214 protein-coding genes, 2 tRNA genes, 5 pseudogenes and 1 riboswitch are annotated in these 224799 nt (G+C 63.9%); of the genes and pseudogenes, 101 read left to right on the top strand and 120 right to left on the bottom strand.

The annotated features are described in order from the left end of the window. Positions 1–216: 216 nt before the first annotated feature. The 8 genes from ABIA96_RS16965 to pncA all read right to left on the bottom strand — a co-directional run bounded on the left by ABIA96_RS16965 (position 217) and on the right by pncA (position 9629). Positions 217–1701 carry a ParB/RepB/Spo0J family partition protein gene (locus ABIA96_RS16965; protein WP_354138173.1) on the bottom strand — a complete coding sequence of 495 codons (1485 nt, stop codon included), beginning with the start codon at positions 1699–1701 and terminating at the stop codon, positions 217–219. Next, positions 1698–1931: a helix-turn-helix transcriptional regulator gene (locus ABIA96_RS16960; protein WP_354138200.1), complete on the bottom strand. Its 234-nt coding sequence runs from the start codon at positions 1929–1931 to the stop codon at positions 1698–1700. The genes ABIA96_RS16965 and ABIA96_RS16960 overlap by 4 nt, the downstream gene beginning before the upstream one ends. 384 nt (positions 1932–2315) lie before the next feature. After that, positions 2316–2405, bottom strand: a tRNA-Ser gene (locus ABIA96_RS16955). 289 nt (positions 2406–2694) lie between these two features. Next, positions 2695–3021 carry a hypothetical protein gene (locus tag ABIA96_RS16950; RefSeq protein ID WP_354138199.1) on the bottom strand — a complete coding sequence of 109 codons (327 nt, stop codon included), beginning with the start codon at positions 3019–3021 and terminating at the stop codon, positions 2695–2697. A gap of 245 nt (positions 3022–3266) precedes the next feature. After that, positions 3267–5117 carry a dihydroxy-acid dehydratase gene (ilvD, locus tag ABIA96_RS16945; protein WP_354138172.1) on the bottom strand — a complete coding sequence of 617 codons (1851 nt, stop codon included), beginning with the start codon at positions 5115–5117 and terminating at the stop codon, positions 3267–3269. Positions 5118–5707: 590 nt separating this feature from the next. After that, positions 5708–7741 (bottom strand): NAD(+) synthase, encoded by a 2034-nt coding sequence (locus tag ABIA96_RS16940; protein ID WP_354138171.1) that lies wholly within the window; start codon positions 7739–7741, stop codon positions 5708–5710. A 129-nt stretch (positions 7742–7870) separates the two neighbouring features. Further along, complete coding sequence (locus tag ABIA96_RS16935) at positions 7871–8986, bottom strand: alpha/beta fold hydrolase (RefSeq protein WP_354138198.1); 1116 nt, start codon at positions 8984–8986, stop codon at positions 7871–7873. Between the two features lie 16 nt (positions 8987–9002). Further along, positions 9003–9629 (bottom strand): bifunctional nicotinamidase/pyrazinamidase, encoded by a 627-nt coding sequence (gene pncA / locus ABIA96_RS16930; RefSeq protein WP_354138170.1) that lies wholly within the window; start codon positions 9627–9629, stop codon positions 9003–9005. A gap of 229 nt (positions 9630–9858) precedes the next feature. Here pncA and glk point away from each other — a divergent pair, with 229 nt between their 5' ends. The 3 genes from glk (at position 9859) to ABIA96_RS16915 (ending at position 11483) form a co-directional block, all read left to right on the top strand. Then, complete coding sequence (gene glk / locus ABIA96_RS16925; protein ID WP_354138169.1) at positions 9859–10827, top strand: glucokinase; 969 nt, start codon at positions 9859–9861, stop codon at positions 10825–10827. A gap of 148 nt (positions 10828–10975) precedes the next feature. Then, on the top strand, positions 10976–11179 hold the full coding sequence (locus ABIA96_RS16920; protein ID WP_354138168.1) for a hypothetical protein: 204 nt from the start codon (positions 10976–10978) through the stop codon (positions 11177–11179). Positions 11180–11327: 148 nt separating this feature from the next. Beyond that, on the top strand, positions 11328–11483 hold the full coding sequence (locus tag ABIA96_RS16915; protein ID WP_354138167.1) for a hypothetical protein: 156 nt from the start codon (positions 11328–11330) through the stop codon (positions 11481–11483). A 94-nt stretch (positions 11484–11577) separates the two neighbouring features. On the opposite strand, the gene ABIA96_RS16910 is transcribed toward ABIA96_RS16915, so the two are convergent. Then, on the bottom strand, positions 11578–11955 hold the full coding sequence (locus ABIA96_RS16910) for a response regulator (protein WP_354138166.1): 378 nt from the start codon (positions 11953–11955) through the stop codon (positions 11578–11580). A gap of 110 nt (positions 11956–12065) precedes the next feature. Further along, positions 12066–12905, bottom strand: a complete 840-nt coding sequence (locus ABIA96_RS16905) for a Spy/CpxP family protein refolding chaperone (RefSeq protein WP_354138165.1) — start codon at positions 12903–12905, stop codon at positions 12066–12068. A 497-nt stretch (positions 12906–13402) separates the two neighbouring features. On the opposite strand from ABIA96_RS16905, the gene ABIA96_RS16900 reads away from it, so the two are divergent. The 6 genes from ABIA96_RS16900 (at position 13403) to ABIA96_RS16875 (ending at position 19554) form a co-directional block, all read left to right on the top strand. After that, entirely contained in the window at positions 13403–14743 is a 1341-nt protein-coding gene (locus tag ABIA96_RS16900; RefSeq protein WP_354138164.1) for an ABC transporter substrate-binding protein, read from the top strand. A 146-nt stretch (positions 14744–14889) separates the two neighbouring features. After that, positions 14890–15828, top strand: a complete 939-nt coding sequence (locus ABIA96_RS16895; RefSeq protein WP_354138163.1) for a carbohydrate ABC transporter permease — start codon at positions 14890–14892, stop codon at positions 15826–15828. Continuing rightward, positions 15828–16739, top strand: coding sequence for a carbohydrate ABC transporter permease (locus ABIA96_RS16890; RefSeq protein WP_354138162.1), 912 nt, complete (start codon positions 15828–15830; stop codon positions 16737–16739). Before ABIA96_RS16895 ends, ABIA96_RS16890 begins: the two co-directional genes overlap by 1 nt. Positions 16740–16759: 20 nt before the next feature. Next, the gene (locus ABIA96_RS16885) at positions 16760–17860 is read left to right on the top strand and encodes an ABC transporter ATP-binding protein (protein WP_354138161.1); all 1101 of its coding nucleotides are present in this window, start codon (positions 16760–16762) and stop codon (positions 17858–17860) included. Between the two features lie 34 nt (positions 17861–17894). Beyond that, a complete protein-coding gene (locus tag ABIA96_RS16880) occupies positions 17895–18884 on the top strand; it encodes a hydroxyacid dehydrogenase (protein ID WP_354138160.1) in 990 nt (329 codons plus the stop codon). Between the two features lie 166 nt (positions 18885–19050). Further along, positions 19051–19554, top strand: a complete 504-nt coding sequence (locus ABIA96_RS16875; protein WP_354138159.1) for a hypothetical protein — start codon at positions 19051–19053, stop codon at positions 19552–19554. Here ABIA96_RS16875 and ABIA96_RS16870 read toward each other — a convergent pair whose 3' ends face one another. Beyond that, complete coding sequence (locus ABIA96_RS16870; RefSeq protein ID WP_354138197.1) at positions 19555–20052, bottom strand: DUF1993 domain-containing protein; 498 nt, start codon at positions 20050–20052, stop codon at positions 19555–19557. It abuts the gene before it with no gap. Between the two features lie 126 nt (positions 20053–20178). Here ABIA96_RS16870 and ABIA96_RS16865 point away from each other — a divergent pair, with 126 nt between their 5' ends. Together ABIA96_RS16865 and ABIA96_RS16860 are read left to right on the top strand one after the other, a co-directional pair. Then, positions 20179–20961 carry a transporter substrate-binding domain-containing protein gene (locus ABIA96_RS16865; RefSeq protein WP_354138158.1) on the top strand — a complete coding sequence of 261 codons (783 nt, stop codon included), beginning with the start codon at positions 20179–20181 and terminating at the stop codon, positions 20959–20961. Between the two features lie 260 nt (positions 20962–21221). Continuing rightward, positions 21222–22043: a DUF2147 domain-containing protein gene (locus ABIA96_RS16860; protein WP_354138157.1), complete on the top strand. Its 822-nt coding sequence runs from the start codon at positions 21222–21224 to the stop codon at positions 22041–22043. An 88-nt stretch (positions 22044–22131) separates the two neighbouring features. Here the strand turns inward: ABIA96_RS16860 and ABIA96_RS16855 are convergent, their stop codons facing one another. Both ABIA96_RS16855 and ABIA96_RS16850 read right to left on the bottom strand, forming a co-directional pair. After that, the gene (locus ABIA96_RS16855; protein WP_354138156.1) at positions 22132–22536 is read right to left on the bottom strand and encodes a (R)-mandelonitrile lyase; all 405 of its coding nucleotides are present in this window, start codon (positions 22534–22536) and stop codon (positions 22132–22134) included. Positions 22537–22554: 18 nt separating this feature from the next. Continuing rightward, positions 22555–23253 carry a ribonuclease activity regulator RraA gene (locus tag ABIA96_RS16850; protein WP_354138155.1) on the bottom strand — a complete coding sequence of 233 codons (699 nt, stop codon included), beginning with the start codon at positions 23251–23253 and terminating at the stop codon, positions 22555–22557. A 236-nt stretch (positions 23254–23489) separates the two neighbouring features. On the opposite strand from ABIA96_RS16850, the gene pxpB reads away from it, so the two are divergent. Genes pxpB through ABIA96_RS16835 form a run of 3 tightly spaced genes read left to right on the top strand, consistent with a single transcriptional unit; the run spans position 23490 to position 26051 of the window. Beyond that, a complete protein-coding gene (pxpB, locus tag ABIA96_RS16845; RefSeq protein ID WP_354138154.1) occupies positions 23490–24221 on the top strand; it encodes a 5-oxoprolinase subunit PxpB in 732 nt (243 codons plus the stop codon). Further along, the gene (locus tag ABIA96_RS16840) at positions 24218–25255 is read left to right on the top strand and encodes a 5-oxoprolinase subunit C family protein (protein WP_354138153.1); all 1038 of its coding nucleotides are present in this window, start codon (positions 24218–24220) and stop codon (positions 25253–25255) included. Before pxpB ends, ABIA96_RS16840 begins: the two co-directional genes overlap by 4 nt. 28 nt (positions 25256–25283) lie before the next feature. Beyond that, complete coding sequence (locus ABIA96_RS16835) at positions 25284–26051, top strand: LamB/YcsF family protein (RefSeq protein ID WP_354138152.1); 768 nt, start codon at positions 25284–25286, stop codon at positions 26049–26051. Between the two features lie 119 nt (positions 26052–26170). Here the strand turns inward: ABIA96_RS16835 and ABIA96_RS16830 are convergent, their stop codons facing one another. The 6 genes from ABIA96_RS16830 to ABIA96_RS16805 all read right to left on the bottom strand — a co-directional run bounded on the left by ABIA96_RS16830 (position 26171) and on the right by ABIA96_RS16805 (position 32885). Further along, positions 26171–26323: a hypothetical protein gene (locus ABIA96_RS16830; RefSeq protein WP_187434626.1), complete on the bottom strand. Its 153-nt coding sequence runs from the start codon at positions 26321–26323 to the stop codon at positions 26171–26173. A gap of 210 nt (positions 26324–26533) precedes the next feature. Further along, positions 26534–28147, bottom strand: coding sequence for a sulfite reductase subunit alpha (locus ABIA96_RS16825; protein WP_354138151.1), 1614 nt, complete (start codon positions 28145–28147; stop codon positions 26534–26536). Further along, positions 28144–29940: a NirA family protein gene (locus tag ABIA96_RS16820; RefSeq protein ID WP_354138150.1), complete on the bottom strand. Its 1797-nt coding sequence runs from the start codon at positions 29938–29940 to the stop codon at positions 28144–28146. Before ABIA96_RS16820 ends, ABIA96_RS16825 begins: the two co-directional genes overlap by 4 nt. 13 nt (positions 29941–29953) lie before the next feature. Next, entirely contained in the window at positions 29954–30784 is an 831-nt protein-coding gene (locus ABIA96_RS16815) for a formate/nitrite transporter family protein (RefSeq protein ID WP_354138149.1), read from the bottom strand. 350 nt (positions 30785–31134) lie between these two features. Continuing rightward, on the bottom strand, positions 31135–32298 hold the full coding sequence (locus tag ABIA96_RS16810) for a CmpA/NrtA family ABC transporter substrate-binding protein (RefSeq protein ID WP_354138148.1): 1164 nt from the start codon (positions 32296–32298) through the stop codon (positions 31135–31137). Beyond that, the gene (locus ABIA96_RS16805; RefSeq protein WP_354138147.1) at positions 32295–32885 is read right to left on the bottom strand and encodes an ANTAR domain-containing response regulator; all 591 of its coding nucleotides are present in this window, start codon (positions 32883–32885) and stop codon (positions 32295–32297) included. Before ABIA96_RS16805 ends, ABIA96_RS16810 begins: the two co-directional genes overlap by 4 nt. Positions 32886–32996: 111 nt before the next feature. Here ABIA96_RS16805 and rimO point away from each other — a divergent pair, with 111 nt between their 5' ends. Beyond that, the gene (gene rimO / locus ABIA96_RS16800; RefSeq protein WP_354138146.1) at positions 32997–34322 is read left to right on the top strand and encodes a 30S ribosomal protein S12 methylthiotransferase RimO; all 1326 of its coding nucleotides are present in this window, start codon (positions 32997–32999) and stop codon (positions 34320–34322) included. 18 nt (positions 34323–34340) lie between these two features. Here the strand turns inward: rimO and ABIA96_RS16795 are convergent, their stop codons facing one another. Further along, positions 34341–35282, bottom strand: coding sequence for a hypothetical protein (locus ABIA96_RS16795; RefSeq protein WP_354138145.1), 942 nt, complete (start codon positions 35280–35282; stop codon positions 34341–34343). Between the two features lie 436 nt (positions 35283–35718). Between ABIA96_RS16795 and ABIA96_RS16790 the strand changes: the two genes are divergently transcribed. Then, positions 35719–36915 (top strand): acetylornithine transaminase, encoded by a 1197-nt coding sequence (locus ABIA96_RS16790; RefSeq protein ID WP_354138144.1) that lies wholly within the window; start codon positions 35719–35721, stop codon positions 36913–36915. 96 nt (positions 36916–37011) lie between these two features. Here ABIA96_RS16790 and ABIA96_RS16785 read toward each other — a convergent pair whose 3' ends face one another. The 3 genes from ABIA96_RS16785 to pcsA form a co-directional block, all read right to left on the bottom strand. Then, positions 37012–37986 (bottom strand): quinone oxidoreductase family protein, encoded by a 975-nt coding sequence (locus tag ABIA96_RS16785; RefSeq protein ID WP_354138143.1) that lies wholly within the window; start codon positions 37984–37986, stop codon positions 37012–37014. Positions 37987–38061: 75 nt separating this feature from the next. Beyond that, the gene (locus ABIA96_RS16780) at positions 38062–38796 is read right to left on the bottom strand and encodes a TerC family protein (protein WP_354138142.1); all 735 of its coding nucleotides are present in this window, start codon (positions 38794–38796) and stop codon (positions 38062–38064) included. After that, the gene (gene pcsA / locus ABIA96_RS16775) at positions 38793–39518 is read right to left on the bottom strand and encodes a phosphatidylcholine synthase (protein WP_354138141.1); all 726 of its coding nucleotides are present in this window, start codon (positions 39516–39518) and stop codon (positions 38793–38795) included. The genes ABIA96_RS16780 and pcsA overlap by 4 nt, the downstream gene beginning before the upstream one ends. Positions 39519–39645: 127 nt before the next feature. Between pcsA and ABIA96_RS16770 the strand changes: the two genes are divergently transcribed. Further along, positions 39646–40830, top strand: coding sequence for a UbiH/UbiF family hydroxylase (locus ABIA96_RS16770; RefSeq protein ID WP_354138140.1), 1185 nt, complete (start codon positions 39646–39648; stop codon positions 40828–40830). A gap of 45 nt (positions 40831–40875) precedes the next feature. Here ABIA96_RS16770 and ABIA96_RS16765 read toward each other — a convergent pair whose 3' ends face one another. After that, a complete protein-coding gene (locus tag ABIA96_RS16765) occupies positions 40876–41829 on the bottom strand; it encodes an AEC family transporter (RefSeq protein WP_354138139.1) in 954 nt (317 codons plus the stop codon). Between the two features lie 106 nt (positions 41830–41935). Between ABIA96_RS16765 and hspQ the strand changes: the two genes are divergently transcribed. Further along, positions 41936–42268, top strand: coding sequence for a heat shock protein HspQ (gene hspQ, locus ABIA96_RS16760; RefSeq protein ID WP_354138138.1), 333 nt, complete (start codon positions 41936–41938; stop codon positions 42266–42268). 96 nt (positions 42269–42364) lie between these two features. Here the strand turns inward: hspQ and ABIA96_RS16755 are convergent, their stop codons facing one another. Continuing rightward, the gene (locus ABIA96_RS16755; protein WP_354138137.1) at positions 42365–43168 is read right to left on the bottom strand and encodes an invasion associated locus B family protein; all 804 of its coding nucleotides are present in this window, start codon (positions 43166–43168) and stop codon (positions 42365–42367) included. Between the two features lie 259 nt (positions 43169–43427). On the opposite strand from ABIA96_RS16755, the gene ABIA96_RS16750 reads away from it, so the two are divergent. From ABIA96_RS16750 to ABIA96_RS16740, 3 genes are all read left to right on the top strand, one after another. Continuing rightward, the gene (locus tag ABIA96_RS16750) at positions 43428–45272 is read left to right on the top strand and encodes an extracellular solute-binding protein (RefSeq protein ID WP_354138136.1); all 1845 of its coding nucleotides are present in this window, start codon (positions 43428–43430) and stop codon (positions 45270–45272) included. A gap of 4 nt (positions 45273–45276) precedes the next feature. Continuing rightward, positions 45277–46779 carry an AMP-binding protein gene (locus tag ABIA96_RS16745; RefSeq protein WP_354138135.1) on the top strand — a complete coding sequence of 501 codons (1503 nt, stop codon included), beginning with the start codon at positions 45277–45279 and terminating at the stop codon, positions 46777–46779. Between the two features lie 84 nt (positions 46780–46863). Continuing rightward, on the top strand, positions 46864–48087 hold the full coding sequence (locus ABIA96_RS16740) for a GGDEF domain-containing protein (protein ID WP_354138134.1): 1224 nt from the start codon (positions 46864–46866) through the stop codon (positions 48085–48087). Between the two features lie 125 nt (positions 48088–48212). On the opposite strand, the gene mfd is transcribed toward ABIA96_RS16740, so the two are convergent. Continuing rightward, on the bottom strand, positions 48213–51731 hold the full coding sequence (gene mfd / locus ABIA96_RS16735; RefSeq protein ID WP_354138133.1) for a transcription-repair coupling factor: 3519 nt from the start codon (positions 51729–51731) through the stop codon (positions 48213–48215). Further along, positions 51728–52018 (bottom strand): FAD assembly factor SdhE, encoded by a 291-nt coding sequence (locus ABIA96_RS16730; RefSeq protein ID WP_354138132.1) that lies wholly within the window; start codon positions 52016–52018, stop codon positions 51728–51730. Before ABIA96_RS16730 ends, mfd begins: the two co-directional genes overlap by 4 nt. 185 nt (positions 52019–52203) lie before the next feature. Between ABIA96_RS16730 and recG the strand changes: the two genes are divergently transcribed. Then, complete coding sequence (gene recG / locus ABIA96_RS16725; RefSeq protein ID WP_354138131.1) at positions 52204–54312, top strand: ATP-dependent DNA helicase RecG; 2109 nt, start codon at positions 52204–52206, stop codon at positions 54310–54312. Here recG and panE read toward each other — a convergent pair. From panE to glmS, 4 genes are all read right to left on the bottom strand, one after another. Then, positions 54309–55238, bottom strand: coding sequence for a 2-dehydropantoate 2-reductase (panE, locus tag ABIA96_RS16720; protein WP_354138130.1), 930 nt, complete (start codon positions 55236–55238; stop codon positions 54309–54311). The genes recG and panE overlap by 4 nt on opposite strands. A 127-nt stretch (positions 55239–55365) precedes the next feature. Continuing rightward, the gene (locus ABIA96_RS16715; protein WP_354138129.1) at positions 55366–56223 is read right to left on the bottom strand and encodes an NAD(P)-dependent oxidoreductase; all 858 of its coding nucleotides are present in this window, start codon (positions 56221–56223) and stop codon (positions 55366–55368) included. A gap of 108 nt (positions 56224–56331) precedes the next feature. Continuing rightward, entirely contained in the window at positions 56332–57102 is a 771-nt protein-coding gene (locus ABIA96_RS16710; RefSeq protein ID WP_354138128.1) for a DUF502 domain-containing protein, read from the bottom strand. A 79-nt stretch (positions 57103–57181) separates the two neighbouring features. Next, positions 57182–59008 (bottom strand): glutamine--fructose-6-phosphate transaminase (isomerizing), encoded by a 1827-nt coding sequence (glmS, locus tag ABIA96_RS16705; RefSeq protein ID WP_354138127.1) that lies wholly within the window; start codon positions 59006–59008, stop codon positions 57182–57184. 220 nt (positions 59009–59228) lie between these two features. On the opposite strand from glmS, the gene ABIA96_RS16700 reads away from it, so the two are divergent. After that, positions 59229–59459: a hypothetical protein gene (locus ABIA96_RS16700; RefSeq protein WP_354138126.1), complete on the top strand. Its 231-nt coding sequence runs from the start codon at positions 59229–59231 to the stop codon at positions 59457–59459. 6 nt (positions 59460–59465) lie between these two features. Here ABIA96_RS16700 and glmU read toward each other — a convergent pair whose 3' ends face one another. Beyond that, positions 59466–60833, bottom strand: coding sequence for a bifunctional UDP-N-acetylglucosamine diphosphorylase/glucosamine-1-phosphate N-acetyltransferase GlmU (gene glmU / locus ABIA96_RS16695; protein ID WP_354138125.1), 1368 nt, complete (start codon positions 60831–60833; stop codon positions 59466–59468). 180 nt (positions 60834–61013) lie between these two features. Here glmU and ABIA96_RS16690 point away from each other — a divergent pair, with 180 nt between their 5' ends. Beyond that, entirely contained in the window at positions 61014–62435 is a 1422-nt protein-coding gene (locus ABIA96_RS16690) for a hypothetical protein (protein WP_354138124.1), read from the top strand. Between the two features lie 251 nt (positions 62436–62686). After that, positions 62687–63067 (top strand): hypothetical protein, encoded by a 381-nt coding sequence (locus tag ABIA96_RS16685; protein ID WP_354138123.1) that lies wholly within the window; start codon positions 62687–62689, stop codon positions 63065–63067. Here the strand turns inward: ABIA96_RS16685 and ABIA96_RS16680 are convergent. Continuing rightward, positions 63027–64586: a glycoside hydrolase family 17 protein gene (locus tag ABIA96_RS16680; protein WP_354138122.1), complete on the bottom strand. Its 1560-nt coding sequence runs from the start codon at positions 64584–64586 to the stop codon at positions 63027–63029. The genes ABIA96_RS16685 and ABIA96_RS16680 overlap by 41 nt on opposite strands. Positions 64587–64918: 332 nt before the next feature. Between ABIA96_RS16680 and ABIA96_RS16675 the strand changes: the two genes are divergently transcribed. From ABIA96_RS16675 to ABIA96_RS16660, 4 genes are all read left to right on the top strand, one after another. Further along, entirely contained in the window at positions 64919–65512 is a 594-nt protein-coding gene (locus ABIA96_RS16675) for a beta-1-3, beta-1-6-glucan biosynthesis protein (protein WP_354138121.1), read from the top strand. A gap of 215 nt (positions 65513–65727) precedes the next feature. Further along, positions 65728–68388, top strand: coding sequence for a glycosyltransferase (locus ABIA96_RS16670; RefSeq protein ID WP_354138120.1), 2661 nt, complete (start codon positions 65728–65730; stop codon positions 68386–68388). 339 nt (positions 68389–68727) lie between these two features. Continuing rightward, positions 68728–68803 (top strand) — tRNA-Lys (locus ABIA96_RS16665). A gap of 610 nt (positions 68804–69413) precedes the next feature. Further along, a complete protein-coding gene (locus ABIA96_RS16660; protein WP_354138119.1) occupies positions 69414–69794 on the top strand; it encodes an SHOCT domain-containing protein in 381 nt (126 codons plus the stop codon). Between the two features lie 163 nt (positions 69795–69957). Here the strand turns inward: ABIA96_RS16660 and ABIA96_RS16655 are convergent, their stop codons facing one another. Beyond that, on the bottom strand, positions 69958–70626 hold the full coding sequence (locus ABIA96_RS16655; protein WP_354138118.1) for a hypothetical protein: 669 nt from the start codon (positions 70624–70626) through the stop codon (positions 69958–69960). 281 nt (positions 70627–70907) lie between these two features. Here ABIA96_RS16655 and ABIA96_RS16650 point away from each other — a divergent pair, with 281 nt between their 5' ends. The 3 genes from ABIA96_RS16650 to ABIA96_RS16640 all read left to right on the top strand — a co-directional run bounded on the left by ABIA96_RS16650 (position 70908) and on the right by ABIA96_RS16640 (position 71947). Beyond that, entirely contained in the window at positions 70908–71078 is a 171-nt protein-coding gene (locus ABIA96_RS16650) for a hypothetical protein (protein WP_354138117.1), read from the top strand. A gap of 231 nt (positions 71079–71309) precedes the next feature. Then, positions 71310–71552 (top strand): hypothetical protein, encoded by a 243-nt coding sequence (locus tag ABIA96_RS16645; RefSeq protein ID WP_354138116.1) that lies wholly within the window; start codon positions 71310–71312, stop codon positions 71550–71552. A 155-nt stretch (positions 71553–71707) separates the two neighbouring features. Then, complete coding sequence (locus ABIA96_RS16640; protein ID WP_502918823.1) at positions 71708–71947, top strand: hypothetical protein; 240 nt, start codon at positions 71708–71710, stop codon at positions 71945–71947. Between the two features lie 426 nt (positions 71948–72373). On the opposite strand, the gene ABIA96_RS16635 is transcribed toward ABIA96_RS16640, so the two are convergent. After that, positions 72374–73294, bottom strand: a complete 921-nt coding sequence (locus ABIA96_RS16635; RefSeq protein ID WP_354138114.1) for a LysR family transcriptional regulator — start codon at positions 73292–73294, stop codon at positions 72374–72376. Between the two features lie 106 nt (positions 73295–73400). On the opposite strand from ABIA96_RS16635, the gene ABIA96_RS16630 reads away from it, so the two are divergent. The 10 genes from ABIA96_RS16630 (at position 73401) to ABIA96_RS16585 (ending at position 83762) form a co-directional block, all read left to right on the top strand. After that, the gene (locus ABIA96_RS16630) at positions 73401–73724 is read left to right on the top strand and encodes a Dabb family protein (RefSeq protein WP_354138113.1); all 324 of its coding nucleotides are present in this window, start codon (positions 73401–73403) and stop codon (positions 73722–73724) included. Then, positions 73721–74800: a maleylacetate reductase gene (locus ABIA96_RS16625; RefSeq protein ID WP_354138112.1), complete on the top strand. Its 1080-nt coding sequence runs from the start codon at positions 73721–73723 to the stop codon at positions 74798–74800. The genes ABIA96_RS16630 and ABIA96_RS16625 overlap by 4 nt, the downstream gene beginning before the upstream one ends. 5 nt (positions 74801–74805) lie before the next feature. Next, positions 74806–76182 (top strand): amidohydrolase family protein, encoded by a 1377-nt coding sequence (locus tag ABIA96_RS16620; protein WP_354138111.1) that lies wholly within the window; start codon positions 74806–74808, stop codon positions 76180–76182. 20 nt (positions 76183–76202) lie between these two features. Next, positions 76203–77120, top strand: a complete 918-nt coding sequence (locus tag ABIA96_RS16615; RefSeq protein ID WP_354138110.1) for an NAD(P)-dependent oxidoreductase — start codon at positions 76203–76205, stop codon at positions 77118–77120. A 186-nt stretch (positions 77121–77306) separates the two neighbouring features. Further along, the gene (locus ABIA96_RS16610; RefSeq protein ID WP_354138109.1) at positions 77307–78701 is read left to right on the top strand and encodes an FAD-linked oxidase C-terminal domain-containing protein; all 1395 of its coding nucleotides are present in this window, start codon (positions 77307–77309) and stop codon (positions 78699–78701) included. Continuing rightward, the gene (locus tag ABIA96_RS16605) at positions 78698–80212 is read left to right on the top strand and encodes a sugar ABC transporter ATP-binding protein (RefSeq protein ID WP_354138108.1); all 1515 of its coding nucleotides are present in this window, start codon (positions 78698–78700) and stop codon (positions 80210–80212) included. Before ABIA96_RS16610 ends, ABIA96_RS16605 begins: the two co-directional genes overlap by 4 nt. Then, on the top strand, positions 80205–81155 hold the full coding sequence (locus ABIA96_RS16600; protein WP_354138107.1) for an ABC transporter permease: 951 nt from the start codon (positions 80205–80207) through the stop codon (positions 81153–81155). Before ABIA96_RS16605 ends, ABIA96_RS16600 begins: the two co-directional genes overlap by 8 nt. Continuing rightward, positions 81152–82129, top strand: coding sequence for an ABC transporter permease (locus tag ABIA96_RS16595; protein WP_354138106.1), 978 nt, complete (start codon positions 81152–81154; stop codon positions 82127–82129). The genes ABIA96_RS16600 and ABIA96_RS16595 overlap by 4 nt, the downstream gene beginning before the upstream one ends. A 43-nt stretch (positions 82130–82172) precedes the next feature. Beyond that, a complete protein-coding gene (locus tag ABIA96_RS16590) occupies positions 82173–83147 on the top strand; it encodes a sugar ABC transporter substrate-binding protein (protein ID WP_354138105.1) in 975 nt (324 codons plus the stop codon). Between the two features lie 327 nt (positions 83148–83474). Continuing rightward, complete coding sequence (locus tag ABIA96_RS16585; protein WP_354138104.1) at positions 83475–83762, top strand: YciI family protein; 288 nt, start codon at positions 83475–83477, stop codon at positions 83760–83762. Positions 83763–83947: 185 nt separating this feature from the next. Here ABIA96_RS16585 and ABIA96_RS16580 read toward each other — a convergent pair whose 3' ends face one another. From ABIA96_RS16580 to ABIA96_RS16570, 3 genes are all read right to left on the bottom strand, one after another. Further along, positions 83948–84343: an NUDIX hydrolase gene (locus ABIA96_RS16580; protein WP_354138103.1), complete on the bottom strand. Its 396-nt coding sequence runs from the start codon at positions 84341–84343 to the stop codon at positions 83948–83950. A gap of 158 nt (positions 84344–84501) precedes the next feature. Beyond that, entirely contained in the window at positions 84502–85617 is a 1116-nt protein-coding gene (locus ABIA96_RS16575) for an AI-2E family transporter (protein WP_354138102.1), read from the bottom strand. A gap of 165 nt (positions 85618–85782) precedes the next feature. Further along, a complete protein-coding gene (locus ABIA96_RS16570) occupies positions 85783–86508 on the bottom strand; it encodes an outer membrane protein (protein WP_354138101.1) in 726 nt (241 codons plus the stop codon). 263 nt (positions 86509–86771) lie between these two features. On the opposite strand from ABIA96_RS16570, the gene ABIA96_RS16565 reads away from it, so the two are divergent. Further along, positions 86772–86999, top strand: a complete 228-nt coding sequence (locus ABIA96_RS16565; RefSeq protein WP_354138100.1) for a hypothetical protein — start codon at positions 86772–86774, stop codon at positions 86997–86999. A gap of 51 nt (positions 87000–87050) precedes the next feature. Here the strand turns inward: ABIA96_RS16565 and ABIA96_RS16560 are convergent, their stop codons facing one another. The 4 genes and pseudogenes from ABIA96_RS16560 to ABIA96_RS16545 form a co-directional block, all read right to left on the bottom strand. Beyond that, positions 87051–87602, bottom strand: a complete 552-nt coding sequence (locus ABIA96_RS16560; protein WP_354138099.1) for a potassium channel family protein — start codon at positions 87600–87602, stop codon at positions 87051–87053. Between the two features lie 14 nt (positions 87603–87616). Further along, the gene (gene cax, locus ABIA96_RS16555; RefSeq protein ID WP_354138098.1) at positions 87617–88717 is read right to left on the bottom strand and encodes a calcium/proton exchanger; all 1101 of its coding nucleotides are present in this window, start codon (positions 88715–88717) and stop codon (positions 87617–87619) included. 69 nt (positions 88718–88786) lie between these two features. Continuing rightward, a pseudogene (locus ABIA96_RS16550) lies at positions 88787–90019 on the bottom strand (HlyD family secretion protein). Then, positions 90012–90449, bottom strand: coding sequence for a hypothetical protein (locus ABIA96_RS16545; protein WP_354138097.1), 438 nt, complete (start codon positions 90447–90449; stop codon positions 90012–90014). Before ABIA96_RS16545 ends, ABIA96_RS16550 begins: the two are co-directional and overlap by 8 nt. Before the next feature lie 529 nt (positions 90450–90978). Between ABIA96_RS16545 and ABIA96_RS16540 the strand changes: the two genes are divergently transcribed. Together ABIA96_RS16540 and ABIA96_RS16535 are read left to right on the top strand one after the other, a co-directional pair. Continuing rightward, the gene (locus ABIA96_RS16540) at positions 90979–93027 is read left to right on the top strand and encodes an acetoacetate--CoA ligase (RefSeq protein ID WP_354138096.1); all 2049 of its coding nucleotides are present in this window, start codon (positions 90979–90981) and stop codon (positions 93025–93027) included. A gap of 113 nt (positions 93028–93140) precedes the next feature. Next, a complete protein-coding gene (locus tag ABIA96_RS16535; RefSeq protein ID WP_148753833.1) occupies positions 93141–93443 on the top strand; it encodes a hypothetical protein in 303 nt (100 codons plus the stop codon). 6 nt (positions 93444–93449) lie between these two features. On the opposite strand, the gene ABIA96_RS16530 is transcribed toward ABIA96_RS16535, so the two are convergent. Further along, positions 93450–93686, bottom strand: coding sequence for a hypothetical protein (locus tag ABIA96_RS16530; protein ID WP_354138095.1), 237 nt, complete (start codon positions 93684–93686; stop codon positions 93450–93452). Positions 93687–94019: 333 nt separating this feature from the next. Next, positions 94020–94304 (bottom strand): hypothetical protein, encoded by a 285-nt coding sequence (locus ABIA96_RS16525; RefSeq protein ID WP_354138094.1) that lies wholly within the window; start codon positions 94302–94304, stop codon positions 94020–94022. Between the two features lie 190 nt (positions 94305–94494). Between ABIA96_RS16525 and ABIA96_RS16520 the strand changes: the two genes are divergently transcribed. The 3 genes from ABIA96_RS16520 (at position 94495) to ABIA96_RS16510 (ending at position 96095) form a co-directional block, all read left to right on the top strand. Then, positions 94495–95082, top strand: a complete 588-nt coding sequence (locus tag ABIA96_RS16520) for a formyltransferase family protein (RefSeq protein WP_354138093.1) — start codon at positions 94495–94497, stop codon at positions 95080–95082. A 172-nt stretch (positions 95083–95254) separates the two neighbouring features. Continuing rightward, positions 95255–95605 (top strand): hypothetical protein, encoded by a 351-nt coding sequence (locus tag ABIA96_RS16515; RefSeq protein ID WP_354138092.1) that lies wholly within the window; start codon positions 95255–95257, stop codon positions 95603–95605. Beyond that, positions 95550–96095: a hypothetical protein gene (locus tag ABIA96_RS16510; RefSeq protein WP_354138091.1), complete on the top strand. Its 546-nt coding sequence runs from the start codon at positions 95550–95552 to the stop codon at positions 96093–96095. Before ABIA96_RS16515 ends, ABIA96_RS16510 begins: the two co-directional genes overlap by 56 nt. A gap of 51 nt (positions 96096–96146) precedes the next feature. Here the strand turns inward: ABIA96_RS16510 and ABIA96_RS16505 are convergent, their stop codons facing one another. After that, positions 96147–96545 carry a RidA family protein gene (locus ABIA96_RS16505; protein ID WP_354138090.1) on the bottom strand — a complete coding sequence of 133 codons (399 nt, stop codon included), beginning with the start codon at positions 96543–96545 and terminating at the stop codon, positions 96147–96149. Positions 96546–96687: 142 nt separating this feature from the next. On the opposite strand from ABIA96_RS16505, the gene ABIA96_RS16500 reads away from it, so the two are divergent. Together ABIA96_RS16500 and ABIA96_RS16495 are read left to right on the top strand one after the other, a co-directional pair. Next, positions 96688–97563, top strand: a complete 876-nt coding sequence (locus tag ABIA96_RS16500; protein ID WP_354138089.1) for a DMT family transporter — start codon at positions 96688–96690, stop codon at positions 97561–97563. 211 nt (positions 97564–97774) lie between these two features. Continuing rightward, positions 97775–99196, top strand: coding sequence for a caspase family protein (locus ABIA96_RS16495; protein ID WP_354138088.1), 1422 nt, complete (start codon positions 97775–97777; stop codon positions 99194–99196). A gap of 170 nt (positions 99197–99366) precedes the next feature. On the opposite strand, the gene ABIA96_RS16490 is transcribed toward ABIA96_RS16495, so the two are convergent. Continuing rightward, a complete protein-coding gene (locus ABIA96_RS16490; RefSeq protein WP_354138087.1) occupies positions 99367–99609 on the bottom strand; it encodes a BrnA antitoxin family protein in 243 nt (80 codons plus the stop codon). A gap of 3 nt (positions 99610–99612) precedes the next feature. Then, positions 99613–100590, bottom strand: coding sequence for a cysteine synthase A (gene cysK, locus ABIA96_RS16485; protein WP_354138086.1), 978 nt, complete (start codon positions 100588–100590; stop codon positions 99613–99615). A gap of 303 nt (positions 100591–100893) precedes the next feature. Between cysK and ABIA96_RS16480 the strand changes: the two genes are divergently transcribed. The 3 genes from ABIA96_RS16480 to ABIA96_RS16470 all read left to right on the top strand — a co-directional run bounded on the left by ABIA96_RS16480 (position 100894) and on the right by ABIA96_RS16470 (position 103258). Continuing rightward, positions 100894–101301, top strand: a complete 408-nt coding sequence (locus tag ABIA96_RS16480) for a DUF305 domain-containing protein (protein ID WP_502918822.1) — start codon at positions 100894–100896, stop codon at positions 101299–101301. Positions 101302–101315: 14 nt separating this feature from the next. Then, a complete protein-coding gene (locus ABIA96_RS16475; RefSeq protein WP_354138085.1) occupies positions 101316–102830 on the top strand; it encodes a YncE family protein in 1515 nt (504 codons plus the stop codon). A 209-nt stretch (positions 102831–103039) separates the two neighbouring features. After that, the gene (locus tag ABIA96_RS16470) at positions 103040–103258 is read left to right on the top strand and encodes a hypothetical protein (protein WP_354138084.1); all 219 of its coding nucleotides are present in this window, start codon (positions 103040–103042) and stop codon (positions 103256–103258) included. 1 nt (position 103259) lies between these two features. Here the strand turns inward: ABIA96_RS16470 and tgt are convergent, their stop codons facing one another. Beyond that, positions 103260–104408 carry a tRNA guanosine(34) transglycosylase Tgt gene (tgt, locus tag ABIA96_RS16465; RefSeq protein WP_354138083.1) on the bottom strand — a complete coding sequence of 383 codons (1149 nt, stop codon included), beginning with the start codon at positions 104406–104408 and terminating at the stop codon, positions 103260–103262. Positions 104409–104632: 224 nt separating this feature from the next. Between tgt and ABIA96_RS16460 the strand changes: the two genes are divergently transcribed. From ABIA96_RS16460 to ABIA96_RS16445, 4 genes are all read left to right on the top strand, one after another. Beyond that, positions 104633–105787 (top strand): patatin-like phospholipase family protein, encoded by a 1155-nt coding sequence (locus ABIA96_RS16460; RefSeq protein ID WP_354138082.1) that lies wholly within the window; start codon positions 104633–104635, stop codon positions 105785–105787. Positions 105788–105922: 135 nt separating this feature from the next. Beyond that, the gene (locus ABIA96_RS16455; protein WP_354138195.1) at positions 105923–106669 is read left to right on the top strand and encodes a TetR/AcrR family transcriptional regulator; all 747 of its coding nucleotides are present in this window, start codon (positions 105923–105925) and stop codon (positions 106667–106669) included. Positions 106670–106922: 253 nt separating this feature from the next. Further along, complete coding sequence (locus ABIA96_RS16450; protein ID WP_354138081.1) at positions 106923–107528, top strand: PepSY domain-containing protein; 606 nt, start codon at positions 106923–106925, stop codon at positions 107526–107528. A gap of 214 nt (positions 107529–107742) precedes the next feature. Beyond that, the gene (locus ABIA96_RS16445; protein WP_354138194.1) at positions 107743–108780 is read left to right on the top strand and encodes an aspartate-semialdehyde dehydrogenase; all 1038 of its coding nucleotides are present in this window, start codon (positions 107743–107745) and stop codon (positions 108778–108780) included. 125 nt (positions 108781–108905) lie between these two features. Here ABIA96_RS16445 and queA read toward each other — a convergent pair whose 3' ends face one another. The 5 genes from queA to coaD all read right to left on the bottom strand — a co-directional run bounded on the left by queA (position 108906) and on the right by coaD (position 112128). Further along, on the bottom strand, positions 108906–109979 hold the full coding sequence (gene queA / locus ABIA96_RS16440; RefSeq protein WP_354138080.1) for a tRNA preQ1(34) S-adenosylmethionine ribosyltransferase-isomerase QueA: 1074 nt from the start codon (positions 109977–109979) through the stop codon (positions 108906–108908). Positions 109980–110121: 142 nt separating this feature from the next. Then, positions 110122–110586 (bottom strand): peptidylprolyl isomerase, encoded by a 465-nt coding sequence (locus ABIA96_RS16435; RefSeq protein WP_354138079.1) that lies wholly within the window; start codon positions 110584–110586, stop codon positions 110122–110124. Further along, positions 110583–111008: a UCP034077 family protein gene (locus tag ABIA96_RS16430; RefSeq protein ID WP_354138078.1), complete on the bottom strand. Its 426-nt coding sequence runs from the start codon at positions 111006–111008 to the stop codon at positions 110583–110585. Before ABIA96_RS16430 ends, ABIA96_RS16435 begins: the two co-directional genes overlap by 4 nt. Before the next feature lie 9 nt (positions 111009–111017). Continuing rightward, positions 111018–111593, bottom strand: coding sequence for a peptidylprolyl isomerase (locus ABIA96_RS16425; RefSeq protein ID WP_354138077.1), 576 nt, complete (start codon positions 111591–111593; stop codon positions 111018–111020). 37 nt (positions 111594–111630) lie between these two features. Then, the gene (gene coaD / locus ABIA96_RS16420) at positions 111631–112128 is read right to left on the bottom strand and encodes a pantetheine-phosphate adenylyltransferase (RefSeq protein ID WP_354138076.1); all 498 of its coding nucleotides are present in this window, start codon (positions 112126–112128) and stop codon (positions 111631–111633) included. 260 nt (positions 112129–112388) lie between these two features. Here coaD and ABIA96_RS16415 point away from each other — a divergent pair, with 260 nt between their 5' ends. Next, positions 112389–112646, top strand: coding sequence for a hypothetical protein (locus tag ABIA96_RS16415; RefSeq protein WP_354138075.1), 258 nt, complete (start codon positions 112389–112391; stop codon positions 112644–112646). 189 nt (positions 112647–112835) lie between these two features. Continuing rightward, entirely contained in the window at positions 112836–114689 is a 1854-nt protein-coding gene (locus tag ABIA96_RS16410; protein ID WP_354138193.1) for a potassium transporter Kup, read from the top strand. Positions 114690–114794: 105 nt separating this feature from the next. Here the strand turns inward: ABIA96_RS16410 and gyrA are convergent, their stop codons facing one another. Both gyrA and ABIA96_RS16400 read right to left on the bottom strand, forming a co-directional pair. Then, entirely contained in the window at positions 114795–117539 is a 2745-nt protein-coding gene (gene gyrA / locus ABIA96_RS16405; RefSeq protein ID WP_354138074.1) for a DNA gyrase subunit A, read from the bottom strand. 506 nt (positions 117540–118045) lie between these two features. After that, a complete protein-coding gene (locus ABIA96_RS16400) occupies positions 118046–118546 on the bottom strand; it encodes a single-stranded DNA-binding protein (RefSeq protein WP_354138073.1) in 501 nt (166 codons plus the stop codon). Positions 118547–118965: 419 nt separating this feature from the next. Between ABIA96_RS16400 and ABIA96_RS16395 the strand changes: the two genes are divergently transcribed. From ABIA96_RS16395 to ABIA96_RS16365, 7 genes and pseudogenes are all read left to right on the top strand, one after another. After that, positions 118966–119727, top strand: a complete 762-nt coding sequence (locus ABIA96_RS16395) for an outer membrane protein (protein ID WP_354138072.1) — start codon at positions 118966–118968, stop codon at positions 119725–119727. 233 nt (positions 119728–119960) lie between these two features. Beyond that, complete coding sequence (locus ABIA96_RS16390) at positions 119961–120629, top strand: outer membrane protein (protein WP_354138071.1); 669 nt, start codon at positions 119961–119963, stop codon at positions 120627–120629. A 290-nt stretch (positions 120630–120919) separates the two neighbouring features. Then, a complete protein-coding gene (gene uvrA / locus ABIA96_RS16385) occupies positions 120920–123904 on the top strand; it encodes an excinuclease ABC subunit UvrA (protein ID WP_354138070.1) in 2985 nt (994 codons plus the stop codon). A gap of 79 nt (positions 123905–123983) precedes the next feature. After that, a pseudogene (locus tag ABIA96_RS16380) lies at positions 123984–124558 on the top strand (DinB family protein). A gap of 18 nt (positions 124559–124576) precedes the next feature. Further along, positions 124577–125218 carry an HAD-IA family hydrolase gene (locus ABIA96_RS16375; protein WP_354138069.1) on the top strand — a complete coding sequence of 214 codons (642 nt, stop codon included), beginning with the start codon at positions 124577–124579 and terminating at the stop codon, positions 125216–125218. A gap of 26 nt (positions 125219–125244) precedes the next feature. Further along, complete coding sequence (locus ABIA96_RS16370) at positions 125245–126171, top strand: nucleoside hydrolase (protein WP_354138068.1); 927 nt, start codon at positions 125245–125247, stop codon at positions 126169–126171. A gap of 919 nt (positions 126172–127090) precedes the next feature. Next, on the top strand, positions 127091–129160 hold the full coding sequence (locus tag ABIA96_RS16365) for a DUF1217 domain-containing protein (RefSeq protein ID WP_354138067.1): 2070 nt from the start codon (positions 127091–127093) through the stop codon (positions 129158–129160). A 121-nt stretch (positions 129161–129281) separates the two neighbouring features. Here the strand turns inward: ABIA96_RS16365 and ABIA96_RS16360 are convergent, their stop codons facing one another. The 3 genes from ABIA96_RS16360 to ABIA96_RS16350 form a co-directional block, all read right to left on the bottom strand. Continuing rightward, complete coding sequence (locus tag ABIA96_RS16360; protein ID WP_354138066.1) at positions 129282–130049, bottom strand: AAA family ATPase; 768 nt, start codon at positions 130047–130049, stop codon at positions 129282–129284. Between the two features lie 90 nt (positions 130050–130139). Beyond that, positions 130140–131000 carry a PCC domain-containing protein gene (locus ABIA96_RS16355; protein WP_354138065.1) on the bottom strand — a complete coding sequence of 287 codons (861 nt, stop codon included), beginning with the start codon at positions 130998–131000 and terminating at the stop codon, positions 130140–130142. 9 nt (positions 131001–131009) lie between these two features. Then, complete coding sequence (locus ABIA96_RS16350) at positions 131010–132617, bottom strand: acyl-CoA synthetase (protein ID WP_354138064.1); 1608 nt, start codon at positions 132615–132617, stop codon at positions 131010–131012. Positions 132618–132797: 180 nt separating this feature from the next. Here ABIA96_RS16350 and ABIA96_RS16345 point away from each other — a divergent pair, with 180 nt between their 5' ends. The 3 genes and pseudogenes from ABIA96_RS16345 to ABIA96_RS16335 all read left to right on the top strand — a co-directional run bounded on the left by ABIA96_RS16345 (position 132798) and on the right by ABIA96_RS16335 (position 133688). Continuing rightward, positions 132798–133163, top strand: a complete 366-nt coding sequence (locus ABIA96_RS16345; RefSeq protein WP_354138192.1) for a hypothetical protein — start codon at positions 132798–132800, stop codon at positions 133161–133163. A gap of 28 nt (positions 133164–133191) precedes the next feature. Beyond that, positions 133192–133401 (top strand): annotated as a pseudogene (locus tag ABIA96_RS16340) (DUF3828 domain-containing protein); the annotation flags it as partial. An 11-nt stretch (positions 133402–133412) separates the two neighbouring features. Next, positions 133413–133688 carry a GNAT family N-acetyltransferase gene (locus ABIA96_RS16335; RefSeq protein ID WP_354138063.1) on the top strand — a complete coding sequence of 92 codons (276 nt, stop codon included), beginning with the start codon at positions 133413–133415 and terminating at the stop codon, positions 133686–133688. 49 nt (positions 133689–133737) lie between these two features. Here ABIA96_RS16335 and ABIA96_RS16330 read toward each other — a convergent pair whose 3' ends face one another. Together ABIA96_RS16330 and ABIA96_RS16325 are read right to left on the bottom strand one after the other, a co-directional pair. Further along, complete coding sequence (locus ABIA96_RS16330) at positions 133738–134136, bottom strand: SPW repeat protein (protein WP_354138062.1); 399 nt, start codon at positions 134134–134136, stop codon at positions 133738–133740. Positions 134137–134304: 168 nt separating this feature from the next. Further along, on the bottom strand, positions 134305–134643 hold the full coding sequence (locus ABIA96_RS16325) for a tetratricopeptide repeat protein (RefSeq protein WP_354138061.1): 339 nt from the start codon (positions 134641–134643) through the stop codon (positions 134305–134307). A gap of 104 nt (positions 134644–134747) precedes the next feature. Between ABIA96_RS16325 and ABIA96_RS16320 the strand changes: the two genes are divergently transcribed. Further along, positions 134748–135023 carry a GNAT family N-acetyltransferase gene (locus ABIA96_RS16320; RefSeq protein ID WP_354138060.1) on the top strand — a complete coding sequence of 92 codons (276 nt, stop codon included), beginning with the start codon at positions 134748–134750 and terminating at the stop codon, positions 135021–135023. A gap of 52 nt (positions 135024–135075) precedes the next feature. Here the strand turns inward: ABIA96_RS16320 and ABIA96_RS16315 are convergent, their stop codons facing one another. Then, positions 135076–135483 carry a DUF3597 domain-containing protein gene (locus tag ABIA96_RS16315; protein WP_354138059.1) on the bottom strand — a complete coding sequence of 136 codons (408 nt, stop codon included), beginning with the start codon at positions 135481–135483 and terminating at the stop codon, positions 135076–135078. 331 nt (positions 135484–135814) lie between these two features. Between ABIA96_RS16315 and ABIA96_RS16310 the strand changes: the two genes are divergently transcribed. Both ABIA96_RS16310 and ABIA96_RS16305 read left to right on the top strand, forming a co-directional pair. Beyond that, positions 135815–136717: a DUF2189 domain-containing protein gene (locus ABIA96_RS16310; protein ID WP_354138058.1), complete on the top strand. Its 903-nt coding sequence runs from the start codon at positions 135815–135817 to the stop codon at positions 136715–136717. A gap of 144 nt (positions 136718–136861) precedes the next feature. After that, positions 136862–137686, top strand: coding sequence for a lytic murein transglycosylase (locus tag ABIA96_RS16305; protein WP_354138057.1), 825 nt, complete (start codon positions 136862–136864; stop codon positions 137684–137686). A 76-nt stretch (positions 137687–137762) separates the two neighbouring features. Here ABIA96_RS16305 and ABIA96_RS16300 read toward each other — a convergent pair whose 3' ends face one another. Then, positions 137763–138089: a hypothetical protein gene (locus ABIA96_RS16300; RefSeq protein WP_354138191.1), complete on the bottom strand. Its 327-nt coding sequence runs from the start codon at positions 138087–138089 to the stop codon at positions 137763–137765. Positions 138090–138730: 641 nt separating this feature from the next. On the opposite strand from ABIA96_RS16300, the gene ABIA96_RS16295 reads away from it, so the two are divergent. From ABIA96_RS16295 to ABIA96_RS16275, 5 genes are all read left to right on the top strand, one after another. Beyond that, the gene (locus ABIA96_RS16295) at positions 138731–138883 is read left to right on the top strand and encodes a DUF1127 domain-containing protein (RefSeq protein ID WP_092229311.1); all 153 of its coding nucleotides are present in this window, start codon (positions 138731–138733) and stop codon (positions 138881–138883) included. A gap of 126 nt (positions 138884–139009) precedes the next feature. Then, on the top strand, positions 139010–140437 hold the full coding sequence (gene trmFO / locus ABIA96_RS16290; protein WP_354138056.1) for a methylenetetrahydrofolate--tRNA-(uracil(54)-C(5))-methyltransferase (FADH(2)-oxidizing) TrmFO: 1428 nt from the start codon (positions 139010–139012) through the stop codon (positions 140435–140437). A gap of 7 nt (positions 140438–140444) precedes the next feature. After that, positions 140445–141539, top strand: a complete 1095-nt coding sequence (locus ABIA96_RS16285; protein ID WP_354138055.1) for a serine/threonine protein kinase — start codon at positions 140445–140447, stop codon at positions 141537–141539. A 91-nt stretch (positions 141540–141630) separates the two neighbouring features. Continuing rightward, positions 141631–142188 carry a CAP domain-containing protein gene (locus ABIA96_RS16280; protein ID WP_354138054.1) on the top strand — a complete coding sequence of 186 codons (558 nt, stop codon included), beginning with the start codon at positions 141631–141633 and terminating at the stop codon, positions 142186–142188. A 97-nt stretch (positions 142189–142285) separates the two neighbouring features. After that, positions 142286–143464, top strand: a complete 1179-nt coding sequence (locus tag ABIA96_RS16275; RefSeq protein WP_354138053.1) for an aminotransferase class V-fold PLP-dependent enzyme — start codon at positions 142286–142288, stop codon at positions 143462–143464. A 6-nt stretch (positions 143465–143470) separates the two neighbouring features. Here the strand turns inward: ABIA96_RS16275 and ABIA96_RS16270 are convergent, their stop codons facing one another. The 6 genes from ABIA96_RS16270 to yajC are packed head-to-tail and all read right to left on the bottom strand — an operon-like array spanning position 143471 to position 149119. Further along, on the bottom strand, positions 143471–144715 hold the full coding sequence (locus ABIA96_RS16270) for a threonine ammonia-lyase (protein WP_354138052.1): 1245 nt from the start codon (positions 144713–144715) through the stop codon (positions 143471–143473). A gap of 45 nt (positions 144716–144760) precedes the next feature. Then, positions 144761–145624, bottom strand: a complete 864-nt coding sequence (locus tag ABIA96_RS16265; RefSeq protein ID WP_354138051.1) for a phytoene/squalene synthase family protein — start codon at positions 145622–145624, stop codon at positions 144761–144763. Beyond that, a complete protein-coding gene (locus tag ABIA96_RS16260) occupies positions 145621–146004 on the bottom strand; it encodes an Mth938-like domain-containing protein (protein WP_354138050.1) in 384 nt (127 codons plus the stop codon). The genes ABIA96_RS16265 and ABIA96_RS16260 overlap by 4 nt, the downstream gene beginning before the upstream one ends. Positions 146005–146063: 59 nt before the next feature. Further along, on the bottom strand, positions 146064–147080 hold the full coding sequence (secF, locus tag ABIA96_RS16255; RefSeq protein ID WP_354138049.1) for a protein translocase subunit SecF: 1017 nt from the start codon (positions 147078–147080) through the stop codon (positions 146064–146066). Positions 147081–147096: 16 nt separating this feature from the next. Then, positions 147097–148695, bottom strand: coding sequence for a protein translocase subunit SecD (gene secD, locus ABIA96_RS16250; protein WP_354138048.1), 1599 nt, complete (start codon positions 148693–148695; stop codon positions 147097–147099). Between the two features lie 49 nt (positions 148696–148744). After that, positions 148745–149119, bottom strand: a complete 375-nt coding sequence (gene yajC / locus ABIA96_RS16245; protein WP_354138047.1) for a preprotein translocase subunit YajC — start codon at positions 149117–149119, stop codon at positions 148745–148747. 179 nt (positions 149120–149298) lie between these two features. Between yajC and ABIA96_RS16240 the strand changes: the two genes are divergently transcribed. Then, entirely contained in the window at positions 149299–150303 is a 1005-nt protein-coding gene (locus tag ABIA96_RS16240; protein ID WP_354138046.1) for an ATP-binding protein, read from the top strand. A gap of 189 nt (positions 150304–150492) precedes the next feature. Here the strand turns inward: ABIA96_RS16240 and ABIA96_RS16235 are convergent, their stop codons facing one another. Both ABIA96_RS16235 and ABIA96_RS16230 read right to left on the bottom strand, forming a co-directional pair. After that, the gene (locus tag ABIA96_RS16235; protein WP_354138045.1) at positions 150493–151878 is read right to left on the bottom strand and encodes a peptidoglycan DD-metalloendopeptidase family protein; all 1386 of its coding nucleotides are present in this window, start codon (positions 151876–151878) and stop codon (positions 150493–150495) included. Between the two features lie 109 nt (positions 151879–151987). Continuing rightward, positions 151988–152638, bottom strand: coding sequence for a protein-L-isoaspartate(D-aspartate) O-methyltransferase (locus ABIA96_RS16230; RefSeq protein WP_354138044.1), 651 nt, complete (start codon positions 152636–152638; stop codon positions 151988–151990). A gap of 229 nt (positions 152639–152867) precedes the next feature. Between ABIA96_RS16230 and ABIA96_RS16225 the strand changes: the two genes are divergently transcribed. Next, complete coding sequence (locus ABIA96_RS16225; RefSeq protein ID WP_354138043.1) at positions 152868–153239, top strand: response regulator; 372 nt, start codon at positions 152868–152870, stop codon at positions 153237–153239. Positions 153240–153264: 25 nt separating this feature from the next. Here ABIA96_RS16225 and surE read toward each other — a convergent pair whose 3' ends face one another. The 12 genes and pseudogenes from surE to ABIA96_RS16165 form a co-directional block, all read right to left on the bottom strand. After that, positions 153265–154032, bottom strand: coding sequence for a 5'/3'-nucleotidase SurE (gene surE, locus ABIA96_RS16220; RefSeq protein ID WP_354138042.1), 768 nt, complete (start codon positions 154030–154032; stop codon positions 153265–153267). A gap of 133 nt (positions 154033–154165) precedes the next feature. Continuing rightward, positions 154166–154528, bottom strand: coding sequence for a hypothetical protein (locus ABIA96_RS16215; RefSeq protein WP_354138041.1), 363 nt, complete (start codon positions 154526–154528; stop codon positions 154166–154168). Between the two features lie 95 nt (positions 154529–154623). After that, positions 154624–155955 (bottom strand): serine--tRNA ligase, encoded by a 1332-nt coding sequence (gene serS, locus ABIA96_RS16210; protein WP_354138040.1) that lies wholly within the window; start codon positions 155953–155955, stop codon positions 154624–154626. A 193-nt stretch (positions 155956–156148) separates the two neighbouring features. Further along, positions 156149–156961, bottom strand: coding sequence for a twin-arginine translocase subunit TatC (gene tatC, locus ABIA96_RS16205; RefSeq protein WP_354138039.1), 813 nt, complete (start codon positions 156959–156961; stop codon positions 156149–156151). Continuing rightward, on the bottom strand, positions 156958–157530 hold the full coding sequence (gene tatB / locus ABIA96_RS16200; RefSeq protein ID WP_354138038.1) for a Sec-independent protein translocase protein TatB: 573 nt from the start codon (positions 157528–157530) through the stop codon (positions 156958–156960). Before tatB ends, tatC begins: the two co-directional genes overlap by 4 nt. 88 nt (positions 157531–157618) lie before the next feature. Then, a complete protein-coding gene (locus ABIA96_RS16195) occupies positions 157619–157852 on the bottom strand; it encodes a twin-arginine translocase TatA/TatE family subunit (RefSeq protein ID WP_354138037.1) in 234 nt (77 codons plus the stop codon). Positions 157853–158019: 167 nt separating this feature from the next. Then, positions 158020–158763, bottom strand: coding sequence for an SMC-Scp complex subunit ScpB (scpB, locus tag ABIA96_RS16190; RefSeq protein ID WP_354138036.1), 744 nt, complete (start codon positions 158761–158763; stop codon positions 158020–158022). A 21-nt stretch (positions 158764–158784) separates the two neighbouring features. Next, positions 158785–159624, bottom strand: coding sequence for a segregation and condensation protein A (locus ABIA96_RS16185; protein WP_354138035.1), 840 nt, complete (start codon positions 159622–159624; stop codon positions 158785–158787). A 50-nt stretch (positions 159625–159674) separates the two neighbouring features. Next, positions 159675–159872 (bottom strand): annotated as a pseudogene (locus ABIA96_RS16180) (beta-hexosaminidase); the annotation flags it as partial. A gap of 238 nt (positions 159873–160110) precedes the next feature. Further along, on the bottom strand, positions 160111–161664 hold the full coding sequence (locus tag ABIA96_RS16175; protein ID WP_354138034.1) for an SPOR domain-containing protein: 1554 nt from the start codon (positions 161662–161664) through the stop codon (positions 160111–160113). A gap of 140 nt (positions 161665–161804) precedes the next feature. Further along, entirely contained in the window at positions 161805–163595 is a 1791-nt protein-coding gene (gene argS / locus ABIA96_RS16170) for an arginine--tRNA ligase (RefSeq protein WP_354138033.1), read from the bottom strand. A 9-nt stretch (positions 163596–163604) separates the two neighbouring features. Continuing rightward, positions 163605–164813, bottom strand: coding sequence for a deoxyguanosinetriphosphate triphosphohydrolase (locus tag ABIA96_RS16165; protein ID WP_354138032.1), 1209 nt, complete (start codon positions 164811–164813; stop codon positions 163605–163607). A gap of 137 nt (positions 164814–164950) precedes the next feature. Here ABIA96_RS16165 and erpA point away from each other — a divergent pair, with 137 nt between their 5' ends. From erpA to ABIA96_RS16145, 4 genes are all read left to right on the top strand, one after another. Continuing rightward, positions 164951–165280 carry an iron-sulfur cluster insertion protein ErpA gene (erpA, locus tag ABIA96_RS16160; protein ID WP_247503010.1) on the top strand — a complete coding sequence of 110 codons (330 nt, stop codon included), beginning with the start codon at positions 164951–164953 and terminating at the stop codon, positions 165278–165280. Positions 165281–165438: 158 nt separating this feature from the next. After that, positions 165439–165684, top strand: coding sequence for a type II toxin-antitoxin system VapB family antitoxin (locus ABIA96_RS16155; RefSeq protein ID WP_354138031.1), 246 nt, complete (start codon positions 165439–165441; stop codon positions 165682–165684). Then, on the top strand, positions 165684–166079 hold the full coding sequence (locus ABIA96_RS16150; protein ID WP_354138030.1) for a type II toxin-antitoxin system VapC family toxin: 396 nt from the start codon (positions 165684–165686) through the stop codon (positions 166077–166079). Before ABIA96_RS16155 ends, ABIA96_RS16150 begins: the two co-directional genes overlap by 1 nt. A 174-nt stretch (positions 166080–166253) precedes the next feature. Continuing rightward, positions 166254–167150, top strand: coding sequence for a hypothetical protein (locus ABIA96_RS16145; protein ID WP_354138029.1), 897 nt, complete (start codon positions 166254–166256; stop codon positions 167148–167150). 38 nt (positions 167151–167188) lie between these two features. Here the strand turns inward: ABIA96_RS16145 and ABIA96_RS16140 are convergent, their stop codons facing one another. Both ABIA96_RS16140 and ABIA96_RS16135 read right to left on the bottom strand, forming a co-directional pair. Beyond that, on the bottom strand, positions 167189–168214 hold the full coding sequence (locus tag ABIA96_RS16140; RefSeq protein WP_354138028.1) for a dienelactone hydrolase family protein: 1026 nt from the start codon (positions 168212–168214) through the stop codon (positions 167189–167191). Positions 168215–168377: 163 nt separating this feature from the next. Continuing rightward, positions 168378–170708: an ATP-binding protein gene (locus ABIA96_RS16135; protein ID WP_354138027.1), complete on the bottom strand. Its 2331-nt coding sequence runs from the start codon at positions 170706–170708 to the stop codon at positions 168378–168380. Between the two features lie 134 nt (positions 170709–170842). Between ABIA96_RS16135 and xth the strand changes: the two genes are divergently transcribed. Continuing rightward, positions 170843–171640: an exodeoxyribonuclease III gene (gene xth, locus ABIA96_RS16130; RefSeq protein ID WP_354138026.1), complete on the top strand. Its 798-nt coding sequence runs from the start codon at positions 170843–170845 to the stop codon at positions 171638–171640. A 181-nt stretch (positions 171641–171821) separates the two neighbouring features. Here xth and ABIA96_RS16125 read toward each other — a convergent pair whose 3' ends face one another. Together ABIA96_RS16125 and ilvD (ABIA96_RS16120) are read right to left on the bottom strand one after the other, a co-directional pair. Beyond that, on the bottom strand, positions 171822–172646 hold the full coding sequence (locus ABIA96_RS16125) for a tetratricopeptide repeat protein (RefSeq protein ID WP_354138025.1): 825 nt from the start codon (positions 172644–172646) through the stop codon (positions 171822–171824). Next, the gene (ilvD, locus tag ABIA96_RS16120; RefSeq protein ID WP_354138024.1) at positions 172633–174357 is read right to left on the bottom strand and encodes a dihydroxy-acid dehydratase; all 1725 of its coding nucleotides are present in this window, start codon (positions 174355–174357) and stop codon (positions 172633–172635) included. The genes ABIA96_RS16125 and ilvD (ABIA96_RS16120) overlap by 14 nt, the downstream gene beginning before the upstream one ends. Before the next feature lie 492 nt (positions 174358–174849). Here ilvD (ABIA96_RS16120) and ABIA96_RS16115 point away from each other — a divergent pair, with 492 nt between their 5' ends. The 3 genes from ABIA96_RS16115 to ABIA96_RS16105 all read left to right on the top strand — a co-directional run bounded on the left by ABIA96_RS16115 (position 174850) and on the right by ABIA96_RS16105 (position 177373). Then, entirely contained in the window at positions 174850–175128 is a 279-nt protein-coding gene (locus ABIA96_RS16115) for a metal/formaldehyde-sensitive transcriptional repressor (protein ID WP_063706516.1), read from the top strand. Positions 175129–175132: 4 nt separating this feature from the next. Beyond that, complete coding sequence (locus tag ABIA96_RS16110; RefSeq protein WP_354138023.1) at positions 175133–176194, top strand: nickel/cobalt efflux transporter; 1062 nt, start codon at positions 175133–175135, stop codon at positions 176192–176194. A 120-nt stretch (positions 176195–176314) separates the two neighbouring features. Beyond that, positions 176315–177373 carry a Cj0069 family protein gene (locus tag ABIA96_RS16105; RefSeq protein WP_354138022.1) on the top strand — a complete coding sequence of 353 codons (1059 nt, stop codon included), beginning with the start codon at positions 176315–176317 and terminating at the stop codon, positions 177371–177373. Between the two features lie 160 nt (positions 177374–177533). On the opposite strand, the gene ABIA96_RS16100 is transcribed toward ABIA96_RS16105, so the two are convergent. The 8 genes from ABIA96_RS16100 to ABIA96_RS16065 all read right to left on the bottom strand — a co-directional run bounded on the left by ABIA96_RS16100 (position 177534) and on the right by ABIA96_RS16065 (position 184096). After that, positions 177534–178307 (bottom strand): CbtA family protein, encoded by a 774-nt coding sequence (locus ABIA96_RS16100; protein ID WP_354138021.1) that lies wholly within the window; start codon positions 178305–178307, stop codon positions 177534–177536. Between the two features lie 10 nt (positions 178308–178317). Then, positions 178318–178527 carry a CbtB domain-containing protein gene (locus tag ABIA96_RS16095; protein WP_354138020.1) on the bottom strand — a complete coding sequence of 70 codons (210 nt, stop codon included), beginning with the start codon at positions 178525–178527 and terminating at the stop codon, positions 178318–178320. Positions 178528–178530: 3 nt separating this feature from the next. Continuing rightward, positions 178531–178821 (bottom strand): hypothetical protein, encoded by a 291-nt coding sequence (locus ABIA96_RS16090; protein ID WP_354138019.1) that lies wholly within the window; start codon positions 178819–178821, stop codon positions 178531–178533. Between the two features lie 48 nt (positions 178822–178869). Beyond that, positions 178870–179127, bottom strand: a complete 258-nt coding sequence (locus ABIA96_RS16085; protein WP_354138018.1) for a hypothetical protein — start codon at positions 179125–179127, stop codon at positions 178870–178872. 215 nt (positions 179128–179342) lie between these two features. Next, positions 179343–180191, bottom strand: coding sequence for a fumarylacetoacetate hydrolase family protein (locus ABIA96_RS16080; RefSeq protein WP_354138017.1), 849 nt, complete (start codon positions 180189–180191; stop codon positions 179343–179345). A gap of 29 nt (positions 180192–180220) precedes the next feature. Then, positions 180221–181549, bottom strand: a complete 1329-nt coding sequence (locus tag ABIA96_RS16075; protein WP_354138016.1) for an MFS transporter — start codon at positions 181547–181549, stop codon at positions 180221–180223. A 35-nt stretch (positions 181550–181584) separates the two neighbouring features. After that, positions 181585–183168, bottom strand: coding sequence for a bifunctional 3-(3-hydroxy-phenyl)propionate/3-hydroxycinnamic acid hydroxylase (locus ABIA96_RS16070; protein WP_354138015.1), 1584 nt, complete (start codon positions 183166–183168; stop codon positions 181585–181587). A 31-nt stretch (positions 183169–183199) separates the two neighbouring features. Further along, positions 183200–184096, bottom strand: coding sequence for a VOC family protein (locus tag ABIA96_RS16065; protein WP_354138014.1), 897 nt, complete (start codon positions 184094–184096; stop codon positions 183200–183202). A gap of 196 nt (positions 184097–184292) precedes the next feature. Between ABIA96_RS16065 and ABIA96_RS16060 the strand changes: the two genes are divergently transcribed. After that, positions 184293–185006, top strand: coding sequence for a GntR family transcriptional regulator (locus ABIA96_RS16060; RefSeq protein WP_354138190.1), 714 nt, complete (start codon positions 184293–184295; stop codon positions 185004–185006). A gap of 27 nt (positions 185007–185033) precedes the next feature. On the opposite strand, the gene ABIA96_RS16055 is transcribed toward ABIA96_RS16060, so the two are convergent. Together ABIA96_RS16055 and ABIA96_RS16050 are read right to left on the bottom strand one after the other, a co-directional pair. After that, positions 185034–185246: a hypothetical protein gene (locus ABIA96_RS16055; protein WP_354138013.1), complete on the bottom strand. Its 213-nt coding sequence runs from the start codon at positions 185244–185246 to the stop codon at positions 185034–185036. Positions 185247–185462: 216 nt separating this feature from the next. Beyond that, the gene (locus ABIA96_RS16050; protein ID WP_354138012.1) at positions 185463–185639 is read right to left on the bottom strand and encodes a hypothetical protein; all 177 of its coding nucleotides are present in this window, start codon (positions 185637–185639) and stop codon (positions 185463–185465) included. 164 nt (positions 185640–185803) lie between these two features. After that, a riboswitch (cobalamin riboswitch) is annotated at positions 185804–186008 on the top strand. Between the two features lie 125 nt (positions 186009–186133). Between ABIA96_RS16050 and ABIA96_RS16045 the strand changes: the two genes are divergently transcribed. After that, on the top strand, positions 186134–188557 hold the full coding sequence (locus ABIA96_RS16045; protein WP_502918821.1) for a TonB-dependent receptor: 2424 nt from the start codon (positions 186134–186136) through the stop codon (positions 188555–188557). Between the two features lie 22 nt (positions 188558–188579). Here the strand turns inward: ABIA96_RS16045 and ABIA96_RS16040 are convergent, their stop codons facing one another. Next, the gene (locus ABIA96_RS16040) at positions 188580–190316 is read right to left on the bottom strand and encodes an adenylate/guanylate cyclase domain-containing protein (protein ID WP_354138010.1); all 1737 of its coding nucleotides are present in this window, start codon (positions 190314–190316) and stop codon (positions 188580–188582) included. A gap of 325 nt (positions 190317–190641) precedes the next feature. Here ABIA96_RS16040 and ABIA96_RS16035 point away from each other — a divergent pair, with 325 nt between their 5' ends. After that, positions 190642–192825, top strand: a complete 2184-nt coding sequence (locus ABIA96_RS16035; RefSeq protein WP_354138009.1) for a lytic transglycosylase domain-containing protein — start codon at positions 190642–190644, stop codon at positions 192823–192825. Between the two features lie 13 nt (positions 192826–192838). On the opposite strand, the gene ABIA96_RS16030 is transcribed toward ABIA96_RS16035, so the two are convergent. From ABIA96_RS16030 to ABIA96_RS15980, 11 genes are all read right to left on the bottom strand, one after another. Next, positions 192839–193810 (bottom strand): tripartite tricarboxylate transporter substrate binding protein BugD, encoded by a 972-nt coding sequence (locus ABIA96_RS16030; RefSeq protein ID WP_354138008.1) that lies wholly within the window; start codon positions 193808–193810, stop codon positions 192839–192841. A 176-nt stretch (positions 193811–193986) separates the two neighbouring features. Further along, complete coding sequence (locus ABIA96_RS16025) at positions 193987–195228, bottom strand: threonine synthase (protein ID WP_354138007.1); 1242 nt, start codon at positions 195226–195228, stop codon at positions 193987–193989. A gap of 143 nt (positions 195229–195371) precedes the next feature. Next, entirely contained in the window at positions 195372–196793 is a 1422-nt protein-coding gene (gene lpdA, locus ABIA96_RS16020; RefSeq protein ID WP_354138006.1) for a dihydrolipoyl dehydrogenase, read from the bottom strand. Positions 196794–196924: 131 nt separating this feature from the next. Beyond that, complete coding sequence (locus ABIA96_RS16015) at positions 196925–198280, bottom strand: pyruvate dehydrogenase complex dihydrolipoamide acetyltransferase (protein WP_354138005.1); 1356 nt, start codon at positions 198278–198280, stop codon at positions 196925–196927. 62 nt (positions 198281–198342) lie between these two features. Beyond that, entirely contained in the window at positions 198343–198795 is a 453-nt protein-coding gene (locus ABIA96_RS16010) for a nucleoside deaminase (RefSeq protein WP_354138004.1), read from the bottom strand. 2 nt (positions 198796–198797) lie between these two features. Further along, on the bottom strand, positions 198798–199100 hold the full coding sequence (locus tag ABIA96_RS16005; protein WP_354138003.1) for a DUF5076 domain-containing protein: 303 nt from the start codon (positions 199098–199100) through the stop codon (positions 198798–198800). Between the two features lie 3 nt (positions 199101–199103). Further along, on the bottom strand, positions 199104–200492 hold the full coding sequence (locus ABIA96_RS16000; RefSeq protein WP_354138002.1) for a pyruvate dehydrogenase complex E1 component subunit beta: 1389 nt from the start codon (positions 200490–200492) through the stop codon (positions 199104–199106). A 28-nt stretch (positions 200493–200520) separates the two neighbouring features. Further along, positions 200521–201543, bottom strand: coding sequence for a pyruvate dehydrogenase (acetyl-transferring) E1 component subunit alpha (gene pdhA / locus ABIA96_RS15995; protein WP_354138001.1), 1023 nt, complete (start codon positions 201541–201543; stop codon positions 200521–200523). Positions 201544–201712: 169 nt separating this feature from the next. Continuing rightward, positions 201713–203092 (bottom strand): glycerophosphodiester phosphodiesterase family protein, encoded by a 1380-nt coding sequence (locus ABIA96_RS15990; RefSeq protein WP_354138000.1) that lies wholly within the window; start codon positions 203090–203092, stop codon positions 201713–201715. Positions 203093–203187: 95 nt separating this feature from the next. Further along, positions 203188–203505 (bottom strand): FtsB family cell division protein, encoded by a 318-nt coding sequence (locus ABIA96_RS15985; protein WP_354137999.1) that lies wholly within the window; start codon positions 203503–203505, stop codon positions 203188–203190. 190 nt (positions 203506–203695) lie between these two features. Continuing rightward, a complete protein-coding gene (locus ABIA96_RS15980; protein WP_354137998.1) occupies positions 203696–204247 on the bottom strand; it encodes an NADPH-dependent FMN reductase in 552 nt (183 codons plus the stop codon). Between the two features lie 95 nt (positions 204248–204342). Between ABIA96_RS15980 and ABIA96_RS15975 the strand changes: the two genes are divergently transcribed. Further along, positions 204343–204627 carry a hypothetical protein gene (locus ABIA96_RS15975; RefSeq protein WP_354137997.1) on the top strand — a complete coding sequence of 95 codons (285 nt, stop codon included), beginning with the start codon at positions 204343–204345 and terminating at the stop codon, positions 204625–204627. Between the two features lie 5 nt (positions 204628–204632). Here ABIA96_RS15975 and ABIA96_RS15970 read toward each other — a convergent pair. The 3 genes and pseudogenes from ABIA96_RS15970 to eno all read right to left on the bottom strand — a co-directional run. Further along, positions 204633–205394, bottom strand: a pseudogene (locus ABIA96_RS15970) (MBL fold metallo-hydrolase); the annotation flags it as partial. Positions 205395–205452: 58 nt separating this feature from the next. Beyond that, entirely contained in the window at positions 205453–206592 is a 1140-nt protein-coding gene (locus ABIA96_RS15965; RefSeq protein ID WP_354137996.1) for a zinc-binding dehydrogenase, read from the bottom strand. A 34-nt stretch (positions 206593–206626) separates the two neighbouring features. Beyond that, complete coding sequence (gene eno / locus ABIA96_RS15960; protein ID WP_354137995.1) at positions 206627–207910, bottom strand: phosphopyruvate hydratase; 1284 nt, start codon at positions 207908–207910, stop codon at positions 206627–206629. Positions 207911–208036: 126 nt separating this feature from the next. On the opposite strand from eno, the gene queF reads away from it, so the two are divergent. Together queF and ABIA96_RS15950 are read left to right on the top strand one after the other, a co-directional pair. After that, positions 208037–208513, top strand: coding sequence for a preQ(1) synthase (queF, locus tag ABIA96_RS15955; protein ID WP_354137994.1), 477 nt, complete (start codon positions 208037–208039; stop codon positions 208511–208513). 16 nt (positions 208514–208529) lie between these two features. Beyond that, positions 208530–208691 carry a hypothetical protein gene (locus tag ABIA96_RS15950; RefSeq protein WP_354137993.1) on the top strand — a complete coding sequence of 54 codons (162 nt, stop codon included), beginning with the start codon at positions 208530–208532 and terminating at the stop codon, positions 208689–208691. Positions 208692–208719: 28 nt separating this feature from the next. Here ABIA96_RS15950 and ABIA96_RS15945 read toward each other — a convergent pair whose 3' ends face one another. The 5 genes from ABIA96_RS15945 to ABIA96_RS15925 all read right to left on the bottom strand — a co-directional run bounded on the left by ABIA96_RS15945 (position 208720) and on the right by ABIA96_RS15925 (position 212392). Then, the gene (locus ABIA96_RS15945) at positions 208720–209172 is read right to left on the bottom strand and encodes a universal stress protein (RefSeq protein WP_354137992.1); all 453 of its coding nucleotides are present in this window, start codon (positions 209170–209172) and stop codon (positions 208720–208722) included. A 175-nt stretch (positions 209173–209347) separates the two neighbouring features. Beyond that, the gene (locus ABIA96_RS15940) at positions 209348–209503 is read right to left on the bottom strand and encodes a hypothetical protein (protein ID WP_354137991.1); all 156 of its coding nucleotides are present in this window, start codon (positions 209501–209503) and stop codon (positions 209348–209350) included. Positions 209504–209876: 373 nt separating this feature from the next. Further along, positions 209877–211088, bottom strand: coding sequence for an MFS transporter (locus tag ABIA96_RS15935; RefSeq protein WP_354137990.1), 1212 nt, complete (start codon positions 211086–211088; stop codon positions 209877–209879). After that, on the bottom strand, positions 211088–211939 hold the full coding sequence (kdsA, locus tag ABIA96_RS15930; RefSeq protein WP_354137989.1) for a 3-deoxy-8-phosphooctulonate synthase: 852 nt from the start codon (positions 211937–211939) through the stop codon (positions 211088–211090). Before kdsA ends, ABIA96_RS15935 begins: the two co-directional genes overlap by 1 nt. A 126-nt stretch (positions 211940–212065) precedes the next feature. Then, on the bottom strand, positions 212066–212392 hold the full coding sequence (locus tag ABIA96_RS15925) for an NIPSNAP family protein (RefSeq protein WP_354137988.1): 327 nt from the start codon (positions 212390–212392) through the stop codon (positions 212066–212068). A gap of 173 nt (positions 212393–212565) precedes the next feature. On the opposite strand from ABIA96_RS15925, the gene ABIA96_RS15920 reads away from it, so the two are divergent. The 3 genes from ABIA96_RS15920 (at position 212566) to ABIA96_RS15910 (ending at position 215377) form a co-directional block, all read left to right on the top strand. Continuing rightward, positions 212566–213243: a response regulator transcription factor gene (locus tag ABIA96_RS15920; RefSeq protein WP_354137987.1), complete on the top strand. Its 678-nt coding sequence runs from the start codon at positions 212566–212568 to the stop codon at positions 213241–213243. A gap of 10 nt (positions 213244–213253) precedes the next feature. Further along, positions 213254–214630 carry a sensor histidine kinase gene (locus tag ABIA96_RS15915; protein WP_354137986.1) on the top strand — a complete coding sequence of 459 codons (1377 nt, stop codon included), beginning with the start codon at positions 213254–213256 and terminating at the stop codon, positions 214628–214630. A gap of 111 nt (positions 214631–214741) precedes the next feature. After that, entirely contained in the window at positions 214742–215377 is a 636-nt protein-coding gene (locus ABIA96_RS15910) for a class I SAM-dependent methyltransferase (protein WP_354137985.1), read from the top strand. Here ABIA96_RS15910 and pyrG read toward each other — a convergent pair. The 3 genes from pyrG to tpiA form a co-directional block, all read right to left on the bottom strand. Continuing rightward, a complete protein-coding gene (pyrG, locus tag ABIA96_RS15905; protein WP_354137984.1) occupies positions 215374–217005 on the bottom strand; it encodes a CTP synthase in 1632 nt (543 codons plus the stop codon). The two genes, ABIA96_RS15910 and pyrG, sit on opposite strands and share 4 nt — an antisense overlap. Positions 217006–217171: 166 nt before the next feature. After that, positions 217172–217561 carry a preprotein translocase subunit SecG gene (secG, locus tag ABIA96_RS15900; RefSeq protein WP_354137983.1) on the bottom strand — a complete coding sequence of 130 codons (390 nt, stop codon included), beginning with the start codon at positions 217559–217561 and terminating at the stop codon, positions 217172–217174. A 142-nt stretch (positions 217562–217703) separates the two neighbouring features. Beyond that, positions 217704–218462, bottom strand: a complete 759-nt coding sequence (gene tpiA, locus ABIA96_RS15895) for a triose-phosphate isomerase (RefSeq protein WP_354137982.1) — start codon at positions 218460–218462, stop codon at positions 217704–217706. Positions 218463–218684: 222 nt separating this feature from the next. On the opposite strand from tpiA, the gene ABIA96_RS15890 reads away from it, so the two are divergent. The 4 genes from ABIA96_RS15890 to moaC are packed head-to-tail and all read left to right on the top strand — an operon-like array spanning position 218685 to position 222957. Then, positions 218685–220583, top strand: a complete 1899-nt coding sequence (locus ABIA96_RS15890) for a peptidylprolyl isomerase (RefSeq protein WP_354137981.1) — start codon at positions 218685–218687, stop codon at positions 220581–220583. Positions 220584–220597: 14 nt separating this feature from the next. After that, positions 220598–221611: an anthranilate phosphoribosyltransferase gene (gene trpD, locus ABIA96_RS15885; RefSeq protein WP_354137980.1), complete on the top strand. Its 1014-nt coding sequence runs from the start codon at positions 220598–220600 to the stop codon at positions 221609–221611. A 7-nt stretch (positions 221612–221618) separates the two neighbouring features. Then, a complete protein-coding gene (trpC, locus tag ABIA96_RS15880) occupies positions 221619–222440 on the top strand; it encodes an indole-3-glycerol phosphate synthase TrpC (protein WP_354137979.1) in 822 nt (273 codons plus the stop codon). A 1-nt stretch (position 222441) separates the two neighbouring features. Further along, complete coding sequence (gene moaC / locus ABIA96_RS15875) at positions 222442–222957, top strand: cyclic pyranopterin monophosphate synthase MoaC (RefSeq protein ID WP_354137978.1); 516 nt, start codon at positions 222442–222444, stop codon at positions 222955–222957. A 1-nt stretch (position 222958) separates the two neighbouring features. Here moaC and ABIA96_RS15870 read toward each other — a convergent pair whose 3' ends face one another. After that, positions 222959–223096 (bottom strand): CGNR zinc finger domain-containing protein, encoded by a 138-nt coding sequence (locus ABIA96_RS15870; RefSeq protein WP_354138189.1) that lies wholly within the window; start codon positions 223094–223096, stop codon positions 222959–222961. A 272-nt stretch (positions 223097–223368) separates the two neighbouring features. On the opposite strand from ABIA96_RS15870, the gene ABIA96_RS15865 reads away from it, so the two are divergent. After that, positions 223369–224784 carry an amidase gene (locus tag ABIA96_RS15865; protein WP_354137977.1) on the top strand — a complete coding sequence of 472 codons (1416 nt, stop codon included), beginning with the start codon at positions 223369–223371 and terminating at the stop codon, positions 224782–224784. The last annotated feature ends 15 nt before the right edge of the window (positions 224785–224799 follow it).

Raw genomic sequence — 224799 nt, 5'->3', positions numbered from 1 at the left:
CGCTGCGATGATCAAGCCGAAAACCGAAGAGTCCGACGAGGTCTAACCGTTAACTGGACAGATCAGCGCGCTTGCGGCCTACCGCGCATGGTTACTGAGGGCCTCCGGTTGGTTGTTATGAACTAGTCCGAGTTTCTGGCTGCACTCACTGCTCAGAAGTAGATACGGCCGAGACAGGCAAAAGGCAGGGGGCGCTCGGCGGGCGGGCTGAGCGAGCTAGGCGGCTTGCTGCTGTGCCATAAAGGTTTCGCGGTCCGCCTCGTTCACGAACGCCAATAGCTCACGATACCGAGCGTCGGCCTCATCATTGACAGTGCGGAGCGCGGCGTTCTCCTCTGTCAGCCGGTCGACCTCGGCTTGCAGCCGCTCTTTATCGGCCTCAGCAAACATGGCGCGGCTGGTTGCATCCCTCACCTGCTTGACAGCAATCTCCGCCCTACTCTCTTGGGACTGCCGCTGGCCTTCCTTCTCCTCAAGCTGCTCTTTAGCTTTGGTGAGCCGCCTCTGCAGCAACATCGTGCTGCTCGTTGCTGCATCCATCACACCGGTCACTACCGTCGTAAGCGCCGCCACCGACGATGCCTCGGCTTTTTTCTGCCTCCAACCCTTGATGGCTACGACTTGCCCGCTCGGAGTGTCAGCCCTGGCAGCGGCTAGCAGTGCAGACCTGTTATCATCGAGGCCGGCTTCTTTGGCTGCCGCCTTTGCCTCCGGTGACAGGGCGGCTACCTTCATCGCGCGAACCGCGTCGGTACGCTCAACACCAAGTTCTCGGGACGCTTCGCTGAGGCCGCCCTTATTGCCGCGCCCACCGGAAACCTGCGCAAGCTGCACGGGTTTAGCATCGTCACCTGATATCTCGGGCTTGATGGTGGTCAATTCGATCCAACGGGCGATCTGCTCGTCTCGCTGAAGGGCAGTCAATTCGGCGCGATGAAGGTTCTCGGATATCTCAGTAAGCTCGGCTGCGATGTCGCTGATGTTGAGCGCGACGCATGTGATCCACATATGTCCAAGGCGGCGCATTGCCTCAAGTCGGTGGCGGCCGGCGACGAGAACCGGCCAGCCGTCGCACTCCTCGCCGTCAATCATCACGGTTGCGAAGCGGATGGACGGCGGTGACTGTAATCCGATGCGTTCAATCGACCGCATCAAGTTGACTACGGTGTTCTCGTCCAGCGTACGCCGGCCTGGAAGGATATGGATGTCGTCGATTGCCTGGATAGATAGTGTCTCCGTCGCAAGGCGGCGGCCCGAAAGAGAGAATATTTGTGCGCCTTCCGCCTTCTTACGAAGGCGCACGTAGGCACGTTCGAGCCGCTTGTGTTGATCGGCATTCATGCCAACGTTGCCCACACGATGATCATGCAAGGCCAGTTCCTTGTCGCTCATCGCGTCGAAGTCGGGCGCGGTCCCGCACTCAGCGCCGAGCAACTCGATCACACGCGGATCATCAAGGGAAACCGGGCCATCCTTATCGTGCGCATACTTGGGCACGCCGCAGGCCGTGGTGATGACCCTGACCGCGCCACCCTGGATTGCCTCCACGTCGTCAAGATGGCCCGCAACGCCATCCAGCCCCTCAACGCCGGTGCGCTCACCATCTATTCCGATCAACCAGTACTCGGTCCCGTGCTTGTCGATCTTAGAGTACCCAAGCGCCTTGGCCCGAGCGCGCAGTTCATTGATGTCAGCCGTCACGCCGCCACCCCCTTGCGGGTGTTATCGTTGGCGGCACGCGCAGCAATGCGAGCGACGATCCATTCCGAGACCTCGGACTTAACGAACGCGATACGCTTGTCGCCAAGCGGCACGGCCGCGGGGAATCGTCCCTCGGCGCGGTAGCGGTTCAACATCGTGCGGCTCAGACTTGTGAGTGCGCACGCGGTCTTAAGCGAGACGAGACAAGGCTCGTCCGAGGACGGATTCATGGACATGGGAAAGTTTGATTTCGGTCGGACGCCGGAACCAGCCCCTGTGGGGTCCTTGGCTGCGTCGAGGAAACCGATAGCACTCGCTGCCCAGTGGGCCGATCGTGCTTGCGACTGAGTCGCTCAGGTGTGGCCAATATGGCCGCCAAAATCGCCATTGACAATAGCGAAACCGTCTGAAACTGCTTTTTTTATTTTTCGCAGCAGTACACTAAATTCGTCGACAACGCGCTCCCCGGCCTGTCGGCTTTTACAGTGTGAGTCGCCGCGCTGGCGTTGATGGGGCGTGCCCCCTAGAGGCGCGATGGTTTAGGAATCAGATTAGGAACGGGATGCCGGTATTTCCAAATAGACTTATAATATCAAGCAGTTATCCATGGATTCTGGCGGAAGGGGTGGGATTCGAACCCACGGTACCCTTGCGGGCACGCCGGTTTTCAAGACCGGTGCCTTAAACCACTCGGCCACCCTTCCAAGTCCAGAATGGCAGTCGCTTAACGTAGTCCGCCATGCAAGGCAACGCGAAGTTGGACCGCTCGCGGCACCCGTCCTTCCTTTTCGCGGGAACGGGACCTGTCAGGCGAGCGTCAGTGTGGTGCTTTAACCTCGGTGAGGACTGGCGACACCTCCCAGGGCGTCGCCGGTCGCGAGGCCCGGTTGGATTCGACTCCATTTCCGGGCCTCGCTCGCACAAGAAAACGCGGCGCCCTTTTGGGGCACCGCGCGAAGTCTGTTTGTTGCGTTCGTCTCTTGTTGCGTCGGCTCAGTAGCCGCAATGGCCGCAGCTCGGCTGCACCGGCGCGTAATAGGAATAGCCCGGCGAGACCATCTCGGTGCGCTGGCGCGTGGCGTATTGCGGCGGGATGCGCTCGTACTGGACGCCCGGCGGCGCCACCATCACGGTCCGCGGCACCATCACGGTGCGATACTGCGCCGGCGTGCGATGCGCGACGGTCGCACCGGGCGACACCATCACGTTCTCCTCGACGGTGCGGTATTGCGGCGCGACGTATTGCTGCTGATAGCAGGTCGTGCACGGCTGCGGCGGCGCGTAACAATTATAACAGCCGGCGGAGGCAGCAGTCGTCATCGAGATCGCGGCGACGACTGTCGAGAAAACGACAGCAAGAGTACGAGACATTGTGGTGGCGCCCCAGTTGCCCAAAATGGATTTGCGAAGGTCGCAAGCAGTATACGCCGCAAAATCCAGAGCTGCCGAAGTTCGTCGGGGCATCCTTAATGCGAACGGCCGGCTTTCGCCGGCCGTTCAGAATTTGTTGACCATGCACGTCGCGTGACCGCGAGGTTCGCGATCGCGCCTGCGCAAAGTCGCGGCTACTTCGTGCGCCGCTTCACTTCGCGCACGGCGCCGCGCGCAGCACTCGTCGTGAGCGCAGCGTAGGCCTGCAGCGCGGTGGAGACGTTGCGCTTGCGCGGAGCGGGCTGCCAGGCGGCATCGCCCTTCGCCTCCTCCGCCGCGCGGCGATTGGCGAGCTCCTCGTCGGAGACTTCGAGGTTGATGCTGCGGTTCGGGATGTCGATGGCGATACGATCGCCGGTGCGGACGAGACCGATGTTGCCGCCTTCGGCCGCTTCCGGCGAGAGATGGCCGATCGACAGGCCAGACGAACCACCGGAGAAGCGTCCGTCGGTGACGAGCGCACAGGCTTTACCGAGGCCCATCGATTTCAGATAGCTGGTCGGATACAGCATTTCCTGCATGCCGGGACCGCCGCGCGGGCCTTCGTAGATGATGACCACGATCTCGCCGGCCGTGACCTTGCCGCCCAGAATGCCTTCGACGGCCGCGTCCTGGCTTTCGAACACGCGCGCGGAACCCGAGAATGTCAGGATCGAAGAGTCGACGCCCGCGGTCTTCACGATGCAGCCGTCCTGCGCGAGGTTGCCGTAGAGCACGGCGAGCCCGCCATCCTTGCTGAAGGCGTGCTCGAGGTTACGAACCACGCCCTTCTCGCGATCGCTATCGAGCTCGTCGTAGCGGCGTTCCTGGCTGAAGGCGACCTGGGTCGGGATTCCGCCGGGCGAAGCACGGAAGAAGGTGCGCACGGACTCGCTCTTGGAGCGCTTGATGTCCCAGCGCTCCAGCGCATCATTCATGGTCGGCGCGTGCACGGTCGACACCGAGGTGTCGATCAGGCCGGCACGGTCGAGCTCGCCCAGAATGCCCATGATGCCGCCGGCGCGGTGCACGTCCTCGACATGCACGTCGGCGACCGAGGGAGCGACCTTGCAGAGCACGGGCACGCGGCGCGACAGCCGGTCGATATCCTGCATGGTGAACTTCACCTCGCCTTCATGAGCGGCGGCGAGCAGATGCAGCACGGTGTTGGTCGAGCCGCCCATCGCGATGTCGAGCGTCATCGCGTTCTCGAACGCCTTGAAGTTCGCGACGTTGCGCGGCAGCACCGAGGCGTCGTCCTGCTCATAGTAGCGGCGCACGATATCGACGATGGTATGGCCGGCCTCGACGAACAGGCGCTTGCGGTCGGCGTGGGTTGCGACCACCGTGCCGTTGCCGGGCAGCGCCAGGCCCAGCGCCTCGGTCAGGCAGTTCATCGAGTTGGCAGTGAACATGCCCGAGCAGGAGCCGCAGGTCGGGCACGCCGAGCGCTCGATCACCTTGACGTCCTCGTCGCTGACCTTGGAGTCGGCCGCGGCGACCATGGCATCGATGAGGTCGACCGCCTTGGTCTTGCCCTGCAGCGTGACCTTGCCCGCCTCCATCGGCCCGCCCGAGATGAACACGGCGGGAATGTTGAGCCGCAGCGCGGCCATCAGCATGCCGGGCGTGATCTTGTCGCAGTTGGAAATGCAGACGAGGCCGTCGGCGCAATGCGCGTTGGCCATGTACTCGACGCTGTCGGCGATCAGCTCGCGCGACGGCAGGCTGTAGAGCATGCCGTCATGGCCCATGGCGATGCCGTCATCGACCGCGATGGTGTTGAATTCCTTGGCGACGCCGCCAGCCTGCTCGATTTCGCGGGCGACCAGCTGGCCGAGGTCCTTGAGATGGACGTGGCCGGGCACGAACTGGGTGAAGGAGTTGACGACCGCGATGATCGGCTTGCCGAAATCGCCGTCCTTCATCCCCGTCGCGCGCCAGAGGCCGCGGGCGCCCGCCATGTTACGGCCGTGGGTGGTGGTGCGGGAGCGATAGGCTGGCATGGCGGTTTCCGTCCTCGGGTTTGGCCGGCCGGCGGAAAATATCGAAGCCGCCTCAGGCCTTTGTGGCCGGATAGCGCACGGGGTGGGTTGGCGCAACGAGAACTTGATCCCGGCAGGGCTCCCCTGCTCCCGGCGCGGGCTACTGCAGGGTCGGATCGAGCCGGTCGCGGAGCCAGTCGCCGGCGCCAGCATGATCCAGGGTGCTCGCGTCAGGTACTCGCGGCCATAGCCGACCATGTTGCCGAAGCCGGTCATCGGCGGCTGCAGCGGCAAGCGCAGCGAATGCAAGCACATGGATCTGCGCGCGAAATCAAGCGCGTTTAGGACCGTAGTGATCCGGAATGGAATCCTATTTCGATCTCGCGTACATCGCGGACATCGATCGGCGGCCTTCCAAGGGCATCACCTTCTGATCGCGCACCACGGGGTTGGGGGACCATCTGGGGCGGGGCATCAAGGGCTGGGGCAAGGTGACGAGGTCCGGACTCCTAGGCACTCCGGACCTCGTGCTTTCCAAGGTTGAACGTGATTTCGCGCCGCCGGCTTGATCAGCCGTGCGGCGCGACGTCGTCTCGAGACGCCCTCTTCGCTTATTTCGGCACGTTCCGCTCGAGATCTTCCAGCCATGCCGCCGCGCTCGAATCCGACGGCGCACGCCAGTCGCCGCGCGGCGACAGCGAGCCGCCGGCCGAGACCTTCGGTCCGTTCGGCATCGCCGAGCGCTTGAACTGGCTGAAGGCGAAGAAGCGGCGCAGGAACACCTCGAGCCAGCGGCGGATCTCCGGAAGATCGTACGCCTCGCGCTTGTCGGCCGGAAACGCCGGCGGCCATTCGCCCTTGGCAACGTCCTTCCAGGCTTGCAACGCCATGAAGGCGATCTTGGACGGCCGCATGCCGAAGCGCAGCGTGTAGAACAAGTTGAAATCCTGCAGCTCGTAGGGCCCGACAGAGGCTTCCGTGCTCTGCGGCTTCTCGCCCGGCTGGACCGGAACCAGCTCCGGCGAGATTTCGGCTGACAGGATCGAGGTGAGAGTCGCGTTCACATCGCCGCTGAACTGCTTTGAGGCGATCACCCAGCGGATCAGATGCTGGATCAGCGTTTTCGGCACGCCCGCGTTGACATTATAGTGCGCCATCTGATCGCCGACGCCATAGGTGCACCAGCCGAGCGCAAGCTCCGAGAGGTCGCCGGTGCCGATGACGATGCCGCCGTGGTGGTTGGCAAGCCGGAACAGATAGTCGGTACGCAAGCCTGCCTGCACATTCTCGAAGGTGACATCGTAGACCTTCTCGCCCTTGCCGAAGGGATGGCCGATATCCTTCAGCATTTGCGTGGCCGTGGTGCGGATGTCGAGCTCCTGCCAATTGGTCTGCAACGCTTTCATCAGCGCCAGCGCATTGGTCTTGCTCTCGCTGCCGGTGGCAAAGCCGGGCATCGTGTAGGCGAGGATGTTGTCGCGCGGCAGGCCGAGCAGGTCGACGGCCTTGGCGGCGACGATCAGGGCATGGGTGGAATCCAGACCACCGGACACGCCGATCACGACGCGCTTGGTGCCGGTCGCGCGCATGCGCTGCACGAGGCCGGCGACCTGGATGTTGTAGGCCTCGTAGCAATCCTGCTCGAGCAGGCTTTCATCGCTCGGCACGAACGGGAAGCGCTCGACCTTCCGCAAAAAGCCGATATCGGCGGCTGGCGGCTTCAGGGCAAAAGTGATCCTGCGATAGCGGCCCTCGCGCTGCCGGCGATTGTCGTCGAACGTGCCCATCAGGGCGCGCTCCTGCCTGAGCAGGTCGAGATCGACGTCGCCGAGCGTGATCTGGCCGTCCTGCCGGAACCGCTCGCCCTCGGCGAGCAGCACGCCGTTCTCATAGATCGAGGTCTGGCCGTCCCAGGCGAGATCCGTGGTGGATTCCCCAGCGCCTGCGGCGGAATAGACGTAGGCCGCGAGGCAGCGGGCCGATGTCGACTGGCACAGCAGCGCACGCGCGCGCGCCCGGCCGATGGTGATCGGGCTGCCCGAGAGATTGATCAATACGCTCGCGCCGGCCAACGCGAGTTCGGACGCCGGCGTCACCGGGATCCACATGTCCTCGCAGATCTCGACGCCGATGGTGAGCCCGGGGACGTCTCCGGCTGCAAACAGCAGGTCGGTGCCGAACGGCGCGTGCAGCCCGCCGAACGCGATCGTCTCCCCGGCGATACCGGCGCCTGAGGCGAAATGGCGCCCCTCGTAGAATTCGCGATAAGTCGGCAAATAGCTCTTGGGCACGACGCCCAGAATGCTGCCGCGATGGATGACGGCGGCGCAATTGTAGATGCTATTGCCGAACCGCAACGGCGCCCCGACGATCAGCACGGTCATCAACGTCGCGGAGGCCTCGACGACGGAAGCGAGCCCGCGCTCGACCGCATCAAGCAGCGGATCCTGCTTCACGAGGTCCTCGATCGCATAGCCGGACAGGCACAGCTCGGAAAACACGGCGACCGCCACCGACTGCGCGTCGCAGCTTTTTGCCGCCGCCATGATCGCCTTCGCATTGGCTGCGGGATCGGCCACATGGGAGGTGGTGACGCAGGCCGCCACGCGCGCAAATCCGTGGGCGTAGATCGAGTGGAAGCTCATCGCGCAAAGGACCCTTAATCTCGTCGGACCGGCCGCAGCCGGCTCTCGTCTCTATCTAACCCATCGATAGGGCCTCGTGCAGGCCATCGGCCAGCATGCATAACGGAATTGCAGCTTCGGAGGCCCCGCTCAGGCGCTACGCGCCAGTACGCCGGAGAGGTCGCTGCGCAGCCACTCTGCGATCCGTGGCCAAGCCCGCATATGGGTCCCCGCCCCCATGAACAGGCCGAGATGGTTGCTGGGCTCGGAGCTTGCTGCGACGAAGGCCGGCGGCGTACCGAGCAAACCGGCGGTGGCGAGCGCTTGCGCGGCCGGTACGACATCGTCGTCGAGCCCGGCCAGCAGGAAGACCGGCGCCTTGACGTCCTTCAGGTCGATCCGGCGGCCGAGTGCCGTGAAATGGCCGGTGGCGATCCGGTTCTCCCGAAAGATCCAGTTGACGATCTGGAGATAGTAGGTGCCCGGCAGGTTGAGCGGCTCGTTGTTCCAGCGGTCGAAACGCGCGAGCAGAACCGCGCCCTCCTCGTCCGAGAGGTCTTTCTGCAGCGCCGCCGCGATGTCGTCACGGTCAGGCGTCTTCGACCAGACACGCAGCATCTCCTCGCCGCTGACATTGCCGCCGCCGCGCACGACCAGCTGGTCGTAGACCATCTCGGGCGCGTTGCGGGCGAGCTGCGACAGCCTGGATTCGACCGAGAGGTCGACTGGCGCACCTGCGAGCACCAGCCGCCGCACCTTGGCCGGAAACCGCGCCGCATAGATCAGCGACAGCCAGCCGCCCTGGCACAGACCGACCAGATCGACGGGCGCGCCGATCTCGTCGATGGCGACGTTGAGATCACCGAGATAGCTGTCGATCGAGAGATAGCGCATGTCTGGCGTCGCCGAGCGCCAGTCGGTGAGATAGATCCGATCGATGCCGCCGTGTTGCAGGGACTGCACCACGCTGTGGCCGGGGACGAAATCGGCCAGCAGGGCCCGATGCAGCGCATAGGGCGCGCAGACCAGGGCCGGCTGGCCGGATCGCGTCCGCGAGCAATCGCGCAGGCGCATGGTGGTGAGCTCCAGCGCGACGGTGCCGGGCGTGGTCCAGGGGAGTTCGTCGTCACCCTGCTCCACCGGCCCGCGCTCCAGCCACCAGAAGCAGGCGTCCATGGCGAGCCGGGCCGCCGCAAACGGCCACAGCATGGGCTCCTCGGGGACATGCCCCGATCCGGCTGGCTGTTGGCCGCTCTTCCCCGCCACCATCACCGCGTGATCCTCACAGGAACGCCTCCAGGCTGACGATGGAAATGCCGAGCTCCCCAAAACTCCGATGGGTCGCGGCGATCGAGCCGTCGAGGTCGATGCCGCGGCAGGCGTCCTCGATGACGACAACCTCGAATCCCGCCTTGCGCGCGTCCTCCGCGGAAAAGCGGACGCAAAAATCGAGCGCGAGGCCGGCGACGAAAACGTTCTTCAGCTCGCGTTCGCGCAGATAGCCGAGCAGGCCGGTCGGCGTCTTGTGATCATTCTCGAACAGCGCCGAATAGGAATCGATCCCGCGGCGAAAGCCCTTGCGCACCACAAGGTTCGCGCGGAAGACCTCAAGCTCCCGGTGGAATTCGGCGCCGGCCGTGCCCTGGACGCAATGCCTCGGCCAGAGCACCTGGGTGCCGTAATCGAGCTCAATGGTCTGGAACGGCTCGCGTCCGTGATGGTTCGGCGCGAACGAGACGTGGTCGCCCGGATGCCAGTCCTGCGTCAGCACTACATTGGCGAATTTTTGGGCGATCCGGTTGATGGCGGGGACGACCTTCTCGCCGCCGGGGACGGCGAGCGCCCCGCCGGTGCAAAAATCGTTCTGCACGTCGATGACCAGCAGCACGTCGCGATCAGCTATCTTCATCGCAGATCCATTTCATCTGCCGAGCGCGATGGGCGCCGGCAGTTCTCGTCAATGTCGATCTTCCCGCGCGGCTTCGCAACCACCGTCCGCGATGCAACGCTTTGGCGTCGTTCGTGTTGACTAGCCGCAACCAAGGGCGGATTCTCTGGTATCCGCGACTTGCGGATCGGTCGAAAGAGTGGAGGCAAGGGTTCCCGATCGCCTGCGAGGCGACGGCAACCAGATAATCATGAGTAGCGGCAAGACAGGAAACATTCTTCTCGCCGATATCGGCGGTACCAATGCGCGCTTCGCGCTGAGCAATGGCGAGCAGATCGGGGCGATCGACTATGTGAAGGTCGCCGACCATCCGACGGTCCGCGAAGCGATCGCTGACGTGCTGCGGCGGGCTGACAGCGAGAAGCCGGTCCGGGCCGTCCTCGCCGTCGCCGGTCCCGTCACCAACAACCGCTGCGTCATGACCAACAGCCCCTGGGTCATCGACGGCAACGAGCTCCAGCCGGCGCTCGGCTTCAACAGCGTCCACGTGCTCAATGATTTCGAGGTGGTGGCCTGGTCCCTGCCCGCCTTGCAGCCGGCCGACCTGATTCCGCTCGGAGGACAGGACGGCATGTCCGGGGAGCCGCTGCTGGTGGTCGGGCCCGGGACCGGTTTTGGCGTCTCCTGCCTGGTCGAGCGCCACGGCTCCCGGCTCGCCGTCGTGACTGAGGCCGGTCATGCCACCCTGCCGGCGGAGAACGAACGCGAGGAGCGCGTGATCGCCGCCATGCGCCGGCGCTTCGGCCATGTCTCCATTGAGCGCGGTGCCCTCTCCGGCTCCGGGCTGCAATCCCTCTACGAAGCGATGGCCGAGGTCGATCAGGCCCAGGTGCCGCAACGTGATGCGGCAGCGATCACCAAGGCGGCGCTGGACGGTACTTGCGAGCTCAGCCGCGCGACGCTGGAGATGTTCTGTGACATCCTCGGCTCGGTTGCCGGCAATCTCGCGGTAACCTTCGGCGCCAGGGGCGGCGTTTACATTGCCGGCGGGATCGTGCCGCGCTTTCCGGAGTTCCTCGCGGCCTCCACGTTCCGCGCCCGCTTTGAAGCCAAGGGACGTTTCCAGGACTATTTGCGCAATATCCCGACCCGCCTCGTCATAAAGCCCGATGCAAGCTTCGTCGGCCTGAAGATGTTCGCCGACCACAATCTGGATTGAGGCGCGCCCGCTCTCGCGGCGCCGGGTTAACTAATTCACAGCTGATTGCAGCGCACGCGCAGTTCCACGCAGGATCGTGCTTGCCCGTTTGTTTCCGATCGGAAACAATTCGCGTGTGTGTGTGGCGTAGGCACGAGGGGGGCGTAACATGCGTAAGCAGGATGTGGGCTTCGACTTTCACCGCTATCACCGGCTGCTGACAGAGGCGGACGATGACGACAAGCGAATGGCGCTGATCGAATTGTTGATCGAGGAGAAGGCCCGGGACCGGTTGGCCGCCCAGCGCGCCTCGGACCGCGCCGCCATGACGGCCCACACCATCGCCACGGTGCTGAACGCCGGCCGCAACTAACACTTGCAGGACCTCCTGCCGCACGGCGAGGAGTCAGCGATCGATTGCGATTCCGTTAAGGATCTCTCGCAAGCCTATGTCAAACTTTTTGCTCTAAGAGTTTCCTCACCTGATGCAATTCAGGATCAACACAAAGGGGGGAATGAACATGAGCATGATTTCGCTCGCCGAAATGCCGGCTGCCATCCAGACCCGGTCGACCGACTTTTCTCTTAAAGCCATTGTCATCTTCTGCGGCCTGGGACTTCTCGCCTCGTTCAGCCTGATGGCCCACGGCGTTGACCTCAGCACCGGCCTGATGTGAAACACTGACTGACTTTCCGTCCTAAATGGCCGCCCCTCTCGGCGGCCATTTTCGTTGACGATGTCTCGATCGATGACATGTCAGTGGCGGCTTGTCAGTGTGACGGCTTGGCGGGCGCATCCGGAAACAGCGAGTCGATCATGATCTTGAGCTGGTCCATCGCAATCGGCTTGCGCAGGATCGGGCGGCGCCGGAGCAAGGATGGCAGCAATTCCGGCCCGTAGCCCGTCGCGAACAGGAACGGCTTGCCGCGGCGCTCGATCAAATCGGCGACGGGATCGACGTAGACGCCCATCAAGTTGATGTCGAGGATCGCGAAATCGTAGTGCGCGGTCATCGCAAAGGCGCTCGCATCACGCACATTGTCCGCTTCCGCGACGACATGGTGGCCAAGTTCCTCCACCATGTCAGCCATCATCATCCGGATCAACGCCTCGTCTTCGACCAGGAAAACGGAGAGCCCGCCCGCCATATCAACCTCGCAGCCACCTTGCGAAGCTAAGCATACCCGATCTGCGAGAAGGATTCACGAATTCGTGGCCCGTCAATTCCCCGAATGCATGCAATCCAACTCAAGCTTGATCAATCCAGGCCGCGCTCGTGGCTGAGGCGAACCATCTCCTGGATGAACACGCCCTTCTGTTTGTCGTCGAGGCTGGAGTACAACGGTTCGGCGGCATCGGCGACACTGCGCTGGTCGGCAGCGCGATCGATCAGGAACTGCGACTCGTTGCGCATTTGCTCGATAATGTCGTCCGGCGGATCGCGCTTGGCCCGCTCAATACGCAGGTTCAGCCGCTCCGCGCCATTGTGCCCGAGATAGTGCATGGCGCTGGAGAAGCCGAACCAGTGCTTCTCCTGATCGGGAGTCAAGTTCAGCTCGGTCTTGATGCGCTCGATATAGGAATCGCTGTTGGCGACGATCTGGTCGGCGGTCAGCTGCGGCCCGCCGGGCTGGGTCAGGACCGTGACGTCCTTATTCTCCTTGTTGTCCTCCTGAGGCGCGTTCTTGGCTTCCTTGGTCGCCTTGGCGCCCTTGCCGGCCTTGGCGTTCTCCCTGGCGTTCTCCTTGGCGCCTTTGGCATCCTTAGCGCCCGGCTGCTGCTTGGGGTCCCGGGATGCGTCTTTGCCTGCATCCTTGCCCGGATCCTTGCTCGCGTCTTTGGCGGCCGGCGCCTGGCCATTATTGTTGTTGACGCCGAGCACACCGGTGAAGACGCCGACCACACCGCCGATGGCGCCGCCGAGAACGCCACCGACAGGGCCTGCCGCCTTGTTGCCGGCCGCGGCTCCGTCCTGAACGCCCTTGACCAAACCTTGTGCATTCGCAACCGCAGCCGCACCAATCATCACTGTCAGCACGGAGCCGAGCGCGAGCCAGCGTCGCAGGCCAAGCCGCGCAGGCGGCGCCGGGGTGATCATTTTGGTCTCCATCTCGATCTGCTTGCCCTCTAGGCAACGGCAGGCCTGCTGCCGGTTGCAACTCTACCGTTTTCGCGACACCGAGGTCTAGGCGCGGACCATCGCTGTCCCCGTTTGAAAGGCCTTTGGCGCGAAGCGGTTATGCAGACTCATTCGGAACTGCGGCGTAATTGCGCACGGATCGCGTCTCCAGCCGTCGCACTCCGAAGTGTGCGTCGCAATAAGAGCAGCCGTAGCCCGTGCTCGGCGCATGCCGCGGCCTTCCGCTACACAACGTTAGTTCTAGAGAGCGAGGCATTCGGCTTTCTCGACAGACGCAATCAATCATGATCTGATCGCGCTACCAATTTGTCCTGCCCCGCGCGTGATTTACCGCCCGGGACAACGACGCCAATAAGAAACGCCAACAAGAAACGCCAACAACAAAATCAAAAACAAACTCAGGAAATTCAGAGGAAACGACAGAACAATAAAACACACCAAGGCGAGGAAACGAGATGTCACGCAAGACACTGACGCGACGTCAATTTGTGGCTGCCACTGCATTGTCCTCCACGGCGCTGATTGCGGCGCCCTATGTCCGAGGCGCTTACGCCGCCGGTAAACTCTCGATCGGCTTCTGGGACCATTGGGTGCCCGGCGCCAACGACGCCTCCACCGCGCTCGTCAAGGAATGGGCCGACAAGGAGAAGGTCGAGGTTTCGATCGACTACATCACCAGCAACAACAAGAAGATTGAGCTGACCGCAGCGGCCGAAGCGCAGGCCAAATCCGGTCATGACATTCTTCAGATGCCAAGCTGGTGGCCGCACGCCTATTCGGAGAATCTCGAGCCGCTCAACGACGTGATGGAGCCGCTCATCAAGCAGAACGGCGAGGTGAACGGCACCGTCAAATATCTGGGACAGCTGGACGGCAAATGGCTCGCGATACCCGCCACGCCAGGAAGCCAGATCAAGGGCCCCTGCTCCCGCATCGATCTCATGAAAAAGCACGCAGGCATCGACGTGCAGGAGATGTATCCGGCCGGCAGCCCGCCAAAAGACGACAACTGGACCCTGGACACGTTCCTGAAGGCGGCGGAGGCCTGCCAGAAGGCCGGCTTCCCGTTCGGCATCGGTCTCGGCGAGACCACCGACAGCGTCGACACCGCGGGCGCGATCTTCCAGTCGTTCGGCGCCGAGCTCGTCAATGCCAAGGGCGACGTTACGGTCAAGACCGACGAGGTGCGGCAGGCACTTGAATACTACAAAAAACTGATCGCGGTGCTACCCACGGATGCGCCGTCCTGGGATGACGCCTCCAACAACAAATGGCTGATCTCGGGCCGCGGCGCGCTGATCCTGAATCCGCCGAGCGCCTGGGCGGTCGCCAAGCGCGACGCGCCGCAGGTCGCCGAGCAGTGCTGGACCCACGGCATGCCCTCTGGCCCTAAGGGACGCTTCGCACCCTTCCTGCCTTATTTCTGGGGCGTGTGGAGCTTCGGGAAGAACAAGGAAGCGGCCAAGAGCCTGCTCATCCATCTGTCGTCGCCAGCGGCGGTTGAAAAGTTCGTGGTCGCGAGCGGCGGGTACGATCTCCCGGCCTACGCCAACCTGACGAAGTTCAAGACCTGGGCCGAGGAAGGGCCGCCGAAGGGCACGCTGTTCAGCTATCCAGATCCCTACCATCGTCAGACCCTGTCGATTGCGGCATCACCAGCGCCGCCGAAGATCGCCCAGCAGATCTACTTCCAGGCGACGCTGACCAAGATGGCGCTGCGCTTTGCGCGGGGCGAGAAGATGGAAACGGCGCTCGCCTGGGCCGCGGACGAGTGCGAGGGCTTCATGCGGACCTGAGCCGGGTGTGTGCCATGGCGGTTCATGCTTTCGGGCGTGAGCCGCCAAGGTTCGTTCCAGGTGCGTCCGCCTGCCAACGAAGCCGACCGGTCGCCGGCTTCGCCGTTGAACCTCCGCAGGGAGGCTTGATCCAGAAAGCTTGAACCATGGCTGATGTCGTCGTTGAGCAAGGCCGCCTCGCCCGCGCTGCCAGTGCGCGCAAGAAAGCAAGCCTGCGCAATGTGCTGGGTCGAAAATCGACTATGGCGTTTTTGCTGACGCTGCCGCTGATCCTCCTGATCTTGCTGCTCGTGCTCTATCCGGCCTTCTATTCGCTCTATTTGGCGACGCTGAACAAGGCGATGACGAAATTCGTCGGCCTCGGCAACTTCACCTTCCTGTTCAAGCGCGAAACGTTCTGGATGGTGGTGAAGCAATCCTGCATCTTCGCCGTCTCCGCTGTGATCTTCAAGGCTCTGATCGGCTTCATCGTCGCGCATTTCGTGCACAACATTCCCGGCAAGAAGCAGCGCAAATGGCGCGGCATGCTGCTGGTGCCCTGGGTGATCCCACCGGCAATGAGCACACTGGCCTGGCTCTGGCTGTTCGATCCCTCCTACAGCGCCTTCAATTACACACTGTCCTTCTTCGGCGTCGGTCCGATCCCTTGGCTCGGTGACACCTTCTGGGCGCGCTTCTCCGTCATTCTCGTCAATGTCTGGTATGGCGCGCCATTCTTCCTGATCATGTATCTCGCAGCGCTGAAATCCGTGCCTGACCAGCTCTATGAGGCGGCGTCGATCGACGGCGCCAATTGGTGGCAGAAGATCTGGCACATCACCTTGCCGATGATGCGCAACATCATCGCCATCACGACACTGTTCTCGCTGATCGTCACCTTCGCCAATTTCGACATCGTGCGCATCCTCACCTCTGGCGGACCGCTGGATACGACGCATCTGTTCGCCACCTGGGCGTTCCAGGTCGGAATCCAGAGCAGCGACATTCCGCTCGGCGCCTGCGTTTCGCTGTTCATGGTGCCGATCCTCGCCGTCGCGGCGGTCTTCATCCTGCGCGATGTCAACAAACGTGGGAACGAGGCCTGATGAGCACGCTCGCAATCGACAAGTCTGGCCCTTCCCGCAAGGTCAAGCTCAACAGCATGAGCCGGGACCGTACCTGGGCGCTGCGCTGGTCCTATTTCTTCCTGGTGCTGTTTGCGATCTTCTTCCTGACGCCGCCGCTTTATATGGTGATCACCTCGCTCAAGAGCAGCGCGGAGATTTCGGCGGCAACCAATCCATGGTGGGTGTTTCATCCCACCCTGTCCAACTACGTCGAACTCCTGAGCTCGAACCAGTTCCTGCGCTTCTTCTGGAACTCGTCGATGATCTCGATCATCGTCGTGATCGTGACGATGCTGATCAGCATCCCCGCGGCGTTCGCATTGGCGCGGATGAAGTTCTGGGGCTCGGCGACGCTCGCGACCGGCGTCTTTCTCACCTACCTCATCCCGGACAGCCTGCTGTTCATTCCGCTGTTCAAGATGCTGGCGGTGATCCAGGACTTCACCGGCATCACGCTGCTGAACCGCTGGTACGTGCTGGTGTTCATCTATCCGACGCTGACCGTGCCATTCTGCACCTGGATCATGATCGGCTATTTCGCCTCGATCCCGAAGGAGCTCGACGAGGCCGCGATCATCGACGGCGCTTCCTGGCTGCAGACCCTGCTGCGGATCTTCATTCCGGTGGCGCTGCCCGGGCTGATCGCCGCGACGATCTTCGCTTTCACCGTCTCCTGGGCCCAGTTTCTTTATCCGCTGGTATTCACGACATCCATCGATCAGCTGGTGCTGCCGGTCGGCATCACCACCACTCTGATCAAGGGCGACGTTTTCAACTGGGGGCAGATCATGACCGGCGCGCTGCTTGGCGCTGCCCCGCCGCTCGTCATCTACGCCTTCCTGATGGACTACTACATTGCCGGCCTGACCGCCGGCGCGACAAAGGGTTGAGATCGAAAGGTTGAGGTTTCATGGCTGACGTAGCTTTGCGGAAGGTGGTCAAGCGTTACGACGATGTCGAGGCCGTGCGCGGCATCGACCTCGATATTGCCGACCATGAGTTCATCGTGCTGGTCGGCCCCTCCGGCTGCGGCAAGTCGACCACGTTACGCATGATCGCAGGCCTCGAGGACATCAGCGACGGCGACATCATGATCGGCGGCGACGTCGTCAACGACGTGCCGCCGAAGGACCGCGACATCGCCATGGTGTTCCAGAACTACGCGCTCTACCCGCACATGACGGTCGCCGAGAACATGTCGTTCGGGCTGCGGCTGAAGCATTATCCCAAGGCCGAGATCAATGCGCGGGTGACGGAAGCCGCCCGCCTCCTCGACATCACCGATTTGATCAATCGCAAGCCGAAGCAGCTCTCCGGCGGCCAGCGCCAGCGCGTCGCCATGGGCCGCGCCATTGTGCGCAATCCAAAAGTGTTTTTGTTCGACGAGCCGCTGTCCAATCTCGACGCCAAGCTGCGCGTGCAAATGCGGATCGAGATCAAGAAGGTGCACCAGAAGGTGCGCACGACGACCGTCTACGTCACCCACGACCAGGTCGAGGCGATGACGCTGGCCGACCGCGTGGTGGTGATGAACAAGGGCCGCATCGAGCAGATCGGCACGCCGAACGAACTCTACCACAAGCCCGCGACGCGCTTTGTCGCGGGGTTCATCGGATCGCCCGCGATGAACTTCATCCCGTGCCGGCTGGAGGATGCCGGCGGTACGCTCCAGATTCGCCTGACCGACCGCATCGCCTTTGCGCTGCCGCCGGCCCGCGCCGCGCGCTACAACGCACTGCCGCGCACCGATAAGTTGCTGCTCGGTATCCGACCCGAGCATCTCACCGAGTCGCATGCACATCTCGGACCGGGGGTCGAGACCTTCGACACCGTGCTCGATGTCACCGAGCCGATGGGGATGGAGACCCTGGTCTATTTCGGACTTGAGGGCACGCCCGTCTGCGGCCGCGTCGATCCCAACGCCGGCGCTACGGACGGGGCTCCCATGCGTTTGGCGATGGACCTCAACAATATGCACCTGCTAAACGATGAGACCGGCGCCGTGTTGTGACGCTGGTTCAAGAAACGCAAGCAGGCGGGGAGCGATGACGACCAACAACAAGAAGATTTTCGTTACACAAACTTTGTCGCAAGGGGCACGCGCCCTCCTCACCCAGCGGGACGATATCGAGCTCGTCGAGTTTCCGAACCTGATCTCCGCCAAGGATTTCCAGGCCTTGCTGAAGAGCCATGCGCCGGTCCACGGCGTGGCGCTGGGCGCCACTGCCTTCGGCGAGACCGAGCTCGAAGCGTCCAAGGACATGAAGGTGGTGACCCGCATCGGCGTCGGCTACGACGCCGTCGACGTGCCCGCCCTGTCCCGCCGCAAGGTGCCGCTGATGGTCGCAGGCAGCGCCAACTCGCCCTCAGTCGCCGAGCAGGCGCTGTTCATGATGCTGACGCTCGCCAAGCGCGCGAATGAAATGCACGCCTGCGTCAAGGACGGCCAATGGGCCAACCGCCTCGGCATGCTGCCGTTCGATCTCTACGGCAAGACCGTGCTGGTCATCGGCTTCGGCCGTATCGGCACCCGCACCGCCAAGCGCTGCCAGGCGATGGAAATGAACGTCCAGGTCTATGACCCCTACAAGCCTTCCGCCGATATCAAGGCCGCGGGCTGCGAGCCGGTCGCCGATCTCGACGCAGCGCTGCCTAACGCCGACTTCGTCACCATCCACTGCCCGAAGACGCCGGAGACCATCGGCCTGTTCGATGCGGCGCGGATCGGCCGGATGAAGCCAAAGTCCTATCTCATCAACACTGCCCGCGGCGGCATCGTGAAGGAAGCGGCGCTGTACGACGCGCTGACTTCCGGAAAGCTCGCCGGCGCCGGCATCGACGTGTTCGAGGTCGAGCCGCCGCCGGTCAGCAATTCGCTGTTCGCGCTGCCCAACGTTATCATGGCCCCGCATGTCGCCGGCGTGACCGTCGAAGCCGTGAGCCGCATGAGCGAGCAAACCGCGCGCAATATCCTGAGCGTGCTGGACGGCGATCCGATCCGGCAGAACATCATCAATCAGGACGTGCTGGGCTGAGGACAATCCGAAGGCGGCCAATCGGGCCGCCTTCGGATGGCCAGAATGCGTCCCATTTTGGTGCAGATCGGGCCCCAACTCAGCCTTAATCAAACCCGCGTAATGTATCCGGCCGCGGCGGCAGTGGGACAGACTTGCCGGCCGCGTCGAGCTGGAGGATGGACCCTTGTCAGAGATCGACCCGACCGACCAAGCGCTGGCGACCATCGCCAGCATTTTCGAGCATCCCGAGCCCGTTCTCGTCATCCGCGACACCGAGGCGGAAACTGTGGCTGCCGACGACTATGCGGTCGCAGACGAGCATTATGCCTCCGACGATCATCAAGCCTCTGGCGAGCATCAGGCCTCCGATGAGCATCCGGTGGTCGAGGAGCAGCCGCTGGTGCCGGACCACACCGACGCCGACGGCTACAGCAAGGTCGGTCCCGGACCGATGGTGGCGATCCGTCTGAAATGGACCGTCCATCGCGGCGATGACGGCCAGTACTACGTGCACGAGACCATCGGCGAGCAGTCCACGCCCGTGATCAGCGGTCCGATGACCAGCGAGGCCGCAGTCCATTTCGTCGACGAGCACGAGGACGAGGCACATAAGCGCTTCGAGCTGCTACGCAGCGAGATCGCCGGCCGCAGCTCGCTCGCCGACTACGAGCGCAAGGGCGAAGCGTAATTACTTCCGGCCCAAAAAGTCCTTCTTCACGAGCTCGACGCCCGCGTGCCGCAACAGGTCATACGCGGTCGTGACGTGGAAGAAGAATTGCGGGACGCTGTTGGTGAGCAGCAGCGTCCGCCCGGTGAAGGGCAGCTCGGTCCCGTTCTTCAGCCTGAAGAAGACCTTCAGCTCCCCAGCCGGATCGATCTCGGCGCGCGGCAGGCTTTCAATGAATTCGATCGAGGTGGCGATCCGCGCCTGTAGCCCGGCCATGTCGTGCTCCAGTGCTGGCAGCGCGACGGGTTCGCATTGCGCCAGCAGTGCCGGAGCAACGGTCGCGTGGCGGCAAGCCTCGCCGATCTGCTGCGCCAGATCGTACATGTTTGGCGCCATGCGCATGCCGAGCAGAACCGTCGGGTTGAATTTGCGCGCTTCCGCGTAGGCGACGCCCTTGTCGAGCAGGACGGACAGGTTGCGCAGATAAGGCACGAAGAGGCCGACCGAGGCCTCGTACATCGAAATCGTCACGTCTGGATTCCCTTCAATTCCGGCTCGCCAGAGACTGGCATCTGGTCTAAATCCACGTCTCAAGAGCTGTACAATGACAGCTCGGGCATGGGTGGAAAAGAGATGATCGTTCGAATGACTGTTCGAATCTTGGCGGCTTTGGCCGTGGTGTTGCTGGCAAACCTTTCGGCCCACGCGCAGCAGGCGGCGCCTTCACGCCTCGATGAGATCATGAAGCGCGGCACTCTGCGCGTCGGCATGACCGGCGACTACAAGCCCTTCACCTATCTCGACAAGGCCACGCAGCAGTTTTCCGGCTTCGATGTCGACATGGCGGAAGCGCTCGGCAAGGCGCTCGGCGTCAAGGTCGAATACGTCGCCACGGCATGGCCGAAGCTGATGAAGGATTTCGAGGCCGACCAGTTCGACATTGCAATGGGCGGGGTCTCGGTCACGCTGGACCGCCAGAAGAAGGGCTACTTCACGATGCCGATCATGCGCGAGGGCAAGACGCCGATCGCGCGCTGCGCCGATGTCGGCAAGTACCAGAGCATTTCCGATATCGACAAGAAGGGCACCCGCGTCATCGTCAATCCCGGCGGGACCAATGAGCGTTTCGCGCGCGCCAACGTCAAGGACGCTGACATCACCGTCTTCCCCGACAACACCGCGATTTTCGACGAGATCGCCAAGGGCCACGCCGACCTGATGATGACGGACGCCTCCGAAACCCGCTACCAGCAAAAGCAGCACTCAGGCGTGCTCTGCGCGGTGCATCCGGACAAGCCGTTCGACTTCTCGGAAAAGGCCTACTGGCTGCAGCGCGACATGGCGCTGAAGGCCTTCGTCGATCAGTGGCTGCACATCTCCATGGAGGACGGCAGCTACAGGAAGATCTACGCCGCCTGGTTCGATTAGAGCGTTTTCCAGCGAAGTGGGTACCGGTTCGCGCAAAGAAAACGCGTCAAAATTAGAATCTGAAGTCCCGTTCCGAACGGGACTTTAGCCCCGCGTCCTCCTGTCGCTTGCCCCGGTCAAACTTTTGGCTGGCTCCCGGTCTATTGAACCCGGAACCGCCGGAAGACGACTCATTCCGAGAAACAGTGATCTAGATCACTTCTTGCGATCGGGCCGGGGCGTAAGCGTCGGTGCGGGGACCACCTGCTCAGGAGATGGAAATGAGGAAGCTGTTGGCCACGGCCGCATTCCTTTTGGCGAGCACCGCCGCGCAAGCGCAGTACAGCTTCGAATATGGCGGGCGCACCATCCGCATCGATCCCGACCGCGGCACGGTGCAGATTCCCGGCGTCTACGACAACACGGGTCAGGGCAAGGCTAAGAAAGCCAAGAAAAACGAGACGCAGCAACCGCCGCAGCAGGCCAAGGTCGATCCGCAAACACCGGCCAATCCAGCGCCAGCGCCCGCCCCTGTCGCCGCGCCTCCGGCGGCCGAGCAGGCTCCCGTCCAAGCTCCCGTGGCCGTGGCGCCTGCCCCGCCGGCACCGCCGGTCGCCACTGCAAACACCGCTCCAGCCGAAGATGCGATGGTGCCGCCGCCTCAACCCGCTCCGAGCGCTGCCCCGACGGCGGCCGCGGTACCGCCCGCGCCGCCGGCTCCAGCTCCGGCGGCTGCCTCCGCTCCCGTCCAGGCTGCCGCCGTCGCGCCTCCGGCACCCGCAGCCGCGACGGCGCGCGATCTCAATTCACCGCTCGGCGTCTGGCTCACCGAGGAGAAGGAGGGCAAGGTCCGCATCGAGCAGTGCGGCAATAACCTCTGCGGTTATTCGGTTGACAGCAAATCGAACCAGAACGGCGAGCAGGTCCTGATCAACATGAAGCCCGGCAAGGAGCAGAAATGGTCGGGCCGAATCCTCGACCCCAACTCCGGCTCGACCTACGATTCGACGATCTCGCTGAAGGCAGGCGACCGCCTGCGCGTGCAGGGATGTGCTTTCGGCGGCATGTTCTGCGGCGGCCAGACCTGGACGCGCGTGAACTAGAATTGAAACCGACGATGCGGATGTAAACTCCAGGCCGAGGATCGGAGCGCATCGCCCCGAGGCGATGCGTCTTGTCGGAGATCGGAAGCTAGCCCAACGCCGCGCCGTACTCGGCGTCCGTGACCGGCTCCAGCCAGGTCGAGAACTTGCCGTCGAGCGCTTCCTGCATGGCGATGTGGCACATGCTGTTACCGGGCGAGGCGCCGTGCCAGTGCACTTCACCCGGCGGGATCCAGACGGTGTCGCCGGGACGGATTTCCTTGACCGCGCCGCCCTTGGTCTGGACGCGGCCGACGCCCGAAATCACGTAGAGCGTCTGCCCGAGCGGATGGTGGTGCCAGTTGGTTCGGGCGCCCGGCTCGAACGAGACGCGCGAGACGTTCAGCCGCGCCGGTGCGGGCGCCATGTTGATGGGGTCCTGCAACACGGTGCCGGTGAAATTTTCCTTTGGCGCGCGGCGGGTCGGCCGGGTGCCTGCGAGCGTAATGTCCATGGGGTCCCTCGTTTCCTGTTACTTCTTGCTGGCGGCGTAGCGCGCCTTGGTTTCGGCGTTCATGGGATAGAGGCCCGGCAGTGCGGCGCCGTTGTTCACCTCGTTGACGATCCAGGCTTCCATCCGCTCCTGCTCGACGCCCTCATTGAGCACGTGCTCGAGCATCGCCTGCGGGATCAGCACACAGCCGTCCTGGTCGGCGACGACGACGTCGTTCGGGAATACGGCGACGCCGCCGCAACCAATGGGCTCGCCCCAGCCGACAAAGGTCAGGCCTGCAACTGACGGCGGCGCGGCATAGCCATCGCACCACACCGGCAGGTTGGTACCGAGCGTGCCCTCGACGTCACGCACGACGCCGTCGGTAACGAGCGCGGTGACGCCGCGCTTCATCATGCGGGCGCAGAGGATGTCGCCGAAGATGCCGGCGTCGGTGATGCCCATGGCATCGACCACGGCAATGCAGCCTTCCGGCATCGCCTCGATCGCGGTGCGGGTCGAGATCGGTGACGACCAGGATTCCGGCGTCGCCAGATCCTCGCGCGCCGGCACGAAGCGGAGCGTGAAGGCCGGTCCGACCAGGCGCGGCAGGCCCGGGCGCAGTGGACGCGCGCCGCGCATCCACACATTGCGCAAGCCCTTCTTCAGCAGGACCGTGGTGATGGTGGCGGTGGTGATGCCGGCGAGGGTCTTGCGGGCTTCGGGGGACAGCGACATGGAAACAGACGAGCTCCGGATGGGCGGGAAAGAACGCGCGCATCTTGCGAGCCGGGCGCTTGCCGTCAAGGCCCAAGAATGCGGCCCAGCCGGGCTGTTATGCGACGCGATAACAAGGCTTTATCGACTGCCCTTGCATTAATTTATTGGACTTGCGGGCACATTTACGCGAAGCAGGGTGACGCGGAACTCAAGGACGAGCCCGCGTTTCTCCAGAAGCCTGACACCGACAAATCATGGCCGCGACGCTCCCCCCGCCCCGCCTTTTGCCCAGTGGCGACAGCGCCGTCACGGTCGAGTTCAGCCGCACCATCGACGACGCCGCCAACGAGCGCGTGCTCGCGCTCGGCAAGGCGCTTGCAGCAGCGCCGATCGACGGCATCTCCGAAACCATCCCGACTTACCGATCGCTGCTGGTGCATTACGATCCCGGCAAGATCGGTTTCGACGCGCTCTGCGAACAGCTGCTCCCGATCGCCTGCCAGCCGCTGCCGCCATCGACCAAGGCGCGGCGCTGGCGCATTCCCGTCGCCTATGGCGGCGAGCACGGCATCGATCTCGAGGACGTCGCGAAAGCGCTGAACACCACGCCCGACGATATCGTCGCCCGTCACTCCGGTGGCGACTACCGCGTCGCCATGATCGGCTTCACCCCGGGCTGGTCATATCTCAGCGGCCTCGAGAAATCCCTGCACATGTCGCGACGGCAGAGCCCGCGGCTGTTCACGCCCGCCGGCACGATCTCGATCGGCGGGATCCAGGCCGGGATCCAGTGCCTGGCCGCGCCGAGCGGCTGGCACCTGCTCGGCCGCACGCCGGTGCGGACCTATCAGCTCCACCGGAATCCGACCTTCCTCACCGAACCCGGCGATCGCGTGACGTTTTTCGCGATCGACCACAAGACGTTCGAGGAACAGGACCGCGCCGCGGAAGCCGGCGAGATCATCGCCGAGCAGGTGACGGCATGAGCCTGCTCATCGTCGCCAGCATCGGGCCTGCAAGCTCCGTCCAGGACGGCGGCCGCCACGGCGCGCAGCGCTATGGCCTGACGGTCAGCGGCGCGATGGACCGCCTGGCGCTCGCGACGGCGAACACGCTGGTCGGCAACGAGCCGTTCGCAGCCGTGGTCGAGATCGGCCCGTTCGGCGCCACGTTCACGGCCAGGGACGGTGCGGTGCGCGTCGCTCTTGCAGGCGCGCCCCGTAACGCTGACATCGCCGGGCGGCCGGTGACGATGGATACATCCGTCACGCTGAAGGACGGCGAGACGCTGACGCTGGGTTTCGCCCGCGGCGGTGCGTTCACTTATCTGGCGATCGAAGGCGCCATCAAAGGCGAGCTCGTGTTCGGCAGCCTCGCGGTCAATGCCCGCGCCGGGCTCGGAAGCCCCTACCCGCGGCCGCTTCAGGCCGGCGACGAATTCACGGTCGATGCCGCGAGCGGTGCGCCCGAGTTGCGGATCGAATTGCCGAAGCCGGTGAGCGGTCCGATCCGTGTCGTGCTGGGTCCGCAGGACGACGAGTTCGACGACACCAACAAGGCGCTGTTTCTCGATAGCGAGTGGAAGATCTCGGCGACCTCCGATCGCATGGGCTATCGGCTCGACGGCCCCGCCATAAAACATCTGCACGGCCACAACATCGTCTCCGATGGCACCGTCAACGGCAGCATCCAGGTCCCCGGCAACGGCGCGCCGATCGCACTGATGATGGACCGCGGTACCTCCGGCGGCTATCCCAAGATCGCAACCGTGATCACGGCCGATGTCGGCCGGCTCGCCCAGACATCGGCGGGAACAGCATTCCGCTTCAAGGCCGTCACCATGGCCGAGGCGCAGGACGAGGCGCGCAAGTTTCAACAACTGATCCGCACCCTGCCCGATCGCCTGCGTTCCTCCGACACGGTTGAACTCAACGTCGAGGCGCTCAGCGATGCCAATGTCGCGGGCTATGCCGTGAGCGCGATGGATGCCGGGACGTGGCAGGTGACCGCAGAGCCCTAGACAACAAGACCAAAGGCGGAGAGCAACCATGAAGACGATCGATCTCAATTGCGACCTCGGCGAAGGTTTTGGCGCGTGGGAGATGGGCAACGACGCTGCGATGATTGACCTCGCGAGCTCGGTCAACGTCGCCTGCGGCTTCCACGCCGGCGACCCCGACATCATGCGGCGGACGGTGGAGCTGGCGAAGGCGCGTGGTGTCTCGGTCGGCGCCCATCCCGGCTACCGCGACCTGCACGGTTTCGGCCGACACCCGATCTCGGGCCTAAAGTCATCCGAGATCGAGAATCTCGTCGCCTACCAGATCGGCGCGCTGCAGGCGATCGCCACCGCGGCCGGCCACAAGGTCACCCATGTGAAAGCGCATGGCGCGCTCTCCAATGTCGCCTGCGAGGACGACATGACGGCGAAGGCGATCGCTGCCGGCATCAAGGCGGTCGATCCAAGCCTGATCTTCGTCGTGCTCGCCAATTCGAAACTGGTGAAGGCCGGGGAAGCGGCCAATCTGCCGCTGGTGCACGAGGTGTTCGCCGACCGCGCCTATGAAGACGACGGCAACCTGGTCTCGCGCAAGAAGCCCGGCGCAGTGCTGCACGATGCCAAGGCGATTGCCGATCGCGTGGTGCGCATGGTGCAGGACGGCGCGGTGGTCTCGGTGACAGGCAAGGTCATCAAGATGCGCACAGACACGGTGTGCATCCATGGCGATACGCACGGCGCCGTCGACATCGCGCGCGGCTTGCGTCAGGCGTTGAAGGATGCGGGGATCGAGGTCGCGCCGTTCAAGCGCGCGTGAAGCACATCAGGTGCCAAGGGTGGGCAAAGGCGCAACACGCCGTGCCCACCATCTCCGGATGATCGAGACAGGCTGTGAGCACGCTTCGCTTTGCCCACCGAGAGAGCTGTGAAGCTTCGTTAGAACGGGTGCACCGACAGCGTACCGAACACGATCGCGGCGATGACGGCGAAGGCGCTGTAGAGCCCGATGTGATGGGCGTTCGCCGCGGTTCGACGGGAGAGCGAGCGCGCGTAAAAGTGCAGTCTGGCTTCCGCCGATAGTTCGCGCATGGTCGATCTCCAACGCCCCATTTGCGGGATTATGAGGGATCGACCGGGGTCGCAGGCAAGACATCGGCAGAAATAGCGATGCGCCTTCTCTGGAGGCCGCCATTCGCAGGCGCAGATTCTTTTCTCGCCCGGGTTCCCAGAATCATATTCGTTAAGATCCGAGCCAGCTGGAACCGGCCCGGATGACGGTGGGATGACAGCCGACGCGGCTTAGTAGACGTCAGCCTGGAAGCGGCCGTTCTTCTTGAGGTCGGCGACAAAACTGACGGCCTCATCGGTCGAGCGTGCGCCGAACTGGGCGACGATGTCGACCAGCGCACGCTCGACGTCCTTGGCCATGCGCTTGGCATCGCCGCAGATGTAGAGATGCGCGCCCTCGGCGAGCCAGGTCCAGACCTCGCGACCGAGCTCGCGCATGCGGTCCTGCACGTAAAACTTCTTCTCGCCGTCGCGCGACCAGGCGAGCGACAGCCGCGTCAGAAGGCCTGAGGTCTTCATCGCATTGAGCTCGTCGCGATAGAAGAAATCACAGTCGCTGCGCTGGTGGCCGAAGAACAGCCAGTTCTTGCCTTGCGCGCCGGTTGCCTTGCGGTCGAGCAGGAAGGCGCGGAACGGCGCAATTCCGGTGCCGGGGCCAATCATGATAACAGGCGTTTTCGCATCCTGCGGCAGGCCAAAGCCGTGCGCCTTCTGTACATAGACCTTCAGCTTGTCGCCCTCGTTGATGCGCTCGCCGAGGAAAGTCGAGGCGACCCCGACGCGTTTGCGCTTGCCGATGACATAGCGCACGGAATCGACCGTTAGCGACAGCTTTCCCGGCGTCGCATTGTGCGACGAGGAGATCGAATAGAGCCGCGGCTGTAGCGGTTCGAGCGCCTCAACGAAGGCCTCGGGATGCGGCCGCGTGCCGGAAAACTTCTGGAGCGCCGCCATCACGTCGAGGGTCGCGGCATCGCCATCGGGATCCTCGCCCTGCGCCAGTGCCCTTGCCTTTTCGCGCTGCGCGCCGCCGGTGATGAAGGAGAGCAGTTCGAACAGCTTGTCGGGCGCCGGCGACAGTGAGACGTCCTCGACCAGCGCCTCGCGCAAGGTCTTGTTGTTGACCTTGGTGGTGTGGGAGGCGCCAAGCAGCGCGATGATCTGGTCGACGAGGCCGAGATCGTTGCGCGCGAACACGCCGAAGGAATCACCGACGACGTAGTCGAGCTTGCTCGCGGAGAGGTCGAACTCAACGTGATAGGTTTCCTTCTCTGAAGCACCTTTGTTGAGCAGCTGCCGCGACACGAATGTGGCTTCGGCCGGATTTTCGCGGGCACGGCCGAGCTCGGCTTTGACCTCCGGCGCAGCCGATGCGCTTGTAGCCACAGCCGCCCCTGCCGCAGGCTTTGCCGCCGGCGCCTTGTCGACCTCCTCGAAGAGCTGCTTGAGCATCCGCGCAGTCTCCTTGCCGCCGGGGGCGCAGAGGTTGAGGCGCGCTTCGCTCTTGTTGGCGATCGAGTCCGAATAGTCGGCGCAATTGTAGCCGCACTGACCGCAATCCTGTTGCGCCATCGCTGCCATCATGCGGCGGCGAAGCGGACGTCCTTCCGCAAGCTTCATGCGATCGGCGATCACCATCGCCGGATCGTGCCACGGCGCTTCCCCGTCATCGCCGTCACCTTGCGGCGCCAGCATGACGCCGTTCTCGATCGGCGACAGCGCTGTCGAGCCGTCGAGACCGAGCATGCCGACGAGAAACCCGTTCAACCACAGCCGCTGGCCTTCGCTGAAAGGCGCACTGGCCGGGATGATCTCGATTGTGGGAGGCAGGGTCATCTGGGTCATGCTGCTACTTCCGCTTTGGCGAGCTTGCGCAAGGCTTCCCCGTCATGGCGACGGGAGAAGGTCAGGAACGTCTCTTCGGGCGTGGTGCGGTTGGCGAGATAGGCCTTGAGCAGGCCCTCCACGGTCTTCGGCACATCCTCGGCCTTCACATCGTGAAACACCTCCTGCCCGATATCGGCATCGGGCCCGAAGCCGCCACCGGTAAAGAGGTGGTAGCCCTCGACCTGGTCATCTTCCGTCGCACCCGGAACCTTGGCCGCGATCAGGCCGATGTCGGAGATGTAGTGCTGCGCGCAGGAGTGATGGCAGCCGGTCAGATGGATGTTGAGCGGCGTGTCGAGATTGACGCGTTCATCGCACCAGTCGCCGATCGCGGCGGCATGGCGCTTGGTGTCGGAGGCCGCGAACTTGCAGCCGGCATTGCCGGTGCAGGCGATCAGACCGGCGCGGACGTTCGAGACTTCAGTGGCCAAGCCGAGCTTCTCGACCGCGGCGGTGACGAGCGCGACGTTCTCGTCGCGCACGCCTGAGATCAGGAGGTTCTGCCAGACCGTGAGGCGGATATCGCCATCGCCGAGATCCTGCGCGATCTTCGCGATACCTCGCATCTGGTCGCAGGTGAGCTTGCCGACCGGCAGCGCCACGCCGAGCCAGTTGAGCCCGGCCTGCTTTTGCTTGTGCACGCCGATATGAGCCATGCGGTCGGACAACGGGCGTGGCAGAAGCGCTTCGGCCGGCACGCGCGCGAACGGCTTCTTGAGGAGTTCTTCGACCAGCTTGAGGAAGCCGTCGTGCCCCATGTTGTCCAGCACGTATTTCAGCCGCGCCTTGTTGCGGTTGGTGCGGTCGCCATGCTCGATGAAGACGCGCACGATGGCGTCAGCAACAGCGGTCGCGTCCTCGGGGCGAACCACGATGCCCGAATATTTTGCAAAGTCCTTGTGGCCGGTGATTCCGCCGAGGCCGAGCTTGAACCAGACGCCAGGCTCGACGCCAAAGCCGTCCTTCACCTCGACCGCGGTAAAAGCGATGTCGTTGGTCTCCTCCAGCGCGGCGATCTTGCCAGCGCCGTCGAAGGCGACGTTGAACTTGCGCGGCAGGCCGAACAACGAGCGATCGTTGAGGATGTGGTAGTGCCACTCGCGCGCATAGGGACGTGTGTCGAGCAGTTCCTGCGGATCGATGCCGGCCGTCGGCGTGCCCGTGACGTTGCGGATGTTGTCGGCGCCGGCGCCGCGCGAGCACAGGCCGATGTCCTGGACGCCCTCGATCAGTGCGACCGCGTTCTTCGGCTCGATCTCGCGGATCTGGAAGTTCGCGCGGGTGGTGACGTGGGTGTAGCCGCCGCCGCAGCTTTCGGCGATGTCGGCCAAGCCCGACATCTGCCAGTGCTTCAGGATGCCGTTGGGGATACGCAGGCGCGCCATGTAGGAGGTCTGCGCCGGCGCCACCCAGAAGATGCCGTAATAGCGCCAGCGGAAATTATCCGCAGGCGTCGGGTTTGCGTTGTTGCGCGCCTGGTCCTTCAAGCGATCATAGGCATCGAACGGATGCATCTCCCGCTTGAACTTCTCCTGATCGGCGAGCTTCTTGCCCGCCGCCGTGAGCTTGTCCTGCGCCTTGATCGCCGCAGCGTCCGGGCCGGTTGGTTCGGCAGGAGCGCCGGCAGCAGGCGCGCCACCGGCTGCAAAGGTGCGCCCGACGCGTCCGACCTGCATGCCGGACATGAAACCTTCGAGATAGCGCTTCTGCTCGTCGGAGAAATCGGCCGTGGGTGCTGTATCGAGTTTCATGGGCTGGATGGACCTACTCTGCTGCCTGGACCGCGACCTGCGCGACATCGGCCGTGGGCTTGGCGGGCTTGTACGTCGCGTAAAGCGCGAGGCCGGTGAAGACGAAGCCGCCGACGAGATTGCCGAGCGTCACCGGGATCTGATTCCACAGCCACCAGTCGGAGAGGCTGACCTTGGCGCCAAGCAGCATGCCGGTCGGGATGATGAACATGTTGACGACAGCGTGCTCGAAGCCGAGCGCGAAGAACAGGAAGATCGGCAGCCAGGTCGCCGCGATCTTGCCGACCGTGGAGGTCGAGGTCATCGCCATGACGACGCCGAGGCAGACCAGCCAGTTGCAGAGGATCGCCTTGACGAAGACGGAGACCAGGCCGGCGGTGCCAATCGCGGCATTGCCAATGGTCTTGGCTTCGGCAACCGCAACGATGCGGGCGGCGACGCCGGCGACCTCGACCTTGCCCATATTGGTGAGCGAGATCGCGATCAGCGCGCCGAACGCGAGACTGCCGAGCAGATTGGCGACGAAAACCCAGGACCAGTTGGCGATCACCGCATTCCAGCTCGCCTTGCCCTCGAGGCGCGCGAGCGGAACGATGGCAAAGCTGCCGGTGACAAGCTCGAGCCCGAGCAGCACGATCATCACGAGGCTGACCGGGAAGATCAGAGCGCCGACGAGGGGCTGGCCGGTCGTGAGAGCGCCGCTGAAGGCGAGCGTGGTGGCGGCACCGAGCAGCGCTCCGGAAATCGCGCCGCGGATCATGATGTCGCGCGGGGCGAGCGCCAACTTCTTCACGCTGGCATCGACCATCGAGGCCACGACATCAGAGGGTTTCGCGTAATCCATATCGAAGCTCCAGCTTGCCGCGCGAAGGCGACGTCAACGGGTTGAACGGACGTTGATCGCCAGGAGCCGGTTGCGGGCGCACATGCGCCTCGCCGGAGCCCGGAGCGATCCGATCAGCTTCGTTGCTGCGGAAATCCACCATGGACTTGGAGCCGTCGGCGCCCACGCCGGGCGGCTTGCGTTGCCTTTATTCAAGGAGTGTGCCAACGCAGCATAAACTGCAAAACTACATGAAATCAGCTGCTTAACATTGTGTGCGGTGCATGAAGTGGATCGCAATTCATGCCGCTTCGGGCAGCAATAGCCCAAAGATTAAGCTTCGAATCGATGTGATTAAGATTTAAGCAGCCTTATGGAGCCTGCCGTCCAACTTCAAACGAGGCCAAGTACCCGCTGAGATCGGCGGGATCGAAGGCCGGTCCGGCAAACGCGCGGAACGGGGTGCTGGCCTGACCGTCTCCGGCCCGCCCCAGGGCAGCGTCATAGAGATCGGATCGGAACACAGCCATGGCCGTTTTGAGCGCCTCGGTGCTCAGCGCCGTCTGCCCCCAGCGCACCATCTGGGCGTAGAGCCAGGCGGCCTGGACTGGGTCCGGACGCCCTGCCCCTTCGCGTCCGACCAGCAGGTAGTGGCCGCTCTCGCGCACCACACCCTCGGGCGAAATCTTCAGCCGCCCGGTGAGCGAGCGCTGGATCACCTCGGCATCGACACCGATCCGCTCGGGTTGCGCCAGGAACTGCGCGGCCTCAGCGAGATTTGCGGGCTGCTCGATAAACTCTGCCCCCTTCACCGCCGCACGCACCAATGCCGCAACGACGTCCGGGTGCTTGTCGGCCCAAACCTGGCGGACCGCCAACACCTTCTCCGCTGCACGTACGAGAATGTCGGAAGCGAAATGCAGGATGTGGCCGATGCCGAGATCGACCGCGACCGAATTCCAGGGAGCGCCGACACAGAACGCATCGACATGGCCATTGGCGAGGCTGTCGACCATGTAAGGCGGCGGCAACACCACGAGACGCACATCCTCGTCGGGATCGACGCCGGCCGCCGCCATCCAGAACCGCAGCTGATAATTGTGGGTCGAGAACGGAAACGTCATGCCGAACGTGAGCGGATCGGCCCCTGCCTTGCGTCGCTTGGCGACGACCTTGGCCAACGCCTTGGCGGTCGCGAGTGGATCGAAGCGGTCGCCGTCGATCTCTTCCATCAGCGCGGTGTGGAGGCCCGGCGACACCGTGATCGCATTGCCGTTGATGCCGAGGTTGAAGGGCGCCAGGATCGGCACCTTGACGTGACCGAGCCCGAGCGACGACGCGATCGCCACGGGCGCGAGCAGATGCGCGGCGTCGAACAGGCCGATGTTCAGCTTGTCGCGCACGTTGGACCAGGACACCTCGCGCACCAGCTCGACCTCGAGCCCTTCGGCTGCGGTAAATCCCTTGTCGACGGCGACGATCAGGGCGGCGGCATCGACCAGCGGAATGAACCCGATGCGAAGCGGAGCGGTCATTTCAGCATCTCCGACGCGGTGATGATCGACTGGGCTATCTCGCCGATTTTCTTCTTCTCGCGCATGGCGGTGGAGCGCAGCAGCACATAGGCCTCGTCCTCGGTGAGGCCCTTGACCTTCATCAGGATGCCCTTGGCCTTCTCGATGATCTTGCGGTCCTCGAGCTGCGACTTGGTCCGCTCCAGCTCCTCCTGAAGTTTTGCGAAGGCGTTGAAGCGCGACACGCAGAGATCGAGGATCGGCTTGATGCGCTCCTTCTTCAATCCGTCGACGATATAGGCGGACACCCCCGCTTCCACAGAGGCCTGGATCGAGGATGAATCGCTCTGGTCGACGAACATCGCGATTGGGCGCCGCACGGCGCGACTGACCTGGAACATCGCCTCGAGCACGTCGCGGCTCGGGTTTTCGAGATCGATCACGATGATGTCGGGATCCACCGCATAAATACGGGCGAGCAGGCTTTGCATCTCACGGATATGGACGATCTGCGTGAATCCGGCCTCCCGCAACCCTTCCTCGAGGATCGCAGCCCGGATCGGGCTTTCGTCGACAATCACGATTTTAGGCGACTGTTCGGCGCTCATAGCTCACTCACGTCGGGCGATTCATCCATAGCATGCCAGAGGGCCATGCAAAGGGTTGTAATTATGGGCAATTGGGACTAGCTCAAGCCTGTCAATCAGGCAGATTTGGATATGGATCAGACGGCTGCGCCCAAGGTCAGCTTCGTGTCGCTCGGGTGTCCCAAGGCATTGGTGGATTCCGAGCGCATCATCACGCGTCTGCGCGCAGAAGGCTATGAGCTCGCCCGCAAGCATGACGGGGCCGACATCGTCATCGTTAACACGTGTGGCTTCCTCGACAGTGCCAAGCAGGAATCGCTCTCGGCGATCGGCGAGGCCATGGCCGAGAACGGCAAGGTGATCGTGACCGGCTGCATGGGCGCCGAACCCGAGCAGATCGAAGAGGCCTATCCCGGCGTGCTCTCGATCACCGGCCCGCAGCAATATGAGAGCGTGCTCGATGCCGTGCATCGCGCGCTGCCGCCCGCCCACAATCCGCATCTCGATCTGGTGCCGCCGCAGGGCATCAAGCTGACCCCGCGCCACTATGCGTATCTGAAGATTTCCGAAGGGTGCAACAACCGCTGCACCTTCTGCATCATTCCGAAACTGCGCGGCGACCTGGTCTCGCGTCCGGCCAACGACGTGCTGCGCGAAGCCGAGCGCCTGGTCGACGCCGGCGTGAAAGAGCTCCTGGTGATCTCGCAGGACACCTCGGCCTATGGCGTCGATCTCAAATATGCCGAGAGCCCGTGGAAGGATCGCCAGGTCCGCGCCAGATTCCTCGACCTCGCGCGCGAGCTCGGCGAACTCGGCGCCTGGGTCCGCCTGCAATATGTCTACCCCTACCCGCATGTCGACGAGGTCATCGCGCTGATGAACGAGGGCAAGGTGCTGCCCTATCTCGACATCCCGTTCCAGCATGCGAGCCCCGAGGTGCTGAAGGCGATGAAGCGCCCGGCCGCGCAGGACAAAACCCTGGCGCGCATCAAGCGCTGGCGCGAGGAATGCCCCGATCTCGCACTTCGCTCGACCTTCATCGTCGGTTTCCCCGGCGAGACCGATGCCGACTTCGCCTATCTGCTCGACTGGCTCGATGAAGCCGAGATCGATCGCCTCGGCTGCTTCAAATACGAGCCGGTTGCGGGGGCGACTTCGAACGCGCTCGAAGGGGCTGTGCCCGCCGAGATCAAGCAGGAGCGCTACAACGCGCTGATGGCCCGCCAGCAGAAAATCTCCGCGCGCAGGCTGAAGCGCAAGGTCGGCACGCGCCAGCAGATCATCATCGACGAGGTTGGCCCGACCGTCGCCAAGGGCCGCTCCAAGGCCGATGCGCCGGAGATCGACGGCGCGGTCTATCTGTCGAGCCGCCGCCCGTTGCGCGTCGGCGAGATCGTCACCGCCAAGATCGAGCGCGCCGACCAATACGATCTGCACGGCAGCGTCGCGGGGTTCTGACGCACTCCGTGGCGGCCGTCAGACCAGCCATTTCGGCACCCAGCGCTCCGGGCGCGCGGCGCGGGCGAGATCGGCCTTGGCTTCGGCGAGCAGTGCCGGCTCGCCGTCGATGGTCGGGCGCACATCGTATTCGAAATTCGGCATGACGCGGCCGTCGGCATAGAGGCCGAATTTCATCGCGTACCACAGCCCGAGCTCGGGTTGGGCGCGGCGCATCTCTTCGCGCAGGTCGCGCAGCAGGGATTCGATCGACGCGGCTTCCTCGAACGGCTGCGGTCCGCGCGACAGGACCCGCGCCTCGTATTGCTTGCCGACGATCGCGATCTCGAAATGAGTCTTGTCCCAGGCCTTCTTGCCCTTGGGCAGATGCGCAGCCAGCCGCCAGCCGAGCTCGGCCATCAGGCGATGATTGGCCCAGTATTCCTCACGGTCGCGACTCCACTTCTCGACGAAGCCGCGGAAGTCGGGCAGCTCCGATGCGCCGTCCTCGCACGGCACCGGCTCGCCGCTCGGGCGCCTGGCGAGCCACTGCGCAAGCTCGACCGTCTGAGGCGCGACCTCGTCGTGCGGCCGCAAATCGTGCCACGCCTTGTCGAATTGCTGCGACGTCAGTTTTTCAAGCAGCGCGTCGAGGGACGGCGCGAGCAGCTCGTAGTCGCCCTCCGAGCCCAGCCCCACGATCGGGGGATCATCGCGGTCGAGACCCGCACCATACCAGCCGCCGACGGCGGAGCCGTCAGGCAGGCGCATAAACAGCGCGAAGCGGTCGCGTAAGGGACTGCCGTCGAAGATCGGCGCCTGGTCGGAGAACTGGCCCTCAAGGGAGAAACAGCCGACGCTGCCCCAGGCGCGCCCGTTCAGCCAGCCGGCAAAATCCAGCAGCAAAGGAGGCGCCTCGATGCCCGGCGGAAACGCGCCGCGAATGCTGTCGAGGTCGATCGGATAAGGCGTTTCGGACAAGGCTGAAAACTGTCTGGTTGGTCCCGTCCCTCTTGGTCTGTCCCGGCTTGTGTCGGGTTCGAACCAAGTGGCGTCCCGAGATCACAAACGCGCTAGACGCCTATTGGTTTCTGCGTAGCAAACAAATGATGTGTAATCACGAGATTGATATCCGGCTCGGACCGCAGCAACCCCCGCTTGACAAGCCCTGCCATTCAGCTGTACGGACCCGTCCGATGATCAATTCTCGGACCCATCTGCGCCAGGCCATGCGTCGTCGCTCCCGCGACGATGACGGGTTGCGCCATGTCCGACGACGCCGCTGAAGCATTAGTTCAGCACAGTTTTCGAGAAGGCCGCACCCGCAAAGTGCGGTCTTCTTGCGTTTCGCGTCCCTTTTTCACCCGCCCCGAATCGTCCCTGCCACAAGTCTTCCCTACCCCAAGAGGAGTTCGACATGACCACCGCCACCCATCCGTATGACGCGCTGATGGATATCACCGCACGGCCCAAGGCCGTGTTCGTCCGTGGCGCGGGCTCATACCTCTGGGACGACAGCCGCAAGCGCTATCTCGATTTCGTGCAGGGCTGGGCCGTGAACTGCCTCGGCCATTCGCCGCCAGCGATTGCGGACGCGTTGGCTTCACAGGCCAAGCGGCTACTCACGCCGAGCCCGGCGTTCTACAACGGGCCGAGCCTCAAGCTCGCGCATGCGCTCGTCACCAACAGCGCTTTCGACCAGGTGTTCTTCACCAATTCCGGTGCGGAAGCCAATGAGGGCGCGATCAAGCTCGCGCGCAAATATGGCAGCCTGCACAGAGGCGGCGCGTTCGAGATCATCACGTTCGAAGGCGGCTTCCATGGGAGGACGCTGGCGACGATGTCGGCCTCGGGCAAGAAGGCCTTTGAACCATTGTTCGAGCCGAAAGTGGCCGGTTTCAAAAAGGCAAAGCTCAACGACATCGCTTCGGTCGAGAAGCTGATCAGCACGAACACCGCCGCCGTGATGCTCGAGCCGATCCAGGGCGAATCCGGCGTGTGGCCGGCGACCGATCAGTTCCTGCGGGAGCTGCGCGCGCTCACTCAGGCACACGGCCTGCTGCTCGTTTTCGACGAGATCCAGACCGGCATGGGCCGGACCGGAAAGCTCTTCCACTATGAGCACACGGGGATTGCGCCCGACATCATGACGCTCGGCAAGGGCATCGGCGGCGGCGTGCCGCTCGCGGCCCTGCTTGCGACCGAACGCGCCTCCTGCTTCGAGCACGGCGACCAGGGCGGCACGTTCAACGGCAATCCGGTGATGTGCGCGGCTGGCCTGGCGGTGCTCGATGAGGTCGGCAAGCCGGAGTTCTTGAAGGCGGTCACCGAGACCGGACGTTTGCTCGAAAGCGAGCTGCAGAAAGTCTCGACACGGCACGGCCTCGGCGGCGTGCGGGGACGCGGGCTGCTGCTCGCGCTCGACCTCAAGCTGCCGATCGCGCCCGGCATCGTCGCACAGGCGTTCGAGGCCGGCGTGCTGCTGAATGCACCGCAGCTCGACGCGCTGCGCTTCATGCCGGCGCTGAACGTCACGAAGGCGGAGATCGCCGAGATGATCGATTGTCTCGACGGTATTTTGACCAGGGCCGGCGCGGCGAGACGGGTGGCCTAGGACTCGTCATTGCGAGGAGCGAAGCGACGAAACAATCCAGACTGCTCCGAGGAGGGATTTCTGGATTGCTTCGCTTCGCTCGCCATGACGGCAGAGCTACGGCTTCAAGATCGAAGCCCCCGTCGTGTTGCGGCTTTCAAGATCGATATGCGCTTTTGCGGCGTCCTTCAGCGCATAGGCGTGATTGATCGGCACATGCAGCTTGCCGTTGATGACTGCGGAAAACAGCGTATCGGCACCTTCGAGCAGTTCCTTGCGTGTACCGACATAGTCATTGAGTTTCGGCCGCGTCGCAAACAGCGAACCGTGATTGTTCAGCTCGGCGATCGAGAACGGCGGCACCGGACCTGAGGCATTGCCGAACGAGACGAACATGCCACGCGGCTTCAGGCAGGACAGCGAGCCCGGGAAAGTCGACTTGCCGACGCCGTCATAGACGACGTCGCAACCTTCGTTGCGGCTGATTTGCTTGACGCGCGCGACGAAGTCTTCTTCGTTGTAGAGGATGACGTGGTCGCAGCCATTGGCTTCCGCAAGTTCAGCCTTCTCGCGCGAACCGACGGTGCCGATGACGTGGGCTCCGAGCGCGCTCGCCCATTGACAGGCCAAGAGACCGATGCCGCCGGCTGCGGCGTGGATCAGCACGCGATGATGTGGCTCAACCTTGAAGGTCTTGTGCAGAAGGTACCAGACGGTCAGGCCCTTGAGCATCAACACGGCGCCCTGCTCGTGGGTGATGTGGTCGGGCAGCTTGACAAGCTTCTCCCAGGGGATGTTGCGCTCGCTCGTGTAGGCGCCGAGATTGTGGTAGTAGGCGACGCGGTCGCCGGGATGAAAATTCGTCACGCCCGGCCCGACAGCCAAAACCTCGCCCGAGGCCTCGTTTCCGGCAATGAAGGGCAGACCCGGCGCCTTGTAGAGGCCGGTGCGGTAATAGACATCGATGAAGTTCAGACCGACCGCATGCTGGCGGATGCGCACCTCGCCGGGGCCTGGCGCCGGGATGTCGACGCTCTCATAGACCAGGGCCTCGGGGCCTCCGACCTTGTGCACACGGACGGCTTTGGTCATCACCTGACCTCCTCTTCGCTCGGCTCAGCGAAAGACATCGCGCCTGCCTTGTCAACTTGACCCAAGTTGGAACGGTCAGACCGAGGGTTTGCCGACCTTCCTGCGATTGCGCTTGGCCAGCACGTTGAAGAATTCCACCGCCGCAGAGAACGCAATTGCGAAATATATATATCCGCGCGGAATGTGGAATTTGAATCCGTCCGCAACCAGGGCGACGCCGATCAGCACCAGGAACGCCAGAGCCAGCATCTTGGTGGTCGGATGTTCTGCGACGAATCGCGCCACCGGTCCCGACGAAATGTACATGATCAGGCAGGCGATCACGACGGCGGCGATCATGATCTCGAGGTCCTGCGCCATGCCGATCGCGGTGATGATCGAATCCAGCGAGAACACGATGTCGATGACGACGATCTGGGCGATCACCCAGAAGAAGGCGTTGCGGCTGGATTTGCCCTCGCCCTCCTCGTCGTCCGCATCCACTTCGGCGTGGATCTCATGCGTCGCCTTCGCGATCAGAAACAGGCCGCCGCCGATCAGGATGATGTCACGCCAGGAGAAATCGTAGCCGGCGAACGAAAACACCGGCGCGGTCAGGCCGATCAGCCAGACCAGCAGGCTGAGCAGGATGACGCGGAAGATCAGCGCCAGCGCCAGCCCGATCTGGCGGGCGCGGCGGGCCTGCGGCTCGGGGATGCGCGAGACGATCACCGATAGGAAGATGACGTTGTCGATGCCGAGCACGATCTCGAGCGACGTCAGGGTCAGCAGCGCCGCCCAGGCCTCGGGGCTGGTCAACAAATGCATCATGCGAAGGATCTTGCCATGCGGATCAACGCGTCGCTGAACGCAATCCAGAGCGCGATCGCGCAGAGCGCTATCGTCACGCCGGTGCCGACGCGAAAATCCATCTCCAGCACGTAGAGCCCGAGCAGCGACCAGATCGCAATCAGCGACATCGTCAGCCAGCGCAGCCGCACGACGCGGACCGGATGCAGCACCCGGAACGGCACGAAGGTCAGCACCACCAGCGCCGCGACCAGCAGCGTCGATGACAAAGGCGGCCAGTGCAGCAGGAACAAATAGAATGCCGCCGCATTCCACAACGCCGGAAAGCCGCGAAAATGATTGTCGTCTGCCTTCATGCGCAGATCGGCGAAGTATAATGCGCTGGTGACGATGATGGCGATGCCGAGCAAGGGCGCCGCCACCGGCAGCAACAGGCCGCTCGCCACGATCGCATAGGCCGGCACGAAGACATAGGTCACGAAGTCGACCACGAGGTCGAGCACGTCGCCCGACCAGTTCGGCTGCACATCCTTGACGTTCAGCCTGCGTGCGATGGGCCCGTCGATCGCATCTATGATGAGGGCCACGCCCAGCCATCCGAACATCGCCGCCCAGTGCTCGCGCACGGCTTCCAGCATCGCAAGCAAGGCGATCGCCGCGCCAAAGGCGGTGAAGATGTGCACCGAAAACGCCGCGGCACGGATCGCGGGCTTCGGCTTGAGGGAATCCCCTTGGCTGTCCATGGCTTCTGCTACCAGAACGGGACCGGTTTGCACATCGCCGTCGCGGCATTGCGCCGCGCAATTCGTCATAAAATCAGGCAAAACAGGTGGGCTTGAATTTACCGCGGGGCGTGTCAAATGTTGTTCCATGACAGACGCCTCGACACTCTTTGACGCAGCCATTATCGGCGGCGGACCGGCAGGCCTTGCGGCAGGAATTGCATTGGCGCAGGCCGGCGCGCGGGCCGCGCTGGTGGCGCGACGCCTGCCCTATGCCGACAATCGGACCAGCGCGCTGTTGGGTGGCTCCGTCGAGCTGCTGGAGAGCCTCGATGTCTGGCCGCGCTGCAGGGACCAGGCGGCGGCGCTCGAGGTGATGCGACTTGTCGACGATACGGGCCGGCTGTTCCGCGCGCCGGAGGTCAGGTTCTCCTGTCACGAGATCGCGCGCGACGCCTTCGGCTACAACATCGACAATCGCTCGCTGATGCTGGCCCTCGAAGCACGTGCGGCCGAGCTGCCCAACCTCGTCCGTTTCGACGACGAGGCCGAGAACGTCGTCATCGAGGCTGACGATGTCGCGATCCGCACGGCTTCCGGACAATTTTTGACCGCGCGGCTCGTGGTCGGCGCCGACGGCCGCCACTCGCTGTGCCGGGAGGCCGCCGGCGTTGCGGTAACGCGGCGCGAGCTGGCGCAGACGGCGCTGACCTTCAACGTCAGACATGCCCGACCGCATCGCAACGTCTCGACCGAGTTCCACACGCAGCAGGGTCCCTGCGTGTTCGTGCCCCTGCCCGGCAACCGCTCCAGCATCGTCTGGGTCTCGGCCCCCGCGGAGGGCGAACGGCGTCGTTCCCTTGGCGACGAGGACCTCTCCGCCGCGATCGAGAAGCAGTCGCATTCCATCCTCGGCCGGATGACGGTCGAGCCCGGCCGCAACCTGTTTCCGCTCACGATCGAACGGCCAAAATCCTTCGCCCGCGACCGTATCGCGCTGGTCGGCGAAGCCGCCCATGTAGTTCCCCCGATCGGTGCCCAGGGCCTCAATCTCGGTCTACGGGATGCTGCCGATATCGCCAGACTCGCTGGCGAGGCCATCGCATCGGGCCAGGATCCCGGCGCGGACGACGTGCTCAAGCGCTACGACCGGGCGCGGCGTCCGGACATTTTGAGCCGGACATTTGCGATCGACATCGCCAATCGCTCGCTGCTCAATGATTTCCTGCCGCTGCAACCGGTCCGTGCCGTCGGCATGCACCTGCTCGGCGCCATCGGCCCGCTCCGGCGCTTTGCCATGCGCGAGGGACTGACGCCGACGTGGCGCAGGTAATTTGGCGCAAGCAATTTGGCGCAGGTAATTTGGCGAAAGTAGCGCTCACGGAAACGCCAGCCGGCCGGTCTGGAGCAACCACATCACGGTGGTCAGCGTGACCACGGAAGCAAACGTTCCGAGCAGCACGGCGACGGAGGCGGATTCGATCCACGCATCGTTCTGGCGCGCGATCACGAACACATTCAGCGCCGGCGGCAGCGAGGCCATCAGGATAGCGGTCGCCGCCCAGGGCTGCGCGAACGGACCGAACGCCAGCATCAGGCCAAACGCCGCGAGCGGATGGAACAGCAGCTTCACGGCGATCACGCCCGGCACCTCCCAGGGCACGCGATTGAACGGCCGCAGCGCCACGGTCACGCCGAGCACGAACAACGCGGTCGGCGCGGCAGCGTTCTGGAGGAACGTGATGGTTCGATCGAGCGCGACCGGCAGCTCAATATGAAGTGCGGCGACAGCCGCGCCAAAACAGGCCGACATGATCAGCGGGTTAAGCACGATCTGCTTCAGCACCACGCCGAAGGCATGCCCGATCGAGGGGTGATCGCGGTCGGAGAGCTCGATCAGGAGCGGCACGATCGTGAACAGGAAGATGCTGTCGCAGCAGAAGATCAGCGCCGTTGGCGCCGACGCCTTCGGCCCGAGCACGGCGAGCGCCAATCCCGGCCCCATGTAGCCGATATTGCCGTAGCCGCCGGAGAGGCCCGCGAGCGTCGCCTCGCGCAGCGTCAAGCCGCCGAGTACCTTGCCGACGACCAGCGCCAGCGTGAACGCGGCGACCGTCGACAGCGTGGTCGCAACCAGGAACGGCGGGTTGTTCAACTCCGAGAACGGCGTCTTCGACATGATCGCAAACAGCAGCGCCGGCAACGACACGTACAGCAAAAAGAAGTTCATCCAGGCGAGGCCTGATTCCGGCAGTGACTTGGCCTTGCCGCAGGCGAAACCAACGAAGATCAAGCCGAAATAAGGTAGTGCGAGGTTGAGGATATCGACCATTGATGAAGTGTTTTCTGAAGGCTTGGGGGCTATCTGCCCCCCGAGCAGACATTAATTGCAAATGAGGGCACTAGCATCGGCCACAATCCTGGTCTATCGACGGAGCATGATTAAAACGCGGACCGCCAAATTCCAGATCGGACAGGTCGTTCGCCACCGGATCTTCTCGTTCCGGGGGGTGATCTTCGACATCGATCCGGAATTCAACAACACCGAGGAGTGGTGGCTGTCGATCCCCGAAGAGGTGCGGCCCCACAAGGACCAGCCGTTCTACCATCTGCTCGCGGAGAACGCGGAGTCCGAGTACGTCGCCTATGTCTCCGAGCAGAACCTGCTGCCGGACGAGTCCGGCGAGCCAATCCGGCATTCCCAGGTCGCCGAGATCTTCATCAAGAGCAAGGATGGCGGCTACCGCCCTCGCAATCCCTCGCTGAACTGAGCAGTGCTCTCTGCTCCAGGTTTCGCCCGCCAACAAGCGGCCAGAAAAAAGGCGCTCGAACCGAGCGCCTTTTTCATGTCCGGGATTGAGTCCCGATTACTTCTGGCCGGCAGGCGGGGCGCCGGGAGGCGTGCCCTGCTGCTCGAGCTTCTTGCGCTGCTCCTCGGCCTTCTTCTGAAGCTCTTCCTGGAGCTTCTTCTGAGTCTCTTCGAACACCTTCGGATCGGTCGGCGGACCGTCATAGGCCTTCTGGAATTCGCCGGCGAGAGGCAGCGGCAGCGTCAGCGGCGCACCGTTGGCGTTGATCGCCTGCACCACGAGGTTCTGCCCCTTCTTCATGTTGGCGATGAGCTCGGGCGTTGCCTCGTAGTCGGACATACAGCCGTTCTGGAAGCAGATCACATATGGGCTCTGCAGCGGCGGGTTGTTGTCGACGATGATGCGGGTGCCGTGCACGAGCTGCATGCCGAGCGGCAGCGTCACGCGCAGGATCTTCTTCGGCTCGCCTTCCGGCTCGATGATCACGGCTGCGATGACCGGCTGCCCCGATTCGATGCGGCCGTCCTTGCCAGTGAAGCAGACCTGTTTGGCGTTGGCGTCCTGGCCCTTGAGGCAGAACTTGGTCCAGGGGGCGTAGATCAGCTGGATTTGCTGGTCCGGGGGCTGGCCGCCCTGCGCGGCCGGAGCGCCCGGCTGGGCCGGAGCCTGCTGGGCCTGGGGAGCCGGCGCTGGAGCGGCAGCCGGAGCTTTGGGGGCAGCCTTGGGAGCGGCTTTCGGGGCTGCCTTTGGGGCGGGAGCCTGAGCCTCAGCGGCAAACGGGACGACCAATGCCGTCGCCGTCAACAGGGCGAGAACTCGCCCGCGCAGCCGAACGGACGCGGCCAAATAACGAAAATTCATTGCAGAAAACCCTTTCTGAACGGGAAGTGCCCGAACCGCTCCGAAGCGCCGAACCAAGCCGCCTTGGGCGCGGCTCTCTTCCCGTCAAATGAGGCGGATGCGTGACGGGCTCGGCGCTCGTGCGCGATTGCGTGCCTTCTTAACGTGGCCGACGGAAAGATCAATGCCGACAAGCGTCTTTGGCCACATCCGGCCGGGCGCCCAGTGAAATCCCTGTGATAGACTTTAGGCCCGCCGGCCCTCGAATCAACGTGTCCGAATGTTCATGTTCCAGCGCCTGCTCGAGGGCCCCCGTCTCCGCCTTTGCAGTCTTGCTTTGGTCCTCGCCATGGCGCTGTCGGTCAACGGCGCGCAGGGCGAGGAGACCTACGCGATCGCCATGCATGGCAAGCCGGCGCTGCCGGCCGATTTCACTCACATGCCCTACGCCAATCCTGATGCCCCCAAGGGCGGCAGGCTGACCTGGGGCATCCTCGGTAGCTTCGACAGCCTCAATCCCTTCATCGTCAAGGGACTGGCCGTGCAGCCGATCCGGAACTACGTCTTCGAGAGCCTGCTGGCGCGCGGCCAGAACGAGCCGTTCACACTTTACGGCCTGCTCGCCAAAACGGTGGAGACCGACGACGAACGGAGCTATGTCACGTTCCGCCTCGATCCCCGCGCCCGCTTCTCCGACGGCAAGCCGCTGCGCAGCGAGGACGTACTGTTTTCATGGCAGCTGCTGCGCGACCATGGCCGTCCCAACCTCCGGCAATATTACGCCAAGGTCGCCAAGGCCGAGGCACCCGATCCCCTCACCGTTCGCTTCGACCTCACCGGTGCCAACGACCGCGAGTTGCCGCTGATCCTCGGCCTGATGCCGATCCTGCCGAAGCACGCCGTCGACGTCGCGACCTTCGAGGAGACCACGCTGAGCGGGCCGATCGCCTCGGGTCCCTACCGCGTCACGGCGGTCAAGCCCGGTGCCAGCGTAACGCTCTCGCGCAATCCCGATTATTGGGGCCGCGATCTCCCGATCAATCGCGGGCTCTTCAATTTCGACGAGATCCGGCTCGACTATTTTCGCGAGGCTAATGGCCAGTTCGAAGCCTTCAAGCGCGGCCTTTATGATTTCCGCGTCGAAAACGAGCCGTTGCGCTGGCACGACGGCTACGATTTTCCGGCCGCCAGGAACGGCGACGTGATCCGCGACACCATCAAGCCCGGCGTGCCGCAGCCCTCGGAATTCCTGGTGTTCAACACGCGCCGGCCGATCTTCGCCGACATCCGCGTGCGCCAGGCGCTGACGCTGCTGTTCGATTTCGAGCTGGTCAATCGCAACTATTTCTTCTCGCTCTATTCGCGCGTCGCCGGCTACTTTGCAGGCTCGGATCTGTCGGCCTATGCCCGTCCCGCGGATGCGCGCGAGCGCGAGTTGCTCAAACCTTTCGCTGCGCAAATTCCGCCAGACATCATGGATGGCAGCTACCGTCTTCCCGCCACCGATGGCTCGGGACATGACCGGACGACGCTGCGCGCAGCGCTCAAGCTCCTGTCCGATGCCGGCTACGATCTCGACGGCACCGTGCTGCGCAACCGCGCGACCAAGGCGCCCTTCACTTTCGAGATGCTGGTGACGACCCGCGACCAGGAGCGCATCGCGCTCGCCTTCCAGCGCGACCTCAAACGCGCCGGCATCGCGTCGAGCGTACGCTCGGTCGATCCCGTGCAGTTCGACCAGCGCCGGTTGGCCTACGAGTTCGACATGATCCAGAACCGCTGGGACCAGTCGCTATCGCCCGGCAACGAGCAATATTTCTACTGGGGCAGCGCCGGAGCGGACAATCCGGGCACCCGCAACTACATGGGCGCCAGGGATCCCGCGGTCGACGCCATGATCAAAGCCCTTCTGGAGGCCCGTGATCATACGGATTTTGTCTCCGCCGTGCGGGCACTCGACCGCGTTTTGATCGCGGACTTCTACACAATCCCCCTGTTTAACGTATCCGAACAATGGATCGCGCGCTGGAATCGGATAGAACGACCATCGACCACTGCGCTGTCCGGCTATCTGCCGGAGACCTGGTGGTCGAAGGGTGAGCCTCAAGCCAGTCCAGCGAAGTGACGCCGTGAACCAGCAAGCCGTATCGCCGACGCTCGACACGCTGTTCCAGCGGACGCTGATGCGGCAGCCGCACGCGGCCGCCCTGCTCGATCCCCTCAACAAATCCCGCATCACCGGACACCAGCCGCGGCGGCTGACCTACGCCGAGGCCGACACGGCTATCGAGGCGCTGTCGGCGCATTTCGTCGAATCGGGCCTGCCGGCCAATTCGGTGATCGCGATCCAATTGCCTTCCACGGTCGAGTTCGTGCTGACGGTGCTCGCCGCCCATCGCGCCGGCCTCGTGGTCGCGGTGCTGCCGCTGCTGTGGCGGCAGGCAGAGCTGGCCGCCGCGCTCAACCGCACCGCGGCGCGTGCCATTGTCACCATGAGCAAGGTCGATGGCGTCAGCTATTCCGACCTCGCGATGCACGCGGCCGCCGAAGCCTTCTCGATCCGCCACGTCTTCGGCTTCGGCGCCGATTTGCCCGAAGGCATGGCCTCGCTCGACGAGGTGCTGGCCCGCCCGCCCGGGACCACGCGCGCAGTGATCCAGGATGGCCGCAAGGCGGCGATGATCTCCTTTGACGTCACAGCGGAGGGCTTTCGCCCGGTGCCGCGGCCACATTTCAGTCTGATCGCGGGCGGGCTTGCGATGTCGCTGGAAGCCGACATCCAGCAGGGTGCGACCGTGATGTCGGCGTTCACCCCGATGTCGTTTGTGGGCCTCGCCTCCTCGCTTGCGGTGTGGCTGCTCTGCGGCGGCACGCTGGCGCTGCATCATCCGTTCGAGAGCGAGGTGCTGGAGCAGCAGATCAACGAGCACGCATGCGACGTGCTGATCGCACCGGCGCAGCTCGCGCTGCGGATTGGCGATTCCAATCTCGCGGCGCGGCTGCCGACCTTGCGCAACGTCATCGGGCTGTGGCGTGCGCCGGAGCAGGTCGCCACCAGCGAGGCCTGGATCGCGCCGCATGCGCCGCTCACCGACGTCTACCTGTTCGGCGAGGCCGGCTTGTTCGGCGCCCGGCGCGGCGAAGACGGCGTGCCGGTGGCGGTGATGCCCGGGCCACATGGCGCTCCGCGCGAGCAGTCGGGCTCCTCGATCGCGGGCGACATCCTGCTGACCCCGAAGGGCACGCTGGGCCTGCGCGGCCCGATGGTGCCGATCGCGGCCTACGCACCGCCGCAGCCGGTCGGCGAGACCCTGACAGCGCAGCCGCCGCGCGACTACGTCGACACCGGCTACGCCGCGCGGATCGACCGTGCCAACGGGGCGATCTGCATCACGGCGCCGCCCTCCGGAATCATGGCCGTCGGCGGCTACCGCTTTCTCTCCAACGACCTCCAGGAATGGGCACGCCGGCTCGGCCAGGGCGCGCTCCTGACGGCCCTGCCTGACCGCCTCTCGGGCCACCGGCTGGCGGGGCGGGCCCAGGACAATACCCGCGCCCGCGAGGCGCTTAGCGAGCTCGGCCTTAACCCCCTGATGGTCGAGGCTTTTCGCGACCGCTCCGGGCCGGTTTGAGCGCAGTTTCGACCCATCCATTGACGCTGCATTAAGGCAACTCGACTAGATTGCGCCGCATCGTTTGCGTGATCAGAGTATCCCATGTCCCAGGCGGGCCCGATCCTGTTTGTGTCCAACGCCGAGCGCCCCGCCTTCATAGCGGCGCTGGACGAGGCTCGTCTCTTTCCGGTCATCGCTAGCGATTGGGCGAGCGCGTCGCGCGCCGTCGAGCAGGTGCAGCCGGCCGCAGTCCTCGCCGCGATGTCCGGCGGGCACGAGCCGCATATGGCGTTGCTCGCCAGGAAGATCGCCGATCAGCCGCTTTATCTTCCCCTGGTCGCGCTGGATGCGCAGGTCCCGCTGCCGCACAACGCCCTGCCCTTCGCCACACGCGTTGGCGCTGCCGAACGCCTGATCGCGCGCTTGCGCGCCGCGATCCGCATCCGCACGCTGCATGCCACGGTGCTGCGCCGGCTGCCGGAGGCGAAAGTCGCACTGCCGGAGAGCGATCCGGTGCGCGATGCCATCGTGCTGCTGATCGGCCGCGGCGCCGCTTACCCTGCGCTTTCCGTCGCCCTCGGCGAACGCACCGGCGTCGTCGGCGCGCTCTCGATCGAGGCCGCCGCAAAGCACCTCAACACCCGCGACGTCGACGGCGTGGTGCTCTCTGAAGGTTTCACCCCGCGTGTCACCGACGCCTTCCTCACGGTGCTCGCGGAGGATACCCGCTTCCGCAACCTGCCCGTGGTCGTCACCGCGCAACAGCTGACGCAGAGCTACGATCTGCCCAATCTCGAGCTGATCGCGGGCGAGCCCGCAAAGGTCGCAGCCAATGCGCTGCCGTTAATTCGCCAGCGCGCGATGGAAGCGCAATTGAGCCGCACGCTGCGCTCGATCGATGCCGGCGGCTGGCTCGATCCGCGCAGTGGCCTGTTGACGGTGGACGCCTTTGCCCGAGATTTTGCCAAGGCGGTCGAGCAGACGCTCGCCCGCGGCGGCGGCCTGTCGGTGGCACGCTTCGCCTTCGATCCCGGCAATCCCCGCGCACAACTGGATGCCGCGCGGATCCTCAGCCGCCTGATGCGGCAGATGGATTTTGGCGCGGCACAGAAGGACGGATCGGTGATCGTGGTGTTCGCCGAGACTGACTTCCGCACGGCGCACATGATCGCCCGCCGCCTCTCGGCGGTGATGAAGCACACGTCCAATGGCAAGCACGAAATGCGCAGTGATCCCGTGGTCAGCGTGGATTCACTGTCGCCGTCGGATACAGCACGGTCGCTGCTCGGGCGATTGTCCGCCGACGCGTCGCGGGCGGCATCTTAGCTTTCTGGCGCGCTGTCGCAACAATCACCCGTCATTGCGAGCGCAGCGAAGCAATCCAGACTGTCTCCGCGGAAAGATTCTGGATTGCTTCGCTGCGCTCGCAATGACGTGGAGAAAGCGGAGTCCTACGCCGCCTTCTTTTTCTGCGCGAGCTGCGCCAACTGCCGCATGATCTCCGTCGTGCCGGCGAGGCGTTCCTCCGGAGTCTCCCAGTCGTGCAGGAACACCACCTTCATGTCGGGCCGCACCTTGGCGGCCTGGCCATGGCTCTTGATGAACGACACCAGCCGTTCGGGATGGGCGAACGAATTGTCGCGGAAGGTGATGACGGCGCCCTTTGGGCCGGCGTCGATCTTGCCGACATTGGCCTGGCGGCAGAATGCCTTGATCGCGGCGACCTTGAAGAGATAGCGCACCTCGTCCGGCAGCACGCCGAAGCGGTCGCGCATCTCGGCGCCAAAATTCTCGATCTCCTCCTCGCTGTCGAGATCGGCGAGGCGCCGGTACAGCGACAGCCGCACCGAGAGATCACCGACATAGTCCTCCGGAATGAGCACGGGCATGCCGATGGTGATCGTCGGCGACCAGCGGTCGGCGGCGGGCTCGGAGACGCCGGCCTTGAGGTTGACGATCGCCTCCTCCAGCATCGACTGGTAGAGCTCGAAGCCGACCTCCTTGATGTGACCGGACTGTTCCTCGCCGAGCAGATTGCCGGCGCCACGGATGTCGAGATCGTGCGAGGCGAGTTGGAAGCCGGCGCCGAGCGTCTCCAGCGATTGCAGCACAGTGAGGCGCCGCTCGGCCTGGGCTGTGATCTTCTGCTGCGCCGGCAGCGTGAACAGCGCGTAGGCCCGCAGCTTGGAACGGCCGACACGGCCGCGAAGCTGGTAGAGCTGGGCGAGGCCGAACATGTCGGCGCGGTGCACGATCAGCGTGTTGGCGTTGGGGATGTCGAGCCCGGATTCCACGATCGTGGTCGACAGCAGGATGTCGAACTTGCCGTCGTAAAACGCGGTCATGATGTCCTCGATCACCGCGGGCGGCATCTGCCCGTGCGCGACCGCGACCTTCATCTCGGGCACGTTCTTGTCGAGGAAATCCTTGACCTCGGCGAGATCGTCGATGCGCGGCACCACGTAGAACGCCTGGCCGCCGCGATAGCGCTCGCGCAGCAGCGCCTCGCGGATCATCAGCGGATCGTGCGGGGCAACGAAGGTACGCACCGCAAGACGATCGACCGGGGGCGAGGCAATGATCGAGAGCTCGCGAACGCCGGTCAGCGCCAGTTGCAGCGTGCGCGGAATCGGCGTCGCCGACAGTGTCAGCACGTGGACCTCGGAACGCAGCGCTTTCAGCCGCTCCTTGTGGGTGACGCCGAAATGCTGCTCCTCGTCGACGATGACAAGGCCGAGGTCGCGGAATTTGATGGCCTTGCTGAGCAGCGCATGAGTGCCGACGACGATATCGACCCCGCCGTCGGCAAGGCCCTTCTTGACGAGATTGAGCTGCTTGGTGGGGACCAGGCGCGAAGCCTGTGCCACCTCTACCGGGAATCCTTTGAACCGATCGGTGAAGGTCCTGTGGTGCTGGCGCGCGAGCAGCGTGGTCGGCACCACGACCGCAACCTGCTTGCCTTCGAGCGCAACGGCAAAAGCCGCGCGCAGCGCCACTTCAGTTTTGCCAAAGCCGACATCGCCGCAGATCAGCCGGTCCATCGGACGGCCGAGTTCGAGGTCTTTCAGGGTGGATTCGATGGCCCCTAACTGGTCCTCGGTCTCGTCATAGGGGAAGCGTGCGCAGAACTCGTCATAGAGGCCCGGCTGCACCGGCAGCCTGGGAGCCTCGTGCAAATGGCGCGCGGCCGCAATCTTGATCAGCTCGCCCGCGATCTCGCGGATGCGGTTCTTCAGTTTTGCCTTGCGGGTCTGCCAGCCGGAACCACCCAGACGATCGAGTTCGACCGTGGTCTGGTCCGAACCGTAGCGCGACAACAGCTCGATATTTTCGACTGGCAGAAACAGCTTCGTCTCGGCCGCGTAATGCAGCTCGAGACAATCATGCGGCGCACCGGCGACGTCGAGGGTCTGCAGGCCGATGAAGCGGCCGATACCGTGGTCGACGTGGACGACGATGTCGCCGGCGGCAAGGCTCGTCACCTCCGAAATGAAATTGTCGAGCTTGCGGCTCGCCTTGCGGGGCCGCACCAGGCGATCGCCGAGAATGTCCTGCTCACTGATCAGCGCGATCTCGTCGGTCTCGAAACCGCTTTCGAGGCCGAGCACGGCGAGCATGGTCTCGTTGCGCGGGGTCGCCTGCACCGTGCGCCATGCGTTGACGCTGGTGGTGTGGGTCAGCTTGTGGTCGCGCAGCATCGAGATCATGCGGTCGCGCGAGCCTTCGCTCCACAGCGCGATCACGACTTTCTTGCGGCTCGCCTGCAGGCCCATGACGTGGCTGACCACAGTCTCGAACACGTTGACCGTGGTGTCATTGCGCTCGGGCGCGAAGTCGCGGCCTTTGCGGGCGCCGGCATCGACAACACTCGTGCCGTCGGTGGGCACCGAGAATGGCGTCAGCCGCGCTAGCGGGATGTCGTCGGTCCGCTTGCCCCACTCGTCCTCGGTCAGATAGAGCCGATCAGGTGGAAGCGGCTTGTAGATGGCGCCGCCGGCCGGATGTTCCATCGCATCGCGGCGGGCCTGGTAGTAATCGAGGATCTGCTTGAAGCGCTCGCGGACGGCATCCTCGGCCTGCGGCTCGATCGCGACCGCGGCCCCTTGCAGATAGTCGAACAGCGTGTCCATCCGGTCCTGGAACAGCGGTAGCCAGTGCTCCATGCCGGGATGGCGGCGGCCTTCGCTGACGGCCTCGTACAGCGCATCGTCGCGCTCAGGTGCTCCGAACTCGGCGACATAGCCCATGCGGAAGCGGCGTATGGTGTCGGTGACGAGCTGGAATTCCGAGATCGGCACCAGGTTGAGCGCGCGCATGTCGAGCAGCGTGCGCTGGGTCTCGGCGTCGAAGGTGCGGATCGATTCCAGGCTGTCGCCGAAGAAGTCGAACCGGACCGGCTGTTCGAGTCCGGCGGGAAACAGGTCGAGAATGCCGCCGCGCACGGCGTATTCGCCGGGCTCCCGTACGGTCGAGGAGCGGTTGTAGCCGTTGTGCTCGAGCCAGGCGACGATGGTGTCCATCGGCACGACATTGCCCGGTGCGACCGACAGCGCCTGCGCGGCGACGAGCTCGCGCGCGGGCACGCGCTGTACGACGGCATTCACCGTGGTCAGCACGATCAGCGGTTTATCACTGCCGGTGAGTGAGGCCAGCCGCGCCAGCGTGGTCAGGCGCTGTGCCAGAACGCCGCCATGCGGCGAGACGCGGTCATAGGGCTGGCAATCCCAGGCCGGGAAGGTCAGCACCGGCAGATCGGGCGCGAAGAATTGCAGCGCGCGTTCGAGCTGCTGCATCCGCGGCCCGTCGCGACAGACCACGGCCACGCTGACGGCCGGCTTCTTCGGCCGTGCCGCGATGGCGCGGGCGAGATCGGAGACAACAAGGCCCTCGGCGCCTTCAGCGACATTGGCAAGCGTCACTGCGCGGCCGGGCGTCAACAGCTCGGCCGGTGACTTCGAACCCGGTTTCATAAATCGCCGTCCGTGATCGGATAGGCCTTGATCCGGGCAAACAGCGCACCGGTGACATCAGCTGGCAGCACCTTGTCGCCGGTGATGGCGGCATAGAGATCGGGATCGGACTCTTCGAGCAGGGTCTCCAGCTCGGTCAGCTCGGCGTCGGAGAGGTTGGCGATCTCGGCATCCGCGAAGCGGCCGAGGATCAGGTCCATCTCGCGCGTGCCGCGGTGCCAGCAGCGGAACAGAAGCCGCTTGCGGCGGTCGTCCAGTCCGTTGCTCGATCGTGTCGTTCCCGTCATGTCTCAAATCCAGTCAAACGCCGAAAGCCCGGACGTGCCGGGCCGGGGTGATATAGCCACTCGAACCGGGCGTGTCAGCCCTCGATTTGGCATGGCTTGATGCCCGCTTGCGGACATGAAAAAAAGACGTGGATGCCCAGCATAAAGGCGGGCATGACGGGCCGAAACGATCCTAGATTCGCCCGATGCGCCCCAGCCTGCTCAATCCGCTGTTTGCTGCCGTGACCAGCCTGCCCGGCGTCGGTCCGAAGCAGGACAAGCTGCTGCAGTATTTGCTCAGCCGCAACGAGACGCCGCGGTTGGTGGACTTGCTGTTGCATCTGCCGAGCCAGGTAATCGACCGCCGCGCCCGGCCAAAAATCCGCGACGCCGTCCACGGAACCATGGTGACACTGGAGGTCACCGTCGATCGCCACCGCCCGCCCCCGCCGCGCAACGCCCGCGCGCCGTATCTCGTCTATGCCAGCGACGATACCGGCGACGTCGTGTTGACCTTCTTCCGCGCAAGACCCGGCTATGTCGAAAAGCTCTTGCCGATGGGCGAGAAGCGCTACGTCTCCGGCACGCTGCAGATGTATGACGGCATCCCGCAGATCGTGCATCCCGACCGCGTGCTCGACGAGGAGGCGATTTCTAAGCTCTCAGGGATAGACCCTGTCTATCCCCTCACCGAGGGCCTCGCACTCGGCTCGCTCCGCCGCGCGGTTGCGCAGGCGCTGCAGAAGCTACCGGCCCTGCCCGAATGGATCAGCCCGGAAGTGCTGCGCCGCTGCAATTTCCCGCCGATCACTGAGGCCCTCAATCGCGTGCACCAACCGGTCGAGCTGACGGACATCCTGCCCGACCAGCGTTACTGGTCCCGCCTCGCCTTCGATGAGCTGCTCGCCGGCCAGCTCGCGCTCGCTCTGATCCGTGCGCAATTGCGACGCCCGGCCGGCGTGCGTAATGCCGGCGACGGCCATTTGCGCCACAAGATCATCGACGCCCTGCCCTATGCGCTCACGTCCTCCCAACGCGACGCAGCCGCGGCGATCGCGAACGATCTGCAACAGCCGGTGCGCATGCTGCGCCTGCTCCAGGGCGATGTCGGCTCGGGCAAGACCGTGGTCGCACTGCTGGCGGCCGCCGCGGTTGCCGAAGTCGGCAAGCAGGCCGCACTGATGGCCCCGACCGAGATTTTGGCGCGCCAGCATATCAAGACCATCGCCCCGCTCGCCGAGCGCGCCGGCGTGCGGGTCGCGATCCTCACGGGCCGCGAAAAGGGCAAGGAGCGGCGCGAGATCATCACGCAGCTGGCCGAGGGCAAGATCGATCTCCTCGTCGGCACCCACGCGCTGATCCAGGACGACGTGATCTTCCACGATCTGGCGCTCGCCATCGTCGACGAACAGCATCGTTTTGGCGTGCGCGAGCGCCTCGCGCTGACATCGAAGGGCGAAGCCGTCGACGTGCTGGTGCTGAGCGCAACCCCGATCCCGCGCACCTTGGTGCTGACCTATTTCGGCGACATGGACATCAGCGAATTGCGCGAAAAGCCGGCCGGCCGGCAGCCGATCGACACCCGCGCCGTCGCCATCAGCCGGCTCGGGGAGGTCATGGACGGCGTCGGCCGCGCGCTCGAGTCCGGCAAGCTGGTTTTCTGGATCTGCCCGCTGGTCGAGGAATCCGAGGCCGAGGGCACCGAGCACCTCACCAATGCCACGAAACGTTTCGAGATCCTGCAGAAGCGCTTCGGCGACCGCGTCGGCCTCGTGCATGGACAGATGAAAGGTACGGAAAAGGATCGCGTGATGGGTCAGTTCGCGGCCCACGAGATCGGTCTTCTGGTCGCGACCACCGTGGTCGAGGTTGGCGTCGACGTGCCGGCCGCAACGATCATGGTGATCGAGAACGCCGAGCGTTTTGGCCTCGCCCAATTGCACCAGCTGCGCGGCCGCATCGGCCGGGGCTCCGAGGCCTCAACGTGTATTCTGCTCTACAGCGAGCCGCTTGGCGAGATGTCGAAGGCGCGGCTGAAAGTGATCCGCGAGACCAGCGACGGATTTCGTATCGCCGAGGAAGACCTGAAGCTGCGCGGCGAAGGCGACGTGCTCGGCGTCCGCCAGAGTGGCCTGCCCGGCTACCGCATCGCGCGTCCGGAGGTCCACGGCCAGCTGATCACGCAGGCCCGCGACGAGGCGCTGCGCATCATGAAGGATGATCCAAAGCTGAAAGGCGAGCGCGGCGAAGCGCTGCGCTGCCTGTTGTATCTCTACGAGCGGGACGAGGCGATCCCGCTGATCGGGGCGGGCTAGCTCGCCGCTTTTTGACGCCCGATTTCATAAGCGGCCACATGCGCCCGGGCGAGATCGAGCACGGGTGTTTCGATGCCGAGTGACCGGGCCCGGTTGGCCATGTCGCCGAGGATGTGCTCCGCCTCCGTGGTCGAACCGCGTTCGATATCCCGCAGCATCGACGCCTTGAGCGGAGAGTTCGCGGTGGTGAAAAGCTTGCGGTCGAATTCGATGAACGGTGCTCTCGGTTCGAAGCCGGAGGCGGTGGCAACCGCGCAGCATTCCCTGAAGAGGCCGAAGATCGACGCCTCGCCGTTCGGGACGGTCAGGATATCGCCGATGCTGGCGCGCAACAGACAGGTGATACCGGCAAGCGTGCTCAGCTGGACAAACTTCTCCCACATGTCCTGCATGATCGCTTCGCTGGCGCGCACGTCGATACCGGGGACATGGAGCAGCTTCTCCAGAGCCAGCACACGCTCACTGAGCGAACCCTTGGTCTCGCCAAAGATGACGGTCTGGTTCGCCATGAACTGAACCACACGGCCATCCGCATCGAGCCCGGCGCTGACATTCGCGAGCCCACCGAGGACGTGCTCGGCGCCGAACCGCATGGTCAGGGCGTCGATGTGTTTCAACCCGTTGAGGATCGGCAGAATCATCGTGCTCGCGCCGACGGCCGGGGCAAACTGGCTCATCGCGTCGTCGAGCGAATAGGCTTTCACACCGACGAGCACGATTTCGAAGGGATCCTTGAGCTCGGCTGCCTGGAGGATCTTCGGCTGCACGGCGAAGTCGCCGTGCGGGCTCACGACCCTCAATCCATCCCGCCGCAATTGCTCCGCCCGCGCGGACCGCACCAGAAACGTCACGTCAGCGCCCGCTCGGACCAGGCAAGCTCCGTAATAGCCTCCGAGCGCTCCCGCGCCGATCACCAGCACTCTCATTCCAACTCCCGTGTCACGTTGGCGATATTCAGCCATCACCGCATTGCAACGGCAAGCGGATTCAGATTCTAGTCTTGTGCCGCATCATGCAAGCCGCAATGCGCGGGATGTTCGAAATGGCTGCCGACTAGGCTTTCTTCTTCGCGACATTGGCGGCAAACGCCTTCAGCAGCGACGCGTCGACCGCCTCGCCCTTGGCGTCCTCCGCCAGATGCTCGAACCACTCGGCAAAACCTTCATAGATCTGGCTCGCCGGATGATCCGGCCCGAGGAAGCCCGAAATCTCCCGCATCTCCGCGACCCAGCGAAGGGCCTTCGGGAGCATGTCCGGCAGCGCGGTCTCGAGCCGCGCCAGGATCGCGGGCTGGCTGAGTGCGAGCTCGTCGCGAAGCGCATCTGCGGCCCCAGCGTTGGTCGCAGCGACCACCATGGCCGAGCTAATCCCGGCGAGACCTTTGACGATGCCGGCGTAGGACATCTTGAGCGCAGAAGCCGCACCCACCGGGCCTTCGACGATGCGCATGTCGAGCCCGAGCTCCTTCAGCACCGCGACATCCTTGGCATGTTCGCCCGACATGTAGAACGCCGGGCTCTTGCCGCCCGGCTGCGGCGGAAAGCCGATGATGCCGCCGTCGACGAACGGCGCTTGCGCCGAGCCGATGATCTCCTCGATCCGCTTCACCGTGTCGACATTGACGGCGTTGCAGTCGACCACGACGGGCTTTTTTGCTCGCTTTACAATCAATGCGGCCAGCCGCTCGGCCAGCGCCACCGCCTCGCCGGGTGGCACGATCGAGAGGATGATGTCGGCGTCCGCGATCGCCTCGTCCTCGGCGCCGACCATGCCGGCATCCGCCGCCCGTTTCAGCGTCGCCTCGCTGCGCCCCTTCAGCGACGTCAGCACGCGCGCGCCGTTCTCGCTCAGGCGTCGCGCCACCGCGCTGCCCATGGCGCCGGGAGCGAGAATCGCAATGGTTTTTGACATCGGGGCACTCCAGCTCGAATTCCGAGCATTGACGCTCAGTCCGACCGGAACATTAGCAGAGGATGCGAACGCCCGCGTGACCCGCGGCCATCCCGCCTCGGAATGGCCCTACTCCACCTTCGCAGGCTCGGGCTGCAGCGCGGAGGCGTTTGCGATACGCGCGGCATTGGCCATGCCCGCGAGCGCGGCGGCCTTCTTCGGGTCAGGCGCTGAGCCGGGCTGCACCACGCCGGCGGACATGATCAGCGTTGCGGCATCCTCGGCGCTGAGGTCGACCTCGATGATCTTGCTCCTGGGCACATAGAAGAAGAAGCCGGTGGTCGGGTTCGGCGAGCACGGCAGAAACACCGAGACATGTTCTTCCTGCCCCGGCAGGCTGCGCGCGACCTCTTCGTTCGGCGATTGCGAGATCAGCACGATCGACCACATGCCGGGCGAAGGAAACTCGACGAGGCCGACCTTGCGGAAGCTTGAGCCCTTGCCCGAGAACAGCGTCTCGAACACCTGCTTCAGGCCGCGATAGATCGCGCGCACCGCCGGGATCCTCCCGAGGAAGGTCTCGCCGACATCGACCAGCGTTCGGCCGATCAGGTTCGCGGCGAGGAATCCGACCAGCGTCAGCGTGAAGAATGCGACGACCAGTCCCCAGCCGGGAATGACGTAGGGCAGATAGGTTTCAGGCCGATAGGCCAGCGGCACGAACGGCCGCACCACGCCATCGACCCATGTGACGAACCACCAGACCAGATATAGAGTGATCGCAATCGGCCCCGTGACGACGAGGCCGGTGAGGAAATAGTTGCGGAAGCGGCCCATCAGGCCGGTATGCGGTTCCGGCGCGGGATCAAGCGGCGCAGGTGCGTCGTCGCGGGTGGTCATTCGGGTTCCAGGTCGGTCGCTGCACTCAAGCTAGGGGCTTCTAGCAGGTTTTGGAAGAGCGCGACCTGATCCCTTCTGCCTATTCCACCGTCACAGACTTGGCGAGATTGCGCGGCTGGTCGACGTCGGTGCCCATCACAACCGCCGTATGGTAGGCGAGCAGCTGCACGGGGACAGCATAGACCATCGGCGTGAACGCCGCGGCCATATCGGGCATGACGATGGTGATGAGCGAATCAACTGTGGCCTCTGCCGCACCCTTGGCGTCGGTCATCAGGATGATGTTGCCGCCGCGGGCGGCGACTTCCTGCATGTTCGATACGGTCTTCTCGAACACGCGGTCATAGGGCGCGATCACGACGACCGGCATGGTCTCGTCGATCAGCGCGATCGGGCCGTGCTTGAGCTCGCCGGCGGCATAACCCTCGGCGTGGATGTAGGAGATTTCCTTCAGCTTCAGCGCGCCTTCGAGCGCCAGCGGATAGCTGGTGCCGCGGCCGAGATAGAGTACGTCTCGGGATTTGGCGATCCGGTGCGCGAGCTTTTCGATCTGGGGCTCGCTGGTGAGCGCATCCGACATCAAACGCGGGACCTCGACGAGGCCGTGAACGAGCTTGGTCTCATCCTCGGCGGACAATTCGCCGCGGGCCTTGCCGGCCGCGATCGCCAGGTTTGCCAGCACCATGAGCTGGCAGGTGAAGGCCTTGGTCGAGGCGACGCCGATCTCGGGGCCGGCCAGCGTCGGCAGCACGGTCTCGCTTTCGCGCGCGATGGTCGAGGTCGGCACGTTGACGACGGCAATCGTACGCGCGCCCTCGGCCTTGGCATAGCGCAGCGCAGCCAGCGTGTCGGCGGTTTCGCCCGATTGCGAGATGAAGATCGCGAGATCGCCCTTGCGCAGCGGCGCTTCGCGGTAACGGAATTCGGAGGCGACATCGACCTCGACCGGCACACGCGCAAAACGCTCGAACCAGTATTTTGCGACGATGCCGGCGTAGCTGGCAGTGCCGCAGGCCGTGATGTTGATGCGCTGGATGTCCTTGAAGTCGAACGGCAGCTTGACCGGCAGCGAGACCCGCTCGGTCGCCATGTCGACATAGCGCGCCAGCGTGTGGCCGACGACTTCCGGCTGCTCGTGGATTTCCTTCGCCATGAAGTGGCGGTAATTGGCCTTGTCGACCAGCGAGGTCGAGGCGGCGTGCTTGATCTTGTCGCGCGCGACTGCGTGGCCGTCCTTGTCGAAGATTTCAGCGCTCTTGTGGGTCAGGACGACCCAGTCGCCATCTTCGAGATAGCTGATCGTGTCGGTGAACGGGCCGAGCGCGATCGCGTCCGAGCCGAGATACATCTCGCCGTCGCCATAGCCGATCGCCAGCGGCGGACCGTTGCGGGCGCCGATCATGAGATCGTCGTCGCCGGCGAAAATGAAGCCGAGCGCGAAGGCGCCGCGCAAGCGCGCCAGGGTCAGCTTCACCGCTTCCACCGGCTTGTTGCCGCGGCTCAGCAGATCGTCGACGAGGTGCAGCACGATCTCGGTGTCAGTCTCGGTGTGGAACGCCGTGCCCTTCTTCTCGAGCTCCTCGCGCAGCTCGCGGAAATTCTCGATGATGCCGTTATGGACGACAGCGACGCGCTCGGTCGCATGGGGATGGGCGTTGTTGACGGTCGGTTTTCCGTGCGTGGCCCAGCGGGTGTGACCGATGCCGGTCGTTCCCTTCAAGGGCTCAGCTTGCAGCCGCCTCTCCAGATTCTTCAGCTTGCCCTCGGCGCGGCGGCGCTCGAGATGCCTGCCTTCGAGCGTGGCGACGCCCGCGGAATCGTAGCCGCGATATTCAAGACGTTTGAGCGAATCCACCAATTGCTCTGCAACCGGCTCGCGCCCGAGAATGCCGACAATCCCGCACATGCGGATCAATATCCCCCAAATCGTCGAAAAATCGCCTAAACGACGCGCTCGGTTCTTAGCGAAATTCCTAAGGAACCAGATACTCAATAATTATGACGGATTGCGACAGCGTCCGATGACGGCGATCCTTCACCCGCATCGATGTGGCCGGCTTTAACCGCGCAGATTAACGCGTTGTCAACAAATTTGGCCAACGATTCTCCCTCTGGGAGATATGGCCATGAAAGGCTCGTCCGACCGCAAGGGTCTGTCATCGACATTCATTCGCGCCAGCGAGAGCACAGGCACGCACCTTGCGCATTGGCCGCCGCCCCAGCGCGCCATGGAGCGCGGCAAGGAAAGCAAGCCTGTCCTCGTCACGCAGGCTGCCGGCGAACCGGCAAAGCGCGCCAGGTCGCGCGGCTGGCGCTTGACGCGCGCGATGTTCTCGGACGTCGCCGACGACGATTAGCGTCGCTCACTTCTCGGGCGTCTTCTCGACCTTCTTGCCGCGCGTCTTCATTTCGCGATAGCGCGCAGCGCCACCCTCGCGGATGGTCTGCGGGCTGCGCTCCAGCGCCATCGCATCGTCAGGCACGTCGCGCGTGATCACCGAACCCGAACCGATATAGGCGCCGTTGCCGATCTTCACCGGCGCGACCAGCGACGAGTTGGTGCCGACGAAGGCGCCCTGCCCGATCTCCGTCTTGTGCTTCTTGAAGCCGTCGTAGTTGCAGGTGATGGTGCCGGCGCCGATGTTGGAATTGGCGCCGACGGTGGCGTCTCCAATGTAGGAGAGATGGTTGACCTTGACGCCGGCCTCCAGCGTCGCGGCCTTGGTCTCCACGAAATTGCCGATCCGTGCGCCGTCGCCGAGCGAGGTGCCGGGACGGAGCCGCGCATAGGGACCGATCGAAACCTTCTTGCCGAGCGTGGTCTCGACGATATGTGAGAAAGAATGGATCACGGCGCCGTCGGCGATCGAGACACCCGGTCCGATCACCACGAACGGTTCGATGGTGACGTCCTGGCCGAACACGGTGTCGGCGGCGAGATAGACGGTCTCAGGAGCGATCAGCGTGACCCCGGCTTCCATCGCAGCCTTGCGCAGTCGTGCCTGCATCACGCCCTCCGCTTCCGCAAGCTGGGCCTTGGTGTTGATGCCGCGCACCTCGTCCTCGCTGGTCTCGATCACTACGGACTCCCATCCATTGTCGCGGGCGACGCCAACCGCATCGGTCAGGTAGAATTCGCCCTTGGAATTCGCATTGCCTATTCTGTCCAGGATCGCGAGCGCGCGGCGGCCGTCGATCGCCATCACGCCGGCATTGCACAGATCGATCTTGCGCTCGTCCGCGCTGGCGTCGGCATGCTCGCGGATCGCGACCAGGCGCTCCCCCTCGACGATGAAGCGGCCATAGCCGGTGGGGTCGGCCGCGCGAAAACCGAGCGCGGCAATCGTAGCGCCTTTCGCGAGCGGCGCACGGAGCCGCGCAAAAGTGTCGGCCGAGATCAGCGGCGTATCGCCGAACGCGATCAGGACATCATCCACGCCAGGCGCAATCGCCTCCCGCGCCGCCAGCACCGCGTGCGCGGTGCCGAGCCGCTCCGCCTGCACGAAGATGAGCGCGTCGGTGCGGATACGCTTCGCCTCGTCCGCGACCACCTGGTGATCGGGGCCGATCACGACCGCAAGAGCGGTGCCGGTTCCCCGCGGTGCGGCGCCGAGCACATGGGCGAGCAGCGTCTGCTGTGCGACCGGATGCAGCACTTTCGGCAGGCTGGAGCGCATGCGCATGCCCTCGCCTGCGGCGAGCACGATCGTGAGGCTTGAGCGGGCGGTCATCGCAATCCTGTCAAATACGGCCGAATCGATCATCACATCGACGGGCGACCTGCCAATGTCGCCCGAGCTTGCCGCCTTGCTACCCCCGCAAACGACCGGAGTTCAAGTGCGAGTGGGATTTCCTGTTAATGTTCCCTGATTGATTCGGGGAAGCCAGACAGGGCTGGGCACTAAACGTTCATGGCAAAGGATTCCGACCCACTGGCGGATGCCTTCGGCGACAAGGAGACCGGCGGGCTGTTCTCCGGACTTTTGGCCGAGGAAAGCGCGTCCGATCGTCGTATGCTGTGGCGGCTGGGCTCGTGGGGCGCGGCCGCCGTTGGCGCCGTCGTGGTCGCCGTGATGGCCAACCAGGCCCAGCTTGGCTGGCGGCGCGACCAGGTCGCCTCGGCCGATCTCGTTCGCCAGTCCGACCGGCTCCAGGTGCTGACCAAGGAAAGCCAGCTCGAAGCCCGCCGCCTCACCTCCGCCATCGATACGCTGAACACCGATCGCGACCGGCTCTATTCGCGCGTCACGGTGCTCGAGCAAGGGCTCGATTCGGTCACCGGCGCCATCGCCAAGCAGAGCGCTGCGCCGGTCACAGCGCCGCAGGCCTCGGCAGCGAAACCGCAGGACGCGCCGGCATCCGACGCACAGCCCGCGCCTGCAGCGCCGAGCATCGCGCCGGTCGCCTCAACGCCGGCTCCATCCCGCGACAAGCAGCGCGCGGCAGCCGCAAAGGAGCAGACGAAAGAGCCCCCAAAAGACACTGTGAAGGAAGCTGCGAACGAACAGCCGAGCCCACCGCCGCAGACCGCAGCGGCTGCCTCGCTCGTCCCGCTGACGACGTCGGCCACCCCGATCCTTGCGCTGGCGCCATCGAAGTCGATCTTGGCACCGCCTGATCCGGCGGCGTCGAAACTGATTCAGCCGGAGTCGACTGAAAAGGCCCCTGAGAAGACACCCGAGGCGACGCCCGCTCCCACCGAAATCGCCGCGGCACCGGCCAAGCCGCCCGAGGCAACCGAAGCCGAGCCTCCCGCAATCGCAGTCCAGCAAACGCGCTTTGCGATCGATCTCGGCGGCGCGAATTCGGTCGACGGTCTGCGCGCACTCTGGCGCGGCCTGAGCAAGTCCAATCCGGAGGTCGCGGTGCTGCGGCCGATCATCATGATCAAGGAAGGCAACAATGGCCTCGGAATGCAGCTCCGTCTGGGTGCCGGCCCCCTGATCAATGCGGCCGCCGCCGCCAAGCTCTGCGCGGGCCTTGCCGAGAACGACCGCCATTGCGAGACGACCGTGTTCGACGGCCAGCGCCTGTCGATGCGCGGTGGCTCGGACAAGAACCAGGACAAAGGCCAGGAAAAGAAACAGGATAAGGGCCAAGATAAAGGCCAGGACAAGAACGCCGAAAAGAGCCAGGACTCTGTGCCACAAGCGGAGACGACCCCGGCGCCCGCGCCCGCCGTCAAGCCAGATAAGCACCGTCGCAGCTACTCCTCCAAGCGCTCGTCAAGGCGCGAGGAGCCCGCGCCGGCGCCTGCGCCACAGCCGGCCGCTCAGGCCAAGCCGGAGACGGTGTCGGCGAGTTCGACGATATCGTCGTTCTTCAGGCGGTAGGACCATTGCCAACCTCGCTCGCATCCTCGCAGTCGCGCTCTTGAACGACGTGACCTGCTCCTGATTGGATTTGCGATCACGCCCACGCCTCAAGTCGGTTGTTGGGCGACGTTGGAACTCTCGCGAATCCGTATCGCGACGGTTCCGAGGGGCTTGCCACAAGGAAGAGTGCGACGGCTCGAGCGACGCCCCCGGTGTAAAAATCTCCCGCCCCTGTTGCTCCGTTCCGCCATCCCGATCATATTGCCCGCATGACAAAAAAGCCGTTTCGCCTCACGCCCTATCAGGTGCAGTTTCTCATCGTCGTCGGATTCGTCACCGTCGGCTGGGCGCTCTATGTGCGCTATTTCGCGATCGAGTTCTCGCAGGTGGCGCTCGCGTGCGACGCCGGCTTGCAGACCATGATCTGCAAGGCGCGCTCGGTATCGACGTCGCTGTTCAAGAATTCGGTGTTCGGCATCGTCGCGCTGGTGATCGCGACGCTGAACCTGATGCGGCCTTCGATCGTGCTGCTCACGCTTGGCGTGGTCGCAGCCGGCCTCGGCATCGTCCTCTACAACATCGTGCTGTCGGGCCTGGCGATCGGCCTGCTCATCCTTGGCTTTGCTCGGCCCGCGCCCGCCACAGCGTGAGTGCGAACAAGAGATAGATCGCGCAGGTCCACATCGCCTGCCAGTTGTCGCGGCCTTCGTTCAGGATCACGTAGACCGCGGACAGCGCCAGCAGCGCTGCGAACATCGATTCCGCGATCGGGCGCACGCCGATCTGCGGCCGGTTCAGCATCAACAGCGCGAACGGCACCACCGCCATCGTCAGCGAGGCATAGGGGAAGTCGCGGTAGCGCGGGTCGAACACGAAGCCGAGCGCGGTCTCGGCCGCGATCACCGCCGTCACCGCCAGGGTCAGGACGAGCACGGCGGAAAGCTTCGACCATTTGCGTCCCTCGCGCGGACCGAGCAGGTCGAGGAAGCTTGGCAGGCCGCGGCCGATCACGAGGGCCTGCGCACAGAAGATCGGCGAGAGGATGCCGGCCAGCAGCAGCATGCCCCATTGCAGCCAGCCGCCCCACCCGTAGCTCTCGTAAAACATCTTGTCGGCGGCGATCCCGAGCAGGATGCCCGCCGTTGTCGCGGAGATGCCGACGCCGAGCCAGGCCGAGACGCGCGGCGTCCAGGGCCGGCGGCGCAGCGTGATGCCGGCGACCGCAAACACCAGCACGCTGAGGAGCATGCCGGCGCCCATGTACCATTTCCAGAACGGGAAATTGCTGATCGGTTCGCCCGGCGGATATTTCAGCTGGCGCCGCACGGAATCGATCAGGCCCCAATAGCCGCCGACGGTGCCTTCGAGCCGCCGCTTCCACGGCTGGTCATAGGCCTCGATCAGGTTGACGCGAAACTTCTGCGCTTTCGCGAGCCCCAGGATCTCCGAGACGACGCGCGCCTGGTTGGTGCGTGACGGCAGCGCGCCCGCGCGCATCCGGCCTTCGCTCGGCCAGCCGGTCTCGCCGATCAGAATTTCCTTGCCGGGGAATGCCACCGCCATGCGCTCGCGGATCGCCTCGACATGGCTCGCCGCGAACTTCGCCTTCACCGGCACATCCTCCCAATAAGGCAGGATGTGAATCGTGACGAAGTCGACGGCGTCATAGACATCGCGGTTCTTCAGCCAGTATTCCCAGACGTCGGCATAGGTCACGGGCACGGTGACCTGCGCCTTCACCGAACGAATGATCGCGGTGAGGTCCGACGTCGTCATTTCTCCGCGCAACAACACCTCGTTGCCGACGACGAGGGCGGAGATGGTGTCGGGGAATTCCTTGGTGAGGCGGACCGCGGTCGCTACCTGCGCAAAATTCTTGGCGCGGTTGCTGCCGAGCCAGATGCCCTGAATCACCTTCAGCCCGCCGACCTTGGCTGCGACCGAAGGCACCTGGTCGAGCCCGTTCTCAATCGAGTAGGTGCGGACGCAGTCGGTGATCTGCTTGAGCTGGCGCAAATCCTGTTCGAGCTGGTCGGCCTCGATATGGGTCCAGGCGTTCAGCGGCGTCTGCTCGCCGCGGAACGGCGCGTACGATACGCATTGAACCTTGTCATTCGGATCGATGGGAGCGCGCGCGAGCGTGATCGGCGTGGCCAGCCACCACCACACCGCAGCAATCGCACCCAGGGAGACCAGCAGGAGCGCCAGTGGCGTACGAAGAGAAATCGGTTCCGTCCTCCGCGAAGGGTCCGTCGATTACCTGCTCGCACGCCATCTGCCAAGGGGGTGACGCCTGCGAGGCGCTTGCTCTCCCCCGGCGAATTGGGCTGCGGCCGTTCGACCGGGCCCCAGGATCGTGACTTTACTGGACAAAAATCCAATTACTTGTCATTGGATTCCGCGGGACATTTCCGCCCCATTGGAGACCCATTTGGACGCCATCACCTCAGCGTCCGCGAGGTGCTCCCCCGCGGGCGGACGGCTGAGCAATTGGGGAATTCATGCGGCGACGGGTGTTCGAGTTACGAAATGCGGTCCTGCGGCAGTTCGCCGCCACCTTGGCCGTGACCTGCCTTGTCCTCCTGGTTGGCCTCGGTGCCGCCTCCGCCCAGAGCGGCGCGCCCGCCCCTGACCAGGGCAAGGCTGCGAGCCAACCCGCCGACGCCGCCAAGGAGGCGGCCCAGAACCAGCGCCGCACTGACGAGTTCGCGGAAGCCGCCCAAGTCATCAACGGCCCGGCCGGCAACCCCGAATGTGTCTGGCTCGGTCGCCGCGTGGTGCGGCTGATGTACCGCGACGACCTCGACACCGCTTTCCGCCATCTCGACCTCTATGACCGCTTTGGCTGCCCCGGCGGTCATATCCAGGCGGCATTCCGCTGCCTGACCCGCTTCGTCGCCCAGATCGATCCCAAGGTCGCCGATACCCTGGACAGCCGTGTGCACGCTTGCTGGATCAATCCGGCCGCCCAGCCGCAGCAGGCGGCCGCCGCGACCTCCCAGCCGGCGGCGCCGACCACCGGCAATTCGCAAGCGCCCCAGCCGGCCGCAAGCCCCTCGCCGGCGGCAAGCCCCTCGCCCGCGCCCCAGAAATAACCGCGATCGTTTCAGCCTGCGTTCAGGAACGATCGGCGATAGCAATTGTTGGCACTGCCGCGCGCTTCGAACACGGCCATGCCCTCGTCTGGACATGAGGCCATGACAGTTGTGAAACCGCGCGGCAGAGGTATGCTCCACTTGCCGCGGACTCGGTCGGATCTCGGGGTCGGATCCGCTTCCCTGCCATTTCAGCCCCTTTTGGTTTAGCCGCGATGCGGGTTGTCGCCGCCGTTCTGTTGCTTGTGTCCGTGCTCCACGCCGGCCTCTGGGGAGTCTTGCGCGACAAGGAACCCGCGCCCGACTTCAAGGGCCTGTTGCCCAGCCTGTCTTATACGCCGTTCGAACCGGGACATATTGTCGACAACAACGTCGACCCCGACAAGATACGCGCCGATATGAAAAAGCTCTCGACGCTCACGCGCGCCATCCGATCTTACTCGGCGACCGAAGGCAACGAATTGGTGCCGCCGATCGCCGCCGAGTTCGGGCTCAAGGTCACGGTCGGAGCCTGGATCGGCAAGGATCCCGAGCGCAACGAGCGGGAGATCAAGGCTGCCATCGCGCTCGCGCGCAAGAACAGCAACGTGAACGGCGTCGTCGTCGGTAACGAGGTGATCTATCGCGGCGAGCAGAAGGTCGAAGACCTCATCGAGATGATCAAGCAGGTGAAGGGCGCGGTGCGCGTTCCCGTCACCACCGGCGAGATCTGGAACATCTGGCGCGATAACCCCGATCTCGCCTCCAACGTCGACTTCATCGCCGCCCACGTGCTGCCCTATTGGGAGAACTTCCGGTCGGACCAGGCGGTCGACCAGGGCGTCGACCGCTACAACCTTCTGCGCAATTTGTTCCCGGGCAAGCGCATCGTGATTGCCGAGTTCGGCTGGCCGAGCGCGGGCTACAACTTGCGCAACGCCGACCCCGGTCCGTTCCAGCAGGCGCTGACGCTGCGCAATTTCGTCAGCCGCGCCGAAGCGCTCGGCATGGAATACAACATCGTCGAAGCCATCGATCAGCCCTGGAAGTATTTTGAGGGCGGCGTCGGTCCGTACTGGGGCATCCTCAATGCCAACCGCGAGCCGAAATTCGCCTGGACCGGCCCGGTTGAAAATCCCGACTATTGGAAGCTGATGACGATCGCGCTGCTGGTCGGCATCCTGCTGTCGCTTCCGATCCTGCGGCTCCAGCAACCGACCGCCAAGCAGGCGTTTTTGCTGTCGGCCACCGCCAACGGCGTCGGCGCCTGGGCCGCGACCGTATTCGCGTTCTGGAACGGGCATTATTTTATCTTCGGCTCGGCTTTCGCGCTCACGCTCGGCATGATCCTGCTCGTGCCGCTGGTGCTGATCGCGATGGCCCGCATCGAAGAGATCGCGGCCGTCGCCTTCGGTCGGGCGCCGCAACGCCTGCTCGCCAAGGGCAAGCCGGTCGAGAACGTGCCCGAGAGTTACTACCCCAAGGTCTCGATCCACATCCCGGCGTATTTCGAGCCGGTCGAGATGCTCAAGCAGACGCTCGATGCGCTGTCTCGGCTCGACTATCCGAACTACGAGTGCGTGGTCATCATCAACAACACGCCGGATCCCGCCTTCTGGCAGCCGATCCAGGATCACTGCCGCGCACTCGGTGAACGCTTCAAATTCATCAATGCCGAGAAGGTGCAGGGCTTCAAGGCCGGCGCGCTGCGTATCGCCATGGACCGCACCGCCGTCGATGCCGAGATCATCGGCATTCTCGACGCCGACTATGTCGTCGAGCCCGACTGGCTGAAGGACCTCGTGCCGGCTTTCGCCGACCCGCGCGTCGGCTTGGTGCAGGCGCCGCAGGAGCACCGCGACGGCGATCTGTCGATCATGCACTACATCATGAACGGCGAATATGCCGGCTTCTTCGACATCGGCATGGTTCAGCGCAACGAGCTCAACGCCGTCATCGTGCACGGCACGATGTGCCTGATCCGCCGCGCCGCGATGGACATGGCCGGCGGCTGGTCCAGCGACACAATCTGCGAAGACTCGGACCTCGGCCTTGCGATCCAGGAGCTCGGCTGGACCACCCACTACACCAACCATCGTTACGGCAAGGGGCTGCTACCCGACACCTACGAGGCCTTCAAGAAGCAGCGTCACCGTTGGGCCTATGGTGGCCTTCAGATCGTGAAGAAGCACTGGCGGCACTTCCTGCCCGGCCGGAGCCGGCTGACCCCCGACCAGAGGCGCGAATATGGTCTCGGCTGGTTGAACTGGCTTGGGGCCGAAAGCCTCGGCGTGGTCGTGGCGTTGCTCAACCTCGTCTGGGTGCCGATCGTCGCCTTTGCCGACATCGCCATCCCCGACAAGATTTTGACGCTGCCGATCATCGGCGCCTTCATCGTCTCGCTCGCGCACTTCCTGTCGATGTACCGCGCGCGCGTCGCGATCAAATCGGGCCAGATGCTCGGCGCGATGATCGCCGCGATGAGCGTGCAATGGACGGTGTCGCGCGCGGTCGCGCAAGGCCTGATCACCGAACACATCGCGTTCGCGCGCACCTCCAAGGGCGGCCTGTCGAGGATGTCGATCGAGTTCCAGGCGTTCTGGGAGGCAGTGATCGGCGCCCTGCTCCTGATCGGCTCCGGCGTGCTGATCGCCTCCAACAGTTTTAGGCAGATCACCGAGATCTACATCTTCGCCGGCGTGCTGGTGCTGCAAAGCCTGCCGTTCCTGGCCGCGGTTGCGATCGCGATCCTCGAGCTCAGCCGCATCAACTCGTTCCAGTTCTGGCGCGACAGCGCGATCCGCACCGCCGAGTTGATCGGCCTGCGCCCCGTCGCCCTGCCGACGCCGGGCAACGCGCAGCCGGTGCCGAGCGAGGTGCGGCGGGAGGCGAACTGATCCGGGGCAGATTTCGGCGCCCAGGACCCCGTGATTATAAAGTCACGAGGTCCTTGGGCGTGGATGATGGCCCGCCAATCAGGTTTAGAACCCCGGTCTAAGCGCCGGAAGCGGCAAGCAAATCCTCGCCACCGCCGCATGTTTTGGCAGACACCCCTGCTATTGACCTCAGCGCCCCATCCCCCTACACAGCGCGGGCCGAAAGCATGATCCGGAAACAGCCGATTTTCTCCGCAGCGCGTCAGTCAAACGCGGCGGCAAGAAACGCGGCGGCAAGACATGCTTTTCCAAATGACCGAAGACGATGGCGATCGATCGTAAAGCCATCAGCGGCCATGGGAGCGCGTAGCTCAGCCGGTAGAGCACGTGACTTTTAATCACGGGGTCCTGGGTTCGAGCCCCAGCGCGCTCACCAACAAAATCAAGCGCTTAGCGAGCTGCACGATAAGCTGGCTACAAAATTTATAGCCACCTTGTAGCCAGCCAGATAGCAAACCCGCCCCAGCGTTGCGGCTGGAGCGGGCCGAACGGGGTTATTCAAACACCTAACAGCACGCGTCGCCCATCACTCGCCGGTTGGGCGGCCAGCACGGAACGCGCGTACGCCTACAGCCTGATGACTTATCGGCTGTCGACAGTTGAATTGCAGAGCAGGACGATGCGCAAACGAGACCGGAGGCCATCCGGACGCTGATGCGAAAAGGGCTAGGCAGCGGCAAATGACGGACGCCTCGCCAACCAACAAGGTCGCGCGGACCTTTCCTAACTTGGAGTCTCGGATATCTAGAAACGGTCGCTGGTTTGTCGCTGTGACAACCGGTGTCGGTCCCATCTCCCATGTTGGGGATTTCGGTAGCGCCGCCGAGGCCAATAACTGGATTTCGGCTAAATCGAAGTACTGGCCGAGTAAACCGGACGCGACCCTCAAGAGTTAGCCGCAAAAATCCTAGTTGCCCAACCCTGCATCCGCGCCCTACAGTTGCCGAGGGTCTGAGGGGGAATTCAAGCATCAGGGAGAAGCGCAAATGTTCTTTGCTCAAGAGGGCTTTACGTATCGAAACTTCTTGATGGACATGATTGCGATATTCGCATTTGTGCTCTGGTTCTGGCTGCTCATTGTCATTTACGGAGACATCTTCAGGCGCCACGACATCTCCGGTTGGGGAAAGGCACTGTGGGTTATTGCGCTGGTTCTATTCTCTTACCTCGGCATCTTAGCCTACGTGATCACCCAAGGGAGAAGCATGGCTGAGCGGAATGCTCAGCGGGCTCAGCAGGCGCGCGATGAATTGCGCAGTATCGTTGGCTTTAGCGTCGCCGATGAAATAACAAAACTCAATCAACTAAAAACGTCTGGATCAATAACCGAGGTGGAGTACGATCGCCTTCGTGCCAAGCTGATCTAAACCGCCCCTTTTTCCGCCGCAGATGACGGCGCTGAGTTACGGTGACAGTGCACCAAACTAGGCGCCGACATTGACGAGCTTCCCCGATCCCAAATTCGGGGCGAAAGACTCGTCTGCGTAGACCAGCGAGCCACGTCGGTCCTGACATCGCCCGAACGCGTTTTCAGCTCTCGGGCGCTGCAACCGTCACCGGCGCAGTCAACGGAGCTCCTCCGACCGAAATCGGCCCGATAGATTTCGACTGCCGATCCATCATCCGCTTGCGCATCGCTGGGGACAATCCATAGCGAGCATGCGCTTTTCGAATGGACGATGTGACGTCCGACGTCATCGTACTTTGCAGCGAGTCGATCTTCGCAATCAGCGTGGAAAGCTGCGGCGATATCTTCTTCACGTCGCCCCGTTCGTCCGTGATGCTCTGCCGGAGAGACACGAGGACCGTGGAATCCTGCTGCTGCAGAACCGCATTTTGCTGCAAGGCGGAATTGATCTCCTGCAGCGCGGCGGCCTGCTGCTGCTGAGCCGACTGGATGTCCTTCAGGGCAGCGACAATCGGATCCGGTTTTGCGACGGACTCTTGCTGGCGCGGAAGCAGCGCAGCCAGACTGCCGATGTTCGGCGATGGCAGATCAAACGGCAATGTGTAGATGGCCGCCGCGCCATTGATGGCCAAGGCACACACCGACAGTGCCAGGACCGATTTGCGGCTGGACGGTTTGCCCGGTGCCGGAGCTGGGGATTCGTGTTCGGGTTCGAATGCTGCGGCTGCAAGTGCTGCGGCGTCGAGGTGTTCGGCGAAGCCCGGCGTTTCGGATGTCGTGGTCATGCGCATTGACCTCATGAGCGAGCAAAAGGAGGCCGTCGCCGGAACGTCCTCGCGACGCCTCCCTTACGCAGCACCCACTTACAACTGCCTAAAATTATGGACTTTTCGGATTAATTCCACGTTAGCGACGTGGCCGCCAGGCGTGTCCATCCGCCCCGGTCGACTACGGGGCTATGCGATGGAATTGCGGGGGCAGACCCTACGTTCAGTTCCAGCCGCCCTGCCAAAAAAAGCCAGGAGACAACCCGCTGGAAAGGTGTAGGATTCGATCAAATGGGAGCAGCGGCATGTTTGAAATCACCGGTTTCGACACGGCAGGCGTCGTCAACCTGAAGCGCGAGTCCCTCGCCGCCGCCCTCAAGAAGGCCAGGGAGCTGATCGCGGACGGGTGCCGGGACGTTCAGATTGTCGATCCCAGAGGTCAAGTCTACACCTCGTTTGAAGAGCAGGCAGCTTAGCCTCCCACCTCCGTCGTCTCCACCACGCAAGCGACTTCGATTGTTGGCCGCCCCGGCCGAAGTCCGGCGGGCGTTGTTCAGCCAGCGCTGCGCTGCGTCATCGCGCCACCGGAGATAGCGAAGCGCGTCCGAGAATTCACATCCGCGCTCGGACGCCCCACCGCGTTGCCAATCAACTCTTTTGGGAGCACGCTCACGTCAGGCGCGCAGACGCCGCACGGGGAGAGACACATGAAGGAACCGGGCCTGGATGGTCGCCACCGGGACAAGGATGGCGCGATCAGCAAGAAGCACGGCAACACGCTGGTTGGCACATTGCGCAAGATCTACGGCAAGAGTTTTGCGGCCGGCTATCCCGATGCGACCCAGCTCAGCGAGGTCTTGCATCAGTTGAACGAGACGTCGCTGAGCCAGCTGCGTCGCGACCACGACACCGGGCATTTGGGGCACAAGATCGACCACGCCCCGAAGTGACGGGCTTCACTCGGCCAGATTCACGACGTCAAACCTGACAGCCGGCCTCCAGCGACCTGGGTCGGTCAGGCCGGGCTATTGATCGGCCCCATCACACTTGCCGTTTGAGCCTTCCGAGACCAAGCGCTAGGATGAGCGCTTTTACGGAGGCTCATTTGAAACAGTTCATTATTGCTGCAGCCATCGCGCTGCTTGCCATTGCGCCTGCCCGATCCCAGGGCCTGGTCGATCCCGGCAAGGTTGCTCCCGAATACCGGGAGGCTGCGGAAAAACGCCGCGCCGAGCAGATCCGTCAACGCGAATGCGCCCTGAAGGCGGACCTGGAAAAGGTGCTGCCGAGAGATCGGACCGACTATCTCAATCACTGCCTGGCTGCGATGGCGGCGAAACAATAGCGGCGCGCAGCTGGTTGCGCCGCAAGACGTGCGGGAAAGTCGCAATCGGCCTTCAGGCTTTCTTCAGGTATCCGGCTCACCGTGACCGCCGATTTCCAATAGCCATTTGTTGTCGGCGCAATGAGTTTCGTCCAGATCCAGTGCACGCGTTGCAAGACGATGTTTCGCGACCGCGCGGGACGGCTGCAGGACGGCTATTCCAGGCAATGTCCGGGTTGCGAGGTGGTGTTGTTCTTCGCCGAGGACTCGCAGCACCCCTTCATCAAGCGCGCCATGCGCAGCGCGCGGAAAGCCCGGAAAGAACAGTACGAGGCCGCGGCAGCCCGGCGTTCTGCCCCACCCGAACCGCTTGTCGCTCCCCGGTCGCGGTCGTCCATCGGACGGACGCGGGCGCAGGAACGATCGGAATAGTGCCCAGGCAGCCGTTTACGTCGCCTCGATCCAGATCCCGGCATCGGAATGCGCGCGGATGTGATCGACCAAGAAATCCGAAAACACCCTGATCTTCGCCGGCAGCCGGACGCGGTTCTGGTAGGCCACGTTCATCGTCAGCAGCGGCAACTCCCAATCCGTCAGGACCGGCACGAGCTTGCCGGCCGCGATGTCGCTCTGCACGATGTAAAGCGGCTGGATCAGGATGCCGAGCCCTGCGCGCGCGGCACCGCAGATGATCTGGCCATCATTACTGTCGAGCGTCGGCGCGATGCGGACGGTCTGCGTCGTGCTGCCCTTGCTCAGTCGCAACGAATAAGGATCGTTGGCGAGGTTGTAGACCAGCATGTCGTGGCGCGCGAGATCGGCGGGATGCTCAGGAATACCGTGTGTCGCGAGATAGGACGGTGCGGCCGCCAGCACGCGGCGCATCTGGCCGATGCGGCGGATGATGATGTTGGAATCCGGCTCCTGCTCGCGCGTGCGGATCGCGACATCGATGCCGGCCTCGATGAAATCAGGATAGCGGTTGGCGGCGATGATCTGGACATCGAGCTTCGGATAGAGCGTACGAAAGGCCGGCAGCATCGGCGCCATGTAGATCATGGCAAAGGACAGCGAGCTTGTGACGCGCAGCATGCCCTTGGGCGACAGCGCGCGGTCACTGACGGCGTCTTCGGCTTCGGCAAGTTCGTTCAGCAACGTGCTGCAACGCTGCAACAGCTCCTGCCCGGCCTCGGTCAGCCATTGCCGGCGGGTGTTGCGCTCGATCAGCCTGACCGCAAGCCGCTCCTCCAGCGCGCTCAGATGCCGGCTCGCCGCCGCGTTCGACATCCGCAAGGTGTCCGCCGCCTTGGAGAGGCTGCCGAGTTCGGCCGTCCTGGCGAAAACCTCAAGCTGGAGCAGGCGATCCATTCTTCCTCATATCGGAAAAGAGACTTACGATTTTTTGCCTTTATTTCCGATTCCCGCAAGGCAAAATGGCCCCAACAAATAAGAGGCAGGTGAGGAATTCTGGGAAATGTCGGGTCCGATCAAGCACATCGTGATGTGGCGGCTGCGCGGGGAGACCCAGGCCGAGCGCTTCGCCGCCCGGACCAAGGTTAAAACTCTGTTCGAGGGCCTCAAGGGCCGAATCGACGGCCTGACCCATATCGAGGTCGGCGTCGATGTCAGCGATGTCGATTATGCTTGCGACGTTGTCCTCGTCTCCGAGTTTACCGACCACGCGGCCCTGAAGGCCTACGCCACCCATCCGGAACATCTGCGGGTGCGGGAGGAGCTCGGCGACTTGCGGATCGGGCGCTTCCAGGTTGATTATCCCGTCAAAGAGACCGGCGCATGATCGGTACGTTCACCTTTGAAAACCTGCCTTGCCGCGTTGTGTTCGGCAGCGGAACGCTTGGCGCGGCCAAGGCCGAGGTCGAGCGCCTCGGCGGCAAGCGCGCGCTGGTGCTGACCACGCCGCAGCAGGAAGCACAGGGCAAGGCACTCGGCGCTGCACTGGGCTCGCTCTATGCCGGCATCTTCGCCGGGGCCACCATGCATACGCCGGTCGACGTGACCGAGCGCGCGATCACGGCGATGAAGGCGTGCGACGCCGACTGCGTGGTCGCACTCGGCGGCGGCTCGACGACCGGCCTCGGCAAGGCGCTGGCCTTGCGCACCGGCGTCAACCAGCTCTGCATCCCCACCACCTATGCCGGCTCGGAGATGACGCCGATCCTCGGTCAGACCGAAAACGGTCTGAAGACCACAGTGCGCGATGTGGCCGTGCTGCCGAAGACCGTGATCTACGACGTCGATCTGACGCTGTCACTGCCGGTCGGACTCACCGCCACCTCCGGCATCAACGCCATCGCCCACGCGGTCGAAGCGCTTTATGCACGCGATACCAATCCCGTGACTTCGCTGACGGCCGAGGAAGGCATCCGCGCGCTGGCGCGTGCCCTGCCCGCGATTACCGCCAAGCCCGACGATCGCGCGGCCCGCAGCGATGCGCTCTATGGCGCCTGGCTGTGCGGCGTGTGCCTCGGCACCGTCGGCATGGCGCTGCATCACAAGCTCTGCCACACGCTCGGCGGCACGTTTGACCTGCCGCATGCCGAGACGCACACGATCGTGCTGCCGCATGCGCTGGCTTACAACGCCCCCGCTGTGCCCGACGCGATGACGCGGATCGCGCGCGCGATCGGTGCGGCCGATGCAGCGCAGGGTCTCTACGATCTCGCCAGGCGATTGGGCGCCAAGGTCGCGCTGCGCGACATCGGCATGCCCGAGAGCGGCATCAACAAGGCGGCTGACCTCGCCGTCACCAATGCCTACTGGAATCCGCGCCCGCTCGAGCGGGGCGCCATCCGCGACCTCATCGCGCGCGCCTGGGCCGGCGAGCCGCCGGCCGCGACCAAAGCAGCGGCCTGACCCTGATGAAGCGCACCCTCCTCCAGTCGGCAACGATCATCAGCATGGACGATCGCATCGGCGATCTCGGTGTTGGCGACGTGCTGGTGGAGAACGGTCGGATCGCCGAGGTCCGCCCGAATATCGACCTCGGCAGCGGCGCCGCAGAGACCGAAATCGTCGACGGTCGTGGGCGCATCGTCATCCCCGGCCTCATCAATGCGCATATGCACACCTGGCAGACCGGCTTGCGCGGCTTCGCGGCGAACTGGACGCTGCTCGAATATTTCCGCCGCATGCATGCCGGGCTCGCGACCTTGTTCGCCCCCGACGACATCTATATCGCCACGCTCGTCGGAGCGCTGAACCAGATCAATTGCGGCGCCACCACGCTGGTCGACTGGTGCCACAACAACCCGACGCCCGCCCATACCGATGCCGCCGTGCGCGGCCTGATCGAGAGCGGCATCCGCGCCGCCTTCTTCCACGGCTCGCCAAAACCCGAGCCGAAGCCGGGCGAGCCGCACTTCTCCGAGGTGCCGCATCCCCGCCGCGAGGTCGAACGGCTGCTGGCAGGTCCCCTCGCCGACCGCGATGGCCTGGTCACACTCGGGCTTGCCATTCTCGGTCCGCATTATTCGACGCTCGACGTGTCCTTGCATGATTTCCGCCTGGCTCGGGAACTCGGCCTGATCGCCTCGATGCATCAGGGCGGCGGGCCGGCGAAGACGCAAGGCGGCTGGGAGAGATTGATCGAGGCCGGCCTCGTCGGTCCCAACGTCAACATCGTCCATGGCAACGATCTGCCCGATGATCTCCTGCAAAAGCTGATCGATCTCGGCGTTACGTTCTCGGTGACGCCGGAAAACGAGATGATCCAGGGCCACGGCTTTCCGATCACGGGTCGGCTGCTCAAGCGCGGCGTCCGCCCCACCGTCGGCATCGATCTGGAATCCGTGCTGCCGGGCGATCTCTTCTCCGCTGCCCGCGTCGCACTGTCGATGCAGCGCGCGCTCGACAATGCGGAGATGCGCAAGAGCGAGGGTACTATTCCCGCGACGACCACGATCCCGGCGCGCGAGGCGCTGGCATGGGTCACGACCGAAGGCGCCCGCATGCTCGGCCGCGAGAGCGAGATCGGCTCGCTGACGCCAGGGAAACGCGCCGATCTCGTGATCATCAATGCCGACGATCTCAACCTCTTCCCGGTCCACGATCCCGTCGCCACCGTGGTGATGCAGACGAGCCTCGCCAATATCGAGGCGGTGATGATCGGAGGCCGCTGGAAGAAGCGGAACGGAAAGCTGCTGATCGACGGGTTGGCGCAGAAGAAAGAGCTGCTCGCGCAATCCGGCCAGCGGCTTGTGCGGGACATCGAACGACAAGGGCACGCCGCGGGATAACGGCCAACGGACAACAAGAAATGACTGATACAAGCAAACAAATCGCCTTCATCGGCATTGGCAAGATGGGCCTGCCGATGTCGCTCCTCGTCGCCAAGGCCGGTTATGACGTCACCGCCTTTGACCAGAGCGCAGCGCGTCTGAGCGAGGCGCGCGAGCACGGCATCGCTGTCGCGGGCTCGCCCACTGATGCCGTCAACAGCCGGCCTGTGGTCATCACATCGCTCCCCGACGACGCCGCACTTCGCGCGGTGATGCTCGGCCCGACCGGATTGATCGGCGCGATGGCGCCGAAGGCGGTGCTGATCGAGACCAGCACGGTCAGCGCCGAAGCCTCGGCCGAAGTCGATGCCGCAGCCCAGGCCCGCGGGATCGCCTATCTGCGGGCGCCGGTCTCCGGCAACGCCAGCATCGTGCACACGGGCGCGCTGAGCTGCTTCGTGTCTGGACCCAAGGATGCCTTCGAGAGCGCCAAGCCGCTGTTTGCGAGTTTTACCCGAGCGCAGACCTATCTCGGCCCAAGCGAGGAAGCGCGCTACGCAAAGCTCGCGGTCAATCTCATGATCGCGGTCTCGGCGGCGATGATGGCCGAAAGCCTGGCGCTGGCGCGCAAGGGCGGCATCGGCTGGCAGGACATTTTGAAAGTGCTGGATGAGAGTGCAGTCGCCTCCCCCATGGTTAAATACAAGACCGCACCGCTGCGGACCCGCGACTTCGTCTCGAGCTTCTCCTGCAAGCAGATGGCCAAGGATCTCGACCTCATCCTCGGCGCCGGCCATGCCGTCGGCGTGCCGCTACAGCTCGCAGCCCAGGTGCGCGAGACCTACGGCGCGCTGATCGCGCAAGGCGCCGGCGAGACCGACTTCATCGCGACCGTCAAGCATCTCGAACGGCTGTCCGGTCTTGACGAGCCCAAACTTGGCGAGCCCAAACTCTGATCGACGGAGGCGAATGTGCGTCATTTCAGCGAGACCAACATCACCGGCGCCGTGCGCGAGCGCATCGCCAGCACGACCGATCCGCGTATCAAGCAGGCCGCAGGCAACGCACAGGCGGCCTAGGCCGAACGTAGAATCGACGGACTGACAACAGTCCGCGACAAGTACGGACGACAGGGAGAGACGATGGGACCGCGGGTCAGCAGTGCCGCTTTGGCTGAACGCCTCGCAGGCGTGATCGGTCCGCGTGCGACGATCGCACGCGGCGTGCTCGACCAGCATGGCCAGAGCGAGTCCTATTATCGTACCCTGCCCCCCGACATCGTTGTGTTTCCGGAGACGACTGCGGAAGTCGCCGAGATCGTCAGGCTCTGCGCCGGCGCGAACATGCCGATCGTGCCATTCGGCGCCGGCACCTCGCTCGAAGGCAATGCGTCCGCGGTCGCGGGCGGCGTCTGCATCGACTTCGCGCGCATGAACAAGGTGCTGATGGTGCACGACAGCGACATGAATGTCGTGGTCCAGCCCGGCATCACCCGCAAACAGCTCAATGCGGAGCTGCGCGGCACCGGATTGTTCTTCCCGATCGATCCCGGCGCGGATGCCTCGATCGGCGGCATGACTTCGACGCGCGCCTCCGGCACCATGGCGGTACGCTACGGCACCATGAAGGACAACGTCATGGCGCTCGAAGTCGTGCTGGCCGACGGTCGCGTGATCCGCACCGCCAGACGCGCCCGCAAATCCGCGGCCGGCTACGATCTGACGCGGCTGTTCGTCGGCGCCGAAGGCACGCTTGGCGTTATCACCGAGATCACGCTGAAACTGCATCCGCTGCCGCAGGCGATCTCGGCTGCGGTGTGCAGCTTCGATACCCTGCACAACGCCGTCGATACCGCGATCGGCATCATCCAGGCGGCCATTCCGGTCGCGCGCGTCGAACTGCTCGACGATGTCATGATGCGCGGCATCAACGCCTACGCAAAACTCGGCTATCGCGAAGCGCCGACGCTGTTCTTCGAATTCCACGGCTCGGAGAGCGCGGTGGCCGAACAGGCCGAACTGGCACAGGCGATCGCCGCCGAGCATGGCGGCCTCGGCTTCGAATGGGCCAAGGCGCCGGAAGACCGCAGCCGGCTCTGGCACGCCCGCGACAACACGCTCTATGCCGGCCTGGGCCTCCGGCCCGGCGCCCGCGCCGTCATCACCGATGTCTGCGTGCCGATCTCGCGGCTCGCCGAATGCCTTACCGACACCCGTCGCGACGCCGACGAACACGGCTTCACCGCGCCCATCGTCGGCCATGTCGGGGACGGCAATTTCCACATGCTGATCCTGGTCGATCCCGCCAAGCCGGAGGAGATCGACGGCGCCAAGGCGCTCCAGGCCCGCATGGTCGGCCGCGCCATTGCGATGGACGGCACCTGCACCGGCGAGCACGGCATCGGGCTCGGCAAGATCGGCTATCTCACCGATGAGCTCGGCGAAGCTGTCGACGTGATGCGCTCGATCAAGACCGCGCTCGATCCCCAGGGATTGATGAACCCCGGCAAGATCTTTGCGGGAGCAGCACGGCCATGAACGCTCCCGGCGAGCCCTCAGCAACCCCGCTGCTCGAGCTCCGCGGCATCAGCAAGGCATTTCCGGGCGTCAAGGCGCTGGACGACGTGTCCTTTGCGCTCTACGCGAGCGAAGTGCACATGCTGCTCGGCGAGAACGGCGCCGGCAAATCGAGCCTGATGAAGGTGCTGTGCGGCGCCTACAGCGCCGATTCCGGCGAGTTCTTCTACAAAGGCGAGAAGGTCACGATTGCGTCCACTGCCGACGCGCAAAAACTCGGCATCGCCGTGATCTTCCAGGAATTCTCGCTCGTCCCCTATCTCGACATCGCCCAGAACATCTTCCTCGGCCGCGAGCCGAAAGGCCGCATTCCCGGCACCATCGACCGCCGCAAGATCCTGGCCGACGCCAAGCGCCTGCTCGACACGATCGGCTTCGACATCGACCCCTCCATCACCGTCAACACGCTCGGCGTCGCCCAGCAGCAGATGGTCGAGATCGCAAAAGCCATCAGCCAGAACGCGCGCATCCTGGTCATGGACGAACCGACCGCCGCGCTGTCCGACCGCGAGACAGAGCTGCTGTTCGCGCTGATCACGCGGCTGAAGGCCGACGGCGTCTCCATCGTCTATATCTCGCACCGCATGGCCGAGGTGTTCGCGCTCGGCGACCGCATCACGGTCCTGCGCGACGGCCGCCGCATCGACGGCGTTCGCCCGGCCGACGTCACACCCGACCAGCTCGTCCGCATGATGGTCGGCCGCACCGTCGACATGACCTATCCGCGCAATTTTGCCGACAAGCCGGGCGAGTTGCTGCTTCAGGTCAAGGGCCTGACTTCACCGACCGGCATCGCCGACATCAACATCGAGGTGCGCCGCGGCGAGATCGTCGGCCTCTGCGGCCTGGTCGGATCCGGCCGCAGCGAGGTCGCGCGCGCGATCTTTGGCGCCGATCCGGTCGCCTCGGGCGAGATCGTGTTCGACGGCAAACCGATCTCCGGCGAGCCGGACATCGCCGCCCGCCGCGGCATCGCGCTGATCCCGGAGAGCCGCAAGACCGAAGGGCTCGCGCTGCTGCGTTCGGTCGGCGACAATCTCGTGGTCTCGGCGCTGCGAAAACTGTTCCCGAGCGGGCTGTTCGATCCACGCAGCGGCCAGCGCACCGCCGATAGCCTGATCCGGCAGCTCCGCATCGCGACTCCGAGTGCACGCCAGACCGTCGGCCTGCTCTCGGGCGGCAACCAGCAGAAGGTCGTGATCGGCAAATGGCTGGCGGCCGGTGCAAAACTCTTCATCTTCGACGAGCCGACGCGCGGCATCGATGTCGGTGCCAAATCCGAGATCTTTGCGTTGATCGACCGGCTGGTCGCCGAAGGCGCGGCCGCGCTGATGATCTCGTCCGAGCAGGTCGAGATCTGCCACGTCTGCGACCGCGCCTATGTGATGCGCGAGGGCCGCGTCGCCGGGCACCTGGCGCGCAACGAGCTGACCGAGGAGAATATCGTGCGATTGGGGATGCATCATGCGTGAGGCCGCGGTCGTTTCACAACCCAATCCGCTGCAGCGCATTCCCGGTGTCGCCATCGTGCTCGGCGTCCTGATCGTGCTGTTCGGCGCAATCGCGCCCGGCTTTCTCACCCCGGCCAACCTCTCCAACGTGCTGGTGCAGTCGACCATCCTGACCATGCTGGCGCTGCCGATGACGCTGATCATCATGACCGAGGGGCTCGACCTCTCGATGGGCGCGGTGCTGACGCTGACCTCACTCTGCGTCGCCATCGTCTCGCTCGCGACCCAATCGATGCTGCTCGGCCTCGGCGCCGGCGTGCTGGTCGGCGCGGCCTTCGGCACTGTCAACGGTTGGCTGGTTGCAATCCTGGGCATTCCGCCGTTCGTCGCGACGCTCGGCACCCTCGGCATGGCGCAGGGCCTGTCGCTGATCGTCTCAGATGGCCAGAGCGTGGTCGGCATTCCCCACAGCGTCCGCGACATTTACTCGGCGACGCTGCTCGGAATCCCCATCCCGATCGTGGTGGCACTCGTGACTTACGCAGCCTTCCACGGCCTGCTCTATCATACCCGCTTCGGCAGCTACGTGTTCGCGCTCGGCGGCAATCGCGAGGCGCTCCGCTATGCCGGCCTCTCGCCCAACAAGCTGCTGATCGCAGTTTACGCACTCGGCGGCACCATGGCCGGCATTGCCGGCCTGCTGATGACCGCGCGCATGAATTCGGGTCATCCGACCGCGGGCCTCGGGCTCGAATTCGATGCGATCGCAGCGGTCGCGGTCGGCGGCACCTCGTTCGAGCGCGGCAATGGCTGGCTGCTCGGCACCCTGCTCGGCGTCATCGCCGTCGGCGTGCTGCGCAACGGATTGAACCTGATCTCGCTGCCGTCCTCGGTGCAGGTCGCAAGCGTCGGCGTCCTCGTCATCGTCGCGCTGTTCCTCGACGGCTTGCGGAGCCGCACATGAGCGACATCACCAAGGAGGCCCTGTCGCCGCCGCGTTCTTTCCTGTCACAGGATGCGATCCAGCTGTTCTATCGGCTGCTCGCGGTTTTCCTGATCTGCGCCGTGCTGGCGGTGCTGAACGATTCCTTCCTCAGCCTCGGCAACATTCTCAACGTCCTGCGCCAGGCGAGTCTCACTTTCTTCATCGCTTCGGGCCTGACGCTGGTGGTGCTCACCGCCGGCCTCGATCTCTCGGTCGGCGCCAATGTCGCGCTGTCCGCTTGCGTCGCCGGGACCGTGATCCACACCACGGGATCGCCGACGCTCGGAATCCTGACCGGGCTCGCCTGCGGCGGCATCGTCGGGCTCCTCAACGGCATCATGGTGACGGCGCTGCGCATCCCCTCCTTCATCGCCACCTACGGCATGCTCTGGGTGCTCAACGGCGTGACCTATTGGTACATGGCGGGCGAGACCCTTCACGGTTTCCCCGCGGGCTTCCGCCAGATCGGCAGCGGCTATCTGTTCGGCCTGCCGATTCCGGTCTATCTGCTGCTGGTGTTCCTCGGAATCGGAACGCTGTTTGCACAACGCACGATCTGGGGACAGGAGATCTATGCGATCGGCGCCAATCCGGTCGCCGCCCGCCTCTCCGGAATTCCGGTCACGCGCCGGCTTCTGCTGGTCTACGCCGTGTCCGGCACGATGGCCGGGCTCGCATCGATCATTTTCCTGTCCCGGCTCAACTCCGCCGAGGCTGACATCGGCGAAAGCCTGACGCTGCCGGCAATCGCGGCCGTGCTGATCGGCGGCACCTCGCTGTTCGGCGGCGTCGGCACTGTGTTCGGCACTTTCATCGGTGCGCTGATCCTGACGCTGGTGCTGAACGGCATGAACTTGTTGTCGGTCAGCGCCAATTGGCAGCCGCTGGTCACCGGCATCATCGTCATTCTCGCGGTCTGGCTCGACATGAAGACCCGCCGCCGCGCGCAATGAGTTTCTCAGCAATCCAACAAACCAAAATGGGGATGGAGACGACATGAAACAGAGACTGGGCTATTTCACACTGCCGCTCATGATCGCGGCTGCGTTCACGACGCAGGCGCGCGCCGACGGCGAGACCATTGCCGTGTTCACCAAGAACCAGACCAACCCGTTCTTCCAGACGGTGCGGGTCGGTGCCGACAACATGGCGAAGACCCTGAACGCCAAGACGCTGCAATACATTCCGACCAAGCCCGACAGTATCCCCGAGCAGCTCAGCCAGATCGAGGACGTCGTGGTGAAGAAGCCGAGCGCGATCGTCTTCACGCCGGTCGACTACAAGGCGATGGTGCCCGGCGTCGAGAAGATCAACGACGCGAAAATCCCCGTCGTCAACATCACCGACCGCTCGGCCGGCGGAAAATTCCTCTCCTTCGTCGGCGCCGACGATTACAGCCTTGGGCTCGAGACCGCGCGCTTCCTGCTCAAGACATTGGGCGGCAAGGGCAACATCGTCATCATCGAGGGTGTCAAGGGCTCGCTCACCAATGTCGATCGCGTCCGCGGCTTCAACGATGCGCTGAAGGAAAATCCGGGCGCCAAGCTCCTGGCTTCGCAGCCCGGCAACTACCAGCGGCTCCAGGCGCTTCAGGTCATGGAAAACCTGATGCAGTCGAATGCGCAGATCGACGGCGTGCTCGCCGCCAACGACGCCATGGCGGTCGGTGCGATCGAGGCGCTCGACGGTGCCAACCGCAAGGCCCAGGTGATAGGCATCAACGGTACCAAGGAGGCGATCGACGCGATCAAGTCCGGCAAGCTGCTCGCAAGCGGCGACTACAACGGCTTTTACCAAGGCTGCCTCGGCACCATGATGGCGGTCCGCAGCTTGCGCAACCAGCCGATCATCAGTGAGATCGTGCTGAAGCCGACCGTCATCACCAAGGACAATTACCAACCGTTCGACCAGCCGCTCGAGCAGCGCACCTGCCCGACCTTCGAAGAGGCTAGCAAGCTCGGCGCGAAGTAACCGCCGCCTGTTCTGATCAAACAACGGGACGGCTGGGATAGCAGCCGTCCCTCGAAATCCCTGGGGCGATCGCATATGAGAGCGATTGCCCTGTGGCCATCCTTCGAGACGCCCGCCGTTGGCGGGCCCTCAGGATGAGGACCGAGTGTGCGGCAGCGGTATTGACGAGCATCGATGCCGCTTAGCCTCATCCTGAGGAGACCGCCACCGGGTCCGCGCAAAGCGCGGCCCGATGACAGGCTCCGCGGTCGTCTCGAAGGACGAGGCGCGCACTCAGGTCATGCAGAATGCCATATGCGATTGCCCTGCAGAAATCCCGGAGACATCATGCTGTTTGCCATCCATGCCATCGACCGTACCGGCGCACTGCCGACGCGGCTTGCCAATTACGACGCCCACAAGACCTTCCTCAGCGACACCTCGCGCTTCGGCGTCAAAATCGTGATGTCGGGACCGCTGGTCTCCGACGACGGCGCCACCATGATCGGCAGCCTGTTCCTGATCGAGTCCCCCGGTCGCGCCGAGGTCGAGGCCTTCAATCGTGCCGATCCGTTCGCGGCGGCCGACATCTGGGAGAAGGTGACGATCACGGGGTTTCTGCGGCGGCAGGGCTGATCAATTCGGCATGCCCGCTGGATGCGAAAAACCCCAGCGCTTTAGGCACTGGGGCGTTTCAATGAAAATGGATTGGTAAGGCAATGACGCATCTGTAGCAGTCCTCTCCGCGGCAGCTTGTGAACTGGTTCACATATGAGGCGAGGGGCGATCGGACTATTTGTCACACCCAGGGCGGCCTGAGCTCAGCTCCGCGGCCGCGGCTTCCTCGGAAACAGGCGATCGCGGATGTAGCGCGAGGTTGCGGTCAGGCGAATCCCGCGCGGCTTCTGCCAGGCGGCGCGGTCGAGCTCCTTCTTGTCACCGATAGCGAGCCGGCCCTTGGCGCTCTTGGCGATGAAGATCGCGTCGCTCATCTTGCGGCCCGAGCGCTTGTTCTTGGCCGTCACTTCCTTCCAGAGGCTGATCCGGCCAAGCTTCAGCTTGGGCAGCTCTTCCTTGATCTCGCGGCGCAGGCAGTCCTTATCGGACTCGCGCGCGCGCTTGCGGCCGCCGGGGAACATCCACAGGCCGTCCGATCGTCGCCTGACCAACAGAACCTTGCCGCGCCTGGCGGCAACCAGCTTGGAAGACTTCGCCATTTACAACTGTCGCAAACCGAAAACAGAATCGCGCCATGGTAACTTGTCTATTTCATTAGACAAGTTCGGCGACCGCCCCGGATACCGTTGGCTCCCATCGTTGTCCACACGCATGCGAGGTGCGGCAAACGTCCGGGTAACCTGCTGGAGCTGCCCGGCTAGCCAAACTCGTCGGCGGGCGGGATCGCCTTCGGCTTCGCAGCCGCGGCTCGGTCCTCGGTCCGGATCCACGCCGCCGCCATTTCCCACGCCACCGACAGGATGATCGGCCCGATGAACAGGCCGACGATGCCGTGGGCGAGCGTGCCGCCGATCACGCCGACGAAGATCACGATGGTCGGCGTGTTGAGACCACGTCCCATCACGAGCGGCTTCAGCATGGTGTCGAGGAAGCCGACCAGGACGAAGAACACGGTGAACACCAGCGCCGTGGTGACGTCCTTGGCGGTCCAGATCCAGATGATCACCGGCAGCAGCACGAGGAAGGCGCCGATCTGCACGATCGACAGCAGCAGCACGATGAAGGCGAGCAACCCGGCGCTCGGCACGGCTGCGAGCTTGAAGCCGATGCCGGCGAGCAGCGCCTGCACGATGGCGACGCCGATCACGCCCTGCGCCACGGCGCGGATGGTGGCGCCGCCCAGCTCGAGAAAATGCTCGCTCTGCTCCGGCACGATGCGCGACAGGAAACCGCGTCCGGCCGCAACCAGCCGGGGTCCGTGCGGAAACAGGAAGCCGGCCACGAACACCGAGACCAGGAACTGGAGCGTGCCGAGGCTGGCATCGCCTGCGAGCACCAGGAGCGGTCCTGCCAGCGGCTGGAGATAGGGCGCGACCTCGCGCAGCACCGCGCGGATATTATTGTAGGCCTGGTCCCAGAGCTCGTAGAGCGTCGGGCCGATCACCGGCCATGATTTGATCGACTCGGGCGCCGTCTGGAGCGCGAGGTCACCGGTGCCAAGCTCGTGTGCGAGCTCCCTCACCCCGTCCACGGCGCTGAGGCCGAGCCAGGTGGCGGGACCGAGGACGATGCCGAGCGTGATCAAAGTGAGGATCGCGGCCGCGGTCTTGGGCCGCCCGCCCAGGATTTTGGCGACCCAGCTGAACGCTGGATAGAACGCGACCGCGAGCACGGAGCTCCAGGCCAGGATCGGCACGAACGGCCGGATGATGAGGAATGTCCAGATGATCAGCAGCGCCAACAGGCCGAGCCGGATCACAAGCTGGATGACGTCATCGCCCGTCAGAAGCTGGCGCAGACTTTTCACAGGCACGGCTTTCCTTGCGGCATCAACGCGGGTTCCGGCACTTGCGCGGGCTTGGGTTATTGCGAGCAACGAGCCGGGCGTCAAGACGACCGGGTACGCGCCCGGCCCTTCAGAGGCCGGCCGCGTCGTGCTTCCAGATGAAACCGCTGTGACGAAGGCGGCCGGACGCCCTCAGAAGTGATAGTTGACGCCCACCGTGCCGGTCTGGATGTTCAGCTTTACGTTCGCCGGCGAGGCCACCAGATTGCCCGTCGTCACCGGCTGCTCGTTGATCGCGGCAAAGCCCATGTAGTTGTATTCGGCCCGCACCGACCAGTTTGGCATGAACATCCACTCAGCGCCGCCGCCGGCAAGCCAGCCGGTGCGGTGGAAGCTGCCGTTGGCCGAACCGGCAAGCGCGCCAGCCAGGCCGTTATTGGCGCTGTATTTATCGCGGGTGAAGGCCGCGCCGCCCTTGGCGTAGAGCAGCACGCGGTCGAAGGCGACGCCGAAGCGCCCGGCGACCGTCGCGATGTAGTCGTTCTTCAGCGACAGGTTGAAGCCGGCGCCGCCGCCGAACGGGCCGCCGGCGTTGAGCGTCACGCTGGACCAGGCGCCGGTCCCCTCGAGGCCCACCACGAAATTGCTGATCTGGTAATTGCCGCCGATCTGGCCACCAACCACGCCGCCGCTGGCGGTCACCGAACTCCAGCCGGCCGCCGGGTTGGTCGGATCCATACCGCTCCATTTGCTCCAGGCGCCGCCGCCATGGGCGCCGATATAGAAACCGGTCCAGGTGAAGATCGGAGCCGGCGCGACCGGCGCCTTGACCACCGGTGCAGGTTCGATGATGTCAGCCGCAAAGGCCGGCGTTGCCAGCGACAGCAGCGCGATCGTCAAAATCAGCTTCTTGCCCATGATCTCCCCCCCAAATGACACCGCCCTTCCCGACAGGGGCGCCGGGTTGAAATCTAGCTGCCCGATCAAGGACGCGCTTGGACCGACCGGCGGCGCGATTTGGACTGATCGGCGCTGCAAATACCGGGAAAATCCTGCAATATCCGCGGCCGGAGCCCCGTTTGGCTAACGACGATTAACCGGATTTGAGCGGCACGGTTTACGCCGATGCAAAGGCTCGCACCTACGCTTTGCGTGAGGATTCCAAAACGAATTGCGGTGCAATGGCCAACAGTCTCTGGACGATCGAAGAATTCACCTGCCCCGGTTGCAGCATGAACTATACCGCGACAAGGGAAGAGCACGCCGAGCTGCATTCAGGTCACTTCAAATGCAGCATTTGCAGCGGCGAGGTGCACAGCTGGTCGGGGAAGCATCATTTCTTCGGCTGGTCGCCGGTGAAGACCAAGCCGCCGGTGTTCGGACGGCGATGGGCCGGGGTCGGGTGGTAGGCGCTCCGATATCCGCCGCGGGCCAACAATCTCCAATGTCACTCACTGCGATCACCCGACGCGCTTTCGACCCGCGAGCCCCGCAAAAATTGAAAAGAAGAGAACGTTGTAGAAGACTCCGAACAGTATCTGCACGCATACCGCGGTTTTGGCCCATCCGGATTTTGGCGAGATATCGCCATAGCCGGTGGTCGTCATGGTCACGATGCTGAAGTAGATTGCGTTGGCGAGATCGAGGTCGACCGAGAACGCGCTCGTATCCCGCCGCATGATAAAGAGATAGAGCACCGCAAAGCAAAATGCCGCCAACAAATAGGCGGCTGCGACTTGAAGAAAGATCAAGCGCAAAGGCGTGAGCGTGAGATACCGGTCGCTGTCAGGGCCGTAGATGCCCCGAACAATACCGACAATCCTCAAGACCAAGTAGAGCCAGATCACAAACACGCCGGACCTGGCGGCTCCTCCCACATAGGTCGTGAAAGCCGTTTCCGGCAGAAGATGCGGTACGGCAGCCTCAATCAGCAAGCCGATAACGCAATAAGCACAAAGGATGAGAACAAGACGACGAAGCCACCTGTCGTTTCTTTCTTTGTCGCGACTCATTATCTGGCGCTCGCTCAAGAAGGCGCCGATCCAGGCGGCAGCACGTAGAGTGTCATCGCAAAGACGGCGTACAGGGACAGGAGCATCACGCCCAAGAGCCAGGCAGAGCGGCCGCCGCTGGAAAGAAAAGCAGCCACAATGGTTGCCGCCAACACCATAACCACCGCACCAGGCCAGAATTGCAGATCCATCGGTTCCGGCCCGATTGCGTAGCTGAGGATGACAAGCACAGGCGCGACGAACAGTGCAATTTGAGACGCGCTCCCAAGCGCTATGCTAACGCTCATATCGAGGCGGTCCTTGCCGGCCGCGGAGAACGCCACGGCCATCTCGGCCGCACCTCCGACGGGCGCGACCACGATGAAGCCGATGAAGGCCGGACTCATTCCCATATTCTGGCCCGCCTTCTGTACTGACCCGACGAAGATCTCGCTCACAAGCGCGACCAGAACCGTGACAACGACGAGCGTTCCGACCGCAAGGCTGATCGGCCAAGCTGCTTCCGTGCGTTCGCCATGATCCTCCGCGGCGAACAAATCCTTGTGCGTCCGCAGCGAAAACAGCAGACCGAATGCATAGGTCGCCATCAGGAGCACAGCCAGGCCCAGGCTCAGGTGCTTCATAACCGTCGTGCCTCGCACTTGGTCGAGATTCGCCACGGCTGCCGGAACGACAAGCGCGATTGTCGCCAGCAGCATCAGGCCTGAATGAAGCCGCGCGCCGGCGCGATTGAACTCCTGTAGCGGATAGCGCAATCCGCCTAATAGAAAGGAGCCTCCCAGCATGAAGAGCGAGTTGGTGACGATGGCGCCGACGATCGAGGCCTTCACCAGCAAATACTCGCCCGCATGGAGAGCCGCCAGAGCGATGATGAGCTCCGTCAGATTTCCCAGCGTCGCGTTGAGCAATCCACCGACGGCATCGCCCGTTTTCGCGGCAACACTTTCGGTCGCATGGCTCAGTAACGCGGCCAGCGGCACGATCGCGGCTACCGCCAGCAAAAATAGCGCCGTGTGCGCCGAAGGAGCGATCAATTCGGTCCCGAAGACGGCCGGAACAAAAACCAGCATCCATAAGAGCGGGCTGCGACGCACTTCCTGAAGCAGAGGGGTCATGGTCCGTCCCCGCGATGAATCGAGCTCGAACTTGACGTGGCGCGTCGGTCGAGTGGCTTGAAAGCGGTATCAATGGCCGCTCAGCACCAACGTCTTGACCGGCAATAGGAGCGCTTGAATCCGTAGCAGAAGAGCGTGAACGAGCCCCGTCGCGTCAACGACATGCAGGGCAAATCCCCTGAGCGCGCTGGTTTTCGGGTCGGCTATCGCGTCGTGATTGCTCGTATAGGCATTGACGATGCAATTCGAGCCCGGCGTGACGCCTTCAAGGCCACCACTATAGAGCGGCTCCAGAAATGCGAGAATCGTGCCCGGCTGCCGCAGATTTTGCGGATCGACAAGTTACTCGCCCGAACGAAATTGACCGGCCGCGATGTAGTCCTGCACGCCGGTGACAACCAGCGGAATAATCACCCAGGGCTTGGAGATACAGGTCACCTCGGCAAGCATGCCCGGTCTCATGACCTGCGCCTCGATCTGACCGAACCCGGCCTGCAAGGCCCGCCGGCCGGCGCCCTCAGGTATCAAGATTCCCGCGGGCCGCATCATCTGGTTGACGACATCGCCTGAGCGCAACAGGAATTGCTCGACCCGGCCATCGACGCCTGCGCGAATGTAGGTCTTGTCGAGGTCAACCTGCGCCTCCGCCATCGCAGCCTCGGCGCTGGCCTTCTCGGCGGGTAGAAGCGTGGAAATGCGCAAGGCCGCGACTTCCCGGGCAGCGCTGGCTGAATCAATACCCGCCTGTCTCTGCTCGACCGCGACCTGGAGCTTTTCGATTTCGCGTTGCGGCACGATCCCGGGATTGCGGCGCTGTAACTCGCTCTTGGTATCGAGTTCATCCTTGGCTTGCTGCCAAGCAGCTTTCGCCTCACCAATCTGGGCTTCCGCCTTGATGACATCAGCTCGCGCACTGGTCAGCGATGCGTCGATCTCGGCCACCTTTCGTCTCGATGTCTCGAGCGCGGCCTGCTGCTTCGCGCTGTCAAGCCTGAACAGAACATCGCCCTTCTTGACGGGCGCACTGTAGTCGACATCGACCTCGGCCACGCGGCCGGCCACTTCCGGCACAATTGGAACGGTGCGGAAGTAGAGCACCGCCGACGTCGTCGAGGGGTGATAGTAGAAAATCATGGTGATCAGCGCGACGGTCAGCATCAGGCAGCCGGTGATACCCCATCGCAGCTCGTACCAGACTGAGTAAAAAGTGATCTCCTTGCCGAACCGCTTGCCCTGCCGATAGTGGCGATAAAGGTAGTCCGGAAGGATCGTCACGAGCGAACACAGCAGGAGCTCAAGCATGGCCTTGAATCTCCCCGCCCTTGGCGCTTGTGGCTTGCGGTTGGTCGGGGGCCTCGGCTTGGGACGGAGATGGCGGGGCACCGGGAGCGGCATCCGCGATCCGTTCGACCGAGCCCGCAATGGTGCGCAACGGTGTCGAGAAGTCCGGCAAGTCAATCATCGCGAGCAGCAGGCCCGCCACCCAAAAGATGTGCATGTGCGTAAACAGCGAGATCAATCCAAGGACTGCGACAATCTCGAACTGCAACTTTTGGGACTTGTGCGCCATGCGCTCGGGAAGGCTGTGCAGCTTCCAGTACAGCGTACCAACCCACAGAATGACAATGATCAGGAAAATCGCCATGATCACCATCAGGGGGTCCGTCCCATCCGGACCGGGCACGAAAAATGGCAGGTGGTGAGGCGCTGCCGGATGCATCTGTCCGCTCAAGCTTGTCTCCCCCCAGGCCAACACGGTTGCAATCGTTCCCCAAGGCGAGAACGCCACCAATCCAAATTTGCAGCCGGATCGGCAGAAATCATCTGCATGCGCTGCGGCATGACGAAGCGATCCGAAGTCCGTGCGCGGAAAGGGCTCTCGATTTGGTCGCCTTCGCGCTTTCAGTTGGGAGCGCCAATGACAACTCGTCGAAATGGTGCCGCATTTTGCATCGCAGGGCTTGGGGGCAATGTTCTGCTTGTCGGGCAAAACACACAAATTCCTCTTCGCGCCTGTCAATCCCTCGCCGCAACACTCCGTCATTGCGAGCGCAGCGAAGCAATCCAGAACCTTTCCGCAGAGGGACTCTGGATTGCCTCGCTGCGCTCGCAATGACGAATCCATGGAAACAGTGCCGCCCCAAAGTCCCGCGGTGTACGCGGGCCCAACTTCCAGGCAATGCTGTCTGCCCAAACCGCGGCTTCTGCTAAGCTGCGACACCGGATAGACTCCCCCTCCCCGCAACTGAAGTCGATACACAATGACCGCTCCTTTCGTCCCGCAGATCGCCCTCTATCGCAACTGGCTCGCCGAGCAGCGCGGCCTCACTTTCGCGAATTACGAGGAGATGCGGCAATGGTCGGTGCGCGATCTCGACGGCTTCTGGCGCAGCATCTGGGATTATTACGATCTGCAATCGCCGACGCCGTTTGCGGCCGTCATCACCGAGCGCAAGATGCCCGGAGCGGTCTGGTTTCCCGGCGCGCAGGTGAACTATGCGCGGCAGGTGTTCCGGCATGTCGACTCTGCGCATGCCGCCGGCCTGCCCGCGATCGTCAGCGGCGGCGAGGACGGCAAGCTTCACGAGACCAGCTGGCCGGAGCTCAAGCGCAAGGCGGCCGCGCTCGCGCTGCATCTGAAGGACAAGGGGATCAAGCCCGGCGACCGCATCGCGGCCTATCTGCCCAACATCGCCGAGACCATCATCGCATTTCTTGCCAGCGCCAGCATCGGCGCGGTCTGGAGCGTCTGCGCGCCCGACATGGCTGCGCCGGCCGTGATCGACCGCTTCAAGCAGATCGAGCCAAAAGTGCTGATCGCCTGCGATGCCGTCACCTATGCCGGACGCAGGCATGATCGCAAGGACGTCATCGCCGAGCTGCGGCGATCGCTGCCGAGCGTCGAGCACGTCATCCTGCACAGCGAAGCTGCCGTTCCCGCCGCACCGGACGCCCTGCTCTCCGACATCACCGCAACGACTGGCGTCGCGATCGACGCGTTCGAACCGATGTGGCTGCCGTTCGATCATCCGCTCTGGATCGTCTATTCCAGCGGCACCACCGGCCTGCCGAAGCCGATCGTGCACGGCCATGGCGGCATCGTCATTGTGGTGCTGGCGCTGCTGGGGCTGCACAACGACATCGGCTGCTCCTATCACCCAAACTCGTTCGGCGAGCGCTATCACTGGTACTCATCGACCGGCTGGATCATGTGGAATTCCCAGGTCGGCGGCCTGCTGAGCGGCACCACTTGCTGCATTTTCGACGGCAGCCCCGGCGGCACCAAGGACAAGCCGGACTGGACCACGTCGTGGCGCTTCGTGGCGCAATCGAAAGCGACCTTCTTCGGCGCCGGTGCTGCGTTCTTCGCCAACTGCGCCAAGGCCGAGGTCGATCTCACCACCGCCGGCGATCTGTCACGGCTGCGTTGTCTCGGCTCGACCGGCTCGCCGCTCAGCGCCGACACGCAAGCCTGGTTCAACGACCGCTTCGCTGGTTTGTCGAAAACCAACGGAAGCAAGGCGCAGGCCGACATCTGGTGGGCGAACATTTCCGGCGGCACCGATTTCGCCGGCGCCTTCATCGGGGGCAACCGCGAATTGCCGCAGACGCCGGGCGCGATGCAGTGCCGCCTGCTGGGAGCAGCGGTGGAAGCCTTCAGCGAGCAGGGCCGCGCCGTCATCGACGAGGTCGGCGAGCTCGTTTGCACCGAGCCGATGCCGTCGATGCCGTTGTATTTCTGGAACGACAAGGCCAACGCGCGCTATCTCGCGAGCTATTTCGAGACCTATCCGGACAATTTTGACGGCAGCGGCCGCGGGCCGGTGTGGCGGCACGGCGACTGGCTCAAGGTCAATCCAGACGGCTCATGCGTGATCTACGGCCGTAGCGATGCCACCATCAATCGGCACGGCCTGCGCATGGGCACGAGCGAACTCTATTCCGCGATCGAGGCGTTGCCCGAGGTGCTCGATAGCCTCGTGGTCGACCTCGAATATCTCGGCCGTGACAGCTACATGCCGCTGTTCGTGGTGCTGCGCGAAGATACAGCCTTCGACGGTGCGATGCAGGCGAAGATCAACAAGGCGATCGAGGCTGGTCTCTCCCGCCGCTTCCTGCCGAACGAGATTTTCGCCGTCGCCGAGATCCCGCGCACGCTCTCGGGCAAGAAGCAGGAGCTGCCGATCAAGAAGCTGTTGCTCGGCCAGCCCGTCGAGAAGGTCATCAACAAGGAGGCGATGGCCAATCCCGCCTGCCTCGACTGGTATCTCACCTTCGCCCGCGACTATCTGGCGCGGACCGCGGCCTGAATCAGCCACCACCGAAATTGAACCCGGCAGATCAGCCCAATTGCACCTTCGCCGTTTGCACTCCGTTCACCGATCGCCGCTAGACGTCAGGACCCCAGCAACGAACAGCAGCCATGGCCGACCTCAACGCCGTCCTCTCCAGGCTCAACGACCGCCTGCTCCGCCTCGAAGGCGAACTGTTCGTGCTGCGCTCGCTGGCGCGCGCGACGCTGACGGCGGGTGACGACCACGCAGTACGCATGCGCAAGCTGGTCGAGGCCGCAAAAGTCGCGCTCGACGACGAGGCCAAGCGCGAACTCGACAAGCCGACGCGCAAATACGTCGATGCGGCAACGGCGCTGGTGGAGGAATTGCTGGTCGAACCGACCCCGGCGCGGCCGCTCTTCACAGTGATCGATGGCGGCCGGCGCGACTGAACTCTGTTAGCGGAACCGCGTCGCACCAGGCTCGAGCGCATCCGCCGCCAGCCTGGCCAATCCGGCCTCGATGATGGCGATCTCCTCGTCGATCTTGCCGATCGGCAGGCTGAAATCGAAGCGACCTGACTTGCTCTTGAGATCGACCGCGAGCCGCTGCCTGTGCATCATCAGTTCGTCAAGGCCACGGCGGTTCTTCAGCCGCACATAGGCGTCCACGATCTGCTCAATTGCGTTCGGCATGCATCGGTCCCGGCAAAAATACTCGCGCGGCGCACCCGCGCCGGCGGGACATGGTGTCGCGGTACGCAATACAAATCCGCGACGGATTCGTCGATACGACAGCGAGGTTGAGAACGCGTTACCGTTTGATGATTTCGTGATGGCCGAGATGAAAAAGCCGCTGGCGATTATGCCAGCGGCCAAAGCCGGGTTCGAAAACGGATCCGGAATGAAATTTGGCCAGCCCCGGTGGGTGCACGTTCTAACGGCTCAAGGCGGATTCGTTTGTTAAAAATGAAACACAGGAACCGGCGCGTCGACGATTTGCCGCTCGGTGGTGCCCAGCGGCAACGCTTAGTCCGTGACGCAGACATATTTGCGAGGCCATTTGCGATAGGCGCTGTAGCGGTAATACGGCCGGTAGGCATAGCCGCGATAGAGCGCCGGCGGCTCCTCGCCGTAATAGGCGCCGTGGTAGAAATTGTAGATCGTGCCTTCAGCGCAGCGATAGGCATCCCAGATCGGGCCGATGAAGGGCGCTACCCCGTTCTCGGGCGGAACTGCCGGGTAAGGTCCGCCGGCATGGGCCTGAGTGGCTGCAATCAGGACAGCGAAAAGAACAAATCGCGCGCACTGCATGCGCTCGCTCCAGGCAGGTCGCAATGCGACCATGGAAGCACCGGAACGGCGGGCAAGGCAATCGCCGAGTTCATCGCCCCGGCGCGCCGTGCGCACTGTTGATAACCGGCACAAACGCCGCGCGGGTGGTGACAGGACGACCTGACGTGTTATCGGGGGATGACGCATCTGCGAGACGGATCAAACACCCATGCGCATTACCCTCGTCGGCTCCCGCCATTTCGGCGTGACCACCCTGAACATGCTCCGCGAGCACGGCGTCGGGATCGTGCGGGTCGTGGTGGCCGAAGCTGAGGACCGCCTGGCCGCAACCGCCGCGGCTGCCGGCATCGAGGTGGTGGTGCAGGCCAATCCCAAGTTGGTGGTGGCCTCCGAGATCGCGCCCGACACCGATCTGATCATCACCGCCCACAGTCATGCCCGGATCGGCAAGGATGCGCTGGCCGCGGCGAAGCTGGGCGGGATCGGCTATCACCCGTCGCTGCTGCCGCGCCACCGCGGCAAGGCCGCCGTCGAATGGACCATCAAGGAAGGCGACCCGATCGCCGGCGGCACGATCTATCACCTTGCCGACCGTATGGACGCCGGCGCGATCGCCGCCCAGGACTGGTGCTTCGTCAAAAAGGGCGAGACCGCCCGCGAACTTTGGGAGCGTGCGCTGGCCCCGCTCGGCCTCAAACTGCTGGCCGATGTGATCGATTACGCCAAGGTCCACAACGCCCTTCCGTCCAAGATTCAGGACGAGCAGTTCGCGACCTCGGCGCCGAGTCTCTCCTGACGTTAACGATTAACGTGAAGGGGCATTGATTCCGCTTCGAAAATTGGCGCCAGAAACGCAAATAAACCATTGTTTCTACAGGAACAATTTTCGGTTTGGCATGGCAACAAATTTCCGTCACATTTCGCCCGAATAACGGTCAGCATATCAGACAGATTCAAGGACGAAATTCATGCGTTTTGCTCGCATTGCGGCGTTCTGTGCCGCCTCAATTTTCATCGCCACCCTCGCCGCTCCCGCCTTCGCACAGACCCCCTATGACGGCAACTGGCAGGTCACCATTGTGACCAAGACCGGCACCTGCGAACCGAGCGCAAGCTCTATGCTGACGGTTGCCGACGGCAGGATCAGCGCTCCGGGCGCTAACGTTTCCGGCACCATCGGCAGCGGGGGTCTTGTTAAAGTTTCGATCAATGGTGCATATGCTAACGGTCAACTCAGCGGCAACGCCGGATCGGGGAAGTGGAATGGAGCATCTGCAGGCATACCATGCAGCGGGCGGTGGGAAGCATCGCGCCAATAAGCTATTCGGAACTGACCTTCTCAACCGGCGGCTGCTCATGGCGGCCGCCGTTTTGTTGGTGACAGCTGTTGCCAGCTCCGAAAGCAAGGCTCAGTCCGGCCCCTTCGCGGCGCTGGCGGGCAGTTGGAGCGGCACCGGCATCGTCACCCTGGATGACGGCTCGACCGAGCGGATCCGCTGCCGGGCCAAATACGCCCCAATCGGTCCGACCATGGAGATGTCGCTGACCTGCGCAAGCGATGCCTACAAGTTCAACCTCGGCGCCAACGTGAGGGCTGAGGGCGGCGCCATCGCCGGCAGCTGGAGCGAGACCAGCCGCAACATCAGCGGCGCGCTTCAGGGCAGGGGTGCCGGCGGAAACTACGAGCTGGTCGCCTCCGCTGCCGGCTTCAACGCCAACATCTCGCTCAAGACGTCCGGCAACAAGCAGAGCGTCAGGATGCGCGCGGACAGCCAGTTCCGCGGCGCTGACATCACGCTGTCGCGCTAAGACGAGTCAGACCTGAAGACAATCGACCCGGCGGTCTCGCCGGGTCTTTTTTTATGCGCTGGGAATGAATGCCGTGACTTCGATCTCGACCTTGGCGCGGTCGTCCACGAGGCCGCCGATATAGAGCAGCGTTGATGGCGGGAAATTGCGCCCGAGCGTTTCTTTCCAGGCGGCGCCGATGCCGGCACCCGCGGCCTCATATTCGCTGCGGCTAGTCAGATACCAGGTCAGGCGCACGATGTGCTCGGAGCCGGCGCCGGCCTCCGCGAGAAGCTTGATGATGCGCTTCAGCGCGGTCGCAACCTGCGCTGCCATGTCAGGCTCGTAATTGCCGGCCTCGTCGCCGCCGGTCTGCCCGGCCAGCACGACCCAGCGGCCCGGCCCCTCCGCCACCACGCCATGTGAAAAGCCGCGCGGTTTTTTCCATTCGGCCGGCTGCAAGATACGCATGAGCGGAGATCTCCCGATTTTCTTGTTGATCCGTGCTTGGCTTAGCACGACGCCGTGCATCGCTGCACCGGCAGATTTGGCCGTTGCAAACAGCCGTGATGTCGCCGATACCCACCCTCCCCCTCAGGATTCCTTTTCCCCCATGAGCCCGACACCATCCAAACCGATGGCCGCACTGTGGATGGCCGGCTGGCTGTCCCTGATGCTCGTCATGGCTGTCGCCGGGCGCGAGACCACGCGCGACTTGAACGTCTTCCAAATCATGGAGGTGCGCTCGCTGATCGGATTCACGCTGCTGCTGCCGATCATCTATCGGGCCGGTGGATTCAAGTCGGTTGCAACCAAACGCTTGCCCCAGCACCTCGCACGCAACGGAGTCCATTATTTCGCACAGCTCGGCTGGTTCTACGCACTGACGCTGATCGGGATCGGCCAGGTCGTCGCGATCGAATTCACGATGCCGATCTGGACCGCGCTATTGGCTGCGACATTCCTGGCCGAGCGCATGACCACTTGGAAGATCGCCGCCATTGCACTCGGCGTCGTCGGCGTCGTCATGATCGTGCGACCGGCCACCGGCGAAATCAATCCGGGCCAGTTGATCGCGCTCGGCGCCGCAATCGGCTTCAGCATCTCCATGATCCTGGCGAAATCACTGACGCGGACCGAGAGCGCCTTGTCGATCCTGTTCTGGATGATCGTAGTGCAGATGGTCGTGGGCCTGCTGCCGACGCTCTATGTCTGGACCTGGCCGTCAACCACCCTCTGGGGCTGGCTCGTCGTCATAGGTATCTGCGGTACTTTCTCGCACTACTGCCTCGCAAGCGCGCTGCGCTATGCGGACGCAACCATCGTCGTCCCCATGGACTTCTTGCGGGTTCCGTTGACTGCGACCGCCGGCTGGCTGCTTTATTCCGAGCGGCTCGACGCCTGGACCGTGCTTGGCGCGGCCCTGATCCTGTGCGGTAATCTGCTGAATTTGAAGCCGGCCGCCCCGGTTCCCGCCCGCGCGCAGTGAACCGGCGCGCTGCCTGACGCGACAAATCAGAGTGGTCGAGCGTGATTTGGATCACGTTGGAAGGGCATTCCATCGTGCACACTCGGTCACAGAGCAGCGGGTTGGGTCGGTTGGGTGAATCGTCGTTTTGCTAGCGCGAGGGCGGGTGCTTTCGTGTAGGTTCGCCCCCAATTTGTTGCTGCCTGTCATTCGATTCTGTTGGGGATTTCTGATGCGCACTCTCACCATCATCGTTTCGCTGATGTGCATCGCGCTGTCGGTCAGCGCCGCAAAGGCCGACCGCCGCGTCGCTTTCGTCGTCGGCAACGGCGCCTACAAGAACGTCGCGCAATTGCCGAACCCGCCGATCGACGCCAAGGCAATGGCGTCGACGCTGCGCAACGTCGGCTTCGAGGTGATCGAAGGATCAAACCTCACCCGCGACCAGATGACGGAAAAACTTCTGGATTTCGGTCGCAAGGCGCAAGGCTCCGATGTCGCAGTGTTCTACTACGCCGGTCACGGCATTGCGGTCGGCGGCAGCAACTATCTCCTGCCTGTTGATGCCGACATCAAATCGGAAATGGACGTCAAGCTGGGAGCCGCCATCAACATCGACCTGACGCTCGACCAGACCATGGGCGACGCCAAGGTCAAGCTCGTGTTCCTCGATGCCTGCCGCGACAATCCCTTCGCTGCCAAGATCAAGTCGAACTCGGCGACCCGCAGCGTCAACGTGCAGAGCGGCCTAGCCGAGATGAAGTCGGGCGAAGGCACGCTGATCGCGTTTGCGACCGGCCCGGGCCAGACTGCGCTCGATGGCCAAGAAGGCAACAACAGCCCGTTCACCCGCGCGCTGATCGACAACATCACCAAGCCCGGCGTCGAGATCCAGCAGGCGATGACGTCGGTGCGCGCCCAGGTCAACGAGGAGACCCACAAGGGCCAGCTGCCCTGGGGGCATACCAACCTGATCGGCGCCGTCTATCTCAATCCGGCACAGCAGACGCAGCAGGTCGCCAACGCCGCACCGACCGCGTCGAACAACGCGCCGGCGGCCGCGGCCAGCGGCAGCTCCGACGGCGTCGAGCTCGAGTACTGGCGCTCGGTGAAGGAAACCAACAAGCCGGAAGAGCTCAACGCCTATCTCTCCACCTACCCGAACGGCCAGTTCAAGGCGCTGGCGCTGGCGCGGCTCGCGGCAATCCAGAACGGTCCGTCGACCACCACCCGCAACCTCAATGCCGGCGTCGATCCCGCCACGTTCACCGATGACGCCAGCCAGCTCACTGAGGACCAGATCGGCCTCGACAAGGGTCAGCGCCGCGACGTGCAGCGCCGCCTCAACGGGCTCGGCTTCGACACCAAGGTCACCGGCGCGTTTACCGACGACACCCGCACGGTGCTGAAGCGCTGGCAGGCCGCCCGCGGCTATCCATCGACCGGCTTCCTCAACAAGCTCCAGCACAAGGCCCTGCTTTCCGAGATCGTGGCGTCGACGACGACCGCCAGCGATGACAACCCGAAGCCGGGCCGCCGCGCGGCTCCGGCTCAGAGCGCACCGGTTCAGCATCGCGGTGGCGGCGGCGATGCCGGCGCGGCCTTCATGGGCGGCGTGGTCGGCGGCATGATGGGCGGCATGTTCCGCCGCTGAGGCGAGACCTGATCGCGAACACAAAAGCCCGGCTCGCGCCGGGCTTTTTCGTCGGTAGCTCCTGACCGTTGCGAAGCAAGCGTCTCGAAGGATGAAGACCCGGATTGCAGCAGCGGGGCATTCATAGTTCGAGACGGCGCTAACGGGCCCCCTCACCATGAGGGTAGCGCCTACTTCCCCGCCGCCTTGCGCAGCGCCTCGTTGATGCGGTCCTGCCAGCCAGGGCCACCCTCCTGGAAGAACTCCAGCACCTCCTGATCGATGCGCAGCGTGACCTGCTCCTTGATCCCCGGCGCGACGTTCGGCTTCGGCGGCGCTGCGGCGACCTTGGCCGTCACCTTCTTGAACGCCGCCTCGGCCTCGGTCCTGGCGTCGCCAAGCGTGCGCGGGCGCCTCGGTGTTTGATCCGCCATGTCCTAGATTCCCTCAAACAGAACCGTCGAAAGATACCGCTCCGAGAAGGACGGCACTATAGCCAGGATGGTTTTTCCCGCAGCTTCCGGCCGCTTGCCGACCTCGAGCGCGGCCGCGATCGCGGCACCGGAGGAGATGCCGCCCGGGATGCCCTCATGCCGCGCTAGCGCTCGCGACATCTCGATAGCGGTGGTCGAATTGATCTTCACAATCTCGTCGATCACGGAGCGGTCGAGAATGTCGGGCACAAAGCCCGCACCAAGGCCCTGGATCTTGTGCGGCGTGTGCTGGCCACCGGAGAGTACCGGGCTCTCTTCGGGCTCGACCGCGACCACACGCAAGGAAGCCTTGCGGGGTTTGAGGACCTGGCCGACACCGGTGATCGTGCCGCCGGTGCCGACGCCGGCGACGAAGTAGTCGATGTTGCCGGCGGTGTCGTTCCAGATCTCCTCCGCCGTGGTGCGGCGATGCACCTCGGGATTGGCGAGGTTCTTGAACTGCTGCGGCATCACCGAATTCGGCGTCGTCTTCAAAAGTTCTTCGGCCGCTGCGATCGCGCCTTTCATGCCTTGGGCTGCCGGCGTCAGCACCAGTTCGGCCCCGAGGAAGGCTAGCATCTTGCGCCGCTCGATCGACATGGATTCCGGCATCACCAGCTTCAACCGGTAACCGCGCGAGGCGGCGACGAAAGCAAGCGCGATGCCGGTATTGCCGGAGGTTGGCTCGATCAACACCGTGTCGGGCTTGATGATGCCCGCCTTCTCCATGGCGATGATCATCGCCGCGCCGATACGATCTTTCACGCTCGCCGCCGGGTTGAAATATTCAAGCTTTGCCAAAATCGTCGCGTTGACGTCGTACATGCCCGGCAGCCGGCGCAAACGCACGATCGGCGTGTCGCCAAAAGCCTCGACGATCGAGTCATAGATCCGGCCGCGGCCGGGTTGGTGTCCTGCACCCGTTTTGGACGATGCGTCCATGATCAACTCCCTGTTACGACGATTCGTGGCGTTCCCGAGCGTCTGGGTCGCATGACCGTCAACGTTTGTGCAATCACAATAGCAACACGCGTAATCGACTTCCATCAACCGATAGAGATTTCACATTCGCACGGATACTCAATTGCTTGCGGACATTTTCAGGTGTCTCTCAGCGACCTCGGAGGCAATATGGGCTGCACGTGCTGTCTCTACCGCTCTGAGGCAATTCGCGATGAATTCTTTCTCTAAAACGACCACAACGAAGATGCGACTGCTGCAAAGCGGATATCTGAGGAGCGTCCAATGTGGAAAATCCTGGTAGTCGCCCTGCCCCTGACCGTCGTCGCATATGCAGGCGGTGCCCGGTTCGGACGCCAACCCGCGCATGTGGCATCGCAAATGATGATGTCCGAGCTGTGCGGCGATGAAGCGCCTTTCATGGCTGAGAACCAGACCGCGATGCATCGTATGATGAGCGAAATGGATATTGGCCCGTCCGGCGATGTCGATCGTGATTTCTCCGCCATGATGATCCCGCACCACCGCGGCGCGATCGCGATGGCGCAGGCCGAATTGCGTTACGGCCGAAATGAATCCCTGCGGCGCATCGCCCAGGAGATCATCGTCGATCAGCAGCAAGAGATCGCCGTCATGGGCTTGGCGCTTGATCAACCGCCATCAACGACCACAGCGGCCCTGGTTCGCAGATGAGAGGAGAGATTGTCATGAAGCGAATTCTCGCGCTCACCACGTCGCTTTGCCTGTCTGGTTTTTCGGCGATGCCGGCTTGGAGCGGACAGGCACCGGGATCCTCGGCCGCAACGGATATTCCCGTCAGTCATCACGATCGGGTCTATGCGGCTGAACAATTCTCCAACACGGTTTCGGTCACCGATCCCGCCGACAACAAGCTGCTCGGCGTGATCAGGCTGGGCGCGCCGTCGCCGCAAAACTTCAGTCCGCTCTACCGAGGGCAGTTGCTTGTGCACGGCATGGGCTTTTCACCCGACCATCGCACGCTGGCTGTGGTCTCAATCGGATCCAATTCCGTCACGTTCATCGACACCGCGACCAACATGGTCAAGCACACGACCTATGTCGGCCGCTCACCGCACGAGGCCTTCTTCACGCCCGACGGCAAAGAGGTCTGGGTGACCGTGCGCGGCGAGAACTACGTCGCCGTGCTCGATCCCGTCAGCTACGAGGAGAAGACGCGGATTGTGGTGGCGAACGGACCGGGGATGCAGATCTTCTCGCCCGACGGCAAATACGGCTATGTCTGCTCGTCGTTCAATCCGGAAATCGCTGTCATCTCCGTGGCCGATCACGCCATCGTCGGCAAGGTCGCGCAGGCAAGCCCGTTCTGTCCCGATCTCGCAGCGACGCCCGACGGAGCGCAGGTCTGGTTCACGCTGAAGGATACCGGCAAGGCACAGGTCTTCGACGCCCGCCCTCCCTTCAATCTGCTCAAGACGCTGAATACCGGCCCGATCACCAACCACGTCAACATCGTCCGTAACGCGAACGGGCAGTTCGCCTACATCACTGTCGGCGGCCTCAACGAGATCCAGGTCTACCGCACCGACGACTTCACCAAGGTCGCATCCATTCGTGTCGGCAGGTTGCCTCATGGCATCTGGCCATCGGGCGACGGATCGCGGGTTTATGTCGGATTGGAGAATGACGACGAGCTCGCCGCCATCGACACGCTCACGAACCGTGTCATTGCAAATATCCCGATCGGCCAGGCGCCTCAGGCCGTCGCCTACGTTCCGGATGCTGTGCCCGCGGCGCGCGAGTCCGGCAACAGTGCCATGAGCGTCATGGAGGATACGGCCAGTCCCGAAGCCACGAATTTGCAGCAGCTCGGCATCGCCGGCCAGGTCGCGCATTTTGCTATGGCTCCAGTCGGTCAAGCCTCAGAACCCCCAACGGCGCTGACCAGTGTCAGCCTGTTCGACCAGGGCCTGTCCCAGGTGTTGCAGGCTGCTGCGACAGGTCTTGAGGCGAAGCACGCCTACGTGCTGGCGCTCGCCACACATCCTGACGGCAGCGGCAAGCTCGAGCCCTTGGCTGGCTTCATGACCAACCCGGCCGGATCGGCGATCGTGAACGCGCTGGGTCCGATCCGTCAAATTGTACAGAGCGACACAGAGGGCGCGAGTTGCTATCTCGTCATCGCGCCTGGCTCCATGACCGAGGTTGGAAAACCGGTGCAGGTCCAGGTCCACGCGCCCTAAGCAGCCTGACACGACATCCCATCAACAGAATGTCATCCGACCTATCGCAACGCACACTGCTGTTTGCATTGCGATAGGCGCGGAACCAACGCACAGAAGGTGTCGAAGCAGAAGCAATTACGAAAAATCAACGCATTCGTGTTGCGACCTCGTCAACTGATTCTGCTTATGTTAGACTTATCAAGCAGGGAAGCAGGGAGGTCACCACGATGTCAGCAATCGCTGAAGTGCTGTCGACCGTAGCGACAAGGCGTGATCCGCGTTGCAGCGAGTTGCCCACCTGTCCCGTGTGCGCCGACTCCATGGTCGCCGCCGAAGCTTCCGCCTACGTCTCGGACCATATGATCAGCTATCTCTGGACCTGCGACACCTGCGGCTACGGCTTCGTCACCAAGCACGCCGTCAAGCAGCGACTCGTCTGCAATTGAGCTACCGAGGGGCGATATCGCCCCTCGCCCAGTCCTCACGCGTACGCTGATAGAACGCCTCGAATGTTCCGTGTGCGATCGCGTCCCTGATGCCCTGCATCAGGAACTGGTAGTAAGCGATATTGATTTCGGACAGCAGCATCGCCCCCAGCGTCTCGCCGGCCTTGACGAGATGATGCAGGTAGGCGCGCGCGTAGTTGCGCGCCGATGGCCATGAGCTCTCTTCGTCAAGCGGACGCGGATCGTCGGCGTGGCGCGCATTGCGCAAATTGACCTGGCCGAAACGGGTGAAGGCGACGCCGTGGCGGCCATTGCGCGTCGGCATCACGCAATCGAACATGTCGATGCCGCGCTTGAGCGCTTCGAGCATGTCGTCGGGCGTGCCGACGCCCATCAAATAACGCGGCCGGTCCGTCGGCAGCGCCGGCGCGGTCTCGTCGATCATCGCCAGCATCACCGCCTGCGGCTCGCCGACGGCAAGGCCGCCGATCGCATAGCCGTGGAAGCCGATCTCGACCAGGCCTTGCGCGCTGGCGTGGCGCAGCTGAGGGATGTCGCCGCCCTGCACGATGCCGAACAGCATGTAGCCGTCAGGCGCGCTCTCGAAGGCGCGCTTGCTTCGTTCGGCCCAGCGCAGCGACAGCCGCATCGCACGCTCGATGTCGTCGTGTTCGGCCGGCAGCCGCACGCATTCATCCATCTGCATCGCAATGTCCGAGCCGAGTAGGCGCTGCACCTCGATCGACCGCTCCGGCGACAGCTCGATCTTGGCGCCGTCGATATGCGAGCGGAAGGTGACGGCCTGCTCGCTGATCTTGCGCAGGTCCGACAGCGACATCACCTGAAAGCCGCCGGAATCCGTCAACATCGGCCCGTTCCAGCCGGTGAAGCGCTGCAAGCCGCCGAGCCCGTTGATGCGCTCCGCGCCAGGGCGCAGCATCAGATGATAGGTATTGCCGAGCACGATGTCGGCACCGGCGTCGCGCACCTCGCGCCAATGCATGCCCTTCATGGCGCCGGCCGTGCCGACCGGCATGAAGGCCGGCGTCCGCACCACGCCGTGCGGCGTGGTCAGGCGGCCGGTGCGCGCGGTGCCATCGGTGGCGAGCAGTTCGAAATGATTGGGAAGACTGGTACCGGGAGGATTCATGGCGCCGCTTATTGCGTGTCGGGCGAAGCCAATCAACCCGTTCGATGCCCCAGACTGGGACACCGCTGACGGGGACGTGATGCCCGTCGCCGCTTGATAAATAAAACGATACAGTGTAGTTTTCTTGCGGAGGCTGAACGAGACGCCGCGGTGACATTGCCGACGGCCGTAGATGCGTGATCGTCAGCCACCGACCGATGCCCCTCCCCAATTGCTCGACTGACATGTCCGCCCTCCCCGATGGCCGGACAAAGCGGACAGGCGCACGCCTGATCAGGACGCTGGCACTCGCGTGCAGCCTGGCGGTCGCCGCCTGCACGTCACTCCCCCGCACGCCCTATACGGCTGCCGATGCGAGTGCCTCGCGCGTGCTCGATATCGACGGCCTGCGGCGTTACGCCGACGAGCCCATCACGAAGTTCAGTTTCGAGCAGGACAAGGCGACCGGGGGCAGAACCTATCTTGCGCTATCAGGCGGCGGCGCCGACGGCGCCTACGGCGTCGGCGTGCTGAACGGCTGGACTGCGGCTCGCAACCGCCCGACATTCTCCGTCGTCTCCGGCGTGAGCACCGGCGGCCTGATCGCGCCCTTTGCCTTCCTCGGATCGCAATATGACGACACGCTCAGCGAGCTCTACACCAGCGGCATCGCCGAAAGCCTGCTGAACGACCCCAGCATCATCCGCGTGCTGTTCGGCTCCGGCCTGTTCGGCAATACGCGCCTGCGCGAGCTCGTCGCGCGCTATGTCGGGCCGGAGATCATGGCACAGGTCGCCCGCGAGAACGCCAAGGGCCGACGGCTGCTGGTGGTCACCACCGATCTCGACACCCAGCGGACTGCCATCTGGGACATGGGCAAGATTGCCGCGGTGGGCACGCCCGAGGCACTCAAATTGTTTCGCGACGTGATGGCGGCCTCCGCCAGCATCCCCCTGGTGTTTCCGCCGATCCTGATCGAGGCCGAAGGCCAGGGCCGCAGGTTTCAGGAGATGCATGTCGACGGCGGCGTGACGGCCCCGGTGTTGACCTTGCCGGAGGCCCTGCTGTTCCAGGGACGCCTGCCGGGCAACGCGAAGATGGACATCTACATCCTCGTCAACAAGAAGATCGAACGTAACTTCGAGCTCGTCGCCAACAGCACGATCGATGTCGCCTCACGCAGCCTGTCCTCGATCACGCAGTCGCAGACGCGTTCGATCATCTTCTCGACCTATGATTTCGCCCAGCGCAACCACCTCGGCTTCCATCTCTCCTACATCGAACGCGATTATCCGGCGCCGCCGTCCGAAGGCTTCGACACCGGCTATATGCGGGCGCTCTATCAGTACGGATACGAGAAAGCGGCAGCCGGCCAGGCCTGGACCTCGCGGATGCCTTGAGGCCCGCGCAGCGGAACGGCGTCGGAGGGGGATCGTTGACGATACGGCCAATTTGGCCAGATTCGCGATGACGCCCCGGCTGCTGCGCGTTATAGAGCAATGACCATCGTCACGACCGCGCAGGAATCATTGGGCATGGGATTGGCTGCGAGCAAGACAAGAGCGGCGGCACCTCGGCGCGAGGCGTCGAAATCGCGCGGCGGCCGGCCGACCAAGAGCGCTGCGATCGAACGCGATCAGCGCCTGATCGAGGTCGCCACGCGCCTGTTCCTCGATCGCGGATTTGATGCGACATCGCTCGACGCGGTGGCGGAAGCGGCTCGCGTCAGCAAGCCGACCGTCTATGCCCGTTATGGTGACAAGCGCGGGCTGTTTGCCGCGGTCCTGCGGCGCGAGATCGAACGCTGGCTTGCGCCGTTGTCTGCGGCGGCAGAGATGCAGCTCGGCAGTGCTTCGGACATCTCGGTCGAGCAGCGGCTGGTCGAGATCGGGCGTGAAATGCTCAACTTCACCTGTGGTCCCGATGCCGTTGCCTTCAGCCGCATGATGACGTCGCAAGCCCTCAATTTCCCTGATGTCGCCAAACTCGGCAAGGAGGAAGGCTGGTTGAAGGCCGTCGCCACCACGGCGCGCTTCTTCGACCATCTGATGGTGCAAGGCGCGCTCGACGTGGACGACACCACGATCGCCGCGGAAGTGTTTCTCGACGTCGTCGTCGGCCACAACCATCGATTGGCGACATTCGGAACGCCGCCGGAAATGAAGGCGGCCGAGAAGCGGATGCGCGCGGCCATCAAGCTGTTCCTGGCCGGTGCGCTCGGACCTGCCGACCGCGTCCCAAGCGTCGCCAAGGGACCTCAACGGCGCCGCCCGCCGCGCTGACAATTCCGTGAGACCAGCGTTTTGTCCTCTGCGGACGAGGCCGTTTCATTGACCAAAATAAAACGATACGGTATGGTTTAGTTATAGGGCGATGCGGGCCACTTTTTTCACCAGCCCCAAAGGAGGTCCGTATCGCTTCGATCGCCGCCGCGGGTACAGCCCGTTGCGGCGCTCCGCGGCCGGCCGATGCCCAAAGGCCGGCCGCGATTTCTTTACGATCATCCGGCACATTTGTTGGCCGAGGGGTCCGAGCATGAGAGCGACGAGACAAGGTGTGCACGGGTTGCTGGCGATCGCCCTGTCCGGGCTGCTCATCGCAGCGCCGGCGCACGCGATCGTCTCGGCGGGCAACACACCCACCGCCCTTCATGACGAAACAGATGGTGACGCCGCGGCGAACCGCCAGGCCGTCAGCCGCGAGATCGAGCGCTTCCGCAGTTCGTCGATCTCGATCAGCCAGGCTATGGCGATCGCGGAAGCCCGTCATGCCGGCGCGACGACCGCGGATATCAGCTTCGACGGCGGCTCGGGCGTGCCGGTCTACCGGGTGAAGACCCTGCACAAGGACCGGATCTGGCGGCAGACGATCAACGCCACGACCGGTGAGGTTATGGGCGGCGAAGCCGCCCTCCCCTTGGCCGAGCTGGATCTTGCTGATCGCAGCAACCTCGCAGCGCTCGGCACCATCAAGCATCGCCTGACGGATGCGGTCCGCGTCGCCGAGCACGCGGCGTCCGGCAAGGCCATCAGCGGCGGGCTGGTGCGCGAAGGCGGTCGGCTCAATTTCGCGATCGTCGTCATCAGCGGCGACGACCTCAAGGAGGTCATCCTCGAGCCGCCGGGCGCGCGGGGCAAATAGCAAGGGCCACAATCCCGCCGAAAAGCCATTGACGACCGCCAGACTCTTCCGCATAAGTCGCCACCATGTTCACGACCACCAAACGCGCGACCAAAACCACCACGGCCTTCGGGGCCCGGGGAGGCGTGCGCTTGTAGTCGTCGACTAGAACGCAATCAGCTCTACCGAAGCCCCGCCCATGATGGTCCGGGGCTTTTTTGTTGTCTGCAATTCAATGGAGGAGAATGTGAGTAACGATCCCGTCGTCGCGATTGTCGGCGTCACCGGTGCGGTGGGCGCCGAGTTCATCGCCACCATGGACAAGCGCGGCTTTCGCATCAGTAAGCTCAAGGCGCTCGCCAGCGCCCGCTCCGCCGGCAAGACGGTGTCGTTCCGTGGCCAGAACGTCGTCATCGAGGAGCTGACCGAGCGCGCCTTCGAGGGCGTCGACATCGCGCTGTTCTCCGCCGGCAGCGGCATCTCGAAGAAGTTCGCGCCGATCGCGGTCAAGGCCGGCGCCGTCGTGGTCGACAACTCCTCCGCCTTCCGAATGGACCCGAACGTGCCGCTGGTGATCCCCGAGGTCAACGGCAATCGCATCCGCGACCACAAAGGCATCATTGCCAACCCGAACTGCGCCGCGATCACCGCACTGGTGCCGCTCTGGCCGATTCACCAAAAGAACCGCATCAAGCGCGTCATCATCTCGACCTATCAGGCGGCCTCGGGGGCAGGCGCGGCCGCGATGGACGAACTCGTCGAGTCCACCCGCGCCAATCTCAACGGGCAGGTCTATACGCCCAAGGTGATGCCGCATCCCTACGCCTTCAACCTCTTCAACCACAACACGGCCGTCGATCCCGAGACCGGCTACAACGACGAAGAAACGAAGGTCATCAAGGAGACCCGCAAGATCTTCGAAGACGAGAAGATCGCAATCGGCGTCACCTGCGTGCGCGTACCGGTGCTACGCGCGCACTGCGAGGCCATCACCTTCGAATGTGAGAAGGAGATCACCGAGGACCAGGTCCGCGCCATCATGGCACAGGCGCCCGGCGTGAAGGTCGTCGACGATCGCGTGAAGAACTACTTCCCGATGCCAATTGACGCCTCGGGCCAGGACGACGTCCTGGTCGGCCGCATCCGCAAGGACCTCAGCGATCCCTCAGGGCATTCGATCTCGATGTTCGTGGCGGCCGATCAACTGCTCAAGGGCGCAGCGCTCAACGCGGTGCAGATCGCGGAGCTGTTGCCGCAGCGCGTGATGGCGTAACCGGTATCGTAGCAACCGGTCTCGTAGGGTGGGCAAAGGCGCGCAAGCGCCGTGCCCACCATTTCTCTCGTCAATTCAAGAAAGACGTGGGCACGCTTCGCTTTGCCCACCCTACGGCGGCGGCGCTAGCCGCCCGCCCGAAACAACAGACACGCATCCCCATACGAATAGAACCGGTACCCATTCGCGATCGCGTGCGCATAGGCCCGCTTCATCGGATCGAGCCCGGCGAACGCCGACACCAGCATGAACAGCGTCGACTTCGGCAGGTGAAAATTCGTCATCAAGATATCGACCGCGCGGAAGCGATAGCCGGGCGTGATGAAGATCGAGGTCTCGGCCGTGAACGGCAGGACTGTGCCGTCCTCGCTGGCGGCGCTCTCCAGCAGGCGCAATGACGTGGTACCGACGGCGAGGATGCGGCCGCCGTTTTTTCGCGCGGCGTTGAGCTGCTCCGCGGTCTCGGCCGAGATCGTGCCCCACTCGGCATGCATCTTATGGCCGTCGGTGTCGTCCACTTTCACTGGCAGGAAGGTCCCTGCCCCGACATGCAGCGTGAGGCGACTGATGCCGACCCCGCGCGCGCGCAGTGCCTGCTCCAGTGCCGGCGTGAAATGCAGGCCCGCAGTGGGTGCCGCGACCGCGCCTTCATTGGTCGCGAACATCGTCTGGTAGTCGGCGAGGTCCTGATCGTCCGGCATACGCTTTGAGGCGATATAGGGCGGTAGCGGCGGGCTGCCGAGATCGGCGATGGCCTGATCGAGCGTCGGACCGTGGAACGAGAATGACAACGTCACCTCGCCTTCGCTGCCTTTGGCCTCGACCTCGGCATCGAGATGGCCGAGAAGACAGACCTTGCCCTCATTGCCGAAGCGGATGCGGTCGCCGGCGACAAGCTTCTTCGCCGGCTTCACCAGCGCCTGCCAGCGCGAGCCATCGAGGCGCTTGATCAGCGTCGCCTCGATCCTGGGCTCGGTATCGCGGCCGATGCGACGGCCTTTGAGTTGCGCCGCGATCACCTTGGTGTCGTTGACGACGAGCTGGTCGCCCGGCTTCAGCCATTGCGGTAAATCGGCGATGGTCTGGTCGCGCAGCGCACCGTTCTCCACGACCAGCATCCTGGCGGAGTCGCGCGGGTGCGCCGGGCGCAACGCGATGCGCTCGGTCGGCAGATCGAAATCGAAGATATCGGTTCGCATATCGGGCTCAGCGCTGCACAGTCAGACCCTCATGGTGAGGAGGCGCGTGGCGCCGCCTCGAACCATGAAGGCCGAGCTGCAGCAGCGGGCTTTCATCCTTCGAGACGCAAGTTCAGCGCTCCTCAGGATGAGGGTTGAGCAATTACTCCTTGTCAGCGGCCATCTTGGCCTTGACGATCTTGTCCGGGTTCTGCACCGGCTCGCCGCGCTTGATCTTGTCGACGTTGTCCATGCCCTCGGTGACCTTGCCCCAGACGGTGTACTGGTTGTCGAGGAAGCGGGCATCGTCGAAGACGATGAAGAACTGGCTGTCGGCGGAGTCGGGGCTCGCCGCACGGGCCATCGAGGTCACGCCGCGCACGTGCGGCTCCTTGTTGAACTCGGCCTTCAGCTTCTGGCCCGAGCCGCCGGTGCCGGTGCCGTGCGGGCAGCCGGTCTGCGCCATGAAGCCGTCGATCACGCGATGGAACACGATGCCGTCGTAGAAGCCTTCGCGGACCAGCTCCTTGATGCGCGCGACATGGCCGGGCGCCAGATCAGGCCGCATCTCGATGGTAACGGGGCCCTGCGTGGTCTCGAGGATCAATGTATTTTCAGTGGCGCTCATGCTCGTCTCTCTTGCGTTGGGGGTGAAGTCTTGTCGGGTGAGGTTTTGCGGTTACGGAACTGGATCGCGAATGGACGTCCCGCGGCGGCGCCGGCCATTGCATCGGTAAATGGCATCGGCGTGCAACGTTGCAACGCCTCCATCACCGCGATCCGGTATTGCAGCCGGTCACTGTCGGAGGCCTCCGCGGATTCATAGGTAATCCTCGGATGGCCCAGAATGTTTCCAGCCCGGTTAAAGCTCACGACGACGGTGATGTCGATGGGGCGAGCCTTGCTGGGGGCCGGCGGCTTCCAGCAGGTCCGTAAGTGCTGGAAGATGTCCTGGATGGTGTTGACCTGCGCGTCCTCTGTGGCAGCGCCTGAGATGCCGAACAGCAGCGCCGCGGCAGCGAACAGGAGCCTGTCGCCGCGGCGCGCCATAGGCCTCTCCTACTTGATGTCGGAGGCGACCTGCACCTTCACCATCTTGTCGGGATCGGTGACGGTGCCGCCGGGCGAGCCGGGCGGTGCCTTCTTCAGCTTGTCGACGACATCCATGCCCTGCACGACTTCGCCGACCACGGTGTACTGGTTATCGAGGCTGCCGCCGTCGGCGAACATGATGAAGAACTGCGAATTGGCGGTATCGACGCTGTCGCCGCGACGGGCCATGCCGACGATGCCGCGGGCGAAATGAACCTTGGAGAATTCCTGCTTCAGGTTCGGATATTTCGAGCCGCCGGTGCCGTTGCCGTTCTGGCCGTCGCCGGTCTGGGCCATGAAGCCGTCCATCACGCGGTGGAACGGCACGTTGTTGTAGAAGCCCTCGCGCGCAAGCTGCTTGAGGCGCTCGGCGTGCCGAGGGGCAAGGTCCGTCCTGAGCTTGATGACGATGCGGCCCTTGGTGGTGTCGATGACGAGCGCATTGGCCTTGTCGAGATTGGCCGGCAGCTGCTGCGCCCCGGCCGGGACCGCACCGATGAGCGCGACGAACATCGTGGCAAGAATTGCGAGACGACGGATCATGAAAACTCCGGATCAGGTGAGATGAAGAAGCGCGCCGTTATCCGGCGAATTTGACCTTGAGCAGGGATGCAACGAGCGGCGGGACGAAGGCCGAAACATCGCCGCCCATGGCTGCGATCTGGCGCACCAATGTGCCGGTAATCGGGCGGACCACTGGGGAGGCCGGCAGAAAGACGGTTTGCACGTCGGGCGCCATGGTGCCGTTCATCCCGGCGAGCCGCATCTCGTAGTCGAGGTCGGTGCCGTCGCGCAGACCCCGAATCATGATGGTCGCGCCGTACTTCCGCGCCGCGGAAACTGCGAGATCATCATAGGTCACGGCCTCCAGCGTGCAGCCGGCCTGGGCCGCGACCGGCCCGCAGACGTCATGGAGCATCTTAAGTCGCTCCTCGGTCGAGAACAGCGGCTTCTTGCCCGGATGGACCCCGACCGCGACCACCAGCCGGTCGCACAGGGAAACACTGTTCCGGACCACGTCCAGATGGCCGTTGGTGATGGGGTCGAAGGAACCTGGATAGAAGGCAATGCGCGGCATGGTCACGTCCTACCGCGCCCGGCCCGGCCCGGCAAGCCGGGCGGGTTCCGTGTCGGTTTCCTGCCGGTTTTTCCGTCAATCCATGTCGGAAGACCCCGATTTGTTTCGTCCTCGGAGCGTCCACGAAACAAAACGGGGCGCGAACGAAACCATTTCCGGCGTCGGCGAAGACGTCCGGAAGCTGGCCATGGTTACTAATCCACCCAACGAAATGACTGGCCGCACACTGGGCGTAGCGGCCGCATCACAGGGGACCGTCAATGATCAAGGCTCTTTCAGCGATCGCTATTGCTGCGTGTGTTGCTACCGCCCTCACCCTCCTGCCCGGTTTTGCTCCCACTGTTGAAGCGAGCGTCCCGCAGCCGCTTGCCAAGGCCGATCGGCTCGACATCAAGACCATCGGCAGGGATTGCTCGCAGCAGGCATGGCCGAACTTCGAGGCCTCCTGCCTGCGCCGCGCCGGCACCAAGGCTGAAGTCCGCGTCGCTCGCCTCGTGACGGCGGACCGCACCCCGTAGGCGGTTTGTCAGCTCGGCGTCATAAACCTCAAGACGAATCCCATGGATATTTGCGACGTCCCGTCGCAGACTGTGTGACGCTCGCGCCCCTCGGAATGGCCCAACGGGCGCGGTCCCATCGAGGGGTCGCATTTGTCCAGTACGCCCGCAGTCGCTTCCGGACATCATCCTGATCCGCTGCCGCTTGCCATGACCTTGGGCGCCCTCGGGGTGGTCTATGGCGATATCGGCACCAGCCCTCTCTATGCCCTGAGGGAAGCCGCCAAGGCGGCCGCGCACGGCGGCACCGTGACTCCCGAGGCTGTGCTGGGCGTTGCCTCCCTGATCCTGTGGGCGCTGCTGCTGATCATCTCGCTGAAATATGCGATGCTGATTCTGCGCGCGGACAATCGCGGCGAAGGCGGCATCGTCGCGCTTTTGGCGCTGCTGCATGCCCGCCACGCGCAACCCGGCACCTGGCGCGCGCACCTCCTGGTGGTTGGCCTGATCGGCGCCGCTCTGCTCTACGGCGACGGCGCGATCACGCCGGCGATCTCGGTGCTCTCCGCCATCGAAGGCCTCAAGGTCGACGCGCCCTCGCTCGCGCCTGTCGTCGTGCCCGTGACCATTGCGATCCTGGTCGGCCTTTTCATGATCCAGAGGCAGGGCACCGGCTTCATCGGCCGCATCTTCGGACCGGTGATGCTGGCCTGGTTCTTCGTGCTGGCCGCACTCGGCATCCACGGCATCGTCAAGGCCCCTGCGGTGCTGGCGGCGCTGAGCCCGCTCTATGCTTTCGATTTCCTGATCCATCAGGACTTTCACGTCTCCTTCGCGATCCTCGGCGCGGCCTTCCTGGCGGTGACCGGCGGCGAAGCCATGTATGCCGACATGGGGCATTTCGGGCGTCTGCCGATCCGGCTTGCGTGGTTCGCGATCTGCCTGCCGGCGCTGGTGCTGAATTATTTCGGTCAGGCCGCCCTCCTGATCACCAATCCCGGCATGATCGAGAACCCGTTCTTCCAGCTCTGTCCCGACGTCCTGCATTACGCGCTGGTCGCATTCTCTGCCGTGGCGACCGTGATCGCATCGCAGGCGATCATCTCCGGCGTGTTCTCGCTGACGCAGCAGTCGATCCAGCTCGGCTTCCTGCCGCGCATGCAGATCCGCCACACCACCAGCGATGCGATCGGTCAGATCTACGTGCCGCTGGTGAACTGGCTGCTCGCCGCCGCGACGCTCGGCGCGGTCCTGAGCTTCGGCACTTCGGACGCGCTCGCCGGCGCCTACGGTATCGCGGTCTCGCTCCTGATGGCGATCACCACGCTACTCGCCGCCCTCGTCGCGATCCAGTGGGGTTATTCGCCCTGGATCGTGGTCCCGGTGAACGGCTTCTTCTTCGTGATCGACGTGATCTTCTTCTCCGCCAACTCGATCAAGCTGTTCGAGGGCGGCTGGTTTCCGCTGCTGCTCGCCGCCCTCGTCGCCTTCCTGATGCTGACCTGGCGCGCCGGCGTGAAGCTGGTCGAGGCCGCGCGCGGCAAGTTGCGTCAGCCCGAGGAGGACCTGATCGAGACCGCGATCAACAAATGCAGCGCGCGCCTGCCCGGCACAGCCGTGTTCCTGGCCTCGGCACCGAACGGCGTGCCACTGGCGCTGACGCAATTCGTCAAGCACAACCACGTGCTGCATGAGCGCATCGTCCTCGTCACCGTGCTGATCGAGGAGATGCCGCACGTCGCAGATGAGAACCGCGCCGAGGTGATCGAGATCATCCCCGGCATTACCCGCGTGATCCTGCATTACGGCTTCATGCAAAATCCGACGATCTATGAGGGCCTGACGCTCGCCTGCCGCCAGGGCAAGTTGCCCGGTATCGACCTTTCCGACATCACCTATTATGTCGGCCGCGAGACCATCATCCCGAGCGAGGACATCCCGGGCATGTGGGTTTGGCGCGAAGGCCTGTTCGCCTTCCTCCAGCGCAACGCCGAACGCTCGGCCGCGTTCTTCGGCGTGCCGACCAAGCAGGTCGTGGAGTTCGGCACGGAGTTGGAGATCTAGGGCAAGTGCGTAGCCCGGATGGAGCGAAGCGTAATCCGGGTTTCTCGCCACGTATGCGGAGCCCCGGATTTCGCTTCGCTCCATCAGGGCTACGGGGGCTATCCGTTACTCCCCGCTTGGCTCTCCATTCGACCCGTTGCCGCTCTCGGCCTCCTCCGTGATGTGCTCGACCGAGACGACATGCTCGTCCTCGGCGGTGTCGAACACGATCACGCCCTGGGTCGAGCGGCCGGCGATGCGGATGCCTTCGACCGGGCAGCGGATCAACTGGCCCTTGTCGGTGACCAGCATGATCTGGTCGGCGTCCTCCACCGGGAACGAGGCCACCAGATTGCCGTTGCGGTTGTTGACGCTCATGGCGACGATGCCTTTGCCGCCGCGGCCCGTGGTGCGGTACTCGTAGGACGAGGTCCGCTTGCCGAAGCCGTTGACGGACACGGTCAGCACCACCTGCTCGGCCGCCGACATCTCGGCATAGCGCTCCTGCGGAAGCTGGAAGCTGCCTGAGGTCTCCTCGGCCTCGGCATCCACCGCCGGCTCCTCAGCCACAGCTTCGCCGGCGACCGCACGGCGCATCTTCAGGTACGCCGAACGCTCGTCCGAACTGGTCTCGACGTGGCGCAGGATCGCGAGCGAGATCACCTTGTCGCCCTCGCCAAGCGCAATGCCGCGCACGCCCATCGAGGTGCGCCCGGTGAACACGCGCACGTCGGTGACGGGGAAGCGGATGCATTGGCCGCCGGCGCCGGTCAGCAGCACGTCGTCATGCTCGGTGCAGATCTGCACGTCCACGATGGATTCATTGTCGTCGAGCTTCATGGCGATGATGCCGGAGCGGCGGACGTCGACGAAGTCGGACAGCTTGTTGCGTCGGACGTTGCCGCCGGTGGTCGCAAACATCACGTCGAGATTGGCCCAGGTCGATTCGTCCTCGGGCAGCGGCATGATGGTGGTGATGCGCTCGCCCTGTTCCAGCGGCAGGATGTTGATCAGCGCCTTGCCGCGCGCGTTCGGCGCGGCCATCGGCAGCCGCCAGACCTTTTCCTTGTAGACCTGGCCGCGCGAGGAGAAGAACAGCACCGGCGTATGCGTGGAGGCCACGAACAGGCGGCTGACAAAATCCTCGTCGCGGGTTTGCATGCCGGCGCGGCCCTTGCCGCCGCGGCGCTGGGCGCGATAGGCCGACAGCGGCACGCGCTTGACGTAGCCGGCGTGCGAGACAGTGACGACCATGTCCTCGCGCTGGATCAGGTCCTCGTCCTCGACCTCGCCTTCCTGCTCCATGATCACGGTCTTGCGCGGGGTGGCGAACTCGGCCTTCACCTCTGCAAGCTCGGTCTTGATGATCTCCAGGACGCGGGCACGCGAACGCAGGATGTCGAGATAGTCGGCGATCTCGCCGGCAAGCTTGTCGAGCTCTTCGCGGATCTCGTCGCGGCCGAGCGCGGTGAGACGCTGCAAACGGAGGTCGAGAATGGCCCTCGCCTGTTCCATCGACAGCCGGATTGTGCCGTTCTCGCTGATGCGATGGCGCGGATCGTCGATCAGCGTCAGCATGTCCTCGACATCCCGGGCCGGCCAGTCGCGCGACATCAGGGTGTCGCGCGCAGTGGTCGGGTCGGGCGAGGTGCGGATGACGCGGATCATCTCGTCGATATTGGCGACCGCGATCGCCAGACCGACCAAGATGTGAGCGCGATCGCGCGCCTTGGCGAGCAGGAATTTGGTGCGGCGTGTGACGACCCGTTCGCGGAAGTCAACGAAGATCGCCAGCAGATCCTTCAGATGCATGATCCGCGGGCGGCCGCTGTCGAGCGCCACCATGTTGACGCCGAAGCTCGTCTGCAGCGGCGTGAACCTGTACAGCTGGTTCAGCACCACATCCGGCACGGCGTCGCGCTTCAACTCGATGACAACGCGATAGCCGTCGCGGTCCGATTCATCGCGCAGGTCTCCGATGCCCTCGATCTTCTTTTCCTTGACCAGTTCGGCGATGCGCTCGACCATCGTCGCCTTGTTCACCTGGTAGGGAATCTCGGTGATGATGAGCGCCTCGCGCTCCTTGCGGATGGTCTCGATCGCGACCTTGCCGCGCATGACGATCGAGCCGCGCCCGAGGTGATAGGCGCTGCGGATTCCCTGGCGTCCGAGAATGACGCCGCCAGTGGGAAAATCCGGTCCCGGCACGATGTTGATGAGTTCATCGATCGTGAGCGCAGGGTTCTCGATCAACGCGACGCAGGCGTCGATGACCTCGCCGAGATTGTGCGGCGGGATGTTGGTCGCCATGCCGACCGCGATGCCGCCGGCGCCATTGACCAGAAGGTTCGGGAACTTGGCCGGCAGGACCGACGGTTCGGTCTCGTTGTTGTCGTAGTTCGGCTGGAAGTCGACGGTGTCCTTGTCGATGTCGGCCAGCAGGGCCAGCGCCGCCTTTGTCAGTCGCGCTTCGGTGTACCGATAAGCGGCCGGGGGATCGCCGTCGACCGAGCCGAAATTGCCCTGGCCGTCGATGAGCGGCACGCGCATGGAGAAGTCCTGCGCCATGCGGACCATGGCGTCGTAGATCGACTGGTCGCCATGGGGATGATATTTACCGATGACGTCGCCGACCACGCGGGCGGACTTGACGTACTTCTTGTCCGGCGTGTGCCCCTGCTCGTTCATCGAGTAGAGGATGCGGCGATGCACCGGCTTCAACCCGTCGCGCGCATCGGGCAGCGCACGCGCCACGATCACGCTCATGGCGTAATCGAGGTACGACTTCTTCATCTCCTCGTAGATCGAAACGGGGCGAATGTCGGAGGGTTGCGCCGGCTGGTCGCCGGGCTTGTTGTCGTCGTCAGCCAAGGGGGAATCCGGTGAGGTTCTATCTGGGAATCATATAGCGCATCGAGGCCCTGATAACCACCCTTGACGGCTTCCGGGAAGTGCTTTTTCCGACTGTTTTTCCAGAGACTTACGGGCGACGCGGCAGCGCCTTGGACGAGGTCCCGGCGAGGAGCCGGGAACCGCTGCCCAAGCCCCGAAGAACACGCTCTGCATGATGCGTCCCGGGACCGGCGTTAACAGGCCTGCCATCACCAGCGCCGGTGAACCGCCGGATCATGATCCGGCGGTGATCGGTTTACGCGATGTGCGTGCGCCCGCGTCACGCGAGCAGAGACCTGACCAGGGATTGAGACTGACTCGGCTGGCATCTCGAACGATGCGGACGCGCTGTTGTCCACCGAACAGGTCGAATGGGCCGACGTCATCTTCGTGATGAAGAAGACCCACCGGAACAAACTGAACCGGAAATTCCGCTCCAGCCTGAATGGCAAGCGGGTCATCCCCAACCCGCAGAAGGCCTCGCCTCAGAACGGGATGTCGTCGTCCATGTCGTTGTTGCGGCCGCCACCGCCGCCGGCGGCCACGGCACGGCGCGGTGCGCTGCTCACGGGACCGGAAGAGCCGAAATCGCCGCCCGGCTCGTCGCCGAAGCTGCCGCCGCCTCCCCCGCCGCCGCGGCCATCGAGCATCGTCAGCGTCGAGTTGAAGCCCTGGAGCACGACCTCGGTGGAGTATTTCTCTGCGCCCTGCTGGTCGGTCCATTTGCGGGTCTGGAGTGCGCCCTCGATGTAAACCTTGGCGCCCTTCTTCAGGTACTGCTCGGCGACCTTGCAGAGCCCTTCATTGAAGATCACGACGCGATGCCATTCGGTCTTTTCCTTGCGCTCGCCGCTGTTCTTGTCGCGCCAGGTCTCCGAGGTCGCGATGCTCAAATTCGCGATCGGCCGCCCGTCCTGGGTGCGGCGGATTTCCGGATCCTTGCCAAGATTTCCAACCAGAATGACCTTGTTGACGCTTCCCGCCATCGCCGCTCTCCACTCCAAATGCCACTGAATTTCGAAAGGCGCTCGCGCTGCCGCCTGTTGGGCCGACCCTATACGCTTACGAGCGCCGATCAGCCCGGTACGCCCTCGGTTATCCCCACATATAGCATTGACCAAAGATTTGTTCCAGATTTGTTCCTGCCGAAATTGACGGTTGCCGACGCCCACATGCCGGTCCCCAAATCGCTGTGCACGGCGCGATGAATAGGAACCGCCAAAGTTCCATGAAGCAGCGAAAAGCGAATAACATTCAGCATGTTAAGCGCACGTCGGTTCGCCCGCGAGTGTTGCATTCCGGAGACGGACTCTACCTCCGGATGGGGCTACGATTTCCTCGGAATTGGTTCATATGGGCGTCGCGCCTGCTTGACCGCTTCGCGGACAAAACTGGGGAGACTGCAATGAAGAAAATTCTGTTTGCTACAATCGGTACAGTTGCATTGGGCCTATCGGCTCCCGCGAGCGCGGCGGATCTCGCGGCGCGTCCGTACACGAAGGCTCCGCCGCCGATGGTCGCGGCCATCTACGACTGGAGCGGCTTCTACATCGGCATCAATGGCGGCTGGGGCACGAGCCGCAAATGCTGGGACTTCGTGACGCCGGCCGACGGCACGCTGGTCACGGATGGCTGCCACAACGCATCAGGCGGTACGGTCGGCGGTCAGGTTGGCTATCGCTGGCAGTCCAGCAATTGGGTGTTTGGCGTGGAAGGCCAAGGCAACTGGGCTGACTTCAGCGGAAGCAACATCAGCCCGACTGCCCCCGGCCAACAGGACCGTACGCGGATCGATGCCTTTGGCCTGATTACCGGCCAGATCGGCTATGCATGGAACAACGTCTTGCTCTACGTAAAGGGCGGTGGCGCAGTCGTGGGAGACAAATACGACCTCGTTGTCGCGCCAGGGCTCGTGGGTGAGGGCACGGTCTTCGGTTCGGCCCGCGAAACCCGCTGGGGCGGAACGGTCGGCGCGGGCGTCGAATTTGGCTTTGCCCCGAACTGGTCGGTGGGCTTCGAATACGATCATATTTTCCTCGGCACGCGTAACATCGACTTCACCTTTGCCGGCGCTTTCGTTCAGACCGAACGCGTCCACCAGGACGTCGATCTGGCCCTCGTCCGCTTGAACTACCGTTGGGGTGGCCCGGTGATCGCGAGGTATTGATTCGCCTGAACCCATTTAGGAATCGAAAGGCCGGCCATGTGCCGGCCTTTTGCTGTTTGTTCCCTAAGGGAATTATAGGTCAGCGATCATTACATTTTGGATCTGTTGTGACTTTTGGGAGACTCAACTTGCGGCTTCAGTGGTGTAAGCCGACGCCAGTTGGACCACAGCGTCCGATCCTGCTTCCGACGCACGGAAGTCAACACAGAAACTGGGACTGGGATTTCTTGACTATGAAGAAGATTTTGTTGGCTTCGGCCTGTCTGCTCGCCCTCACTGGCGCCGCTTCGGCTGCCGATCTGGCGGCGCGCCACTACACCAAGGCTCCGGTGGCCATGGCGTCGGTCTACAACTGGACCGGTTTCTACCTCGGTATCGTCGGCGGCGGCGCCTGGGAAGACTCGAACAGCCCCAGGATGCAGGGCGGCTTCGTCGGCGGCACCGCCGGCTATAACTGGCAGACCGGCAACGTCGTGTTCGGCCTCGAAGCCGATGGCTCCTGGGCTGACGTCAGCGCTTCGGCCTCCGCGCTCGGTATCACCGTGTCGTCCAAGACCGACGCGCTCGGCACCGTTCGCGGTCGCATCGGCTACGCCGTCAACAACGTGCTGTTCTACGGCACCGGTGGTTACGCTTGGATCGACAACAAGCTCAGCGTCAGCGCGCTCGGTGCGACCGTCTCCGACAGCAAGTTCCACTCGGGCTGGACCGTCGGTGCCGGCGTTGAGGCGTTCATCGCTCCGCAGTGGTCGGTCAAGGGCGAGTACCTCTATCGCAGCCTCGGCAGCGAGACCTATTTCGGTGGCCTCGGCGTCCCCGTGACGACCGGCACGCTCAACTTCCACACTGTGCAGTTCGGCGTGAACTATCACTTCAGCGGCCCGGTGGTTGCCAAGTACTAAGTTCAAGGACTGAGCTTAGGCTCGAACGCCATTACGTTACGAAAGGCCGGCCTAGCGCCGGCCTTTTTGTTTGGACGGGCAGGTCCCGCGCAATTCCGCGCGCTCGCTCCTGCCAAATGCCGCCAACGGCCGAACAATCCGTTGACGATTCGCAAGTCCCTCTGGAAATCCGTCTCCGTTCTTCCTACGTTCGCTGACAACCCCATCGGCGCCGATCCCGGTTCCGGGCAAAGCGCGCCTCCAGCGTTGGCGCGATCGCGGACCTTTGGGATTCCTTGAGGGCAACTCGGATGGATGAAGTGATCAAGGCGAAGCGCCAACAGCAAAACGTGGGCTCCAGCCTGCACGCAATTTCGATCCGTGGCGCGCGCGAGCACAACCTCAAGAACATCGACGTCGAGATTCCCCGCGACAAGCTCGTGGTGTTCACCGGCCTCTCGGGTTCCGGCAAATCATCGCTCGCCTTCGATACCATCTACGCGGAAGGCCAGCGCCGCTACGTCGAGTCGCTCTCGGCCTATGCCCGCCAGTTCCTCGAGATGATGCAGAAGCCTGACGTCGACCAGATCGACGGGCTGTCGCCGGCAATCTCGATCGAGCAGAAGACGACGTCGAAGAACCCGCGCTCGACCGTTGGCACCGTGACCGAGATCTACGACTACATGCGCCTGCTCTGGGCGCGTGTCGGCGTACCCTATTCGCCGGCCACCGGACTTCCGATCGAAAGCCAGACCGTCTCGCAGATGGTCGATCGCGTGCTGGCGCTGCCCGAAGGCACCCGCCTCTATCTGCTTGCGCCGGTCGTGCGCGGCCGCAAGGGCGAGTACCGGAAAGAGCTCGCCGAATGGCTCAAGAAGGGCTTTCAGCGCGTCAAGATCGACGGCACCTTCCACGAGCTTGCGGAGGCGCCGACGCTGGACAAGAAATTCCCGCATGACATCGACGTCGTGGTCGACCGCATCGTGGTGCGCGCCGATATCGGCCAGCGCCTCGCCGAAAGTTTTGAGACCGCGCTGAAGCTCGCCGAGGGCCTCGCAGTTATCGAATATGCCGATGCACCGGCTGCTGCTGCGCCTGCCGAAGAGAAAGAGAAAAAGAAGACCGCAAAGATCCACGACAAGAGCGGGCCCGAGCGCATTCTGTTCTCGGAAAAATTCGCCTGCCCGGTCTCCGGCTTCACCATTCCCGAGATCGAGCCGCGTCTTTTCTCGTTCAACAATCCCTATGGCGCCTGCCCGGCCTGCGGCGGCCTCGGCGTCGAGCAGCATGTCGACGAAGACCTCGTCATCCCCGACAAGGAACTCGCGATCGGCAAGGGCGCGATCGCGCCCTGGGCCAAATCGTCGTCGCCTTACTACACGCAGACGCTGACGGCGCTCGGCAAGCACTACAAGTTCACGCTGACCACCAAATGGAAGGATCTGCCCAAGAAGACCCAGAACGCGATCCTCCATGGCTCCGGCGAGGACGAGATCAAGTTCTCCTACGAGGACGGCGTCCGCTCCTACGACACCAAGAAGCCGTTCGAAGGCGTCATCACCAACATCAATCGCCGCTATCGGGAAACCGAGAGCGAGTGGGCCCGCGAGGAGCTCTCAAAATATTTCCACGACGTCCCCTGCGGCGCCTGCAACGGTTTCCGGCTCAAGCCCGAGGCGCTCTGCGTCAAGATCGGCGGCAAGCATGTCGGCGAGATCTCGGAGCTGTCGGTCAAGAACGCCGGCGCATGGTTCGAGACCGTGCCGGAGGCGTTGAATGCGCAGCAGAACGAGATTGCCGGGCGCATCCTCAAGGAGATCCGCGAGCGGCTCACCTTCCTGCTCGACGTCGGCCTCAACTACCTCACGCTGTCCCGCTCCTCCGGTACGCTCTCCGGCGGCGAGAGCCAGCGCATCCGCCTGGCCTCGCAGATCGGCTCGGGACTGACCGGCGTGCTCTATGTGCTGGACGAGCCGTCGATCGGCCTTCACCAGCGCGACAACGCCCGCCTGCTCGATACGCTCAAGCGGCTGCGCGACCTCGGCAACACCGTGATCGTGGTCGAACATGACGAAGACGCCATCCTACTCGCCGACCACGTCCTCGACATCGGCCCCGGCGCCGGCATGCATGGCGGCCACATCATCGCCGAAGGTACGCCCGCCGAGATCATGCGCAACCCGAAATCGCTCACCGGCAAATATCTCACCGGCGAGCTTGAGGTCGAGGTGCCGGAGCGGCGTCCGCCGAACCATCGCCGCACCATCAAGGTGGTGAACGCGCGCGGCAATAATCTCAAGAATGTCACCGCCGAAATTCCGCTCGGTCTGTTCACGGCCGTCACCGGCGTGTCCGGTGGCGGCAAGTCGACGCTTCTCATCGACACGCTCTACAAGGCCATCGCCCGCAAGCTGAACAACGCCAGCGAAGGCGCAGCACCGCACGACCGCATCGAGGGCCTGGAGCATATCGACAAGATCATCGACATCGACCAGTCGCCAATCGGCCGCACCCCGCGGTCGAATCCGGCGACCTATACCGGCGCCTTCACGCCGATCCGCGAATGGTTCGCCGGGCTCCCGGAGTCGAAGGCGCGCGGCTACGAGCCCGGCCGCTTCTCCTTCAACGTCAAGGGCGGCCGCTGCGAGGCCTGCCAGGGCGACGGCGTCATCAAGATCGAGATGCACTTCCTGCCCGACGTCTACGTCACCTGCGACGTCTGCAAGGGCAAGCGCTACAACCGCGAAACGCTGGAGGTCCTGTTCAAGGGCAAGAGCATCGCCGACGTGCTGGACATGACCGTCGAGGAAGCAGCCGAGTTCTTCAAGGCGGTGCCACGCGTGCGCGAAACCTTCCAGACCCTGCACCGCGTCGGCCTCGACTACATCCACGTCGGCCAACAGGCCACGACCCTGTCGGGCGGCGAAGCGCAACGCGTCAAGCTGGCAAAAGAGCTGTCGAAGCGCGCCACCGGCCGCACGCTCTACATCCTGGACGAGCCGACCACCGGCCTGCACTTCCACGACGTCAAGAAGCTCTTGGAGGTGCTGCACGAGTTGGTCGCGCAGGGCAACACGGTCGTCGTCATCGAGCACAATCTCGAAGTCATTAAGACCGCAGACTGGGTCATCGACCTCGGCCCCGAAGGCGGCGACGGCGGCGGCGAGATCGTCGCCTGGGGCCCGCCGGAGGACATCGTGAAAGCGCAGCGGAGCTATACGGGCAAATTCCTGGAGCCGGTGCTGAAGAAGGCGCGGAAGCCGAAGCGAAGGAGCACGAGCGAGGCGGCGGAGTAGCTCGAAGCCGCGTAGCGCGGATTAGCGAAGCGTAATCCGCCACCGCTCTTGTGAGACGCAGGATCCGGGGAAGACCGCCATGTCCGCAGGCCTCGTGCAAACCTACCGCGCCTTCGCCCACAACAATGCCTGGGTGAACCATCGCCTGCTCACCGCCTGCTCACCGCCTGCACCGGCCTGAGCCAGGCTGATTTCGAAGCCCATCGAACCGGATTCTTCCCGAGCCTTCAACGCACGCTGAACCACATCTACGTCATCGATCTCTTCTACATCGATGCGCTCGAAGGCGGCTGGCTCGGGCCATGCGCCTGGGAAAACGAGGTGCCGTGCCGCTCACTGTCCGAGCTGAAGCTGGCCCAGGCCGCCATGGACAAGCGCTTGCTCGCCGTCTGCGACGCGCTGACACCTGAGCTTCTCGACGGCCTTGTCCGGATCAACCGCGACACGAGCGTCCAGATTGAACGCCGTGACCGACTGCTGATGCATCTGTTTCAGCACCAAATCCATCACCGCGGACAGGCGCATGCCATGCTATCCGAAACCAACGTCGCACCGCCCCAGCTCGACGAGTTCTTCGCCGAGGGAGAAGCACCACTCAGGGCCGCCGAGTTCTCCGAACTCGGATGGACCGAAGCGACCGTGTGGAAAGCCTAGCGGTGTAACTTCTCCTCCATGCCCTACTCCCTCGCCATCTTCGACCTCGACGGCACGCTCGTCGACAGCTTCCCCTGGTTCCTCCGCACCATCAACGACGTCGCCGATCGCTTCGGCTTTCGGCGCGTCACGGATAAGGACGTCGAGGGGCTGCGGCATGCGTCGACGCGCGAGATCCTCAGCCGGCTTGAGGTGCCCTTGTGGAAACTGCCTGCGATCGCGCGGCATGCGCGGCGGCTGAAGGGCGAAGCCGCGGCAGAGATTTCGCTGTTTCCGGGCGCCGAGCCGATGCTGCAGACGCTGGCGGAGAACGGCGTGCAGCTCGCGCTGGTGACATCGGACAGCGAGGTCAATGCGCGAGCGAAGCTCGGTGTATCAGCCGTGCTGTTCTCGCATTTCGACTGCGCGGCTTCCGTGTTCGGCAAGCCCGCGAAATTTTGCCGGGTGATCCGGCGCGCGGGCGTTGCCCCGCAAAACGTCATTTCGATCGGCGATGAGGTCCGCGACATCGAGGCGGCGCGTGCGGCGGGCATTGCCTGCGGCGCGGTGAGCTGGGGCTATGCGGCGCCGGCCGCGTTGCAGGCGCTTGCGCCCGATTACATGTTCGCGCAGATGGATGAGATCGCGGATGCGGTCTGCCGGGCGCCGGCAAAAGCCTGATCCGCAATCGCCCCGAGGAGACGGTGATGACGCTCACGGATACAAACCGCCTCAAACTCCTCACCCCGCCGGTGGGCCGATTGCGTGTCGTGCTCGACACCGACACCTACAACGAGATCGACGATCAGTTCGCGCTGGTGCAGATGCTGCTATCGCCCGAGCGGTTCGACGTCGAGGCGATCTACGCCGCGCCGTTCTTCAACGCACGTGCGGACAATCCCGGCCACGGCATGGAGCTGAGCTATCAGGAAATCCTGCGCCTGCTGGAGCGCCTGAACGTCGCAGCCGAGGGCCTCGTTCATCGCGGCGTCACCGACTATGTCGGTTCGGCCAAGATGGCGCAGCCAGCGCCTGCCGTCGACGACCTCGTGGCCCGGGCGCGCGCGGGCTCGCCCGACAACCCGCTCTATGTCATCGCCATCGGCGCCATCAGCAACGTCGCCTCCGCGCTACTCAGGGCGCCTGATATCATCGACCGGATCGTCGTGGTCTGGCTTGGCGGTCACGCGCTGGAATGGCCTGATACGATCGAGTTCAACCTCAAGCAGGACGTCGGCGGCGCGCAGGTGCTGCTCGACAGCGGCGTCTCGCTCGTGCTGGTGCCGTGCAAGGGCGTTACCTCGCGCCTTCACTCGACGGTGCCGGAAATCGAGCGCTACGTCGAACCGCATGGCAGCATCGGCGCGTTCCTCGCTCAGAGATTCAAGGAGTATGCGCCGGATCACATGGGCTGGGCCAAGGAGATCTGGGACATGGCGCCGGTCGGCTGGCTGCTCAATCCATTGTGGGCACCGAGCGTGATCATCCCTGCCCCGGTTCTCACCGAACAGATGACCTGGAGCGTCGATCGCCGTCGCCATCCGATCCGCTACGTGACCTATGTGGATCGCAATCCGATCCTGAAGGACTTTTTCGTAAAGCTGCGAGATTTTGCGGCATCGAAGGTGCCGTAGGGTGGGCAAAGCGGAAGCGTGCCCACCATTGGTGCCGAGACAACGGAGAGACGGTGGGCACGGCGCGGCGGGAGCGCCGCTCGCGACCCACAAACCCTTACGTTGCCCGGCGGGCAAAACACGCCAGATGATGGTCAACGCTCTCCAGGCAAAATAATTCGCTTTACGCGAATTCGGAAATATATCATATTCCGACCATCCCAACCCGGCCGAGGGGCGCATCGCGATCGTCACGACACGCGGGATGGGACGTGGTGGACGCGGGCCGCATCGGCGCGAAGGTGGTTGCAGGGCGGGTCACTCCGTGAGCGATCGCCGCGCGCGCACGACCGGTGCAGCCTGCGTACGGCAAAATCGTGTGGTCCTGGCGCCCGGGGTCTGTGCGCCAAGTCTTGCGGTGACGGGTGTTGCCCAACCGGGCGCATGCGTCAGCCATCTGCAAGGCGACGGGGGCAATAGTGCATCGCTCCCCGGGGAGAGCGCGACATAAGCCGTCAAACCACTGCGCAGGGAAGGCCGGATGTTTGGCTTCACCTGTATGCCGCTGTGCAGCCTCTTGTAGCGCAATCATTGCACAGTGGACCGCGGGTGCCAGCCGGCACCCGGCCTTCCCTGCGCCCTCGGCACCCTTTCGAGGGCTGCAACTGCCGCAAAGCTCGGGCACGATGTGCCGCGAGGATGAAAGCCCGTGTTCGCGATCTCAAACTTTTTACTAAAACACGAAGCTTGCAGGTGGCTTGCCGGAGAGGTCCACGCGATGCGGCACTTGGGCGCAAGCGGCACCTAAAGTTGTCACTCGGAATCACAGCAATGAATTGTAACAATGTTTCTGCCTGCTGGCATGACGCCAGCACCCGCCTTGCGACCCGGCAATGATTGACGGACGTCCAGGACCCCGCCGAGCCGTCAGGAATTCCCCATGGTGTCCACATATTTTGGCTATAGCTACGTCGCGCGCAATCTCGCGCAGTCCCTGACACGGGTGGCGCAGCAATCGGACGTATCGCGCGATGCCGCCTATTACAAAGCCAACATCGGCAAGGTGCACAGCGTTGACGATCTGATGAACGATTATCGCCTGTATCATTACGTCACGAAAGCCTATGGCCTGGAGGACATGGCCTACGCCAAGGCTTTCATGAAGAAGGTGCTGCAGAGCGATCTCTCGGACTCCAAGAGCTTTGCCAACACGCTGATCGACAAGCGTTACCGGGATTTTGCCGCGGCTTTTTCCTTCGGCGGCGGTGAAACGAAGGTTGCGCAATCGGACAACCAGACCGACGACATGATCGGGCTGTACACGGCAGCCATGAAGAGCAACGTCGATGCCGTTGCCGCCGACACGAAATACTACAACGCCACGATCGGCACAGTGACCGGCGCCGACCAGCTTCTCAACGACGACCGGCTTCGCAACTATGTCGCCTCGGCATTCGGGATCGATCAAAGCGAGTGGCCGCGCGACACCATCAAGCAGGTCTTGACCAGCGACCCGTCCGATCCGAACAGCTACGTCAACACCACCTTCTCGTCCCAGCTATCCGGCCTGAACGCCCAGCTCGCGCAAGCAAAATCGGATGCAACCGACGCCAGCACGAAGATCGCCGACTACACGACGCAACTGTCACAGCCCGGCGCTGACGTCGATCAGTTGAATGTGCAGATACTGGTCGAAAAATATCGCCTGCAGACAGCCGTGAGCAGCATATCCAGCACCAACGACGCCATCGCGACGACGGGCCGGTTCATGGATCTGGCCGGCGCGTTCGAATTTTCGGCCGACGGATCGCTTCCAGCAGGGACACCAGCGCAGACCGCTGCAAACCTCGCAAGCACGAACCAGAGCTTCGACGACAGCAAGTCGGCGGTCTATGCGGCGGCAAGCCCGTTGCAGGAAGCCCTGGTCATCGGGCAATTCAGAAAATTCATCCCCAATGTGACCTCACTCCAGGCTCTGGTGTCTACGCCAGGCGCGTATGATTTTGCGCTGTCAGCCGTCGGCCTCGATCCCACACAAGTCTCACAGTCCACCGTGAAGGCTGTTCTCGAAAGCGACCTCAATGACCCCAAAAGCTACGTCTATACGCTCAAGGACGATCGCTACGTCAAGCTCGCGCGCGCGTTCAATTTTGACGCCAAGGGCAATCTGACGACGCCCCTGGCGGCTCAGGATTCGGCGGAAGTCCTCGATATCGCCAAGGACTACGTCATTGCGAAATTGAAGACCGCAAGCACGCAGGACCAGGCGAAAGTCAAGGCTCAGGCCCAGAAGGACGCGACGGACTATCAACAGGCGATCGGCGACATCGACAGCGTTTCCGATCTGCTCGCGAACAGGAAGATGGTCGACTTCATTCTTGTCGCCAAGGGTCTGGACCCTGCGAAAGTGACCACCGCCTATCTCAAGAAGATCTTTGCCTCTGACCTGAACGATCCCAAGAGTTTTGCAAACACGGAGAGCGACCCGCGTTTTGCCGAGATCGCGGCGTCGTTCAATTTCGACAACAAGGGCGACGTCGCGCGTCTTCCGACGGTGGGCCCGCAAAAGCGCGATCAATTTCTGGCAACGCAAAAGAACTATCTCGAGCAAAGCCTGGAGCAGCAGCAGGGCGATACGAATCCCGGCGTGCGTCTGGCGCTGTATTTTCAGCGGAAGGCGGGAGACATCACCTCCGCCTACGACATCCTTGCCGACAAGGCTCTTTCGGAGGTGTTTCGGACCACCTTCGATTTGCCTGATCAGATGGCTGCGATGCAGATCGATCAGCAGGCCAAGATCGTGCAGAAATACCTCAACCTCAAGGATCTCGGCGATCCCACGAAAGTTGCAAAGCTGCTGAGCCGCTTCTCCGCGATGTATGACGCGAAGAACGCCAGCCAGAGCTACTCGCCCGTGCTCGACCTCTTTCAAGGGTCGAGCTCGGCGACATCAGGCTTCAGTGAATCGACATATTTGGCCATGGCCAAAATGCGCGCCAGCTCGTGGTGACGGGTCGACGTCATTGCGAGCGCAGCGAAGCAATCCAGACTGTCTCCGCGGAAGGATTCTGGATTGCTTCGCTGAGCTCGCAATGACGACGGAGAGAGCGTTGGCGATCAAAGTCCCTCGCCTATTCCGCCAGCGTCGCCTCGACGAAGCCGCGCGGGTCGGCGCAAAACTCTCGCATGACCCGGTAATGATCGGTCTGCTCCACCATCGTAGGCTCGAGGCCGTATTTGCCGAGCCGCAGCAGTTGGGCAGCGGGATAGGCCATCAGCAGCGGTGCGTGGGTCGCCATGATGACCTGGCAGATGCGGGACTCTTCCATGCGCCGCAGCAGCTTCAAGAATTCGATCTGCCGCGCCGGCGACAGCGCGGATTCCGGCTCGTCGAAGATGAAGATGCCCTGGCGCTGGCAGCGTTCTTCGAAAAAGCGCAGAAAACCCTCGCCGTGGGAATGCGACAGGAAATCGGGACCGACCTGACCAGCATCGCGCGCGGCCTTGTCCAGATACCGCGCGACCGAGAAAAAGCTCTCGGCGCGAAAGAACCAGCCGTTCGTGATCTTCGGCAGCCAGCTCGCACGCAGCGCCTTGGAGAGTTGGCCGCCCATCTTCTCGCGTGCCTCGGAGTGATCGACCGGCATGTAGCCCTTGCCGCCACCGGCGTCGTCGTAGCCGGCCAGTGCTGCGATACCTTCCAGGATCGTCGACTTTCCGGTGCCGTTCTCTCCAACGATGATCGTGATGGGCGCCTCGAAGTTGAGTTCAAAATCATCCGGAAAGATGGGCAGGCAAAACGGATAGATCTCGCGATCGCGGACTTGCGACGGATCGAGCCAGACCCGCCTCAGATACGGCGCAGGCAGGTTGATCGTCCGATAGCCCCTCCGCGTCATTGCCGGTCTCCACTCCTTCACTCGCACTGGAACATAACAGGAACAATGGGATTGCAAAGAGGTATCTTGCACCTGCCCTTGGTGGCAGAGCTAATCCAACACTTCCAGCACCAGCTCCATGGTCATCAGCACGGGATTGTCGCCACGGACCAAACGGCCCTCCGCAATGCCGCCGGTGTAGTCGATCAGGGCGACGTCGAGCGCGGCCTCCAGCGCACCGGACGTATCAGGCGCGATCGTCCCGGCGGTTATCGCAAGCTCCGTGGCAAACGGCTCGGTCACGCCACCATGGGTGAAGCGCGCGCCGATGGTCGAGCCGACGCCGCCGTGGATTTTCGCACGCGCAACGCCGTGCGCGCGGCAGAAGGCTTCGAGGCTGGAGGCAAAATCCTGGTTGGGGCGCAGCCGCAGGGCAAAGGCGCGGCTGGTTGTACGCGCGCCGGTAATCGCGGAGGCGACCGGTCCGAACAGCTTGAAATTGGTCTCGGGGTCGGGCTCCGCCGTGAACATCGCGCCATCAACGCCGATAGCCTCGACCTCGAACGGCTCAGCGACAACTGTCTCGTCCGGCAGCATGTGGCCGCCGCTCGCCTTGCCATCCGCCTCGGTCCAGAGCCCGTGGCAATGAAAGAACGGCGCACCATCGCGCATGCCCAACGTCATGCTGCCGAGCCTGGTGCGCGTCACGCCTGCGGGGCGGTACGTATCGCTGTAGAACGCCGCGTTCTCGGCGGTCTTCGACAGCGCCGGCATGACATAGCCGAACGGCCCGAGTGGGCCGTGGCCGAAATTCAGCACACCGCCGGCGAAGCCTTCCGCCGCAAAGCCGCGGCGCGCGGCTTCGAGCAGCGGCAGGCCCGCTTGAAGCGTAAACGAAAAGGCGCGCCCCCTCGCCTCAACCCACTGGATCCGCTCAGCGACGGGCGCGCCCGGCTGCTTGATATTCCGCATGCCCTGCGCTCAACCCGTTCTGGTCTTGTCGAGATCGAGCAGCCCGCGCGCCTCGAGCTCGTCGCGCACCATGCGTTTCGGCACCTTGCCATAGCCGGATTTCGGCAGCGTCTCCCAGAAAAAGAACCGCTTCGGCATCTTGTAGCGCGGCACCTTCGGCAGCAGGAACGCGGTCATCTCGGCTTCGCTCACGGCTTTTTCGCCGTCGCGCGCAACGCAGACGGCGACGCCGACTTCGCCCCAGGTCGCATCGGGCACGCCGAGCACAGCGACCTCGCCAACGCAAGGATGGGTCAAGATCTTCTCCTCGATCTCGCGCGGATAGATGTTGGAGCCGCCGGAGATGTACATGTCGGACGCACGGCCGGTGATGTAGACGAAACCCTCCTCGTCCATGTGGCCGAGATCGCCGGTACGGAACCAGCCGTTGCGGAACGCCTTCGCATTGGCTTCGGGATTGTCGTAGTAGCCGGCGAGCACCGCAGGTCCGATCACGCAGATTTCGCCGCTCTGGTTGGCTTTGAGCTCGCGGCCCCCGTCGTCCTGGATCGAGACCTGCATGCCGGTGCGCTCGAAGCCGCAGGTGCCGATCTTCGCGTGCGGGCCGTCCTCGGGATCGTGCAGCGCCGCCGGCAGCACGGTGATGTTGCCGGTGACCTCCCCGAGGCCAAAATACTGCACGATGACCTTGCCGAGCTTCTTCAGCGCCGCCTTCTGGTCCTCGCGATACATCGGCGCGCCGGCATAGATCACATGACGCAACGAGGAATGATCATATTTGTCGGCGGCGGGATGCTCGACCATCATCTTCAAGATCGTCGGCACCGTGAAGAGATTGGCGACACGATGCGCCGCGATCAAGCGGAACGCCTCGTCGATGTCGAACTTCTCGGTCGGCAGCAGCACGGTGCAGACGCCGCGCGCGGTCTGCACCAGCTGATGCACACCCGCGCCATGCGACAGCGGCGCCACCACCAGCGACGCATCGGCTGCCGTCACACCGGGGGTGAGATCGGCGAGATGGTTGGTGACGACAAAACCCATCTGGCCGTGGGTCAGCACCGCGGCCTTGGAGCGGCCGGTGGTCCCGGAGGTGAAGAAGAACCAGCAGGGATCGTCGTGCTCGACTGCGACGTTCTCGACCGATTGGCCCGCCTGCGAAACGATGGCGTCAGCCACCGACGTCTCACCGAAGGATGCCTTGCCGTCGATGCTCCAGGTGAATTCAAGCGTGCCCCCCTTCAGCGCCGCGGCGTGCTCGGGAAAATCGACATGGCACAGAAACGCCTTCGCACCGGACGCCTGTGCGAGATAGGCGACCTCGTCCGGCATCAGGCGGAAATTGGTGGGCACCCAGACTGCGCCGAGCCGAAACGCCGCGAACATCGAGAAGAACATCTCGTCGCCATTCCTGGAATGGACGAGGATGCGGTCGCCCTTGGCGATGCCGCGCGCGGCAAGTGCCGCCGCCAGCGCCGAGACCTGCGCATCGATTTCGCGCCAGCTCCAGGATTTGTCCCCCCAGACGAAACCGGGACGCGAGCCATGCTGCCGCGCATTCTGCGTCAGCATGTAAGCGAGATTCATGACGCGGCGGGACATGCGGAGCGGCTGCATCGGGCTTCCTCTTCGACGGCAGACGGCACGCAAGCCGCCTGCTCATTGCAGCCCATTTATCGCCATCGCCTGCGGCGTAGCAAGGCCGCCGGGCGCGGCATCATCCATGCGTACGTTCAAGGAATTTTAAACATGATGGAGGCAACCTCAGTCTGTAGCCTCGTACAGAGTTTCCGCATCATGGTCAAAGCGCCCGCCGTCCTGTTCTTGTCGCTGGCGCTTGCCGGCTGTGCGATGACCCCGCAGGCCCGCCTCGCATCGGAAACCGACTTCAAGCCTGCGCGCTACGCCTGGGACGGTGCCGGCGAGAATCCCAATCAGGCGCGCCCTGCCTCAGAGGCGCGGGCAACGCACACAGCCGCCGTATCCGAACCCACCAAATCGCAAGCCGGACTCCAGCCCTATTCGAAGGAATGGTGGCAGTCCCAGGACGGCATCGAGGCCGCGCAGGACGCCAGGGTCAATCGCTCGCTCGTGATCTGCCAGGGCTGCCTCCGCCCGCAACAACAGCCGGAAGATTCGCGGCTCGCCAAGGCGGCCGATTGAACCGAACCGCGCCTGCGCGGGTTTACTCAAGGTTGACGCCGAGAAGACAGAGGCCGACAAGGCGACGCTTGCGGTGGCCATCACCGGTCACCGCAACGACCACAAACCTGCCGACCAGATCGTGCGTTACGACTTCGTGCGCGAGGCCAACAGCTGGAAAATCGACGACATCAAGGGCTCTTCCGACGGCGAGGCCTGGTCGATCCGCAAGATGCTGACGGACGCGCTGAAGAGCTGACCGGAGACATCATGAACGACGTGATCAACAACAGGGCTCATCACCGCTACGAACTGGAGGTGGAAGGCCACCTCGCGACCGAGCATTACAAGCTCGACGGCAACATCATCACGTTCGAGCATACCGACGTGCCGAAGGAGCTCGGCGGCAAAGGCGTCGGCTCAAAACTGGTGCAAGGCGCGCTCGACCAGGTCCGCGCAGCCGGCCTGAAGCTGATCCCGGAATGCCCGTTCGTGAAGGCGTGGATCGAGAAGCATCCGGATTATCAGGACCTGGTGAAGAGATAAGCAAGCTCAGGCCCGCCGATCTCGCGGCGGGCCTGCCGAAATCCCAAGCCTACTGCCCGTGCTTGAGCATATCCTGGTCACTCAGATCCCAGTCCTGCCACAGCTGAAGCACGCCGAGGATCACCGCCACCGCGCCGAGACTCGTATGGTAGATTCGGAGAAAACCTTCGCCGGAATAGCCGAGCACTAAGGGCGAAACGATGAGCCACAGCCCGACTAGGATCGTCGCCACCTCCTGCCAGCGCTGCAGGGCGACGTATTCGAGTTGGCTGAGGCCAAATACGACGAGGCCGATTGCGACCGTGTTCAGGACCATCGTCTCGTGTCCGACGATCCCCGAGCGATCCTGGATGGGGAACCACGGCGACGCGACAATCAGCGCGCCGAGCAGCATTCCACACCAGTCTTCCCATGTTCGATGAATATTCAAGAAACCAAAGTCCGACATCGTACCCTCCTACAAAAGAGGCACACGTCAGCGGCTGGCTATCATGACACTCCGAATGTCTAGCGACCCGCCGGCCGCATTCGGGCGTATGTCCTGGCGAAGGACGTGGGAACCGCCTTGGAACTTGCAAGGGCGGCCTCGAGGATTATTTGGAACTGCGACGCGATGCTAGTCTAGCCTCTTCGGCGCTACAGCGCGCCCAGCTTTTGGAGCGGCGCAGGCGTAAGTCGGATCGAGCCTGACAGCTTCATCGAGGTCGGACAGCGCTGCATCGAGTTCGCGCTTCTCGGTGAGGCCATGACCGCGATTGCAATACGCGCCGGCGAGCCTCCGGCCAGTCTCGCTCCTGGTATCGATCACGGTCGAGCAGGCCTTCAACCGCTCATCCGGAGTGCGCGTCAGCCCAACACGGATCTCCCAGGCAGGACCGCCCTCGGCCGCGGCCGGGACCGGCGCTGTCGAGACGAATGCCGCGAGCAAGGCCATGAGAGTGAGCGGGACACGCATTTTGCAGATATCTCCCCTGCGGCAACCTCGCTTGGTCGCGGCTTGGCAAGCGTGGGGGCAGGCGCCTAGATCAGGGAATAAGTATCGCTTCGGAAGGACAACTCATGGCGGCATCGGTACGCGACAACAAGGACAGGAGCCGCTTCGAGCTCGATGTCGGCGATGAACTTGCCTTCGCCAATTACCGGCTGACTCCGTCGGCCGTGATCGTTACCCACACCGAAACGCCACGCGCGCTCCGTGGCCGTGGCATCGCCTCCGAGCTGGTCAAGGGTGCGTTGGACTTGATCCGCCGCGACGGCAAGAAGGTCATCGCCGGCTGCGGCTTCGTCGTCGATTATCTCGACAAGCATCCGGAGGATACGGATCTCGTTGCTTGAACGCAAAAGGGCCCGCGAGATTGCGGGCCCCTCGCGTCGAACGAACTGTCGGTCAGTGCTTGATTTCAGGCGGCAGCTTGCCGCCATTGGCGGCGAGCTTGGACATCACCTGCTTGTGCAGCCAAACGTTCATGCTAGCAGAGTCGTTCGTGTCGCCGGTGTAGCCGAGTTCCTTGGCGAGATCCTTGCGCGCACCGAGGCTGGAATCGATGTCGAGCGCCTTCATGAGGTCGACGATCGACGTCCGCCACTCCAGCTTCTCCTTCTGCGCAGCCACCAGCTTGTCGACGATGGCCGCGACGTCCACGGTCGCTGCGGGCGCAGCGGCGGGTGCCGCGCCGGGCGCGGACGACGGCGCGGTCCCTGCGGGTGCGCTGGGCGAAGATGCGCTGCCTGCGGGTGCGGCGGAAGCCGGATGGCCGCCGAAGATCGCGCCCATAATCTTACCGAAAATGCTCATGTCTACTCCCCGAAAAGGATCCCGTTGCTGGCCCTGAGTGGGCACTTATAGGCGAACTTACGTCTTTGCGCCCGCGAAGTTCCGCGAACCACACACAGCATGAGCTTATCTGCGGCGAAATGACGACCGGATGACGTTATCGAGGTTGCACTGCCGCATCGAATCTCACCCAAGCGTGAGGGACAGGACTCGGAAATGGGCGTACGGTTGACGTTCAGCTCGCGATGCCATCCGGAATTCGCGTCTGGTTGGAATCGCGAAACTCAGAAAAGCGGCCGCTTGCGCCGTTGTCGGCGGCGAATTCGGCTGCATGGCAAGGGAGCTAGCGACCATGGCCACACTATACCCGGGCAATGTCCCTACGATGGGCCAGACCGCAGACGCGTCTGGACCGGTGATCCGAACCATCCAACTTTCCGATCTGCACGACGTGCTCAAGCGCGGCTGGGAAGACTTCAAGGCGGTTCCGAGTCACGCCATCATCCTCTGCGTGATCTATCCGGTGTTGGGCCTCGTGATCGCCCGCGTAGCGATGGGCTATTCGGTGCTGCCGCTGCTGTTTCCGCTTGCCGCGGGCTTCGCCCTGATCGGCCCGTTCGCAGCTCTCGGTCTCTATGAACTCTCCAGCCGTCGCGAACGCTATGAAGAGGCCAGCGCCTGGGACGCCATGGAGGTGCTGCGCTCGCCGTCCTTCGGCGCCATGCTCGGCCTCGGCACGCTGCTGCTGGCTTTATTCGTGACCTGGGTCGCGACCGCGCAGGCAATTTATGTCGCGGCGTTCGGCTACGAGGGCGTGAGCGGAATCTCGGATTTCGCGACGCGCGTGCTGACAACGTCGCAGGGCTGGTGGCTGATTGCAATTGGCTGCGGCACGGGCTTCCTGTTCGCGCTCGCCGCGCTCTGCATCAGCGCCGTCTCATTCCCGCTGATGCTCGACCGCCATGCCGGCGCACTGGACGCAATGGTCACCTCGCTTCGCGTCGTCGCCAAGAATCCGGTGCCGATGGCGGCCTGGGGCCTGATCGTGGCGGTGCTGCTGGCGCTCGGCACCATCCCGGCGTTCCTAGGACTCGCCGTCGTCATCCCCCTGCTCGGCCACGCCACCTGGCATCTCTACCGCAAGGTCATCGTCTCCGAGCCCGGTGCCCGGCCGGTGCCGCCTCCGCCGCAGCGTCCGCGCAAGCCGGCGGCCGACTTCCCCGCCAATCTCTTCCCGTGGCGGAATCGGGAATAGGACTGACGCCCGACGATCTCGTTAAAGCCGATCCCGCCCCGATCCCGGGCGGGATCGGCTACTGTCATACGCCTTGCTTTGGCCGCGGTTACAATCAACATTGCCGCCGCCGGTCATGTCACTTTACGGAATCAATTACCTCGAATGGCCCTGACGATTTCTCGTCTCGCTCTCGCAGCTTTCGCCATCTCCGCGTCAATCCTGTCCGCCGAACCAGCGCTCGCTGCGGTCGCCTGCGGCTCGGGCAATTTCGACGCCTGGCTCGCCGACTTCAAAACCGAGGCTGCGACCAAGGGCATCTCGCAGCAGGCCATCACGGCCGGACTTGCCGGGGTGACGCTCGACCAGAGCGTGCTCAACCGCGACCATTCACAAAAGGTCTTCAACCAGACGTTTGAGGAGTTCTCCGGCCGCATGGTGCAGCCGCGGATGATGCGCGGCTCAAACATGATGAAGCGGTACGGCTCTGTGCTGTCGCGCATCGAGCAGACCTACGGCGTGCCAGGCGAGGTGCTGGTTGCGATCTGGGGTCTCGAGACCGATTTCGGCGTCAATACCGGCAAGTTCGCGACGATCCGCTCGCTGGCGACGCTGGCCTATGATTGCCGGCGCGCGGAACAGTTTCGTGCCGAATTGCTGGATGCGCTGCGCATCGTCCAGCGCGGCGATCTCGCGCCAGCCGATATGAAGGGCGCCTGGGCCGGCGAGCTCGGCCAGACCCAGTTCATGCCGTCATCCTGGATGAAATACGCCGTCGATTTCGACGGCAACGGCAAGCGCGACCTGCTGCACAACGCGCCCGACGTGCTCGCCTCCACGGCGAACTATCTTGCCGGCTATGGCTGGCAGAAGGGCAAGGACTGGCAGCCCGGCAGCCCGAACTTCGCGGTGCTCCAGCAGTGGAACCAGAGCGAGGTCTATTCCAAGACGGTGGCCTATTTTGCCACCCAGCTCGCGCACGCACCTTAAGGCACGCACAGAGACAAAAGCGTAGGGCCGATCGCCAGGCGACCGGCCCTCTCTTGGATTGCGTTTACCTGCCCGTTTACTTGCCCATGGTGGCGTGCATCGCCTTGTTCAGATGCATGCCGCACGCACCCATTTTGCCGTTGAGCATCGAATCCTGCGCGGAGGCGACCTCCTTCTGAGCGACCAGCTTGCCGTCGCCGTCGGGCATGGCTTCGATCGCGGTCTCCGTCTTCTCCAGATTGCCCGAGCTGCAGCCGCCCATGCTGTGCTTGGCGGCTTGGGCCGGCGCGACGGCGAATGCGACGGCGGCAATTGCGATAACCCCGAGTAACTTCGTCATGATGTTACTTTCCTTCTCTTGTTCTTGGGGCAGAGCCAGCGACATTGCCGGACTCTGCAACATGACTTTGCTGCCGACGCGGCAACTTGCCGCAATAAATTCCCCGCGAGAATTGCGTGATGTTGCGTGCTGCGCAGAGCCGCATGCGAAATTTCTGATTTTCATTACAACTTTGTAATCAGACCCTGCACGCTCGGCGTGTGTGCAGCGCATCATCGGCGCGATGCGCTCAGAACGCGCTGGGCAGGATCGTCCGGCATCGTCGCGAGGCACAAACCGTTATCGGGAATTCGACCTCGAACGAATCGAATCTTTTCGTTCCAATCGAGAAACTCACCCTAAGTTTGTGAATACGAATTCATTTCTAATGGTCCCGATTTATGCGAATCACGCATATCGGACTTGGGCCTACAAGCTATCGGACGCCCTTGCAGGTCACCGGAACGTAACTTATTTCATCGCAATCGGAACCGCAGAGTGATTGGTAAATCCGTGATTTCACGGGCATTTATCGCAATGCGTAACGGGTTTCGCCTGCTCGCTGGGCGGGACTGCCAACAGGTTAATCGTCTCTTATGGTTGCCATGCGTTCTTCGCTTAGCTGCATCGCAACATTGGAACTTTCGCACTGCACCACTCTCACCTATATTCATTTCAACGATGACGCCCGGGCAAGGGCTGAATCGAACTACAGGAGACTACCAATGCTGCTCTCGCTCATCCGCATGATCCAGGCTTTCCGAGACTATCAGCGCAATGTTGCCGAGCTGTCCCAGCTCAGCGATCGCGAACTGGCCGACATCGGCCTCGATCGCTCGGATATCCCGCGCGTTGCCGCCGGTCAGTTTCAGGGCTGAAATCGTTCAGCCCTTCACCGGTCGAACCGATAGCGCCCGCCTCGTGCGGGCGTTGTCGCATCCGGTGGCAGAAAACTCGATCTCGGCGATTTCACTAACCGCCGAAAAGCGCTACCTGTCCGCCCCATGACAGGACCCCTATCCAATCCCGTGCACGTCATCGGCGCCGGCCTTGCTGGTTCCGAAGCCGCCTGGCAGGTCGCCAAAGCCGGCGTGCCCGTGGTGCTGCACGAGATGCGGCCGGACCGCATGACCGAGGCGCACCGCACCGACGGGCTCGCCGAGCTCGTCTGCTCCAATTCATTTCGTTCGGACGACGCCGCCAACAACGCGGTCGGCCTTTTGCACGCCGAGATGCGCCGCCTCGACTCGCTGATCATGCGGGCGGCCGACGCCAACCAGGTGCCCGCCGGCGGCGCGCTCGCCGTTGATCGCGACGGCTTCTCGGCCGCCGTCACCAAGGCGCTCAACGACCATCCCCTCATCGAGATCGCCCGCGGCGAGATCGCAGGTCTGCCGCCGGCCGACTGGAGCAACGTCATCGTCGCGACCGGCCCCCTCACCTCCACGCCGCTCGCTGACGCCATCCGCGAACTGACCGACGAGAGAGCGCTCGCCTTCTTCGATGCGATCGCGCCAATCGTGCACCGCGAATCCATCGACATGTCGGTGGCCTGGTTCCAGTCGCGCTATGACAAGGTCGGCCCCGGCGGCACCGGCGCCGACTACATCAACTGCCCCATGAACAAGGAGCAGTATGACGGCTTTGTCGCCGCGCTGATTGCCGGCGAGAAGACCGAGTTCAAGGAGTGGGAGACCAACACGCCCTATTTCGACGGCTGCCTGCCGATCGAGGTGATGGCGGAACGCGGCATCGAAACCTTGCGCCACGGCCCAATGAAGCCGGTCGGCCTCACCAATCCGCACGATCCTACGACGAAAGCCTATGCGATCGTGCAGCTGCGCCAGGACAACAAGCTCGGCACGCTCTACAACATCGTCGGCTTCCAGACGAAGCTGAAGTACGGCGAGCAGCAGCGCATTTTCCGCACCATTCCCGGGCTGGAGAAAGCCGAATTCGCTCGTCTCGGCGGCCTGCATCGCAACACTTTCCTCAATTCGCCGAAACTGCTCGACAGCCAGTTGCGCCTGCGCGCGCAGCCGCGGCTGCGCTTTGCCGGCCAGATGACGGGCTGCGAAGGCTATGTGGAATCCGCCAGCATCGGCCTGATCGCCGGCCTCTATGCAGCCGCAGATGTGCGCGGCGAGATTCTTGCGAGCCCGCCGGGGACCACTGCGCTGGGATCGCTGCTCGGCCACATCACCGGCGGCCATATCGAGGCCATCGAGCCGGGCACGCGCTCGTTCCAGCCGATGAACATCAACTTCGGCCTGTTCCCGCCGCTCGCGACCGCGCCAACGAAGAAGCCCGATGGCACGCGGCTGCGCGGCAACGAGAAGACGGTGGCCAAGAAGCAGGCGATGAGCGCATTGGCGCTCGCCGATCTCGATCGCTGGATCGCCGATCATTTGCGCATTGCCGCAGCCGCGTGAGTTTTCGATGAATCTCCCGAAAGACGACGCCGCGGTGCTCTCGGCGCGCTGGACCGAGGGCGTGCTGCTCAAGCGCGACGTGTTCTCGACGGTCGAGCGCGGCCGCTTCCGCGCTGATGGCGGCGAGGTCGACGCGGTGCTGCGCCGGCTCGACGAAGTGCCGTGGTGGTCGTTCCTCCTCGCGCGCCACCTTTTCGCCCGCGAGAAGCATGCATTGGCGCTCGCTAAGGGCCTGAACGTCGGCCCTGAGTTGCTTTGGGCCGGCCGGCGCGCGCTGGCGCGCGGCTTCGTCGACGGCGTCGCGCTGCATCTGGCAAAACCCCATGGCGATCTCGCCTACTTCCGCTCGGCCAAGGCGGCGCTGCGTCGGCTGCGCCGCGCCGGGATCTGCCACAACGATCTCGCCAAGGAACAGAACTGGCTGGTCGGCCGTGACGGCCTGGCCTATGTGACCGACTTCCAGCTCGCCGCCTGCTTCAAACGGCGCGGCCGGCTCTATCGCACGCTCGCCTACGAAGACCTCCGGCATCTGCTCAAGCACAAGCGCTCCTACGCGCCCGATGCACTGACGCCGCGCGAGCGAAAGATCCTGGCGAAGAAATCATTCGCCGCGAGTCTGTGGCTCGCGACCGGCAAGAAGGTCTATCGCGCGATTACCCGCGGCCTGTTCAACTTCACCGACCGCGAGGGCGGCGGCCGTCGTCTCGTCAACGACGCCCCGGTGCTGGCCGAGCTGATCCGCAGGAATCCAGCGGTACGCGACACCGCCATTGTCGCCTTCGCCGACCGCCGCTCCGGCGTCGGGCTCTATGCGTTCGTGGAAGCGGATCAGACCGCGCTCGAGGGCCAGCTCCGTAACGAGCTTACCGCCGCGAAGGGGCCAAAACCGCCGGAACATATTCAGGTTGTCCACGCGCTGCCGCGCGACACCAGCGGCCAGCCGCGCACCGAGATCCTGCAACTGGTCGCGATGAACCAGCTGGACCTGATCGAGCCGATGATGAAGAACGATCAGGACCGCGCCTTCCTCAAGGATATCCTGGAGCAGCGCAAGAACCTCCGCGATCGATTCAACTTCGAGGCGGACCTGCCGACGAGCTAGTGCGGCCGGCGCCTTGAAGCGTCCACATTGGCGATAGAGAAGCAGACTGACAATTCGGGCAGATGGGGTTATGGGCACTCGGGGGACGATGATGCATCGTGTGGTTGGCGGCGCGATCGCCAGCCTTGTGCTGCTGGCAACCTTGCCCGCCCGCGCGACCGAATCCCCGGCCGAACTGATCTCCAGCTTTCGCCTCAAGCATGGTGAGGTCCGCGTCGTCCGCGATGCCACCCTTGACCGCATTGCCATGGACCAGGCCCGCGCGATGGCGGCGAAGGACGATCTCAGCCACGAGACGCTCGGGCCGTTCAACAAGCGCATCGCGCCATCAGGGGCAGGCCGTGCCGCCGAGAACATCGCCTACGGTTACGACAGCTTCGAGAAGACGCTCGGCCAATGGATCGACTCCTCCGGCCATCGCAAGAACCTGCTGCTGCCCAACGCCTCCCGTATCGGGATCGCAAGCGCCAGGAATGCCAGCGGCAAACGCACTTACTGGGCCATGGAGATCGCCGGCGACTACGAGCCGAAGCGCGGCAAAGGCAAGAAGGATACCGAGCCGCTGGTTGCCGTGAAGCGCGAGGCCGCTCGGGCAAGCAAACCCAAATCCAGCGGCTGCCACATCAAGCTGCTCGGCCTCTGCATCTGAGGCGAAGCCGGGGCCTGTTTCTCGCGGCCCACAGTCTTGCTCACCTTGTTTGGCGCGTCTAATCCATGCAGCTGGATCGCGAGAGGGAGAAGCGCGCTTGATCAATATCGACCAAATCCGCGCCGACACGCCTGCCGCCTCCCGGCTCGCCTATCTCCACAATGCCGGCGCGGCCCTCATGCCCGCGGCCGTCGTCGCAGCAATGAAGCAGCATATCGATCTGGAGAGCGAGATCGGAGGGTATGCGGCCGCCGACCGCGAGTCCGAACGGCTTGATGCTGTCTACCGCTCGGTGGCGCGACTGCTGAATGCCGCGCCCGACGAGATCGCGCTTATGGAGAACGCGACCGTTGCCTGGCAGATGGCGTTCTATGCGATACAATTTCGCGCCGGCGACCGGATCCTGACCGCCGAGGCCGAATACGCCGCCAACTATGTCGCCTTTCTTCAGGTTGCCAAGCGCACCGGCGCGGTCATCGACATTGTGCCGAGCGATGCCAGCGGCGAGCTCGATATCGAGGCGCTCGAACGCATGATCGATGATCGGGTGAAGCTCATCGCCATCACCTGGGTTCCCACCAATGGCGGGTTGGTCAATCCCGCCGCCGCAGTCGGCAAAATCGCGCGCGCACGCCGCATTCCCTATCTGCTCGACGCCTGCCAGGCGATCGGCCAGATGCAGGTCGATGTCGAAGCAATCGGCTGCGACATGCTGTCGGCTACGGGCCGCAAATTCCTGCGCGGCCCGCGCGGCACCGGCTTTCTCTACGTCCGTAGGCCCCTGCTGCAGCAACTTGAGCCGCCGATGATTGACCACTTTGCGGCGCCCTGGGTCTCGCGGGACCACTATCAGCTCCGCGACGATGCCCGCCGGTTCGAGACCTGGGAGAACAATTATGCGGCTCGGCTCGGTTTAGGCGTGGCTGTCGACTATGCCCTTGCGATCGGCCTCGGCCCGATCGAACAGCGCTGCCGCCTGCTTGCGGATCGACTTCGCACTGGCCTCGCCGCCATCAGCGGCATCACCATTCGCGACCTCGGCCGAACGCCGGGTGCCATCGTCAGCTTCACGATGGAGGGTTACGAAGCGGACGCGCTTGTCAGCAGCGCCGCTGCAGCGGGCATCACCATCGGCGCTTCACATCCGTCGAGCACCCGCATTGACGCCGAAGTTCGCGCGCTCCCGGTGGTCGTGCGCGCCTCCCCGCACTACTACAATACGGACGCCGAGATCGATCGGCTAATCGCTCACCTCGCAGGTCTGGTGCCGCGATAGCGCAGCTCAAGTGCAGCGCGCGCTCAGTCCGGATGCACCGAGCTTGGCCATGACCTCGTCGAGATGCGCGCTGTCGCGGGTCTCGATGACGAGCTGGAGCAGCGTCGCTTTGGCCGGCAGGTCCGAGAAAGTCCGCTGATGAGAGACCTCGATGATGTTGGCGCCGGCTTCCGCCAGCAGCGCTGCGACCGCGGCCAATTGGCCCGGCCTGTCAGGAATATCGAGCGAGAGCTGCGTCAGCCGTCCCTCGCGCGCGAGCTCGCGCGTCAGCACCGAGGCGATCAGCCTAGTGTCGATGTTGCCGCCGCTCAGGACCAGGCCAACCTTCTCGCCGGCGAAGCGCGAGGGATCGGACATGATCGCCGCAAGGCCGGCAGCGCCGGCGCCCTCCACGACCGTCTTCTCGATCGAGATCAGGGTTGCGACCGCACGCTCGAGCTCGGCTTCGTTGACGAGCGCGATATCGTCCACGAGGCGGCGAATGATCTCGGTGGTGATCTTGCCGGGCGATTTGACCGCGATGCCTTCGGCGAGCGTGTCGCCGCGCGCCGGCAAATTGCCGCCGTGAATGGCGTTGTACATCGAGGGATAGAGCCAGGCCTCGACACCAACGACCCGCAATGACGGCTTCAGCGATTTCGCCGCAATCGCCATGCCGCTGATCAGGCCGCCACCGCCGATCGGAACCACCAGCGTATCGAGCTCCGGCGCCGCCTTGAGCATCTCCAGCCCAACGGTGCCCTGCCCCGCGATCACCAGCGGATCGTCGTAGGGATGAACGAAGATCATGCCGCGGGCTTCGCCTTGGCTACGCGCAAACGCGGCCGCCTCCTCCAGCGTCGCGCCCGTGACAACCACCTCGGCGCCGTGATGCCTGGTGTTCTCGACCTTCACCATCGGTGTGCCCACGGGCATCACGATGGTGGCGGGAATGCCGAGCCGCTTGGCGTGATAGGCCACGCCCTGCGCGTGGTTGCCCGCCGACATGGCGACAACGCCGCGCGCACGCTCTTCCGGCGTCAGCGCTGTGAGCCGGTTCAGCGCACCACGCTCCTTGAACGAGGACGTGAACTGGAGGTTCTCGAATTTGAGCCAGAGATCGCAGCCGCAGATGTTGCTCAGCGTCCGGCTGTAGCTGCAAGGCGTCTCAACGATGGCGCCGCGGATGGTCTCGGCAGCAGCTTGAATGTCGTCCGGTCCGACCGGAAGGCCGCTCAGATCGCGGATTGCAGTTTGGGACAATTCAGCCATGGGACAGCATAGAGCATTTGGCCGCCGCGGGCGATAAGCCAACCGCTATTTGGTAAATTCCCGCGATCGTGAAGCTCGCCACAGCGTCCACAGCGTGCGCAACCGCGACACAGGCTGCGACGCGAAGAGATTGCGCCCGGGCCGAGACAGGCGATCGAGATCGGCCCGCGCCTGGCTCAGCGGCAGGAATGCAGCCCGCGCCGGCGGCGCCACCTGAGCCAGCAGCGACGAGGCGGTCGCCAGATGCTGCCGGGCTTCGTCCATGAGCTGGTCCAGCACGGCATTGAGATGGGGCGTCTGTTTGCCGGCGAACACATCCTCGATGCCACAACCATGGCTGGTCAGAAATTGCTGCGGCAGGAACAATTGTCGATGGACCGAGTCCCGCGGCAGGTTCGCGATCACCTGCGCGATGCCCTGCGCCAGCCCGGCGTGCCGTGCGAGGTGCTCGCTCGCATCCGAAGCTTCGCCCATGATCCGGGCCGCGAGCGCGAACAAGGCCGAAGAGGTCGCCGCCAGATAGCCTTCAAGCGCCGTCATGGTCGGCATCGGATCGTTGTAGAGATCGAACTGATGCTCGTCGACCAGCAGCGACAACGGCTCGACCGGCAGGTCAAAATCGCGGATCGCGCGCAAGAGCTCCGCCGCCACCGGATTGCCCTCGGCGCTGCCGTGAACAAGGCCCGAGAACAGATCAGTCCACCATTGAAATCGGATCTCGCCGGGCAAGGGCTGGCTCACCTGGTCGCGGACCCGGGCGATCTCGACATTGAAGGCGTAGAGCGCCAGCAGCGCCCGACGTTCGGCGGCGGGTGCAAACAGCGTCGCGGCATAGCGAGGAAAGTCGTGGCTGCGCACCAGGTCGGCGCAGAATGTCGCGGTGTCGGGCGGCGTCGCAACGCTGCTCATGGCACCGCAATCAGCGCAGCCGCGACGCGGCGCCGTTCGCCGATCATGATGTTGTAGGTGCGCACAGCGGGGCCCGTCTGCATCGTGTCCAGCACCACCCTCACCGCCTTCAACGTCTGGCGCAGCTCCGGCGGCGGCAGCCAGACTCCGGTTCCGGTCCCGATCAGGAGCGTGTCGATGCTATTGGCGGCCGCAAAGACCCGATCCAGCGAATAGCGGTCGATCCTGGCGGGATCGGTCACGTCCCAGGCCCAGATCGCATCGGGCAGGCACAGCAGCGAGCCCCTATGGGACATGCCGGCGAAGGCGAAGCCGCCCTTGCCGTAGGCCTCGATCGGCGCCGAGCGCGGGAAATGGGGAGCGTTGGGATCGCCGGCCATGAGCTTCGTCCGAAGAGCTGACTACCCTCGCAAACTCATGCGAGGGCATGCGGTTCGGATCATGCCTTGTTTTTCTTCGCCGGCGTAGCCGCATCTTCGCGATGCTCGCCGACGCCGAGATAGATCAGGATCGGCGCAGCGATGAAGATCGAGGTGTAGGTGCCGACCAGCACCACGCCGAACATCATGACGGCCGTGAAGCTGTGGATGGCGTGACCGCCGAACAACAGCAGCGCCAGCAGCGCCAGGGTCACCGTGAAGTGCGTGATGATCGAACGCGACAGCGTCGAGTTGATGGACTCGTTCAGCAGTTGCGGCATCGGCATCTTCTTGTAGCGCCGCAGCATTTCACGGATGCGGTCATAGATGACGACGGTGTCGTTGAGCGAATAACCGAGAATGGTCAGAAGCGCCGCGATGCTGGTCAGGTCGAAATCGACCTGGCTGATCGACATGAAGCCGATGGTCAGCACGATGTCGTGCACGTTGGCGATCATGGCGCCGAGCGCGAACTGCCATTCGAACCGGAACCAGAGATAGATCAGGATCGCGCCGATCGCGAGCATCAGGCCGGCCATTCCCCAACCCAGCAACTCGCCGGAAACACGCGGGCCCACCACCTCGACGCGGCGATACTCCACAGACTCGCCGAGGGCGCCGCGAACCTTGTCCACAGCAGTCTGCTGCGCCTTGTCGCCGCCCGGCTGCTCGGCAACGCGAAGCAGCACATCGGCGGGGCTGCCGAATTGCTGCAGCTGGACCTCGCCGAGGCCCAGACTGCCAAGGGTCGTGCGCATCTGCGCAAGATCGGCGGAGCCCGACTTGGCCCGCACCTCCATCAAGGTGCCGCCCTTGAAGTCGATGCCGAAGTTCAGGCCATGGGTGAAGAACAGCACAATGGCGATGATCGAGAGCGTCGCCGAGACCGGGAACGAGATGCGGCGGAACTGGGTGAAGTCGAAATGCGTATCGTCTGGCACGATGCGCAGCGACGGCAGGAGGCCCAGCACGCTGACCACGGTCAGCACGGCAATCAGGACGCCGAGAGAAATGAGAACGAGTTGAGTAGTGGTCACAGCCGGCCTCGAATTATCAAATCGGCACAGTCTTCGGCCGCTTCCACTGCACCCACAATGCGACGATCAGGCGGGTCATGGTGAAGGCGGTGAAGACCGTGGTGATGATGCCGATGCCCAGCGTCACTGCGAAGCCGCGCACCGGACCGGTGCCGATCATGAACAGCACGGCAGCGGCAATGAACGTCGTGATGTTGGAATCGAGAATGGTCGAAAGCGCCCGCTTGAAACCTGCGTCGATCGCCGAGATCGGGCTTCTCCCGCCGCGCAACTCCTCGCGGATGCGCTCATAGATCAGAACGTTGGAGTCGACCGCGATGCCGACGGTGAGCACGATGCCGGCAATGCCGGGCAGGGTCAGCGTGGCGCTGAGCAGCGACAACAGGCCGAAGATCATGGCGACGTTGATGGCCACCGCGATGTTGGCGAACACGCCGAACAGCCGGTACGTCAACAGCATGAACACGACGACCATGATCGAGCCGACATAGGCAGCGAGCTCGCCCTTCTCGATCGAGTCCTGGCCGAGGCCCGGACCGACCGTGCGCTCTTCCACGACAGTCAGCGGCGCCGGTAGCGCGCCGGCGCGCAGGAGGATCGCGAGGTCGTTGGCCGACTGCACGTTGAAACTGCCAGAGATCTGGCCCTGGCCGCCGGTGATCGGCTCACGAATAACCGGCGCCGAGATCACCTTGTTGTCGAGGATAATCGCGAAGGGCAGCCCGACATTCTCCTGCGTGGCCTGCGCGAACTTGCGCGCGCCCGAGGTATTGAACTTGAAGCTGACGACCGGCTCATTGGTACGCTGGTCGAAGGTCGCCTGGGCGTCGGTCAGGTCGCCGCCCGCAACCAGCACCTGCTTCTTGACCACGTAGCCGGACGGTGGCGGCGTGGCAGCCGGCAGGAACTCGGAGTCCGGCGGCAACCCGCCCTGCTGCGCTTGGTCCGCCGGCACCGAGGGATCGACCATGCGGAATTCCATCTTCGCAGTCTTGCCCAGCAGTTCCTTCAAATGGGTGGGATCTTGCAAACCCGGCACCTGCACCAGGATGCGGTCGTTACCCTGACGCTGGATGATCGGCTCGACGGTCCCGAGCTCGTTGACGCGCTTCTCGACGATCTGGATCGACTGCTCGATGGTCTTGCGCAAACGCTCGATCATCGCGGATTCCGGAACACTGAGGCGAATCAATCCGCCACCGGCATCGGCGACTTCAAGGTCGCGCTGACCGCTAGACCCCATCAGGCCGCCAACCGGCTGCGCAAGCTCACGCAACTTGGCGAGCACCGTCTGGGCGTCCCCGTCCTTGACGCGCACCTCGACGGCATCGCCCTTCGTTACCAGACCAGTGTAAACGATCTTGGCCTCGCGCAACACGCGACGGACGTCGTCGCGGATCTGGTCGAGCTTTTCCTTCTTCACGTAGTTGGAGTCGACCTCGAGCTGCAGAGAGGAGCCGCCCTGCAAGTCGAGACCCAACACCAGCCGGCGCTGGGCCCAGGCGGGCCAGGTCTTGACCTGCGCCTCGGGGAAGAAGTTCGGGACCGCGCAGAGGCACACGATCAGCGCCGTCAGGATAATCCCGAGCGCCTTCCACCGCGTGAAATACAACATCGACTGGACCTGTCAGATCAGGAGATTTGAGAGACTCGCGGGATAGCGTTCACTTCGCCGCGGCGTCGTCCTTGGCGCTTTCCTTCGCGCTGTCTTTTTCCTTGGCCGGCTCGCCCTTGGCGCGCACGCCGGAGATCATCGACCGCATCTGGCGCACGCGCACGCCGTCGGAAATCTCGAATTCGATCTGGTCGTCATCGACCACCTTGGTGACCTTGCCCACGAGGCCGCCCGAGGTCACGACGGTGTCTCCACGGCGGACGTTCTTCACGAGTTCGGCATGATCCTTCACCTTCTTCTGCTGCGGGCGCAGAATCAGGAAGTACATGATCACGAAGATCAGGGCGAACGGCAGCAGCGACATCAACATGCTGTTGGTGTCGCCGGCGCCCGCAGCCTGGGCATACGCAGGGGTAATGAACATTCGGACGATCCTCGCGGAAACAGGGGAAGCCGGTCAGGCCCCGGGGGCGACCGGCTCGGTTAAATTCGCGCGGACTATAGCGACCACCGCCCCAATTGCAACGCTGCCAGACCGTCGATTTGGCCACCTTGCGGCGGGCCGTCAGGCCCGATAAGGCTGCATTCTCAGGAACTTCGGACATGCCCAAAAAGCCAAGCAAAAGCCCGGCCGGCAAAGGCCCCCGCACCGCTGCCAGGAAGCCCGCCAAGGTCACGGCAAAACGCCCCAACGTGGTCTCAAAGGCGGCCCCAAAGGCCAAACCCAAGGCCGCCTCGGATCTCTCCCAGGAGCGCATCATCCGCGCGCTGGAGACCATTGCGGCGCAACTGTCCGCCCAGGGCAAGCCGACTGCCGAACGCGAGTCGCTCAAGCAGGCGGACGCCTATGTCTGGCACCCCGACGGCCGCCTCGCGGCGGTGCCGCGGGTCAGCCGCGTCGAACTGTTCCTGCTTCGGGGCGTCGACCGGATGCGCGACATCCTGATGGAGAACACCGAGCGCTTCACCAACGGCCTGCCCGCCAACAACGCCCTGCTCTGGGGCGCGCGGGGCATGGGCAAATCGTCGCTGGTGAAGGCCGCACATGCCAGCATCAACGCGGAGCGCAAACCGGCCGACAAGCTCAAGCTGATCGAGATCCACCGCGAGGACATCGAGAGCCTGCCGGCGCTGATGGAGCAGCTGCGCGCCTCATCCTTCCGTTTCATCGTGTTCTGCGATGACCTCTCCTTCGACGGCAATGACGCGTCCTACAAATCGCTCAAGGCCGTGCTCGAGGGCGGCATCGAGGGCCGGCCCGAGAACGTCATTCTCTACGCCACCTCCAACCGCCGCCATCTGCTCGCGCGCGAGATGATCGAGAACGAGCGCTCGACCGCGATCAATCCCGGCGAAGCGGTCGAGGAAAAGGTCTCGCTGTCTGATCGCTTCGGCCTGTGGCTCGGCTTCCACCGTTGCAGCCAGGACGAATATCTCGCCATGGTGAGCGGTTATTGCAGCCATTTCGGCATCAAGCTCGACGATGAGGCGCTGGAGCGCGAGGCGCTGGAATGGTCGACGACACGCGGCTCGCGCTCGGGCCGTGTCGCCTGGCAGTTCGTGCAGGAGCTGGCGGGCCGGCTCGGCGTAAAGCTCACGGCGAAATAGCGAACAGAGTCGCCTCACCCACAACTGTCATTCCCCGCGAAAGCGGGGAATCCAGTACGCCGCGGCTTATCGGCTCAACAATGCTGTCGCTGGAATACTGAATCGCCCGCTCCAGTGCGCAATTGCGCACAAGGCGGGCGATGACAACGTGCTTGTGGTGATAGCGTGCGCCGAACTGGAACCTGCGCCTCACGCCCCGTTCAGGAATTGAAGCGGGTCAACCGGGCTCGATCCCTTACGGATCTCGAAGTGGAGCTGCGGCGACGCCACCTCCCCGGATTGACCCGACTTGGCAATGACCTGACCGCGCTTGATGGTGTCGCCGCGCTTCACCAACAGCTCACTCGCATGGGCATATGCGGTGACGTAGCCGTTGGCGTGCCGAACCAGGACCAGATTGCCGTAGCCTTTCAGCTCGTTGCCGGAATAGGCAACGACGCCGTCTTCAGCCGCCTTGACCGGCGTACCCTCGGGCACCGCAACGTTGATGCCGTCATTGGACTTGCCGTTGGTCTTGGCGCCGTAGCTCGTGATGACCTTGCCACGCACCGGCCAGCGGAAGGTCGGCAGCGAGCTGGTGGTCTCTGCGGCTTTTGCCGGCGTCGCGGCGGGCTTCTCTTCGATATTGGTGGTGGCCTGGGCCAGGCGCGCGCTCTGCGCCGGCTGGGCAATAGCGGCCATCTTGGTGACAGGTGCGGAGGCAACCGGCTGCAGTGCAGCCGCCACGGGAGCCGCAGCGACAGGTGCCGGAGCGAGCGGCGCGGCAGCCGCCGCGGTCTTGGCACCAGGCACCGTCAGCTTGGCGCCGAGCTTGAGCTTGGCCGAGGACGCGAGGCCATTGGCGCGGGCGAGCTCGGCCGCTGAGATATGGTTCTTGCGCGCGATGCTGGCGAGCGTGTCGCCGCGGTTGACGAAGTGGAATCTCGACGGCGCGGCGACAACGGCCACCGGCTTCGTCGCCATGACGGGAGCCGCAGCAACCGGCGCCATGACCGGCGCAGGAGCGGCAGCAACCGCACCCGAGTGCGGGATAATCAGCTGCTGGCCGGGCGAGAGCGCGCGCGGGCCCTTATACCCGTTGGCGGCCATGATCGCCTGCGGGCTCACATGGTACCGTCTGGCGAGCACGTCGAGCGTGTCGCTCGTGCCGACGATGATCTTGGTCCCGCCGACCGGCTGGGCGGCTGCGACCGAGCGCGGCGGCACAGTGCCGGTGGCTTCGAGGCGCGGCTGGGCTGGCGGCGTATAGGAGCCGAACCCACGGCCGCCTCCGGAGACGCCCGCACCCGCGGCAACCGGATAGGATTGCGGCGCGCCGACTGCCGGCGGCGGCAAGGGCTGCGACTGATAATAACCCGACTGGGTCTGCGGCCGCGCATATTGCGGCAGCTCGCGCTGCGGCGGCGGGGCCTGCTGGACCGAACCGGTCGATTCAGAGAAGGGATTGGAGAAGTTCGACTGGGACAGCCGCGACTGCATGTCGGCGCTGCACCCTGCAAAGCTGAACGAGATCAGCGCCAAGACCGCAACCTGCGGCACGCGGCGCGAGTAAAGCAACTCGGCGACAACAGACATGGTTACTCACTCGTACGCAACAGAACTGGTCTTTTAAGTAAACACGCGCCGAGTAAATAACGGCTTAACCCTCCCAATAAGATGCTGGATGCACAGCCGATCCGGAATTCTACAGCTCCCGCGCCACGCCGGGCAGGGCGGGCACGAAACGGACTTCCACGAGTTCCCGGCGTTCGATCCCGACTTCGGTCCGACTGAGGCGGGTCAACGTCTGTACCCCCTGATGCGGGCCAACCGGTGCGATCAGGATGCCGCCGACCTCGAGCCGCTCGACCAGATTCTCCGGAATCTGCTCGACCGCAGCGGTGACGATGATGCGGTCGAACGGGCCGATGTTCGGCGGCAGATTGAGGCCGTCGCCGAGCATCACCTCGACATTGTGATAGTCGAGCTTTTCGAGCCTCGCGCGTGCGGCAATCGCCAGCTTCCGGTAACGCTCGACAGTCAGCACCGGGCCGGCCAGCCGGGACAGCACCGCCGCCTGATAGCCCGAGCCCGCGCCGATCTCGAGGACGCGGTGCTGCTTCTGGAGCTGGAGCTGCTGCGTCATGTAGGCGACGACGAAGGGCTGGCTAATTGTCTGTCCGCAGGCGATCGGCAGCGCGCTGTCGCGATAGGCGGCGTCGCGATCGACCTCCTCGACGAACAGATCGCGCGGGACCTCCTCCATGGTCCGCAGCACCGCCTGATCACTGATGCCCCGGCGCCTCAGCGAGAGCTGAAACATCATCTTTTCCGGCGGGTGCTGATTGGAAGCCATTGCTGTCTGCGTTTGTCGGAGGGGCTGGATCGATGCTCTGCGTCGCAACGGCCCGGGCGAGAATCTTGTTCCGGCTCAGGAACCTATGATAGCCTTGCAGCGCAGCACTTGACCACAATCGGCTTACGACTGATTAAGCGATATGCAGGTTTGCGCAGGCCTTAACGCACATTGCGTCGATGGGTGTTATCTGCGAACGTTTTCAGCAATGGGCAAGGATTCAACAACGATGACCGCAACAGGGCTTTCCGGCCGCTCTGTATTCCTCGTCGAGGACGAGGTGATGATCCGAATGATGGTTGCGGATATGCTGGAAGAGCTCGGCTACAGGGTCGCGGCTGAAGCCGGCGATATCCCGGAGGCCATCCGCCTCGCCCAGGCAACCGAGTTCGACATCGCAATCCTCGACGTCAACGTCAACGGCAAGGTCATCTCTCCGGTTGCCGACCTCATCAGGGAAAAGGGCTGCCCGTTCATCTTCGCGACCGGCTATGGCTCATCGGGTCTGCCCGAGCAATATCGCGACCGGCCCGCGCTGCAGAAGCCGTTTCAGCTCGACGCACTCGGCAAGACCATCGAAGCCGCGCTCCGCGGCGGCTAGACAAGCCGCTACTTCCAAATGGTCTTCACTTCAACGTCGCGCTCAGCTCTTCGGAAAACGCATCGTTGGTTCGGTCGAGCCGTAGCGGCGTAACCGACACGTAGCGTTCGCGCAGCGCCGCCAGATCGGTGCCTTCGGCCGGCGTATCCATCATCGCCGCGCGCTCGAAGCCGATCCAGAAATACGGATTGTTACGGCCGTCCCTGCGTTCGTCGATCCGCAGGAAGCCGAGATTGCGCTTGCCCTGCCGCGTGACGCGGATACCGAGCACATCCTCCGGCGCGCAGGACGGGAAGTTGATGTTGATGACGGTGTCCTTCGGGATACCGGCCTTGATTACCTTGCGCAGGATGTCGGGACCGAATTTGCGCGCAGTGTCCCACAGCGGCCGCTCGCGCGTCTCGACGCTGAATTCCTGCGACAACGCGAATGACGGGATCCCTAAGATGGTGCCTTCGAGCGCGCCGGCGATGGTGCCGGAATAGACCACGTCCTCGGCAACGTTGCGGCCCTTGTTGACGCCGGAGAGCACGACATCGGGTAGCTCGGCGCCAAGGATATGGCGCGCCCCCATGATGACGCAGTCGGTCGGCGTGCCGCGCACAGCGAAGTGCCGCGGCCCGACTTCGCGCAGGCGCAGGGGATCGTTCAGCGACAGCGAATGCGATACGCCGGACTGATCGAGTTCGGGCGCCACCACCCAGACGTCGTCGGACAGCGCGCGTGCGATCTCCTCCACGACCTTGAGGCCGGGAGCGTGGATGCCGTCGTCATTGGTGCAGAGAATGCGCATGCCGGTGGTCGATTCCTGAGCTGGGGTCAGGCCGTCTTATCCGGCTGGGACCGATCAGGCAAACCGGCTTCGGCGCAGACCTCACCCGGGATCCCTGCTCGTTGCCGCGACGCAACAATTGATCCCATTCGCTTTAGCGGCGGACCCGCCATTGCGGCAGGAAGCGCGCGAGCCGGCCTTCGGCGCGCAGCTGCATGGCAGGCAGGACCGTGCTCACCACGGGCGTCTCAATCACACCGAGCGCCTTCAGCTGCGCAAGGAACGGGGCCGATACCGGCGTCTCGGGAAAACGCTCGCGCGCCATCATCAGCGCCTTGTCGAAGTCCTCGGCGTTGACCCCGGGCTTGGCTCGCCGGCTCCGCACCAGGCTCTCGTCCCAGAGCCGCGCGATGTCGATGTCCAGCACGCCGCGCAAGCGTTGATCTATGGCCTGGATACCGGCACCGGTCACCGCCCATTGTCGGCCGACCCAGTAGATGTCGCTGTGCAAGGCCATGGACGATCGGTTCGCGTTGACGGATGGCCGGCAGGATAACCGGCCGCCCGATCTTCGCAACCAAACGTTTCTACGTTTCAGGTGGGCAAGGCGCTTTACTCGCGCGCGACCACTTTCAACCCGCCCATATAGGGCTGAAGCACGCTGGGGACCGCAATCGAGCCGTCCTCCTGCTGATAGGTCTCCATCACGGCGATCAACGCGCGGCCGACCGCCGTGCCGGAGCCGTTCAGCGTGTGCACGAAACGCGGCTTGCCGTCCGGCCCGCGGGAGCGCGCATCCATGCGCCGCGCCTGGAAATCACCACAGACCGAGCAGCTCGAAATCTCGCGGAACATGCCGCCCTCGCCCTGCCCCGGCATCCACACTTCGATGTCATAGGTTTTTTGCGACGAGAAACCCATGTCTCCTGCGCAGAGCGTCATCACGCGATAATGCAGGTCGAGCTTCTGCAGCACCTGTTCAGCGCAGGACAGCATCCGCTCCAGCTCGTCCTTGCTGGCCTCGGGCGTCGTGATCGAGACCAGCTCGACCTTGGTGAACTGATGCTGGCGGATCATCCCACGCGTGTCGCGCCCGGCGGCGCCTGCCTCGGCGCGGAAGCACGGCGTCAGCGCGGTGAGGCGCATCGGCAGCTGCTTCTCGTCGAGAATGGATTCACGCACGAGATTGGTGAGCGAGACTTCGGCGGTCGGGATCAGGCCGAGGCGCTCGGTCTTCAGCCGCTCTTGATCGGGTGACGCGAGCAATTCGCCCTTGATCGCCCAGAACTGATCGTCCTCGAACTTCGGCAACTGCCCGGTGCCGAACATCACCTCGTTGCGCACCAGGAGCGGCGGATTGATCTCGGTGTAGCCGTGCTCGTTTGTATGCAGGTCCAGCATGAACTGCCCGATCGCGCGCTCGAGGCGCGCGAGGCCCTTCTTCAGCACGACGAAGCGCGCGCCGGAGAGCTTTGCGGCCGCCTCGAAATCCATGTAGCCGAGCGCGGTGCCGAGATCGTCGTGCAGCTTCGGCGCAAAGCCGTAGTTGCGCCTGGCACCAAACACGTGGTGCTGGACGTTGCCGTGCTCGTCGACGCCATCGGGCACTTCGTCGAACGGAATGTTCGGGATCGCGGACAGGTCTTTGGCTAATTCCTCGTCGGCCGTTTTCGCGGCGGCCTCGAGCTCCGGCATCGTGGTCTTGAGCTCGGCGACCTCGGCCATCAGCTTGGCTGCGCGGGCCTCGTCTTTGGCTTTCTTGGCGTCACCGATTTCCTTGGACGCAGCATTGCGCCGCGCCTGCGCCTGCTCCGAGGCCAGGATCGCCGCCCGCCGGCGCTCGTCGATCGCGAGCAGCGATGCCGACAACGGCTTCAGACCCCGCCGGGCGAGACCGGCGTCGAAGGCTTGCGGATTGTCGCGGATCGATTTGATGTCGTGCATGGCGGTGGTCCTGAATCAGCGTGCGAGAGCCAACGCGCATGTTGGCGGGGTGCACAGCGCTTCCCACTACCACAGGCGTCATCGTCCGCGAAAGCGGGCGATCCAGTATTCCAGAGACGGGGGTGATTCTTCGAGAGGGCGCGGCGTATTGGATTCCCCGATTTCGCGGGGAATGACACCGCTGATGTGGCCCCTACTCTGCCGGATTCGCCGGCGTCGACACGTCCGTGCCGGTGGCGGCTTTCGAGGCCGCCGCCTTCTTCTCCACCATCGAGACTGCAATGATCGAACCCTCGTAGAGCGCCAGCAGGGGAATGGCGAGCGAGCACTGACTCAGGATGTCCGGTGGCGTCAGGACGGCAGCGATGATGAAGGCGACCACGATGAAATAGCGGCGCTTCTCGCGCAGCATCTTTGCGGTGACGATGCCGACCCGGCCGAGCAGGGTCAGGATCACCGGAAGCTGGAATGCGATACCGAAGGCGAAGATCAGCGACATCATCAGCGACAGATATTCGCCGACCTTGGGCAAAAGCTGGATCTGCGCGGTCTCGTCACTGCCGGCCTGCTGCATGCCGAGCGAGAAGCGGACCAGCATTGGCAGCACGACGAAATAGACCAGCGCCGCGCCGAGCACGAAGAAGAACGGTGTCGCGACCAGATACGGTACGAAGGCGTTCTTCTCGTGCTTGTAGAGGCCCGGCGCGACGAACTTGTAGATCTGGGTCGCGACGATCGGGAACGAGATAAAGCCGGCGCCGAACAGCGCGAGCTTCAGCTGAGTGATGAAATATTCAAGCAGCGCCGTGTAGATGAATTTCGAATTGTCGGCGCCTGCGACCCACACGAACGGCCAGACCAGCACGTTGTAGATCTGCTTGGCGAAGAAGAAACAGAGGATGAAAGCTATGCCAAAGCCGAGCAGCGCCTTGATCAGCCGCGAGCGCAGCTCGATCAAATGGTCCATCAGCGGGGCTTTGCTGGCCTCGATCTCGGCGTCGCTCATGACGCTTTGGCGTCCTTGATCGCCTCGGATGGCGCAATGTCCTGATTGACGGTGTCTTGGGTGACCCGAGCCTGCTCGACCTCACGGGTAATGGCGAGCGGCTCGTTCACCGCCACATGCATCTCGGCTTCCACGAAGGTCTCGGGCGTCGGCGCTTCAGGCGCGGTCGGGCTTGCCAGCACTTCACTTGAAGTTGCCGGCGCTTCACTTGAAGTCGCCAGCGCTTCGCTTGAAGTCGCCGGCGGTTCGACGGCAGCAGTCGCGGCCGGCTTGTCGAGCGCGTCGATGCGGAGCGCATCGCTGACGTCTTTCTGGAGCGAGGTCATCAAACCACCGCCGGTGAAGCCGGAAGCGGCTTCCTTGACCTCGTCAAAGCTCTTCTTGAGGTCGGCCATGTCGGCCTCGCGCATGGCCTCCTGGAACTGGCCCTGGAATTCGGCGGCCATCTTGCGGGCCTTGCCCATCCACTGGCCGACCATGCGCAGCACGCCCGGCAGCTCTTTCGGGCCGATGGCGACCAGAGCAACGACCCCGATCAGAACCAGTTCACTCCACCCGATGTCGAACATGACGTCTTCCGTTCACGCGAAGCCACGACCGGCCCAATCCCTCACGCGGAGGATCAGGGCCGCTACCCGCGTCTCGCGTGCTCCTGGCTCAGACGGCCTTGCTGCCGACGTCGGACCGTGCCGCGGTCGGCGCGGCATTGTGCTCGATGGACTTGGACGGCTCGGGCTGGTCGGCGACCTTGTCGTCGTCCTGCATGCCCTTCTTGAAGGCCTTGATGCCCTGCGCCACGTCACCCATCAGATCCGAAATCTTGCCGCGGCCGAACAGCAGCAGGACCACTGCGATCACCAAGATCCAGTGCCAAATGCTCAGTGAACCCATCCTGCAACCCTCCAAACGCGCATGGCCGGGACCCCGGCCGATCTTCATCGAAACCTAGGCTTCGCAGGCCTCAAAAACAAGGACCAAGGCAGCGCCAATTCGCTGTTGGCACTACGTAATCTTGCTAGTGTTAACTGGTCGCAGGGGTCCGGTAAAAGGCGGGAATATTAGCCTTCTGCGCCACCCTCATTGTCGCCTTCCGGCGGCGTCTCGGGCTCGACCGCAGGCGCCAGCGCCAGATCGAGGTCCTCGCCCGGTTCCAGCGGGTCTTCATCCTCGCGGAGCTGCGGGTCATCCGACGGCGTCGGCACGCTAAAGCCGGTCGGCAGGCGCGAATCCAGCAGGCCCGTGCCCTTCAGCTCCTCCAGCCCCGGCAGATCGCCAAGCTGTTCCAGGGTGAACTGCGACAGAAAGTCCTCGGTGGTTCCGAAGGTCAAGGGACGGCCGGGCGTCTTGCGGCGGCCGCGCGGCTTGATCCAGCCGGTCTCCAGCAGCACGTCGAGCGTGCCCTTCGAAGTGACCACGCCGCGGATCTCCTCGATCTCGGCGCGCGTCACTGGCTGGTGATACGCGATGATCGCCAGCACCTCGATGGCCGCGCGCGACAGGCGCCGGGTCTCGGTGCTCTCACGCGTCATCAACCAGGCGAGATCGCCGGCGGTGCGGAACGTCCATTTGTTGGCAACCCGCACGAGGTTCACGCCGCGCAAGGCATAGTCGGCCTGTAGCTGCTCGAGCGCGGCCTTCACGTCCACGCCCTCGGGCATGCGCTTGGCCAGGGTCGCGGTATCCAGCGGTTCATTCGAAGCAAACAGCAGCGCTTCCAGCAGCCGCAATTCTTCGGGACGTGCCTGGGACTCGTTCTCCATCGGCTCGGCCTCTTCTACCCGCACTTCAGCCAGGCTTGCCATGGCAGCTTCTCCTTCTTGCACTTAAGCGACCGGCGCATCGGGCGCGGGAGCTGCGTCCGAAACCGGTTTTGGACGCCCCTTCCGGAAATAGATGGGCGCAAACGCTTCTTTCTGATTCAGCTCGAGCTGACCTTCACGCACCAGCTCGAGCGCGGCGGCGAAGCTCGAGGCGAACACCGTCGCACGCTGCGTCGGATCGGCGACATGACGGACCAGAAAATCGTCGAGCACGCCCCAGTCGTCCTGTTCGGTGATGCTGCCGACCAGCCGCTCCAGCGTGGCGCGCGCTTCGGCGAGCGACCACACCGTGCGCTTGGCCAGATGCACGCTCGCCAGCACGCGCGACTGGCGTTGTGAGGCATAGGCCGTGAGCAGGTCGTACAGCGTTGCTGTGTATTTCGGATGCCTGATCTCCGCGATCCGCTCAGGCTCACCGCGCGGAAAAATGTCGCGCAGCAATTGCTGCCGGTTCATCAGCCGGTTGGCAGCTTCGCGAATGGCTTCCAGACGGCGCAGACGGTTCGCGAGCGCAGTCGCCATTTGCTCGGCGCTCGGACCCTCCGCGCTCGGCGGTTCAGGCAGCAGAAGACGCGACTTTAGGAAGGCGAGCCAGGCAGCCATGACGAGATAGTCGGCGGCAAGCTCGAGCCGGATCTTTCGCGCGGCTTCGATGAAGTGGAGATACTGGTCGGCCAGCGCCAGGATCGAGATCTTGGCGAGATCGACCTTCTGCTGCCGCGCCAGCGCGAGCAGCAGATCGAGCGGGCCTTCATAGCCCTCGACGTCGACCACCAACGCCGGCTCGCCCTCGGCGAGCTCTGCGGGCCGGCCGGTTTCGAACGATAGGATTTCTGCGGTCATGCGGATGCCGTGGTTACCCGTGCGGTCAATGCGTCCAGTCCCGCATTGTCATTGCTGTGATGCGACGTGTCGCAGCAGGCCGCGAACATGGCGCAAATTCGCTCGGTGATGCCTCCCGCCAGCACGTTCCTCATCGACACGTCATCACTCATTAACAAAGCCTGGAACCCAACTGCGCTGCGAATCACCTGAGCGATCATTGTCGCAGAAGTCGTCATAGGATGGGCGGGGTCGACGGCGCCATCCACGGGAATGCTGAGACCGGCGGAATTGGCCGCGATCAATCGCCGCGCCGCCGATTCCGCAACCGGAACCGTGACTTGGGTCGAACTTTCGATACTACGCCTGAAGGCAATGAAGCCCCAGGAGCGTTTGGCACGGATAAACGTCCGCCCGGTGACGGTCCGCTCCGGAAACGTCGGCAATGAAGGCCCCGTGCTCATGGGGCCGATTAACCCTGCCCGGAGGGGGTCAAGAAAACGTCCGCTAATTCCTTTGGACGAAGCAGGACGGCAGGCCAGCGGACTTGAGATTGTTGCAGACTTGCACCGCCTCGTCGGCCGAGCCATACGGCCCGGCGAAGGCGCGGTAAACGATCCCCTTGCCCTTGTCCGTCAGGTCGACCCGCTTGATCACCGGTGAGCGGGAGCCGAGCACGCTGCCATATTTGCCCTGGAGCACCCGGTACGAAGCGTGTGCGCTATCCTCGCTCTGCTGCGAGGACACCTGCACGACATAGCCGCCACCGCTGCTGCTCGCGGGCGCAATTTGTGTGGGATTGGTCGCGGCCATGCGCTGCGGCGGCTCGGCCTGCGGAGCCAGCGAGAGCGGCTGGTTGACACTGGCATTGGCCGAGGTCGGCGGCGTCCGCGGCGCGGCGGGTGCAGCGATCGGCTTCGGCGGCACGGCCGGTTTGGCCGCCGACGGCGCGGCGGCTTGCGGCGCGGTGCTGTCGGTCTGGTCGCCCCTCACCGCCACGGTCTTGATCGAACGCGGAGCGCCGTTCGGCATCGTCCCGTTGCTCGGTATCGGGCCGGCATTCGGCGGCGGAATGTTGGACGGCGACACGCTTGCGACCGGCGGCGGGTTGGCATTCTGGTTCAGCGGCGGAAACACCACGCGCGGACCGGCCGCCTTGGCGTTGACGTCGACGGGCGCTTCCTCGCGCGGCACGATCTTCTCGCTGCCGTCACCGCTCACCATGCGATCCGGGACCTTGGCCGAGGAGTCCGACGGTGCCGGCACGATCTTGGTCGGCGTGTTGTCGGCCTTGATGATCGGTGGCTCGCCGCTGCGGGGCGAACCGATATAGGTCTTGTAGGCGAAGGCAGCTCCAGTTCCGACCACGGCCAGCGCGAGGATCGCGGCGACCGTCATCAGGCCGCCGCGCGACTTCCTGGGCTCGTCGAGATCGGCCTCGGGGTAGTCGCTCTGGAACGCGTAAGGATCATCCGGATAGGCCGGCTCGCGTTGAAAATCCTGCTCGCCCGCCTCAAGCCGCCCGTAGAGCGCATCATCATAGCGCGCCGGGTCGGGCTGCTCGTACGGCGCCGCGTAGGCTTGGTCCTGTGCCTGCTGCTGATGGTAGGCTTGATCCTGATAAGTCTGATCCTGATAAGCGCGATCCTGATAGGCCTGCGGCTGACGAAATTCGGGTTCAGGCGCAGCCGGCTGGGCTGAATAGCGATGCAACGGATGCACGGGACTCACGGCGACGGGATAGTCGGGCTCGGGCGCCGGCTGCGGTTGCACGTTGGCGCGCCGCATCCATGACGGCGGCCCCGGCTGAGGCGCTGCGGCCTGCTCGGCATAGTCCTGCTGATAGTCGTCCTGCGGATAATCGTGGTCCTGATAAGCCTGCGAAGGCGCTGGCGCTGCTGGCGGCTGCGCAGTTGGGCGGCCCTGGGCTGCGAACGGATCGGTCTGCCCGATCAGGCGGGCGAGCTCGGCCAAGGGATCGTTCTCGGCCTTGCCATGTTGGTTGCCACCGCGACCATAGTCATCGGAGGGAAACGGTCTGTCCTGATATCGTTCGGCCATCGTGATGATGCGTCCCTTCGGGAAAGCCGCGCGCCCCTCGACCAAGGCACGGCTTTCGACCCACAAGGCTTTCAACCAAGTCTAAGCGATCCGGCTTGTGCCGGTACCCCCAACATTCCCCTTAAGTAGTTCGCCCCAAACTACCGCATCTCATCCGGAGCATGGACGCCGAGGATGGCGAGGCCCGATGCCAGGACAGAGACGACGCCCTGGACCATAGCCAGCCGCGCCTTCGTTAGATCTGCATCATTATTGATAATGAAGCGTAAATAGGGCAAATCGCGCCCCCTCGTCCAAAGTGCGTGAAATTCGCTCGCTAAGTCATAGAGATAGAAGGCAATTCGGTGCGGCTCATGTGCCGCTGCGGCCGCTTCCAGCATCCTCGGATAAATTGCGAGACGCTTGAGAAGGTCGAGTTCCACCGGGTCTGACAGCCGTTCCACAGCCGACTCACTGAGCCAGGCGATCCGCCTGCTCGAATCCTCCGGCAGTTCCGGGAACACCTCGGTCCGCGCGTTGCGGAAGATCGAGTGGCCGCGGGCGTGGCCGTACTGGACGTAGAACACCGGGTTGTCGCGCGACTGTTCCATGACCTTGGCGAGGTCGAAGTCGAGCACCGCGTCGTTCTTGCGGTAGAGCATCATGAAGCGGACGGCGTCCTGGCCGACTTCATCCACCACCTCACGCAAGGTGACGAAGTCCCCGCTTCGCTTGGACATTTTCACCGGCTCGCCATTGCGCAGCAACTTCACGAGCTGGACGATCTTGACATCGAGAGCGCCCTTGCCGGAGGTCGTTGCCTTCACGGCGGCCTGCATGCGCTTGATGTAGCCGCCATGATCGGCGCCCCAGACGTCGATCATCTCCGCAAAACCACGGTCGAACTTGTTCTTGTGGTAGGCGATGTCGGAGGCGAAGTAGGTGTAGGAATTGTCCGACTTGATCAGCGGACGATCGACGTCGTCGCCGTAAGCCGTGGCCTTGAATAGCAACTGCTCGCGGTCTTCCCAGTCCTCGACCGGAGCGCCTTTCGGCGGCGGCAGGCGGCCTTCATAGACGTCGCCCTTGGCCTTCAGGAAATCGATGGTTTCGGCAACCTTGTTGTTGCCGGTCTCGATCAGCGAACGCTCCGAGAAAAACACGTCATGACGGATGTTGAGGGCAGCGAGATCGCCCTTGATCTCGTCCATCATCATCGCGATCGCCTTGGCGCGAACCGTAGGCAGCCATTGGTCCTCGGGCATCGCGAGCAGCTTGTCGCCGTGCTCCTTCGCCAGCGCCCCACCGACCGGCTTCAGATAGTCGCCAGGATAGAGCCCTTCCGGGATCGCGCCGATGTCTTCGCCGAGCGCCTCGCGATACCTCAGGAACGCGGAACGCGCGAGCACATCGACCTGTGCGCCGGCATCGTTGATGTAATATTCGCGGGTGACGTCGTGGCCACCGAACTCAAGCAGGCTCGACAGCGCATCGCCGAACACGGCGCCGCGGCAATGGCCCACATGCATCGGTCCGGTCGGATTGGCCGAGACGTATTCGACATTGACCTTGGAGCCGCCACGAACGCGGCCGTAATCGGCGCCCTCGCGCAGCACGGTCCGCAGCGCCTCCGCCCAGGCGGCGGGCTGGAGCGTCAGATTGATGAACCCGGGACCGGCAATGTCGACCTTGGCGATCAGCGCGTCGGCGCGGAGCCGCTCGGCGATCTGCTCGGCGAGGTCACGGGGCTTTGCCTTTGCCTCTTTCGCAAGCACCATGGCGGCGTTGGTCGCCATGTCGCCATGGGAGGCATCGCGCGGCGGCTCGACCACCACGCGCGAGACATCGATGCCCTCGGGCCAGTTGGCTTCCGCCGCGAGCGTACGGCAGACGGCGTGCACGCGTGCGAGTACGTCGGCGAACAAATGCGGTGCTGGGGATGTGTCGGGCATGGGCGCCGCCTAACGCAAATCCGGGGTCGAGTCAAAGAGCCGCTGGTGCTCGGTCAGGGCGAAACGGTCGGTCATTCCGGCAATGAAATTGCCGATCCGGCGGGCCCGGTCGCCCTCGTCGTCCGCCTCCGCCCCGACCAGCCATTCCATCGGCAGGTCGGCGGGAGATGACAGGTATTTCGCGAACAGGTCGAACAGGATCTGTTCCGCCTCCGCCATCACCCGCATCACCCGCTTGTGGCGGTACATGTGCTGGTACAGGAAGCGCTTGATGGCGGCCTCTTCCTCGGCGACGGCGACGGGAAACGTGATCAGCGCCCGGCTCTGATGGCGCACGTCCTGGGCCGATCGCGGCTTCGCCGCGGCGAGGTTCCTCTCGGCCTCCGCGAACACCGCGCCGATCAAATGCGAGATCAGCTCGCGCACGAGCTCGGCGCCGCGCCTGACATCTTCGAGATCGGGATAATGCGCCGTGGTCTCGGCGATGATCTCCGCGGTGAGCGGCATCACCTTGAGATCGTCGAGGTGGAACAGGCCGGCGCGCAGGCCGTCGTCGATGTCGTGGGCGTCATAGGCGATGTCGTCGGCGAGCGCTGCGACCTGCGCTTCGAGCGATGCGAAGCTCCACAATTCGAGGTCGTAGGTTTTGATGTAGTCGGCGGTGCCGACGGGAATACCGTGCTCGCGATAGCGTCCGACCGGCGCGCCGCTGCGATCGGTCAGCGGGCCGTTGTGCTTGACGATGCCCTCGAGCGACTCCCAGGTCAGGTTGAGCCCGTCGAACTCGGGATAGCGGTGCTCCAGCGAGCCGACGACGCGGAGCGCCTGGGCATTGTGGTCGAAGCCGCCAAAATCCTTCAGGCAGGCATCCAGCGCCCGCTCGCCGGCATGGCCGAACGGCGGATGGCCGAGGTCGTGGGCGAGCGCCAGGGTTTCCGTGAGATCCTCGTCCAGCCCAAGCTGCCGGGCCAGCGCGCGGGCGATCTGCGCGACCTCCAGCGAATGGGTCAGCCGGGTGCGGTAATGGTCGCCCTCATGGAACACGAACACCTGGGTCTTGTACTTCAGGCGACGGAACGCGGTGGAATGGATCACCCGGTCGCAATCGCGCCGGAACGGGCTCCGGGTCCGGCTCGGCGGCTCGGCGACCAGCCGGCCGCGGCTGCGATCGGGGTCGCAGGCATAGGGCGCATGGGGGGCTGCCATTCCGACGGACACGACGAATTTAGTCCCTATCCATTTGATTCTGCGTATCCTTGCACTTAACTATGCCGGACGCGGGATACCAAATGAATTGGGCAAGTGAACCTGACAAGTGAACTTGGTATGACCGCGGGCCTATCGGAGACGAGCTAATGACGACTGACGTGACCATCAGTGACCGCGCCGCACGCCGGATTGGGGAAATCCTCAAGGGCGAAGGCACAGGCGCGATGCTGCGCATCTCCGTCGAAGGCGGTGGCTGCTCCGGCTTCCAGTACAAGTTCGACATCGACCGCGATCGCACCGACGACGATCTCGTGATCGAGCAGGAGAGCGCGGTGGTGTTGGTCGATTCCGCTTCCCAGCCGTTTCTGGCGGGCTCGCAGGTGGATTTCGTCGACGATCTGATCGGCGCCTCGTTCCGCGTCAACAATCCGAACGCGACGGCGTCCTGCGGCTGCGGGACCAGCTTCTCGATCTAGACCCACTCAAAATCTGTAAAACAACCCCATGCACAGTAGTCGGGAGTCGGCACGGGCATTTCGGCTTTTGCGAAAACAATTTGACCCGTCGGGCAAAACAGGGGTAGGATGTGCTCGTCGCTAGAGCCGCAAAGGCTCTCAGTTTCATTGGGTGGTCCATGAATATTCGCTCCGCCAAGGTCGATCAGCTCGTGGAACGGCTTGCCCGGCTGACCGGCGAGGATGTCGAAACCGCGATCGAGCGCGCCGTCGAGGAGCGGCTGTCTCGTGTCGCGCCACCTGCGGCGAGCGACCGGAAAGCTGCGATGGATGCGTTCTTCCAGCGGGTTTCCCGCATGCCCGTTCTTGACCCGCGTCCGGCAGAAGAGATCATGAGCTATGACGGCTCCGGATTGCCGTCCTGATGGTCCTCGATACGTCCGCGATCATCGCGACCATCACGAATGAACCGGATAGCTCGCGCTTTCAGGCGGCAATCCGCAGTGCCGAGAGCTTGATGATCTCTTCGGTCGCGGTCCTTGAAACGAGGATCGTCTTGTTCGCGCGCCTCGGACCGGATGCGGTCGGTCAGTTCGACGAATTGCTGGAGAATGCCGGAATCGTCGTGGTGCCCTTCGATGAGGAAATGGCGAGAGGCGCGTTCGATGCGTTTCGTCGTTTCGGCAAGGGGCAGCGGCATCCGGCGCAGTTGAATATCGTCGATTGCGCGGTCTATGCGCTGGCTAAGGCGCGGTTGCAGCCCCTTCTCTTCAAAGGTGGCGACTTCGACCAGACGGACATTCAGTCCGCCCTCGAGTGATTGATCGGGAATGCGGTGCAACGCAGCCGAACGCTCTATCGCGCATCGTAGCGCGAGATCGAACCAAACTGCAGATCCGGCACACAGAACGTGTGCCGGCCGCCTATGTCATAGCGCCACGGCGAAGCAATAGGGCCCATCTTCATCGGCCATGGCGCGCCAATAGCAGTAGTCATGATTGATCGTCTGTCCTGTTGCCTCGCTCTGTTCCTTGCAATCGCAGCCGTCCCGGTGCTTCCCGCGCACGCTGCCGGAACCTGCCGGTTCATCAGCGCCCAGGAGCTCGCCGGCGCGATGCCGGCGCTCAAATGGTCGTTGATTTCAAATCAGGACGGCCGCGGCTGCATCTACCAGGCCGGGCGCGGCGACACGATGATGCTGACCGTGTTCCGCAATCCCGACAAGGACCGCGCCAGGGAATTGTACGCGACCTTCGTCAAGACGCTCACTGAACGCATGCCGCTGAACGCAATCGCTGACATCGGTGATGAAGGCCAGCGCGGGACGACCGCTGCGGACGCGCAGCGCCAGGAGGCTTCGGTCCTCGCACTGTCCAGCGACTACATTCTGCAAATCAGCGTCTATCCGATCGGCCGGCGCGCCGACGATGCGCTGCTCGGCCCCCTCACCCAGGTCGCGCGTGTTGCCGTCGGAAATATGGGCAAGACCAGCGAGCGGTTCGGCGACTGCGAATGGCTTAACGCCGCGGATGCCGACGGCTTCCTCGACAGGAGCACGCTGCAGGTCCAGCGGACCGGCGCGGGCAGCTGCATGATGTTCGATCGCGAGGCCAACACCATGCTCGTCGCAGTGATCGCGACCTCGCGCGACACCGCCGTCAGCATGATGAAGCGCACAGGTCCCTGCCAACACGTTGCGATCCCCGAACTCGGCAGTGAAGCGTATGGCGAGCATTCCTGCACCAAGGGCAACGGCAATGCCGTCAACATCTTTGTCTGGAAGAACGGCAGGCAGGCTTCGATCCTGTTCGCGCCGGTCAAGCCGCATCCGGAGTCCGGCTCGGTCGAGCGCCTGAAGGCGGTCGCCGCGCGGGTCTATGGAAAACTGTAGCGGCGCGCCGCGTTACACTGCATCGCGTGGACTGTGGTTCAATCCGCCGCAAGCTTCTGTCCGGCCGCGTAAAGCCTGCAATCTTCGCCGCGCGAGTTGATCTTGCATTTCATCAAGGCAGGCTCGCGCGCCTCGAGAGTTGTACGGCCAAATCCAGTCCCGCAGTGGCCGTGCGTGCTCATCGCGAAGGCCTTGGCATCATCGGGATTGGCGAGGTAGTCCGCGAACGCCACCTGGCAAGCGGCGACAGCCCCCGGCGGGACTGGCAGCTCAGCAAACAACGGCGCCTCGATGGCAGTCCTGGTTGGAAGACCCAACTTTTCAAGAAAGGGATCGACGGACGGAAACCAAATGTCTGCCGGCGCGAGCATGACGGTATTGTGGCCGTTCGGTTCGAACGCAGGCAGCATATGCAACTGCGCAGGCGCACCGCCAGCGCTGTAGGCCGCGAACATGCGCCGTGCCAAGTCTGGACCGTAGAATTGATCGTTCTCAGCATAGAGCCAAAGCATGGGGATACGGGCCGTGCGCCCCAATGCGGCTGATGTATCGACCAAGATATCAGGCGAGCAAGGTTGGTTGGGTGCGGAGGAGCTAGTCCGACCGCCGTCAAAATTCACGGCGCCAACGACACCCGGTATGTTCTGTGCGGCAACGGCCATCACCGCGAGCCCCCCAACGGAATGACCGAGCAAGACGACATGCTCAGCGTCGACCCAGGGCTCATTGCGCAGTGAAGCGACCGCCGCAATGACATCGTCGCTGGAAGCCCGCACGGCCGAAAGATAGTCGCAGCCCTGCCGCAAAGACTCGGAGAATCCTCCTCCGGAGCGGCCATAGCCACGACGCATGATCGAGACCACCGCATATCCTCGCTGCGCGAAGGCGACGGCCGCCTTGCTGTAGCCGACCGGAGAGCGGTTGACGATTTCAGTAAAGAATTCATCGCCGGAAGGCATTCCGTGAGTGATCACGACGAGAGGAAATTTGCCGGAGCGATCAGGACGAATGACGAAGCTTTCGAGCGACACTTTGTTGCCGGATATCACCACGGGCAACATCATGTGCGCGCTCATCAGCGGCCCATCGCCGGCGCGGGCAGAGGCTGTGAACAAGATGAGAAGCAGGACAACAAGGCGCATGGCGCAGCAAGGTAACATCGCGCATCCGAATTGCCAGCATCCGGCCAACCGGTGCGAAACGCAAATTCATGCACGTGGTTAGCGCCTACGCGCCCGTCATCTGCCTTTCCTCGTCCGTCCACTCCACCTCGACCGGCATCAGATCCGGCTGGAGCGGCGCGTCGTCCACCATCACGTGACCGTCCAGCCCACGCAGCAGGGCAGCGGCCAGCGCGGGCTTCCGTAGCGGCTTCGCCAGGAAGTCCGACATGCCTGCCTCGCGGCAGATCTTGACGTCTTCGGGGAAGGCATTGGCGGTCAGCGCGATGATCGGCAATGCTTCGAAGCGTCCGCCTTCCGCGCGGATCGCCCGGGTCGCGGCAAGACCATCCATCTCGGGCATGCGCACGTCCATCAGCACGATGTCGTAATCGCCTTCGGCGACGGCCGCGACGGCCTCGACGCCGTCGGTGACGACCCGGAGCTCGACCTCGAAGGCTCCCAGCATCTTGCTCACGACCATGCGGTTGACGGCGTCGTCCTCGGCGACCAGCACCTTCAGCGGCCGATCGAGGCTCGCGATGCGAGCCTTGAGATCGTCGACCTCATCGCGGCCCGCGTCCTGGCTGGATGTCTGCATCTGGCTCCACGGCAGCACCAGCGTGAATTGGAAGGTCGAGCCCTCGCCCGGCGTCGAGGTGGCACCGATGGTACCGCCCATCTGCTCGATGATGCGCCGGGAGATCGCGAGCCCAAGTCCGGTGCCGCCGAAGCGGCGGCTGATCGAGGCGTCGGCCTGCGCGAAGTCCGAGAACAGCTGCCCGAGCTTCTCGGGCGCGATGCCGATGCCGCTGTCGGTCACCGTCCATTCGACTGTCGCCAGCAGATCGCGGCGCGCCTGGCACATGGCCCTGATCGTGACCTCGCCCTGGTCTGTGAACTTCACCGCGTTGGAGGCGAGATTGAGCAGCACCTGCCGAATACGCGCGACGTCGCCGCGCAGCGTCGGCGGCAGGTTCGGATCGAGTTCGACCTTGATCGCGAGCCCCTTGCTCCTGGCGCTTGCGCGCACCACGGTCGCGACCGTCTCGACCAGCGCCTGCGGCGTAAAGTCGATCGCCTCGAACGCGAAGCGTCCTGCCTCGAGCTTGGACAGATCGAGGATGTCGTTGAGGATGCGCTGGAGGTTGTCACCGGACTCGCGGATCGTGGTGACGGCCTCGTGCTGCTCCGGATCGAGTTTTGTCTCGAGGAGCATGCTGGCGAGCCCGAGCACGCCGTTCATCGGCGTGCGGATCTCGTGGCTCATCACCGCCAGGAAATCGGACTTGGCGCGGCTCTCGGCCTCGGCCTTTTCCGCGCGCCAGCGCTCGGTGACGTCGCGCCCGAAGCCGCGATAGCCCAAGAATTGCCCATCGCGGTCATAGGCTGGCTTCGCCGTCAGCGACCACAGCCGCGCCTCGCCGCCGGCGACAACCTTGAGGTTCATCTCGTGCAGCGGTTCGGCATGCTCCATCAGGCCGACGACGTTGTAAGCCGCCGCCTTGTCTTCGGGGCACAGCATGTCGAGCACGTCGGCGAACAGCGATCCCTTCAGGAGCGGAAGCGGCAATTGCGCGACGTCGGCGAAGCGTTGGGGCACGTCGGTGAGATGCCCTTCGGCATCGGTCTGCCACAGCCAGTCGCTGGCGTTCTCCTGAAAATCCTTCAACAGTAGCGAGATGATCTCGGTCTGGCGCTCGAGCTCGAGCTGGGCCTTGAGATTGCCGAGAAACAGATTGCCCTGCGAGACGATGTTGCGCGCCATGAAAAAAGCGAACAGCAGCAGGAACACCGCCGTCACCAGATACGGCCCGCTGCCGCACAACAGCATCGCGCCGGCGCAGGCGACCGTCATTGTCGCGAGATAGACGAGGCCCGCGCGCGGGAAGGTCGACAGCGTGAAGGCGCCGCCTGACATCATGCCCACCATCAGACAGGCCAGGATCAACTGGCTGGTCGGCCCGACCCGGCTGAACAGGGCGAGCGGCAGCGTGCCCCAGATCGCCGCGAGGAAGAATGCCTGCCGCATCGTCTGCCGCGCCGCCCGCGCGGAGGCCTCCTGCGGCGGGTTCTGATGCGAGCGCTGCCACGCGCGCACCGCAAGCGAAGCGGTGGCGGCAAGCGTCATGCCCCAGATCGCGAGGAAATCGTTCCAGCCCCGGCCCCAGAACAGGATCAGCACAATGGCGACGTTCAGCATGGTGACGGCCATGGTCACCGGGATTGCCCGCGTCACCGCATCGATCTGCTTGGCGCGGATGCGGCGCATCTCACGCTCGCTGAGATCCGCGGTCAGGCCGTCCTCGATTTCGAAGCCACCGAGCCAGTACAAGGACGCCCCGATCAGGCCGTCTTGCGACCCAGCGCGCTGTGATGATTTGTCCGGCCATCCCATTCGAAAAACCTTTTCGGTATCAATGGCCCGGGGCCGGCTTAAGCCGGGTTAATTTTGTGGGAGATTTTGCGGCGTCCTTGACGAGCGCGTTTGCAGTTTGTTCTAACCATGGCCCCTGCCCGGAGCCCGCCGACATGCCCATCAGAGTAGCCACCTGGAACGTAAATTCGGTCCGGCAGCGGATCGATCTCCTCCTGACCTGGCTGAAGGAGTGTCAGCCGGACATCGTCTGCCTGCAGGAGATCAAATGCGTCGACGAGGCGTTCCCGCGGCTGGAGATCGAGGCGCTCGGCTACAACGTGGTCACGCACGGGCAGAAGACGTTCAATGGCGTCGCCCTGCTCTCCAAGCTCAAGTTCGACGAGACCAAATCAGGACTCGCCGGCGACGACGAGGATTCGCACGCCCGCTTCATCGAGGGCGTGGTCACGCTGAAGCGCGGCGTCCTGCGCATCGCCTGTCTCTATCTGCCCAACGGCAATCCGGTCGGGACCGAGAAATATCCCTACAAGCTCAAATGGATGTCGCGGCTTCTTGAGTATTCGAAGGAGCGTCTTAAGACCGAGGAGCCGCTGGTCCTCGCAGGCGACTTCAACGTCATCCCGCATGCCCGTGACGTCCACAATCCCGCCGCCTGGACCGAAGACGCCCTGTTCAAGCCCGAGACGCGGGAGAGCTTCCAATCCCTGCTCGGTCTCGGCCTGACCGACGCCTTGCGGGCGGTGACCGACGAGTCAGGACTGTACACTTTCTGGGACTATCAGGCCGGCGCCTGGCAGAAGAACCATGGCCTGCGCATCGACCATCTCTTGCTGTCGCCGCAGGCCAGCGACCGGCTCGCCAATGTCGGCATCGACAGCTATGTGCGGGCTTGGGAGAAGCCGTCGGACCACGTGCCGGTGTGGGCGGATCTGGATCTGGAGGCGGCGTAAGGCTCGCCGGATTGGTGGGCACGGTGAGCAACCGGACCGCAGCAGCCAGCGGCAATCGCAGCTGTCGTAGGGTGGGCAAAGGCGCAACGCGCCGTGCCCACGATCTCTTCATCATCGAAACAGGTGGTGGGCACAGCGCCAAGGCGCTGTTGCCCACCCTACGGCACCTTCTCTGCCGAACCTACTCGCGGCGGCCCTGCACCCACTGTTCCAGCATTTGCAGGCACATGGCGCGGTCGTCGTCCGAGGATTTGGCGAAGGCGCGGTTGTAGTTTTCCTTGATCCAGGTCTCGTCCGTGCCGGCGCTGTCACGCGCCAGGGTCAGCCACATCAGGCCGCGCGCGGCCTGCCGCGGCAGGCGGTCGCCGTTGAACAGCATCTGCCCCAGCAGCGCCTGGGCCTCGTGCTGGCCCTTCTGGGCGGCAAGGCCGAGCCAGCGCGCGCCGTAGCGAAAATCCTCGCGCGAGGCGTCCGGCGTCTTCAGATAGAGTCGGGCGAGATCGTACTGGGCGTCCGCATTGCCGAAATAGGATGCGGCATAGGAGAACATCTCCCGCGCCCGGTCCGGGTCGGCCTTGATCTTCGAGTTCGGGATGCCACTCAGATAGTAGCGACCGAGCGCGACGAAGGCGTTGGCCACGACCTGCGCCTGCGGCTCCGACGGGCTGTCCTCGGCATGCGCATTGGCAATCCGGGTGAAATATTCGAAAGCGCGCACGTCGTCCTGGGCCACGCCGTCGCCACTGGCGTACATTCGGCCGAGCTTCCACTGCGCGATCGGGTGACCGCCCTCGGCGGCATATTGCAGGGCGCTGAGCGAGGTTTCCTGGGTCGCCATCGGCGCTGCCGACTTGCGTACCGCGCCAGCAGCACCGGGCAAGGTCGTCACAACCGGGATGGTCGCATCCTTCGGGTTGACCGGCGCGCCGTCGAAGGCGAGCGCCGGCGCAGCCAGCGCGGTAGCCCCCAACACAAACGCAACTATGGCACGCCTAGATGTCCGCATAGCACTGCTTCTCGTGCGCGCCGCCCGGATGGGTGACTGCCCCATCGACCGCCGGTCCAACCTGTTGAGCATATTTCCAGAGCGCACCCGACGTGTGGTTAGTCGCGCGAGGGCTCCATTTGGTCTTGCGTTGAGCCAGCTCGGCGTCGCTCAATTTTACGTTAAGGATTCCGTCAACCGCATCGATCTCGATGATGTCGCCATCCTGCAACAGTGCGATCGGGCCGCCGATGGCTGCCTCCGGCCCGACATGGCCGATGCAGAAGCCGCGGGTGGCGCCGGAAAAGCGGCCGTCGGTGATGAGCGCGATCTTGCCGCCCATGCCCTGCCCGGTCAACGCTGCGGTGGTCTGGAGCATTTCCCGCATGCCGGGGCCGCCCTTGGGGCCCTCATAGCGGATCACGATGACTTCGCCTTCGCGGTACGTACGGTTCTGGACGGCTTCGAAAGCGTCCTCTTCCCGGTCGAAGCAGCGTGCCGGACCGGTGAACCTCAGATTGGACATTCCCGCGACTTTCACGATCGCACCTTCTGGCGCCAAATTGCCCTTCAGACCGACCACACCGCCCGTGACGGTGATGGGTTTGTCTGCCGGGTGCACCACGTCCTGGTGCGGATTCCATTTCACGCTTTTGAGGTTTTCAGCGATCGTTCGACCGGTGACCGTAATGCAGTCGCCGTGTAGAAATCCGTTGTCGAGCAGCGTCTTCATCAGAAGCGGTATGCCACCTACTTCAAACATGTCTTTGGCGACATAACGGCCACCCGGCTTCAAATCCGCGACATATGGTGTCTTTTTGAAGATTTCGGCAACGTCGAACAGGTCAAACTTGATGCCGCACTCATGGGCGATCGCTGGCAGGTGCAGTGCAGCATTGGTCGAGCCGCCCGAGGCCGCAACCACGGCAGCCGCATTCTCCAGCGCCTTGCGCGTGACGATGTCGCGCGGCCGGAGATTGGACGCGATCAAATCCATCACCTTTTCGCCCGCGGTCATGCAGAAGGCATCGCGGATTTCATACGGTGCCGGAGCACCGGCTGAGTAAGGCAGCGCGAGCCCGATGGCCTCGGAGACAGTCGCCATGGTGTTGGCGGTGAACTGCGCGCCGCAGGCGCCCGCCGAGGGGCACGCCACGCGCTCGATCTCGTCGAGGTCCTCGTCCGACATGGCACCGACCGAGTGCTTGCCGACCGCCTCGAACATGTCCTGCACGGTGACCTGCTGGCCGCGGAAATTGCCGGGCAGGATCGAGCCGCCGTAGATGAAGATCGAGGGCACGTTGAGGCGGACCATCGCCATCATCATGCCCGGCAGCGACTTGTCGCAACCCGCAAGGCCAACAAGGGCGTCATAGGCATGGCCCCGCACGGTCAGCTCGACCGAGTCGGCGATGCATTCGCGCGATGGCAGCGAGGAGCGCATGCCGTCATGCCCCATGGCGATGCCATCGGTGACAGTGATCGTGCAGAACTCACGCGGCGTGCCACCGGCGGACGCCACGCCCTTCTTCACCGCCTGCGCCTGGCGCATCAGCGAGATATTGCAGGGGGCCGCCTCGTTCCAGCAGGAAGCGACGCCGACGAACGGCTGATGGATCTGCTCGGTGGTCAGACCCATGGCGTAGAAGTAGGAGCGATGGGGCGCACGCGTCGGGCCTTCCGTCACGTGACGGCTCGGCAGCCTCTGCTTGATGTCGGTCTTGGCGTCCATCGCGACCAGTGTCCTTGGCTAACCCTTGTCAGACCCGGAACATCAAACCCAAGATTTGAATCGACCTTGGGATTTCCTGCTCGCCTGCAAGGGACCAGCCCAGCCCCTGAAACATGAGAGTGATTTTATTCATGTTCGGGTGTGGCCAAAAAGCGGCGTCGATGCGAACGGACTGCGATAACCGTCAAATCGCACGGGAATGTTGCATGCAAAGCACAAACGTGGCTCCGAGGACACGGAAAAGCCTACAGTGTTACCCGCGCGGGAAGAGTGACTCACAACTATCAGTTTTGAGATGAGCGAGGCGCATCCTTGGAGCGGAGCCGCCGCGACTGACTGAGTCGGTGAATCCCGGATGCCCAACGAGTACGACATTTCCGAATTTCGGCAAAGCGGAATGTTCTGCCACAGACAATTTGACGACCCGGCGGGTGGTTTTGCCCGACGTCTCCCTGACTTGACGAAAATAGGGTACCCCCCTATCTTATCCGCATGTCACACACGATCAAGCACAAGTCGAAGCTCATCGGCCGGGTCCGGCGCATCAAGGGTCAGCTCGAGGCCGTTGAACGCGCGCTCGAGTCGGAGATCGGCTGTGCCGATGTCCTGATGCTGGTGGCGTCCGTCAAAGGCGCAATCAGCGGCCTCACCACCGAGTTGCTGGAAGACCACATCCGCCATCACGTCGTGGATCCCGCGCACGAAAAGGATCCGGAGAAGGCCAAGGGCGCCGCCGACCTCATCGACGTCGTCCGAACCTATTTGAAGTGAAGAGATGACCGACCTGTCTCACCTGCTCCAACAGAGCAGTGCACACGCGTGGCTGTTCGTGCCCAGTGCGATCCTGCTTGGCGCCTTGCATGGCCTCGAGCCCGGGCATTCCAAGACCATGATGGCTGCGTTCATCATCGCCGTGAGGGGCACCGTGCTTCAGGCCGTGCTGCTCGGCCTGTCCGCGACCATCTCCCATACCGCCATCGTCTGGGCGATCGCACTCGCGGGGTTGTATTTCGGCCAGGAATTGTCCGGAGAACGAAGCGAGGCCTACCTGCAACTGGCATCGGCCGTCATGATCATCGGAATTGCGGCGTGGATGGTCTGGCGCACCTGGCGAGAGCAGAACCACGCGCACGATCATCACCACCACGACCAGCCGCAATCGATCCCACTGGCCGGCCTGCCGCTGTTGCTGGAAGTCTTCGAAGACGGCGTGCCCCCTCGCTGGCGGATCCGGAGCGGGAACGGCGCGCTTCCCGCAGCCCGCGACATCAAGGTGACCACCATCCGCGAGGACGGCTCGGACCAGACCTTCGCGTTCGCCGCTTGCGATGGATACCTCGAAAGCGTCGAGGAGATTCCCGAGCCGCATGCGTTCAAGGCGCGCGTCGCCCTTGCCGGCGACTTCACCGAGATCCTGTTTAGGGAGCACGATCACGACCACATGGATCTCGGTGAAGAGGACGATGCTCACGCGCGCGCCCACGCCGCCGACATCCACAAGCGCTTCGCGGGGCGCAAGGTCACGACGGCGCAGATCGTGCTGTTCGGCCTCACCGGCGGACTGATCCCCTGCCCCGCCGCGATCACCGTGTTGCTGCTTTGCATTCAGCTGAAGCAGTTCAGCCTCGGCTTCGTCCTGGTGCTGTCCTTCGGCATCGGGCTTGCGATCACGATGGTGTCGGCCGGCGTTCTGGCTGCACTCAGCCTGCGGCACGTCGAACGACACTGGGGCGGCTTCAGCCGCTACGCCCACCGCGCGCCCTACATATCGGCGGCCCTGATCGTCTTCGTCGGCCTCTACACCGGCTGGACCGGCCTGCACGAACTGATGTTGTGAGCGCGGCGTGTCTTGCGGCTTTCCGACGATCCGGCATAGAATGTCGCGGTGGGGACAAAGCAGACTCCCCGTGAGACCTCGGTCCAAGTCTGCGCAGCACGCAATTTGTGGAGCTCGCGCATGGACACCCAATTCCCTCACCGATATTCCATAGCCATTCTTTCGCGGGGCGACGCAGGTGTGCGCCATGACGCCACCGCTCAAAACAGCCGCTTCGTTCGCGTCTTCGAGGCTCTCGCCGCCGTCGGCATCGCGGCGCACCCGGCCATCTACGACGAGAGCGTCACTGATGCGGTCCGCGATCAACTGCTTGCGGTCGACGGCGTGCTGGTCTGGGTCGATCCGATCCACCAGGGCAAGACGCGCGTCGGGCTGGACGACCTGCTGCGCGACGTTGCAGCGCGCGGTCCGTGGGTGAGCGCGCATCCCGACATTATTCTGAAGATGGGCGTCAAGGAGGTCCTGTACCGAACGCGCGATCTCGGTTGGGGCGCCGACACCCATCGCTATGAAACTGCTGCCGCCTTCGCAGCGGAATTTCCGCAGCGCCTGCGGGCCGACGGCCCACGCGTGCTCAAGCAGAACCGTGGCAATGGCGGCCAAGGGGTGTGGAGGGTCGAGGCCCTGCCGAGCGCGATCCCGACGGTTCGCGTACTCCATGCGCTGCGCGGCAGCCTGCCCGAGGACTTGCCGCTCGATGCCTTCATCGCGCGATGCGAATCTTATTTCGGCTGGGGCGGCTGCATCATCGATCAGCCGTTTCAACCTCGCCTGCCCGACGGAATGATCCGCTGCTACATGAGCGGCGCCAAGGTCGCAGGTTTCGGGCACCAATTGATCAAGGCTTTGATCTCGCCGCCGCTGCAAGGACCGGAATCTCCTGAGGCGCAACCGGGACCGCGGATCATGCACGGCCCCGATGCACCGCAATTCCAGGCGCTGCGACGGCTGATGGAGGACGAATGGACGCCGCAGATGATGAAGCTACTGGCCATCGACGAAGCGTCGATGCCGGTGATCTGGGACGCAGATTTCCTCTACGGCCCGCGCGATGCGGCCGGCGCGAACACCTATGTTCTCTGTGAGATCAACGCGAGCTCATGTTTCGCGATCCCCGATGAGGCTCCGGCGGCGATCGCACGGACGGTTCGCACTCGACTCGCGAGCATGAGGCCGTAGTTGCTCCGAAGCGAGCGGATCGCCTTCAACCGCAATTCACTTGGCCGGGCTGCAAGATCACGCAGTCCGGCGCGGCTTACGGCTTTCTCCAGGGCGCCTGGCCGTTCGGCTTTGTCGAGACGGTCTGGACGGCGGTCGCGTTGCGGCGATGGCGCAAGCTTCAGGCGCGCTGATCGAACCGCGCAAACACCGCGCTCGTCAGGCCGCCGAGCAGCGTCCAGAACACCAGGCTCGTCACCGTCACGGCGGTGACGAACTGATGCGTCAGTGACGACGGCACGTTGGTCTCGATATTGGCGAGCTCTGGCGCGCCGATCAGATGCGGCAGGGTCAGCAGGATCACGCCGGCGATCGCGGCCGGCACCGAACGGCGGAAGACGATCAAGGCGAGCCCGCCGGCCGTCGCCAGCACGGCCGCCAGCCACCAGATCTGGCGCGACAGCAGCGGTGCTGCCGGCACGCCCGGCAGCTCGGGCGGCAGGCCGAGGCCGGGCGCGAGCGTAAAGACGGCAAAGCCAGCCAGCCCCCACAGCAGGCCTTCGTGCCAGGAGATGGTCGCGCCAGTGGCGCCGCTGCGCACCGCGAAGACGCCGGCGAGCAGCAGCGCAAAGCCGATCGCGGTCAGGATGTTCGCGGCGGCCGTATAGGCGTTGCGCTCAAAACCATCGCGCGGCTCCCAGGCCCCGGCGCCATGGTCGTGGTCGCCGGCGCCGTGATCATGTGCGGCATGGTCATGGTCTGCATGATCATGCCCGACTGCTGCGGGCTGCGCCGCGACCGGAGCGTCATGCTGGTGCGCCTCCGCCGCCTTCTCGAAGACTTCCGCCTTCAGGATCAGGGGGACGGTGCCGAACTGCTGGACGACAGTGACGATGAGACCGACGATGAAACCGGCAATGACCGACGCGAAGACGATCGAGCGAAACGTGCTCATGCCACCCCGGTCAGTGGCAGGGGAACGCGTTCGAGTGCCGCACGTCGTGGGCGGCGTTGTGGACGACGTCGATATGGGAGAAGCCGACCATTCCGATGACGAACACGCCGAGCACCATGGCCATCAGAGCCTGCGACAGCCGTCCCACCTGCCCGGCGGCGACCGGAAGCGTGACCTCTGCGTTGGCGAGCTGGGCGGTCGTGAGCTGCGACGGGCTCATGGTCTATTCTCCATTGGCGATTTGCGCGTCTTCTAGCAGCTTCCGGGCGATGTCGCGACTGGTAAGATGCAGGCTCGTCCCCGGCAAAATGCCTTTGCGGGCGATCTTGGCGCCGGCGGCCGCCCGGAAGGCGGTCTCAAACCGCCGGAAATAGCCGAGGCAGGCGTCCGGGGTGGGCCCGGTGCCAAGCAAGGTCCGGAAGGCGCCCCGGTGCACGGCGCAGATCGCGCCATGTCCGGTGACGGGAAACACCAGCGAGGCGATGTCGTGGCGCCAATGGACCTCGTTGCTCAAGCTGTCGCGCGCCCCGTGAGCACCATCGGCAATCTCCCGGCGGCGACCCTACCACAGCCATCGACGAATTCCGCCAGCTCGCAATCTGGCCGGCTCCCGCTCCGGGCGCGTCCTGATCATGGCCCGTTCGCCGGCGTCGACGAGCTGGCCGATGCCGGTGCGGCCCGTCAGCGCGCAGCGGATGATGTTTTCGGCAACCGAGCGGCGGAAGCCGTGGTCCTCGCCGCTGGGGCGATGCCGGCAGACCCGGTCCAGCGCCAGCTTCATGTTGATCCGTGTGCGGGTGTCGAAATGCTCGCTGATCATACGCCCAGCCTCGATGCGTTGTTGCCCTCGCACAGAACGCCCGGGAATCGGCGGGGTTCCAAACGTGCAACCAAGGCGGCCAGGTCCGCCCGCGCGGGCGTTGGGCCTGAGCCCGGACCGCAGTCCCCCCGTGCGAAATGATTATCTCATGGAAATCGCTCCGGTGCCCCGCCACCGCAGCGCCGGCGCATAGCCCATTGTCTCGTCGGAAGGCATCAGGCTTCGTCGGCAATCCCGTTGCGCAAGCATCCGACCTTGTCGATCTCGACCTCGACGACATCGCCAGCCTTCATCCAGATCGGCGGCGTGCGCCGCGAGCCGACCCCGCCCGGGGTGCCGGTGGCGATGACGTCGCCGGGCTCGAGCCGGGTGAACTGCGAGCAATATTCGATCTGGCGCGGGATATCGAAGATCATCTGGTCGATGGTGGTGTCCTGCACCACCTCGCCGTTGAGCCGGGTCTGCAAGCGCAGCGGGCCGACATCGCCGACCTCGTCCGGCGTCACCAGATACGGGCCGAAGCCGCCGGTTGTCGGAAAATTCTTGCCTGGCGTGAATTGGTGGGTGTGGCGCTGATAGTCGCGGACGCTGCCCTCGTTGTAGCAGGCGTAACCCGCGATATGCCCCCAGGCCTCGCTGCGCGAAATGTAGCGGCCGGGCTTGCCGATCACGACGGCGAGTTCGCCTTCGAAGTCGAGCTGGGTCGAGACCTTCGGGCGGATGATGTCAGTGAGGTGGCCGGTCTGGCTGTTGGCGAAGCGCCCGAACACGGTGGGGTTCTCGACCTCCGTACGTCCGGTCTCCTTGCGATGGTTCTCATAGTTCAAGCCGATGCAGAGGATCTTGTCGGGGTTCGGGATCACCGGCAGGAAGGCGATCTTCGCGAGCGGATGACGCTTGGCGCCGGAGGCGGACTTGGCCGCCTCGGCCAGTGCGCCGGCTGCGGTCGCCGATTTCAGGTCGGGGTAGCGATCCCCGAGAACAGGGCCGAGATCGGCCACGCTGTCGCCCTCCACCAGGCCCCATGAGGCGGCGTTGTCGATCTCGAAGCTTGCGAATTTCATCTGGTGTCCTTGACGTTGGAAGGGGCCGATCAGGTCGACGTGGCAGGAAGGATGGTAGCTGAAGATGACCGCGAAGAGGTCTTCGCAAAACGCGCGATGGTCCGCTCCGGGAAGATGAGTGCAAATGCGGCGACCGCGCCGACAATGAGAATGCCGGCGGTGAACGTCATGGCGTGGGCATAGCCGAGAGCGCTGTTGCTGCCCGCCTCGCCGACGATCCATCCGGTCAGCGCATTCGAGAACAGCGCGGATACCGCATTGCCCGAGTAAATCACGACGATCAACCGGCCGCGCTGGGCCGCGGGCGCCACGGCGCCAAGCGCCACCGGACCGAAGATCGTGGTCAGGCTGGGAGCCGCGAAGGCAACCCCTACGCAGGCGAGCTGGAGCCCGCCCGAGGTCACGATGCTGAGCAGCAGCGCGGATCCCGCGATCAGCAGCGCCAATCCCGATGCATTGCCGAGGCACGCACGTAGGCTCCAGCCGCGACGCTGAAGGGCTTGCGTGATCCAGGAGCCGCCGAGCAACAGCGGCGACTGAAAGATGTAGATGGCCGAAATGATCCAGCCGACATCGGTCGGCTTGTAGCCGAGCCCGAGCTGGAGGAACGGCGGCAGCCATGTCGCGGAGATGCCGACGATCCAGTACGACATGGTCGACATGATGATGACGCCGATGACCGTCGGATCACACCACAGGAGGCGCGCGGGCACATTTGGCGCGGCCGCCGGCGTATCCTGGCCGCCGTTCGCTACTGCGTAAGGTCCCTCTCCGCCGATGAAGCTCCAGGCGATCATCCAGGCGATGCCGAGCACGCCGCAAACCAGAAAGCCCGTACGCCAGCCGTAACTGATGATCACATAGGTCAGCAGCGGGCCGCCGGCCAGAAGTCCGACGCTGATCCCCTGCAGCACCACCGCACTCGGAACGCTGCGCTTGTCAGCAGGAAACCAGTTGTAGCAGGCATGCAACGCCGTGGGTAAACCCGGCCCCTCGCCCGCGCCGAGAAGAATTCGGCACACGACCAGCACCATAACGGAGCTCGAGAAGAACACCGGAAGCTGCGTCGCCGACCACATGGTGGCGAGCAGCATCAAGATCCACTTCACGGGAAAACGGCCGACGACGAACAGTCCGACCGCCATGCCCGAGAGCGAGAACAGCAGAAAGAAGCTGCTGCCGATGAGGCCGAACTCCTTCGGGCTGAGCGACAGCTCCTTCATCATCGGCACCGCCGAGAGACCGAACACAAGCTTGTCGAAGAAATTGATCGTCTGGAACAGAAACAGCATGATGAGGACGGCGTAGGCGCGCGCAGGTACCGCAGGTCCCGTCGTCAGGCTCGACGATGATGGCATGATTTCCCCCTGTTGAACTCTTATCGTTGTTTTGTTCATCGCAGCTGCGCTTTCAGACCGGACAGCATCGCCGCGAGCGCGGCTTCGTCGGCTGCAACGCCGTAGACGTAGTGATCAGGGCGCACGATCGCGGCCGCGCAGACGTGCCGTGCGAACCAGCTCGTCACCACGCCGCTCTCCTCCCGCAGCACGTCCGGCCCGGCATCGTGATCGGCCTCCGCAACGCCGATCAGGCGCAAGCCCATCTCCGCCGCGCGGGCCGCGATCGCATGCGAGTGCGCCAACGCGCTATCGCCCCTGAGCACGAGCCGCCATCCGGCACCGCAGGCAGTGTCGAGCAATTGCCGGCCGCCTGCGGTCATCACCCACGGCTGCGGAAACAGCGTTCCGTTCGCGGCATGCGGCACATCGGCGCGCAGGCCGCAGCTGAGCGGCGGCACGATCTCCTGACGCGTAATGGTGCGCGGCATGCCGCCGCCTTCGGCGAGGATGCGGGCATCGCGTGCGGCGGCCGCTTCCGGATCGCGTTCGCAGATGACGTGACCGATCGCCTTGATGCGCGTCGTCAGTTCGCGAACATGAGCACTGCGTTCGTCCTGGTAGGTGTCGAGCAGCGCCTCGCCGGAGTCTCCGCGCAAGACCTCCGCGAGCTTCCAGACCAGATTGGCGACGTCGCGAATGCCCTGGCACATGCCCTGGCCGATGAACGGCGGCTGCTGATGGGCGGCATCTCCGGCGAGGAAGACGCGCCCGTCGCGCCATTTGCTGGCGACGAGGGCATGAAAGCGATAGCTCGCCGCCCGCCACAGCGTCGCATCATCGGGTGTCAACCAGCGCGCCAAGAGCCGCCAGACCTGCTCAGGCTGCTCCGTTGCGCGCGGATCCTCGCCCGGCAACAGCATGATCTCGAAACGCCGATGCGAGCCGGGTCCGACGATGTAGGTGGTCGGCCGTGCCGGATCGCAGAACTGCGCCGCCGTGCGCGGCAGTTTTGCAATCCCCGCATCGTTGACCCTGAGATCGATCACGAGCCAGGGCTCGTCGAACACCAGATCGTCGAAGCTGATCCCAAGCTGCCGGCGGACCGCGCTCGAAGCGCCATCGCAGGCGATGACGTAATCCGCGGTGACGTTCCGGGTGCCTTGGTCGCCTCGCACCTCGAGCGTGACGCCGTTCTGCGCCTCGCCAAGTCGGAGGAGTTCGGTGCCGAGTTCCACGACCACCGACGGGAGGGATCGCGCATGCGCGCGCAAGATCTCCTCGACCGGCGGCTGAGTGAACACCATGGTCGGCGTGTAGCCGAGCGGATAAGGCTCGCTCACCATGTCGATGCGGCGGATCAACTGGCCGCGCGCGCCGAAATGTTCAGAGGCCGGAAACGGCGCGATGTATGGACGCATCTGCCCGGCAATTCCGAGATTGTCGAACAGCCGCAGGATCTCGTGATCGATCGCAATCGCGCGCGGCTTGTCGTAGACGGCGCGGTCCCGGTCGACGGCCAGCGTGCGGATGCCTTGCGCGCCCAGCAGGCTGGCGGCGACGGCGCCTGACGGACCGAAGCCCACGACGGCGACCTGAAACTCGTTCGCGCGGTTCGAACCGGATACCAAGCTCAGCACACCCCGTGTCAGCGTTGATGGATTGCCGCGCTCAGGGCGCGGCGTAGCGAACCGACAATTGCGCCGCCTTGACGTGTTCAGCCTTCGGTGGCGCAATGCCCCATTGATCGGTGCGGCCGGGCGGCCAGACCCAATGATCCCTGCCCCGCACGACGTAGCTGTCGTCGACCTGGAGCACCTCGGCCGTGTATTCGATCACGGTCCCCACCGGATCGATGAAATAGGAAAAAACGTTGTCACCGGGACCGTGGCGACCGACGCCCCAGGCAATTGGGAAGCCGGCATCGATCATCCGCCCCGAGCCGCGCATCACCGCCTCCAGACTCGGCATCAGGAAGGCAACGTGGTTGAGTCCGTTGACCCCGGCGTCGGCGATCACGACGGCATGGTGATCGCCGTTGCAGCGGACGAACGCCATCGCCTTCGAACGGTCGGTGAGCCGAAAGCCGAGCGCCCTTTCGTAGAAGGCGGCGGAGCGATCAACATCGGTGCTGTTGAGATTGACATGGGCGAGCCGTTCAGGCCGGTCGCCTTGCTGCGGCTCCGGCGCGAGACTGATATCGCCGTGAACGAAGCGCAGGATGCCACCTTCCGGGGCACGAACGGCCATCGACACGCCGCCGTCGGGCGCTTCGTTGGGCGCCGGCCCGCGAAGCAACCGGGCTCCATCATCAACCGCGCTGGCGGCGATGGAAGCCAGATCGTCCGGGCTCGCGACACGAAAAGTCACCGCGCCGAGTTCCGGCTGCTCGCTTTTGTAGAGCGCGACGACGTGATGATCGCTACCGGTTGCGCGCAGGTAGACGATGCCGGCCAAGCGCGCGACGAGCGTAAGACCCCAGACCTCGCGATAGAATTTCACGGAGCCGTTCAGGTCCGGCGTGCCGAGCTCGACGCTGCGCAGCGCTGTCACCGGAAACCGGGGCATGAAGACGTTCCTCCGTTCAGGGTGCTTGGCGAGGCTCTTTTGGTCGTGGTCGGCCTGCCAAGCGTCAGGCGCATCCTCTTTTTATTACACAAAACTTATCCTGCAATATAAATTTATAGATTTTCGTGAATTATCGATGGATGTATATGATGATATACGTTGGCCTGACCCAAAATCGGAGATTTGAGCGGTGGATGTGACTACGGCGCTCCCCCTGTCGTCGCCCTCGACGCAAGCGAGCCATGTCTACGACCGGTTGCGCGAGGACTTGTTGTCCGGACGCCTCGCGCCGTCGCGCAAGCTGCAAATGCGATTTCTGATGGAGACCTATCAGACCGGTCAAACGCCGTTGCGCGAGGCGCTCAACCGGCTGACCGCCGACGGGTTGGTCGAGGTCCGCGAGCAGCGCGGCTTCTATGTCAAGGACGTCAGCCGCGCCGAGCTCGCCGAGCTCACCAAGACGCGCTGCTGGGTCGAGGCTCTTGCGTTACGTGAATCGATGGCGGCGTCCACGCCCCGGTGGGAGGAGCAACTTGTGCTCGCGCAACATCGGCTGAGCCGCGTGCCGCGATCGCTGAACGCCACGGAGTTCGAGGACAATGCCGAATGGGAGCGGCTGCACCGCATCTACCATCGGACCCTGATCGGCCAGTGCGGTTCGCAATCCCTCGTCGCGTTCTGCGGTCAGCTTGCCGACCAGCTCTATCGCTACCGCCGGCTGTCGATCAGCAAGGCCTTTCCCTCGCGTCATATCGGTGACGAGCATGCGGCGATCGTGGATGCGGTGCTGAGCAGCGATTCCGATCTGGCGGTGAAGCTGCTGACGGCCCATTACCGGCGAACGGCCGACGTCATCCTCCAGGACGAGGCCATTTTCCCGGAATTGCGGCGCGAAGCGGCCCGCGGCTGACGGTCGCCACGGCCTCGGGCCTTGCTTTCAATGCGCGCCCCTGAGCGTGCAGGCGGTGGTGCAGGTGACGGTATTGCCGTGGTCGCACGATTTACAGGCGCTGACGCACTGGTTCATGTCATGGGGATTGTAGGAGCTGTAGCTCCGCATTGGGCAGATCGGAGTCGAGCCGGTGACGTCCTGCTCCTGGTTACAGGCTGCGGTCATGAACGCAAACAAGATCACCGCCAACAGACGCATGGGATGTAAACCATCAAACGAGCAACGTTCGCGGGCAACGTTGCATGGCAACCTTGCCCCAGGCATTCCCATCGCCGGGAATCGCGACGTCGCGACACCCCGCTTCCCCATGAGGATGCGGCTCAATTATTAAGAACGGATTGCGACCGGGCCCATTCCCGCAAGGATGCAGATGCGGGCATCGTGCCTCGCTCTATCTGGAAACCTTAAACCACATCAGGCTGCGGTCCTGGTCGCGATCGCCCGGCGCATGTCCACCGCAAGCTGGCGATACTGATCGCCGAGCTTCAGGTAGAATTCGCGCTTGCTGCTGTCGGTCGCGAGCTTGGCAATCAGCTCGCATTCGGCGGTGAGCGTCTCGAAACGCTCCAGCCTGTCCTCAAGTTCTGTCATTGGCGTATCCCCATTAAACGCCTCAAGGACAGCTAACCTAAGCCCGGACATTAGGTCACGGCGAACATCGTTATGGAGTAGAATGTTTTTTGTCCGGAATGACACACTTCGCAGGCGCGTTGCGCCGCCGGGCGGCCCTGATATTGACGGCCTCCGCTCCAAATGCCAGTTTCATGATCGGTAGTGTCCGCAAGGACTACTGAAGGGAATGCGGTGCGTCCACCTTAGTGGGCAATTCCGCGGCTGCCCCCGCAACTGTAAGCGGATAGCCGACGACCAGCAAAACCACTGGAGCCCTTGGGTCTCTGGGAAGGTGGTCGAAGGCGACGACCCGCGAGCCAGGAAACCTGCTGCCAGCCATGAGTCACGCGCGAACGCATTGGGCGGGGTGCCCCGGTGTCGGACCAGTAGCCGGTACATCTGCCGCTTGGGCGAAGGCAGATTGCTAAGGCAACCGCGGTGACGGTTTGTTTGCGTCGCCGCAGAGCGTTGTTGTGCAACATCTTCATTTCCGTGCCGGCGTTACGCCGGGGTTTACGCGTGTTTTCCTGATCTCCCTGCTCTCTTCGGTGTCGCTGTCGTCGGCAGCGGTTGCGCAGAGCACGGCTCCGAGCAGGCCGCCCGTGGAGATCGGTCCCGTGACTGTCTCTCCATCCACTCCGAAGCCGGCTCCCGCCGTCAGCCCCGGCAATCAGAAGCCGCGCACCGTACGCCGCGCCACGGGGCGCAAGCCCATCGCACCGGTCGCTGCTGGGCCGATCGTCCAGAGCGCGAGCGACACAACGCCGCTCAACACCGCTGCCGTCGCCGGGGTCTCCTCCCGCCTCGGTATCTCGGTACGCGAGACGCCCGCGACCGTCGAAATGATCAGCCAGCAGACCATGCAGGACCAGGGCATCCGGACCACGACCGATGTCGCGAAGGCTGCGGTCGGCGTGACCGGCGGCGATGCACCGGGCGCGCCTGCGATCTTCTCGATGCGCGGCTTCGGCGGCGACCAACTCACCACCCTCTACAACGGCATCCCGATCGGGCCATCGACCATGACCGGCCGCCCCATGGATGTGGCAGGCCTGCAGCAGGTGGAGATCATCAAGGGACCGGATTCGCTGGTGGCGGGCCTCGGTGCGACCGGCGGCGCCGTCAACTACGTGACCAAGGCGCCGCATACGGGTCCGATCGTCAACGAGGCCTTCACCTCCTACGATTCTTTCAACGGCTATCGCGCCGGCTACGGATCGGGCGGCTCTACGCTGGTCGACGGCCTCGACTACCGCTTCGACATCAGCCATTTCAACGACAAGAGCTTTATCGACGACAGCTATTCGAAGCTCAGCAACGTCTCCGGCCAGCTCAACTATCGCGTCAACGACAGCCTGAAGATCTGGGGCGCGGCCGAGTACAAGCAGGACAGCGACCGGTTCTACTGGGGAACGCCGATCGTGCCGGCGAACGGGCCGGGCATCGTGCCGACATCGGGCATCGTATCCGGGACCTGGAGCAACTATTACCTCGGCGGCGGCACGCCGGTGGCGCCCACCATCGACGCGCGCACGCTGACCACGAACTACAACGTGCTCGACAACCACAGCGGCGCCAGCGAATTGTGGCTGCGCTCGGGCTTCCAGTGGGACATCACCAACAACGTCTCGCTGAAGAGCCAGGTCTACGGCTATGACGCCCATCGGCACTGGTTCAACAACGAGATCTCGTCGTTCGACCAGACCGTCGGCAATTTCGCCGGCGTGCAGAGCATCTATCGCGAACGCCTGGCCCTGGATCACGCGCAGCGGCTCTACGGCAACATCACCGACCTCACCGTCAATACCGACATCGGCGGCTTGGACAACCGTTTCGTCGCCACATTGGCGGCGAGCAACAACCAGTTCAACGTCTCGCAGGACACGCTGTTTTTCAACGATTACGTCGATCTCCTCAATCCGGACCGGGGCCTCTACGGCCCGCGCAGCGACGAGAAGATCTACACCCGCGTCAACACCGCCTCGTTGTCGTTCGAGGACCGGCTCAAGCTGACCTCGACCTTCGCGCTGATCGGCGGCATCCGGTTCGAGGACATCAAGCTGGACCGCACGCGCTTCTTTCCGGACGGCACTCTGGAGTCCGGCAAGGGCTATCCGTTCTCGACGAGCTTCAATCCCATCACCGGCCGCGTCGGCTATACCTGGGACATCGCGCCCGGCGTGATGCTGTACAGCCAGTATGCGACCGCCGCAGATCCGACGGTTGCCAACATCTTCATCCTCGCGCCGTCGGTGCCGCTGCTGCTGACGACGTCGCGGACCTATGAGACCGGCGTGAAGCTGCAGTCGGCCGACAAGCGCGCGGAGGCCACGTTCTCGGCTTTCGACATCCAGCGCAAGAACGTCTATGTCCCCGAAAGCGGCATCGTCTTCAATGTCGCCGGCAAGATGGAATCCAAAGGCATCGAGATCGCCGCGGCGATCAACCCGATCGCAGGCCTGAAACTGTGGGGCAATGTCGCCTTCGTGCAGTCGCGCTTCATCGACTTCAGCTATGTCGACGGCAGTGGCGTGTTCCAATCCTATTCGGGCAAGACGCCGCCCAACGTGCCCAACTTCATCGCCAATGCCGGCGCGTCCTATCGCTTCGATACGACACTGCCGGTCGAAATCGGCGCCTCGATGCGCCATGTCGGCGATCGATTCAACTACCAGGACAATCTCGTCGTCATGAACGGCTACACGACGTTCGATGCGTTTGCGTTCGTCGACATTCCGAAAACCTATTTCACGGGTGTCGAGAATACGCGGCTCTCGTTCCGGGTGCGCAACCTGACGAACAAGCTCTACGCCGCCTGGGGCGATCCGGGCTATACCGACCAGATCATCCTGGGCGCGCCGCGCAGCTACGAGGTGGCGGCGTCGTTCAAGTGGTGAGGGTTGCCGGACGGCAGTTCGGCTATTTGTTGTCCATCCGCCAGGTGCTGTCCCAACCGGCCGCTGGCGGGCTGGCGTCGAACTGCGCGATGCGGGTCAGCATCGTGCGCGACGGGCCGTCGCCGGGGGCACTCTCCAGCGCCGCGCTGAACGCGGTTCGTGCGTCGTCGAACCGGCACGCGCGATAGGCGGCAAGGCCTTCCGCATAATGCGCGCGCAGGCTCTCCTGCGGCTCGGCGAGCGCACCCGCCCGTCCCATCACTTCGAACACGGGCTGCGGCACGCTCTGGCCGACCACCGCGACACGATCGATCTCGCGCAATTCGAGCCGCGACCCGATCGCCTCGGCGGTTGTCTGCGAGATCAGGATGCGGGTGCCGTAGACCTTGTTGACGGCCTCCAGGCGCGAGGCGAGGTTCACCGCGTCGCCCATCACCGTAAAGCTCATCATCAGCTCGGAGCCGATGCTGCCGGTCAGGACTTCGCCGGTGGCGATGCCGATGCGCAAATCGCACTGCACCGGCATGGCGCGGATGCCAAGCAGATCCGGCAATTGCTTCTGCAACGCGGGCACCTGGTCGGCCATGTCGATAGCGGACAGGCCTGCGAGCAGCGCCTGCTCGTCCTCCTCGACGAAGGGCGGGCCCCAATAGGACATGATGGCGTCGCCGATATATTTGTCGATCACGCCGCGGTTGTTCCGGATCGGAGCGGACATCACCGTGAAATAGTGGTTCATCACCTTGACGAGGCCGCGCGGGGTCATGCCCTCGCTCATCGAGGTGAAGCCGCTCATGTCGGAGAACATGATGGTCATCACCCGGCGCTGGCCATCGATGGCGATTTCCGGCCCGTCGATCAGCCCCTGCACCACCTTGGGATCGATATAGCGGCCGAAGGTCTCGCGGATGCGCTCGTTGTGGCGCAACTGCTCGATCATGCGATTGAAAGCGGCGGCGAGCTCGCCGATCTCGTCCTGGGTCGAGACGGTGATGTTCTTGTCGAAACGGCCTGCCTCGACCTCTCGCGCACCGGCAAGCAGCAGCCGCACCGGCCGGGTAATGCCGCTACTGACCAGCAGCGCAAAGGCAAATCCCACGATCGCCGCAAGCAACGTCACGACACCGGAGATGATGATCGCCTGCCGCTGGTGGCCGATCACCGTCGACGTGCTGGCGAAGACCTGCTTGAGCATGTCGGCGCGGATCGCATCGATCCTCTGGTTGAACTGATCGCGCAAGCCGTCGAGATGCTCCAGCGTGCCGCGCGCCTCCGGCATCTGCTTGGCATCGATCTGCTTGAGGAGTTTTGCGTAATTCTGGTTCATGCCAAGGCGCAGCTCGGTGACCGCGGTCTCGATGCGGGTGTCGATCCGCGCCAGCGTGGCATTGTCCGACGGCGTCCTGGTATCGTCGATGATCGCGTTGATGAGCTTGCGCGCGGCCGAGGTTTCCTCCTCGATCCTGCGATCGGCCTCCTCGAACTCGTGAACGCGCGCCGTATAGGCCTCCTCGTCCGAGGAGTCCTGCATCTTCATCATGACCATCCGCCGCAGCGCCACCGCCCGCTCCAGCGAGCGGATATTGGCCCGCGCCAGATCGCCATAGGCCGGGATGTAGCGATTGGTCAGCTCATCCAGGAGCGTGCCTACCTTGCTCGACATCACCATCGACAGGACCGAGGTGACCAGCATCAGGACGATGAGTCCGAGGGCAATGCCGACGATCTTGCGCCGGATCGATTGGTTGAAAAGCGGCATGAGGTGCGGGGCAAAGGGCTGAACGGATGGCTGGGGAACTCAATACACCGGTTTTTGGCCCGGGAACACGCGTAATCTGGCCCTTCGCGGCGGCCTGAACCGTACGCAACTGTCGCGGGAGCCCCATCGTTAACAAAGGTTAAAGCCATTGCCGTTTCCGCCGCTTCGGAAGTTCCCCGGTTCCGATCCGCATTTTGCCGCATTGTTGAACGAGCCTCAGGAATGCGAAACGATGTCGTGGCATCGTTTTGGTGTCGTCTTTGATTCTCGAGCCGCATGTCGTCGCGGACCTTGGTTTGTAGTGGTTTCGCGGGGGGACCATCGAATGAACCAGTGCCTACGCTCGCTCGCGTGTGTCGTTGCCGTGGCCGCGATGGCCTTGCTGCCCACCGAGTTGGCAGCGAAGAGCAGTCACAAATCATCCGCGCCGAAGAAGACGCATGAGGCAAAAGCCGGCAAGCAGCGGCATGCCGCCGCCGGCAAGCACTCCAAACACGCCGACGCCAAGCGCAAATCGAAGAAGCAGGACGACGAGCCCGCGGACAAGCCGGCGCCGCCGGCGCTGACCGGCGACCTCGCCGCGCTGAAGGACGCGATCGACCTCGCGCGCAAGGGCAAGACCGACGACGCGACCGCGGCGCGCGACCGCATTGCCGATCCCGCCGGACAAAAGCTCGCCGACTGGTTCATGCTGCGCCACGCCGATAGCACCGCGAATTTCAAGCGCTATGCTGCGTTCCTCGCCGCCAATCCGGATTGGCCGAGCGCAGCGTTGCTGCGCCGGCGCGCCGAGGCGCGGCTGTGGCAGGAGAAGACCGATGCGGCCACCGTGCACGCCTTCACGATGGATCGCCCAACTAGCGCCAAGGGCAATTTCGCGCTCGCCCGCGTGCTGCTCACCGAAGGAGATAGTGACAGGGCCACGCGCCTCGTGCGTGAGGCCTGGCGCACGGACGAACTGTCTGAGCGCAGCGAAGAGGATTCCTACGACGCGTTCCACGACGTCCTGACCGCGGACGATCATCGCGCCCGCATGGACAAGCGCCTTGGCGCCAAGGACTATTCCGGCGCAAGGCGCGCGGCCAAGCGGCTCGGCGAGGACGCGCTCGCGATCGTCAAGGCCTGCGCCGCGGTCAACGGCAAGGCCGACAAGGCCAAGGACTATCTCGAAGATGTGCCGGCCGACGCGCGCCGTGACCTCGGCTATGTCCTCTGCCGCGCGCAATGGCACATGCAGAAGGACCGTATCGACGATGCGGCCGAGGTGATCCTGGCCGCCGCGCCCGAGACCATGGCAGCGCAGGATACGGACGCCTGGTGGCGCGAGCGCCGCCTGCTGGCACGCAAGCTGCTCGATCAAGGGAAATTCAAAACCGCCTACGACGTGGTGCGCGCGGCCGCCGTGCCGGCGATGGACGTCTATCGCGTCGACTACCATTTCATGTGCGGCTGGATCGCGCTGCGCTATCTCGACGATCCCAAGGCGGCGATCGCGCACTTCGCCGCGATCGACGAAGGCTCGGCCAATCCGATCGCACTGTCGCGCGCGCATTACTGGCGCGGCCGTGCGGCGGAGGCGATGAATGCGACCGCCGACGCGCGCATGAGCTACAAGGCCGCCGCGCGCTATCCGACCGCCTATTACGGCCAGCTTGCCCGTGCACGACTCGGCCTCGAGGGAATCGAGCTGCGCGCGCCCTCGCCTGTGCTGGCCTCGGCCGGCACGCCGGCCGCAGACGAGCGCGTGCGCGCCGCCGAGATGCTGTACGGCATCGGCGAGCGCGACATGGTGTATTACTACGCCGAGGATTTCGCCAAGGAGAGCACCGACGTCACCGCGCTTGAAGCGCTCGGCGAGCTCGCGAGACAACACAACGATGCGCGCGTCATGCTCGAGGTCGGCAAGTCGGCGCTGGCGCGCGGGCTGGCGCTCGATCATTACGCCTTCCCGACCATCGGCATTCCCGAACACAAGCAGGTCGCCCCCGCGATCGAGACCAGCGTGATCTATTCGGTGGCGCGCACCGAGAGCTCGTTCAACCAGCGCGATAAATCGGCCGCCAATGCCGTCGGGCTGATGCAGGTGACGCCGGAAGCCGGTCGCGACACCGCAAAACGTTTCGGTGTCACCTATGACTGGGACAGGATGGTCTCCGATCCCGTCTACAACACGCAAATGGGCGCAGCCGAGCTCAGCGCACTTCTATCGGAATATCGCGGCAGCCAGATCATGACCTTCGCCGGCTACAATGCCGGCCGCGGCCGCGTTCGCGAATGGGTGCAGGCGCACGGCGACCCCAGAGATCCCAAGATCGATCCGATCGACTGGGTCGAGCGCATCCCGCTGTCGGAGACGCGCAACTACGTCCAGCGCGTGATGGAGAACGTGCTGGTCTATCGCGCGAGGTTCGAGGGCAGCGGCGCAGTGGCCGGCAAGACCGACCAGCGCGTGGTGACGCAGGATGCCAACGCCAAGGCGACGCCGGTGGGATTCGTGGCGCCGGAGTAGAAGCGGACCGGGTTCACTCCACCGTGATTTTCGCCGCCTTGATGATCGGCCACCACTTTGCGATCTCGGCCTTCTGCCGCGCGCCGAGCGCCTCCGGCGTCAGCTGATCCTTTGGCGTCATCTCCAGGCCCTGGCTTTCGAGCTGCTTCTTGACGGCGGGATCGTTCAGCGCTTCCACGGCGGCCGCATTGAGCTTTGTGACGATCTCCTTCGGCGTGCCCTTCGGCACCCACAGGCCCGACCACAGCGTCATGTTGAAGCCCTTCAGGCCCGCCTCCTCCGCGGTCGGGATATCGGGCGCCGAAGCCAGGCGCTTGTCGTCGGTGATGGCGTAGGCGCGGATGGTGCCGGCGCGGACCTGGTTGATGGAGTTGGAAGTCTGGTCCACGATGATGTCGATCTGGCCGGCGATCAGATCGTTCAGCGCGGGCGCGGTGCCGCGATACGGCACATATTGCAGCTTGATGCCGGAGACGCTCTCGAAATAGACGCCGGCGATGTGGCTGCCGGAGCCGGCGCCGGCGGTGCCGGCCGTCGGCGGCGACGGCCGCGATTTCAGCCATTCCATCAGCTCCTTCAGCGAGGTCGCGGGCACCGCGTTCTTGCTGACCACGATCATCGGATTGCTCGGCAGCAGCACCACCGGTTCGAGATCGGTAACGAGGTCGTAGTTGAGCTTGTAGACGGCGCCGTTGGCGACGTGGGTGCCGAGATGGCCGAAGGAGATGGTGTAGCCGTCGGGCGGTGAATGCACGGCGCGCCCCACCCCGATCGAGCCGCCGGCGCCGGTGACGTTCTCGATCACCAAGGCCTGGCCGAGAGAGGTGCGCATGCGCTCGGCGAGCACGCGCGCCATCGCATCCGACGGGCCGCCGGCCGCGAAGGGAACGATGATGGTGATGGGATGCGACGGATAATCGTCGGCGCGCGCGCTGCCTGCGAGAGCGAGAATGCCGATCAGCCCGGCCCAGACGGCCTTCTTCATTGTGTTCTCCCAGCGATTCTTGTTTTCTTTACCTCGCCCCGCTTGCGGGGAGAGGTCGAATTCGTGCGCAGCGCGAATTCGGGTGAGGGGGTACAGGTCTCACGAATATCTCATTCGCGGAGAGAGCCCCTCTCCCCGACCCTCTCCCCGCAAGCGGGGCGAGGGAGAAGGAAAATTTAGAACTGCGTGTAGTCGATCGGCTTGTGGCGATCGAGCGTGCGGGCGACCGGCGGCAGCGGGTACTTCAGGCCGGTCGCGCAGTTGAACAGCATGACGCGGTCACCCTTCGAGACGCGGCCGTCTGCGAGGCTGTCCTTGTAGGCGGCGTAGGTCGCGGCGCCCTCGGGGCACAGCAGCAGGCCCTCCTCGCGCGCGACTTCGTTCAGCGCCGCCGAGATCTTGTCGTCGTCCACCGCAATCGCAAAGCCCTTGCTTTGCCGCACCGCGCGCAGGATCAGGAAATCGCCGATCGCCTGCGGCACGCGGATGCCGGATGCGATGGTGTGGGCGTCCTCCCAGCGCGCGGCGTGCTCGGTGCCGGCCTCATAGGCCCGCACCATCGGCGCACAGCCCGAAGCCTGCACCGCGACCATGCGCGGGCGCTTCGAACCGATGAAGCCGATCTTCTCGAGCTCGTCGAACGCCTTCCACATGCCGATCAGGCCGGTGCCGCCGCCGGTCGGATAGAAGATCACGTCGGGCACGTCCCAGCCAAGCTGCTCGGCGAGCTCGAGGCCCATCGTCTTCTTGCCTTCGATGCGGTACGGCTCCTTCAAGGTCGAGGTGTCGAACCAGCCGACCTTCGCCTTGCCCTCGCCGACGATCTTGCCGCAATCGTCGATATAGCCGTTGACGCGGTAGACGGTCGCGCCCTGCAGCTCGATCTCGCTGACGTTCACCTCAGGCGTATCGGCCGGGCAGAAGATCGTGGTCTTGATGCCGCAGGACGTCGCATAGGCCGCGAGCGCCGCGCCGGCATTGCCGTTGGTCGGCATCGCCATGTGCTTGATGCCGAGCGCCTTGCCCATCGACACCGCCATGACGAGACCGCGCGCCTTGAACGAACCGGTCGGCAGCCGCCCCTCGTCCTTGACGATGATCTCGCCGCCGCCGAGTTTCTTGCCGAGCTTGGGCAGCCGGATCAGCGGCGTCGTGACTTCGCCGAGCGAAACGATGTCCTTGCATTTGCGCACCGGCAGCAGCTCGCGGTAGCGCCACATGTCAGCGGGGCGCTGGGCGAGCGCATCCTTGGTCAAAGCCTTCTTGACGCCAACGAGGTCGTAACGCACCAGCAGCGGCTTGCCGGCCTTGGAGAGGTTGTGGACATGGTCAGCGGCGTAATGATCGCCCTCCATCGCGCATTCGAGATGGGTGACGAAGGTCGGGCGTTCGATGGTCAAATTGTCGTTGTCGTGCATGGGTTGGTTTCCTTCTTATTTTGCGAACGGCTCTTTCTGCTCGTCATTGCGAGCAAAGCGAAGCAATCCAGAATCGTTCCGAAGAGGCAGCCTGGATTGCTTCGCTTCGCTCGCAATGACGGCGGTGGGCGGCGATGCGCCCATCAAATATTCAACACCCTTCCATAAGCATCCAGCACCGCTTCCTTCATCATCTCCGACAGCGTCGGGTGCGGGAATACCGTGTGCATCAGCTCTTCTTCAGTGGTCTCCAGATTCATCGCGACGACGTAGCCCTGGATCAGCTCGGTCACTTCAGCGCCGACCATGTGGGCACCGAGCAGCTGGCCGGTCTTCTTGTCGAAGATCACCTTGACCAGGCCCTGGTCCTCGCCGAGCGCGATGGCCTTGCCGTTGCCGACGAAGGGGAAGCGGCCGACGCGGATCTCGCGGCCCCCCTCCTTGGCCTTGGCTTCCGTGAGGCCGACCGAGGCGACCTGCGGCTGGCAGTAGGTGCAGCCCGGGATCATCAGCTTGTCCATGGGATGGGGATGCAGGCCCTTGATCGCTTCGACGCAGATCACGCCTTCATGCTCGGCCTTGTGCGCGAGCATCGGCGGACCGGCGACGTCTCCGATGGCGTAGATGCCGGGGACATTGGTCTTGCCGTAGCCGTCGATGACGATGCAGCCGCGATCGGTCTTCACGCCGAGCTTTTCGAGGCCGAGATTCTCGATGTTGCCGACGACGCCGACGGCCGAGATCACCCGCTCGAACTCGGTCGTGACAGGCTTGCCCTTGCCGTCGTCGATGGTGGCGACGACGCTGTCGGCCTTCTTCTCGAGCTTTGTCACCTTGGTCGAGGACATGATCTTGATGCCCTGCTTCTCCAGCCGCTTGCGCGCGAGGCCGGCGATCTCGGCGTCCTCGACGGGCAGGATCTGCGGCAGCACCTCGACCACGGTGACGTCAGAGCCCATGGTGTGGAAGAACGAGGCGAACTCGATGCCGATCGCGCCGGAGCCGACCACCAGCAACGACTTCGGCATCCGCTCGGGGACCATCGCCTCAAAGTATGTCCAGATCAGCTTCTTGTCGGGCTCGAGCCCCGGCAGCACGCGCGGCCGCGCGCCGGTCGCGACGATGATGTGCTTGGCCTGATAGGCGCCCTCGCCGAGCGCCCCCTTCGGGCCTTCGACGTCGGACTTCTTCACGGTGACTTTGCCGGGGGCATCGATCGAAGCGGCGCCCCAGATCACGCTCACCTTGTTCTTCTTCATCAGGAAGCCGACGCCGTCATTCAGCCGCTTGGAGACGCCGCGCGAGCGCTGCACCACGGCCTTCGGATCGAACGAGACATTGTCGGCCGACAGGCCGTAATCCTTGGCGTGCTGCATGTAATGGTAGATTTCGGCCGAGCGCAAAAGCGCCTTGGTCGGGATGCAGCCCCAGTTCAGGCAGATGCCGCCGAGATAGGATTTTTCGACAATCGCGACCTTGAAACCCAGCTGGGCGGCGCGGATCGCGGTGACATAGCCGCCGGGACCTGAGCCGATGATGATGACGTCGAAGGATGTGTCGGCCATTGCGGCTCCCATTCAACTGAATTTCGTAGGGTGGGCCAAGCGAAGCGTGCCCACCGCCTTCCAACACTATGAACAGGTGGGCACGGCGCGGTTCGCGCCTTTGCCCACCCTACGTATTCACCGTCTGCGGCTCACACCATCATCATGACGGGGTTTTCGATCAGCTGCTTGAAGGCACCGATCAGCTCGGCGCCGAGCGCGCCATCGATGGCACGGTGATCGCAGGACAAGGTCACGCTCATCATATGCGCGATCTCGATCTTGCCGCCGCGCACGACAGGTCGCTCCTCGCTGGTGCCAACCGCAAGGATGGTCGCATGCGGCGGGTTGATCACGGCCGTGAAGTGGCTGATGCCGAACATGCCGAGGTTGGAGACGGCGGTGGTGCCGCCCTGGTACTCTTCCGGCTTCAGCTTGCGCGAACGCGCGCGCGCGGCGAAATCCTTCATCTCGTTGGAGATGGTGGAGAGCGTCTTGGTCTCGGCCTTGCGGATGATCGGCGTGATCAGCCCGCCCGGCATCGCAACCGCAACGCCGACGTCGGAATGGTGATGCTTGACCATGCCGGACTCGGTCCAGCTCACATTGCAGTTCGGGATCCTCTGCAGCGCGACCGCCATCGCCTTGATGACGAAGTCGTTGACCGAGATCTTGTAGAGCGGCTTCTTTTCCTTGTCCTTCGGCGCGGCGGCGTTGATCTCCTCGCGCGCGGCGAGCAGCTTGCCGATGTCGCAGTCGATGGTGAGGTAGAAGTGCGGGACGTTCTGGATCGACGCGGTCAAACGTTGGGCAATCGTGCGGCGCATGCCGTCATGCGGGACGACGTCGTAGGAGCCGGGCTCGAACAGCGACATGATCTGCTTGTCAGACATGGTCGGCGCTGCCGAGGGCGCACCGGACGGTGCCGCGGCCGGTGCCTTGAGGCCCTTGCCGGATTTGGCCTGCTCGACGTCGCGCGCAACCACGCGGCCGTGCGGGCCGGTGCCAGTCACCATTGCAACATCGACGCCGGCCTCTTTGGCGATGCGGCGCGCCAGCGGCGATGAGAACACGCGGCCGCCATGGCCGTTGCTCTGCGCAGCCGGTGCAGCAGCAGCCTGCGGTGCTGCAGCGGCGGCAGCAGGCGGCGGCGCAGCCTTGGGCGCGGCCGACGCAGGAGCCGGTGCAGCAGCGGAAGTTTCAGCAACCTTGGGCGGCGCGGCCGAAGCGCTGGGCTTGGCGGCACTCGCGGCCTTCACGTCCTCGCCCTCGCTGGCGAGCACCGCGATCACGTCGTTGACCGGGACGTCCTGCGTGCCCTCGGGCACCAAAATCCTGGCGATCGTGCCCTCGTCGATGGCTTCGACCTCCATGGTGGCCTTGTCGGTCTCGATCTCGGCGATGACATCGCCGGATTTGACCTTGTCGCCTTCCTTCTTCAGCCACTTGGCGAGGTTGCCCTTCTCCATCGTTGGCGAAAGAGCGGGCATCAGGATGTTGATGGGCATGCTGACCTCACGAAGAACTTCTCAAAAATTCGTCTCCGAAAGTGAAGACGAACAGACCAGGTTTAGTTGCCGATGTCGCCTTGCCACAGGCGCTCATTGGCAGGGACGGAACGCCACGACTTCATCATGGTGATGGAGCGATCGTCGGCAAGGTCGATCCAGGGGATGCCGAACTTGTCGAGAATGTCCTTGGATCCCTCGAAGGTAACGGATTCCCCGATCACCACGAGCTGAACCTTGAACAAAGCGAGCGCGCCGGCACACATCGAGCATGGCGACAGCGTGGTGTACATGACGGTGTCATGGAACGAGATCGCGCCGGCTTCGCGCAGGCAGCTCATCTCGCCATGCAGGATGACGTTGTTCTCCTGCACGCGGTTATTGTGGCCGCGGGCGATGATCTTGTTGTCGCGCGTCAGCACGGCGCCGATCGGCAGGCCGCCCTGCGCGATCGAATCCTGCGCCTCGCGGATCGCCTCCAGCATGAAATCGTAGTGGTGGGATTCGACAGCCACGGTCAGTGCCCCTTCCCGCGCGGCGTGGTGGTGCCCGTGTCGGTCGGGCGTTCGATCTCCGCCTGGAACATCTCGAGGATCCGGTTCATGGCGTCCTCCTCGGTATATTCGCTCTCGCGCGAATAGGCGCGGGCGGCGTGGCGGGCGAGGTCAACCAGCAGCAGGCCCCACATGTCGGGCTCCTCGAAGGCGCGCTGGAACGCCATCGACAACCCGCCATCCAGCACGAACACGCGCAGGATCTCGACCGCATCATCGCGGGCGAGGACGTCGGGCGGCAGTGGCTGCTCCTTCGGGCCCGTCATGGCCTACCTGTAGCAGACGGCTTTGGCGGCCTCGACCACTTCGGCCACTGTCGGCAGCGCGAGCTTCTCGAGGTTCGCGGCATAGGGCATCGGCACGTCCTTGCCGGAGACGCGCGCAACCGGCGCATCCAGATAGTCAAATGCGTTTTCCATGATGCGCGCGGCGATCTCGGCACCGACGCCGCTCTGGGCCCAGCCCTCTTCCACCGTCACCGCACGACCGGTCTTCTTGACCGAGTTGATGATGGTCTCGGTGTCCATCGGCTTCAGCGTTCGCAGATCGATCACTTCAGCCTCGATGCCGTCCTTGGCGAGCTCGTCGGCGGCCTTGAGCGCGTAGCTCATGCCGTTCGACCAGGAGATGATGCTGACATGGCTGCCGGAGCGCACGATGCGCGCCTTGCCGATCGGGATCACGAAATCGTCGAGCTTCGGCACCTCGCCGGTGTGACCGTAGAGCATTTCGTTTTCGAGGAAGATCACTGGATTGGGATCGCGGATCGCGGCCTTGAGCAGGCCCTTGTAGTCGGCGGCCGAGAACGGCGCGACCACCTTGAGGCCCGGAACGCTCGAATACCAGGCGGAGTAATCCTGGCTGTGCTGGGCCGCGACGCGGGCCGCAGCACCATTCGGCCCGCGGAACACGATCGAGCAGCCCATCTGGCCGCCGGACATGTAAAGCGTCTTGGCCGCGGAGTTGATGATCTGGTCGATCGCCTGCATGGCGAAGTTGAAGGTCATGAACTCGACGATCGGCTTCAACCCGGTCATCGCGGCGCCGACACCGACGCCGGCGAAGCCGTGTTCGGTGATCGGGGTATCGATCACGCGCCTGGCGCCAAACTCCTGGAGCAGGCCCTGCGTCACCTTGTAGGCGCCCTGATATTCGGCGACCTCTTCGCCCATCACGAAGACGTCGGCGTCGCGGCGCATCTCTTCGGCCATGGCGTCGCGCAGCGCTTCGCGGATGGTCTGCGTCACCATCTCGGTACCTGCGGGCACTTCAGGATCGGGCTCGGCGACCGCCTGCGGCGCTGGCGCGGCCTTGGGCGCGGGTGCCTCGGCCTTTGCGGCAGCGGGCGGCGCTGACTCCGCAGCCTTCTCCTGCTTGGCCGGCGCGGGCGCTTTCGCAAGATCGGCAGCGCTCTCGCCGTCGGCGAGAATGGTCGCGATCGGCGTGTTCACGGCAACGTCGGCGGTGCCTTCAGGGATCAGGATCTTGCCGAGCGTGCCCTCATCGGTCGCCTCGACCTCCATGGTGGCCTTGTCGGTCTCGATCTCGGCGATCACGTCGCCGGACTTGATCGTCTCGCCCTCTTTTTTCAGCCATTTGGCGAGGTTGCCCTTTTCCATCGTGGGCGACAACGCGGGCATCAGCACTTGAATTGGCATATCGACTCCAAAGAAAGCTTGCGCGCGCTTAGCGGTAAACGTCGGTCCAGAGCTCGGCGGCATCCGGCTCGGGATCATGCTGGGCAAAGTCGGCGGAGGCGTTGACGATGTCGCGCACCTCGGCGTCGATCGCCTTGAGGTCGGCCTCGCTCACCTTGGCTGCGAGCAGGCGGTTGCGCACCTGCTCGATCGGATCCTGGTCGTGACGGACCTTCTCGACCTCCTCGCGCGTGCGATATTTTGCCGGATCGGACATCGAGTGACCGCGGTAGCGGTAAGTCTGCATCTCCAGGATCATCGGGCCCTTGCCGGCCCGGCACCAGGCGGCGGCTTCATCGCCGGCAGCCTTCACGGCACGGACATCCATGCCGTCGACCTGCTGGCCGGGGATGTTGAAGGATGCACCGCGCTTGGAGAAATCCTGCTGCGCCGAAGCGCGCGAGACCGCCGTGCCCATGGCGTAGCGGTTGTTCTCGATGACGTAGATCACCGGCAGCTTCCAGAGCTCCGCCATGTTGAAGCTCTCGTAGACCTGGCCCTGATTGGCCGCGCCGTCGCCGAAATAGGTGACGCTGACATTGTCGTTGCCGCGATAATGATTGGCGAAGGCGAGACCGGTGCCGAGCGAGACCTGCGCACCGACGATGCCGTGGCCGCCGTAGAAGTGCTTCTCCTTGCTGAACATGTGCATGGAGCCGCCCTTGCCCTTGGAATAGCCACCGCGGCGTCCCGTGAGCTCGGCCATGACGCCGTTGGCTTCCATGCCAGTCGCGAGCATGTGACCGTGATCGCGATAGCCGGTGATGACCTGATCGCCCTGTTTCAGGGCCATCTGCATGCCAACCACCACGGCCTCCTGGCCGATATAGAGATGGCAGAAGCCACCGATCGCACCCATGCCGTAGAGCTGGCCGGCCTTTTCCTCGAATCGCCGGATCAGGAGCATGTCGCGGAGCGACTTCAGCTCCTGCTCCTTCGTGAATTCCGGGGGCGAACCGCCGTTGGTCTTGTCTTGCGGGCTGCTTGCGGCGGCTTTCTTGGGGGCGGCCATGAGAATTCCGGGTCAGAGAAAACTAGGTCCTCTCTAACCCAACTCAATCGCGTGTGAAAGCACCGCAGCGACATGGCACGACTTTCATTATGCCGCACTGCAACGTGACCGAAATTTTGCAAAACCTTTGGGCTTGATCAGGCAACATTCGGCTCACGCGACGCTCGGCTCACCAGCCGAGCTCTCGCAAATACGCTGCGCGGGCGGCAACGCCGGTATGCGTGAAGTCGGTGAAGACCCCATCAACGCCGAGACGGAAGAGTTTGAGATATTCCTGGACCGGATCGGCGTGATAATCGGCCGCGAGATATTTCTTCTCGTTCCGGAACGTGAAGACGTGGACGAACAGGCCGAGCTTGTGCGCGTCGGCGATCAGGCTGGTTGCCTCTTGCGTCGATGCTTCCGGCGTGGCGCCCTTATGCGGCGTGCCGTCGGCATTGGCGTCCTTCCACGGTGCGATCTTGAGCGGAACGATATAGGCCTTCCACGGACCGATGCCGTCGGCATAGGTCTTGATCTCGGCAAGGCCCCCCGGGGTCAGCATCGCATCGTACAGGCGCGCGTCGCCGGCAACCGTCCAGTCGAACGGACGGGAGTTGGTAATGTTGTTGAGCAGGACGCGGCCTGTCTTGAAGTCGATGCCGTTGCCGTCGACGAGCTGGACCTGCCGCGTCTCGAGGCCATGGCTGCGCATGTATTTCAGGCTGCCGGGCTCGAAACTCTGGACCAGGATCGGAGCGTTCCTGGTGTTGAGGCCATTGTCCCTGATGATCTTGATCAGGGCATCCTCGAGCGGATGGCTCCCGGGCGCGCCGCAGCCATTGGCGATGGCCTGGGCATTGTTCCAGGTCGGGTTCTTGGTTTCCGGATAGACCAGGATGGACCGCCCCGTCTCCTTGCTCTTCGCCTTGGCGATGTCGAGGATGTCCTGGAAGCTGATGACGGGGAATTTGCCGTTGAAGATTTTCGGCCGCTCGTTGGCCGCGTCATAAGTGGTGCCGCCGATCCAGTCCTTCAGCTCGGCCATGGTGAAATCGGTAATCGACCAGTCGTTGGTGTGATCTTCACCGTCGACGATCAATGACTTCAGCACCGATTTGGGATCGGCCGGATCGGTGAGATCGACGAGGTAGTCTGCCGGCACGCCGGTGGCAGCCGGCGCCTTGACGCGCACGCCGGGCACCGTGCGCTTGCGGGCCGCGACCGCCGCATTGGTCTTCGCGACCTCGGCCACATTGGTGTTGTCGGAGAGCCAGGGATTGTGGCGCGCAACCAGCACGCAATCCTTGGTGAGGTGCAAATCCTCTTCGAGCGCGTCGGTTCCAAGGGCGGCTGCGAGATCATACGAGGCCTCGGTCTCTTCAGGCACCAGTCCCGGCACACCGCGATGGCCGAGGATCAGAGGCGCCTTTCCATCGACGGTGAGAAAGGGCTTGGCGCCGGCCGGCGACGAGGACGTCTGCGCGTAGGCCATCGGCAGCGGCAGGAATGCCACGCTGACCAGCATCGCTGCAATACGCAGCGTCCGTCGGGAGCGATTGTTCGTCATGGCAGAGCCTCCATCATCACGGCATCGCATGAATGCCGAGCTTGCCGTCTTGTCTCAAGACTCTGACAAGCAGATGACGGTGGAAGGCTGGGGATTCAGTTCGCCGGAATCATCCGCATCAGATCGTGCGGATTGACATAGTCGAGCTGGTACCGGGCCTGCTCGTCCAGCATGTCAGGATCGATCTTCTCGGTGCGCAGCAGCGACACGCGCTGCTCGCTCCGGGTGCGCTCGCGCTTGAGCTGGGCGAGTTCGCTGGTCAGCGCGATGATCTCCTGGTCGAGCTCCTGGCGCGCGTTGAGGCCGTATTTGCCGGTATAGGCGTTGATACCGAAATAGCCGACGATGGCGGCCGCCATTGCATAGAGAGCGAGACCGGTCAGGATCGATTTGAGGCGCGCGCGGGAGACCATTTTGGCAAGATGGGCCAGCTTGGTTAAGGGAGTGCTAACTGTCCCTGCCAGACCCTCATGGTGAGGAGGCCGCATAGCGGCCGTCTCGAACCATGAAGGCCCAGCTTTCCCTGCAGCCATCCTTCGAGACGACCGCTACGCGGTCGCGTCAGGATGAGGACCTCGGGTGTGGCCGTGGAGTTATTCCGCCTCAGCCGTGATGCTTGGCGACGTGTGCGGCGAAGGCGTCGATATAGGCCTGGAGCACGGGCTTGAGCGACTCCTTGACCAGATTGCCCTCGGCATCAAAAGCATCGCCGACGGCGTTCAGGTAGATCTCGGGCTGCTGCATGATCGGGCCGGCGATGCCCGGCAGGATGTTCTGCAACGTCTTGGCGGCGCTGACGCCACCGAGCGGGCCCGGCGAGTTGGAGACGATGCCGACCGGCTTGCCGTTGAACGAGCTCTTGCCGTAGGGCCGCGAGGCGACGTCGATGGCGTTCTTCAGCACGCCCGGGATGGCGCGATTGTATTCCGGGGTAACGAAGATGACGCCGTCCGACTTCTGCAGCTTCTCGCGGAAGGCCAGCCAATCGGCCGGCGGCGTGCCTTCGAGGTCCTGGTTGAAGAAGGAGATGCCGGCCAGGGTGACGACCTCGAGCTTGAGAGATGCCGGCGCGAGTTTTGCGAGCGCGTTGGCGATCTTCAGCGAGAAGCTATCCTTGCGCAGGCTGCCGGCGATCACGACGATATTGTAGGCCATCAGATATCCTTGGGTGTTCTTGAAAGGGTGTTCTTGAAACTTTGGGGGAAGTGCCGGGCGGCACTTAAGCCATCCAAAGCGATGGATGCAAGTGCATGAACCGGTCTGATTTGGAAACGCTGAGTTTCTCGGAAGCAGATGCTGAAGCCTGTAGCCCGGATGGAGCGAAGCCCCTAACCGTCGCGCCTGCCCACTACGCCACCATACCCCTGTTTTGCCCGACGGATCAACTCTTATTCGGTATCGCCGAAATCAAGAAGCTCGAGCGATTTCTACTGTGCATGGGGTTGTTTTCGGCACTTTGTTTCGGCAGGCACAACCGCCGGTCCAAAACAATCGGGCCGCCAAGAGGCGGCCCGATCTTCGGCGTAACTTTGTGATCCGGTCAGATCGTCGGGTTCCACGCCGACGGGATCAGGCGATATTTCGCGCCGTCCTTCTCGACATGGCCGACCGAGGGGAAGGTGAAGTGGAAGCCGACCACGGTCGCCTTCTCCGCCGCCGCCATGTCGTAGAATTTGTGGCGCGTCTCTTGCGCCAGCGGGCCGTCGGTGTCGTAGGCGACGTGCCAATCCGGATTGCGCAGGAACAGCTCCGGAATGTTGGTGACGTCGGACTGGATCAGGACCTTGGCATCGCCCGATGCGACCGTGAACGAGGTATGGCCCGGCGTGTGGCCCGGCGTCCCGATCGAGGTGATGCCCGGCGCGACCTCCTTGCCCCACTCGTACCTGGTCACCTTGGACTCCAGGCCGGCAAAGGTCTTCTTCACGTTGGCGAAGTAGTTCTTCATCATCGCATTGGACTCAGCCTTGGACGCGTTCTCCTCGCTGGTCCAGAAAGCCCAGTCCTTCGCCGGCACCATGATCTCGGCATTCGGGAACGCCATCGAGCCGTCGGCCAGACGGATGCCGTTGGTGTGGTCTGGATGCAGATGCGAGAGCAGCACGATGTCGATGCTCTTCGGGTCGACGCCGGAGGCCTGCAGGTTTTGCAGGGTGCGACCAACCGCGCCCTTGCTGGGCTCCAGATTGGCGACGCCATTGCCGGTGTCGATTAGCACGAGATTGGAGCCGGTGTTGATCAGCTGCGGATTAAACGGGACAGTGACCATGCCCTTCGGCATGTAAGCCGCGTCGGCGGCGGAATAATCTCCCGCTTCACTCAGAAGGCAAGACCTCTTTTGGGTGGCCTGCGGCCGCAGATCACGACAATTTATTCGGGTCGATGAGGAATTTTTCGCCGGTGGCACGTTTGGCGTACACCGCGATGTTGGCGGGATCGAGCGCCTCCTGAAGCGACACCACCTTGGTGTAGTGGCTGGCAAAGGTGGTCTTCAATTCACTCACGACGCGCTGACGCAGCCGTCCGATGTCGGCAGGTCCGATCTTCTGCAGGAACGGAGTGAGCAGCCAGCCGCCGACGCCCCACGCCATGCCGAAGCCGCGCGGCAGTTCGATCGGACGGATATCGAGCGCGCCGTAGACATAGACCTGCTTGTGCACGCTGGAGCCGTAACGGCTGTATTCCTTCGCGGTCTTGTTGATCGCGATTTCCATGCAATTGAGGATGTCGCCGGCGAGCTTGCCGCCGCCAATGGCATCGAAGGCGATGGTGGCGCCGGTCTCGACCAGCGCGGCGGTGAGATCGTCAAGGAAGCTCGGCGCACTGGAATCGACAACGTGTTTGGCGCCGATCTTCTTCAGTATCTCGGCCTGCTCCTTGCTGCGCACGATGTTGACGAGCCCAATGCCGTCCTTGATGCAGATCTTGTTCAGCATCTGGCCGAGATTGGAGGCGGCCGCCGTGTGCACGAGCGCCTTGTGACCCTCGCGCCGCATCGTCTCGGTCATGCCGAGCGCGGTGAGGGGGTTGACGAACCAGGACGCCCCCTCCGCCGCCGTCGTGCCCTCGGGCAGCGGCTGGCAATCCCTCGCCTTCAGGGTCCGGTACTGCGCGTACATGGCGCCGCCGATCATCGCGACCGTCTTGCCCATCAGCGCCTTCGCAGCATCCGACGAGCCGGTCTTGATCACGACGCCCGCGCCCTCATTGCCAACCGGCAAGGACTGGTCGAGCCGCGCACCCATGGCGCGCATCGCACCGTCAGGCACCTTCGCGGTGATGACAGGCGCGTCCTTCGTGCCGGACGCCTTGGCCGTGCTCATGTCGGCGGCGCCGACGAGCAGGCCGAGGTCGGACGGGTTGATCGGCGCCGCCTCGATGCGGACGACGACCTCGTCGTCCGCGGGCTCGGGGGTCGGCACGTCCAGAAGCAGGATCTCGAGCTCTCCGCTCTTCTTGATCAGCGAACGCAGTTGCAGTCCGGTCTTGCCGTCGCTCATGTCGATCCTCCCCTGTCCGTGTTAAAGCGCAGGCTTATGCCAGCGCCTTCAGTGCCGCCTTGCCGCCGTAGAGCGCCTGCTTGCCGAGTTGCTGCTCGATGCGCAGGAGCTGGTTGTATTTGGCGGTGCGATCGGAACGTGCAAGGGATCCGGTCTTGATCTGACCGCAGTTCGTGGCGACCGCGAGGTCGGCGATGGTGGAATCCTCGGTCTCGCCCGAGCGGTGCGACATCACCGAGGTGTAGCCGGCCTTGTGTGCCATTTCGACCGCAGCGAGCGTCTCCGTCAGCGTGCCGATCTGGTTGACCTTGATCAGGATCGAGTTGGCGCGGCCGGCCTTGATGCCTTCGGCGAGGCGCTTGACGTTGGTGACGAAAAGGTCGTCGCCGACCAGCTGGCACTTGTTGCCGATGAGGTCGGTGATCTCCTTCCAACCGTCCATGTCGTCTTCCGACATGCCGTCCTCGATGGTGACGATCGGATAGCGGCCGACGAGATCGGCGAGATACTTCGCCTGTTCGGAGATCGAGCGGGTCTTGCCCTCGCCTTCATAGACGTACTTGCCGTCCCTAAAGAACTCGGTCGAGGCGCAGTCGAGGCCGATGACGATGTCGCTGCCCGCCTTGTAACCGGCCTTGCCGATCGCATTCATGACGAACTCGAGCGCGGCGTCCGCTGACGGCAGGTTCGGGGCGAAGCCGCCCTCATCGCCGACATTGGTGTTGTGGCCGGCCTTCTTCAGCTCCGACTTCAGCGTGTGGAACACTTCCGCGCCGTAGCGCAGGCCCTCTGCGAAGGAGGATGCGCCCACGGGGAGGATCATGAATTCCTGGAAGTCGATCGGATTGTCGGCGTGCACGCCGCCATTGATGATGTTCATCATCGGCACCGGCAGCAGCCGCGCCGAGGTCCCGCCGACGTAACGGTAAAGCGGCATGTCGAGCGAGTTCGCCGCCGCCTTGGCGCAGGCGAGCGACACGCCCAGGATGGCATTGGCACCGAGCCGGCTCTTGTTCGGCGTGCCGTCGAGGTCGATCATGATCTGGTCGAGCTGGACCTGCTGCTCGACGTCGATGCCGCTCAACGCCTCGAAGATCTCGCCGTTGACGGCGCCGACCGCCTTGGTGACGCCCTTGCCGAGATAGCGGGCCTTGTCGCCGTCGCGCAGTTCGACCGCCTCATGGGCGCCGGTCGAAGCGCCGGACGGCACCGCGGCGCGGCCAAGCGCGCCATCTTCCAGCACGACGTCGACCTCGACGGTGGGATTGCCGCGGCTATCGAGGATTTCGCGTCCGATGATGTCGATGATGGCGGTCATGAGGGCCTCTTTCCGGGGAACAAAGGGGAGCAGTTGGCGGTGCTTCTACCGCAATGCATCGAAGCGGAAAAGGCCGGGTGACGGCCGCGCCACGATTGGCTAAGAGGGCCGCTCGGAGGCGACCTGATGTCGGAAAAGTCAAGCAAATCGAACAACTCACCTTCCCTGCAACTCGGCCGTGCCGTGGAATGGCCGGATGCGCCCGAGAAGGCGAAGCTCGACCGAGTCCCGAATCCGCAAGGAGGAACCGACTATCTGGTCCGTTTCACGGTGCCGGAATTCACCTCGCTTTGCCCGGTGACCGGCCAGCCCGATTTCGCCCATCTGATGATCGACTACGCGCCCGGCCAATGGCTGCTGGAGTCGAAATCGCTGAAACTCTACATCGCGAGCTTCCGCAATCACGGTGCGTTCCATGAGGATTGCACCGTGATGATCGGCAAGCGCATCGCCGCAGAGATCAAGCCGAAATGGCTTCGCATCGGCGGCTATTGGTACCCGCGTGGCGGCATCCCGATCGACGTGTTCTGGCAGACCGGCCGCGTGCCGAAGGGCCTGTGGGTGCCCGAGCAAGGCGTCGCGCCCTATCGCGGCCGGGGCTAGTTGGAGACCCATGGCGATGACATCGAAACCTGCAAAATTCCGCAGCGTTGCCGTCGGCCTTCTTGGCGTCCTGTGGTTCACGGGCGCGTCCCACGCTGCCGAAGTCCGGGTGACGATCTCCGGCGGATTGACAGCCGCCTATCAGACGCATGGAGCCGAGCGCGGCGGCCGGGGCTAATTGACGCGCCGCAGCCGCACGGCAGCGGCTAAGGCACGACCAAGACTGGCACGCTTCCGTTCACCAGGACCTCGGATGTCTGGCTTCCCAGAAACAGCTTCCTGAGGCCGCGACGCCCATGGGAGGACATGACGATCAAATCGCAGCCTCTGGACTTCGCTGTTTCGACAATCGCGGTGGCCGGGTGCGAATTCGGAACGTGTAACAATTCCACTGTCACCCCGCTCCGCTCTGCCATGGCTCGCGCCTGATCGAGCACTTGCCCGGCACGCTGCCTGCAGGCTGCGTCGAAATGATCAATCTCGTCCTGCGAAGGAATCCAGCCCGAATCGTGTCCGCCGCCATAATCGATCGGCAGCGCTTCAGTCACGGTGACGATCGTCGCTTTGGCATTCAAGGCTTTTGCCAGAGCAATTCCATGCTCGACGCCTTTTCTCGCGACATCCGAACCATCGGTGCTCAAGAGGATATTGGCGTACATCTGGTGGCTCCCTTGCCGCTCGCCCCGCAAGTGACGCTCACGAATATGGTCCGATCCTCGTCCCCCGTCTATTCGCTTTTATTTCAAATGGGTTCGCGACCGGCGGCGCAGCGACGCGTTCACTTCGCCCGCTACGCCGTTGCACTTATGAATTACTGCTCGTCCGACCAGCGCTTTACGCCACCTCACGCACCCTGGTGATGAAGCTGTCCACCTCGCCCGTGAGCGAGGTCGACTGGCTCGACAGGTCGGCTGCGGCCTTCAGCACGCCGGAGGCCGCGCGGCCGGTCTCGTTTGCCGCCGACGAGACGGTTGCGATATTGCGCGTCACGGTCGAGTCGCTTCCGCCGTGTGCTGCACGGTGTTGGCGATCTCGTGTCGCCGCGCTCCAGGCGAAAGATCACCAACGTGTTGGTCAGATCGCAGCTGGCAACCGCGAGCGAGACGATGCGATTGCTATCCAAATAGCGCGTCACCGCCAGCTTCAGGGCGTAGGCACAGATAACGACAAGGACGAGACGGAGAGACCCAACCACCGCCCCGAGAATGCGTGCGACCGAAGGCTGTTTTTGCATCGACTGATCCACAGATGTTGCCGCCGGCTAGCGGTTCGGGCGGCACTCTACGGACCGATGGATGAGATTTGATTTGCCCTACCGTTCCCTTCCGGGAACATACGGAAAGCCGGTGGTTCGATACGTTCGTCAGGCCCGCGCGTCGGACGGCGCACGCGGCTTGAGCAGCCGGGCGCAGACGAGGCCCAGCACCACCATGATCGCGGCGCTCGCAAACAGCGTCGGCATCTTGCCGCCGTGCTGGAGGCCGAGGCCATAGGCGATCGGGCCAACCGTCTGCCCCATGAAGAAAAAGAACGAGTGCAGCGACATCGCGGTTGCCCGCGCCCCGATTGACAGCTCGCTGGCGAACACCTGCAAGCAACCATGGATCATGTAGAAGCCCCAGCCCATCGCCAGCATACTGGCGAATTGCAGCTTCCAGCCCGGACCGAAAGCGAGCGCGCCGAGTTGTAGCGCCACGAGGCTCGCCCCGGCGAGCATCATGCCCTTGACGCCGAGCAACGGCAGGAAGCGCGAGACGGTGAAAGTGTAGAACAGCCCGCCGATCGCAAAACCCGCGATCACGATTCCCGCGATCGACGCCGACTTCTCGCCGAGATCGAACAGAAGCGCGGCGATGAACGGAAACAGGCCGAACACGCAGCAGCCCTCGACGAAGACCGCCGAGTAGCAGTAGCGCGTGTTCGGGTTGGCGAAGATGGTGCGATAGCCTTGCCGCAAGGCCTTGAGATCGGTCTTCGGCGGAGCCGTCAGCGCGGCACCGCGAAAGCCCGCCGCCACCGCCACGGCCGCGATCAGACCGAGCGCGCCGAGGATCATGAGCACCCCGCGCCAACCGATGAGTTCGCCGATGATACCGGAGGCAGTTGCGCCGAGCAGATTGCCGGTCATCGAGCCAGCCAGCGTGCGGCCGATTGCGACCTGACGCTTGGCCGGCGCGACGAGGTCGGCAGTCAGACCGAGAGCAACCGGAAACACGCCGCCGGAGGCGATACCGGCCAAAATGCGGCTCGCAAACAGACCCGAGAAGGTAGTCGCGACCGCGCCGAGAATACAGGCGACACCGAGCAGCGCCAGGCACAGCGTCATCAAGCGCGCCTTGCCGAACAGATCGGCAGCCGCCCCGATCACCGGCTGGACCAGCGCGTAGATCAAGGCATAGCCGGCCGCGATGCTGGCAGCCGTCGTGATACTGATCGAAAAATCCTCGGCGACATGCGGCAGGACGGGATCGAGCGCGCGCGTGGACAACGCCGCCGAGAAGCTCGCGAGCGCGATGATATTGATCGCGGGCGGAAACTTCTGGTCGGACGACGGCCCGGTCGCAGGCTGGGACATCAGCGCGTTGTGCTTTTGGTCACCGCGTCGAACGCCATCAGCGTGCGGATGAGCCCTTCGAACTCGCGCAGCGGCACCATGTTCGGGCCGTCGGAAGGCGCGCGCTCCGGATCGGGGTGAGTCTCGATAAAGACCCCGGCAACGCCGACGGCCACGGCCGCGCGCGCCAGCACCGGCACGAATTCGCGTTCGCCGCCGGAAGAAGCGCCCTTCCCGCCCGGCTGCTGCACCGAATGGGTGGCATCGAAGATCACGGGCGCACCGGTCGTGCGCGCCATGATCGGCAGCGCGCGCATGTCGGAGACCAGCGTGTTGTAGCCGAAGGAGGCGCCGCGCTCGGTGACGAGCACGTTGGGATTATTCGCGCTGGTGATCTTGGCGACGACATTCTTCATGTCCCAGGGCGCGAGGAATTGGCCCTTCTTGACGTTGACGACCTTGCCGGTTGCGGCTGCAGCCAGCAGCAGATCGGTCTGCCGGCAGAGGAAAGCCGGGATCTGCAAGACGTCCACGGCTTGCGCGACGTCGGCGCATTGCGCGGCATCGTGCACGTCGGTCAGCACGGGCAAGCCCAGTGAGGAACGGATCTCCGCGAAGATCGGCAGCGATTGCGCCAAACCGAGGCCGCGCTCCGCCGACGCGCTGGTGCGGTTGGCCTTGTCGAAGGAGGTCTTGTAGACGAGGCCGATCTTCAGCCGCGCTGCGATCTCCTTCAGCGCGGAGGCGACCTCCAGCGCATGCTGACGGCTTTCGAGCTGGCACGGCCCGGCAATGATCGAGATCGGCAGATCATTGCCAAATTTGACTGCGCCGACGCTGACGACTGAGGCCGCGGATGGTGAAGAGCTCAAGGCCAATTCCCTCGTTTCGCCGCGACCATAGCGGCGATGAGGGGCCGATCAACCCCATTCGGCCCGGGCAACCAGAATATCAGGGTTGCGCGAGGAGTCCCCGCCGCAACCCGTGCCGGACAGCGGCTACTTGACCGACGAGAAGGCGGTCGGCGTCAGTAGCTGGCTGACGATGTTGCCGACGATCTGGCCGTCCGCTTCGCTCTCGGCGCGTGCTTTCATCCAGTCCGGGTCAGCCATGAACTTGGCCCACTTCGCCTCGCGATCGGCAAGCGACTCCCAGGCCAGGAAATAGGTCAGCTCCTGGTTGGATTCACCGATCAGCGTGGTGAAGAATCCGGCCTGACGGATACCGTGCTTCTCCCACAGCTTCAGCGTCGCCGTCTCGAACCGCTTCAACAGCGCCGGCAGGCGGCCGGGCACGCAGCGGTAGATGCGCATTTCGTAGATCATCGTTGTTTTCCTCCCTGAACAGGTGCGGCCGTTATAGCGATCGGCCATGATGCTGTCTTGAGCCCTCCCCGGCCGCCCCCCGCGGCGTTTCGCGCATGGCTGGATCATTTCCCGCAATGCTGCCGCAATGATCAGGCCGCTAGAAGGGCTCAATGCAGTTGAGGTGCCGGATCATGCGGATTTTGCTCGTCGAGGATGAGGCGGAGATGGCCACAGCGCTTTCCTCGGCGCTCAGGCGCTACGACATGGTGGTGGATCACGCCCCCACGCTTGCTGACGCGGAGGAAGCGGTTTCCGCCGACGTCCATGCCGCCGTCCTGCTCGACCGCCAGCTTCCCGACGGCGACGGCCTCGCCCTGATCCCGAAGCTTCGCGCGCGCGCCGACGGCGTGCCGATCATTGTCCTGACCGCGCGCGGCGAGCTCGCCGACCGCATTGCCGGGCTCGACAGCGGCGCCGACGATTATCTGGCCAAGCCGTTCGCGGTCGAGGAGCTGCTCGCACGACTGCGTGCGGTGCTGCGGCGGCCCGCGGGCCTGTCCCCGGACATCATGCGCGCCGGCCGTATCGCCTTCGATGTCGGCCATCGCGAGGCCAGCATCGACGGCCACCCGTTCGAGCTGCCACGCCGCGAGTTGCTGGTGCTCGAAGCCCTGATCCGCCGCATGGGCCGCACGGTGCTGCGCTCGGCGCTCGAAGAGGCCGTCTACAATTTCGATGACGAGATCCAGTCGAATGCGCTCGATACGCATGTCTCGCGGCTGCGCCGCAAGCTCACTGATGCCGATGCCGGCGTGGAGATCCACGGCATTCGTGGCGTCGGCTATCTTCTGAGGAAACTGCCAGCCTGAAGAAGCCAACATGAGCAAGCACGACGATCCCTATTGCTTGCGCTCGCGATTGAGCTGGCGCCTGCTTTCGCTCCAGGCCGCACTGTTGCTGGCGCTGGTTACCGTCGTCGTCGGGGCGCTCTGCGCCTCGGGCTTCGTGCTCGCGGAACGCGACGAGGATCGCGTGATCGATGTCGTGCAGCGCGCGCTCGCGCGTGACGCGGACGGCGGCCTGACCCTGCGGTCGACGTCCGACCTGAAACAATTGCGTGGCGAGACACCGGACCTCTGGTTCCTGGTCCGCGACCGCCAAGGGCATTTGCTCAGCGAAGGCACCGTCCCGGCCGAATTCGCCGCGATCGGCGACGGCCTCGATCAGATCAGCCAGGCGCGGCTCGGCTGGCAGATGTTCGAAGACGACCCGCGCAAGCCGGCGGCGCGGCTGAAGCGCGTCGAGACCGACGCCGGCAATGTGCAGATCATCACCGCAACGCAAGGCCGACTGACCGGCGGCAAGGCGCTGTTGATGACCTCGCTGGCGTTTCTCGGCATCGCCCTGCCCGGCCTGCTGGTGATGGGCACCGCAACCTTCATCGCGACGCCGATGATCGTGCAGCGCGCCTTCAGGGGGCTCGATACCACCGCGGATCAGGCGCGGCGCATCGACATCCATCAGCGCGGCGCGCGGCTGTCAGTGGAGCGCATTCCGCTGGAGGTCGTGCCGCTGGTCACTGCGGTCAACGATGCGCTGGCGCGGCTCGACCAGGGCTATGCCCGTCACAAGCGCTTCGTTGCGGATGCCGCTCACGAGCTGCGGACGCCGATCGCTATTCTGAACACGCGGCTGGAATCGCTCCCCTCCGGTCCGGACAAGACCCGGCTGCTGGAGGATGCCGCGCGGCTGGCGACGCTCGCCGAACAATTGCTCGACATTCAGCGGCTCGACCGCTGCGGCCATCCCCTTGCGCGAGTCGACCTCGTTGCGATGGCGCAAAGCGCGGCCGCCGACCTCGCGCCGCTCGCGATCGCCGCGGGCTACGAGCTGGAGCTCGATGCGCCCTCAACGCCGATCGAGATGGTCGGTGATGCAGCCGCGCTCGAGCGCGCGCTGACCAATCTCGTGCAAAACGCGATCCAGCACGGACCTCGCCGCGGCACCATCGGCATTCGCGTGAGCAAGCCCGCCTGCATCGAGGTCACCGACGAAGGCGCCGGCGTTCCCGCCGATCAACGCGAGCAGATCTTCGAGCCGTTCTATCGGCTCTCGCCACTCGATCGCGGCGCCGGCCTCGGTCTCAACATGGTGCGCGAGATCGTGCTCCTGCATGGCGGCCAGGTCTCGGTCACCGACGGGGCGGACGGCGGCACCTGCTTCAGAATGACGCTGCGGCCAAGCCCGCAGAGTTGATTCAATCCGCGCTCGCTGCTCACTGCGCAATGCTGTCGCAATCTGCTCCCGCGACAGTGCATCCGCCTCACCTCTGATCTCAAGAGGTGCAATCGAGATGCCGGAGTGCGCATGCCCAACGATTTCTTGTCCTTCTTCCTGTCCTGGATGTCTTCGCCGCGTCGGGTCGGCGCCATCGCGCCATCGGGCGCGGCGCTCGCCGATCTCATCACGCGCGAGATAACCGAGAGGACCGGCCCGATCCTCGAGCTCGGTCCCGGCACCGGCGCCTTCACCTACAAGCTCTTGAAGCGCGGCGTCAGGCCACAGGATCTCACGCTGATCGAATACGGCTCGGACTTCATGAAGCTCCTGCAAATGCGCTTTCCCGGCGCACGCGTGCTGTGGATGGACGCGGCGCGGCTGGCGACGGAGCGGCTCTACGAGGGCGCGCCCGTCGGTGCGGTCGTGAGCGGGCTGCCGCTTCTCAACATGTCGACGCGCAAGGTCGTCTCGATCCTCGGTGGTGCGTTCAGCTATGTCCGCCCAGGCGGCGCCTTCTACCAGTTCACCTATGGCATGAGCTGCCCGATCCCGCGGCCCGTGCTCGACCGTCTGGGCCTGCGCGCAACGCTGGTGGATCGCGCCTTCCTGAACGTGCCGCCCGCCGCCGTCTACAAGCTGACACGGCGGCCGCAGATGACGCTCATTGCGGGATCGCTGGCGCCGGCGATTTCGTCGCCGGTCGCAGCGGAAGCGGATTGCTAGACCAACCGGCTTTGCACCATCGCCGCCTGGATGAACGAGGCGAACAGCGGGTGCGGTTCGAACGGCCGCGACTTCAGCTCGGGGTGAAACTGAACGCCGATGAACCAGGGGTGATCCTCGTACTCGACGATCTCCGGCAGCACGCCGTCGGGCGAGAGGCCGGAGAATTTCAGGCCATGCTGCTCGAGGCGATCCTTGTAGGCGGTGTTGACCTCGTAGCGATGGCGGTGGCGCTCCGAAATCTCGGTCGCACCGCCATACACCTGCGAGACGCGGCTGCCGCGGTTGAGCGCGGCGGGATAAGCACCAAGCCGCATCGTGCCACCGAGATCGCCGGCGTTCGAGCGCTTCTCGAGCTCGTTGCCGCGCAGCCATTCCGTCATCAGGCCGACCAGTGGCTCCTTGGTCGGGCCGAACTCTGTGGAGTTGGCCTCCTCGAGGCCGACCAGATTTCGCGCCGCCTCGATCACCGCCATCTGCATGCCGAAGCAGATGCCGAAATACGGCACGTCGCGCTCACGCGCGAACTGCGCCGCCCTGATCTTGCCTTCGGCGCCGCGCTGGCCGAAGCCGCCGGGCACCAGGATGCCGTTGACGTGCTCTAGGAAGGGCGCGGGATCCTCCTTCTCGAAGATCTCGCTCTCGATCCAGTCGAGATTGACCTTCACCTTGTTGGCGATGCCGCCATGCGAGAGCGCCTCGATCAGCGACTTATACGCATCCTTCATACCGGTGTATTTGCCGACGATGGCGATGGTGACATCGCCCTCGGGATTGCGGATCCGCTCGTTGATCTTCTGCCAGCTCTGCAGCACCGGCGGAATCCGCGAGCCGATGCCGAAGGCGGCAAGCACTTCGTCGTCGAGGCCGGCGGCGTGATAGGCCTCGGGCACCGCGTAGATGCTGTCGGCGTCGCGCGCTTCGATGACGGCGCTTTCGCGCACGTTGCAGAACAGGCCGAGCTTGCGCCGCTCTTCCTTCGGAATCTCGCGATCGGTGCGGCACAGCAGGATGTCGGGCTGGATGCCGATCGAACGCAGCTCCTTCACCGAATGCTGCGTCGGCTTTGTCTTGAGCTCGCCGGCGCTCGGGATGTACGGCAGCAGCGTGAGATGAATGTAGATGGCATGGTCGCGCGGCAGCTCGTTCTTGAGCTGGCGGATCGCCTCGAAGAACGGCAGGCCCTCGATATCGCCCACGGTGCCGCCGATCTCGACCAGAACGAAGTCGTAATCGTCATTGCCGGAGAGGACGAATTCCTTGATCGCGTTGGTGACGTGCGGCACCACCTGGATGGTCGCGCCGAGATAATCGCCGCGGCGTTCCTTCGAGATGATGTCCTGGTAGATGCGCCCCGTCGTGATGTTGTCCTGCTTCGTCGCAGGCCGTCCGGTGAAACGCTCGTAGTGACCGAGATCGAGATCGGTCTCCGCGCCGTCATCGGTCACGAACACCTCGCCGTGCTGGTACGGCGACATCGTTCCGGGATCGAGGTTGAGGTAGGGGTCGAGCTTGCGGAGGCGGACCTTGTAGCCCCGGGCCTGCAGCAGGGCACCGAGTGCCGCTGAAGCCAAACCCTTGCCGAGCGAAGAAACCACGCCGCCGGTGATGAATATGTACCGCGCCATGGGGCTTAACCTCTAATCCCTCGAATTCGATTCGCCAAAGCGATTCGTATTCCGCCCCAAAGAATCTGCGGGCCTGTGGGTGAGCCAAAACTAAGAGTGGTGACAGAGCCTTGATGGGGATTGTTGATGCAGGACGCTATCCGCCATCCTGCATGGCCCCCCTGCTTTATTGCGAGCGAGGCACCTGCGGGCCGCTCGGCGCTGCCGGAGCCTGCTGCTGCTCGTCCGCCTTCTTCAGCGTATCCAGAATGCCGCCCGAGGTCGGCGCGGTGATCGGTCCACCGCCAGCCGGCTGGGTCTGCGACGCGGGCTGGCCGATAATCGAAGACGGCGCGCGGTTATAACCGGCATACCAGGACAGGAACAGGCTGGTCAGGAAGAAGCCGGCGGCGAGGATTGCGGTGGTTCGCGACAAGAGATTCGCGGTGCCGCGGCTCGACATGAAGCCGGCGCCGCCGCCCATGCCAAGGCCGCCACCTTCCGACTTCTGGAGCAGGACGGCACCGATCATGACGGCGACGATCATGAGATGAATGACGATGACAACAGTCTGCATAGTATCCTTCCGTCACAAGCCGACAGCGCCGAGACGGCGGCCGATCGCGCTTCGCGGGTTTTCCTGAAGTTGCGCGGTGTTACACGATCGGAAACGGCATTGCCACCCCCGATCGCGGTCCTGGGTTAGCTAGCGGCAGCCTTCAGTTAGGACACCCTTGGGCGATCGCAAGGAAATCGGTCGCTTTCAGGCTAGCACCCCCGACCAGCGCGCCGTTGACGTTCTTCACCGCCATCAGTTCGACCGCGTTCGACGGCTTGACCGAGCCGCCGTAGAGGATCCGCATCGCCGCCCCATCCGCCTTGAACCGGGAGGTCAGGAGTTCCCGTATAAAGCCATGAATCTGCTCGACATCCTGGGCCGTGGGGGTCAGACCCGTGCCGATCGCCCAGACCGGCTCATAGGCCACGACCAGATTGGCGGCCGTGGAGCCGTCCGGGAGAGAGCCGTTGAGCTGGCCACGCAGGATATCCAGAGTCTGGCCGGCATCGCGCTGGGCTTGCGTCTCGCCGATGCAGACGATCGCGACCGCTCTGGCCCGCCAGACGGCTTCCGCCTTCTGCCGGATCAGGGCATCGCCCTCGCCATGATCGGCGCGGCGCTCGGAATGACCGACGATGATGGCGGTCGCACCCGCGTCCGCCAGCATTTCGGCCGCGATATCCCCGGTATGGGCTCCGGAGGCCTTGGGATGGCAATCCTGGGCTCCGATTGCGACCTTTTTGCCCTGCGCCTTGTCGGCAAAGCCCGCGATCAGGGTCGCCGGCGGGCAGACCAGCAGATCGGCCTTGCCGGTCACCTCCGCCGCGCCATCGAGCATGGCGTCGAATTCGGCGGCCGCGGCCTTCAGGCCGTTCATTTTCCAGTTGCCGGCGATCAGCGGTCGGATGGCGTCGGTCATGTCAATGTCCAGCAAAATGAGGTTTGCGCATGCGCTAGCAGAGGTGCCGCGGCAGTTCCAGAGACCAGGGGCTTTTAACCGCAGCTTCGAGCGGGCGGCCTGACCTGAGGTTGCGGGGGGAAAGCCGCCACTTTATGATGGCATATCAATTTGGTGACGCGCTTCTGCGGAATCTGCATTAAGACGCGCTCCCGTCCCCTCCATTCAGACAAGTTGGACCAAATGCTTCGAGGAATGCGCAAGGCCTCATCAAACTGGGTCGGCAAGACCATTATGGCCTTGGTGATGGGCGTACTGATCATCAGCTTCGGCGTTTGGGGCATCGCCGACATCTTCCGCGGCTTCGGGCAGTCGACATTGGCCACGGTAGGCCACACCGAGATTTCGCTGAACGAGTTCCGCCAGATCTACACCGACCGCCTCCAGCAGCTCGGCCGCCAGTTTGGCCGCCCGCTCACGCCCGACCAAGCTCGCGCGTTCGGTCTTGACCGTCAGGTGCTCCAGCAGACGATTGCGGAAGCCGCCCTCGACGAGAACGCGCGCCGGCTCGGGCTCGGCCAGTCCGACGAGCAGATCCGCCAGCTCATCATGAACGACCCGAACTTCAAGGGCGTCGACGGCAAATTCGACGCGAACCGATTCCAGAGCCTGATCCGCAATTTCGGCTACACCGAGCAGCGTTACGTGGCCGAGCAGCGCAAGGTGGGCCTGCGCCGACAGATCACCGGCACCATCGGCGCCGGCCTCGAGCCGCCGAAAGCCATGCTCGACGTGGCGACGCGCTTTCAGAACGAGCAGCGCACGATCGAGTTCGTGAGGCTCGACACAGCCCAGGCGGGCCAGATCGACGCGCCCTCACCTGAGGCGCTCGCCGCCTATTTCGAGGATCACAAAGTCCAGTTCCGCGCGCCCGAATATCGCAAGATCGTCTTCGCCGTGATCTCCCCAGAGGAGATCGGCAAGTGGACCGACGTCTCCGACGACGATGCGAAAAAGGTGTTCGATCTGCGCAAAGCACAGCTCGCTACCCCTGAGAAGCGCCAGATCCACCAGATCGTGTTCCCGAACGCTGCCGAAGCGCAGGCCGCGCGCGAGCGCCTCGTCGGCGGGCTTTCCTTCGAGGACCTCGGCAAGGAGCGCGGACTGAGCGCCACCGACGTCGATCTGGGGCTCGTGGCCAAATCCTCGCTCGAACCCGCGGTCGGCGACGCCGCCTTCGCGCTTCCTGCAGGCGAGATCAGCCAACCGATTCAGGGCCCCATTGGCGTCTCGATTGTTAAGGTCGACAAGATCGTGCCGGGCGTCGAGGCCGACTACGCCAAATTCGCCGGCGACGTGAAGCGCCAGATCGCGGCCGAGCGCGCGCGCATCAAGGTCGGCGAGCTCCGCGACAAGATGGAGGACGAGCGCGGCGCGGGCACCAGCGTGGCCGAAGCCGCGCAGAAGCTCGGGCTCACGACCGTGACCATCGATGCTGTCGACCGCTCCGGCCGCGCGCCGAACGGGCAGACGGTTGCCAACATTCCGCAGGGCCTCGACGTGGTGTCGCAGGCCTTCAACAGCGACGTTGGCGTCGACAACGACCCGATCTCGTTCAAGGGCGGCTATGTCTGGTACGACGTGCTCGCCATCACGCCGTCGCGCGACCGCAATCTCGACGAGGTCCATGACCAGGTCGAGGCGCGCTGGCGCCAGGACCAGATCGCCGCCAAGCTGAAGACCAAGGCAACCGAGATGGTGCAGAAGCTCGAACAGGGCGGCAAGCTCGCCGACGAGGCCGCCGCGATCAACGCCAAGGTCGAGACCGCCAGCGGCTTCAAGCGCGAGGACACGCCTGCCGGCGTGCCCGCGAACATCGTTGCGGCCGCCTTCCGCACCGCCAAGGACGGCGTCGGACAGGCGCCCGTCACCGGCGGCACCGAAGTCATCGTCTACCGCGTTACCGACATCGTCGATCCCGCAGCCGATACCACCTCCGACGCCTTCAAGAAGCTGAAGGATGGCATCGACCGGTCCCTGACCGACGAGCAGGTTGCCTCCTACGTCAACAAGCTCCAGACCGACATCGGAACCAGCATTAATCAGGCCGCCTTCGCGCAGGTGACCGGCGCGAACCAGTGAGTTGAAAGCACGCGATGGACGACCTGAAATCGATCATTGGAAAAGTTGCGACCGGCGCCAGCCTGTCGCGTGACGAGGCCGCGTCGGCCTTCGACGCGGTGATGTCCGGCGAAGCCACGCCATCGCAGATGGGCGGCCTGTTGATGGCGCTACGGGTGCGCGGCGAGACCGTGGAGGAGATCACCGGCGCGGTCACGGCAATGCGCTCGAAGATGCTCACGGTCGATGCGCCTGCGGACGCCGTCGACATCGTCGGCACCGGCGGCGACGGCTCGGGCTCCGTCAACGTCTCGACCTGCGCCTCCTTCATCGTTGCGGGCACCGGCCTGCCGGTCGCCAAGCACGGCAACCGCGCGCTGTCGTCGCGCTCGGGCGCCGCCGACGTGCTCGCCTCGCTGGGCGTGAAGATCGACCTCAAGCCCGACGAAGTCGGGCGCTGCGTGCGCGAATGCGGCATCGGCTTCATGTTCGCGCCGGCTCATCACCCCGCGATGAAGAACGTCGGCCCGACCCGGGTCGAGCTCGCCACCCGCACGATTTTCAATCTGCTCGGACCGCTGTCCAACCCGGCCGGCGTGAAGCGGCAGATGGTCGGCGTGTTTTCGCGGCAATGGGTACAGCCGCTGGCGCAAGTGCTGAAGAATCTCGGCTCCGAATCCGCCTGGGTGGTGCACGGCTCCGACGGGCTGGACGAGATCACCCTCACCGGCCCGACCTTCGTCTCTGCGCTCCACAATGGCGAGATCCGGAACTTCGAGGTGACGCCCGAGGACGCCGGCCTGTCGCGCTGCGAGCCCAGTGCACTCAAGGGCGGCGATGCCGACGCCAATGCGATCGCGCTGCAAAGCGTGCTCGATGGCAAGCCGAGCCCCTATCGCGATGTCGCGCTGATAAACGCCGCGGCGGCGCTGGTCGTCGCCGGACGCGCCAAAGACCTCAGGGAAGGTGTTGCAATCGGCGCAAAGTCGCTCGACAGCGGCGCAGCGAGCGCGCGGCTGAAGCATCTGATCGCGGTCTCGAACAGCTGAGCCTGCCATGACTGATATCCTGACCAAGATCGAAGCTTACAAGCGCGACGAGATCGCGGCGGCCAAGCGGGCGCAGCCTCTCTCGGCGGTCGAGGCACAGGCCAAGGCACAAAGCGCACCGCGCGGCTTCGTGCGCGCGATCAGGGCCAAGCACGCCAATGGCGACTATGCGCTGATCGCCGAGGTGAAGAAGGCCTCGCCGTCCAAGGGGCTGATCCGCGCCGATTTCGATCCGCCTGATCTCGCCAAGGCCTATGAGGCGGGCGGAGCCGCTTGCCTGTCGGTGCTGACCGACACGCCCTCGTTCCAGGGCCATCTCGACTTCATGGTGGCGGCGCGCGCAGCGACCTCGCTCCCCGTTCTGCGCAAGGATTTTCTGTTCGACACCTATCAGGTTGTCGAGGCGCGCGCGCACGGCGCCGATTGCATCCTCATCATCATGGCCGCGCTCGATGACGCCACCGCCAAGGACCTCGAGGACGCCGCGATGACCTATGGCATGGACGTGCTGATCGAGATCCATGATCGCGCCGAGCTCGACCGGGCGCTGAAGCTGCGCTCGCCGATGATCGGGGTCAACAATCGCAATCTGCGCACCTTCGAGACCACGCTTGCGACCAGCGAAACGCTGGCGCCGTTGATTCCGGAAGAGCGGCTGATGGTCGGCGAGAGCGGCATCTTCGCGCCGGCCGACCTCGCGCGGCTCGAGCGTGTCGGCATGTCGACCTTCTTGGTCGGCGAGAGCCTGATGCGGCAGGCCGACGTCACCGCGGCCACGCGCACGCTGCTCGCGCGCGAGACCAAAGCCCGCGCCACGGGCACGCGCTGACATGGCGCGCAAGCTGTCCAAGACCACGCCTTCGAAGAAGGCGAGCCCTGCTCTCACCCATATCGGCGCCTCCGGCGAGGCGCGGATGGTCGACGTCTCGGACAAGGCCGCAACCGAGCGGCTCGCCGTCGCCGAAGGCCGCGTCGTCATGGAGAAGGCGACGCTCGACCTGATCCTCTCTGGAAACGCCAAGAAGGGCGACGTGCTCGGCACCGCGCGCATCGCCGGAATCATGGCGGCAAAGCGCACCTCGGAGCTGATCCCGCTCTGCCATCCGCTCGCGCTGTCGAAGGTCATTGTCGACATCGAGCCCGACGCGAAACTGCCGGGCTGTGTGGTGCGTGCCAGCGTCAAGGTGACCGGCCCCACCGGCGTCGAGATGGAGGCGCTGACGGCGGTCTCGGTCGCCTGCCTCACCATCTACGACATGATCAAGGCGGTGGAACGCGGCGTGCGCATCGAGGGCATCCATCTCATCGAGAAGCTCGGCGGCAAGTCGGGCCACTACCGCGCCTGAGCTATTTCGCTTCACGCTGCCGCTCGCGATAAGCGCGCGTTTTCATCCGGTTGCCAAACAGCGTCGACATGCACCAGCGCCGCGTAGCCGGTTTCGACCGGTCGAAGAACATCCGGCGACATTCCTCTGAAGCGCACATTTTCAACCGGTCCAACGGTCCCAGACTTGCTGCGTCATGAAGTTCGATAGCGACCGCCGATAGACCCGCGAGCGCATCCTCGCGCGCTGCCGACAATATCCCGCGCGCAACTCTACCCGCAACGCGACTCTTTCGACATCGGCCTCCGGAAAATTGGAACACCAGTAAAGCACATTTATCAGTTGACAGAAATCGACACCTGTCTTTTAGTTATACTGGTGTTTTGCTCTTTGTGATCGAACCTCATTGCCATTAATGGAATGGAGGACGCTGTGACCGACGCCCTGCACTATCTCGAACTCACCGAACTCGCCGCACGCCTCAAGGCGCGCGAACTGTCCTCGCTGCAAGTCACGCGCTCGCAACTCGACCGCATCAACGCCATCGATCACGAACTCAGCAGCTACGTTCACGTGATGGCAGAAACGGCCATCGCCGAGGCGAAAGCCGCGGACGCGGAAATCGCACACGGCAGATATCGGGGGCCATTGCATGGTGTGCCGATTGCGCTGAAGGATCTGATCTGGACAAAGGGCGTTCCGACCGCGGCTGGCACCACACTTCATCGAGATTTCCGTCCTCGCGAAGACGCTACCGTCGTGCGCCGACTCAAAGACGCGGGCGCCGTGATGCTCGGCAAGGTGCAGCTCTCCGAGGGAGCATATTCCGATCACCATCCATCGGTGACGCCGCCAAAAAATCCCTGGAACGCGGATTACTGGCCGGGCATATCATCCAGCGGATCGGCGGTCGCCACAGCCGCCGGACTTTGCTTTGGCTCGCTCGGCTCTGATACTGGTGGCTCAATCCGCTGGCCGTGTGCCGCCAACGGACTGACCGGGCTAAAGCCGAGTTGGGGCCGCGTCAGCCGCCACGGCACATTCGAGCTGGCCGCGACGCTCGACCACGTCGGACCGATCTGTCGCAGTGCGGCCGATGCCGGCGCACTGCTCGGTGTGATCGCCGGACACGACACCAACGATCCGACATCGTTGCTTGATCCGGTATCGGATTATCTTGCCGCGGCCGTAGAGGACGTCCAGGGCTTGCGAATAGGCGTGGACGCCGCCTGGAACAGCGACGACGTGGACGTCGCGACTCACCGCGTGCTGGCCGACGTCGTCGATGTTTTCCGTGCGCTCGGCGCTGATTACGTCGATATCCGGTTTCCCGACGTGACCGAGGCGATCGCCGACTGGGCGCCGAATTGTGCGGTGGAAGCTGCGAACGCGCACGAGGTGACCTATCCTGCCCGCAAGAATGAGTATGGCCCGGTGCTGGCCTCGGTGATCGAGGCCGGTCGCGCGCTCTCGGCACTCGACTATCAAAAGATTCTGTTGCGGCGCCTGGCGTTGCGGGGCCGCGTGGCGGCACTGTTCGAGACCATCGACCTCCTGCTGATCCCGGTGCATCCATTCCCGCCTGTGACTCTCGCAATGATCCAGACGCTCGGCGAGCAGCCTGATCTGATTGCGAAGCTACAGCGCTACACCTGCCCATTCGACATGACCGGTCATCCCACGATCACCCTGCCGGGCGGTGCATCGAGGGACGGACTGCCGATCGCATTCCAGCTCGTGGCCCCCCATCTCGACGAAGCCACGCTCGTGCGCGCTGGTGCTGCATTCCAGCGCGCGACATCCTGGCACCGCCGCCATCCGTCAGGCAGTAACGACCATTCAATCTAAACCGCCTCATCGGAG

Origin of the sequence: Bradyrhizobium sp. LB11.1, from assembly GCF_040549385.1 — a bacterium.
Lineage (GTDB): Bacteria > Pseudomonadota > Alphaproteobacteria > Rhizobiales > Xanthobacteraceae > Bradyrhizobium.
The sequence above is the reverse complement of the archived record's forward strand: the minus strand, read 5'-3'. Positions and strand labels throughout refer to the sequence as shown.

Coding starts and splice junctions, on each gene's coding strand:
- ABIA96_RS16960 (WP_354138200.1), bottom strand. CDS start 1,931: ATGAATCCGTCCTCGGACGAGCCTTGTCTCGTCTCGCTTAAGACCGCG.
- ABIA96_RS16950 (WP_354138199.1), bottom strand. CDS start 3,021: ATGACGACTGCTGCCTCCGCCGGCTGTTATAATTGTTACGCGCCGCCG.
- ilvD (WP_354138172.1), bottom strand. CDS start 5,117: ATGCCAGCCTATCGCTCCCGCACCACCACCCACGGCCGTAACATGGCG.
- ABIA96_RS16940 (WP_354138171.1), bottom strand. CDS start 7,741: ATGAGCTTCCACTCGATCTACGCCCACGGATTTGCGCGCGTGGCGGCC.
- pncA (WP_354138170.1), bottom strand. CDS start 9,629: ATGAAGATAGCTGATCGCGACGTGCTGCTGGTCATCGACGTGCAGAAC.
- glk (WP_354138169.1), top strand. CDS start 9,859: ATGAGTAGCGGCAAGACAGGAAACATTCTTCTCGCCGATATCGGCGGT.
- ABIA96_RS16920 (WP_354138168.1), top strand. CDS start 10,976: ATGCGTAAGCAGGATGTGGGCTTCGACTTTCACCGCTATCACCGGCTG.
- ABIA96_RS16915 (WP_354138167.1), top strand. CDS start 11,328: ATGAGCATGATTTCGCTCGCCGAAATGCCGGCTGCCATCCAGACCCGG.
- ABIA96_RS16910 (WP_354138166.1), bottom strand. CDS start 11,955: ATGGCGGGCGGGCTCTCCGTTTTCCTGGTCGAAGACGAGGCGTTGATC.
- ABIA96_RS16905 (WP_354138165.1), bottom strand. CDS start 12,905: ATGATCACCCCGGCGCCGCCTGCGCGGCTTGGCCTGCGACGCTGGCTC.
- ABIA96_RS16900 (WP_354138164.1), top strand. CDS start 13,403: ATGTCACGCAAGACACTGACGCGACGTCAATTTGTGGCTGCCACTGCA.
- ABIA96_RS16895 (WP_354138163.1), top strand. CDS start 14,890: ATGGCTGATGTCGTCGTTGAGCAAGGCCGCCTCGCCCGCGCTGCCAGT.
- ABIA96_RS16890 (WP_354138162.1), top strand. CDS start 15,828: ATGAGCACGCTCGCAATCGACAAGTCTGGCCCTTCCCGCAAGGTCAAG.
- ABIA96_RS16885 (WP_354138161.1), top strand. CDS start 16,760: ATGGCTGACGTAGCTTTGCGGAAGGTGGTCAAGCGTTACGACGATGTC.
- ABIA96_RS16880 (WP_354138160.1), top strand. CDS start 17,895: ATGACGACCAACAACAAGAAGATTTTCGTTACACAAACTTTGTCGCAA.
- ABIA96_RS16870 (WP_354138197.1), bottom strand. CDS start 20,052: ATGTACGAGGCCTCGGTCGGCCTCTTCGTGCCTTATCTGCGCAACCTG.
- ABIA96_RS16865 (WP_354138158.1), top strand. CDS start 20,179: ATGACTGTTCGAATCTTGGCGGCTTTGGCCGTGGTGTTGCTGGCAAAC.
- ABIA96_RS16860 (WP_354138157.1), top strand. CDS start 21,222: ATGAGGAAGCTGTTGGCCACGGCCGCATTCCTTTTGGCGAGCACCGCC.
- ABIA96_RS16855 (WP_354138156.1), bottom strand. CDS start 22,536: ATGGACATTACGCTCGCAGGCACCCGGCCGACCCGCCGCGCGCCAAAG.
- ABIA96_RS16850 (WP_354138155.1), bottom strand. CDS start 23,253: ATGTCGCTGTCCCCCGAAGCCCGCAAGACCCTCGCCGGCATCACCACC.
- pxpB (WP_354138154.1), top strand. CDS start 23,490: ATGGCCGCGACGCTCCCCCCGCCCCGCCTTTTGCCCAGTGGCGACAGC.
- ABIA96_RS16840 (WP_354138153.1), top strand. CDS start 24,218: ATGAGCCTGCTCATCGTCGCCAGCATCGGGCCTGCAAGCTCCGTCCAG.
- ABIA96_RS16835 (WP_354138152.1), top strand. CDS start 25,284: ATGAAGACGATCGATCTCAATTGCGACCTCGGCGAAGGTTTTGGCGCG.
- ABIA96_RS16830 (WP_187434626.1), bottom strand. CDS start 26,323: ATGCGCGAACTATCGGCGGAAGCCAGACTGCACTTTTACGCGCGCTCG.
- ABIA96_RS16825 (WP_354138151.1), bottom strand. CDS start 28,147: ATGACCCAGATGACCCTGCCTCCCACAATCGAGATCATCCCGGCCAGT.
- ABIA96_RS16820 (WP_354138150.1), bottom strand. CDS start 29,940: ATGAAACTCGATACAGCACCCACGGCCGATTTCTCCGACGAGCAGAAG.
- ABIA96_RS16815 (WP_354138149.1), bottom strand. CDS start 30,784: ATGGATTACGCGAAACCCTCTGATGTCGTGGCCTCGATGGTCGATGCC.
- ABIA96_RS16810 (WP_354138148.1), bottom strand. CDS start 32,298: ATGACCGCTCCGCTTCGCATCGGGTTCATTCCGCTGGTCGATGCCGCC.
- ABIA96_RS16805 (WP_354138147.1), bottom strand. CDS start 32,885: ATGAGCGCCGAACAGTCGCCTAAAATCGTGATTGTCGACGAAAGCCCG.
- rimO (WP_354138146.1), top strand. CDS start 32,997: ATGGATCAGACGGCTGCGCCCAAGGTCAGCTTCGTGTCGCTCGGGTGT.
- ABIA96_RS16790 (WP_354138144.1), top strand. CDS start 35,719: ATGACCACCGCCACCCATCCGTATGACGCGCTGATGGATATCACCGCA.
- ABIA96_RS16785 (WP_354138143.1), bottom strand. CDS start 37,986: ATGACCAAAGCCGTCCGTGTGCACAAGGTCGGAGGCCCCGAGGCCCTG.
- ABIA96_RS16780 (WP_354138142.1), bottom strand. CDS start 38,796: ATGATGCATTTGTTGACCAGCCCCGAGGCCTGGGCGGCGCTGCTGACC.
- pcsA (WP_354138141.1), bottom strand. CDS start 39,518: ATGGACAGCCAAGGGGATTCCCTCAAGCCGAAGCCCGCGATCCGTGCC.
- ABIA96_RS16770 (WP_354138140.1), top strand. CDS start 39,646: ATGACAGACGCCTCGACACTCTTTGACGCAGCCATTATCGGCGGCGGA.
- ABIA96_RS16765 (WP_354138139.1), bottom strand. CDS start 41,829: ATGGTCGATATCCTCAACCTCGCACTACCTTATTTCGGCTTGATCTTC.
- hspQ (WP_354138138.1), top strand. CDS start 41,936: ATGATTAAAACGCGGACCGCCAAATTCCAGATCGGACAGGTCGTTCGC.
- ABIA96_RS16755 (WP_354138137.1), bottom strand. CDS start 43,168: ATGAATTTTCGTTATTTGGCCGCGTCCGTTCGGCTGCGCGGGCGAGTT.
- ABIA96_RS16750 (WP_354138136.1), top strand. CDS start 43,428: ATGTTCATGTTCCAGCGCCTGCTCGAGGGCCCCCGTCTCCGCCTTTGC.
- ABIA96_RS16740 (WP_354138134.1), top strand. CDS start 46,864: ATGTCCCAGGCGGGCCCGATCCTGTTTGTGTCCAACGCCGAGCGCCCC.
- mfd (WP_354138133.1), bottom strand. CDS start 51,731: ATGAAACCGGGTTCGAAGTCACCGGCCGAGCTGTTGACGCCCGGCCGC.
- ABIA96_RS16730 (WP_354138132.1), bottom strand. CDS start 52,018: ATGACGGGAACGACACGATCGAGCAACGGACTGGACGACCGCCGCAAG.
- recG (WP_354138131.1), top strand. CDS start 52,204: ATGCGCCCCAGCCTGCTCAATCCGCTGTTTGCTGCCGTGACCAGCCTG.
- panE (WP_354138130.1), bottom strand. CDS start 55,238: ATGAGAGTGCTGGTGATCGGCGCGGGAGCGCTCGGAGGCTATTACGGA.
- ABIA96_RS16715 (WP_354138129.1), bottom strand. CDS start 56,223: ATGTCAAAAACCATTGCGATTCTCGCTCCCGGCGCCATGGGCAGCGCG.
- ABIA96_RS16710 (WP_354138128.1), bottom strand. CDS start 57,102: ATGACCACCCGCGACGACGCACCTGCGCCGCTTGATCCCGCGCCGGAA.
- glmS (WP_354138127.1), bottom strand. CDS start 59,008: ATGTGCGGGATTGTCGGCATTCTCGGGCGCGAGCCGGTTGCAGAGCAA.
- ABIA96_RS16700 (WP_354138126.1), top strand. CDS start 59,229: ATGAAAGGCTCGTCCGACCGCAAGGGTCTGTCATCGACATTCATTCGC.
- glmU (WP_354138125.1), bottom strand. CDS start 60,833: ATGACCGCCCGCTCAAGCCTCACGATCGTGCTCGCCGCAGGCGAGGGC.
- ABIA96_RS16690 (WP_354138124.1), top strand. CDS start 61,014: ATGGCAAAGGATTCCGACCCACTGGCGGATGCCTTCGGCGACAAGGAG.
- ABIA96_RS16685 (WP_354138123.1), top strand. CDS start 62,687: ATGACAAAAAAGCCGTTTCGCCTCACGCCCTATCAGGTGCAGTTTCTC.
- ABIA96_RS16675 (WP_354138121.1), top strand. CDS start 64,919: ATGCGGCGACGGGTGTTCGAGTTACGAAATGCGGTCCTGCGGCAGTTC.
- ABIA96_RS16670 (WP_354138120.1), top strand. CDS start 65,728: ATGCGGGTTGTCGCCGCCGTTCTGTTGCTTGTGTCCGTGCTCCACGCC.
- ABIA96_RS16660 (WP_354138119.1), top strand. CDS start 69,414: ATGTTCTTTGCTCAAGAGGGCTTTACGTATCGAAACTTCTTGATGGAC.
- ABIA96_RS16655 (WP_354138118.1), bottom strand. CDS start 70,626: ATGCGCATGACCACGACATCCGAAACGCCGGGCTTCGCCGAACACCTC.
- ABIA96_RS16650 (WP_354138117.1), top strand. CDS start 70,908: ATGTTTGAAATCACCGGTTTCGACACGGCAGGCGTCGTCAACCTGAAG.
- ABIA96_RS16645 (WP_354138116.1), top strand. CDS start 71,310: ATGAAGGAACCGGGCCTGGATGGTCGCCACCGGGACAAGGATGGCGCG.
- ABIA96_RS16635 (WP_354138114.1), bottom strand. CDS start 73,294: ATGGATCGCCTGCTCCAGCTTGAGGTTTTCGCCAGGACGGCCGAACTC.
- ABIA96_RS16630 (WP_354138113.1), top strand. CDS start 73,401: ATGTCGGGTCCGATCAAGCACATCGTGATGTGGCGGCTGCGCGGGGAG.
- ABIA96_RS16625 (WP_354138112.1), top strand. CDS start 73,721: ATGATCGGTACGTTCACCTTTGAAAACCTGCCTTGCCGCGTTGTGTTC.
- ABIA96_RS16620 (WP_354138111.1), top strand. CDS start 74,806: ATGAAGCGCACCCTCCTCCAGTCGGCAACGATCATCAGCATGGACGAT.
- ABIA96_RS16615 (WP_354138110.1), top strand. CDS start 76,203: ATGACTGATACAAGCAAACAAATCGCCTTCATCGGCATTGGCAAGATG.
- ABIA96_RS16610 (WP_354138109.1), top strand. CDS start 77,307: ATGGGACCGCGGGTCAGCAGTGCCGCTTTGGCTGAACGCCTCGCAGGC.
- ABIA96_RS16605 (WP_354138108.1), top strand. CDS start 78,698: ATGAACGCTCCCGGCGAGCCCTCAGCAACCCCGCTGCTCGAGCTCCGC.
- ABIA96_RS16600 (WP_354138107.1), top strand. CDS start 80,205: ATGCGTGAGGCCGCGGTCGTTTCACAACCCAATCCGCTGCAGCGCATT.
- ABIA96_RS16595 (WP_354138106.1), top strand. CDS start 81,152: ATGAGCGACATCACCAAGGAGGCCCTGTCGCCGCCGCGTTCTTTCCTG.
- ABIA96_RS16590 (WP_354138105.1), top strand. CDS start 82,173: ATGAAACAGAGACTGGGCTATTTCACACTGCCGCTCATGATCGCGGCT.
- ABIA96_RS16585 (WP_354138104.1), top strand. CDS start 83,475: ATGCTGTTTGCCATCCATGCCATCGACCGTACCGGCGCACTGCCGACG.
- ABIA96_RS16580 (WP_354138103.1), bottom strand. CDS start 84,343: ATGGCGAAGTCTTCCAAGCTGGTTGCCGCCAGGCGCGGCAAGGTTCTG.
- ABIA96_RS16570 (WP_354138101.1), bottom strand. CDS start 86,508: ATGGGCAAGAAGCTGATTTTGACGATCGCGCTGCTGTCGCTGGCAACG.
- ABIA96_RS16565 (WP_354138100.1), top strand. CDS start 86,772: ATGGCCAACAGTCTCTGGACGATCGAAGAATTCACCTGCCCCGGTTGC.
- ABIA96_RS16560 (WP_354138099.1), bottom strand. CDS start 87,602: ATGAGTCGCGACAAAGAAAGAAACGACAGGTGGCTTCGTCGTCTTGTT.
- cax (WP_354138098.1), bottom strand. CDS start 88,717: ATGACCCCTCTGCTTCAGGAAGTGCGTCGCAGCCCGCTCTTATGGATG.
- ABIA96_RS16540 (WP_354138096.1), top strand. CDS start 90,979: ATGACCGCTCCTTTCGTCCCGCAGATCGCCCTCTATCGCAACTGGCTC.
- ABIA96_RS16535 (WP_148753833.1), top strand. CDS start 93,141: ATGGCCGACCTCAACGCCGTCCTCTCCAGGCTCAACGACCGCCTGCTC.
- ABIA96_RS16530 (WP_354138095.1), bottom strand. CDS start 93,686: ATGCCGAACGCAATTGAGCAGATCGTGGACGCCTATGTGCGGCTGAAG.
- ABIA96_RS16525 (WP_354138094.1), bottom strand. CDS start 94,304: ATGCAGTGCGCGCGATTTGTTCTTTTCGCTGTCCTGATTGCAGCCACT.
- ABIA96_RS16520 (WP_354138093.1), top strand. CDS start 94,495: ATGCGCATTACCCTCGTCGGCTCCCGCCATTTCGGCGTGACCACCCTG.
- ABIA96_RS16515 (WP_354138092.1), top strand. CDS start 95,255: ATGCGTTTTGCTCGCATTGCGGCGTTCTGTGCCGCCTCAATTTTCATC.
- ABIA96_RS16510 (WP_354138091.1), top strand. CDS start 95,550: ATGGAGCATCTGCAGGCATACCATGCAGCGGGCGGTGGGAAGCATCGC.
- ABIA96_RS16505 (WP_354138090.1), bottom strand. CDS start 96,545: ATGCGTATCTTGCAGCCGGCCGAATGGAAAAAACCGCGCGGCTTTTCA.
- ABIA96_RS16500 (WP_354138089.1), top strand. CDS start 96,688: ATGAGCCCGACACCATCCAAACCGATGGCCGCACTGTGGATGGCCGGC.
- ABIA96_RS16495 (WP_354138088.1), top strand. CDS start 97,775: ATGCGCACTCTCACCATCATCGTTTCGCTGATGTGCATCGCGCTGTCG.
- ABIA96_RS16490 (WP_354138087.1), bottom strand. CDS start 99,609: ATGGCGGATCAAACACCGAGGCGCCCGCGCACGCTTGGCGACGCCAGG.
- cysK (WP_354138086.1), bottom strand. CDS start 100,590: ATGGACGCATCGTCCAAAACGGGTGCAGGACACCAACCCGGCCGCGGC.
- ABIA96_RS16480 (WP_502918822.1), top strand. CDS start 100,894: ATGTGGAAAATCCTGGTAGTCGCCCTGCCCCTGACCGTCGTCGCATAT.
- ABIA96_RS16475 (WP_354138085.1), top strand. CDS start 101,316: ATGAAGCGAATTCTCGCGCTCACCACGTCGCTTTGCCTGTCTGGTTTT.
- ABIA96_RS16470 (WP_354138084.1), top strand. CDS start 103,040: ATGTCAGCAATCGCTGAAGTGCTGTCGACCGTAGCGACAAGGCGTGAT.
- tgt (WP_354138083.1), bottom strand. CDS start 104,408: ATGAATCCTCCCGGTACCAGTCTTCCCAATCATTTCGAACTGCTCGCC.
- ABIA96_RS16460 (WP_354138082.1), top strand. CDS start 104,633: ATGTCCGCCCTCCCCGATGGCCGGACAAAGCGGACAGGCGCACGCCTG.
- ABIA96_RS16455 (WP_354138195.1), top strand. CDS start 105,923: ATGGGATTGGCTGCGAGCAAGACAAGAGCGGCGGCACCTCGGCGCGAG.
- ABIA96_RS16450 (WP_354138081.1), top strand. CDS start 106,923: ATGAGAGCGACGAGACAAGGTGTGCACGGGTTGCTGGCGATCGCCCTG.
- ABIA96_RS16445 (WP_354138194.1), top strand. CDS start 107,743: ATGGAGGAGAATGTGAGTAACGATCCCGTCGTCGCGATTGTCGGCGTC.
- queA (WP_354138080.1), bottom strand. CDS start 109,979: ATGCGAACCGATATCTTCGATTTCGATCTGCCGACCGAGCGCATCGCG.
- ABIA96_RS16435 (WP_354138079.1), bottom strand. CDS start 110,586: ATGAGCGCCACTGAAAATACATTGATCCTCGAGACCACGCAGGGCCCC.
- ABIA96_RS16430 (WP_354138078.1), bottom strand. CDS start 111,008: ATGGCGCGCCGCGGCGACAGGCTCCTGTTCGCTGCCGCGGCGCTGCTG.
- ABIA96_RS16425 (WP_354138077.1), bottom strand. CDS start 111,593: ATGATCCGTCGTCTCGCAATTCTTGCCACGATGTTCGTCGCGCTCATC.
- coaD (WP_354138076.1), bottom strand. CDS start 112,128: ATGCCGCGCATTGCCTTCTATCCAGGTTCCTTCGACCCCATCACCAAC.
- ABIA96_RS16415 (WP_354138075.1), top strand. CDS start 112,389: ATGATCAAGGCTCTTTCAGCGATCGCTATTGCTGCGTGTGTTGCTACC.
- ABIA96_RS16410 (WP_354138193.1), top strand. CDS start 112,836: ATGACCTTGGGCGCCCTCGGGGTGGTCTATGGCGATATCGGCACCAGC.
- ABIA96_RS16400 (WP_354138073.1), bottom strand. CDS start 118,546: ATGGCGGGAAGCGTCAACAAGGTCATTCTGGTTGGAAATCTTGGCAAG.
- ABIA96_RS16395 (WP_354138072.1), top strand. CDS start 118,966: ATGAAGAAAATTCTGTTTGCTACAATCGGTACAGTTGCATTGGGCCTA.
- ABIA96_RS16390 (WP_354138071.1), top strand. CDS start 119,961: ATGAAGAAGATTTTGTTGGCTTCGGCCTGTCTGCTCGCCCTCACTGGC.
- uvrA (WP_354138070.1), top strand. CDS start 120,920: ATGGATGAAGTGATCAAGGCGAAGCGCCAACAGCAAAACGTGGGCTCC.
- ABIA96_RS16375 (WP_354138069.1), top strand. CDS start 124,577: ATGCCCTACTCCCTCGCCATCTTCGACCTCGACGGCACGCTCGTCGAC.
- ABIA96_RS16370 (WP_354138068.1), top strand. CDS start 125,245: ATGACGCTCACGGATACAAACCGCCTCAAACTCCTCACCCCGCCGGTG.
- ABIA96_RS16365 (WP_354138067.1), top strand. CDS start 127,091: ATGGTGTCCACATATTTTGGCTATAGCTACGTCGCGCGCAATCTCGCG.
- ABIA96_RS16360 (WP_354138066.1), bottom strand. CDS start 130,049: ATGACGCGGAGGGGCTATCGGACGATCAACCTGCCTGCGCCGTATCTG.
- ABIA96_RS16355 (WP_354138065.1), bottom strand. CDS start 131,000: ATGCGGAATATCAAGCAGCCGGGCGCGCCCGTCGCTGAGCGGATCCAG.
- ABIA96_RS16350 (WP_354138064.1), bottom strand. CDS start 132,617: ATGCAGCCGCTCCGCATGTCCCGCCGCGTCATGAATCTCGCTTACATG.
- ABIA96_RS16345 (WP_354138192.1), top strand. CDS start 132,798: ATGGTCAAAGCGCCCGCCGTCCTGTTCTTGTCGCTGGCGCTTGCCGGC.
- ABIA96_RS16335 (WP_354138063.1), top strand. CDS start 133,413: ATGAACGACGTGATCAACAACAGGGCTCATCACCGCTACGAACTGGAG.
- ABIA96_RS16330 (WP_354138062.1), bottom strand. CDS start 134,136: ATGTCGGACTTTGGTTTCTTGAATATTCATCGAACATGGGAAGACTGG.
- ABIA96_RS16325 (WP_354138061.1), bottom strand. CDS start 134,643: ATGCGTGTCCCGCTCACTCTCATGGCCTTGCTCGCGGCATTCGTCTCG.
- ABIA96_RS16320 (WP_354138060.1), top strand. CDS start 134,748: ATGGCGGCATCGGTACGCGACAACAAGGACAGGAGCCGCTTCGAGCTC.
- ABIA96_RS16315 (WP_354138059.1), bottom strand. CDS start 135,483: ATGAGCATTTTCGGTAAGATTATGGGCGCGATCTTCGGCGGCCATCCG.
- ABIA96_RS16310 (WP_354138058.1), top strand. CDS start 135,815: ATGGCCACACTATACCCGGGCAATGTCCCTACGATGGGCCAGACCGCA.
- ABIA96_RS16305 (WP_354138057.1), top strand. CDS start 136,862: ATGGCCCTGACGATTTCTCGTCTCGCTCTCGCAGCTTTCGCCATCTCC.
- ABIA96_RS16300 (WP_354138191.1), bottom strand. CDS start 138,089: ATGTTGCAGAGTCCGGCAATGTCGCTGGCTCTGCCCCAAGAACAAGAG.
- ABIA96_RS16295 (WP_092229311.1), top strand. CDS start 138,731: ATGCTGCTCTCGCTCATCCGCATGATCCAGGCTTTCCGAGACTATCAG.
- trmFO (WP_354138056.1), top strand. CDS start 139,010: ATGACAGGACCCCTATCCAATCCCGTGCACGTCATCGGCGCCGGCCTT.
- ABIA96_RS16285 (WP_354138055.1), top strand. CDS start 140,445: ATGAATCTCCCGAAAGACGACGCCGCGGTGCTCTCGGCGCGCTGGACC.
- ABIA96_RS16280 (WP_354138054.1), top strand. CDS start 141,631: ATGCATCGTGTGGTTGGCGGCGCGATCGCCAGCCTTGTGCTGCTGGCA.
- ABIA96_RS16270 (WP_354138052.1), bottom strand. CDS start 144,715: ATGGCTGAATTGTCCCAAACTGCAATCCGCGATCTGAGCGGCCTTCCG.
- ABIA96_RS16265 (WP_354138051.1), bottom strand. CDS start 145,624: ATGAGCAGCGTTGCGACGCCGCCCGACACCGCGACATTCTGCGCCGAC.
- ABIA96_RS16260 (WP_354138050.1), bottom strand. CDS start 146,004: ATGGCCGGCGATCCCAACGCTCCCCATTTCCCGCGCTCGGCGCCGATC.
- secD (WP_354138048.1), bottom strand. CDS start 148,695: ATGTTGTATTTCACGCGGTGGAAGGCGCTCGGGATTATCCTGACGGCG.
- yajC (WP_354138047.1), bottom strand. CDS start 149,119: ATGTTCATTACCCCTGCGTATGCCCAGGCTGCGGGCGCCGGCGACACC.
- ABIA96_RS16240 (WP_354138046.1), top strand. CDS start 149,299: ATGCCCAAAAAGCCAAGCAAAAGCCCGGCCGGCAAAGGCCCCCGCACC.
- ABIA96_RS16235 (WP_354138045.1), bottom strand. CDS start 151,878: ATGTCTGTTGTCGCCGAGTTGCTTTACTCGCGCCGCGTGCCGCAGGTT.
- ABIA96_RS16230 (WP_354138044.1), bottom strand. CDS start 152,638: ATGGCTTCCAATCAGCACCCGCCGGAAAAGATGATGTTTCAGCTCTCG.
- ABIA96_RS16225 (WP_354138043.1), top strand. CDS start 152,868: ATGACCGCAACAGGGCTTTCCGGCCGCTCTGTATTCCTCGTCGAGGAC.
- surE (WP_354138042.1), bottom strand. CDS start 154,032: ATGCGCATTCTCTGCACCAATGACGACGGCATCCACGCTCCCGGCCTC.
- ABIA96_RS16215 (WP_354138041.1), bottom strand. CDS start 154,528: ATGGCCTTGCACAGCGACATCTACTGGGTCGGCCGACAATGGGCGGTG.
- serS (WP_354138040.1), bottom strand. CDS start 155,955: ATGCACGACATCAAATCGATCCGCGACAATCCGCAAGCCTTCGACGCC.
- tatC (WP_354138039.1), bottom strand. CDS start 156,961: ATGAGCGACGCCGAGATCGAGGCCAGCAAAGCCCCGCTGATGGACCAT.
- tatB (WP_354138038.1), bottom strand. CDS start 157,530: ATGTTCGACATCGGGTGGAGTGAACTGGTTCTGATCGGGGTCGTTGCT.
- ABIA96_RS16195 (WP_354138037.1), bottom strand. CDS start 157,852: ATGGGTTCACTGAGCATTTGGCACTGGATCTTGGTGATCGCAGTGGTC.
- scpB (WP_354138036.1), bottom strand. CDS start 158,763: ATGGCAAGCCTGGCTGAAGTGCGGGTAGAAGAGGCCGAGCCGATGGAG.
- ABIA96_RS16185 (WP_354138035.1), bottom strand. CDS start 159,624: ATGACCGCAGAAATCCTATCGTTCGAAACCGGCCGGCCCGCAGAGCTC.
- ABIA96_RS16175 (WP_354138034.1), bottom strand. CDS start 161,664: ATGGCCGAACGATATCAGGACAGACCGTTTCCCTCCGATGACTATGGT.
- argS (WP_354138033.1), bottom strand. CDS start 163,595: ATGCCCGACACATCCCCAGCACCGCATTTGTTCGCCGACGTACTCGCA.
- erpA (WP_247503010.1), top strand. CDS start 164,951: ATGACGACTGACGTGACCATCAGTGACCGCGCCGCACGCCGGATTGGG.
- ABIA96_RS16155 (WP_354138031.1), top strand. CDS start 165,439: ATGAATATTCGCTCCGCCAAGGTCGATCAGCTCGTGGAACGGCTTGCC.
- ABIA96_RS16150 (WP_354138030.1), top strand. CDS start 165,684: ATGGTCCTCGATACGTCCGCGATCATCGCGACCATCACGAATGAACCG.
- ABIA96_RS16145 (WP_354138029.1), top strand. CDS start 166,254: ATGATTGATCGTCTGTCCTGTTGCCTCGCTCTGTTCCTTGCAATCGCA.
- ABIA96_RS16140 (WP_354138028.1), bottom strand. CDS start 168,214: ATGATGTTGCCCGTGGTGATATCCGGCAACAAAGTGTCGCTCGAAAGC.
- ABIA96_RS16135 (WP_354138027.1), bottom strand. CDS start 170,708: ATGGGATGGCCGGACAAATCATCACAGCGCGCTGGGTCGCAAGACGGC.
- xth (WP_354138026.1), top strand. CDS start 170,843: ATGCCCATCAGAGTAGCCACCTGGAACGTAAATTCGGTCCGGCAGCGG.
- ABIA96_RS16125 (WP_354138025.1), bottom strand. CDS start 172,646: ATGCGGACATCTAGGCGTGCCATAGTTGCGTTTGTGTTGGGGGCTACC.
- ilvD (WP_354138024.1), bottom strand. CDS start 174,357: ATGGACGCCAAGACCGACATCAAGCAGAGGCTGCCGAGCCGTCACGTG.
- ABIA96_RS16115 (WP_063706516.1), top strand. CDS start 174,850: ATGTCACACACGATCAAGCACAAGTCGAAGCTCATCGGCCGGGTCCGG.
- ABIA96_RS16110 (WP_354138023.1), top strand. CDS start 175,133: ATGACCGACCTGTCTCACCTGCTCCAACAGAGCAGTGCACACGCGTGG.
- ABIA96_RS16105 (WP_354138022.1), top strand. CDS start 176,315: ATGGACACCCAATTCCCTCACCGATATTCCATAGCCATTCTTTCGCGG.
- ABIA96_RS16100 (WP_354138021.1), bottom strand. CDS start 178,307: ATGAGCACGTTTCGCTCGATCGTCTTCGCGTCGGTCATTGCCGGTTTC.
- ABIA96_RS16095 (WP_354138020.1), bottom strand. CDS start 178,527: ATGAGCCCGTCGCAGCTCACGACCGCCCAGCTCGCCAACGCAGAGGTC.
- ABIA96_RS16085 (WP_354138018.1), bottom strand. CDS start 179,127: ATGATCAGCGAGCATTTCGACACCCGCACACGGATCAACATGAAGCTG.
- ABIA96_RS16080 (WP_354138017.1), bottom strand. CDS start 180,191: ATGAAATTCGCAAGCTTCGAGATCGACAACGCCGCCTCATGGGGCCTG.
- ABIA96_RS16075 (WP_354138016.1), bottom strand. CDS start 181,549: ATGCCATCATCGTCGAGCCTGACGACGGGACCTGCGGTACCTGCGCGC.
- ABIA96_RS16065 (WP_354138014.1), bottom strand. CDS start 184,096: ATGCCCCGGTTTCCGGTGACAGCGCTGCGCAGCGTCGAGCTCGGCACG.
- ABIA96_RS16055 (WP_354138013.1), bottom strand. CDS start 185,246: ATGCGTCTGTTGGCGGTGATCTTGTTTGCGTTCATGACCGCAGCCTGT.
- ABIA96_RS16050 (WP_354138012.1), bottom strand. CDS start 185,639: ATGACAGAACTTGAGGACAGGCTGGAGCGTTTCGAGACGCTCACCGCC.
- ABIA96_RS16040 (WP_354138010.1), bottom strand. CDS start 190,316: ATGCCGCTTTTCAACCAATCGATCCGGCGCAAGATCGTCGGCATTGCC.
- ABIA96_RS16035 (WP_354138009.1), top strand. CDS start 190,642: ATGAACCAGTGCCTACGCTCGCTCGCGTGTGTCGTTGCCGTGGCCGCG.
- ABIA96_RS16030 (WP_354138008.1), bottom strand. CDS start 193,810: ATGAAGAAGGCCGTCTGGGCCGGGCTGATCGGCATTCTCGCTCTCGCA.
- ABIA96_RS16025 (WP_354138007.1), bottom strand. CDS start 195,228: ATGCACGACAACGACAATTTGACCATCGAACGCCCGACCTTCGTCACC.
- lpdA (WP_354138006.1), bottom strand. CDS start 196,793: ATGGCCGACACATCCTTCGACGTCATCATCATCGGCTCAGGTCCCGGC.
- ABIA96_RS16015 (WP_354138005.1), bottom strand. CDS start 198,280: ATGCCCATCAACATCCTGATGCCCGCTCTTTCGCCAACGATGGAGAAG.
- ABIA96_RS16005 (WP_354138003.1), bottom strand. CDS start 199,100: ATGACGGGCCCGAAGGAGCAGCCACTGCCGCCCGACGTCCTCGCCCGC.
- ABIA96_RS16000 (WP_354138002.1), bottom strand. CDS start 200,492: ATGCCAATTCAAGTGCTGATGCCCGCGTTGTCGCCCACGATGGAAAAG.
- pdhA (WP_354138001.1), bottom strand. CDS start 201,543: ATGGCCGCCCCCAAGAAAGCCGCCGCAAGCAGCCCGCAAGACAAGACC.
- ABIA96_RS15990 (WP_354138000.1), bottom strand. CDS start 203,092: ATGACGAACAATCGCTCCCGACGGACGCTGCGTATTGCAGCGATGCTG.
- ABIA96_RS15985 (WP_354137999.1), bottom strand. CDS start 203,505: ATGGTCTCCCGCGCGCGCCTCAAATCGATCCTGACCGGTCTCGCTCTC.
- ABIA96_RS15980 (WP_354137998.1), bottom strand. CDS start 204,247: ATGGCCTACAATATCGTCGTGATCGCCGGCAGCCTGCGCAAGGATAGC.
- ABIA96_RS15975 (WP_354137997.1), top strand. CDS start 204,343: ATGAACCGGTCTGATTTGGAAACGCTGAGTTTCTCGGAAGCAGATGCT.
- ABIA96_RS15965 (WP_354137996.1), bottom strand. CDS start 206,592: ATGAGCGACGGCAAGACCGGACTGCAACTGCGTTCGCTGATCAAGAAG.
- eno (WP_354137995.1), bottom strand. CDS start 207,910: ATGACCGCCATCATCGACATCATCGGACGCGAAATCCTCGATAGCCGC.
- queF (WP_354137994.1), top strand. CDS start 208,037: ATGTCGGAAAAGTCAAGCAAATCGAACAACTCACCTTCCCTGCAACTC.
- ABIA96_RS15950 (WP_354137993.1), top strand. CDS start 208,530: ATGACATCGAAACCTGCAAAATTCCGCAGCGTTGCCGTCGGCCTTCTT.
- ABIA96_RS15945 (WP_354137992.1), bottom strand. CDS start 209,172: ATGTACGCCAATATCCTCTTGAGCACCGATGGTTCGGATGTCGCGAGA.
- ABIA96_RS15935 (WP_354137990.1), bottom strand. CDS start 211,088: ATGTCCCAGCCTGCGACCGGGCCGTCGTCCGACCAGAAGTTTCCGCCC.
- ABIA96_RS15925 (WP_354137988.1), bottom strand. CDS start 212,392: ATGATCTACGAAATGCGCATCTACCGCTGCGTGCCCGGCCGCCTGCCG.
- ABIA96_RS15920 (WP_354137987.1), top strand. CDS start 212,566: ATGCGGATTTTGCTCGTCGAGGATGAGGCGGAGATGGCCACAGCGCTT.
- ABIA96_RS15915 (WP_354137986.1), top strand. CDS start 213,254: ATGAGCAAGCACGACGATCCCTATTGCTTGCGCTCGCGATTGAGCTGG.
- ABIA96_RS15910 (WP_354137985.1), top strand. CDS start 214,742: ATGCCCAACGATTTCTTGTCCTTCTTCCTGTCCTGGATGTCTTCGCCG.
- pyrG (WP_354137984.1), bottom strand. CDS start 217,005: ATGGCGCGGTACATATTCATCACCGGCGGCGTGGTTTCTTCGCTCGGC.
- secG (WP_354137983.1), bottom strand. CDS start 217,561: ATGCAGACTGTTGTCATCGTCATTCATCTCATGATCGTCGCCGTCATG.
- tpiA (WP_354137982.1), bottom strand. CDS start 218,462: ATGACCGACGCCATCCGACCGCTGATCGCCGGCAACTGGAAAATGAAC.
- ABIA96_RS15890 (WP_354137981.1), top strand. CDS start 218,685: ATGCTTCGAGGAATGCGCAAGGCCTCATCAAACTGGGTCGGCAAGACC.
- trpD (WP_354137980.1), top strand. CDS start 220,598: ATGGACGACCTGAAATCGATCATTGGAAAAGTTGCGACCGGCGCCAGC.
- trpC (WP_354137979.1), top strand. CDS start 221,619: ATGACTGATATCCTGACCAAGATCGAAGCTTACAAGCGCGACGAGATC.
- moaC (WP_354137978.1), top strand. CDS start 222,442: ATGGCGCGCAAGCTGTCCAAGACCACGCCTTCGAAGAAGGCGAGCCCT.
- ABIA96_RS15870 (WP_354138189.1), bottom strand. CDS start 223,096: ATGTGCGCTTCAGAGGAATGTCGCCGGATGTTCTTCGACCGGTCGAAA.